The sequence below is a fragment of the Burkholderia sp. A2 genome (assembly GCF_001729305.1).
Lineage (GTDB): Bacteria > Pseudomonadota > Gammaproteobacteria > Burkholderiales > Burkholderiaceae > Burkholderia > Burkholderia sola.
In genome coordinates this window covers 54650-257684 of sequence record NZ_LZXX01000127.1, presented here as the reverse complement: position 1 = coordinate 257684, position 203035 = coordinate 54650, and the positions used below count along the sequence as shown (strand labels likewise).

The following is a 203035-nucleotide window of genomic DNA, read 5'->3' as shown; positions in this document are numbered from 1 at the left end:
ACGACGATCGCCGCGTCGGTCAGCAACGGCGGCGGCGCGTCGCTCGCGGCGGCCGAGCAGGACAACCGCGGCTGGATTACCGCGGTCGTGGTCGGTGAGCCGCAGATCAACGTGCGGATGGCGCCGAATGCGGTCGTCCGCACGGGCGGCCAGCCGGCGCCGTCGTTCGGCCGGCCGCTGGCCGATTACGCGACGCTCGCGAACCTGCTGGAACCGTGCGCGGCCGCGTCGGCGTCGCTCGCCGGCGCGCCGTACCTGAGCGCGCTGCCGTCCGCGACCACGCAGTCGATCCGCACGCAGCGCTGCGCGACGCTCGCCGCGGCCGGGCTGGTGGCGGGCGCCGACACGCAGAGCCAGGCGGCCGACGCGCTCGCGCAGCTCCATGCGGCCGGCTATCTGGCCGATTCCGACCTGCTGCAGGCGTCGATGTGGGATTCGCAGGCGATTCCCGCGATCGCGGTCACCTATGCGAACGCGTACACGCGCTCGCGCGTCACCGACAACCTGTGCAACTTCAGCTTCGCGACGACGAACGCGGCGACGGGCGCGGTCGCGGCGCCCGCCGCATCGCCGATGCCGGCCGTGTTCGGCGCCGGCAACGGCGTGCCGCCGACGGCCGGCATCAATCTCGTGTTCAACAACGGCGCGGGCGTCGACCACCGGCTCGCGACGCCCGATGCAAGTTTCGCGGGCGCGCTGTGCCTGCGCCAGCTGTGGACGAACGGGATGCTCGGGATGCCCGCGAACGTCGACGCGGTGCGCGTGAACGCGAACCTGCACGGCAAGCCGGCGATCATCGTGCAGGGCCGCAGCGACGCGCTCGTGCCCGTGAACCACGCGTCGCGCGCGTACGTCGCGCAGAACGGCATCAGCGAAGCCGGGCGCAGCCAGCTGGTGTTCTACGAAGTGACGAACGGCCAGCACTTCGACGCGTTCCTGTCGGTTCCGGGCTTCGACACGCGCTTCGTGCCGGTTCACTACTACAACGTGCAGGCGTTGAACCTGATGTGGAAGCGCCTGAAGAACGGCGCGCCGCTGCCGCCGTCGCAGGTGATCCGCACGGTGCCGCGCGGCGGCACGCCGGGCGCCGCGCCCGCGCTGACGAGCGCGAACCTGCCGCCGATCTCGGCCGCGCCGGGCGCGAACGCGATTTCCGTCGGCGTCGGCACGATCGACGTGCCGCTCTGACGGCGCCCGTCACGTCCCTCCCGCAAGCCGGACAGCCGTCCGGCTTTTTTTATGTGCGTCTCTGGAATCGGTCCCGGACTGTGTTTTATCCGAATGGCGAGCGCTGTAACAAATTCTTACTTTACGGCGATAAATCCGGAACCTATTATGCGCCGGTATTTTCACTTGATTTAATAAATCCGGTTACGAGAATATTCCTTTCCATTTAGTTAATCGATCCTTTCGATTTTATTCAATCGGCTCGAGTCGCGATTGATCGCTGTTTCGCGATTAATCGGTATCTCGCCGGCGGGGATCGTTCGTCTGTTCGAAGTGAAGACGCGTTGCCGGGCGGGCTTTGCGGGGCATTCTTTGGTCCGTCGCTTTTGTTGTGCCTGCAAATCCACGGAATCAATCCGTATTGCCGCGGATCGTTGAGTTGTCGTCGGCAATGGAATTGATGCCATTGTGCGGTTGCAAAAAACATGGGTGGGGTAAATCGTGCCGATCGGTATTTGCCGATCCGGTAAAAAACTCGGAATGCGTCGCATAACGAATGCATTCCCGGTGCGGAGCGCCGGCGCAAATGATCCTTTGTGATCGGCGGTATTTATCGTTCTGTTCGAGAGGCAATAATGACGACACGGAAGTCCTTGAAAGACGGTTTCGCGCTATTCGGAACGACCTTGAGCGTACCGCTCGCCGCCGCGGCGGCCGCGGCGCTGCTCGTCACGGGGTGTGGCGGCGACGACGGGCCGAGCCCGAGCGCGTCGGCGGCCACCGCGGCCGCGACGTCCAGCGGCGGCACGTCGGCCGCCACCGACGCAACGGCCGCCGCCGCGGCCGACCAGCCGTACGTCGACACCGACGTGTACGGCACCGGGCCGAACGATGCCGTCACGGATTCGACGGAAGGCGCGGCGGTCGTGCACCGCCAGGTCACGATCGGCGGCAAGACGATCGCGTACACGGCCACCACGGGCCACCTGACGACGATCGATCCGGTCACGTCGGCGCCGAACGCGAAGATGTTCTACGTCGCATACACGCAGGACAATCCCGACCCTTCGAAGCCGCGCCCGGTCACGTTCTTCTACAACGGCGGCCCGGGCTCGTCGTCGGTCTACCTGCTGCTCGGTTCGTACGGGCCGAAGCGCCTGCAGTCGTCGTTCCCGAACTTCACGCCGCCCGCGCCGTACAAGCTGCTCGACAACCCGGACAGCCTGCTCGACCGCACCGACCTCGTGTTCATCAACCCGGTCGGCACCGGTTACTCGACCGCGATCGCGCCGGCGAAGAACAAGGACTTCTGGGGCACCGACCAGGATGCGGGCTCGATCGACCGCTTCATCCAGCGCTACCTGACCAAGTATTCGCGCTGGAATTCGCCGAAGTTCCTGTACGGCGAGTCGTACGGCACCGCGCGCAGCGCGGTCGTGTCGTGGGTGCTGCACGAGGACGGCATCGACCTGAACGGGATCACGCTGCAGTCGTCGATTCTCGACTATGCGAACGCGCTGTCCGCGCCGGGCACGTTCCCGACGCTCGCGGCCGACGCGTTCTACTGGAAGAAGACGACGCTCAATCCGACGCCGACCGATCTCGACGCGTACATGGTCCAGGCCCGCGACTACGCGGACAACACGCTCGCGCCGCTCGCGCAGAAGCCGAACCCGCAGGACGGCGGCTTCGTGAACGTGCGGCTGAACCTGAAGCTGCAGACCGCGCAGCAGATGGGCGCGTACATCGGCACGGATCCGACGTCGCTGATCCAGACCTTCGGCAACCCGGCCGCGCTCGGCAACGTGCCGTCGTCGGACGACAATCCGCCGTACACGTTCTTCCTGACGCTCGTGCCGGGTACGCAGATCGGCCAGTACGACGGTCGCGCGAACTTCACGGGCAAGGGCATCGCGCCGTACATCCTGCCGAACTCGGGCAGCAACGATCCGTCGATCACGAACGTCGGCGGCGCGTACACGGTGCTGTGGAACAGCTACATCAACACCGACCTCAAGTACACGTCGACGTCGTCGTTCGTGGACCTGAACGACCAGGTCTTCAACAACTGGGACTTCAGCCACACGGACCCGACCGGCGCGAACAAGGGCGGCGGCAACACGCTGTACACGGCCGGCGACCTGGCGTCGACGATGAGCGTGAACCCGGACCTGAAGGTGCTGTCGGCGAACGGCTATTTCGACGCCGTCACACCGTTCCACCAGACGGAGCTGACGCTCGCGCAGATGCCGCTCGATCCGGTGCTCAAGGCGCGGAACCTGACGATCAAGAACTACCCGTCGGGTCACATGATCTACCTGAACGACGCGTCGCGGACCGCGCTGAAGGGCGATCTCGCCAACTTCTACGACGGCATCCTCGCGAACCGCACCGCGCTGCAACGCGTGCTGAAGCTGCAGGCGCGCACGCAGCAGATGAAGCAGCAGAAACTGCAGCAGCAGGGGCAGTAAGCGGGGCGGGCGGCGGGCGCCGCCCGCCGCAACGACATGCACTCGCGCATGCGTCGCGACGTTGCGGGGCGTGTGCGTGGATGGTGTGGCTGTCGTTCCTCAGGATGCCCCCGAGAGTCGTGGACTCCGGGGGCATTTTTGCGTCGGAGGGGGCGTCGCCCGGAAGTCGCAGGGGATGGCTTCCTTAATCCTCAAAACAGGGACGAAAGGCCCTCTATTGAGGATGAGTGGATGCATGCGCCGACGGCGGCATTGGTCACCGGACGCGAGGCGCCCGCTTACGCCAGCACGAGCCGCACGCCGACCGCGACCAGGGTCGACGCGAGCAGGTTGCGCAGCAGCCGCTCGGGCGCGCGCGCCGACAGCAGGCTGCCGATCACGATGCCCGGCAGCGAACCGAGCAGCAGCGACAGCAGCATCGACCAGTCGACCGAGCCGAGCAGCCAGTGGCCCATGCCCGCGACCAGCGTGAGCGGCACCGCATGCGCGATGTCGGAACCGACGATGCGGGTCGTCGCCAGCAGCGGATACAGCAGCAGGAGCACGGTCACGCCGATCGCGCCGGCGCCGACCGACGTCATCGACACGAGCACGCCGAGCACGGCGCCCGTCAGCACGGTCGACCACAGCGTGCGCGCGGGGTTCGGCGTGAGCGGGTTGCGCGCGGCGAATGCCGTGAGCTGAGGGCGGAAGATCAGCGCGAGCGACGTGAGCAGCAGCGCGACACCGAGCACGAGCTGGATCATCCGCGCGGTGCCCGGCGTGTTCATCCCGTGCGTGTGCAGCCACCACAGCGTGAGCGCCGCGGCCGGTACGCTGCCCACCGCGAGCCGGCCCGTGATGCGCCAGTCGACCGAGCCTTTCAGGCCGTGGACGAGCGTGCCGGTGGCCTTGGTCGCGGCTGCGTACAGCAGGTCCGTGCCCACGGCCGTCGCCGGGTGGACGCCGAACAGCAGCACGAGGATCGGCGTCATCAACGAACCGCCGCCGACGCCCGTCAGGCCGACGAGAATGCCGACGAACAGGCCGGACAGCGAGTACAGCAGATCGATATGGGGAAGCGACATCGGAGGCAGGCGGTTATGTGGCGTTCGGCGGCGGCGCGCGGCCGTGGCGCGCATCAAAGTCCGCCATTGTCGCAAAAGTGGCGCGTCAATGTACGACCGCGTTAAAAATCGGCCGGGAAGGTCGGCCCGGTAGGCGGCCGGCGGGACGTAAAACGGGCGTTTGAACGGAAGCGGGACCGAGAATGACGACCGGCCTGAAAGCGATGACGAATCGGGGGCGGACGCCGCGTATCCGGCCTGCATAAGAAAGGGCGCGACAATGCGCGCCCCGACGCGATGCCGGTTCCGGCCCCCCGTCGACGGTCAGTGCATCGCGGGCCCGGCGCCTTCGACCGCGCGTGGCGGCCGGATGCGCAGCGCCAAACCGGTCAGCGCGGCCACGGCCGCAAACACCGCGCCGAACGCGAAGGCCGCGTGGTAGCCGCCGTTCAGCGCGTCGAGCGGCGTCGCTTGCGCTGCCGCGAGCGCATCGGTGCGGGCGCCGGCGAGACTCGCGAGGACCGCGAGCCCGAGCGCGCCACCCATCATGAACGCGGTGTTGACGATGCCCGACGCGAGCCCGGAATCGGCCGGGTCGACGTCGCTCATCGCGGCGAGCAGCACCGGATTGAACGCGACGCCGGCACCGATGCCCAGCAGCGTCATGCCGGGCAGCACGTGCCATACGAAACCGCCGTCGACCGGCGCGCGCGAGAACAGCGCAAGGCCGCACGCGGCGATCAGCAGGCCGGCGGCGATCGGGCCGCGGATCCCGAAGCGCATCACGATCCGCGCCGACAGCCCGAGCGAGAACGCGGCCATGATCAGGTTCGCCGGCAGGAACGCGAGGCCGACCTGCAGCGGCCCGTAGCCGAGCACGCGCTGCATGTACAGCGCGGACAGGAAGAACCACGCGAACATCGCGGCCGCCCACAGCACGGCGATCGCGTTCGCGAGCGCGACGTTGCGCGCGGCGAACAGCGTGAGCGGCATCAGCGGGTGTGCGGCACGCGACTCGATCGCGATGAACAGCGCCAGCAGCACGCCGGCCGCGCCGATCAACGCGACGGTTTGCGTCGACAGCCAGCCGGCCTCGTTGCCGCCGACGATCCCGTAGACGGCCAGCATCAGCGATGCCGTCACCGTGATCGCGCCCGCGAAGTCGAGCCGCGCGGCGCCGGCCGGCGCGCGCATGCGCGGCAGCAGCGCGGCGCACATCGCGTAGACCGCGACGCCGATCGGCAGGTTGACGAGGAAGATCCAGTGCCACGACAGCGAGCTCGTCAGCAGTCCGCCGAGCAGCACGCCGATGCTGCCGCCGCCCGCGCACACGAAGCCGTAGACGCCCATCGCGCGAGCGCGTTCGCCGGGCTCGGTGAACAGGTTCATGATCAGCGACAGCGAGACGGCCGACACGACCGCGCCGCCGAGCCCCTGCACCGCGCGCGCGGCGATCAGCATCGCTTGCGACTGCGCGAGCCCGCAGGCGAGCGACGCGAGCGTGAACACGACGAGGCCCGCGAGAAACATGCGCCGCTGCCCGTACAGGTCGCCGAGCCGGCCGCCGAGCAGCAGGCAGCCGCCGAACGTCAGCAGGTATGCATTGACGACCCACACGAGGGCCGTTTCGGTGAAGTGGAGGTCGGTGCTGATCGACGGCAGCGCCACGTTCACGATCGTGCTGTCGAGCACGATCATCAGCACGCCGAGGCAGAGCACGATCAGCGCATACCAGCGCTTCTCGCCGTGTATCCCGTGGGTCATGGGCTCGCAGCCTTCTAGTCGTTATAGGGAAGGATGCATTGTAGACGCCACCGGCACGGGCCTCCTGCCGGTTTGTGGCAGGAGCGTCGCGTAGTGGCGCGTGTGGCCCGGCGCGCGTGAAGCGGGATGCGCGTTACGCGCGCGCCGGCAGTTCGCAGCCGTCGGGGCCGCAGGCGGCTGCATCGCCGTCGCCGAGTTCGACGATGCCGTCGCGCCACGCCTGGTCGAGTGCTTGCGCGAACGCGTCGGCCGGCTGCGCGCCCGATACCGCGTAGCGGCCGCCGAACACGAACAGCGGCACGCCGCGCCCGCCGATCCGCGCGGCGCGCGCGATGTCGGCGTCGACTTCGTCGCGGTACGCGTCGCTGCGCAGTACGGCTTCGACGGCCGAGCGCTCGAGCCCGGCTTCGACCGCGAATTCGGTCAGTTCGGCATGATCGAACAGCGAGCCGTGCTCGCAGAAATACGCGCGATACAGGCGCTCGGTCAGCGCATGCGCGCGGCCCGTCGCTTGCGCGAGCTTCACGAGCCGGTGGCCGTCGAGCGTGTCGCCGACCAGCGTGCCGGGCAGGTCGTAGCGCAGCCCGACGCTCATGGCCGCGTCGGTCACCTGGCGCAGCATCTGGTCGACCTGTGCGGGCGCCATCCTGTACTTGCTCGCGAGCATCGCTTCGACCGGCTCGACGGGCTGGCCGGGCATCAGCCGGTACGCGCGCAGCACGACGTCGACGCGATCGGCGTGCGCGAACGCGGCCAGCGCCTCGTCGAAGCGGCGCTTGCCGATCCAGCACCACGGGCAGATCAGGTCGGACCAGATTTCGACGGTCAGGGTCGGGCGGTCGGTCGGGGCGGGAGCGGTCGTCATGGGCGGTCCGGGGACGGCAAAAAAAGTGTAACCGAGACTATATCATTTTATGCTTCCGGGCTCCGTCGTCCGCGGCCCGTGCGGCATGCAGCCGCGCCCGCGTATCGCGAAGCGTCGACGCGGAAACGGTCGCCCGGTGCCGATGGCCGGGCCCGACCGTCATTGCGGCCGCCGCTGCGCGCTCAGGCGTCGCCCTGCGTTTCCTTCAGATGCTTCAGATGCTTGTAGACCGTCGCGCGCCCCATCCCGAGCACGTTCGCGACGTAGTTCGCCGCGCTCTTGCCGCGAAACGCGCCTTCCGCGTACAGCGCCTCGACGAGTTCGCGTCGATGCTCGCGCGTGAGCCCGTTCAGCCCGACCTGCCGCTCGCGCAGCCAGCCGTGCAGGAACGTGTTGATGCGCTCCTGCCAGTCGTCGCGGAACAGTTCGTCGGGCTGTGCGACGACGCCCGCGCCCTTGATGAACAGGTCGAGCGTCGCGCGCACCTCGTCGAATACCGCGATGTTGAAGTTGATGCACATCATCCCGGCCGGGCGGCCTTCGTCGTCGAACAGCACGTTGCTCACGCAGCGCATCCGTCGGCCGTCCCAGTTCAGCTTCTCGTACGGGCCGATCACGCGCTCGCGCGCCGAATGATCGATTTCCTCGAGCGCGGAATCGTCGCCGACCTCGCGCTTCGACAGGTTGTTCGCCAGATACAGCACGGTCTGGTCGTGCAGGTCGTGGATCACGACTTCCGCGTACGGAAAGAACAGCGCGGCGATACCGTCGGCGATCGGCGCATAGCGGGTGAGCAGCAGGTCTTTGACGGGAGATTTCTTCTTGCGCATCGGTATCGCGATCTCGGGTGGGCGGGAGCCGGGCAGCGTGTCGGGCCGGCGGGCCGGCGCACCGTCGGCCGGCATGCCCGTGCGCCCGCGCGCGGCCGCCGCGGCGGTTGCGCCATTGTATCGGCCCCGCGCGCGCGGGGCGCTCATCCGCGCGTCAGATGCGTGTACAGCGCGTGCGCGATCGCGATGTCCTCGAGTCCGAGGCCGATCGAGCGGAACAACGCGTGACGCGTGCGCGACGGCGCCGCGCAGGTGCCGGCGACGAGCGCGGGCAGGTCGCCGACGATCCGGCCGGCATCCCAGCCGTACTCGGCCGTCGCGATCTGCATTTCGCCGGCGCTCGCGGGCGTCGTGTGCCGGTAGTCGCAGTAGACGTCCATGTCCGGCAGCCACGCGGGCGGGATTTCGTGCGCGCGCGCGACGTTCGTGCTGATCGACGTGACGAGCGCGGGGCGCGTGAGCATCCCGTCGCCGAGCACGGGCGTGCCCGACGACGTGCACAGCATCACCACGTCCGCGTCGCGCACGCACGCCTCGACGCTCGCCGCCGCGCGGGCGCGCGGGTCGAGCGCGGCAAGGCTCGCCTGCAGCGCCGCATCGCCCGCCAGCGCGGGCGAGTACACACGGATCGAGTCCCAGTCGCGCAGCGCCGCCGTGTGCCGCAGGTGTGCGAAGCCGACCGCGCCCGCGCCGACGATCGCCAGATGACGCGCGTCGCGCGGCGCGAGGCAGTCGACCGCGAGCGCCGTCGTGCCGGCCGTGCGTTCGACGGTCAGCAGCCCCGCGTCGCACCACATCAGCGGCTGGCCGGTTTGCATCGACATCAATGCGGTCCATGCGGTGACGACGGGTTTACCGCCCGTCACGATGTACGGCGACAGCTTCGCGCCGAATACCTGCGCATCGGCGAGCGCGCCGAGATACGTGATGAAGTCGCCGGCCTGGTCGGGAAACAGCGTAAGCGTCTGCGGCGGCTGCACCGCGCGCGCCGCGGCGAGCGACGCGAACATGCGGCGCAGCGTGCCGAGCACGTCGAGCGACGGCAGCGCCGCGCGCACTGCGGCTTCGTCGACGGTCAGCGGCAGGGTGGGGACGGTTTGCGTCATCGGGACATCTCCGGTGCGGGCTGGACAGAAAGTCTCGAAAGACGGTGTCCGGCGAGGTTTGTTGTGGATTAAAAGTCTAATATAGACAAACGAAACCGGGATGATTTTTCTTTTCGAGACGTCGTGGTGGGGCCGGACTCATGAAAAACGTCATGGAATCAACGGTATTTTGCGTGATCGACGAAATTTGGATGTCGAGCGACACGGTGATCTTCTCGTATCCCATATAGTCTACAGTAGACTTTTAGTCTATATTTCGCGTGCAGGACCCGACACCTTGGCATGCAGCCGCCTGCGTCGAATGCCGACCCGGCGCGCGACCAATCTTCATCGCCTCACTCCGGAACGGAAGGACCGTCATGAACTGGAAACTTTCCCTCTGCGCCGCTGCGGCGCTCGCGTGCGCGGTCGTCACCGCTCATGCGGAACAGACCACGTTGCGCTTCGGGATCGAAGCCGCCTATCCGCCGTTCGAAAGCAAGACGCCGGCCGGTCAGCTGCAGGGTTTCGACGTCGACGTCGGCAACGCGGTATGCGCGAAGCTGAACATGAAGTGCGTGTGGGTCGAGAATGCGTTCGACGGGCTGATCCCGGCGCTGCAGGCGCGCAAGTTCGACGCGATCAATTCGGCGATGAACATCACCGCGAAGCGCAAGCAAAGCATCGACTTCACGCCGGCGATCTACGTGGTGCCGATCGTGATGGTCGCGAAGCGCGGCTCGCCGCTGAAGCCCGACGTCGCGAGCCTGCGTGGCAAGCACGTCGGTGTGCTGCAGGGCTCGTCGCAGGAGGATTTCCTGAAGGCGCACTGGGCCAATGCGGGCGTGGCCGTCGTGTCGTATCAGGATCAGGACCAGATCTACGCCGATCTCGTCGCGGGGCGTCTCGACGCGGCCGTGCAGGAAGCGCAGACCGCGCAGGACGGGTTTCTCGACAAGCCCGCCGGCCGCGACTACCGGATCGTCGGCGAGCCGCTGAAGGATCCGGCGACGCTCGGCGAAGGCACCGGCTTCGGGATGCGCAAGAACGACAAGGCGCTGCAGGCGAAGATCGTCGGCGCGCTCGATGCGCTGAAGCAGGACGGCACGCTGAGCGCGCTGTCGCAGAAGTATTTCAAGCGCGACATCATCGCGAAGTGAGCGCTGCCGCGTGCCGGCCGCGGGGCCGGCGCACGGCGCATCCCATCTCGACGCAGTGCGGGGAACCATGGATTTCGACGTCATCGTTCTGGGGGCCGGCATCGTCGGCGTGTCGTCGGCGCTGCATCTGCAGGATCGCGGGCTGCGCGTCGCGCTCGTCGACCGGCGCGCGCCCGGCGAGGAAACCAGCCACGGCAATGCGGGGCTGATCGAGCGCTCGTCGGTCGTGCCGTATGCGTTTCCGCGCCGGCTCGGCACGCTGCTGCGCTACGCGCGCAACCGTTCGGTCGATCTCTATTGGGACGCCCGCGCGCTGCCGGCGTATGCGGGCTGGCTCGCGCGCTTCTGGCGCGAATCGTCGCCGCAGCGGCTCGCGGCCGCCGCGCGCGACCTGCTGCCGCTCGTCGCGGCGAGCGTCGTCGAGCACGATGCGCTGCTCGCGCGCACCGACGCGCAGCCGCTCGTGCACGACGGCGGATGGATCGAGGCGTTCCGTTCGCCTGCGCTGTTCGACGCGCAAGCGCGCGCGCAGCAGCAGGTCGCCGCCGCGCACGGGCTGCGGATGACCGTGCTCGACGCGCATGCGCTGCGCGCGCGCGAGCCCGGTATCGGCGACGCGTTCTGCGGCGCCTTCCACTGGCAGGACCCGAAGACCGTGTCGAGCCCGGGCGGGCTGACCAAGGCCTATGCGCGGCTGTTCGAGCGCGACGGCGGCACGTTCGTGCACGGCGACGCAACGACGCTCGTGCAAGTGGATGGCGGCTGGCAGGTTCGATCCGAACACGGGCCGATCTCGGCGCGTTCGGCCGTGGTCGCGCTCGGGCCGTGGTCCGATCAGGTATTCGCGCCGCTCGGCTACCGGATTCCGCTGCGCGCGAAGCGCGGCTATCACATGCATTACCGGCCGACCCGCACGCCGCTGAACGTGCCCGTGTGCGATACCGAGGCCGGTTTCGTCGTCGCGCCGATGGAGGGCGGTCGCTTGCGGCTCACGACGGGCGTCGAGATCGCGCCGCGCGACGCGCCGCCGACCGGCGTGCAACTCGCGCGCGCCGAACCGCTGGCGCGCGACGCGTTCGGCATCGGCGAGCGGCTCGATCCGGAACCGTGGCTCGGGATGCGGCCGTGCACGCCCGACATGCGTCCGGTGATCGGGCCCGCGCCGCGCCATCGCCATTTGTGGTTCGCGTTCGGCCACTGCCATCACGGGCTCACGCTTGGACCCGCGACCGGCCGCCTGCTCGCCGAAATGATGACCGGCGCGCCGACTTATATCGATCCCCGTCCGTATCGGCCCGCACGTTTTGGCTGAACCGGCCGCACGCCGATGCGGCGTCGGCCGCCGGCACGCGCCGGTGGCAACGCGCGTGTTTCGAAATGCGCGTTGTCGAAAACGATCTGCGTAGTCGACAAGAAAGACCTTCACGCGTCCGGCGTTCTTTCGTCGCATGAATGGTCGCCACCGCTCGTCGTCGCGCCGCCGCATGGAATAACCGGCCGCCGCCGTCCGTTTACATACCGAGTTCCGGCACAGCCGGCCGGCGGGATAATGATCGCGACGAAGCCGATCGTCCCGTTCGGCGGCGCCGTGTCGCGACACGACGCCAAGGAGAACGGGAATGAAACGGATGCTCTTCGCTGCCGCGCTGACGGCGGCGATCGTGCGGCCGGCGGCTGCGGAACCGCCGCGGGTCGGCGACGGGAAACTGGTCGACGAAGCGCACATGACGCTGTACGTGTTCGATCGCGATGCGCCGGGCAAGAGCATGTGCGACGGCACCTGCGCGGCCAATTGGCCGCCCGCGCTCGCCGACGCGTACGACGAGGCGTCGGGCGAACTGAGCCTCGTCGCCCGCGACGACGGCAAAACGCAATGGGCATACCGCGGCCGCCCGCTGTATCGCTGGAAGATGGACCACAAGGCCGGCGACGCGGGCGGCGACGGAATCGGCGGCATGTGGCACGTCGCGCGGCCGTGACCGTGGCCGTGGCGTGACCATGACCGCGCGGCGACGCGCGAGGCGTCCCGATGAGCTATGAATCGGACCTGCTGGTATGGCTTCCGCATCTCACGCGCTATGCGCGTGCGCTGACGGGCGAGCGTGCGTGGGCCGACGATCTCGTGCAGGACACGCTCGAGCGTGCGCTGAACCGGCCGCCGCGCGACGGCGGCAACCTGCGCGCATGGTTGCTGACGCTGTTGCGGCACCGCTTCATCGATCAGTTGCGCGCGCGGCACGAGATCGCGGTCGACGACGCGACGGCGCCGTGGCAGACGATGGCCGCGCCGGCCGGCGAGGTCGGCGGGCTCGAATTGCGCGACGTGCAGCGCGCGCTGTACCGGCTGCCGGTCGAACAGCGCGAGGTGCTGCTGCTGGTCGCGCTGGAGGAGTTGAGCTATCGCGATGCCGCGCAGGTGCTCGGCGTGCCGGTGGGCACGGTGATGTCGCGGCTCGCGCGGGCGCGCGCGCAGATGCGCGCGTTGCTGTCGGACGCGCCGTCGACGCACGGCGCGGCCACGTTACGGGTGATCGGGAAGCCATGATGGACGATCCGCGCAAGCCTTCGAACGAGCAGGAAGACGATGCGTCGGCGCAACTGCTGTCCGCGCTGCTGGACGGCGAACTGTCCGGGCACGAGCGGCGCGAGATGCTCGCGCGCCTGCAGGCCGATCCGCAGGAAGCCGAGCGATTCGCGCATTACCGCGCACAGCGCGATGCGCTGAAGGCGCTGTTTCCGCTGCCGGGCGCGGCGCCCGCGTTGTTCGTGCAGCGCCGCGCGCCGCGCTGGCGCGCCGTCGCGCACGCGTTCGCGGGGCTGGCGGCCGGGCTGCTGATCGGTGTCGCGCTGCATGCGGGCTGGGCGGCGTTCGGCCGCGAACCGGCGTTCGTCGCGCGCGCCGATGTCGCCTACGCCGTGTACGCGGCCGACCGCGAGCATCCGGTGGAAGTCGGTGCGACCGATCCCGAGCGTCTCGCCGCGTGGTTGTCGGCGCGCGTCGGCCGGCCGGTGCGCGCACCGTCGCTCGACGAATACGGTTACGCGCTGCTCGGCGGCCGGCTGCTGCCAGGCGACGCGGGGCCGGCCGCGCAGCTCATGTACCAGCGCGCGGACGGCGCACGCGTGACGCTGTACATGACCGCATACGACGCGCGGCGTCTCGCGCCGCAGGCGCTGTCGGCCGACGGCCGCTACACGTATTTCTGGTCGGATCGCGGCATGGGTTATGCGCTGTCCGGCCGTGGCGACGAACGGCGTCTGCGCGAACTCGCGATCGACGCATGCGGTGCGCTGGGCGGGCCGACCGACGCGTGGAAAGGATGACGCACGGCGCCCGCGGGGAGCAGGCGATGAAGATGACGATGATGAAGGCGCTCGTGCTCGCGGTGTGCGCCGCGGGCACGGTGCTTGCGCAGGCGGATGGCGACACGCCCGTGCGCGTGCCGGTCGACGCGGACGGTGTGCAGCGCGTGACGATCGTCGGCGGCAGTTATTTCTTCCGGCCGAATCGCGTGATCGTCCGCGCGCACGCGCCGGTCGAACTGACCGTGTCGGCCGAGTCCGGCGTGGTGCCGCACAGTTTCGAAATCGACGCGCCGCAGGCCGGCATCGCGGTACGCACCGAGCTCGGCACGACGCCGAGGACGTTTCGTTTCACGCCGGTGCAGCCGGGGCGATTCGCCTACTATTGCACGCACCGGCTGCTGTTTTTCAGCAGCCATCGCGAGCGCGGGATGGAAGGCGTGCTCGAAGTCGAGGCGGCGCCGTGATCGCCGCGTTACTGGCCGCGAGCCTGATAGGAGCGAGCATGACAGCCGATCCCGTGACCGTCGCGCAGGCGCATTTCGACCATGTCCGCTCGTACCGCGCGACGATCCGCTCGTCGGCGCGCGACGGCGAGCACACCGAAATCCGTTACGCGTACCTGAAGCCGGGCTTCGTCCGGATGGATTTCGTGTCGCCGCATCGCGGCGCGGTGCTCGCGTACGATCCCGGCGACGGCAAGGTCAGGCTGCGCCCGTTCGGCACGCATGCGCCGCCCGCGCTGACGCTGTCGCCGTCCAATCCGCTCGTGCGCGACCGCACCGGCCACCGGGTCGACCGCTCGGACGTCGGCGAATTGCTGCGCAACGTTCATGCGCTGCAGCAGGGCGGTGCGACGGTGACCGAAGGCGAGGAGGCCGTCGGCGGCCGGCCCGCGCAGCGCGTGCTGGTCACGGGCGCGCCCGCGCACGCGGTCGACGGCGTGCACCGCTACCGGTTGTGGCTCGACGCCGCGGACGGTTTTCCGCTGAAGGTCGTCAGCTATGCCGGCGACGACGACGTGCCGCTCGAAACCGTGACGCTCGACGACGTGGAGATCGACGTCGCGTTTCCCGAGCGTTTCTTCGCGCCCTGACGGCGCGCCGAGCCGTGTTCCTGACGCGCATGCCGGAGGCTGCATGGCGGAGTACCGGTTTTCGACGACCTGGCGGGTGGATGCGCCGCTCGCGGCGGTCTGGGACGCGATCTATCAGGTCGATCGCTGGCCCGACTGGTGGAAGGGCGCCGTGCGCACCGTCGAGCTCGAGCCTGGCGACGCACGCGGCGTCGGCGCGTTGCACCGGTATACCTGGAAGGGCGCGCTGCCGTACCGGTTGACCTTCGACATGCGCGTGCGGCGCGTCGAGCGGCCGCATGCGCTCGAAGGCCATGCGAGCGGGGCGATCGAGGGCGACGGCTGCTGGTCGTTCGCCGCCGACGGCGCGCGCACCGTCGTGCGCTACGACTGGCACATCCGCACGCACGGCTGGATGAACTGGCTGGAGCCGCTCGCGCGGCCGCTGTTCCGATGGAATCACGACGTCGTGATGCGCGAAGGCGCGAAGGGGCTCGCGCGCCGGCTGGGCGCGACCGTCGAGACCGACGGCCGGACCTTCCGGCCGCTGCCCGGCGCGGACTGCGCCGATGCGTGAAACCGGCCCGGCGATGCCGGCCAGCGAGCACGTCGCGGCAGACGAAATCGACGCCCGCACGGTTTTTTTGATGCGATGTCGCCGGTTCCAGGAACTCCGGGCTTACCCGGTGTCCAAACGGGGCTGGATGGGGTCAGCGGGCCGCACGGGCCTGCCTGTCGGGGCGGCTACATTCGTCATCGCTTTGTTTTAAAAGGGGTTTTTGTTGTTTTTGTCCGTTTTTCCCGCCGCGTCGCCGCCCCGAAAATTCCTCCGGTTTCCCTTCTTGAATTTGTCAAAACCCGTCCATATAATTAGCACTCGCTGCACGAGAGTGCTAACAATTCTCTGCCGGGCGCCAAGCCGGGCAGCTTCCCTAAGCGTTCTTCAATCTCAGTCAAGAGAGGAGTGAATATGAACCTTCGTCCTTTGCACGATCGCGTGATCGTCAAGCGCCTGGATCAGGAAACCAAGACCGCCTCGGGCATCGTGATCCCCGACGCCGCTGCTGAAAAGCCGGATCAGGGCGAAGTCCTGGCCATCGGCCCGGGCAAGCGCGACGACAAGGGCGCCCCGATCGCGCTCGACGTGAAGGTCGGCGATCGTGTCCTGTTCGGCAAGTACGCAGGTCAGACCGTGAAGGTCGACGGCCAGGAACTGCTGGTCATGCGCGAAGAAGACATCATGGCCGTGGTCAACGCCAAGTAAGCGTCCTCCGACGGTACATATTCCCAAGAATTCAAGGAGTTAGAAGATGGCAGCTAAAGACGTCGTATTCGGCGATTCCGCCCGTTCGAAGATGGTCGAAGGCGTGAACATTCTCGCCAACGCAGTCAAGGTCACGCTCGGTCCGAAGGGCCGCAACGTCGTGCTCGAGCGCAGCTTCGGCGGCCCGACGGTCACCAAGGACGGTGTGTCGGTCGCGAAGGAAATCGAGCTGAAGGACAAGCTCCAGAACATGGGCGCGCAAATGGTCAAGGAAGTCGCTTCCAAGACCAGCGACAACGCAGGCGACGGCACGACGACGGCAACCGTCCTCGCGCAATCGATCGTTCGCGAAGGCATGAAGTACGTCGCATCGGGCATGAACCCGATGGACCTGAAGCGCGGCATCGACAAGGCGGTCGCAGCGGCTGTCGACGAGCTGAAGAAGATCAGCAAGCCGTGCACGACCAACAAGGAAATCGCACAGGTCGGCTCGATCTCGGCGAACAGCGACTCGTCGATCGGCGATCGCATCGCTGAAGCGATGGACAAGGTCGGCAAGGAAGGCGTGATCACCGTCGAAGACGGCAAGTCGCTGGCCGACGAGCTCGACGTCGTCGAAGGCATGCAATTCGACCGCGGCTACCTGTCGCCGTACTTCATCAACAACCCGGACAAGCAAGTCGCCGTCCTCGACAACCCGTTCGTGCTGCTGCACGACAAGAAGGTGTCGAACATCCGTGATCTGCTGCCGGTGCTCGAGCAAGTCGCGAAGGCCGGCCGTCCGCTGCTGATCATCGCTGAAGACGTCGAAGGCGAGGCACTGGCCACGCTGGTCGTCAACAACATCCGCGGCATCCTGAAGACCGTTGCGGTCAAGGCGCCGGGCTTCGGCGATCGTCGCAAGGCGATGCTGGAAGACATCGCGATCCTGACCGGCGGTCAAGTCATCGCGGAAGAAACCGGCCTGACGCTCGAGAAGGCAACGCTGGCAGAACTGGGCCAGGCGAAGCGCATCGAAGTGGGCAAGGAAAACACGACGATCATCGACGGCGCAGGCGAAGCTGCAAGCATCGAAGCACGCGTGAAGCAAGTGCGCGCGCAAATCGAAGAAGCGACGTCGGATTACGACCGTGAAAAGCTGCAAGAGCGCGTGGCCAAGCTGGCTGGCGGCGTTGCGGTGATCAAGGTCGGTGCTGCGACCGAAGTCGAAATGAAGGAAAAGAAGGCACGTGTCGAAGACGCACTGCACGCGACGCGCGCAGCTGTGGAAGAAGGCATCGTCGCAGGTGGCGGCGTTGCGCTGATCCGCGCACGCACCGCGATCGCAGGCCTGACCGGCGCGAACGCCGACCAGAACGCCGGCATCAAGATCGTGCTGCGCGCAATGGAAGAGCCGCTGCGCCAGATCGTCACGAACGGTGGCGAAGAAGCCAGCGTCGTGGTGGCGGCGGTTGCTGCAGGCAAGGGCAACTACGGCTACAACGCAGCAACGGGCGAGTACGTCGACATGGTTGAAGCCGGCGTCGTCGATCCGACCAAGGTCACGCGCACCGCACTGCAGAACGCAGCTTCGGTTGCAGGCCTGCTGCTGACGACGGACGCAGCTGTCGCGGAACTGCCGAAGGAAGACGCACCGATGCCGGGCGGCATGCCGGGCGGCATGGGCGGCATGGGCATGGACATGTAATCGACTTCGGTCGACGGTGTCCGGAGCGCGCAGCGATGCGCGTTCCAGCCAAAAGAAAAGACCCGCAGCGATGCGGGTCTTTTTTTATGCGTGCGAGGTTTGATGCGGGCGCGGGGCGGCCGGATACGTCACGCGTCAACGCGGCGCGGCGTGCGGCGGCGAGACCGGCCCGCCGCGTCGCGACTCAATGCCGATGCGACGTCCTCGGCACCAGGTCGGCCTTCACGGCCGGCGGCGTGTCCGACTCGTCGTTGCTGCGCGCCCAGAAGAACCGGTCGGGCAGGTACGCGCCCATGCCGGGCCGGAACGCGTCGCGTACGGCCTGATACAGGTATTCCTGCGCCTCGCGCACGGCTTCCGGCGGTTCCTGGCCGTTCGCGAGCAGCGCCGCGATGGCCGCGCCGAGCGTATCGGTGATGCCCATCAGCCGGTGCGGCGAGCGATCCCACATGTCCTCGCGAAGCTGGCCTTCCTCGCCGTACAGCGTATTGACGAGCCGGTGCGAGCCCATTTCCGACGACAGGATGTATTCGCAGCCCTGCGACAGCAGGTGCGACACGGCCGCGTCGAGATTCGGCGCCTCGGCATCGCCGTCCGGCTGCGCGAGCGCGATCAGCGTCGCGTGGTCGGCCACCAGCAGCGTGGTTTGCGGCGCGAGCAGGTCGGCGATCGATTCGCGCAGGTCGTCGGCGGCGAGCACGTGTTCGTCGTCGAGCGTGAAGTCCGGCGCGAGCACGAGCGGCACGCCGTCGTAGTCGGCAACGACTTCGGCGATCGCGCTCACGACTTCCGCGCGCGTCGCCGCGCCGATCTTGAACGCGGCAACGGGCATGTCCTCGAGCAGCATGCGCGCCTGTGCGGCGACGACGTCGGGGTCGAGGCCGGTCACTTCATCGCAGGCGGCCGAGTCGCGCACGGTATAGCCGGTCAGGACGGACACGCCGTGACAGCCCATGCTCGCCAGGGTCATCAGATCGGCTTGGAGGCCGGAGCCGCCGGTGGGATCGGACAGGCCGAAGGTGAGGACGATCGGAGGGGCGTTGCTGGACATGTAAAAATGGGGCAAGAGAAAAACGGACAAGCGACGGAGATGCGGACGGCGAGGCGAATGGGCTTGTTTGGCCCTGTGTTGCCCGGCAGGCCGCACTTTTCAACCATTATGCGGTGGAATCCGGCCGGTACGACGGATTTTTTAGCGCAGCGCAACGTAGTTGCCGTCCTCCAGCGCGATTGCTAGGCAGTCCGGCCCCGACACGGTACCATCATGGCTCCCGAATTTACCGACTTTTCCCCGACGCGGCTTAAGATGGAATACAAGAGCTGGATGTGCCTGATTTGTGGCTGGATTTACGACGAAGAAGCCGGGCTGCCGGAAGAGGGCATTGCCCCGGGCACGCGCTGGGAAGACGTCCCGATCAACTGGACGTGTCCCGAATGCGGCGCCCGCAAGGAAGACTTCGAGATGGTCCAGATCTGATCGGACCGCTGGCCCACGGACACTCCGCTCAGGCCTCGCACCGGCCCGGCGCTTGCGCGCCGCGGTTCGCGCGAGCGACTTGACGATGACAGGCGCGCGTGTCCATGACGTCCGATCCGGCGAACGTTCCCCACCCTGACGCATTGCCCAACCCGCGCGGCGGGGCAGTACGCGCGGCCGACGCGTGGCTGGCGGCGGCCGCCGACGCATTCGAGCGGCGCGACGATGCCGCGGCGCCGCTTGCGGCGGCCGCGGCCGTGCTCGCGGAAGCCGGCTGGCTGCCGGCCGCGCGTTTTGCCGGCCAACTGTCGGCCGCCGTGCCGCTCGTCGCCACCGAGCCGACGTCGGCCGGCTGGCGCGCGGCGCTGCACGATTTTCGTGCGGCCGTCGGGCGCCACAACTTGCGCGAGCTCGCGTGCTCGCCGGTTCTCTTCGAGCATTTCCGTGCGTTGCGCGCGCAAAGCGCCGCCGACCTGCGCGCGAGCACGCCGCTCGATGCGCTCGCGCTGGTCGGCCGCGCGGTGCCGCCTGCCACGCTGCGTGCGCTGCCCGACGCCTTCGCGCCCCGTATTCGCGCCCGCTACGAGCAGGCGCTGCTCGGCGTGCTGCGCACCGAACACGGCGTGCCGGGCGCGGCGCTCGACGAAGTCGACGCGATGCTGGCCGTGCTTACCGACGACGGACCGTACGATTTCTGGCGGCTCGCGGCCGCATGCGTGCGCGCGCTGCGCGCGAGCGGCGCACCCGAGCTGAAGCGCTTTCTCGCGCGAATCAACCTGCTGCTGGGCGAACACGCGCAGGGCCGGCGCAGCGCGCCGCCCGAGCTGGTGCGCGAGACGGTCGCGCTGCTGTGGCGCGATTTCGCGCTGTTCGGCGCCGCGGCCGAGGACGTCGCGCTCGTCGACGTGCTGCACGACTACGGGCTGACGGTCGACTGGCACGTCGCCGGCACGCCCGCATCCGAAGCATTGTGGGAAGCCGATGCCGCGCGGGCCGAGCACGATGCGCTCGCCGCCGCGCCCACGCGCGCGCTCGGCGTCGTGACCGTCAACGCGCATGCCTATGAGGATTTCCTGCAGACCGCCGATGCGTCGATGGCCGACTTGGCGGCCAACCCGGCCACGGCCGACGCCGGCGCCGCATGGCATGCGTCCGCCGCCGCCTACCGGGTCGGCACGGCCGCGTGCGCGCTCGGGCTCGGCCACGCGGCGCTGCTGGCCGACACGCTGGGCCTGGCGTGGCGCCGTGCGGCGCACGGCGTGCCGCTCGCCGACGGCGGCCTCGATGCGCACCGCCACGCGTCCGACATGCTGCGCGCGGCGCTCCTGAAGATCGCGGCCGGCGTCGCGCCGCCGGATCTCACGGCGGCGTCCGAAGCGCTCGGCACGGCCCTCGGCCGGGCCTGACGAACAAGGGGGCGAACACGCGACGGCGGCCCTTGCCGCGCGGGCCCGCAACACGCTGCCGACAGCGCCCGCGCGCGTGTTAGAGTGCCGTGTGATCCGCGCGCGCCGTTGCCAGCGCGGCGCGGCGTTGCTTGTTGATCGCGGCCCGGTCAGGTCGCGGCGTCTTTGCTAAAATTCAAACCATGTCAAAGCCTTCCGATCGCATCAATCTCACCAACCAGTTCCTGATCGCCATGCCGAACATGGCCGATCCGACGTTCTCGGGAACGGTGATCTATCTTTGCGATCACAGCGAGCGCGGTGCGCTCGGCCTCGTCATCAACCGTCCTACCGACATCGACCTCGAATCGCTGTTCAACCGCATCGACCTGAAGCTCGACATCGAGCCGCTGCTGCACATTCCCGTGTACTTCGGCGGCCCGGTCCAGACCGAGCGCGGCTTCGTGCTGCACGAGCCGGTCGAGGGCGCGAGCTACAACTCGTCGATGTCCGTCGACGGCGGGCTCGAGATGACGACGTCGAAGGACGTGCTCGAGGCGGTCGCAACGGGCAACGGCCCGAAACGCTTCCTGCTGACGCTCGGCCATGCGGGCTGGGGCGCCGGGCAGCTCGAGGAAGAAATTTCCCGCAACGGCTGGCTGACGGTCGCCGCCGATCCGCGCATCGTGTTCGACACGCCGGCCGAAGAGCGCTTCGAAGCCGCGCTCGGCCTGCTCGGCGTCAGTTCGTCGATGCTGTCCGGCGAAGCAGGGCACGCATGAGTGGCGCGAGCGCGCGCGATGCGACGCTCCTGGCGTTCGACTACGGCGAGAAACGGATCGGCGTTGCGATCGGCAACGCGCTGACGCGCTCGGCCCGTGCGCTCGTCGTGATCCAGAACCTGAACCGCGAACACCGCTTCAAGGCGGTCGGCGACCTGCTGGCCGAATGGCGGCCGGACGCGCTCGTCGTGGGCCTGCCGATGCATCCGGACGGCACGCCGCACGACATGACGCAGCAGGCGAAGCGCTTCGGCAACCAGCTGAACGGCCGCTTCGGGCTGCCCGTCACGTGGATCGACGAGCGCTATTCGTCGGTCGAGGCCGAGGCCGGGCTGCGCGAGCGCAACGTGCGCGGCCGCGCCCGCACCGACATGCTCGATGCCGAAGCCGCGCGCGTCATCCTTCAACAGTATCTCGATCAATTGTCCGACCATGAGCACCATTGACGCCGAGGCGCTTTACCGCGTCCTGCTCGACCAGATCCGCGCCGCGTACGGCACGGCGTTCGCCGAACCGGGCGGCCCGCGGCTCGCCGGCATTTACAGCGGCGGCGCGTGGCTCGCCGAGCGCCTCGCGCGCGATCTCGGCGCGCCGGCGTTCGGCGTCGTCAACGTCGCGCTGCATCGCGACGACTACGCGAAGAAGGGGCTGCACAGCCAGGCCAGCCCGACGTCGCTGCCGTTCGAGATCGACGGCGCGCGCATCGTGCTCGTCGACGACGTGCTGTACACCGGGCGCACCGTGCGCGCGGCGCTCAACGAGCTGTTCGACTACGGCCGTCCGGCCGCGGTCGAGCTCGCGGTGCTCGCCGATCGCGGCGGCCGCGAGCTGCCGGTCGCCGCACGCTTCGCGGGCGGCACGCTCGACGTGCCGGCCGACGCGACGCTCGTGCTCGCGCGCGACGATGCGCGCTTCACGCTGCGTATCGAGGCCCACAGCGAGTCGCACGGCGCCTGAACGACACGCGAACCGTATCCCGGGCCGCTGGTTTGCACCGCGGCCCGTTTGCATAGTTGGAATCACGCACACCATGACCACCGACACCACTGGCCGCACCGGCAATCCCGCGGCGGCCGCGAGCCCCGACCGGTTCCGCTACGGTTTCCTGAAGGGCAACCCGCAGCTCACGAAAAACGGCGAGCTGAAGCACCTGCTGTCGATCGAGGGCCTGCCGCGCTCGATCGTCAATCACATCCTCGATACGGCCGAGCAGTTCGTCAGCGTGACGGACCGTGAAGTGAAGAAGGTGCCGCTGCTGCGCGGCAAGTCCGTGTTCAACCTGTTTTTCGAGAACTCGACGCGCACGCGCACGACCTTCGAGATCGCCGCGACGCGCCTGTCGGCCGACGTGCTGAACCTGAACATCAATGCGTCGTCGACGAGCAAGGGCGAATCGCTGCTCGACACGATCAACAACCTGTCGGCGATGCATGCCGACCTGTTCGTCGTGCGCCACGCATCCAGCGGCGCGCCGTACCTGATCGCCGAGCACTGCGCGCCGCATGTGCATGTGATCAACGCCGGCGACGGCCGCCACGCGCACCCGACGCAGGGCCTGCTCGACATGTACACGATCCGTCACTACAAGCGCGACTTCACGAAGCTGCGCGTGGCGATCGTCGGCGACATCCTGCATTCGCGCGTCGCGCGCTCCGACATCCACGCGCTCACCACGCTCGGCGTGCCGGAAGTGCGCGCGATCGGCCCGCGCACGCTGCTGCCGGGCGGCCTCGAGCAGATGGGCGTGAAGGTGTTCCACAACCTCGACGAGGGGCTGAAGGGCGTCGACGTGATCATCATGCTGCGCCTGCAGAACGAACGGATGAGCGGCGCGCTGCTGCCGTCGGCGCAGGAGTATTTCAAGACGTGGGGCCTGACGCCCGAGCGCCTCGCGCTCGCCGCGCCCGACGCGATCGTCATGCACCCGGGCCCGATGAACCGCGGCGTCGAGATCGATTCGCAGGTCGCCGACGGTCCGCAATCGGTGATCCTCAACCAGGTCACGTTCGGCATCGCCGTGCGGATGGCGGTAATGGGCATCGTCGCCGGCAACAGCGACTGAGCGCGCTTTCGCGCATCCTCGTTCAGGCATTCAACGCAATCAACGCATTTACAGACAGCGCATGAAGATTCATATCCAAGGCGGCACGCTGATCGACCCGGTCGCCGGCACCGAACGACAGGCCGACGTATTCGTCGCGGACGGCAAGATCGCCGCGCTGGGCAGCGCGCCGGCCGGTTTCACCGCGGACAAGACGATCGACGCATCGGGCCTGATCGTCGCGCCCGGCCTCGTCGACCTGTGCGCGCGGCTGCGCGAGCCCGGCTACGAACACAAGGCGACGCTCGCGTCCGAGATGGCCGCGGCCGTCGCGGGCGGCGTCACGACCCTCGTGTGCCCGCCCGACACCGATCCCGTGCTCGACGAGCCTGGCCTCGTCGAGATGCTCAAGTTCCGCGCGCGCAACCTGCGCCAGGCGAACGTGCATCCGCTCGGCGCGCTCACCGTCGGCCTCAAGGGCGAAGTGATCACCGAGATGGTCGCGCTGACCGAATCCGGCTGCGTCGGCTTCACGCATGCGAACGTGCCCGTGCGCGACACGCAGGTGCTGCTGCGCGCGCTGCAATACGCGAGCACCTACGGCTACACGACGTGGCTGCGTCCGCTCGACGCGTTCATCGGCCGCGGCGGCGTGGCCGCGAGCGGCGCGCTCGCGTCGCGGCTCGGGCTGTCCGGCGTGCCGGTCGCGGCCGAGACGATCGCGCTGCACACGATTTTCGAACTGATGCGCGTGACGGGCGCGCGCGTGCACCTCGCGCGGCTGTCGTCGGCGGCCGGGCTGGCGCTCGTGCGTGCAGCGAAGGCCGAAGGGCTGCCCGTGACCTGCGACGTCGGCGTGAACCACGTCCACCTGATCGACGTCGACATCGGCTACTTCGATTCGCAGTTCCGGCTCGATCCGCCGCTGCGCGGCGAGCGCGATCGTGAAGCGATCCGCGTGGCGCTCGCCGACGGCACGATCGACGCGATCTGCTCCGATCACACGCCGGTCGACGACGACGAGAAGCTGCTGCCGTTCGGCGAAGCGACGCCGGGCGCGACGGGGCTCGAGCTGTTGCTGTCGCTGACGCTGAAGTGGGCGGACGAGACGCGCACGCCGCTCGCGCAGGCGCTGCGCCGCATCACGTCCGCGCCGGCCGACGTGCTGCAACTGCCGGCGGGGCGCCTCGCCGAAGGCGGCGCGGCCGACCTGTGCGTGTTCGATCCGCGCGCACACTGGCGCGTCGAGCCGCGTGCACTGAAGAGCCAGGGCCACAACTCGCCGTTCCTCGGCTACGAACTGCCGGCCACCGTACGCGCGACGCTCGTGGCCGGGCAGGTCGCGTTCGAGCGCCACTGAACCACGCCGGACCTTCGCCATGACCGCTCTTCGCAAGCTGCGTCTCGTCTTTCACCTGTTGCGCGGCATGGTGATCGTCGCGCTGCGTTTTTCGCACGTCACGCCGGCGCACCGCGCCGAGTTGACGCGTCGCTGGTCGCTCAAGATGCTGCGCATCTGCGGGATGCGCCTCGTCGTCCACAACGACGGCGCGCGGCTCGACGCGAGCGCGCTCGTCGTGGGCAACCACGTGTCGTGGCTCGACATCTATGCGGTCAATGCGTGGCGGCCGACGCCGTTCGTGTCGAAAGCGGAGGTGCGGCAGTGGCCGGTCGTCGGCTGGCTCGCCGAAAAGCTCGACACCGTGTTCCTGCAGCGCGAGAAGCGCACCGAGGCGATGCGGATCATGCACGAGATGGCCGAGCGCTTGCGCAACGGCGGTGTGATGTGCGTGTTTCCGGAAGGGACGACGTCCGACGGCCAGGATCTGCTGCCGTTCCATGCGAACCTGTTCCAGGCCGCGGTGTCGGCCCAGTGCGCGGTGCAGCCGATCTGCCTGATGTATGAGGACGCGCACGGGCGGCAGTCGGTCGCGCCGGCCTATACGGGCGATCTGTCGCTCGGCAAGTCGCTCGACATGGTGCTGCGCGGCGGCCCGCTCGTCGCGCATCTGTACGTGTGCGAGCCGATCCCGCCGGGCGGTGATCGTCGTGCGACATCCGCGGCGGCGCGCGATGCAATCGCAGCTGCGCTGGCGACGTTGCAGGAGAAGGTCGGCAAGCCGACGGCCGAGTCGCTCGCCGAGTTGCAGAAGCATGCGTATCCGGCGACCGAGCTCGGCGCCGACGGGGCGGGCGATGCGACTGCCGATGCGCCCGTGCCGGGGCGCGAAGGCTGACGCGTCGGCGGCGCGCGTGAATCAGCGTGCCGTCATTCGCCGCCCGGCGTGCGGCACGCTTCGCACTGCACCTGCGTGACCGTGCGCTGGGCCGGATCGGCCGTCAGCCGGACGGCTGACAACTGATTCCCCCATACGCATCCTGAATCGAGCGCGACGACGTTGTCGCGCAGCATCAGGCCGAGTGCGGCCCAGTGTCCGAACACGACCGTCACGTCCTCGGTGCGGCGCCCCGGCACGTCGAACCACGGCAGGTAGCCGGGCGGCGCGCTGTCGGGCCCGCCGTTTGCCTTGAATTCCATCGCGCCATCGGGCGTGCAGAAGCGCAGGCGCGTGAACGCGTTGAACGCGACACGCATCCGGTCGCGTTTTTTCAGGTTCGGACTCCATTGATTCGGCTCGTTGCCGTACAGGCCTTGAAGTGTGTCGCGCCAGTCGGGCGCGCGGAGTGCGCGCTGGAGTTCGTCGGCGAGTTCGAGCGCGAGCGTCGTGTCCCATTGCGGTAGCACGCCGGCGTGCACGAGCAGCTTTCCGTCTTCGACATGCACGAACGGGCGGTGGCGCACCCAGTCGAGCAGCGCGTCGGCGTCGGGCGCGTCGAGGATCTCGCCGATGGTGTCGCCCGGGCGTTCGGTGCGCAGGCCGGCGGAGACCGCGAGCAGGTGGAGGTCATGGTTGCCGAGCACGACGGTCGCGCGCGGGCCGAGGCCGACGACCGCGCGCAACGCGGCGAGGGAGTTCGGGCCGCGGTTGACGACGTCGCCGGCGATCCAGAGGGGCGTGTCGGCGGGGGCTGAAAGCTTGTCAAGCAGCGACTGGAAAGCGGAATGGCAGCCTTGGATGTCGCCGATGGCGATGGGGGGAGAGGTCATGGGATCGAGGGGGCGCAAATCTGGGCGTACCGTAGGAAGAAGTTCAACAAAATGGGCCTTGTGCGAGAATACTATCCCACCAAACCGGGGCTGGTCAGGTGGGTTCTTTCGTGGTCGATGCAAGTTCACGCTGCTGTTTCAAGTTGTTAGCAGCATGGCTTTTGCGTTAGATGGCTTTTTATAATTATCGATTCGCCCGTGAAAATTACCACCGGGTGACTCTGGCAGGCGTGGCAAGCGGGTAAAATGCCGGGCGCTGAAGCGCTCACGCCGGCAAGCCACATCATCCATCATGTGGTCTCGCTGATCCATTGGGAGCCGTTACGGTAGATTCGGCGTGGGCTCTTGACCGTGCTGAGCGTGCTCTTACATGGTCGACGATATCTATCTTGTGACCCTATTCCTTCATTTTTGAAAGCTTGCATGCTGACCCTCTCACTGGCTGACCTAAAGAAAAGCATCACGGCGTGGCGGTTATGGACGCTGCTCGGCTGGCTTGAAATTCGGCAACGCTATGCGCGTTCTCGCCTGGGGCCGTTCTGGCTGACGATCAGTATGGGCGTGATGATCACGTCGCTGGGCGTCGTTTACGGCACGTTGTTCGGGCAGAAGATCAACGAATATCTGCCGTTCCTGGCGTGCAGCCTTGTGCTTTGGGGGACATTTTCGGCGACTATCCAGGAAGGCAGTGTTGCGTACATCAACAGTGCGCCATACATCCGTCAAATGGCCACCCCGAAGTTGATCTACATCCTGCAGGTGGTCTGGCGGAATCTGATCGTCCTCGCACACAACTTCGTGATAGTCATCGCGCTGATGGCAATTTTCGGCGTGAAGCGCTGGGAGACGCTGCCGATGTTCATTCCGGCGCTACTGCTGTTTGTCGCCAACGCCACGTGGATTGCGATGGTGATCGGCCTGCTGTCGGCCCGCTTCCGTGACTTGCCGCAGATCGTGGGCGCGTTACTCCAGGTCGCGTTCTACGTAACGCCGATCATTTTCCGTCCAGACGCGTTGAATCGGTTCTCGTTCATCGTGGAATGGAACCCGCTTGCTTACCTGATTGATGTCGTGCGCAGCCCCCTGATAGGGCAGATTCCGAGCGGCACGAGCTGGGCGGTAGCGATCGGCATGGCGGTAATCGGATGGCCTGTCGCGCTATACATGACAGGGCGCTACCTGAAGCGCATTCCGTATTGGGTTTGAGGAGGCGCTATGGCATATATTGAATTGAAGAATGTCACGCTTGATCTGCCGATCTTCGACGTGCAGGGGCGTTCGCTTAAGAAACAGGTGCTCCGCATGGGGCGGCGCAACAGGATCGCAGAAGGGAACGATGGAGTGATCGTCGTACGCGCGCTGGACGACGTGAACCTGCGTTTCGAGCGCGGCGATCGTGTTGGATTGATTGGATATAACGGCGCGGGCAAATCGACTCTGTTGCGGGCGATGGCAGGGATTTATCCTCCGACCTCTGGCGCGCTTTCGCGGGAGGGGAAAGTCGTGCCGTTGCTCGATATCGGCCTTGGCATGGACGAAAATTCGACCGGTATGCAGAACATCCGGCTCCGCGGGTTGCTGCTCGGTATGTCCGATGCGGAGATCCGGGCAAAGCAGCGCGAAATTGCTGACTTCTGCGAGCTCGGGGATAGCCTGGACCTGCCGATTCGGACGTATTCCAGCGGGATGAAAGTACGGCTTGCGTTTGCGGTGTCAACGGCGGTGGATGCGGAAATCCTGTTGCTGGACGAAGTGATGGGGGTCGGAGATGCACTGTTCATGCACAAGGCGGAGGCGCGGCTGGCGGATCTACACAGTCGGGCGGAAATAGTCGTACTCGCGATGCACTCGAACTCGGAAATTCGCAAGGTTTGCAACAAGGTGCTCTGGATGGAGCATGGGCGCGTACGCGCGTTCGGGCCGACGGAAGAGATCGTATCCGCTTATGAGGCGACAACAGGCTGAACGCGTTGTCCATGCGTGATCGCTTGCGGGATTTGCGGCACGTGGTGGAAAAATGTCCCGCGACGAGCTGTTCCTGGCCGAGCGCGATCGGCTGCTTGCGTCTGAGAGGGGCGGGCCGGTCATGCTGCCCGACATCTGAGTTCAGAACAGCGAATTGCTCGATATCCGAGCGATCTACTTCGGGAATGCGTGCAAAATCCAAGGTTGCGGCGACGCCGCACCTGCACAACCCATGCCTACATGGCGATTCCCGGCCCTCACCGACACGTGATGTGCCGAGGCCGAATGTGCGATCGCTGTGCACGCAGCCTTCAAGCCGTCTCGCCTCGGCCACGTCCATGCCACCGAACTTGGTGCGCCACCGATAAAACGTTTGTTCCGAGATGTTGTAGCGCTTGCACAGATCCTTGACCGGAACCCCCTGGCTCTGGGCTTCTGTTCGTCGGTATGTCGCTGCTTCATCGAGTTCTCCTTGCCTCTAGGATAAGAGAACTCACTTGCCGTTTGGCTACACGATTCGTCTCAGGTCAAGCGACCGTTCAATTGTGTCGTACTCACAATGCGGCCATCGAGAGCACCCGGCCAAGCATCCCGCCGAGGCAGCGTTATGGATACTTCCGCCGTACGGGTGCGAATCGATGGTTCCTGGATCGTGACGCTGGTCTTTTGGCTGATTCGGAAATTGACTGATGAGGAAGTGCGCGGGCTCGACGAGGCGAGGCTGATTGTCGCCCTCAACGACGTGGGATTGTGCTTGTTCGTGCGCGACAGAGGTTGCTGAAACTTATGGGCGTAATTTCGGAGCTTTATCATTGCGCGTCCACTGCGTGGTTGGGACGACAACAGGGGAAGGCAGATGCGCGCCCTACATGAAATTGGCTACATGCACAAGTGCTGAGTCGTGCTCGTGGCCGACGATCGCGTCTGCAGCTTACATCCTTCTTTGGAGTATGACGACTTCCGTCTTCGTGCCCCAGCCGTCGTCCGTCGAGCAATTGCGTTGAGGAATCCATGGCCCGTCGTACTTGCGGTCGTCTCCTTCGGCGGATCAGTGTCTGTATAATTGTTGCGGATTGTAACGTTTGCAGCACCATATGCTCTTCCAACGTTGAACTCGATTGCGGTCGCAAAGTGTTTGACGGGAAAGCGAATGGTTAAAATTTGGAGAGTTTAGGAATGGCGGAATCTGAAGAGCGAGTCTTGATCACGGGTGCCGGTGGGGTTATTGGCCACGCATTAAGGCAGGAGTTGGCGGACTCGGGGTACTCGAACGTCGTTGCAATCACGAGTAGTGACGTCGATCTTAGAGATCAGAACGCGACTGAAAAATTGTTCGATGAATTACGCCCGACGATCGTTTTCCATATGGCGGCGCGGGTGTACGGCATCATGGGAAATATGTCCAATCGGGGCATCGCGTATCTGGACAACGTTCGAATCAATACCAACGTAGTCGAGGCTGCGCGTCAGACAGGCTGCAAGAAGTTTGTCGCCATGGGCTCGACAGCTATTTACTCTGATCAGGTGCGTCTTCCGATGTCGGAGGAGGAAATCTGGGTGGGGGCGCCGCATCATTCCGAGGCTCCGTACGCACACAGCAAGCGCGGTATGCTTGCGCAGCTCGAGGCGTACAAAGATCAATACGGAATGGACTACGCATTTTGCGTATCCACCAATCTCTTTGGTCCTTACGATAAATTCGACGAGAAGTTCGGACACGTCATTCCGTCGCTTGTGTCGAAGTTCTACCGTGCGTCTGTTCTAGGGCAGCCCATCTCCGTCTGGGGGTCTGGGAAGGCTGAACGGGATTTTCTCTTCAGCAGCGACGCAGCGTATGCGCTTCGCCTTATCGCCGAAAATCACTCGGGTGCAATCAATCTGGCGACCGGTCACTCGCACACGATTCGACATACGGTCGACACGCTTTGCAAGATTTCGGGCTTCAGTGGCAGCGTGGAATGGGATGCGACAAAGCCGGATGGCCAAAAACTTCGCGCATACGATATCTCTCGTCTGGCGGCGTTGGGTTTCAAACCAAGATTCTCGTTCGACGAAGCGTTGGCGATTACTTACGACTGGTATTGCAAGAATGTGGAGTCTGCCAGAAAGTAATTGCGTGGTATTGCCTCTGGTGTGCTTGCGTGTAAAGAGGCTGCACACCATCTTCCTAACGTGTGGTCATTCGAGTTGTTTGATCGATGAAATTTGTATCGTACGCGCAGAACTATGAAGATGTGATGCTCCGGCGCGCGCTCGCTAAAGTCGATCGCGGATTTTACATAGATGTTGGCGCCGCCGAGCCGTATGCAGATTCGGTAACGGCAGCATTCTACGAGCGTGGCTGGCGTGGCATAAACATCGAGCCGATGCCTGGGCCGTTCGATAGGCTGGCCCAGGCGCGACCTCAAGACGTCAATCTACAAGTCGCCGTGGAGAACAAGCAGACGGTCGCCCGGTATTTCGCAGTGGATGGCGGTAACGGGATTTCGACGGGTATTCAAAAGCTTGCCGAAGGGTATAGGAACGCGAACTGGGACATCAGTCAGGTAACGGTTGCGGTCACGACATTGCGCGATATATGCGAAACGTATGTCGGCGAGAGGCCGATCCATTTCCTCAAGATCGATGTGGAAGGTAATGAAAGGGAGGTGCTGGCGAGTGCTGATTTCAATACCTTTCGCCCTTGGATCATCCTCGTCGAGGCCACGGAGCCGAATTCCCAGATACCGTCCCATGACGACTGGGAAGCTCTCTTGTTGGAAGCGGAATATCATTTCGTCTATTTCGATGGATTGAATCGCTTCTACGTGTCGGCAGAAAAGATGGACGAATTGAAACAAGCCTTTATGGTTCCGCCAAACTGGTTTGACGGATTCATTCGAGCATCGGAATCCGACATTATTCGGCGTGCGACGGATCTGGAGCGGCAACTCGTTGAGACGCAGCGGCAGCTGCAGGAGGCTCGTGACGGATGGTCTTTGGAAAAGGGCGCGCGCGAAGAATTAGAGGTGCGATTGAACACTGCATATCACAACATGACTGATCGGGTGCATGACGAGCAGGCGTCGCAAGTTGTTTTGGAAGACGCAAGCCAAGGTCGCGCGATGAAGAATCCCGAGATCTCGCACGAGGAGATCGATCAACTCAAGGCGCGGCTTGCGGGAAGTGAGAGAGACCTCGAGAATCATCGGATCCAATTGGCCGAGTTGCGCGCCCGATTGACCGAGAGTGAGAAGTCCGGACAAGCGCTCAGCGCCGAGCGTGACACCGCCTACCAGGAACTATTCGAGTCATCTAGGCATGCTGCGTGGTTGAGCCAGGAAAGAGTGCGCTTGCAGGAAAGGATCGACGAGTCATCCAGACATGCTGTTTGGGTGAATCAGGAACGGGGGCGCTTGCAGGGGAAGGTTGACGAGCTTGAGCACATGGTCGATACGCTCCGCTTACAAGAGGAGCGTGTTTCAGCCGCGCTGCACGCGGTGTTTCAGAGCACATCGTGGAAATTGACCGGCCCGATGAGATGCATAAAGCGCATGATGCATCGCCGATCCTAGTATTAATGGAGCAAGTTTTGGTATCGAATTCGATTTGCGTCATTGGTCGCTGTACTTTCGGCACTGGAATCGGCGCTGTGACTTATGCAGCGTGTGAGATGTTGAGCCGATTTTATGCTGTTTCCATTTTCCCGACTGAGCCGCATTTCCGTACTGAGCGCGAAATTGTACTGCCAAACGGGACGGTGATCCCCGTTTGCACTGATCTTTCGCAGGCGAAGGTTGTCTTCTATGCGGACGTGCTCTGGAACGGGGCATATGACTTGAATTACACCCTGGTTCCGCCCGGGGCGTTGAGATTTGCTCATATCGCTTACGACTCCGATGAACTACCGTCTCAGTGGGTCAAAGTGCTTAACGAGCACTTCGATTTTGCGCTCTTCATGAGCCATCACTTGGAAGGCGTGGCTCGGAGATCGGGTGTCGAGATAGGGGTGGGTACACTGCCACTCGCCTTGGACATTGAAGGGCTGTTGAGTCGTCCCTATAGAGCATCGTCGGACGGCAAGATCAAATTCTGTTCGATTGCAGCATTTCACGCACGTAAAGGTGTTGAGGCGCTTGTCGAGGGGTTCATTCGCGCCTTCGGTGATCGACAGGACGTGGAGCTCACGATACATTCAAATCTAGCTATCGGCTCAAGTTTTGAGCGCGTCAAAAAACTGGTCGACTCTAGAAAGGCAACGAATATTGTCATCAGTTGTGCTCCCCTGACTGATCAAGAGAAAAATTCACTGATCGAGGAATGTGATGTTTTCGTGAATTGCTCTCGTGGTGAAGGGTATTCCATCGGGCCGCGAGAAGCCCTGGCATTGGGGAAAGTGCTTGCAATAACGGCTGTCGGCGGTCATAACGATCTAATTTCTGCGCCTGGCGTTTTTTCTATACCGGCTACTATTGCGATGCCGGCACGCTACCCGGAAATAGATAACCTTGTGGTCGGTCGGCAATTTGCTGCGGACATCGACGACATTGGCGCGGCGCTCACGGACGCTTTCGAATACGTTTCGTCGGGCACAAGTGCGACGACGGTACACGCGCGGCGCCAACTCGCTGCCGAGTTCAGTTTTACTGCTCTGGAGCTGAATTACGGTGAGTTGATCGATACCAAGCTTCGGTCATTCCGGCCCCGGCAATGCGGTTCGCGTTTCGCCAGATTGCCGGCCGAATTGCCAGCGACCGTGGAGCGGTTTCTGGGTCATCGTTCAGCATCACTTCCCGGTGTTGATCGCACCGTCGTGCAATCTCATGACGGCGGCTTCTTCTCCGTCTTCAATGCATTCATGAGCCATTTGGTGTGGGACCAGCGTGATAAGCGGTGTCACATGGTCTTGCCTGACTGGAACGTGGATCGCATGATCAAGCGCGCAGGTACGGCTCAGTTCATGAGCTTTTGCTATGGGCGCCCAAACGAGGGAAATGTCTGGTCCAAGCTGTTCGAGCCGCTCTATGGCCTCAGCGACGCAGACATGGACGACGAGAGCTTCCTGTACGCAAAGGGGCGACCTCCTGTCGCGGTATTCAATCACGAGCGTGAGCCGCAGCTTACTTATGTCCATGCGTATAAGCTGTATAAGAGCGGTCAATTTTCTCGCATTCGCTCGCAATACAACAGGGTATTCAAGGATCATGTGCATTTGCGCCCTCGATACCAGCGAGAATTGAATGAATTCCGGGAGAAATTTGCCGGGAAGTTTATGATCGCAGCGCACGTCAAGCATCCGAGTCATGTGATCGAGCAGCCGAGTGGAAAAATCGCACACATCCAATCGTATATAGACGGGATTAGGCGTCAGCTTGATGCTCGTGGGTTCAAAAAGGATTCACCAGGCTGGGCGATATTTCTCGCGACGGATCAGGATCGAGTAATTAATGTATTCAAGGGAGAATTTGGCGACAAGGTCTTTTTCTATGAGGATGTCCGTCGAACGACGGAGGCCGAAGATGCGCGCTACGACCAGTTGGGGGCAGAGGAGCGTCGTGCAGAAGGCTTCCAGGTGCAGCATTTGGTCGCTGCAAATCCGGATAACTGGAACATTAGGATGGCTTGGGAAGTCATTCGTGATGCGATGACCATGGCATATTGCAATGTGCTCCTCCACATTGTCAGCAATGTGTCGACAGCAGTGTCGTACATGAATCCTGACATTGAACTGGTTTTCTGTTCAGCAGAAGAGGGTGAGTCCGCACGTCACTGAATGCCTGCTTTGCGTTTGGTGCCGAGGGATGCGGAGCGTGGAGCGCGCGCAGGGCTTGGTCGTTGCGTCTGATGGCAAACATATGGAGCCAACAAGCAAGTGCCGGTGCGCATGACAAAGCTAGTACGTCTGCGCGACAAGTGCACCAGATCTACAAGGTGACTTGTGTCCTAAGTGCGACGCTATATCAGAACTTACGGTGCCGCACCGTAAGATGTATCGCCGGTCAGTCGAATTGGTACGGCCTATCGGCAGATTGTCGGATGCCGTGGGGCGTTTGATTCCAACGCGGGCAGGCGATACGAGCGTTGGGAGGGGCGATGCAACTCTCTGAGGCCTCCGCGAGACCTGTCGTTATCTAGAATTTATATGTGAGTTACAGGAGATAGTTTGTCCATCAACGCTCAGGATTGTCCAACTAGCGAAATTTTGCGTATCGCGGTGGTGAGTTCCCCGCGGAGCGGTAATTCATGGATCAGATCAACGCTCGCCGGCGCACTGTCCATGCAGGAGATCGCGGTTCACAATTATCTCGATGCCCCTGCCGTTTTGCCGGCGAGGTGTTTTCTTCAGATCCATTGGTATCGCGAGCCGAACTTTCAAGCTTGGCTTCGTGCGAACCAATTTCGCGTATTGACGGTAGCAAGACATCCACTCGACGTTCTTGTGTCGGCGCTGCACTACATTCGATACGAACCGGGAACGAGCCGATGGCTTGAGGGAAATGTGAAGTTGCCTGGGAAATTGGCGAGCGCCAGCCCGTCATCGGCCGAATTTCTTGAGTACGCTCTAGGCATGGGAGCGGAGGATCTGCTGTCGATCACCTATCAATGGTGGAACGATCCAGAGGTGCTTCGCCTTCGATATGAAGATGCCGTCGCGAACCCGGAGGGGGTGCTGGGCAATCAGATCGCTGCATTGGGAGGTAGTGCGCAGGATGTCGTCCCCTGGCTGGCGCACCTCAGTATCGAGAAGATGCGGGCGACGCCGAACCGGCACGGATGGCAGGGAAGCCCGGGGCTCTGGCGTCGTTTGATTGTCCCTCAAGACGCCATTCGCATCTACAGAAGGCATCGAAGAGTTTTTGATACCTTGGGCTACGCGATTGGGCCGTACTTTCTGACGCGTGCATCGGCCTATCGAAACTGGATGGCGCGACTGTAGCAGGAGACGCTTGGTCGTGTTTCACAACGCGACGGCCGGTGTATGCCTCGCGAATTCCCGCTCACCCGATAGGGGGATGTGTTTCGTCAAGCGCTCGGGGCTGACTCGGGTTGGTAAATGGTGTTGCTACGCAGCATCGCACGGATAGGGGGAGCGTTGCAAAGCTGGCTGCGGGGTAGAACGGAGGGCGCTATATCGCGGGCGGCCTAGATACTACTTCAACCGGAGGATTTCTCCGGTGATGGGGGGTATTGTATCAATTTGTTACGGGCATGACTCTTGCTTGATGCGATTTCCTATAATCGCTTTTTCTCGCAAAAATTAGCACTTCGTGACATTGGCGACCGTGGTGACCGGTTAAAATCCGGGCCTGACGTGGCTCGGGCGCTGCCTCCCGTGATATGTCATGCGACGAGCGCCCGACCGGGCGTGCCGCACATTTCTAGAGGAAGTCTCATGATCCTGGTGACGGGCGGTGCGGGTTTTATCGGTGCCAACTTCGTTCTCGACTGGCTACACCGCAACGACGAACCCGTGCTCAATGTCGACAAGCTGACCTATGCGGGCAATCTAAGCACGCTGCGGTCGCTGATTGATAATCCGAGGCACGTGTTTGCGCGTGTCGATATTTGCGATCGCGCCGCGCTCGACGCACTGTTTGCCGAACACAAGCCGCGTGCCGTCGTGCACTTCGCCGCCGAAAGCCACGTTGATCGTTCGATCCATGGTCCCGCCGATTTCGTGCAGACCAATGTCGTCGGCACGTTTACGCTCCTCGACGCGGCGCGCGCCCACTGGAGCGGGCTGGGTGATGCCGACAAGGCCGGCTTTCGCTTCCTGCACGTGTCGACCGACGAGGTATTCGGCTCACTCTCCCCGACCGATCCACAATTCTCCGAAACGACACCATACGCACCGAACAGCCCGTACTCGGCGACAAAGGCCGGCTCCGATCACCTTGTGCGTGCCTATCACCATACGTACGGCCTCCCGACGCTGACGACGAACTGCTCGAACAACTACGGTCCATATCAGTTTCCCGAGAAGCTGATTCCGCTGATGATTGCGAACGCGCTTGCGGGCAAGCCATTGCCGATCTACGGCGACGGCCAGAACGTGCGCGACTGGCTGTACGTCGGCGATCATTGCAGCGCTATCCGCGAGATACTCGCGCGCGGCGTACCAGGCGAGACGTACAACGTCGGTGGCTGGAACGAGAAGAAGAATCTCGACGTCGTGCATACGCTGTGCGACCTGCTCGATAGCGCGTGTCCGAAGGCGACGGGCTCCTATCGTGACCAGATCACCTATGTGACAGATCGTCCTGGCCACGATCGCCGCTATGCGATCGACGCGCACAAGCTTGAACGAGAACTAGGGTGGAAGCCGGTGGAGACGTTCGAAACGGGGCTGGCGAAGACCGTACGCTGGTATCTCGACAATCAGGCTTGGGTGGGCGACGTCGTGTCGGGCGAATATCGAAAGTGGGTGGAGACGAATTACGCGCAACGCACTTGAGGGCATGGTCGATGGCACGTAAAGGCATCATTCTCGCGGGCGGTTCCGGCACGCGACTGTATCCGATCACGCATGTCGTATCGAAGCAGCTCCTGCCCGTCTACGACAAACCGATGATCTACTATCCGCTGTCCACGCTGATGGTGGCCGGGATCCGCGACGTACTCATCATTTCAACGCCGCAGGATACGCCGCGCTTCGAGGCGATGCTTGGCGATGGTAGCCAGTGGGGGATGAATATCCGCTACGCGGTACAGCCGTCACCGGACGGGCTCGCGCAGGCGTTCATCATTGGCAGGGAATTTGTCGGCAACGATCCGTCGGCGCTGATTCTCGGTGACAACATCTTCTACGGGCACGATCTGGCGAAAAAGCTGGAGCGTGCGGACGCGAAGGAGTCGGGCGCGACTGTGTTCGCGTATCACGTGCAGGATCCCGAGCGCTACGGCGTCGTCGAATTCGACAAGCAGTTCCGCGCGCTGTCGATCGAGGAAAAGCCGGCCGTGCCGCGCTCGAATTATGCGGTGACAGGCTTGTACTTCTATGACAATCGGGTGTGCGACATCGCCGCGGATATCAAGCCATCCGCGCGTGGCGAACTTGAGATCACTGACGTGAACTCGCGCTATCTCGCTGACGGCAAGCTCGACGTCGAGATCATGGGGCGCGGCTATGCATGGCTCGATACCGGCACGCACGATTCGTTGATCGATGCGGCGACGTTCATCGCGACGTTGCAGAAGCGTCAGGGGCTCGTTGTTGCCTGTCCTGAAGAGATCGCCTATCGCAGACAGTGGATCGACGCGGATCAGTTGCGCAAGCTTGCCGTGCCGCTGGCGAAGAACGGCTACGGGCGCTATCTCGAACACGTTCTTTTGGATCAGGTTGCATGGCAATTCAAGTAACGGCAACGGCGCTGCCGGAAGTCAAGATTATCGAGCCGAAGGTGTTCGGCGATGCGCGTGGCCATTTCTATGAAAGCTTCAACGCGCGCGACTTTGCGGAACACGTGGCGGCGGGCGTCGAATTCCTTCAGGACAATCATTCACGCTCGACAAAAGGGGTGCTGCGCGGCCTCCACTACCAGATTCGGCACGCGCAGGGAAAGCTCGTGCGCGTCGTGGAGGGTGAGGTATTCGACGTCGCGGTCGACATCCGCAGGCACTCACCGAATTTCGGCAAGTGGGTCGGCGTCGTGCTGTCGGCCGAGAATCATCGGCAGGTATGGATTCCGCCCGGTTTTGCGCACGGCTTCGTCGTGCTGTCCGACGCAGCGCAATTCCTGTACAAGACGACCGATTACTGGTACCCGGAGCACGAGCGCTGTATCGTGTGGAACGATCCGGAGATCGGGATCGAATGGCCGGTCGATGTAGAACCGTTGCTGGCGGCCAAGGATGCCGCAGGCGCACGACTTAGCGAAGCCGAGGTCTACGTTTGAGACAGGATACGAGGCAGCAGTCGACGATTCTCGTGACCGGGGTAACCGGCCAGATAGGTTTCGAATTGTTGCGGGCGCTCCAGGGGCTCGGCCGAGTGGTGCCGTGTGACCGGTCAATGCTCGATCTTTCCGATCTCGATCGCGTGCGCGCTTTCGTAAGGGATCTGAAGCCGTCCCTGATCGTGAATCCGGCCGCTTATACGGCGGTGGACAGGGCAGAGAACGAACTCGAGCTGGCGCGGCGCTTGAATGTCGACGTGCCGCGCGTATTTGCTGAGGAGGCGGCGCGTAGCGGTGGCGCACTGATTCACTACTCGACCGATTATGTGTTCGACGGTGCGAAAGCAGGAGCGTATGTAGAAACCGACGCGACGAATCCCCTGAATGTATACGGAGCGACGAAGCTCGAGGGTGAACAGGCGATCGCCGCGACCGGATGTGCGCATTTGATCTTGCGAACGAGCTGGGTATATGGCCGGCGCGGCAGCAACTTCCTGCTGACGATGCTGCGGCTGGCTGCCGAGCGCTCCGAGTTGCGGGTCGTCGCGGATCAGATCGGCGCGCCGACTTGGGCCAGGACTATCGCCGCCGCGACATCGCACATCGTCGCCCAGGGCGTTGCATCGGTTGACGCCGACTGGTGGGTGCGCCGCTCCGGTATCTATCACTTCACGTCTGCCGGGGCGACCTCCTGGTGCGGCTTTGCCGAAGCGATATTGGGTATCGCGATGGCTTCGCGTGCGCCGAGTGTGGTGCCGATTTCCTCGGACGACTATCCGACGGCTGCAAGGCGGCCGGCCAACTCGCGAATGGCACTGGGGAAGCTGACGGCAGCATTCGGCTTGCAGATGCCGGATTGGCGCGATGCATTGCAACTGTGCTTGAGCGAATGACGGGGCGCGGCGCCGTCCGCGCCGGGCGAGACGTGTGGCGGGCGCTCGCGCGAATGTCCCGGCCTTCCCCGGCGGTTGTTCCGGGTGCCTCGACCGTTTCCGGGGAAGATGGTTCGCCGGCTATAATTCCTCTTTCGGCCCGGTCCGATGCGGCCCGACCGACACCGATGCCGGCGGTGTATTAATGCAAATGGCGAAGGCCTTGACCTTGCCAACGGATACTAAATTTCTGGAGTGAATGCGATGTTAATCCCCGTCATCCTGTCCGGTGGTGCTGGCACCCGACTTTGGCCAGTTTCCCGCGAAGGGCATCCCAAGCCGTTCATGAAGCTTGCTGACGGCGAGAGCTTGCTCGTGAAAACCTACCGTCGTGCAGCAGCGGTGGTTGGCGACAACGCGGAATCGCAGCGTGGAGAACTGTTGACGGTCACGAACCGCGACTACTACTTCATGAGCAAGGATGAGTTCGGTTATGCCGCGCTCGGCAATCAGCAGTCCGGTGTATTCATGCTCGAGCCGGCCGGTCGCAACACAGCGCCTGCGGTGGCGATGGCGGCGCACCACGTAGCTGGCAAGTACGGGCGCGATGCGCTGATGCTGGTGCTCGCAGCCGATCACCTGGTGCAAGACCAGCAAGGTTTCTCGGCCGCCGTCGCGAGCGCCGTCGAGCTGGCGAAGCAGGACAAGCTGGTCACGTTCGGCATCGTGCCGACGAGTCCGGATACCGGCTTCGGCTACATCGAGGCCGGGGAAAGAGTCGGTGGCGGCCGCGCTGCGTTGCGCTTCGTCGAGAAGCCCGACGCGGTGAAGGCCGCCGAATATCTTGCAGCGGGCAACTATCTGTGGAATTCGGGCATGTTCTGCTTCAAGGCCGGCGTCATTCTCGACGAGATGGCGCGTCATGCCCCGGACGTCGCGACGGCCGCCGACGCATGTTGGGCCTCGCTGCAATCGGACAAGGACTCCGCGCAGATGCTCGAGATTCCCGCCGAGTCGTTCCAGAAGATGCCCGACATCTCGATCGATTATGCGGTGATGGAACGTTCGTCGAAGGTTGTGGTGGTGCCGTCCAGTTTCGGCTGGAGCGATATCGGCTCGTGGGGCGCTGTGCGCGACCTGACCGTGCCGGACCAGGACAGCAATCGGGCCGTTGGCGAAGCGATCTTCGTCGATAGCCGGAACACCTACGTGCAGAGCCAGGATCGTGTCGTGGCGGCGGTTGGTGTCGCTGATCTGATGATCATCGATACGCCGGACGCATTGTTGGTCGCGAGTCCTGATCGCGCGCAGGACGTGAAGCAGGTTGTCGCCCGCCTGAAAAAGCAGAATCACGATGCGTACAAGCTGCACCGCACCGTGAGCCGCCCGTGGGGTACCTACACGGTGCTGGAGGAAGGGCCGCGCTTCAAGATCAAACGCATCGAAGTCAAGCCGGGCGCGAGCCTCAGTCTGCAGATGCACCATCATCGCAGCGAGCACTGGATCGTCGTATGCGGGATGGCCAAGGTGGTCAACGGCGATCGGGAAATCTTCGTTCGCACCAATGAATCGACCTATATTCCTGCCGGTCACAAGCACCGCCTCGAGAACCCCGGCGTGCTCGACCTCGTGATGATCGAGGTGCAAAGCGGCGAATATCTGGGAGAAGACGACATCGTTCGCTTCGAAGATGTGTACGGGCGTGCTTAACGTCGGGCAGGCTGGCAGTCCTTCGAATCCGTCAGGGCTTTGTTGTGGGAAGCGTCAAGCGGGAATTCCGGCCCAGGTACTGGAATTCCTTGCCGGGCGCGGCCTGGGCCATCTTCGCCGCACGATGATCGTCTCGGCGGGCACGGATGCCTGGCTGCCTGTTGCCGACAACGGCTTCGCGTACAGCATCCACCTGTATGTACGCATGTTGCCGTGCAACATGTTCGTGGAAATCGTCAGCCGCTCCCGGAATGCGTTCATCGATAGCGTCCACCTGGTCAAGCAGCTGAGGTTCCCCCGGCTCCGCTTGCCGGTGATGGATAGATTCGTCGGTGTGGCGTGGCTGCAGGCGACGGTGAGGAGTTTGCCGTAGTGGATAGCTTTTATCGTGCGTTCGAAGATCAGCATCGCGGCTCAAGGGAGCTGATCAAAAGTCGACTGGCGAAGTACCAGCCGTTTATTGCGTCTCTGGCGACGCTTCATCCGGGCGCGAAGACACTCGATCTGGGTTGCGGCCGCGGTGAATGGTTGGAGTTGATGGTCGAAGCAGGGTTCACCCCGGTAGGTGTGGACCTCGATGCCGATATGCTGGAAGCGTGTCGGAGGCGTGGTCTGCCGGTATTTCTGGGTGATGCTATCGAGTATCTTGCCGCGCTCGATTCGGATAGTCACGCCCTTATTTCGGCTTTTCACGTTGTCGAGCATGTGCCCTTTGAGCAAGTTCGAAGAATTGTGACCGAAGCTTTGCGCGTGCTGAAGCCTGGCGGGCTGTTGATTCTCGAAACACCGAACCCGGAAAATATCGTCGTTGCAGGCTGCAACTTCTATCTGGACCCCAGCCACAAACAACCGATTCCTTCTGAACTGCTAAGTTTCGTTGGCGAGCATGCGGGATTTGCCAGAGTCAAGCGGCTTCGATTGCAAGAACCGCCTTTGTTGAAGGATGGGAGCGTGCGGGTCCATCTTCTTGATGTGCTGGGCGGTGTAAGTCCGGATTACGCCATTGTTGCCCAGAAATCCTGCAGTGAAAAAGAGGCTCGATTGTTTGACGAAGCCTTCGATGCCGACTACGGACTGTCCTTGGCCGAGCTTGCCGCCCGTTTCGAGGAGGGAGGGGCCCGGGAGCATAAAGCCATCGCCGAACAGACCCAACGAACGCAAGACGAAGTGGCGCGACTTCACGGCGAACTGGACCTGGTCCATGACGAATTGACTCGCACTCGCAGCGAGCTGACGCAAGTCGTCGATGAATTGGAGCGAATTCGGGGCGATTTGGGACGGGTCCGGGACGACCTGGATCAAGTGAGCGGCGATCTGGAGCGGGTCCATGACGAGGCGCAGCACACTGCCGGGCAATTGCAGGCAGTTTATGGCAGCACGTCATGGCGTGTCACCGCGCCCATGCGAAGTGCCGTAACGTATGCCCGTAGCGCGAAAGGGGCGTGCAAATCCGGCATGAGGCGCGTGCTGTTCAGGAGCGTCGCGTACGTCAATCGCAATCCCCGTCTGCGACGATTGGCCGTGCGAGTGTTGGGCGCGATGCCCGGAGTGAAGCAGCGACTCGTTCGGATTGTCGTTGGGGCTCCTACGCAGTCGGTGCAGAGGAAACCGATCGATGATGATGGTTTGACGCCCCGCGCGCGCGAAGCGTACATGGCTTTGAAGTCAGCCCTCGCGCCCGAAACTGGGGATATTGAATAATGCGTATTGTTGTTGACATGCAAGGGGCGCAGAGCCTCAATTCGCGTAATCGCGGCGTGGGCCGTTACACTGAATCCATCGTCAAGGCGATGATTCGAAACCGCGGTGACCATGAAATCGTACTTGCCCTGAATGGCGCGTTCAAGGAGTCCGCTCGGATTCTGCGCGAGGAGTTTGAAGCATTACTTCCGAAGCGTGACATTCACGTCTGGCATGCGGCGGCGCCCGTCGCCCATGCAGATAAAGCAAATCGTTGGCGCCGCCAGTCAAGCGAATTGACCTATGAAGCGTTTCTGACGAGCCTGCAGCCGGATCTCATTTATATCGCCAGCCACTTCGAAGGCTTCGGCGACGATTCGATTACCAGCATTCATGCGCTTCAGACCAGTGTTCCGGTCGCGGTCACGCTGTACGACCTGATTCCATACCTCTATGCCAAGCCTTATCTGGAGAATCCTTTATTCAAGGATTGGTACCTGGGGAAAATCGAACATCTTCGACGCGCAGATTTGTGGCTCGCCATATCCGAATCGTCGCGTTCGGAGGGGATCGAGCATCTCGGTCTTTCGGCCGAGTGGTCGGTCAACATGTCCGCCGACGTCGACGCGTGGTTTCGTCCGGAGCAGATTGCTGCCGAGCGTGAAGCGGCATTGCGGAGCAAGTACGGGCTGACGAAGCCGTTCGTGTTGTATACAGGCGGTATCGACCATCGCAAGAACGTCGAGGGCATGATTCGCGCATTCGCGTTGTTGCCACCCGCGTTGCGGAAGTCGCACCAACTGGCGATCGTTTGCTCGATTCAGCCGGCCAGCCGTGAGGCGCTGACGCGTCTGGCCCGGCAAGTCGGACTGGACGCGGCCGATGTCGTGTGTACGGGGTTCGTACCCGACGAGGATTTGCTGTCGCTTTACAACTTGTGCCGTTTGTTCGTCTTTCCTTCATGGCACGAGGGCTTCGGTTTGCCGGTGCTGGAGGCGATGCGCTGCGGCGCGCCCGTGATCGGCGCGAATACGTCGAGCGTTCCAGAAGTGATTGGTTGGGAGGATGCGCTATTCGATCCCCGATCCGACGAAGCGATTGCGCGACACATGCAGCGCGGTCTGACGGACGAGGACTATCGTCAGGCCCTGATCGAACAGGGAAAGCGCCAGGCCGCGAAGTTCTCGTGGGATCGCAGCGGGCGTTGCGCGCTCGATGCAATGGAGCGGAGGCGCGAGGCGTGGCTGACCGAACCGCACGAGCTGGAGGTTCAGGCGCAACGTCCCAGGCTGGCTTACGTGTCGCCGTTGCCACCGGCCCGCACGGGGATTGCCGACTACAGCGCGGAATTGCTGCCGGAGTTGGCTCGCTTTTACGATATCGATGTCATCGTCGACACGGATAAAGCGGGAGAGATTCCGTCCGGTCAGTTTGCGCACGTTTCGGTGAAAACACCGGCGTGGCTGCGCAAGCATGCGGATTCCTACGATCGTGTCCTCTATCATTTCGGAAACTCGTCGTTCCACGAGTACATGTTCCCGCTGTTGGAAACCGTACCGGGTGTGGTCGTGCTGCACGATTTCTTTCTGTCGGGCATTCTCGCGCACATGGCCATTCACGGAAATCGTTCCGACTGCTGGTCCAAGGCGCTGTATGACGCACACGGGTATGTCGGTTTGAAGGCACGGCATCTGAAAGCGGACATCGCGGATGCCGTCTGGGAGTATCCGTGCAGCTTGGGCGTGATTCAGAAGAGCTTGGGCCTGATTGTTCACTCCCCCAATTCGCTACGATTGGCGCGCCACTGGTACGGCGGGGACACGACCGACTGGACCGTGATTCCGCATATGCGCGACGCGACTACCGTATCGGGCAGCGACGATGCGCGCGATGCGCTGGGAATCGGCAGGAACGACTTCCTGGTGTGCGCGTTCGGCGGGCTGGGGCCGTCCAAGCTGAATCATCGGTTGCTTCGCGCATGGAGTCGATCGTCCCTCGCGCGGGATCCGGCTTGTCATCTGGTCTTTGTCGGGGAGAATCAGCCGACCGAATATGGCGAGGAACTCGCGCGCAGCATCCGGCAAACAGGCCAGAAGGGCAGAATCCGGATTACCGGATGGGCCGATGCTCAGATGTTCCGGCAGTATCTGGCGGCGGTCGATGTTGGCGTCCAGTTGCGGACGCTGTCGCGTGGCGAGACGTCGGGAACCGTGCTGGACTGCATGAATTACGGCAAGGCAACGATCGTCAATGCAAACGGAAGCATGGCGGACCTGGATCCCGAGGCCGTATGGATGTTGCCGGACGAGTTCTCCGACGAGCAACTGATCGACGCACTGGAGACGTTGCGTTCGGATCCGGCGCGCCGACAACGAATGGGCGCGCGCGCACGGGACATCATCGTGAGCGCTCATGCACCGGACGTCTGTGCCGAGCAGTATCGCGATGCCATCGAGCGATTCTATCTCCGGGCCGACGCGAATCCGATCGTATTGTCTCGCGCAATCGCGCGTCGAGCGGGCCGGGCAAGCGACGACGAGTTGCGCACATGGGCGCTGAGCGTGGCGAAGAGTTTCGTTCCGCGCAACAACAAGCGGCAATTGCTGGTAGATATCTCCGAGCTCGTGCAGGTGGATGCCAGGAGCGGGATCCAGCGTGTGGTGCGCAATCTGCTGAAGGAATGGCTGGATTCTCCGCCCGACGGCTTTCGGGTGGAACCGGTATATGCCACGACCAAGGATTCCTATCGCTATGCGCGTGAATTCACGATGAGGTTGATGGGGTTCGACGATGGCTGGCTGCAGGACGAGCCGATCGACTATGCGGCGGGAGACGTGTTTGTCGGTCTGGATCTGCAACCCCGGGTCGTCCCTGCGCAGCGGGCGTTTTATCGAAATCTGCGATTGCAGGGCGTGCAGGTCAAGTTTGTCGTCTACGATTTGTTGTGTGTGCTGCTCCCTCAGTACTTTGTTCCTGGCGCCGCTGAGGGTTTTACGGGCTGGCTGGACGTCGTGGCGGAGAATGACGGAGCATTGTGCATTTCGCAGGCGGTGGCCAAGGATCTGTCGTCATGGATCGCGACGCACGCTCCCGAGCGGGCACGCTCGTTCGAGATCGACTGGTTCCATTTGGGTGCGGATATCGAAAATTCCCCGACGACTTCGGAAATCCCCCGAGACGGAGGCAAGGTACTTCAACAACTGCGTAATTGCCCGACGTTTCTGATGGTCGGGACCTTGGAGCCTCGCAAGGGACATGCTCAGGTCCTGGAGGCGTTCGACCGGCTGTGGCGCGAGAATCAGCATGTCAACCTGGTTATCGTGGGGCGGCAGGGGTGGATGGTCGAGGATCTGGTCGGGCGGTTGCGGGCGCATACGGAACAGGGACGCCATTTGTTCTGGCTGGAAAACGCCTCTGACGATTATCTGGAGAAAATCTACGGGGCGAGTTCGTGTCTGATCGCGGCGTCTTATGGTGAAGGCTTTGGTTTGCCGCTGATTGAAGCCGCGCAGCACGGACTGGCGATCATTGCGCGCGATCTGTCGGTGTTTCGTGAAGTGGCTGGCAAGCATGCATTTTATTTTTCCGCACAAGACGGGCACGATCTGGCGACCGAGATCAAGGCATGGCTCGAGCTTCGAGCGAAGCAGCAAGAGCCTTCGTCTCGCGATATGCCGTTCTTGACTTGGGCGCAGAGTGCTCGCCATTTGGCAAAAATTCTCACGCGCACTGAAGCGTATTCTTAAAGTAGGACGATTATGTCTAACAAAATTTCCATCATCACTGGCATCACCGGACAAGACGGCGCTTATCTGGCCCAGTTGCTGCTCGACAAAGGCTACACGGTTTATGGTACCTACCGTCGCACCAGCTCGGTGAATTTCTGGCGCATCGAAGAGCTGGGCATTGGCAAGCACCCGAACCTGCATCTGGTCGAATACGATCTCACCGATTTGTCGGCGAGCATCCGCCTGCTGCAGACGACCGGCGCGACGGAGGTTTACAACCTGGCGGCGCAGAGCTTCGTCGGTGTGTCCTTCGACCAGCCGGTCACAACTGCCGAGATCACCGGCATCGGCCCGCTGAACCTGCTCGAGGCGATCCGCGTCGTCAATCCGAAGATCCGCTTTTATCAGGCAAGTACGTCGGAAATGTTCGGCAAGGTGCAGGCGATCCCGCAGATCGAATCGACGCCGTTCTATCCGCGCAGCCCGTATGGCGTGGCCAAGCTGTATGCGCACTGGATCACGGTGAACTATCGCGAGAGCTATGACATCTTCGGTTGCAGCGGGATCCTGTTCAACCACGAATCGCCGCTGCGCGGCCGCGAATTCGTTACGCGCAAGATTACGGACTCTGTCGCCAAGATCAAGCTCGGCCAGCTCGACGTACTCGAACTGGGCAACATGGATGCGAAGCGCGACTGGGGTTTCGCGAAGGAGTATGTCGAAGGTATGTGGCGCATGCTGCAGGCCGACGAGCCGGATACGTACGTGTTGGCCACGAACCGTACGGAGACCGTGCGTGATTTCGTGAGCATGGCGTTCAAGGCGGCCGGCATCGACCTCGAGTTCAAGGGCAGCGACGAGCAGGAAATCGCGGTCGATGTCGCTACCGGCAAGACGGTGGTTCGCGTCAATCCGAAGTTCCATCGACCGGCCGAAGTCGATCTGCTGATCGGCAATCCGGAGAAGGCCAAGCAGAAGCTCGGCTGGGAACCGGAGACGACGCTCGAGCAGTTGTGCGCGATGATGGTAGAAGCGGATCTGCGCCGAAATGAACGCGGCTTCTCGTTCTGATGCCCCGCGTGCCCTGGTGACAGGGCTCGGCGGCTTTACCGGCGACTATCTCGCGAAGTCGTTGCAGGCCGCCGGTTATCGCGTGTTCGGCACGACACACGGCTCCGAGGCGACCGGAGCCGGCATGTATCAGGTCGATCTGTGCGACCGGGCGGCGCTGGCAAAGGTCGTCTCGGACGTGCAGCCGGACGTGGTCGCGCATCTCGCCGCGGTCTCGTTCGTCGCGCACGGTGATGCGGACGCAATCTATCGCACGAATGTGGTCGGCTCGCGGAACCTGCTGGAAGCGCTCGCGAATCTGGCGAATCGTCCGCGAGCAATTTTGCTGGCGAGCAGCGCCAATATCTATGGAAACGCGGCGGTCGAGATCATCGACGAATCGGTCGAGCCGAATCCCGCGAACGATTACGCGGTTAGCAAACTGGCGATGGAGTACTTGGCACGCCTGTGGCAAGACAAACTGCCGATCGTCGTTGCGCGCCCGTTCAACTACACGGGTGTCGGGCAGTCGCCGCAGTTTCTGCTGCCGAAGATAGTCGGCCATTTCCAGCGCGGCGAGCGTGCGATCGAACTTGGCAATATCGATGTTGAGCGAGATTTTTCCGACGTGAGGCGCGTGGTGGATGCCTATCGGCGCCTTCTGGAACAGGCACCGGCTGGTGGCGTGTTCAACGTTTGTTCGGGCCGCGCGGTGTCGCTGAAGGCGGTGATCGCGATGATGGAGCAGATCGCCGGCTATACGATCGACGTCCAGGTCAATCCCGCATTCGTACGGGCGAACGAGGTGCGCCGACTGCGGGGTGATGGTGCGCGATTGCAGGCCGCCATCGGGCCGCTCGGCGACATTCCGCTGGAGAGTACGTTGCGCTGGATGTTCGAAGCGGGGCGTGGGTGAGAGTTGGTTTCGATATGGTCGCGTCGGTCTCGCGTGGTGCGTACGTCGTCTTGCCGGGCGCGTGTCGGCGGTTTGTTCAACGTGCAGGGTGCGATGAGGTATCGACGTCGTTCGGCCGGCTTGTACGATTCTCTGCGTTCGGGGGCCGCGTTCGCGCGGCTTATGAGTGGGCTCGGATGAGGAGCAGCACGTGAAGTTGGGGGTGGATATCACGTGGATGGTGGGCAATTATCGCGGCATGGGGCGATTCGCCCGACAACTGGTGGAACCGGTCAGCGCGTCGGTGCTGGGTCTGGCCCCGAGTGGCTTGAGTGCCGAGGAATGGCCATTCGTCAGTGACGGACGGGGTTTCTTCCCGTGGTGGGAGCAGGTCGAGTTGCCGCGCTTGTGCCGCGAGCAGAAGCTCGACTATCTGCTATGCCCGTATAACACGGGGCCGCTGCGGTCCACCGGCAACACGCGGGTGATCGCGGTTGTCCATGACCTTATCTACATGAAGCCGTGGCATGTGCTGCCGCCGGCGCGATCGCTGTATCAGACTGTTGGGCGAGTCTACCGTCGTCAAGTGGTGCCGCGGCTCGTCCGCCGGGCCGACGCCGTGCTCACCATCTCACGCTTCACGCAGCAAGAGTTGATGGAGCGGTTCGGGTTGCGCGAGGCGGACGTTCCTGTCATTCCGTGCACGATTTCGGACGACTGGTTCGCGCCGCCGGTCAGTCGGTCTGCCCGCCAGCCGTATCTGTTCACGGTGGCGGGGGAAGTGCCCAGCAAAAACGTTGACCGTTTGCTGCAGGCTTTCGCGATGGCGAGGCCCGCGCTGGGCGATGACGCACGGCTCAGGATCGCGGGAATCAAATCAGACCATCACGCGCACTTTCTCGGGCGAGCGAATGCGCTCGGTCTGGAGGGCGTCGTCGAACTGCTGGGCTACGTGTCGCGGGAGGATCTGCGGCAACAGTATCGCCACGCCCGCGCATTCATCTTTGCGTCGTTGTTCGAAGGGTTCGGGATTCCATTGCTGGAGGCGATGGCGTCCGGTACGCCCGTCGCATGCAGCAACACGACGTCGATGCCCGAGATCGTCGGCGAGTGCGGCCTGCAGTTCGATCCTTATTCGGTCGAGGACATGGCCGAACAGATCCGCAGTGTATGGAGCGATAGCACGCGATTCGACGTGGCGGTCGGTGCCGGCATGGACCGAGCGCGCACCTTTTCAGTGTCTGCCGTTCGTCCATCGATTCAGGATTTCTGGGCCCGTCTGTCATGAGCCAGAACAAGAAGAAACTGCTGGTACTGACGCCGCGGTTTCCGTATCCGGTGATCGGCGGCGACAAGCTGCGGATCTACCATCTTTGTCGCGTGCTGTCCCGCCATTACTCACTGACGCTGCTGAGCATGTGCGAGACCGACGAAGAAATGCATGCCGCGTTGCCGGACGACGGCGTGTTCGACCGCGTCGAACGGGTCTTTCTTTCGCGCCAGCGGTCGTACGTCAATACGCTGCTCGCGTTACCGACTCGCACGCCGTTGCAGGTCGCGTACTACCGGAGCCGCGCGTTTGCGGCGGCGGTGGCGAGATTGCTGCCGTCGCACGATGGCGTATTCGTGCATCTCGTGCGCTGTGCCGAATATGTACGCAAGTCGGACAAGCCGCGCATCCTCGAAATGACCGACGCGATCTCGCTCAACTACAGTCGCGTGAAGCAGTTGAAGAATGCGCGCGGGCTGAAGTCGCGCGTGTTCGGTATCGAGGCAAAGCGCCTGCTCGAATACGAGCGCACGATCGTCGACGACTTCGATCTGTCGGTGCTGGTTTCCAGGGCCGATCGCGACTACCTGTTTCCCGGCGCGTCGTGCAAGAACGTGATGGTGTGCTCGAACGGGGTGGATCTGTCGGGCCTGCCGTACACGGCGCGCAGCATGGCGAGCCGGATCGTTATTTTCATCGGCGACATGCGCACGGTCCAGAACCAGGATATGTGTCACTTTTTCGCCGGGGCCGTGTTGCCGTTGCTGCGCAAGCGTGCCGACTACCGTTTCCGGATCGTGGGGTCGATCGTACCTGCACTCGCCGAACGATTTCGCGCATACGACGGCGTCGAAGTAACCGGTCGGGTCGAGTCGGTTGCGCAAGCTGCGTCCGACGGCGCAATCGGCGTATGTCCGATGCGCATCGGCGCCGGGGTGCAGAACAAGATTCTCGAGTACATGGCGCTCGGGCTACCCGTCGTCACCACGTCGCTGGGTCATGAGGGCTTGGGCGCGGAAGGAGGCCGGGAACTGTTGATTGCCGACACTCCGGAGGAATTTGTCGATTGCATCGAACAGCTCGTTGCCGACAAGGCCGCGTCGGTAGAGATGACGGCGCGAGCGCGAACCTTCGTCGAACGTGAGCATGGGTGGGAGCGAATGATTGCGCCGCTGGTCGAAAAGGTGAACGCGTTGCTGGCTTGATCGCTGTCGTGCCCGCGATTGTCGCGGCCCATACGCGCACGGCTCGCTTGCAAGTAGCGGTTCGAGCGCCGTCGGCCCGGCTATTCGAGGCGCCCGGCTTGGAGGCCGCGAGCCGGCACGGTTACAATTTGGCACGCGTCCGATTGAACCGCCGATGCCGGCGACGGCCGTCTTTTTTGATGATGCTGTGTCCGGGAAGGGGCGATCCCGGTCACATACGCAATGCAGCGTTTATGTCCGATTCAGAGACCGCGCATCGATTCGTATCGGCCCTGCCACGGCCGCCTGCGCGGTGGTGCGAATCGATGTCGGTGTCCACGATCGATATCTTCCTCGTTTTCGAGAGCCATCCGTGTTCTTCTTTGGCCCCCTTCCCGTATGCCCCTGCTCGCTGGGCACAGGCGGTCCCGCGTGCCATACAGCGCGTGGTGTCGTGGAGCGGGAGCCTGTCGCTCCAATTTCGTGCGTGGTCATTGGCACTGGCATCACGCGGTTATATAGCAATGTCAGTCGGCTGAGTCGGAGGCGTCCATGACGCATCTCGTTGTCACCGGCGCGAACGGCTTCGTCGGCCGCGCGGTTTGCCGTCGCGCGCTAGACGCCGGGCACGCTGTCACCGCACTGGTGCGGCGGCAGGGCGGATGCGTCGACGGCGTACGCGAGTGGGTGCATGGCGGCGCCGATTTCGATGGCCTCGACGAAGGATGGCCGGCTGACCTGACCGCCGATTGCGTAATCCATCTCGCCGCACGCGTGCATGTCATGCGTGACGAGTCGTCCGATCCCGACGCCGCATTCGACGCGACCAACGTCGCGGGCACGCTGCGTCTCGCCGAAGCCGCGCGCAAGCATGGCGTGTGTCGGATCGTGTACGCGAGCAGCATCAAGGCGGTGGGCGAAAGCGACGGCGGCGCGCCGTTGTCCGAAAGCATTCACCCGGACCCACAGGACGCATACGGCCGCTCGAAACTGCGTGCGGAGCAGCAACTCGTGCGGTTCGGTGCATCGTCCGGGCTCGATGTCGTCGTCGTGCGACCGCCGCTCGTCTATGGTCCGTCCGTCCGTGCCAATTTTTTGCGAATGATGGACGCGGTGGCGCGCGGGATGCCGCTGCCGCTCGGTTCCGTCCCCTCGCGCCGGAGCATTGTCTATGTGGACAATCTCGCTGATGCGATGCTGCAATGCGCGACGGACCCGCGCGCGGCCGGCGAATGCTTCCACGTTGCCGACGATGACGCACCGTCCGTCACGGGCCTGTTGCGTCTGGTCGGCGACGCTCTTGGCAAGCCGGCGCGGCTTCTGCCGGTGCCGGCTGCGTTGCTACGTGCGCTCGGCAAGCTGACCGGCCGCAGCGCGGCGATCGACCGCCTGACCGGCAGCCTGCAGCTCGACACGAGCCGAATCAAGCGCGTGCTTGGCTGGCAACCGCCTTATACGACTCGCCAGGGCCTCGAAGCGACCGCTGCATGGTATCGTTCGCGCGATACACAACAATAGCCGATATGCCTTTCCCGATATTCACGTGGCCCTTGGCGGTTACGGTGGCGTTGGCCGCCGCCATCGCATCAACGGCCATCCTGCGCGTGCTGCTCGCGACCGGTCTCGCTTGGCGCCTCGCCACCGACATCCCGAACGACCGTTCGCTCCATACGCTCCCGACGCCGCGCGTCGGCGGCTGGGGCATCGTGCCGGTTTGCATCGTCGCGCTGCTGGCGCTGGCGCCGCACCTGTGGCTGATCGCAGTCTCCGCCGCCGCGCTTGCCGCGATGTCGCAGATCGACGATCGACGCGGGCTACCGGCCCGCGTGCGGTTCTCGGTGCACCTGGCGGCCGTCGTCGCGCTGATCGCGGTCTATCCGGCCGATGCGCCGTGGTGGCTGCTCGTCGGCGTCGGCTTCGTGATGGTGTGGCTCACGAACCTGTACAACTTCATGGACGGCGCTGACGGCCTCGCGGGCGGCATGGCGCTGTTCGGCTTTGGCGCGTACGCCGTCGCGGCAACGACCGGCGCGCATCCGTCCCCCGATCTCGCCTTGACCGGCGCGGCGGTGGCGGGCGCGGCGTTCGGCTTCCTGCTACTCAACTTCCATCCGGCGAGGCTGTTTCTCGGCGATGCCGGCTCAATTCCGCTCGGATTCCTGGCCGGCGCCCTCGGCTACTGGGGCTGGCGCGGCGGCGTGTGGCCGCTCTGGTTTCCGGCGCTGGTGTTCGCGCCCTTTATTGCCGATGCATCTGTAACACTTTTGAGACGTCTGTTACGTGGCGAAAAGTTCTGGCAGGCGCACCGGGAGCACTATTATCAAAGGATGGTCCGATCGGGCGTAGGTCACGGTCGGACCGCTCTTTATTGGTACCTCATCATGCTCGCAGGCATAATCGTCGCCGTGTGGGCAAAGGACCGCGCGGAACTACAGCAATGGCTGTCGTTCTTCGCGTGGTACGGCGCCTTGGCATGTCTCGGATTGGTGATCGACATGCGTTGGCGCCGGTTTCAGTCCGCCGCCGAAAATAACTCTTGAGGTTTCCTGCCGATGTTGCGATCCAAAGCATCATGGCTTTCGCTGAGCGCTTTCCTGTTTGACCTGACGGCGGTCACCGCCGCGTGGTTGTTCGCCTATCTCGTCCGATTCAACGGCAGCGTTCCGTCCGGCTTCATGGGCGGCGCGCTGACGGCGCTCGTCTGGGTGTTGCCGGTCTACGCGCTGATGTTCCTCGTGTTTGGGCTGTACCGCGGGCTGTGGGTGTTCGCGAGCCTTCCCGATCTGATGCGGATATCGAAGGCAGTCATCGGCGGCGGCGTGATCGTGATGATCGGCGCCGTGATGTTCCAGCCGCAGCCGATCATTCCACGTTCGGTACTGCTTGTGTCGCCGCTGATGCTGTTCCTTGTAATGGGCGGTGCCCGGGCGCTGTACCGCGCGACGAAGGAGTACTACCTGTACGGCGGGCTCGTCGGCAAGGGTAAGCCGGTGCTGGTGCTTGGCGCCGGCACGGCCGGCGCGAGCCTTGCGCGCGAGCTGTCGCGTTCCGGAGAATGGCGCCTGGTGGGTCTGCTCGACGACGATGTCACGAAGCAGGGCCGCGAAATCTACGGCTACAAGGTACTCGGCTCGTTCAACGACCTGAAGCACTGGACCGACACGCTGAAGGTGGAATACGCGATCATCGCGATTCCGTCGGCCTCGGTGGAGACACAGCGTCGCGTTGCGACGCTATGCGTGCGTGCCGGCATCAAGGCGATGGTGCTGCCGTCGCTAACCGCACTGATGCCGGGGCAGGGCTTCCTGTCGCAGGTACGGAACATCGATCTCGAGGATCTGCTAGGCCGCGACGCCGTGACGATCGACACACCACACGTCGAGGCGCTGCTACGCGGCCGCGTCGTGATGGTGACGGGCGCGGGCGGGTCGATCGGCTCCGAACTGTGCCGGCAGATCCTGCGCTTCGCGCCGGCGCAGCTCGTTGCGTTCGACTTGTCTGAATACGCGATGTACCGGCTAACCGAGGAATTGCGCGAGCGTTTCCCCGATCTGTCCGTCCTGCCAATCATCGGCGATGCGAAGGATTCGCTGCTGCTCGACCAGGTGATGTCGCGCCACGCACCGCACATCGTGTTCCACGCGGCTGCGTACAAGCACGTGCCGTTGATGGAAGAGCACAACGCGTGGCAGGCGCTGCGCAACAACGTCCTTGGCACCTATCGCGTTGCTCGCGCGGCGATTCGCCATGACGTACGTCACTTCGTGCTGATCTCTACCGACAAGGCCGTCAATCCGACCAACGTGATGGGTGCGAGCAAGCGGCTCGCCGAGATGGCGTGCCAGGCGTTGCAGCAGACGAGCGACAGCACGCAGTTTGAGACAGTGCGTTTCGGCAATGTGCTCGGTAGTGCCGGCAGCGTGATTCCGAAGTTTCAGCAACAGATCGCGAAGGGCGGGCCGGTGACGGTCACGCATCCCGAGATCACGCGCTTTTTCATGACGATTCCGGAAGCGTCGCAACTCGTGCTGCAGGCGTCGAGCATGGGGCACGGCGGAGAGATCTTCATCCTCGACATGGGCGAGCCGGTCAAGATCGTCGATCTCGCGCGTGACCTGATTCGTTTGTACGGCTTGTCTGAAGGGCAGATCCGGATCGAATTCACGGGGCTGCGGCCCGGCGAGAAGCTCTACGAGGAACTTCTCGCGGACGATGAGACGACCACACGCACGCCGCATCCGAAGCTGCGAATCGCGCGTGCGCGGGAAGTGCCGGACCATCTGCTTGACGAGCTATTGCCTTGGCTGATGCAGCACCGCGTGCTCAGCGACGACGAAGTGCGGCGCGATTTGCGGCGCTGGGTGCCGGAATATCAGACGACGGTGACTCCGGTGCTTCAGAGCGTGCCGAGACGGGCGATTGCCAGCGAGTGATCGCGCCGTAATCGATCGCGGCGAAATAACTGCGATCGCGAAACCCATGCCGTTCAGTAGCTAACTGAACGGCATTTTTATTGGTGGGTTCGCCCAAGCACAGCCGGATTGGCGCGGGACGCGTTGCGGAGGCGATGCTTGCGGTCGTACAACGTCCGAGGCTTGTGCGACGTCTATTGGGGCGTGACCGCAGAGGCAAATTGCGCTGCCCGAACTTCGGGTTCGATACATCGGAGTATTTGACTACCAACCGATTCCTTCCTATGTTTTCCTCAAGGTAGCCGTGCGATTGCCGTAAAGAAAAAAGGCGAGAAGCCAAATACGAGGCTCTACGGTCCATACCAATTCGATGAAAACGGAACAACTTGTCAGGGGAATAGGCGCGGCACTCTTGGTGCTTGCGCTTGCAGGCTGCGGCGGCGACGACGCTGATCCGACTGCGACTGCCGCGCAGGCGGTCAAACTATCGGCGCTGCGGGCCACGGGCAACGTGGTGAGCGCGGCGCCTATGAGTGCGACGGCGCCTGTCCATGTTGCGCTAGTGCTCAAGCTAAATGACGAAGCCGGGCTGAACCGCTTCGTGCAGCAAGCGCGGACGCCCGGTAGCGCCAACTTCGGGGCCGTGCTGACTTCTGCGCAGATTGCTGCGCAGTACGCACCCACCACCGGCCAGGTCGCCACCGTGAAGGCCTACTTGGCAAGTAAAGGCTTCACGAACATAAACGTGGCCGGCAACAACATGATCGTCGAAGCCGATGCCCCGGCCGGCGTGATATCGGGTGTATTCCAGACGACGCTCGTACCGGTTGCGATGGCGGACGGCACCAGCACGCATATCAATACCGCCCCGGAGACGTTGCCCGATGCGCTCGGCGGTGTCGTTCAAGGGGTTCTCGGGCTTGATACCGCAACTCGCCTGCGCCCGAATTTCGTACGCGCGTCCAATGCCGCCGCAGCGCCGACTGCGAATGCATCGCCGACGACTTCCGCCGTCACGGTGGGCCACAATCCGACGGATTTTCCCCGCATCTATTCCGTCGGCAGTGCCCCGACAGCGGCGAACATCACAGTCGGCATCATTGCCGAAGGAGACGTGACGCAGTCCGTCATCGACTTGGCGACGTTCGAAAGCAATAACCATCTGCCCGCCGTACCCGTTTCCGTGATTCATGCCGGGCTGTCGAGCGGGGACACGAGCGCCACCACGGAATGGTCGCTCGATAGCCAGACCATCGTCGGGATGTCCGGCGGCCTCAAGCAACTCAATTTCTACGTTGCGCGGTCGTTTGCCTGGAGCGATATGGCGCTTGCGATCAATCGCGCCGTGACCGACAACACCGCCCGGGTCATCAACATGTCGATCGGCGGTTGCGAGAACTGGGCGCCGACGGCGGTCATCGACACGCTGTTCCAGCTCGCCGTCGCGCAGGGGCAGACTTTTTCGGTCAGTTCCGGCGATTCAGGCAGTGTGGCGTACGGCTGCTCTGGCACATCGGTGCAGTACCCTGCGACGTCACCGTACGTGGTGGCCGTCGGCGGCACGACGCTCTATACGAATGGGAACGGCAGCTACGCAGGCGAGACGGCCTGGGATTCCAGTGGGGGCGGCATCAGTGGCATCGAGCCGATCCCATCGTGGCAGTCGAATGTTCCGGCGCTCAAAGGCCGCGCTTTTCGGGGTATGCCGGACATCGCGTTCGACGCCGATCCAAACAGCGGCGAAGCAGTCGTTGTGGGCGGACAACTCGTGACAATGGGTGGGACGAGCCTGTCCGCGCCGCTGTTTGCTGCGACCTGGGCGCGCATGCTGTCCGGGCCTTGCGCGACGAATCTCGGTTTTGCTGCGCCCACGCTGTACAGCGCCCAGGCCACGACGCCATCGATCTTTCGCGATATCACCTTCGGGTCAAACGGCGCATACAGTGCAGGCTCGGGATGGGATTTCGTGACCGGCTGGGGCACGCCGAACGTCAGCGCGATGTATTCCGCGATATGTGGTTCGACGGCGGCGATTTACGGCGGTGTGATCAACCAAGGTACGACGCTCAGGCCGGGGCAAATCGTGTATTCGGGTTCCAGAAGCCATCAACTGGCCATGCAGAATGATGGCAACCTCGTGCTTTACAACACGACCAATGGTGCTGCGGTGTGGAATTCAGGCACTTACGGAAATCCCGGAGCGTATGCCGTCTTCCAGGGCGATGGCAACTTCGTGGTGTACGGCGCGAGCGGCAACGCGCTGTGGAACTCGGTGACCAGCAGCACGTCCTACAGCCAGTTTCTCGTCGTGCAGGACGACGGCAACCTGGTGATATACCGATCGTTCGTTCCGGTGTTTGACACATCGACCGCTTCCAGCGTATACGCGAACTCCACGGCCGGCCCGGCCGTCTGGAAGGGCGGCGTTACTCTCGGCAGTGGCCAGAGTTTCACTTCAGGCAATGGCGCGAACGTGCTGGTCATGCAGGGAGACGGAAATCTCGTGCTGCTCCGCCAGGGCGTTGTGCAATGGAATTCGGGTACTTATAGTCATCCGGGCGCATTCGCGGCGATGCAAGCGGATGGCAATTTGGTCGTCTACAGTTCGACGGGTGTCCCGCTCTGGTATTCCGGCACCAGCGGCAATTCAGGCGCGGCGACTTATGTTCAGGACGACGGTAACGTCGTGATCTATGCGCCACTGCCGCGCTGGAGCACGAATACAGCGGGGGCCTAGCAGTTTCACTCGTCGCATCGCGGCTGAATCGGACGGCCCCCGTCACCGGCGGCGGGCCGTGCGAGCCGGGCAACACGCTGGCCGAGGCTCCTCAGTGCCCCCGCTTCTCCTTCCTCACCACCATCCACCGCGGCGCCCTGAACCTGACGATGCTGAGATAAAGCCACACATAAGTCAGCGCGAACAGCACGACAAACACGAACAGATGCACCGTATGCCGCCAGAACAGCGTCGCCGGAATCACCGCGACGAGGCACAGCAGCCACAGATAAGGTGAAGTCAACGAATTCCGCCGCGTCAGATCATGCGCGTGCTTCGTCCCCACGGCCCACCGCATCAACCGCTTGTACACGAGCATATGCAGATGCACGCCATCGGGAATCCCCGGCGACATCCCGCGGATGAACTTCTTCCGGTAGATCGAAAAGCACGTCTCGAAGATCGGATACATGAACAGCAGCACCGGATACCACGCGGACACCTCGCGATTGCGCATCACGAGCATGATCGCGAGCTCCGCGAGCATGAAGCCGATGAAATATGCGCCGCCGTCGCCAAGAAAGATCAACCCCGCCGGGAAATTCCACAGAAAGAAGCCGAGCACCGCGCCCATCATGATGATCGACGCGGACATCACGACCGGGTCGTTCACATGGAACGCGACATACGCGAGCGACGCGAACATCATGAAGCTGACCATCGATGCGAGCCCGTTGAAGCCGTCGATGATGTTGATCGCGTTCGCGAGCGCCGCGACCGCGAGCACGGTGATGAACGCCGAGATGGCCACGTAGCCGAGCAGGAAGTCGAGCGGCGGCACGCTGATGCGCTTGACCGCGATGCCCAGCAGCCAGAACGCCAGCGCGGCCGCGCCCATCGTGCACAGCAGCCGTGCGCGCGGCGATACGCGCTTGGTCAGGTCCTCGACCAGGCCCGACAGGAACGCCGGCATCCCGCAGGCGACGATCCCGAGAATGCTGCCGGCGATCGTCGGATAGCGCCGCGACACGAGCAGCGCGGCCACGACGACCCCGGCGAGGATCCCGATGCCCCCGACGCGCGGCACGGGCCGCACGTGGAATTTCTGCACGCCGGCCAGGTCGCTGTCGATCGAGAATTTCTCGTGAAGGTGCGCGTAGCGCACGATGAACAGCGTGACGAGCAAGGAGACGATGAAGCCGGACGCGAAGCTGAGCATGGGATCGCTCGAAAAATGGACAGCGGATTATACAAAACCGCGCGGGTTCCCCTCCTGCCATCGCCAGTGGTCGGCGCACATTTCCTCGATGCCGAGCGTCGCACGCCAGCCGATGATGTCGGCCGCGGCCTGCGGGTTCGCATAGCACTCGGCAATGTCGCCCGGGCGGCGCGCGACGAGTTCGTACGGCACCGGCCGGCCCGACGCCTTCTCGAATGCACGCACGACTTCCAGCACGCTGTAGCCCTGCCCGGTGCCGAGGTTCACGACGAAGCTCGCGTCGCGCTTCGCCAGTGCGTCGAGCGCGGCGATGTGCCCCTTCGCGAGATCGACGACGTGGATGTAGTCGCGCACGCCGGTGCCGTCCGGCGTCGGATAATCCGAACCGAACACCCGGAGCTTTTCCAGCTTGCCGACCGCGACCTGCGCGACGTACGGCATCAGGTTGTTCGGGATGCCGGCCGGATCCTCGCCGATCAGCCCGCTCGCGTGCGCGCCGACCGGGTTGAAGTAGCGCAGCGTCGCGATTCGCCACGACGGGTCCGAGACTTCGAGATCGCGCAGGATCTGCTCGGCGATCAGCTTCGACTGGCCGTACGGGTTCGTCGCGGACAGCGGGAACGATTCGTCGATCGGCGAGCGTTCGGGCACGCCGTATACGGTCGCGGACGAACTGAACACGAACTGCCTGACGTTGCGCTCGCGCATGACCTTGAGCACGGCGAGCAGGCCGCCGATGTTGTTCTGGTAGTACTCGAGCGGCTTCGCGACCGATTCGCCGACGGCCTTGAGCGCCGCGAAGTGAATCGTGCCGGTGATCGGGTGCGCGTCGAACACCTTCGCGAGCGCGGCTTCGTCGCACACGTCGACCTGGTGGAACGCGGGCGTCTTGCCCGTGATCCGCTCGATGCGGCGCACCGATTCGGCCTTGCTGTTCACGAGGTTGTCGACGATCACGACGTCGTAGCCGTTGTCGAGCAGCTCGACGGCCGTGTGCGAGCCGATATAGCCCGCGCCGCCGGTAACGAGGATGGTGCCTTTAGCGGTCATTGCAGATGCGCTCCTTCAGAGTGTGAATCCCGTCAACGAATGGATGGTCTCCCTGTAGCGTTCGACGACCTGCTGTTCGTCGAATTCCGCCGCGACCTTGTGCCGGCCGCGTGCGCCCATCGCCGCACGGCCTTGCGGCCCGAGCGCGATCATGCGATTCAGTTGTTCGGCGAGGCTCGCGCTGTCCCGCACGCGGCACAGGAACCCCGTTTCGCCGTCGGTGACGACGTCGCGGCAGCCCGGCACGTCGGTCGCGACGATCGGGCGGCCCATCGCCGATGCTTCCATCAACGTGCGCGGCACGCCTTCGCGGTACGACGGCAGCACGACGCAGTCGGCCGCCGCGATGTGCGGGCGCACGTCGTGCGCTTCGCCGAGATACTCGACGATGCCTTCGCCGACCCACGCGTCGACGTCCGCGCGACCGATCGCGCTCGGATTGTCGACGCCGAGCGGCCCGAGCAGCTGGAAGCGCGCGCTCGGGTAGCGCTCGCGCACGAGCCGCGCGGCTTCCACGTATTCGCGCACGCCCTTGTCCCACAGCAGCCGGCCGATCAGGATGAAGACGGGCGCGTCGCCGCCCGGCAACGGCACGGGCGAGAACTGTTCGAGATCGACGCCTTCGCCGTGCAGCAGCCGCGCGCGCTCGGGATGCGCGAGCAAGCGCTCGTCGGTGAAGGTCGCGAGATCGTCGCGATTGAGGAACCACACCTCGCGCGGGAAGCGGAACGCGAACCGGTACAGGCGCTTCGCGACGCTCGCCGCGCGGCTCTTCTGGATGAACACGTAGCCGAGGCCCGTCGTCACCGCGATCGACGGCACGCGCGCGAGCCATGCGGCGACGGACCCGTAGATGTTCGGCTTGATCGTGTAATGGAACACGAGATCGGGCCGCAGCGCGCGGTAGTGGCGCGCGAGCGCGGCGAGCGTGCCGAGATCCTCGCGCGGGCTCGTGCCTTTCGACGCGACGGCAAGCGCCACGTAACGGCAGCCCATCTGCTCGAGCAGCGGCACCGTGCGATCGTGCGGCGCGATCACGATGACCTCGGCGCCGCGCGCGACGAGCGCACGGATCAGCCCGTGGCGATACGTATGGATCGCCCAGGCCGTGTTGCAGACGAGCGCGATGCGCAGCGGGGAGGTGGCGGACATGAAAAAAAGAAAAAATAAAGCGTCGAAATTGCCGAACGGGCCGGATACGCGTCAGGCGGACGGCCGTGCGCCGAACAGCGTCTGCTTGATGCGCTGCAGCGTACGGTACGGCGTCACGAAATGCAGCAGGTTCTTGGCGAGGCCGGCCCAGTCGTACGGGTTCAGCACGTTGAAGTGGCGCAGCAGCAGCGTGAGCGTCGACACCAGCTGGCGCCGGCGTTTGGTCGCGCTGATCCCGCCCTCGTTAAGCTCGTAATACAGGCCGAGTTCCGGCAGGTTCGCGCAATCGTAGCGTTGCATTAACCGTAAAAAAAGATCGAGATCCTCGGCCGCACGGTACTTCGCCCGATAGTTGCCCACTTCGCGCACGGCGTCGATGCGCAACATGACCGACGGATGCACGAGCGGCGAGCGCAGGAAGCGCGTGCGGCGCAACGTGCGCGGGTCGGCGGGCGGCGTCAGCATGAAGCGCGGCTCGCCGGCGCGCGACACGACCTGCGTCCACATGCCGACGCAGGCCACGCGCGGGTGGGCGCCGAGATAGGCGCGCTGCTTCGCGAGGCGCCGCGGCGTGGCGAGATCGCCCGCATCGATGCGGGCCGCATAGCGGAAGCCGCCCGCGGCGAGCGCGTCGATGCCGGCCGCCAGCGCGCGTTCGATGCCGCCGTTCTGCGGCATGCGCAGCACGTCGATCGCGAGGCCCGGCAGGTCGGGCGCGACGATCGGCGGCGTGCTGCCGTCGTCGACGATCAGCACGTGCACGCGCGCATCCTCGCGAAACGACGCGAGGGTCCGGGCGACGTCGTCGTGCCCGTTGTAGGCCGGCATCAGCACGGCCACGTCGTCGAGCGGGAGCGGGCAATCAGGGGACGTCATGTTCGCAGCTTGAAACGGATGTAATAAAAGTTGACGGCGGCAGCAGCCAGGTAGCCGGCCGCCAGCCCGACGAGCGCGCCGTACAGGCCGAGCCGCGGGATCGCGAACAGGTTGACGAGCGCGGCGATCGCCAGCGCGAGCAGCCATTTCGTGAGCAACACGAATTTTGCTTGATATTTGAGAACGATAAGATTGCCTATCGCCTCGATGCCGGCCGGCACGGACAGCCAGACGGCCCAGCGGAAGAGGTCGACGGACGCCTCGTAGCCGCGGCCGAACACCTTGCCGACGATCAGCGGGGCGGCCGCGTCGAGCACGAGCGCGCCCGCCGTCATCAGGCCGGCCGTCATCGCGATCAGCCGGACGATGTTGCGGCGCAGCCGCGCGACGTCCTGCACGCGGTACACGAACGCGGGCGCGATGGTCTGCGCGAGCATCAGCGCGAGCGTGATCCAGTTCTCGTTGAGCTGCTGCGCGGCCGAATAGCGGCCGAGATCGGCGAACGACACGTGGCGCTCGAGCATCAGGCGGTCGAGTTTCAGGAACAGGTACATGCAGATGAGGCCGAGCCAGAACACGGTGCCGGCCGTTGCAAAGTGCCGGAACAGCGGTGTGTCGAACGTCCAGCCGAGCGCACCGCCGTTACGATGGCGGTAGTACAGCAGCAGCGCGAGGCCGATCGCGGCGGCTTCCAGCGCCCACAGCCACGCGAAGCGGGCGGGGCCGGCGGCCGCCCGCACCAAGAGCCACACGAGCAGCGCCTTCGCGAGCGCGGTGACCATGCTGGTGACGAGCTGCGGCTTGCTGTAGGTCATGCTCTGCAGCCACGCGTTGATCACGCCGACGAACGGCTCGCGAAACACCATCGTGACCGCGAGGCCCGCGAGCATCGCGCCGACCAGCGGGTCGAACGCGCCCGCGGCGATCGCGATCCAGGTCGCCGCGAGCGCGGCGACCGACACGGCGATGCGCAGCACGAACGCGCTGCCGAGCACCGCGCCGAGCTGGGCGGGCGGGCGCTGGACGATGGTCGGGACGAGGATTTCCGCGCCGCACACCCAGGTGAGCGGCGCCAGTACCAGGAGAAGCGTATTCGCATACTGCCATTTGCCGAACACATCTGGCCCGAAATAACGGGCCAGCAGGCCGCTGATCGCGATCGCGACGCCGATCTGCGTGAGCCGTTCGAGCCCCAGCCAGACGAGGTTCGCGACGGCCTTCGCGACGTCCGGGTTGCCGAAGCGCTTCAGCATGCGCGGCAGCGGCGGCGCGCGCGGGGGGCGGCCGGAAGCGGCGGGTGGGCGGCGGCGGGACGGCTAGGCATTAAAATGGGCGGTATGCGCGTCATCGAAACCCGCGATTATAAGTGGGATCGCGACCGCTCCAGCCGTTCCGTTCCTTGTTTTGCGGGGCCGCATGTATCATGCGCGGCACCGGCGAGAGGCGGCCAGCCAAGCCAGACAATTTTCCATGCACGCAACTGAGAGAGAAGAGAATCGATGATCTCCCAATCCATCTTCAAGGCATATGACATCCGTGGCGTGGTCGGCAAGACGCTCGACGTCGACACGGCGCGCGGGATCGGCCGCGCATTCGGCAGCGAAGTGCGTGCGCAGGGCGGCGATGCGGTCGTCGTCGCGCGCGACGGCCGCCTGTCCGGGCCGGAACTCGTCGGCGCGCTGGCAGACGGCCTGCGTGCGGCCGGTGTCGATGTCGTCGACGTCGGCATGGTGCCGACGCCGGTCGGCTATTTCGCGGCGAACGTGCCGCTGGCGCTGAAGGGCGGCGAGCGCCGCGTCGATTCGTGCATCGTCGTCACGGGCAGCCACAACCCGCCCGACTACAACGGCTTCAAGATGGTGCTGCGCGGCGCGGCGATCTACGGCGAGCAGATCCAGGCGCTGTACCGCCGCATCGTCGACGAGCGGTTCGAGACGGGCAGCGGCACGTACGAGGCAATCGACGTCGCCGATCAGTACATCGCGCGTATCGTCGGCGACGTGAAGCTCGCGCGGCCGCTGAAGCTGGTCGTCGACGCCGGCAACGGCGTGGCCGGCCCGCTCGCGACGCGCCTGTTCAAGGCGCTCGGCTGCGAACTCGTCGAGCGCTTCACCGACATCGACGGCACGTTCCCGAATCACCACCCCGATCCCGCCCACCCGGAAAACCTGCAGGACGTGATCCAGGCGCTGAAGGACACCGATGCGGAGCTCGGCTTCGCGTTCGACGGCGACGGCGATCGCCTGGGCGTCGTCACGAAGGACGGCCAGATCATCTATCCGGACCGCCAGCTGATGCTGTTCGCGGAAGAAGTGCTGTCGCGCAACCCGGGTGCCCAGATCATCTACGACGTGAAATGCACGCGCCACCTCGCGCAGTGGGTGAAGTCGAAGGGCGGCGAGCCGCTGATGTGGAAGACGGGCCACTCGCTCGTGAAGGCGAAGCTGCGCGAGACGGGTGCGCCGCTCGCCGGCGAAATGAGCGGCCACGTATTCTTCAAGGATCGCTGGTACGGCTTCGACGACGGCCTGTACACCGGCGCGCGCCTGCTGGAAATCCTCGCGAAGACGGCCGATCCGAGCGCGCTGCTCAACAGCCTGCCGGACGCGATGAGCACGCCCGAACTGCAGCTCTGGCTCGACGAAGGCGAGAATTTCCGCCTGATCGAGCAACTGCAGAAAGAGGCGAAGTTCGACGGCGCCGACGAAGTCGTGACGATCGACGGCCTGCGTGTCGAGTACCCGGACGGCTTCGGCCTCGCGCGTTCGTCGAACACGACGCCGGTCGTCGTGATGCGCTTCGAAGCCGAGACGCAGGAAGGGCTCAAGCGCATCCAGGAAGACTTCCGCCGTGTGCTGACGGCCGCGAAGCCGGACGTCAAGCTGCCGTTCTGAGCGCCGGCGGCCGGCGGGCCGCCCGTACGACGGCCGGTTCGTCGGCCGTGTTTATCTCGAAAAGCGGCGCGTGCCTCGGGCGCGCGGCCGCTTTTTGTCTGTCCGGTCGTCCGGCCGGGATAAAATCCCCCCTTTATGTCTGTCGCCGGCTGTCAGCCGGCGTTTTTTCAGCGTGCAAAAGATCCTGATCGTGCGCGTGTCGTCGCTGGGCGACGTCGTGCACAACATGCCGGTGATCGCCGATATCCGGCGCCGTCACCCCGATGCACAGATCGACTGGCTCGTCGAGGAAAGCTTCGTCGACCTCGTGCGGCTCGTCGACGGCGTGCGCAACGTGCTGCCGTTCTCGCTGCGCCGCTGGCGCAAGAAGCCGTTCTCGGGCGCGACGTGGCGCGAGATCCGCGCGTTCCGTCGGCGCCTCGCGGCCGAGCAGTACGACCTCGTGATCGACTGCCAGGGCCTCATCAAGACGGCGTGGGTCGCGAGCTGGGCGCGCGGCCCGCTCGTCGGGCTCGGCAACCGGACCGACGGCGCCGGCTACGAATGGCCGGTGCGCTTCTTCTACCGCAAGCGCGTGCCGATCGCGCCGCGCACGCACGTGGTCGAGCGCTCGCGGCAGCTCGTCGCGGCCGCGCTGGACGACCCGGCGCCGACCCCGGCCGATCCGGTCGAGTTCGGCCTCGACACGCGGGCGGCGGCGCTCGCGGTGGCCGCGCTCGGCCTGAACCTGCCGGTGCCGTACGTCGTGTTCGTCCACGCGACGTCGCGCGCCGACAAGCAGTGGCCGGACGCCGCATGGATCGAGCTCGGCCAGGCGCTCGTGCGGCGCGGCGCGTCGCTCGTGCTGCCGTGGGGCAACGACGCGGAACGCGCGACCAGCGAGCGGCTCGCGAAGGAATTCGGCGCGGCGGCGATCGTGCCGCCGAAGCTGTCGCTGCCGGCCGTGGTCGGTCTGATCGACGGCGCGGCCGCGACGATCGGGGTTGATACAGGTCTGGTTCACATCGCGGCCGCGCTGAAGCGTCCGACGGTCGAACTGTACAATTTCGCGACGGCCTGGCGGACCGGCGGCTACTGGTCGCCGAACGTCGTCAATCTCGGCACGGCGGGGCAGCCCCCGTCGATCGCGCAGGTGAAGTCGGCGCTCGCGGGCTTCGGTCTCCTGTAACGCTGTCCACACGCGAACCGATCATGAGCGAATCCCAGATCATCGAAATTCCGTCCGCCGACTGGAGCGGACACAACCTGTCGGCGCCGCGCGAGCAGTTGCTCGCCGCGGTCGAGGAAGGCAAGGTGCTGTATTTCCCGCACCTGCGCTTCGCGATCGAAGGCGGCGAGGAAGCGCTGCTCGATCCGGCGCTCGCCGATCCGAAACGCAAGAACATCAGCCTCGCGCCGAACGGCGGCGCGCTCGCCGGCGTGCTCGGCGACAGCGTCACGCAATCCGCTGTGCGCGCGCTCGTCGCGCGCTTCCAGCAGCAGGCCGGCACGCTCGTCGACGGCCTCTTTCCCGAATACCGCGGCAAGCTGCGCGTCGCGCCGACGAGCTTGCGGCTGATGCAGGTCGAAACGCGCCAGACGTCGTGGCGCAAGGACGACAGCCGCCTGCACGTCGACGCATTCCCGTCGCGGCCGAACTATGGCGAGCGGATCCTGCGCGTGTTCACGAACGTGAACCCGGCCGGCGCGCCGCGCGTGTGGCGTGTGGGCGAGCCGTTCGAGGACGTCGCGAAGCGCTTTCTGCCGAAGATCCGGCCGCAGTTGCCGGGCTCGGCGTGGCTACTGAACCTGCTGCACGTGACGAAATCGCCGCGCAGCGCATACGACCACCTGATGCTGAACCTGCACGACGGGATGAAGGCCGATCTCGACTACCAGAAAACTTGCCCGCAACAGACGATGCCGTTTCCGCCGGGCAGCGTGTGGATATGTTTCTCCGATCAGACTTCGCACGCTGTGATGTCCGGCCAGTTCATGCTCGAGCAGACCTTCTTCCTGCCGGTCGATGCGATGGTGCGCCGCGAGTGCGCGCCGCTCGGCATTCTCGAACGCCTGACGGGCAGGGCGCTGGTTTGAGCGCGCACCTGCTTCGACGCAACATCCGGGCGGCCGCATGCTGAGGGCGATCTATCGCGCGCTGTGGTGGCTCGTCGCGCCGGCCGCCGTCATCCGGCTCTATGTGCGTTCGCGCAAGGAGCGCGGCTATCGCGAGCATATCGGCGAGCGCTTCGGCCACGTCGCAGGCCGCTCGCCGGACGATCGCGCGCCGCTGATCTGGGTGCATGCGGTGTCGGTCGGCGAGACGCGCGCCGCGCAGCCGCTGATCGACGCGTTGATGCACGCGCGTCCCGACGCGCGCATCCTGCTCACGCACATGACGCCGAGCGGGCGCGCGACGGGCGAACAGATCTTCGGCGATCGCGTGCTGCGCTGCTACCTGCCGTACGACATGCCGGGCGCGGTGCGGCGCTTCCTGCACGCATGGCGGCCGACGCTCGGTCTCGTGATGGAAACCGAGGTGTGGCCGACGCTGATCGACGAGTGCCGCCGCGCGGACGTGCCGCTCGTGCTGACCAATGCGCGGATGTCCGCGCGTTCGTTCCGGCGCGCGGCGAAGTTCGGCGCGGCGACGCGCGACGTGTTCGGCGGCTTCTCGCGCGTGCTCGCGCAGAGCCCGGCCGATGCGGAACGGCTGACGTCGCTCGGCGCGCGCAACGTGACCGTGCTCGGCAACCTGAAGTTCGACATGACGACGCCGCCGGAACTCGCCGCACGCGGCCATGCGTGGCGCGATGCAATCGGCGCGCGGCCGGTGTGGGTCGCCGCCAGCACGCGCGAGAACGAGGAAGCGCTGGTGCTGCAGGCGTTCGCGGAAATGCGCACGCCCGGTGCGCTGCTGGTGCTCGTGCCGCGTCATCCGCAGCGCTTCGCCGAAGTCGAGGCGCTCGTCGTGCGCAGCGGGCTCAAGTGCGTGCGGCGCTCGGTCTGGGCAGCCGATGCGGCCGCGCTCGCGGCCGGCCGGCCGGCCGCCGAACCGCTGCCGGCCGACGTGACGGTGCTGCTCGGCGATTCGATGGGCGAGCTCGGCGCGTACTACGCGGCGGCCGATATCGCGTTCATCGGCGGCAGCCTGCTGCCGCTCGGCGGGCAGAACCTGATCGAGGCGTGCGCGGTCGGCGTGCCGGTGCTGATCGGGCCGCACGTGTTCAACTTCACGCAGGCGACCGCCGATGCGGTCGCGGCCGGTGCGGCGATGCAGGTCGCGGATCCGCTCGATCTCGCGCACGTGCTCGACGCGCTGTTCGCCGACAAGGCGCGGCGCATCGCGATGGGCGCGGCCGGCGCGGCCTTCGCGTCGCGTCACCGCGGCGCGACTGCGCGCACGGTCGACGTGCTCGCCGCGCTGCTGCCGGCCGGCGAAGCCGGTGCGCGTGGGCTGCCGGGCGCTTCCGACGACGACGCTTAGACGACGGGCGGCGCGATGCCGCCCGGCGTGCGTGGCGGCGTCGCAGGTAGCCGCCGTGCCGCTCACACCGTCAGCAAGCCCTTCTTCTCGATGAACGCGATCACGTCCGAGACGCCGTCGAGCGCCTTCAGGTTCGTCATCACGTAAGGCCGCTCGCCGCGCATTTTTTGCGTGTCGGATGCCATCACGTCGAGGTTCGCGCCGACCAGCGGCGCGAGGTCGGTCTTGTTGATCACGAGCAGGTCGGACTTCGTGATGCCGGGGCCGCCCTTGCGCGGAATCTTCTCGCCGCCGGCCACGTCGATCACGTAGATCGTCAGGTCCGACAGCTCGGGGCTGAAGGTCGCCGCGAGATTGTCGCCGCCCGACTCGATGAACACGATGTCGGCATCCGGAAAGCGCGCGAGCATCCGGTCGACGGCCTCGAGGTTGATCGACGCATCCTCGCGGATCGCCGTGTGCGGGCAGCCGCCCGTCTCGACGCCCATGATGCGTTCCTCGGGCAGCGCGCCCGCGACCGTCAGCAGCCGCTGGTCTTCCTTCGTATAGATGTCGTTCGTGATCGCGACGAGGTCGTACCGGTCGCGCATCGCCTTGCACAGCATTTCGAGCAGCGTGGTCTTGCCGGAGCCGACTGGGCCGCCGATGCCGACGCGCAGCGGCGGCAGTTTCTTCGTGCGGCGGGCGGGGGAGGGAGCGGGTGCGTTCATGGTGTGGATCAGATTCAGGAGCGGAACAACCGCGAGTACTGGGTTTCGTGCCGCGCGGACAGGATGCCGAGCTGCGGCGCGAACGTGTTGACGGCGTCGGGCGGCGTCGCGAGCGCGCGGCGCACGGCTGCGTCGATCGCGCCGCGCAGCGCGACGATGATGCGTTGCCCGGCGAGCTGGCCGAGCGGCACGGCCTTCAGCGCGGCGGACGTCTGGTTCTCGACCCAGCCGAATGCATACGCGGCGAGCGTCGCGTCGGCGCTGGCGTCGTGTGCGGCGGCCGCGTACGCGAACGCGGTCGGCAGCGCGATCGGCGACAGCGACGCGAGCGTCGCGCGGCGTGCTGCGTCGCCCCATTCGAGCGACGCGCACAGCTGCGCGAGCGACCAGCCCATCTGTTCGGTTTCGCGGCGCAGTTCGGTCGATTCGCGGCTCGCGACGAACCACGCGTTTTCGGCGACGAGCGCGCGAATGTCGTGCGTCTGCCAGCGGGCGAGCTGGTGCGCGAGGAACGGCAACTCGCCGTGCGCGAGCACGTCGGTCAGGCCGCTGGCGATCCAGTCGCGCGCGGAATCGGCGTCGCGGATCAGGTTCGCGTCGAGCGCGGCTTCGAGGCCCTGCGAGTAGCTGTACGCGCCGATCGGCAAGGCGGGCGACGCGAGGTGCAGCAGCGCGACGAGTTCAGTGGTGGTCATGACCGTGGTGGCCGTGCGTGCAGCCGGGACCATGCTGATGATCGTGATCGTGATCGTGATCGTGATCGTGCGAGTGCGAGTGCGAGTGCCCGTGGTGCTCGCCGAACACCTGCTGCGCGAGCGCGTAATCCTCGGCGAACGTCGCGTCGTGCCCGTGCTTGTGACCGCCGCCGTACGCGCCGGCTTCCGGCTGGAACGGCGCGCGTGCCTCTTCGACCTGCGTGCCGAGCCGGCGCAGCATGTCCGCGAGCACGGGATCGGCCTCGAGCTTCAGGTAGCCGTCGCCGATCTCGACCGGCGTGTGGCGGTTGCCGAGATGGTAGGCGGCGCGCATCAGCGTGAGCGGGTCGGCCGCGCGCACGAGCAGCACGGTTTCGGGTGCAGCGGCGATACGTACGAGCGCGCCGTCGTCGGCGACGAGCACGTCGCCGTCGCGCAGCACGGTGCCGCGCGGCAGCAGGACCGCGACGTCCTCGCCGGTGTCGAGCGTCGCCGCGAGGCGGCTCTTGCAGCGGGCGTCATAGGCGAGCGTGAGCGTCGGCGCGCGCGCGACGAGCGACGCGGCGAGTTTCACGTTCGGGGCAATGCGTTTGTCGAGGGTGCGCATGAAACCGAGGATTCCGGATCAGAACAGGAAATAGCGCTGCGCCATCGGCAGCACCGTTGCCGGTTCGCAGGTGAGCAACTGGCCGTCGGCGATCACGTCGTAGGTTTCCGGATCGACGCTGATCGACGGACGCCATGCGTTGTGGATCATGTCGGCCTTCGTCACGTTGCGGCAGTTGCGTACCGGCACGATCCGCTTCGCGAGGCCGTAACGCTCCGCGATGCCCGCATCGGCCGCCAGCTGCGACACGAAGGTCAGCGACGTGCGCGCGAGCGCGCCGCCGCGCGTCGCGAACATCTCGCGATAGTGAACCGGCTGCGGCGTCGGGATCGACGCGTTCGGATCGCCCATCTGCGCGACGGCGATCATCCCGCCCTTGAGGATCATCGACGGCTTGATCCCGAAGAACGCGGGCTCCCACAGCACGAGGTCGGCCCACTTGCCGGGCTCGATCGAGCCGACTTCGTGCGCGATGCCGTGCGTGAGCGCCGGGTTGATCGTGTACTTCGCGACGTAGCGCTTCGCGCGGAAGTTGTCGTTGCGCGCGTTGTCTTCCGGCAGCGCGCCGCGTTGCACCTTCATCTTGTGCGCGGTCTGCCACGTGCGGATGATCACTTCGCCGACGCGGCCCATCGCCTGCGAATCGGACGACAGCATCGACAGCGCGCCGAGATCGTGCAGGATGTCCTCGGCCGCGATCGTCTCGCGGCGAATGCGCGATTCGGCGAACGCGAGATCCTCGGCGATCGACGGATCGAGGTGATGGCACACCATCAGCATGTCGAGATGCTCGTCGAGCGTGTTGATCGTGTACGGACGCGTCGGATTGGTCGACGACGGCAGCACGTTCATCTCGCCGCACACCTTCAGGATGTCGGGCGCATGGCCGCCGCCCGCGCCTTCGGTGTGGTACGTGTGGATCGTGCGGCCCTTGAACGCGGCGACCGTCGATTCGACGAAGCCGGCCTCGTTCAGCGTGTCCGTGTGGATCGCGACCTGCGTGTCGGTGTCGTCGGCGACCGACAGGCAATTGTCGATCGCGGCGGGCGTCGTGCCCCAGTCCTCGTGCAGCTTCAGGCCGATCGCGCCGGCCGCGATCTGCTCGACGAGCGGCTGCGGCAGGCTCGCGTTGCCCTTGCCGAGGAAGCCGAGGTTGATCGGCCAGCCGTCGGCCGCCTGCAGCATCCGCTCCATGTGCCACGGGCCCGGCGTGCAGGTGGTCGCGTTGGTGCCGGTGGCCGGCCCCGTGCCGCCGCCGAGCATCGTCGTGACGCCGGACGCGAGCGCCTCGTCGATCTGCTGCGGGCTGATGAAGTGGATGTGCGTGTCGATGCCGCCCGCCGTCACGATCAGCCCTTCGCCGGCGATCACTTCGGTGGCCGCGCCGATCGCGATCGTCACGCCCGGCTGGATGTCGGGGTTGCCGGCCTTGCCGATCGCGGCGATGCGGCCGTGCTTGATCGCGATGTCGGCTTTCACGATACCCCAGTGATCGAGGATCACCGCGTTCGTGATGACGGTATCGGGTACGTCGGCGGCGACGCGCTGCGACTGGCCCATCCCGTCGCGGATCACTTTCCCGCCGCCGAACTTCACTTCCTCGCCATAGGTCGTGAAGTCGCGTTCGATCTCGATCAGCAGTTCGGTATCGGCGAGCCGCACGCGGTCGCCCGTCGTCGGCCCGAACATTTCCGCGTACGCGCGGCGGCTCAAGCGTAGTGTCATGTGCTGTTCCTGAAGAGCGGGGCGCGGCTTACAGCGGCCCCATCACCTTGCCCTGAAAACCGTAGACGGCGCGCTCGCCCGCGAGGGCGACGAGCTCGACGGTGCGCGTCTGGCCCGGCTCGAAGCGTACGGCCGTGCCGGCCGCGATGTTGAGCCGGAAGCCGCGTGCGGCCGCGCGGTCGAACGACAGCGCGTCGTTGACTTCGAAGAAGTGGTAGTGCGAGCCGACCTGCACCGGGCGATCGCCGGTGTTCGCGACGACGAGCGACAGCGTCGCGCGGCCCGCGTTCAGTTCGTGTTCGCCGTCGTCGGTGAGGATTTCGCCGGGGATCATGCGGGGGGCCTCACGGAATCGGGTGGTGGACGGTCACGAGCTTCGTGCCGTCGGGGAAGGTCGCCTCGACCTGGATGTCGGGAATCATTTCCGGCACGCCGTCCATCACGTCGTCGCGCGTGAGCAGCGTCGTGCCGTAATGCATGACCTCGGCCACGGTCTTGCCGTCGCGCGCGGCTTCCATCAGCGCCGCGGTGATGAAGGCCACCGCCTCCGGATAGTTGAGCTTCAGGCCGCGCGCGCGGCGGCGTTCGGCAAGCAACGCCGCCGTGAAGATCAGCAGCTTGTCCTTTTCGCGGGGAGTCAGTTTCATGAAGGCAGGCGTTCAGGAAAACGTAATTTTTATCGGTGTGCACGCAACCGGGCAGGGGCGGATCATCGTAGCACCGCGCTGTTTGGCGTGCGTCGTGTATCGCTTATGTAACCAGCAAGGTGCGTGCCATGTGCATCCGGCGTGCCGCCGTGCGCATTCATGGTGCGTGATGCATGTAGAGGGTGCGCCGTGCGGGGCGGCGTTGCGCCGAAACGGTGCGCGATGCGCGCGCTCAGGTTTGCCAGAGGCGCAGCGGCCGCGCGTCGACGCCGTGCACGATCGGTCGCAACTGCAGCCAGCAGTCGACGAAGTGGCGCTGCAGCGCTTCCATCGACGTCGCCAGCGCGCGTACGAGCACGACGCCGGGCGTCACGCAGGTGGCGCCCGCGCGCAGCGTGTCGTCGAACGGCATGCGCGCGGCGAGCGATTCGGCGAGCGCGGCGTCGCACGCGGCGCCGGCCGCCCACAGCGTGCCGTACGCGGGAAAGCCGGCGAGGCCCTGCAGCGCGCCGCGCAGCGGATCGCGCGCGTCGAGCAGCGCGCGCTCGGTCCACAGCGGCCGGCCGTCGGCATCGACGAGCGCGGACGTCGACGCGATGCGTCCCGCCGACCAGGTTTCGCCGGCCGCCTGCCGGCCGAGCTGCGTCGCGTCCCAGCCGATCGCGCTCGCGCCTGCGCCGAGCGTCACCGTGAAGTCGAGCGCCGCGTGCGCCGCGTCGAAGAACAGGTTGTTCTGCGGCAGCCAGTCGAGCTTCGCGTGCGCGCCGACCGCGATGCCGATGCGCTGCGTCGCGTCGAGGCCGTTCGACTTGTACCACTTGGTCGCGCCGGGCGTCGTCAGCACCGCGTGCGTGCCGTCGCCGAGCGCGATGTCGATGTCGAGCCGGTCGCCGCCCGCGACGCCGCCCGGGGGATGGACGATCACGGCGTGGCAGACCGCGTCGCCTTCCGGATACAGCGGCCGCTGCACGCGCAGCGGGCCGTCGTGCAGCCGGTGGGCGAGCGTCGTGCGCGCACCGTGCCGCTCGAAGCCGAGTTCGAGGCGGCCGCGCCACGACTTGGCGACGGCGGGGCGGGACAGCGAGGCATGCGAATCGGGGGCGGACATCGGCGGCGAACGGGAAACGAGGAAGCGGGTGCGAAGAACGTGGATGCTACCGGAACAATAATGCAGATACCGCGTTCGCAGGAAGCGCCGCGTGCGTGCGTCCCGCGAGCCGGCCGTACATGTCCCCCGTGGTGCCTACCGCCGTGCCCACCGCCGCGCCTACTGCCGTGCCTACTGCCGTGCCTACCGCCCTGCCGCCCGTCACACCGCGATCAACTCGCGCACGCCGTTCGTCTCCATGTCGTGCGCGTCACCACCCGCGACGATCTCGCCGCGGCTCATCACCCAGTAGCGATCGGCGATCGATCGCGCGAAATCGTAATACTGTTCGACGAGCAGCACGGTCATCTTCGATTCGTCGACGAGTTGGCGCAGCGTGCGGCCGATGTCCTGGATGATCGACGGCTGGATGCCTTCGGTCGGCTCGTCGAGGATCAGCAATTGCGGCTCGCTCATCAGCGCGCGGCCGATTGCGAGCTGTTGCTGCTGGCCGCCCGACAGGTCGCCGCCGCGCCGCGCGCGCATGTCCTTCAGCACCGGGAACAGGTCGTAGATGCGGTCCGGTACCTTCGACGGCGCCTTGCGGCTCGCCGCGCCGACGAGCAGGTTTTCCTCGACGGTGAGCCGCGGAAAGATGTCGCGGCCCTGCGGTACGTACGCGAGTCCGGCCGCGACGCGCGCATACGGCGGCAGTGCGCCGAGCGCGGTGCCGCGCCACGACACGCTGCCGCTTTTCGCGGCGACGACCCCCATCAGGCAGCGCAGCAGCGTGCTCTTGCCGACGCCGTTGCGGCCGAGCAGCACGGTCAGCTTGCCGTCGTCGGCCGCGAGGTTCACGTTGCGCAGGATATGGCTGCCGCCGTAGTACTGGTTCAGCGCTTCGATTTTCAGCATCGCATCATCGTCCGAGGTAAGACTCGATCACCGCTTCGTCGCGCTTGACCTGGTCGAGCGTGCCGTGCGCGAGCACCGCGCCTTCGGCCATCACCGTCACGCGTCCCGTGTCGCCCGCGAGCGCCGCGACGAACTCCATGTCGTGCTCGACGACCATCATCGAGCAGGTGCCGCGCAGCGTGTTCAGCAGCTCGGCGAGTTCCATCGTCTCGTGGTCGGTCATCCCGGCCGCCGGCTCGTCGAGCAGCAGCAGCGCGGGACGCTGCATCAGCAGCATGCCGATTTCGAGCCGCTGCTTCTGCCCGTGCGACAGCTCGCCGGCCGCGCGATACGCGTGGCTTTCGAGGCCGATCAGCGCGAGCGTCTCCTCGATCTTCGCCTGCGCGGTGCGGTCGAGCCGCGCGCGCAGCGACGCGAGCCAGCCCTTGTCGGTCTGCATCGCGAGTTCGAGGTTTTCCCACACCGGATGCTGTTCGAACACGGTCGGCTTCTGGAACTTGCGGCCGATGCCCGCACGCGCGATCTCGGGTTCGTTCATCCGCGCGAGATCGATGGTCTGGCCGAGAAACACCTTGCCCGCATCGGGCCGCGTCTTGCCGGTGATGACGTCCATCATCGTCGTCTTGCCCGCGCCGTTCGGGCCGATCACGCAGCGCAGCTCGCCCGCGTCGATCGCGAGCGACAGCTTCTTCAGCGCGCGAAAGCCGTCGAAGCTCACCTCGATATCCTCGAGATAGAGGATCGTCCCGTGCGACGTGTCGATGCCGGCCGGCACGACGCGCCCCATCGACGCACTGCCGCTGACGGCGAGCAGCTCGTCTTCGGGCGGCGGTGGCGTGAACTGATAGAGAGCCGTTCCGTTCATGCGCGTTTCCCCTTCGCGAGCACGGTTTCGACGAGGCCCATGATTCCGCGCGGCAGCAAGAGCGGCACGAGCACGAAAATCAGGCCGAGGAAGAACAGCCAGTATTCGGCGAAATACGCGGTGAAGAAACTCTTCGCGCCATTCACCGCGAACGCGCCGACGATCGGCCCGATCAGCGTGCCGCGCCCGCCCACCGCGACCCAGATCGCCATTTCGATCGAATTGCCGGGCGACATCTCGCCGGGATTGATGATGCCGACCTGCGGCACGTACAGCGCGCCGGCGATGCCGCACAGCACGGCCGACACGGTCCACACGAACAGCTTGTACGCGAGCGGGCTGTAGCCGAGGAACATCAGCCGCGTCTCGCCGTCGCGCACCGCGGTCACCACGCGCCCGAGCTTGCTCGTGACGATCGCGCGCGCGGCGACGAACGCGAGCACGAGCGTCGCGAAGGTCAGCAGCAACAGCACCGTGCGCGTGCCCGGCGACGTGATCGCGAAACCGGCGATGCGCTTGAAATCGGTGAAGCCGTTGTTGCCGCCGAAGCCCGTCTCGTTGCGATAGAACAGCAGCATCGCGGCGAACGTCATGGCCTGCGTGATGATCGACAGGTACACGCCCTTCACGCGCGAGCGGAACGTGAAGAAGCCGAACACCCACGCGAGCACGGCCGGCACGAGCACGACGAGCGCGAGCGCCCATGCGAGATGCTGCGTGCCGCTCCAGTACCACGGCAACTGGTGCCAGTCGAGAAACACCATGAAGTCGGGCAGGTCGCTGCCGTACTTGCCGTCGCGGCCGATCTCGCGCATCAGGTACATGCCGATCGCATAGCCGCCGAGCGCGAAGAACAAGCCGTGGCCGAGGCTCAGGATCCCGCAGTAGCCCCACACGAGATCGAGCGCGAGCGCGGCGATCGCGTAGCACATCAGCTTGCCGGCGAGCGTCATCGCGTAGGCGGACAGATGGAACGCGCTGGCTTCCGGCGCGACGAGCGCGGCGAGCGGCACGCCGACGCCGATCGCCACGCACAGCGCGACGAGCGCGAGCCACGCGCGGCGCGACAGCAGCGCGGGGCGGGGCGGCAGGCCGAGCGCGAAGCCGTCCGCCGCGCGCGCGCCGGCGGCGGGCCTCGCCGTGTCGGCGACCGGGTTCGACATCGAATCGGTGTATGAAGTCACGTCAAGCCTCCGCGCTGCGGCCCTTCGGCGCGAACATGCCCTGCGGGCGTTTCTGGATGAACAGCACGATCATCACGAGCACCGCGATCTTCGCGAGCACGGCGCCCCAGAACGGTTCGATCGCCTTGCTCGCGAGGCCGAGCCCGAAGCCGCCGAGCACGGTGCCGGCGATCTGCCCGACGCCGCCGAGCACGACGGCCATGAACGAATCGATGATGTAGTTCTGGCCGAGGTCGGGACCCACGTTGCCGATCTGCGACAGCGCGCAGCCGCCGAGGCCCGCGATCCCCGCGCCGAATGCGAACGCATACGCGTCGACGCGGGCGGTCTTCACGCCGACGCAGGCGGCCATCCGGCGGTTCTGCGTGACCGCGCGCACGAACAGGCCGAGCCGCGTCTTCGTCAGCACGGCCCACGCGACGAACACCACCGCGAGCGCGAACGCGAGGATCGCGAGCCGGTTGTACGGCAGGATCAGGTTCTGCATCACGGTCACGCCGCCGCTCATCCACGACGGGTTCACGACCTGCACGTTCTGCGCGCCGAACAGCATGCGCGTCGCCTGGATCAGGATCAGGCTCACGCCGAAGGTCGCGAGCAGCGTTTCGAGCGGGCGGCCGTACAGATGCCGCAGCACGAGCCGCTCGAGCACGATGCCGACGAGCGCGGCCACCGCGAACGACACCGGCACGGCGACGAGCGGATACCAGTCGAATGCGCCGGGCGCGTAGCGCTGGATCAGCGTCTGCACGACATAGGTTGCGTACGCACCGATCATCAGGAATTCGCCGTGCGCCATGTTGATCACGCCGATCAGCCCGTACGTGATCGCGAGGCCGAGCGCGGCGAGCAGCAGCACGCTGCCGAGCGACAGGCCGGCGAACACCGTGCCGACGATTTCGCCGCGGCGCTGCAGCGCGTGCAACGTATCGAGCCCGTGTTGCGCGGCGTCGCGCACGCGCGCGTCGGGTTCCGCGTAGCTGCCGTCGGCGTTCTTCGCGACGAGCGGGCGCAGTTGTTCGATCATGTCGAGATCGCTGCGCGCGGCCACCACCTGCACGGCTTCGAGGCGTTTCGCCGGATCGGCATCGTGCAGCGCGGCGATCGCCCACAGCGCATCGAGGCGACGTTTCAATACCGGATCGGTTTCCTTTGCACGGGCGCGGTCGATCATCGGCTTGAGCGCCGGGTCGGGCGACTTCAGCAGCGCGTCGATCGCGTCGCGGCGCGCGGCCACGTCGGGCGACGCGAGCGCGAGGCCCGACAGCGCGCCGGCGATCTTCGTGCGCAGCAGGTTGTTCAGCATCACCGGCTGCGCGTCGCCGGCCGGCGTCGCGGCCTGCGTGAGCGCGTCGTGCGCGGTGTCGCCGGACTGGATCAGCAGCCGGCCGTCGCCGGTCGCGAGCGCATCGCCGCTCGACAGCGCGTTGAGCACCGCAACGGCGCGCGGGTCGGTGTCGGCGGCGAGCCGTTCGATCGCCGCCGTCTTCGCGTCGAAGTCGTCGCCGGCGAGCGCGGCGGTGTCGGCCGCCGTCAGCGCGAACGCGGCGTGCGGCAGCAGGCCCGCGAGGGCGGCGCATGCCGCGATCGCGCGGGCGGCTCGGCGAAAGCGTGTAGGCATCGGGGAATCCTGTCGGGCGTGGGGAAGGGGAGCGGTGCGGCGTGGCGCCGGCGATGGGTCACGGCAAGCGCGGCCGGCGCATCGGCAGCGGGCGGGCAAGCGAGCGGCACGTCGCACACGAAGCACGACGCGCCGCTCGGCATCACGCCAGCGCCGCGCGCTGCCGGCGCAGGAACGCCGGGATCGAGCTCACGACGTCCGGCTTGCCCTGGTTGCCCGCGATGTACGGGCTCCACGGCTGCGCGCGCACGGCCGTCTTCGTCTTCCACACGACGTTGAACTGTCCGTCGCCGCGGATCTCGCCGATCATCACCGGCTTGTGCAGGTGATGGTTGCCGTCCATCGAGAGCGTGAAGCCCGACGGGGCGGCCACCGTCTGGCCGATCATCGCGACGCGCACCTTGTCGACGTCGGTGCTCTTCGCTTTCTCGACGGCCTGCTTCCACATATGGATCCCGACGTAGGTGGCTTCCATCGGATCGTTGGTCACGCGCTTCGCGCCGCCCGGCAGGTTGTTCGCCTTTACCCACGCGGCGAACTGGTCCTTGAACTTCGTGTTGGTCGGATTCTTCACCGACATGAAGTAGTTCCACGCGGCGAGATGGCCGACGAGCGGCTTCGTATCGATCCCGCGCAGCTCTTCCTCGCCGACCGAGAACGCGACGACCGGCACGTCGGTCGCCTTGAGCCCCTGGTTGCCGAGTTCCTTGTAGAACGGCACGTTCGAATCGCCGTTGATCGTCGAGATCACGGTCGTCTTGCCGCCCTGCGCGAAGGTCTTGATGTTCGCGACGATGGTCTGGTAATCGCTGTGGCCGAACGGCGTGTAGACCTCCTGAATGTCGGCGTCCTTCACGCCCTTCGATTTCAGGAACGCGCGCAGGATCTTGTTGGTCGTGCGCGGATACACGTAGTCGGTGCCGAGCAGGAAGAAGCGCTTCGCGCCGCCGCCTTCCGCGCTCATCAGGTACTCGACTGCCGGAATCGCCTGCTGGTTCGGCGCGGCGCCCGTGTAGAACACGTTGCGCGACATTTCCTCGCCTTCATACTGCACCGGGTAGTAGAGCAGCCCGTTCAGTTCCTCGAACACCGGCAGTACAGACTTGCGCGACACCGACGTCCAGCAGCCGAACACGCAGGCGACCTTGTCCTGCGTGAGCAGCTGGCGCGCCTTCTCGGCGAACAGCGGCCAGTTCGACGCCGGGTCGACCACCACCGGTTCGAGCTTGCGGCCCATCACGCCGCCGCTCTTGTTGATGTCGGCGATCGTCATCAGCGCGGTGTCCTTCAGCGACGTCTCCGAGATCGCCATCGTGCCCGACAGCGAATGCAGGATGCCGACCTTGATCGGGCCGGTGCCCGCATCGGCCGCGTGCGCGAACGGGCTCTTGCCCGCCAGCGCGAGCGCGCCGGCCATCGAACCGAACTTCAACAGACTGCGACGTTTCATCGGTATCCCCTTGTCGTGTTGGATGCGCGTGCGCCGTGGCGGCGCCGGCCATCGTGTAACGCAAGGCATGTGCCAGTCGCGCGGATGCACGCCCGGCGTGCCTGCGCGGGCCATCGGCGGGCATCGGCGCGGTGCGGATGACGCGCCGTGCAGCATGCGCGGTCCGTTGCGGTGCAGACGCACGGGCGCAAATGGTGCACGGCGGTGCCGCGGCGTCGAAATGCAGGGAAACCGGGGAGGAAAGCGAAACGGGCGCGCGGTGCGCGCCCGTTCGGCGGATCGGTGCGGCCGGCGGCGGCGTGCCGGGCGGCGCGGCGGCGCGCGATGCGCCGCCGGAAGGATCGATCAGTAGCGCGGCACGGACGGATCGACGTCGCGCGACCACGCGTCGATCCCGCCTTGCAGGTTGTACAGCTTCGTGAAGCCGCGCGATTCGAGGAACATCGCGACCTGCGCGCTGCGCATCCCGTGATGGCACACGCAGACGATTTCCGCTTCGTCGTCGAGTTCTTCGCTGCGCGCGGGAATCTGCTGCATCGGAATCGACACGCTGCCGGAGATCTGCGCGGTCGCGATTTCCCACGGCTCGCGCACGTCGAGCACGACGGGCGCGGGGCGCGCGGTGTCGCCGAGCCATTCCGCGAGCATCGCGGGCGTCAGGATCTGCATGGAGGCTCCGCCGCTCAGAACTTGAAGCGCGACGGCTCGATCGCGTTGACGAGGTGGTCGATGTACGTTTCGAACACGTCGGCGACGCGGTACTGCTTGTCGTCGATGCGCGTGATGATCTGCGCCTTCATCACCGGACGGCCGCCGACGAACGCCGACAGGCGGCCGCCGACCTTCAGCTGCTCGAGCATTTCCTGCGGCACGACCGGCAGGCCGCCCGCGACGCAGATCACGTCGTACGGCGCCTTGGCCGCCCAGCCGCGCGAGCCGTCGCCGAGCACGACTTCGGCGTTGGTCACGCCGTCGTTGCGCAGGTTGTCTGCCGCGAACTTCGCGATCGCCGGATCGATCTCGACGGCCGTCACGTGCTGCGCACGATGCGCGAACAGCGCGGCCAGGTAGCCCGAGCCCGCGCCGATCACGAGCACGTTCTCGTGCTTCTTGACCGCCAGCTCCTGCAGCACGCGCGCTTCGACGCGCGGGAACAGCATCTTGCTCGCGCCGCCCGGCAGCGGGAGTTCGAGATCGGCGAACGCGAGATCGCGGTATTGGGCCGGCACGTAGTTTTCACGCTTGACGATCGACAGCAGGCCCAGGACATCCAGATCCAGCACGTCCCACGGACGGATCTGCTGTTCGATCATGTTGAAACGCGCGTTTTCGATATTCATGGTGTGGTCACGCAGCCTGGTCGGCCATCAGCGGGGGTAGAGAAACTTCGTGATTGTACCAAACGGCACGGCCGCGAAGCCTTCAGGCGGCCTGCAACAGACCTTTACCCTTTGCTCTTCTTGATCTGCGCCTCGAACGCGAGGTCGAGCTTGCTCGCCTTGCGCGGTTTTTTAGGGCCAAATTCGTCGACGAACTTGACGAACTCGTCGAGCGGCAGCGGCTCGCAGCGCTTCTCGGCGGTGCCGCCCGAGCGGTCGACGAGATAGAACAGGCCGCCCGCCATCGCGACGGCCGCGAATTGCGGGTTGCCGGAGCGGGTCTTCAGGCGTTCGACCGCGTGGGTCGCTTTGGTGGTGCGCATCTTGGAGGGCAGGCGAAGCGGATGTAAGCCTCACACTCTATCAAACCGGCCGGGCCGGCGCCCGCCCGTGGCCGGCGCGAAGCGCGCGCTAGACCGTGCGCGAGTAGCGCTGCCGCGGCGTCTGGCCGAGGTACGCGTCGAACGCCATCGCGATGTTGCGCACGACCATCCGGCCGGCCGGATGGATCGTCAGCCGGTCGCGCGCGATCGTCAGCAGCCCGTCGCGCTCGAACGGACGCAGCGCGTCCAGCTCGCGCGCGAAATGATCGGCGAAGCGGATGCCGTGCGCGGCCTCGACATGCGAGAACGGCAGTTCGAGGTTGCACATCAGTTGCGTGATCACGTCGCGGCGCAGCCGGTCGTCCGGCGTGAGCCGCACGCCGCGCGCGATCGGCAGCCGGCCCGCGTCGAGCGCGGCGCCGTATGCGGGCAGGTCCTTCGCGTTCTGCGCGTAGACGTCGCCGACCTTGCCGATCGACGACACGCCGAAGCCGATCAGGTCGGTATCCGCGCGCGTGCTGTAGCCCTGGAAATTGCGTTGCAGCGTGCCGTTGCGCTGCGCGCGCACGAGTTCGTCGGACGGCCGCGCGAAGTGGTCCATCCCGATGTACACGTAGCCGGCCGACGTCAGCATGTCGATTGCGAGGCCGAGCAGCGCGATGCGCGTTTCCGGCGGCGGCAGCGTCGCATCGTCGATCTGCCGCTGCATCTTGAACAGATGCGGCATGTGCGCGTAGCCGAACACCGACAGGCGATCGGGCGCGAGCTCGATGATCGTCTCCAGCGTGCGTGCGAACACGGCGATCGTCTGGTGCGGCAGCCCGTAGATCAGGTCGACGCTGACCGAATGGAAGCCCGTCGCCCGTGCGGCTGCGAGCAGGTCCGCCGTCATCGCGCGCGGCTGGATGCGGTTGATCGCCTGCTGCACGAGCGGGTCGAAATCCTGCACGCCGAGGCTCAGCCGGTTGAAGCCGATCGTGCGCAGGTGCACGAGCGTCGCCGGCGTGACCGTGCGCGGATCGATCTCGATCGAGAACTCGGCGTCGGTGTCCGGCGCGAGCGCGAAATGCTCGCGCGTGGCCGCCATCAGCTCGGCCGTTTCGTCGTCGGACAGGAAGGTCGGCGTGCCGCCGCCCCAGTGCAGTTGCGTGACGGGGCGGGACGGATCGAACAGCGCGGCCTGCAGCGCCATTTCGCGCTTGAGCTGGTCGAGATACGGGCGCGCGCGGCGGCGGTTGTTGGTCGCGATCTTGTTGCAGCCGCAGTAGAAGCACGCGGTGTTGCAGAACGGGATGTGGAAGTACAGCGACAGGTCGCTCGACGACGCGCCGGGGTCGCGGGCCGCGCGGACGTAGTCGGCCGGATCGAAATCGTCGCGGAACTGCAGCGCGGTCGGGTACGACGTATAGCGCGGCCCGTTCACGCCGTATTTCGTGAGCAAATCGGGACGGAACATCGGGTCGGCAGAACCAGAACGCATGGCGGTCTCGCGCTTTTTTTAGATGCTTTCGAGTATATGAACCCGCGGTCGGGCTGCATTGTGTAATAACGTCGCAGCGGCGATGGCACAATGCGGGGTGGGGCTGCCGGACGCCGCGTCCGGTTGCCGCACCGTTTTTCGTGTTCGTCGAGAGAGCCGAGTGTCCGTCGAAATGCCTGTCCGCCCGGCGCCCGCCGAAGCCCCGCCGCCGCATGCGTGCCGCGAGGGCTGCGGCGCGTGCTGCATCGCGCCGTCGATTTCCAGCCCGATTCCGGGCATGCCCGACGGCAAGCCGGCGGGCGTGCGCTGCGTGCAACTCGGCGACGACCTGCGCTGCATGATCTTCGGCCGGCCCGAGCGCCCCGCGTGCTGTTCCGGGCTGCAGCCGTCCGCCGACATGTGCGGCGCGTCGCGCGACGACGCGCTCGCGTGGCTCACGCGCCTCGAGGCCGCGACGCGGCCGGCGCATCCAGGAGAGAAATCAGCATGACCGTCCCTCGCGCGCCCGGCCGGCGCCGTTTTTTCGCTGCCGCCATCGGCGCCGTCGGCGTGTGCGTATCGCTTGCCGCGTGCGCGTCGACGTTCCCGTTCATTCCCGACCACTACACGTTCTCGCGCGGCGACGTGCAGAAGGCCGTCGCGCGGAAGTTTCCGTACCAGAAGACGGTCGCCCAGGTTGTCGACGTGTCGCTCGCGAATCCGGCCGTCAACCTGCTGCCCGACCAGAACCGCGTCGCCGTGCAGCTCGACGCGAACTTCGTGAGCCCGTTCCTGCGCGGGCCCGTCAGCGGCAAGTTCACCGTGTCGGGCCAGCTCGCGTACGACGCGCCGAGCCGCTCGGTCGTGCTGAAGGCGCCGGCCGTCGACAGCCTCGCGCTCGACGGCGACGCGCAGATGTACGCGCAGCAGGTCGGCGCGGCCGCCGGCCTGCTCGCGACGCAGCTGCTGACCAACTATCCGATCTACACGTTCAAGCCGGAACAACTGCAATTTGCCGGGGTGAACTACGAACCCGGTACAATTACGATCCTTACAAACGGCATACGCGTGGCGATCGTCGAAAAGTGACGACGGGGCGCGCACGGCCGGGCGGGCCGCGCGCGCAAGAGTGGCCTTTTCTTTCGACCATTTCGGAGTTGGGCCACGGATGGACTGGATCCTGATCTGCAAGGCATTGATCCTCGGCGTCGTCGAGGGGCTGACGGAATTCCTGCCGGTGTCGAGCACCGGTCACCTGATCGTCGCGGGCAGCTTCCTCAATTTCAACGATTCGCACGCGAAGACGTTCGACGTCGTGATCCAGTTCGGCGCGATCCTCGCGGTCTGCTGGGAATACCGGCAGCGGATCGTGTCCGTCGTGTCCGGGCTGCCGAGCCGGCCCGACGCGCAGCGCTTCACGCTGAACGTCGTGATCGCGACGATTCCCGCGATCGCGCTCGGCCTCCTGTTCGAGAAGAAGATCAAGGCTGTGCTGTTCTCGCCGGTGCCCGTCGCGTTCGCGCTCGTCGTGGGCGGCGCGATCATCCTGTGGGCCGAGGCGCGGCAGCGCGAACGCGGCGAGCCGCCGCGCGTGATGTCGGTCGACGCGCTGACGCCGCTCGACGCGCTCAAGGTCGGACTCGCGCAGTGCTTCGCGCTGGTGCCCGGCATGTCGCGCTCGGGCTCGACGATCATCGGCGGGATGCTGTTCGGTCTCGACCGACGCGTGGCCACCGAATTCTCGTTCTTCCTCGCGATTCCGATCATCTTCGGCGCGACGCTCTACGAAACCGTGAAGGACTGGCAGGCGTTCACCGTCGATTCGCTCGGCCTGTTCGCGCTCGGGCTCGTGTCGGCGTTCGTCAGCGCGTTCGTGTGCGTGCGCTGGCTGCTGCGCTACGTCGCGACGCACGATTTCACGGTGTTCGCGTGGTACCGGATCGCGTTCGGGCTGTTCGTGTTGCTAGTGGGTTACAGCGGCTGGCTGAACTGGGCGTGAGGCTGGCGAGCGGTCGATGCGCCGCTCCATGAAAAAATCCCGACCGGCGCGAGACGCCGGTCGGGATTTTTCATTCTGCGCAGGGTGGGACGCTCAGCTTGCGCGCTTGCGGAACACCAGGTCCCACACGCCGTGGCCGAGCCGCAGCCCACGCCGTTCGAACTTCGTCACCGGGCGGTAGTCGGGGCGCGGCGCGTAATCGGCGGCCGTGTTTTCGAGCGTCGGTTCCGCGCCGAGCACTTCCAGCATCTGCTCCGCGTAGTTCTGCCAGTCGGTCGCGCAGTGCAGGTACGCGCCGGGCTTCAGGCGCGATGCGAGATGCGCGACGAGCGGCGGCTGGATCAGCCGGCGCTTGTGGTGACGCGCCTTGTGCCACGGGTCGGGGAAGAAGATGTGCACGCCGTCGAGGCTTTCCGGCGCGATCATGTGCTCGAGCACCTCGACCGCGTCGTGCTGGATGATGCGGATGTTCGTCAGATCCTGCTCGCCGATCAGCTTCAGCAGCGCGCCGACGCCCGGCTCGTGTACCTCGACGCCGAGGAAATCGTCGCCCGGGCGGTGCGCGGCGATTTCCGCGGTCGATGCGCCCATCCCGAAACCGATCTCGAGGATGCGCGGCGCGCTGCGGCCGAAGATCGCGTTCCAGTCCGGCAGTTCCGGCGCATACGGGACGACGAAGCGCGGGCCGAATTCGTCGAGCGCGCGGCGCTGGCCGGTCGACACGCGGCCGGCACGCGTCACGAAGCTGCGGATGCGGCGGCGGTGCAGCGGATTGACTTCGTCGGCGCCTGCGCCGGCTTGGTCGGCTTCGTCGGGAATGGCGTCGTCGTGCGGCGGCAGGCCGGCTTCGTTCGGATCGTCGTGCATCATCGGTACAGAGAAAGGCTCGGTTCGGGCGAGGGCCCGTTGCGCAGCAATGCTGCCGGGCGATTCGGCGCATGGTACAAAAAAGCCGCCTTCGACGAGGCGGCTCATGCGCAGGCTGTCGTGCAGCCGCAAAGTGGAGCGGGCGATGGGAATCGAACCCACGTCATCAGCTTGGGAAGCTGAGGTAATGGCCATTATACGACGCCCGCGGAATTGGCGATTCTACAGGGGTTTGGGTGGGGATGGCAAGCGTCGGATCCTGGCTGCTGGCATCAAAACTGGCATGGCTCGATGCCGGAGCAGTGGCGTCGCTTGCAGCGGTGACGATTCGGGCTCGACAACGCATCAAGATTCCTCGGTTTCTTGATTCCACATTACGTTCTTGGGAGACTCCTGGTGAGGGAGATTATGTTCTGCAGAGGCGAACCTATAAATTTTACGTGACTCGTGAACGCTCAATTGTGCACCCACTATCTGGCACTAAATTTTGTTGAAATTTTTCAGTGATTGAGGCGAGGTGATCGTGCAGCATTGTGCTTGCTAAGAATCACCACGAGCATGTGTGGATAAATTAATCTGCTGCTGGTGGTGATCTCGAATTTATTCGGTGACGTACGCGCGCGCTGCCGCCTCTTTGGGGGTCTTAAAACGAGCAAGATGCGGGAGCTGGATATTCAACTCATCTTTTTGGACAAGCGTGGTATCTAAGAATGCTTGCATGCCATCCTCGCCGCGCCCATGGGCCCAGACAAATAGTTCAATTCCTGCGATGGTGGGTGTGATGAAAAATGCATGGGACGTCGTTTCTATTTTTGATTGTTGCATTTGCTTTGGTCCAGAAAAAACCCAGTGGTCTCCAATAAGTTCTTGTCTGGTTAGGCCGGCTAAGGCATGGGCAATAATTGGCTCTTCTTTTCTTGGGTCGATTGCGGAGAAGGTTTGGGAATAAATGTCGACTGGAATTATTATTTCCATTTCGTGGCGTCCGACGTAGCTGCTCAGGCTCAATTGCTTGCCTTTTGCAAGTTGCCATATCAGATAATAGAAGAGATAATGTAATCTTAATTGGTAGATCGACATGGACTGAACAACTTGTGCGTAGTAAGCGCCGCGGTCATCGAATCCATCTGGGGTGCGCGCCGAAGCTAAAACGCCACCAAAATATTCAGAGAGTAATTCATCTTCGGTAAACCTCCCCTCGTCCATAACATGTTTGAGTACGCGTGGATTGACGCTTCCTGGTTTGTCGAGTTTATTTCCTGCTTTTTTTGTCGCTCTGGAGAATATCGAGGCGATATTTTTCTGCCCTTTTTCGACGATATTTTTCAGTTCTCCACCGAGATATTCTGCTGTGGGGCCCAATAATTTCTCTACTCCATCTTTGCTCAGATAGGCTGTTACTGCGGCAGAAGTTATGGCGATCGGATCTGTCATGGTTTATGTGGTCCAGGGTAAAGTGTTGTTGTGCGTGATGTTGGTCGGTACTGATGTGTCTGATGATCTAAATGTATGTTGCGTCAATTATATTGCTGGTGAGGGGGTGGCAAGGGTTGGCATACATACTACACCGAAGTTGGAGGCGCGGCCCCGGTTTGCCATATTATAAGTGGATAATTTCAGCCTCCCGCGATAGCTCGCATTCGGCTGCTTGGCGTTGCCTTCGTGTACGCGCGAGTACGAAAGATTACGTTCGTCGTTATGAATTAATCCAATGTAGCTTTGCGTCAAGATGAAGGAAAACTTGTTGTGAAGTTTATGGAGTAGTCGGGATAGTCGTCGCATGGACGTTACTCAACACCCCAACGATACCTCGTCGCTGCTCGCCGAAAAGATTGACGATTTGGCTGCCGCGGCGCGTGAAGATTTCGGCGGCAAGCTTTCGCGGGCGGATTTCATCGAAAGTTTGCTGATGCTTCTCGAAGATGTTCCAGGATTCGAGGCGGGCGAGGTGGACGCGAGGACCATCGAATCCGCGTGGGCGACGTACAGCGGTCGTCCGCCCGAATCTTGAGATTTCTGCACTTCTCCAAAGACGCGCGCGCATACCGGGGTAAGCGTGCACACCGGCGCTGTCGAAAATAGACGAGTCGGCGTCGGAAGCATACAAGCCCGGGTAAAGCTTTCGAACTAACGTGACAGGTCTCTCATACGATCATCAGTCTGGAGCCGACATGTCCGATTTCATCACCGTTCTGCGCAAAACCTGCCCGACGCCTGTCCTTGACGCGACCAAATGGAAGCGCATTGGCGGCGATCCGCACACCGTGAACCTCAACGCGTACGTCTCGAAGGACGGTAGCAAGATCATGGGCACCTGGATCTGCACGCCGGGCAAGTTCGAGGTGAATTATGAAAAATGGGAGTACTGTCACTTTCTCGATGGCTACTGCATCATCACGCCGGAAGGTGAGGAGCCGGTGCACCTCAAAGCCGGCGACGTGTTCGTGATCGAACCCGGCATGAAAGGCACGTGGGAAGTGGTGGAGACGGTCCGCAAGTACTTCGTCTTCGCCTGAGCGGGGCGGTCGATTCGACCCGACCCGACCCATGCATACCGTCATCGCCCCGCGTCTTCGCGGTTCACGAAGCCGGAAGGGGCGAGCGAAGATTCCGGCTCAATAAAAGTCACCCGGTTCGGAAGCAGCGCGCCGAGGATGGGCGCGTGCTCGGCGCGCTCCGCTATCCGATCGCCCCCCATGACGAATTCGACGCGCGGTTGTTCTGCGACGACGCGATGACGCTCGCTACCGGTCCTGCACGCTGTCACGCAAACCCCTAAGATGCAGCGATCCGCCCACCGTTTCCGCTGCAGCGCCTGAACCTTCCGCCTGCGCCGGACGCCCCTCCGGAGCCCCGACCATGCGCATCACCGCGATCCACGAACGTGCGATTCCCGTGTCCCGCTATGCCGATCCGGCGATTCCGTCCGGCGGCCTGACGACGAGCGTCGTCGCGGTCGTTACCGACATCGTGCGCGGCGGCCGCCCGGTGACGGGCTACGGCTACGCGTCGATCGGCCGCTTCGCGCAGGGTGGCCTCATCCGCGAACGGTTCGCGCCGCGTCTGCTCGCCGCCGCCGACGCACTCGCCGACGAAGCCGGCACCAACCTCGACCCGTTCCGCGCGTGGCGCGCGATGATGGCCGGCGAGAAGCCGGGCGGGCACGGCGAACGCTGCGTCGCGGTCGGCACGCTCGACATGGCGATCTGGGACGCCGCCGCGAAGATCGCCGACCTGCCGTTGCACGGCTTTCTCGCCGATCGTCTCGAACGCACGCCGCAGTCGCGCGTGCGCGTGTACGCGGGCGGCGGCTACCGCTATCCGCATGACGATCTCGCGCGCCTGTCGGACGAGATGCGCCGGATCGCCGATCTCGGCTACACGCGCGCGAAGATCAAGATCGGCGGCGCGGATCTCGAGCAGGACCGGCGCCGCATCGAAACCGCGGCCGCCCAGCTCGCCAGCCCTGCGCATCTCGCAGTCGACGCGATGAACACGTACGACGCGACGACCGCCCACGAGGCGGCCAACATGCTCGCGCCGTTCGGCCTCTGGTGGTTCGAGGACATCTGCGATCCGCTCGATCTGCCGCTCCAGGCAGACGTGGCCACGCGATACGCGCCGCCGATCGCGGCAGGCGAAGCGCTGTTCTCGCTCGCGGAAGCGAAGCTGCTCGACCGTTACGGCGGCTTGCGCAACGACCGCGACGTACTGGTGTTCGATCCCGTGCACGGCTACGGGCTGCCGGGCTATCTGCAGATCGTCGATCACTTCGTATCGCGCGGCTGGCGGCGCGACGCGTTCTGGCCGCACGGCGGCCACCTGTTCTCGTTGCACGTCGTCGCGGCGCTCGGGCTCGGCGGTGCGGAAGTCAGCCCGTTCGCATTCCATCCGTTCAGCGGACTCGCCGATGGCGAAATCGTCGATGCGGGATACGCGCGCGTGCCGCAAGCGCCGGGCATCGGATTCGAGCTGCATGCCCACGCGCACGACGTATTCCGCGCGGTATCGGGATCGGTGTCGATAGCGGGCCGCTGACGCCTACAGCGCGTCGATCGCGCACCGCGGCATTCCCGCGCTAATCCGGCTGTTGTCCGAGCGCGCCGGTGTGTCGCCGCCGTCCAGGCGTCAGGACGTCTAGGCGCCCAGGCAGCGTCGCAACGTAAAGGCAATGGCGCCGCGCTACACGCCGCCGAGCACGTGCAAGCCGACGAGCAACAGTGCACCGACCGCGATCAACAGCAGCGCATGAACGCGCGTGTACATCACGCACAGCGTCGACACAATCGCGATCGCGCGTGCGGCCCACCCGCCGTCGAGCGCCTGCAGCAGCACGCACACCGACGCGAGGATCATGCCGGCCGCAACCGGACGCAGGCCGGCTTCGAGCGCGATCTGCCAGCGCGCGCCCCGGTGCCGCCGCCATAGATGCGCGACGCCGTAGATCAGGAACGCGGTCGGGCCGAACAGCGCGAGCGTCGCGATCACCGCGCCCCAGAAGCCGGCCACCTGCCAGCCGATCAGCGTCGCCAGCAGCGAGCCGGGGCCCGGCGCCATCCGTGCGATCGCGAAGTCGTTCACGAATTGCGTGGCGCTCATCCAGTGATGCACGTCGACGACTTGCCGCTGGATATCCGCGATGACCGCCTGCCCGCCGCCGATCGTTGCAATCGATAGCGGCGCGAACACGCCGAACAGTGCTGCGTACCGCGCAGATGCGTTCATCGTGCGTCGCTCCCGACCGGCGCGGCGGCCGCGCGACGGTATTCGAGCGCGACGCTCAGCGTGCCGCCGATCAGCACGGTCCACACGAGCGGCCAGTGCAGTACCGCAACCGACACAAAGGTGAGCGTCATGATCGCGAACGGCAGCACGCGGCGCGGCAGCCGGCGCACCGCGGTGACGGCCATCGAGATCGACAGCCCGATCGCCGCGGCCGCCGCCCCGGCGAGCGCGACATGCGTGAGCGGAAAGCGCGTAAGCGTCGAGAACGCGACGCCGAACAGCACGATCAGCACGGCCGGCGGCGCGATGATGCCGGTGAAGCCGGCCACCGCGCCGCGCCATCCGGCGAGCCGGTAGCCGATCCAGATCGCGAGGTTCTTCACGTTGACGCCCGGCAACGCCTGCGACAGCGCGAGACCGTTGAGGAACGCCTCTTCGTCGAGCCAGCGTCGCTCGTGCACGAAGTCGCGCATCATTCGGCCGCTGAGCCCGCCGCCGAAGCTGGTCAGGCCGATCTGCGCGAACGCGACGAACAGCGCGAGGACGCCCGGCGACGGTGCGTCGCCTGCGGGCGGTGCCGAGGGAGTCGGGGCGGAGGGCGAGGGCATCGGGCGGGCGGACACGTGGCGATCGGGCGATCGCCCATGTTAGCAAGCGGTGCCTGTCAGCACGCTGACATCGATTCGGGCGCCTGCGCGACGACACTTTGCAACCGAGCTGACAAGCGCGAATACCAATGCATCGCACGCTACGCGCGCACCACCGTCACACCCGCCGCCTCGATCGGCTTTGTCAGCGCGGCGTCGGTTTCCTTCTCGACGACGACCGTCTGCGCCAGCGAGATGTCACCGATCACGAACTGCGATGCCGCACGCAGCTTCGATTGCGACGCGAGCACGACCGTCTCGGCCGCGCGTTCGGCCAGCGCGCGCTTGATCGCCGCTTCCTCGAAATCGCCGGTGCTCAGGCCGACGACCGGATGCACGCCCGTGACGCCCATGAAATACAGGTCCGCATGAATGCGCGCGATGCCTTCCATCGCCGCCGCGCCGACCGCGACGATCGAGTGCTTGTAGAGCCGGCCGCCGATCAGGATCACGTCGATCGACGGATGCGCGGCCAGCGCGACCGCGACGCTCGGGCTGTGCGTGACGATCGTCGCGCGCAGGTCGGCCGGCAACTGGCTGACGAGCAGCGCGGAGGTCGTGCCGCCATCGACGATCGCCACCTGTCCGGGCGCGATCATCTGCGCGGCTCGCCGCGCGATGCGCCGCTTCTCCGTGGTGTCGAGCGCCTCGCGCTGCGCGAACGGCGCGACGGCCGGCGACGCCGGCAGCGCACCGCCATGCACGCGCTGCAACAGCCCTTCGGCCGCGAGCTCGCGCAGGTCGCGGCGCACCGTGTCTTCGGACACGCCGAATTGCACGCTCAGCTCGGCGGCCAGTACCTGGCCGTCGCGCTCGAGCGCATCGAGGATCGCCTTCTTGCGTTGCGTCGTCAGCATCGTGTTTGCACGAAAATTCTTGAAATTGCACGAATCTGCACGTTACCATGAGCGCCGTCCTTTGTCGAACCGGAGTCTGCAATGGCTGGAATGGCTGCAACGCGGGAGCGGGTGCGCATCGTCGATACGACGGTGCTGTCCGACGACTGGTATGTGCTGCGCAAGGTGACGTTCGATTTCCTGCGCCGCGACGGAACGTGGCAGCGCCTGAGCCGCGAGACCTACGATCGCGGCAACGGCGCGACGATCCTGCTGCGTCATGCCGAGACGGCGACGTGCTGCTGACGCGCCAGTTCCGGATGCCGGCGTACGTGAGCGGACACGACGGCATGCTGCTCGAGGCGGCCGCCGGGCTGCTCGACGACGACACGCCCGAGGCGCGCATCCGCGCGGAGGCCGAGGAGGAGACCGGCTATCGCGTGCGCGGCGTGCGCAAGGTGTTCGAGGCGTTCATGAGCCCGGGTTCCGTGACGGAGAAGCTGCATTTCTTCGTCGGCGAATACGATGCGTCGCTGCGCACCGGCGCGGGCGGCGGCGTCGCGGAAGAGGGCGAGGATCTGGAGGTCGTCGAGATGCCGCTGCAGGCGGCGCTGGACGCGATCGAGCGCGGCGAGATCGTCGACGCGAAGACGATCATGCTGCTGCAGTACGTCGCGCTGCGGGAAACCGCCGGCGCGCGCGCCGCATGACGCCGCGGCTCGTGCTGATCGCCGGCCCGTATCGCAGCGGCACGGACGGCGACCCGGCGCGCATCGCCGCGAACCTGCACCGGCTGGAAGCAGCGGCGCTCGCCGTGTATCGCCGCGGGCACGTGCCGATGATCGGCGAATGGGTGTCGTTGCCGCTCGCGGCCGCGGCCGGCTCGACGCAGGTGGGCGACGCGATCGGCGAGGCGTTCCTGTATCCGGCCGCGCACCGGCTGCTGCGGCGTTGCGATGCGGTACTGCGCATCGATGGCGCGTCGCGCGGGGCGGATGCGGACGTCGCGCTCGCGCGGCAACTCGGCAAGCCGGTCTATTTCGCGGTCGACGAGATGCCGGTTGCGCAGGACGAATCGGCTCACTGAGCAAGCGTAGGCGCCGGGTCGCGGCATCGCCGGTGCGGCGCTTGCGGACGGCGCGCATTCGCATCGCCGGCTGCCGCACGCGCGCAGCGCCACGTCGTTGCGTCGCCGATGCGGCGCGACACCCGAACCGGCGTATGATCGCGACGCCACCCGCGCAACGTTCGACGCCACCGTTTTTCCATCATGCCGCTTTCCGATCCCGCTGATCCCGCCGACTCCGCCGCCGCGCCGCTTCCCGCCGATCTCGTCGCGTCCGCCGTCGCCGCACTCGCGCGCGCCGACGCATTGCTCGTCACGGCCGGCGCGGGCATCGGCGTCGATTCCGGGCTGCCCGATTTTCGCGGTACGGACGGTTTCTGGCGCGCGTATCCGGCGCTGCGCCACGAGCGTTTCGAATTCCACGAGATCGCGTCGCCGCACGCGTTTCGTGCGCGTGCGGCGCTCGCATGGGGCTTCTACGGGCATCGTCTCGCGCTTTACCGCGCGACGACGCCGCATGCGGGCTTCGCGATCCTGCGCCGCTGGATCGATGCGATGCCGAACGGCGGCTTCGTGCTGACGAGCAACGTCGACGGCCAGTTCCAGAAGGCCGGCTTCGATCCGGCGCGCATCGTCGAGATCCACGGTTCGATTCATGCGATGCAGTGCCTGCGCCCGTGCACGGACGACACGTGGGACGCGGCGACATTCGTGCCGGCGGTCGACGAAGCGACGTGCCGCCTCGTTGGCGACATGCCGCGCTGCCCGCACTGCGGCGGTCTCGCGCGACCGAACATCCTGATGTTCGGCGACACCGGCTGGCTCGGTGCGCGCTACGACGCGCAGGAGCGCGCGCTCGAAGACTGGATCGCGCGGGCCGGGCGCGTCGCCGTGGTCGAGATCGGCGCGGGCACCGCGATTCCGACCGTGCGTCTGCTGAGCGAACGGCTCGGCGCCGACGTGATCCGCATCAACACGCGCGACGCGCATGCGCGCCGGGCGGACGTGATCGGGCTGAAGGGCGGTGCGCGGGCGACGTTGAATGCGCTCGACCGCGCGTGGCGCGGCGGCTGAGCCACGCGCCACGAGGCGACCGGCCGGGGCCCGGGTTTACGGCCGCGCGACGAGCGCTTGCACGAGCGCCGGCGCGATCGGCGAACCGAGGCCCGTCACGTAGTCGTAGCCGCCCGCCGCGCTGCAGACGCTGCCGCAATTGCCGTTGGACCCGGTCGTCACGTCGTGGAAGTCGCTGCCGTACGCGGTTTTGCCGACCGCATAGAGCGTGTCGTAGGCGCCGCTCAACGATGTCTTGCCGGCCGCCGTGCGCAGCGAATTCGCGATCGCGACGAGCGCCGCCCATTGCGGCGCACCCGCGCTCGTGCCGCCCACCTGGAACCAGCCGGCCTGCCCCTGATAGGTGACCGAGTCGTACACCGCGAAACCGCTGGACGGATTCGCGTCGTAACTGACGTCGGGCACGCCGCGCTTGCCGGCCACCGGAATCGGCCAGGCGGTCTGGCCGGCCGGCTCGGCCTCGACGCTGCTCACGCCGCCGCCGCTGCCGCTCCACGCCGCCTCGCCGATGTAATTGCCGGCCGTATCCGACGACAGCGTCGTGCCGCCGACGGACACCACGTAAGGCGACGCGGCCGGGTATTCGGTGCCGGTGCCGCTGTCGCCGGACGACGCCACGAACGTGACGCCCGGTACGTTGAAGTGGCTGTCGAAGCCGGTCTCGCTGCTGAATTCGTTGCCGCCGAAACTCATCGACACGACCGACGCGCCGCGCTTGACCGCGACGTCCACCGCGGCCATCAGGTCGTTGAAGCTGGCCGATGCCGCCTCGACGAGCACGATCTTCGCCTTCGGCGCGATCGCATGCACCCATTCGACGTCGAGCGAGATCTCGAGTGACCAGCCTGCATTGGGCTTGGGCCGGGCACCGCGGGCGTACACCTTGGTGAAACAGCCGTTCGACGACGTGCAGGGCGGCAGCGAGAACGCATTGCTGAACACGCCGAGATCGGCTTCGATCTTCGGGTCGTCGTACGCGTCGACAATCGCGACGATCATCCCGTCGCCCTGGTTCGCGATCGTGTCGAATCCGTATGCATGTCGGGTGAGCGCCGGCGTGAGACCGGCGATCGTGGCGGTGCTCGCGCGCGGCTTCGTGTGGAACGGCGGGCGTGCGAATCCTTTCGGCGCGCGGTTGCCTTCGACATAGGACGGCGGCCCGTTGCCGTCGGCGAGCGCGACGCCCGACGCGAGCAGCGATGCGCACAGCGCCGGGATCAACATGGATGACAGGCGGATATTGTTCATTTTTCGAGTCTCCATGTCGATGGAGTGGAGTGGCGAAACAATTCTACGAAATCGACGGCGATAACTACATCGAATATCGGCCGAATACGGGAATGTCTGATAAGGGAAAGTACGTGGAGCCTTGATGGGACAAGCGTTTGCAGGGTTAACCTGCGCGCGGTCGAGCTGCTTTATCGGTTTTAAAAAAGCTGATGAATAATCGGGGGTTCAAAATTGGTTCGTCATGTCGGATGTAATCGTCCGGTAAATATCCACGGCGGCGCGCGGGGGAAATCGTGAAACGCGTCATGCGATCGCGATACGATCCGCCGCCTGCGTGCACGGCCCGTCGGCATTGCCGGCGCGGCGCGATTCCGCATACAGTTCAGCGTAGCCGCGTGCGCGGCGTCGTCCGTGAGGGGTGCCCTTGTTCTATTCGATCGTCGCGATCTTCGTCGGCGCCGGCCTCGGCGCGTTGCTGCGCTGGTTCCTGAGCCTCGCGCTCAACGCGTTCTTTCCCGCGGTGCCGCTCGGCACGCTCGCGTCGAACCTGCTCGGCGGCTACGTGATCGGCGTGGCCGCCGTCGTGTTCACCGTTCGCGTCGGGTTGCCGCCCGAGTGGCGGCTGTTCGTGATCACGGGCTTTCTCGGCGGCCTCACGACGTTCTCGACCTATTCGGTCGAAGTGATGACGCACGCGCTCGACGGCGAATTCGGATGGGCGTTGGCGGTGGCTGTCCTACACTTGACTGGATCGTTCGCGCTGACGGCGCTCGGCATGTGGACCGCGCGCGCGTGGCTCGCGGCGGCCTGAACGGGCTGCCATCGGAGGGAGCGATGGACAGGGTCTTGTTGCGCTTCTACGTGCACGAGCAGCATCGGTTGCACTGGAAGCCGCTGTGGGAATGGCTGTTGGACGAGGCGAACCGGATGGGCGTCGCGGGCGGTTCCGCGTTTCGCGCGATGGCCGGTTTCGGCCAGCATCGCGTGCTGCACGAGGATCGTTTTTTCGAACTGCAGGGTTCGCTTGCGATCGAGGTCGAATTCATCGTCACCGAGGACGAGGCGCAGCGGCTGCTCGAGCGGTTGTCGCACGAGAAAGTGCGCGTGTGCTACGCGATGATGCCCGTGCAGTTCGGCGTGATCGACACGCTCGGCGCACCGCCGGCGCAGGGGCCGGCGGCGTAGGCGTCGCGCCGGATCAGATGCCGAACATCGTCAGCGACACGGCGGCGCGTGTGACGACCATCAGCAGCACCTGCACGATCACGAACAGCAGGATCGGCGACAGGTCGATGCCGCCGAGGTTCGGAATCACGCGGCGCAGCGGGTTCAGGAACGGCGCGGTGAGCTGGTAGAGGATCGGCATCGCCGGCGAGCGCGGGTTGAGCCACGACAGCAGCGCCATCAGGATCGTCATCCAGATCACGAGGTTGAGCGCCCATTTCACGACGGTGAGCAGCGCGACCACGACGAGCGTCGCGATCACGGCGGCCGGATCGAAGCCGGCCATCACGACCATCAGCACGACATAGACGAGCGCGGTGAGCAGCGCGGCGACGACGCTGGCCCAGTCGATGCCGCGTACGCCCGCGATCACGCGGCGCAGCGGCAGCACGAGCCAGTTGGTCGCCTGCAGCACGGCTTGCGTGACGGGGTTGTACGGCGGCACGCGGACGGCCTGCATCCAGACGCGCAGAATCAGCGCGGCGCCGAATAGCGTGAAGACGGTATTGAGCAGAAAACGGGCGATCTCGCCGAACATCGTTGGCATCCTTTTTATACAGTCAGTAGCGTGCGGCCGCCAACGCCGGTTGGCGGCGCATCGGCCGACACCTTATCACGCCTCGTCTCGCGACGGGGAGGGGGGCGTGGTCGCGCGCGCGAGGGACTTTTCAACGGCTTCGGCCAGCGCCGGCAGCGACGCCGGCGGCGCCGCGCGTTTTGCCGCGAGCGCGACCGCGCGGCGCGTCAGCAGCGCGTACAGCATCGCGTGATCGCCGCCGCGCGCTTCGAGCAGCGCGAGCTGGCGCTCGACGATGGCCGTGTCGCCGCGCGATACCGGCCCGGCCAGCGCATTCGCGAGCCCCTTGTCGCGCGCGGTCTCGATCGTGCCGGCGAGCATCGGCAGCAGCGCGCGCAGCGCGGCGTCCTCGTCGAAACCAAGGCCGCGCCACAGCTCGACCGCTTCCGACAGCCCGCACAGCGCGAAGCTCGCCGCGTAGTGGGCGGCCGCGTGATACAGCATCCGGCCGCCGGCCGGAATCGACAGCGGATGACAGCCGAGTGCGGCGGCAAGTCGCAGCAGCGTCGCGTGCAGCGCACCGTCCGCTTCGATCGTGACCGAGCAGCCGTCGATGCGCGCGAGGTCGGCGTCGCTGCCGCCGAACAGATAGAGCGGATGGAAGCCGCCGGTGGCCGCGCCTTGTTGCTTTGCCGGATCGAGCAGCGCGACCGGCGATGCGCCGCTGCAATGGACGACCGCCTGGCCGGCGGCGCGCGATGCGTCGAAGCGCAGCGCCGCGGCGCTCGACGCGAGATGATCGTCGGGCATCGTCACGAAGATCAGGTCGGCGGCGTCGACCACCTGCTGCGGGGTGGCGACCGCGCGGCAGCCGTCGATGCGCGCGGCGAGGCCGGCGGCCGACGCGGGTGTGCGGCTCGCGATCGCGACGATGGGGAAGCCGGCCTGCGCGAAACGCTGCGCGACACAGCGCGCGAGGCGGCCGGCGCCGATGAAGCCGAGGCGGGGTGTGTCGGGAAGCGGCATGGCGGCGGATGTAAGCAAAAACGAAGCAGCCGCCAGTATCGCAGGAATGACGACCGTTTCGCGGAAGACCGGCCGCGGGGCTGCCGCGTGTATGAATTACCGGTACGCAGAGAGGTCGATGGGCGGCCAGCGTCCGGCATCGCGGCCGAATCAGGATCGTGGAATCCGACCCCTAAACACCGCGCCGCCACATCCGATGTGGAATGTCGGCATGTTGTGTCGAATTTGTAATCGTTCATTACGTCTGCGTGCCCGCTGTGCGCGCTGGATCCGGTAAGACTGACCGGTCGGCATGCCGGGGGCCGACTCCTCGGACGGAATCGCGCGACCCGCAAGGCGCGCGGCCGACGCCCGGCACCGCGCCGGACGGCCGCTGCGGCCGCGTGCAATTGCAATTTGCAACAAATGCACGATACGCGCGGGGCGGGTTTTCGCTACATTGCTTGCATGCGACGTGCATGCCCGCCGTTGCCGACAGGAGCGCCTAAAATACCGCTCCAGCAGGAGAATCGAAGTGAAAAAGCTCATTCCGTTCATCGCCGCCGCCGCGCTGGGCCTGGGTGCCGCAAGCGCCGCGCAGGCTCACGTGTCGATCGGGGTCGGCATCGGCATCCCGGTCGCACCCGCTTACCCCGTCTACGCACCGCCGCCGCCCGTGTACTACGCGCCGCCGCCTCCGCCCGTCTATTACGCGCCGGCGCCGGCCTACTATGCGCCGCCGCCCGCGGTGGTCGTCGGCGGCTACTACGGTCGCCCGTACTGGCGCCATGGTTACGGCGGCTGGGGCCATCACGGCTACTGGCGTCGCTGATTCGTCTCCGCGCGGCCTGACCGCGCGCGGCAAAACGGCGCAACGTCCCGCGAGGGGCGCTGCGCCGTTTTTCATTGGGGCTGTGACATATGGCGCCGTCGCCGGCGCGGCCGCGATTACACCGCGTGCACGATCAGGTCGCGGTAGCCGCCGACGATCACGCTGTACGAGAAGTACGCGAACAGCAGCGCCGACGCGACGTGACACGCCCGCATCAGCCCGGCGCCCGCGCGCTTGCGGCCCTGGCTCGCGAGCGTGCACATGAAGAGCGTCCACGCGAGGCCGCCGAGGAAAAAGCCCGACAGGAACACCGACGCGGTGGCCGGCGTGGTCGCACCGGCTTTCGCGATCAGCGCACCGCCGACCGCCGCGAACCACAGGATCGCGCTCGGCGACGACATCGCGAGCAGCATCCCGCGCAGAAAGCTGCGCCGCGCGCTCGCCCGTGGTTGGGGTGCGTCGTCCGCGTCGTCGTTGGTCGACTTCGCGGGTGTCAGTGCTTCGCGCGCCATCTTCCACGTCAGGAACAGCAGCACCGCGCCGCCGCCGATCCACACGATCCAGCGCACGGGTTCGAACTGCAGCAGCACGGCCATCCCCGCGAGCGCGAGCGCCGCGTAGACGAGATCGCCGACGCACGACCCGACGCCGAGCCAGAAGCCCGGCCGGAAGCCATGCGACAGCGTGAGCGACAGCATCGCGACGTTCACGAGGCCGATGTCGAGACACAACGACAGCGACAGAAAGAATCCGTCGGACAGCATGGAGGCGGGTGGAAAGCTCATCTTCTGGGTGCCTGCGGCGATTGCGATGCGCGGGCCGGCGCGCGCCGGCCGTGTGGCGTCAGAGGCCGATCTCCTGCCACAGCCGGTCGACGCGCGCCTTCACGGCCGCGTCCATCTCGATCGGGCGGCCCCATTCGCGGCTCGTTTCGCCCGGCCACTTGTTGGTCGCGTCGAGCCCCATCTTCGAGCCGAGTCCGGCCACCGGCGACGCGAAGTCGAGATAGTCGATCGGCGTGCTGTCGACCATCACCGTGTCGCGCACGGGGTCGACACGTGTCGTGATCGCCCAGATCACTTCCTTCCAGTCGCGGATGTTCACGTCCTCGTCGACGACCACGATGAACTTCGTATACATGAACTGCCGCAGGAAGCTCCACACGCCGAACATCACGCGCTTCGCATGGCCCGCGTAGCTCTTCTTCATCTGGACGATGGCCATCCGGTAGCTGCAGCCTTCGGGCGGCAGGTAGAAGTCGGTGATTTCCGTGAACTGCTTCTGCAGCAGCGGCACGAACACCTCGTTGAGCGCGACGCCGAGCACCGCGGGCTCGTCGGGCGGCTTGCCCGTGTAGGTCGAGTGGTAGATCGCGTCGCGGCGCATCGTGATGCGCTCGACGGTGAACACGGGAAACCACTCCTGCTCGTTGTAATAGCCGGTATGGTCGCCGTACGGCCCTTCGAGCGCGTGCTCGTATGCGGCCGCCGCATGGCCGGCCGGGCGTGGCGGCGCGCCGGCCGGAGCGGGGCCGGGAGCGCCTTCCTGCGGATGAATGAAGCCTTCGAGCACGATCTCCGCGCGCGCCGGCACCTGCAGCGTGTCGACGCCGGGCGTCAGGCACTTCGCGAGTTCCGTGCGGCTGCCGCGCAGCAGGCCGGCGAACTGATACTCGGACAGCGAATCGGGCACCGGCGTCACCGCGCCGAGCGTCGTCGCCGGATCGGCGCCGAGCACGACCGCGACCGGATACGGCTTGCCCGGGTTCTGCAGCGCGAACTCGCGGAAGTCGAGCGCGCCGCCGCGATGGGCGAGCCAGCGCATGATCAGCTTGTTGCGGCCGATCAGCTGCTGACGGTAGATGCCGAGATTCTGGCGCGACTTGTTCGGCCCGCGCGTGACCGTCAGGCCCCACGTGACGAGCGGCCCCGCATCGCCGGGCCAGCAGGTCTGGATCGGCAGCTTGTCCAGATCGACGTCGGCGCCTTCCCAGACGATCTCCTGGCACGGCGGCGACGACACCGACTTCGGCGCCATGTCCCACACCGCCTTCGCGAGCGACAGCAGCTTGCCGGCGTCCTTCAGGCTCTTCGGCGGATCGGGTTCCTTCAGCGCGGACAGCAGGCGTCCGAGATCGCGCAGCGAGCCGAGCGCGGCATCGTCGCCCGCATCGACGCCCATCCCGAGCGCGACGCGGCGCGGCGTGCCGAACAGGTTGCCGAGCACCGGAAACGCGTTGCCGGGCGGCGCGTTGAACAGCAGCGCGGGGCCGCCGGCGCGCAGCACGCGGTCGCACAGCTCGGTCATTTCGAGCACGGGCGACACGGGCTGCGTGACGCGCCGCAGCTCGCCGAGCGCCTCGAGGCGCTGAATGAAATCGCGTAAGTCTTTGTATTTCATGAAGAAGGTCCGAGCTACCCGCAGGGACGGGCAGCGATGGGCGGGCGCAGCGGCCGGCTGCGACCCCGAATCGACCGACGATTTTACCCGCGCAGCCGCCCGGCCGCCCGGCGCAGAAAAAAGTCGACCGCGCGCAAACCCCCTACGGCACGGGGATTGCGTTCTGAAGAGGGGTTTTAAATTACTTTTTGTTATAGTTTTTAAGTTTTATAGTGTTGACGATCTATAAAACCCTGCTAGAATCCGCTCACATTGGTTGCAGGGTAAAAGGCTTCGAGCCGCCAATCACCGATCTTTGACGCAGCGCGTCACCGTCCGCCGAATCCTGCACGGCGTCTTCGACGGCTTATGTCGTAGTCCCAGCCAGCGCCACCAGACGCTGGTTTTTTGCGTGGGTGCCACCGCGTATGCCCGCCTCGCCCAGTGTGCGAAGGCGCCGGCCTTCTTACACCGTGGCCTCGAACGGTACTTATACCGTTTCCCCGATGCTTGCGCGTCCCAACCAAGGCGTGCGGCGTCGTGATTCCGCGGCGCGTTTTCTGTCTCGCCATCGAGCTGAGCGAGCCGCACGAGTCATGTTCATGGGAGATGATCTGAATGAACGCTTGGTTATCGTGGCGTCCCACTGAGCAGCATGCGCAAATCGTGCGCAACTTGCTGCGTCGCGGGACGCGTGTCAGTCACCATCTATTCAGCGTTGTCGGCTGTTTCGCTGTCGCGGTTGCGCTTGCACTGTGGCTGCTGCCAACCGTCCGCGGCACGCTCGCCGCGAAGCTGATGCCGGTCGTGTCCGCGGCCGTGCAGGCCGGTCCGGCCCGTCTGCTGTCCGGCCATCCGCTGCCGAACTTCGCGCCTGCCGGCGCGCAGCCGCAGCAGGAAGACACACCGGAAGCGGATGCGCTTGCGGTCGGCCTCGATGTCGCACCGGAAACCGCCGCACAGGGCGCTCAAGGCGCCCAGGGCGATGCGTCCGACGCGGCCCGCACCGGCCCGTCGCCCGTCGCACTGGCCAAGCTGATTCCGATTCAGCGCGTGGCGGCCGATGCCCGCGACGATCGCGCACTCGCGTCGAACCGCGAACAGGCGCTCGTCGCCACCTATCTGTCGCGCCGTTACCGCGTCGCGCAGGAGCCGCTCGGCCAGCTCGTCAAGGCCGCGTTCCAGACCGGGCGTGACGTCGGCCTCGATCCGTTGCTGCTGCTGTCCGTGATGGCGATCGAATCGGGCTTCAACCCGTACGCCGAAAGCGGCGTCGGCGCGAAGGGGCTGATGCAGGTGATGTCGAAGGTTCACTCCGACAAGTTCGAGTATTTCGGCGGCACCGACACCGCGCTGCAACCGCTCGCGAACCTGCAGGTCGGCGCCCTGGTGCTGAAGGACTGCATCGCGCGCGGCGGCTCGCTGGCGAGCGGCCTGCGCCTGTACAACGGCTCGACGAACCCTGACGACAACGGCTACGGCTCGAAGGTGATGGCCGAGCGCGGTCGCCTGCGCGACGTCGCGCGCGGCCGCAGCGTGCCGATCAACGCGCCGCAGGCGCCCGCGCAGCCCGCGAAGCCGATCGTCACCGCCGCTGCCGTGACGGCCGCGGCAGGCGGCGCGAAGCGCGTGCATGCGACGCTCGACGGCACGACGTCGATCAAGGCGGCGCCGAAGGAAGCGGCGTCGCAGGACGACGCCAGCGTCGATACCGCGAAGCAGTCGCACGGCGATCACTCGGAGCTCGGCGCGTAACGCGTCACGCGCTCCGCGCGGCTCCGGCCGGCAGGACATGCAAAAGGCACCCGAATCGGGTGCCTTTTCGTTTTGCGGGACGTGAAGCGGCCGGTGCGCCGGCCGTGGCGTCAGTGTTGGCCGAACAGCGTCGCGAGCCGGTCGACGGCCGCTTCGAGCCGCGAGTAGGCGGTCGCATAGGACAGGCGGATGTAGTCGCGCGGCGCATGGACACCGAAGTCCATCCCCGGCACCAGCACCACGCCTGCGTCGTGCAGCATCGCCCGCGTGAGCGCGGCGCTGTCGCCGGCCGCCGGGTGGGCGACGCCGCCGCAATGCGCATACACATAGAATGCGCCGTCCGGCATTACCGGCACCGTGAAGCCGAGCCGTTCGAGTGCCGGTGCGATGAAGTCGCGGCGGCGCTTGAATTCGAGCCGGCGCGTTTCGTAGATGTCGAGCGTCGCCGGCTCGAAGCAGGCGAGCGCCGCATGTTGCGCGAGCGCGGACGGGCAGATGAACAGGTTCTGCGACAGCTTTTCGAACGTGCCGACGAGCGCCGGCGGCACGACGAGCCAGCCGAGCCGCCAGCCCGTCATGCTGAAATACTTCGAGAAGCTGTTCACGGTGATCACGTCGTCGCCGAACGACAGCGCCGACACGGGCGCGGCGTCGTAGCTGAGCCCCTGGTAGATCTCGTCGACGATCGTGAAGCCGCCGCGTGCACGCACGGCTTCGACGATCCGCTTCAGTTCGTCCGGTTCGAGCGACGTGCCGGTCGGGTTCGACGGCGACGCGAGCAGCACGCCGCGCGTGCGGTCGTTCCAGTGCGTGCGGACGTCGTTTTCGGTGAGCTGGAAGCGCGCGTCCGGGCCGCTCGGGACGAGCACCGGGCGACCTTCGGCCGCCGCGACGAAGTGCCGGTTGCACGGGTACGACGGGTCGGGCATCAGCACTTCGTCGTCGCGGCCGACCAGCGCGAGGCACGCGAGCAGCAGCGCGGCCGATGCGCCGGCCGTCACGACGATCCGCTCGGGGGCGATCGCGAGGCCGTACGCGCGCGCGTAGTGCGCGGCGATCGCCTCGCGCAGCGGCGCGATGCCGAGCGCGCTCGTGTACTGCGTGACGCCACGGCGCAGCGCGGCCGCGGCGGCCTCGACAACCGGCTCCGGCGCGGTGAAATCCGGCTCGCCGATGCCCATGTGGATAACATCGCGCCCCAAGGACTCGAGCCGCTGTGCCTCCTTCATCAGTTCCATCACGTAGAAGGGCTGGATCGCGTCGACGCGTGCGGCGAGCGTGACGAGCGAATCGGCGGTGGTATTCATCGGCGGGCAGGGCGGAGGGAAAAGAATGAAAAACGGGCGCTTGCGCGCCCGTGGACAAACGAACGGTATCAGCCGTTGCGACGCGCCTGCGTTTCGGCGGGGCGCAGCTTCGCGGCCAGCTTGTCCAGCACGCCGTTCACGTACTTGTAGCCGTCGGAGCCGCCGAACGTCTTCGCGAGTTCGACGGCTTCGTTGATGATCACGCGGTACGGCGTTTCGACATGGTGCGTGAGCTCGAACGTCGCGATCAGCAGCACCGCGCGCTCGACCGGCGACAGCTGATCGATCGGACGGTCCAGCGACGGCGCCAGCGCTTCGACGAGCGTCGCATGCTCGCGGATCACGCCGTGCAGGATCGCTTCGAGCAGTTCCTTGTCAGCCTTGTCGTAACCGAGCGCGCCGCGCAGTTGCGCGTCGATCTCGCCGGAGGGCGCGTTCGACAGCAGCCACTGATACAGGCCCTGCGTCGCCAGCTCGCGCGATTGTCGGCGGGCGCTCTTCTTCATGCGCGCTCCTCTTCGTCGTCTTCGTCTTCCTCTTCGTCCTCGTCGTCGCCGAGCTGGTCGAGCGCCATCGTCAGGTTCGCCATCTCGACGGCGACGCGCGCGGCGTCACGACCCTTTTCGGTCATGCGCGCGACGGCCTGCTCGTCGTTTTCGGTCGTCAGGACCGCGTTCGCGATCGGCAGGTTGAAGTCGAGACCGATGCGGGTGATGCCCGCGCCGCTCTCGTTCGACACGAGTTCGAAATGGTAGGTCTCGCCGCGGATCACCGCGCCGAGCGCGATCAGTGCGTCGAACTGGCCGCTTTCGGCGAGCTTCTGCAGCGCGAGCGGGATTTCCAGCGCGCCGGGCACCGACACGAGCAGCACGTCTTCACCGGTGACGCCGAGGCGTTCCAGTTCCTCGACGCACGCGTCGGCGAGGCCGTTGCACACGGGTTCGTTGAAGCGCGATTGCACGATGCCGATACGCAGGCCGTCGCCTTCGAGATTCGGTTGGTATTGTCCGATTTCCATGATCTGGTCCGTGGTGTGGATGAACGGTTATAGGGCGAAAGCGCCGTGGCGGGTTACGCGTGGGACGCCGGGCAGGACGTGGCTTCGCCGCCGGGCATCGGAATGAAGCCCGTGACTTCGAGGCCGTAGCCGGACATGCTGCCCAGCTTGCGCGGATTCGACAGCACCTGCATCTTGCCGACGCCGACATCGCGCAGGATCTGCGCGCCGATGCCGAACGTCTTGAAATCGACCGGCCGGCGCTTGAGCGCAGCGGCCTTTTCTTCCTCGTCGAACGCCTTGAAGACGTCGATCAGGTGTTCCTTCGTATCGCCGCAGTTGAGCAGCACGATCACGCCGAGGTCGCGCGCCGCGATCTCGCGCATCGCCGCGTCGAGCGTCCACGAATGGGTCGACACGCCCGTCTCGAGCAGATCGAGCACCGACAGCGGCTCGTGCACGCGCGCCGGCGTATCGACGTCGGGCGTCGGCGTGCCGCGCACCAGCGCGATGTGCGGCGAGCCGCTCGGCTGGTCGCGGTACAGCACCGCGCGGAACGTGCCGTGCGCGGTTTGCATCGTGCGCTCGGCGATCCGCTCGATGATCGATTCGGTGCGGCTGCGGTACTGGATCAGGTCGGCGATCGTGCCGATCTTCAGGTTGTGTTCCTTCGCGAATTCGAGCAGGTCGGGCAGGCGCGCCATCGTGCCGTCGTCCTTGATCACCTCGCAGATCACCGCGGCCGGGGTCAGCCCCGCGAGCGCGGTGAAGTCGCAGCCGGCCTCGGTATGGCCGGCGCGCACGAGTACGCCGCCCGGCTGCGCCATGATCGGGAACACGTGGCCCGGCTGCACGATGTGCTCGGGGCGCACGTCGTGCGCGACCGCCGTGGCGATCGTGTGCGCACGGTCGGCGGCCGAGATGCCGGTCGTCACGCCTTCGGCCGCTTCGATGCTGACCGTGAACGCGGTGCCGTACTGCGTGCCGTTGCGATAGGTCATCAGCGGCAGGTGAAGCTGCTTGCAGCGTTCCTGCGTCAACGTCAGACAAATCAGGCCGCGGCCGTACTTGGCCATGAAGTTGATCGCTTCCGGCGTGACGAATTCGGCGGCGATCACGAGGTCGCCCTCGTTTTCGCGGTCTTCTTCGTCGACCAGGATCACCATCCGGCCGGCTTTCAGCTCGGCGATGATGTCGAGCGTGGAGGCGAGCGTCATAAGGGGGCGAGAAAGAGGAAAGTGCGTATTTTACGCCAGCCGGACGGCGTTTCGGCTGGCGCGGGCCGCGTGCGGCCGGCGAGGGCGCCGGAAAGCGCCGCGGCCGGCCTGCGCGCGGGTGCGGACGGTTGCGGGCCGGGCGTGTCCCGGCCGCGCGTCACGCGTGTTCGTTGCGCCCGCCGAGGTAATCGAGCTTGCCGAGTTCGACGCCGCTGTGGCGCAGGATGTCGTACGCGGTCGTCACGTGGAAGAAGAAATTGGGCAGCACGAAATTCAGCAGGTACGACTGGCCGGTGAACTCGATCGGGCCGACGCGCATCTTCAGCACGACCTGGCGCGCCTCGCTGCCGTCGATCTGCGCGGCGTCGAAGCTCTTCAGGTAGTCGATCGTCTTCTGAATGCGCGCATGCAGCTCGTCGAAAGTCTGCTCGACATCCGGGTAGCTCGGGATCTCGGCGCCGGCGAGCCGCGCGGCGCAGCCCTTGGCCGTGTCGGTCGCGATATAGACCTGGCGGACGAGCGGCAGCATGTCCGGGTAGAGGCGTGCGCCGATGAACACCGACGGATCGATCTGCTTTTCGGCCGCATGCGCCTGCGCTTTGCCGAGGATGTGTTGCAGGTTGGTGAGGCCGCGGATCAGGACGGGCAGCGAAGCCTGGTACATCGAGATGGACATGGGGACGACTCCAATGGGAAGAGGGGCGGCCGCTACGCGGCGCGTCGTGCGTGGCGGCGTGGAAACCGCTGTCGACGCATCTTAGCGCGATGGCATGACCCGTGCGCGTCGTTGGCCGTTCGGCCAGGTGTCGGCTGGCCGACGGGGCGGCCCGGCACGAAGTAGGGTGGGAGCAACGCCCGGTGGAGCGACAGGGCTGCGGCGACGCCCGGACAATGCCGGGCCGAACCGTCAGCCGTCATTTCATGTAGGGGACCGAGTTGGCCGATCAGTCCTGATGCACGCCCTGCGACGACGACAGCATCCGCTCCACATACCGCGCGATCATGTCGACTTCGAGGTTGACCTTGTCGCCGGCCTTCACGTGACGCAGCGTCGTGACTTCGACCGTATGCGGAATCAGGTTGATCGAGAATTCGCAGCCGTCCGCGCGGTCGTCGACCGTATTGACGGTCAGGCTCACACCGTTCACCGTGATCGAGCCCTTGTACGCGAGATAGCGGCCGAGTTCGCGCGGCGCGACGATCCGCAGTTCATGCGACTCGCCGACCGGCGCGAAGCGCGTGACGGTACCGAGGCCGTCCACATGACCCGACACGATATGCCCGCCGAGACGATCGTGCGCGCGCAGCGCCTTCTCGAGGTTCACTGCGCCGGGCTGCGCGAGGCCGACCGTCCGGTTCAGGCTTTCGCGCGACACGTCGACGTCGAACGTGGCGTCGGTCTTTTCGATCACCGTCATGCACGCGCCCTGGATCGCGATGCTGTCGCCAAGCGCGACATCGGCCAGGTCGAGCCCGCCGGCGTGCACGGTCAGCCGCACGCCGGCATCGGCCGACGTGCCGAGCGGGGCGATCGTTTCGATGCGGCCGACGGCCGCGACAATTCCGGTAAACATCGTGACGATTCCGTTCAGTGAGAGGCGTCGGGCGGCGCGATGCGCGCGAGGATCCGCAGGTCGTCGCCGATCCGCTCGATACCGTGGAACGACAGCCGCGTGCGCGCATCGAGGCTGGCCGGCGCGGCGAGATCGAACATGCCGGCCGCGTCGGCGCCCAGCAGGCTCGGCGCCAGATACACCAGCAATTCGTCGACGCAGTGCTCGCGCAGCAGCGAACCGTTCAGCTTGTGGCCGGCCTCGACGTGCAGCTCGTTGACGCCGCGCGCGCCGAGCGCCGCCAGCATCGCGGGCAGGTCGACCTTGCCGTGCGCATTCGCGAGCGGCACGATTTCCGCGCCGCGCGACTTCAGCACGTTCGCGCGGACTTCGCCGGCGGCGTCGAGCCGGCCGCAGAAGATCAGCAGCGGCGCGCCTTCGAGCAGCCGCGCGTCGAGCGGCAGGTCGAGGCGGCTGTCCACCAGGATGCGTTGCGGCTGGCGCGGCGTGTCGATGCCGCGCACGGTCAGCAGCGGATTGTCCTCGCGCACGGTGCCGATGCCGGTGAGGATTGCACACGCGCGTGCGCGCCATGCGTGCCCGTCGAGGCGCGCGGTCTCGCCGGTGATCCACTGGCTCTCGCCGGACGGCAGCGCGGTGCGGCCGTCGAGCGATGCGGCGGTCTTCATCCGCACCCACGGCCGGCCGCGCGTCATCCGCGACACGAACCCGATGTTCAGCTCGCCCGCTTCATGCGCGAGCAGCCCGCAGCGCACGTCGATGCCCGCATCGCGCAGCATCCCGAGGCCGCGGCCCGACACCTGCGGATTCGGGTCTTCCATCGCCGCGACGACCTTCGCGACGCGCGCGTCGATCAGCGCGTTCGCGCACGGCGGCGTGCGGCCGAAATGGCTGCACGGTTCGAGCGTCACGTAGACGGTCGAGCCCGCGACGTCGTAGCCGCGCGAGCGTGCGTCCTTCAGCGCCTGCACTTCCGCGTGGTCCTGGCCGGCCGGCTGCGTGAAGCCTTCGCCGATCACGTCGCCGTCCTTGACGATCACGCAGCCGACGCGCGGATTCGGCGCGGTCGTGTACATGCCGCGCGCGGCGAGCGCGAGCGCGCGCTGCATGTGGGCGAAATCGGTGTCCGAGAACATGCGCGCGCCCCCCGGGTCAGGCGGCGAGCGCCGCGAACGCGCGGCGCGCGGCCGCGAGCGTCGCGTCGATCACCGAGTCGTCGTGCGTGCTCGACACGAAGCCGGCTTCGTACGCGGACGGCGCGAAGTACACGCCCTCGTCGAGCATCAGGTGGAAGAAGCGGTTGAAGCGCTCGGTGTCGCTCTTCGTGACTTCCGCGAAGCTGGTCGGTACGCGCTCGGCGAAGTACAGGCCGAACATCGCGCCGATCGAATCGGCCGCGAACGGCACGCCGGCCGCGCGCGCTGCGGCCGCGAGGCCGTCGGCGAGCCGCTTGGTCTGCGCGGTGAGCGCGTCGTAGAAGCCCGGCGCCTGGATCAGTTGCAGCGTCTTCAGGCCCGCGGCGACCGCGATCGGGTTGCCCGACAGCGTGCCGGCCTGGTACACGCCGCCGAGCGGCGCGAGATGGGCCATGATGTCGCGGCGGCCGCCGAACGCGGCGGCCGGCATCCCGCCGCCGATCACCTTGCCGAGGCAGGTCAGGTCGGCCGCGATCCCGTAGTGCGCCTGCGCGCCGCCGAGCGCGACGCGGAACCCGCACATCACCTCGTCGAAGATCAGCACGGCGCCATGCTTCGTGCACAGCGCGCGCAGCGCGTTCAGGAATTCGGGCGTGCCGCGCACGAGGTTCATGTTGCCGGCGACCGGCTCGACGATCACCGCGGCGATCTCGTCGCCGAACGCGCCGAACGCCTCTTCCAGCGCGGCGACGTTGTTGTATTCGAGGACGGTCGTATGCTTCGCGATGTCGGCGGGCACGCCGGCCGACGTCGGATTGCCGAACGTCAGCAAGCCCGAGCCGGCCTTGACCAGCAGGCTGTCCGCGTGGCCGTGGTAGCAGCCCTCGAACTTCACGATGCGGCTGCGGCCCGTGAAGCCGCGCGCGAGACGCAGCGCGCTCATCGTGGCCTCGGTGCCGCTCGACACCATCCGCACCTGTTCGATCGACGGCACGAGCTTGCAGATTTCCTCGGCGATCTCGATCTCGGCTTCGGTCGGCGCGCCGAACGAGAAGCCGTCGGCGAGCACGTTCTGCACGGCCGACAGCACGTCCGGATGGACGTGGCCGACGATCATCGGGCCCCACGAGCCGATGTAGTCGATGTACTGCTTGCCGTCGGCATCCCAGAAATACGGGCCTTGCGCGCGCGCGACGAAACGCGGCGTGCCGCCGACCGAGCGGAACGCACGCACCGGCGAGTTGACGCCGCCGGGAATGGTCTTCTGGGCGCGTTCGAAGAGGATCTGATTGTTGGACATGAGCGAAACCTGCGAGAGAAGGGCGCGGGGGCCAGTGCACGGGCCGCGGCGCCTGGGCGGAACGATCGTCTGATTGTACCGGAGACGCGCGCGCCAAGCCCGCCGGGCGGTCTGCGGCCTTTCGGCGCGCGACGGGGAGGGCCGAGCGGAAGGCGGCCCCGATTCGCCCCGGTTTTCGCTTATCGCGGCGGCTTGCGCTTGCCCGTCAGCTCGGCCCAGCGCTTTTCGAGCGGACCTTCGACCATCGGCTTGATCGACGTGCCGGAACTCTGCGCGTCCCACGTCTGCACCGAGTACGGATGCACACGCAGCGCATCACGCGGAATCACGACATCCTGATGCGCGTCGACGAGCCAGTCGTACACGAAGTCGATGCACAGCCGGTAGCCGCGCTTGGTCGACGGATCGGGCACCTCGTACGGCGCGCGCGTCACATAGCCGGAGCCGAACACGCCCTTCGGTTCCTTCGCGACGCGGTGCAGGAACACGCGGTCGCCCGGCAGGATGCCGCGCGCGAAGCCGCAGCCCCACACGTCATGCACGGCCTCGCCGGCCTTCACGCGCGCGGCGACGTCGGGCAACTCGGGCCATGGCCATTTCTTGGGGCTCCAGATCAGCAGGAAAGCGGTCATCGGTTCGGTCGTGCGTCGAATTGATCAGACAAGAGGGGCGAGCAGCAGCAAGCTTAATCGAATCGGCCGGCGCGCTCGTTCGGCGCATGGCGAGTGTGGGCGTATCTCCGCCCGCCGCCGCACCGGGCTCGAGGCAGGCAAAAAAGTTGCGCGTACAATCATGGACCTGAGCGCGCCGCTTGCGGCGCGGCCTCCCGTCTTCACCGTCACGCGCGCTTCGATGCGCGCGGGCTCCCATTCCGGATACCCATGTCTCACGTCGTCCGGCGCCGGCCCGATGCCCGGCTGATCCTGTTGCTCGGCGCGCTCGCGGCCTGCGGGCCGATCGCCACCGACATGTACCTGCCGAGCCTGCCGTCGATCGCCGCCGGCTTCTCCGTCAGCCCCGGCGCCGCGCAACGCACGCTGACGAGCTTCATGGCCGGCTTCTCGATCGGGATGCTGCTGTACGGCCCGCTGTCCGACACGTGGGGCCGCCGTCCCGTGCTGCTCGGCGGGATCGCGCTGTTCACGCTCGCGAGCATCGGCTGCTTCGTGTCGGGCTCGATCGACATGCTGATCGTCGTGCGCTTTTTGCAGGCGCTCGGCGCCGGCGCCGCGTCGGTGCTCGCGCGGGCGATCGCGCGCGACGCGCACGAGCCGAGCGACGCGGCGAAGGTGCTGTCGATGGTCGCGATCGTCACCGCGGTCGGGCCGCTGCTCGCGCCGCTGATCGGCGGCCAGATCCTGCGTTTCTCCGGCTGGCGCGGCGTGTTCGTCGTGCTGGCCGTGTTCGGCGCGATATGCGCGACGACCGCGTACCTGCGCGTGCCCGAAACCTGGCCGAAGGAGCGGCGCAAGAGCGCGGCCGTACTCGCGTCGTTCGCATCGTACGGGCGCATTCTGTCCGACCCCGTCGCATGGGGGCACATGCTGTGCGGCGGGATGGCGTTCGCGTCGATGTTCTCGTACATCACCGCGACGCCGTTCGTGTACATCGAGTATTTCCACGTGTCGCCGCAGCACTACGGGCTGCTGTTCGGCCTGAACGTCGTCGGGATCATGATCGGCAACTTCGCGAACACGCGGCTCGTCGGCCGCATCGGCTCGCTGCGCATCATCTCGGCCGCGTCGCTCGTGAGCTGCATCGCGTCGCTCGCGGTCGCGTTCGTCGCGCTGACGGGGTTGGGCGGGCTGTGGTCGATCGTCGTGTGCCTGTTCTTCGTCGTCGGCGTGGTCGGGATCCTGTCCGCGAACTGCACGACCGACCTGATGCACCGCTATCCGCACAACGCGGGCGCGTCGGCGGCCGTGTTCGGCGCGATGCAGCTCGCGCTCGGCGCGCTCGCGAGCGTCGCGATCGGCGCACTCGCGGACGGCACGCCGTTCGCGATGGGCGTGACGATCGGCGTTACCGGCGTGCTGTGCTTCGTCGGGCGCTATCTGGTGCTGCGCTGGCATGGACGGCCGGTGAAGGCGGGCGCCTGAGCGGCGCGGCGGAACTGGCGGAGGGCGCGAGTATGTCGACGATATTCGCGCAACCGGCAACCCGAGCGAACACCATGCCGATGTAACCCGGTCAGCCGGCGACGCGGGTCATTTCCGCGTCCGCATCACTTGGAACGGTCTGACGAGCGATTGTCGAGTCGATAGCTGCGCTTCGGGTGGGGCACGACACACACGGAGCAGCGGATTTTGTCTCATGGCGGACTCCAGAGGTATGCATGGATCCGACGCATCGCCTAAACAATAAACCGGTCTATTTGGCGAGGTGCAATCAGCGTGGCAGGCTTTCCAAACGCTGATTGTTCCACTCTCCATCCAAAATAGCCTGATAGAGCATGCCTAGAGTCAGTGGCACTTTGTCATACTTTTTTCGGTGTTTTCTGGAGAAGACCATCCGCGCCACTTCAATCAAGCTAAAGCCCTCTCCCGAGAAGTAGCGATTGAACTCAAAATCTCCAACTTGCACCGGAAATTTATCGAAGAAGCGCTCCATGAACTCGACCGCATCGTCGCCAGTGATATCCAAATCACCCTCGATGGCATGATTTTTTGTGAGAATTTTCTTGGGACTAACGCCGGCCTCCCTTCTCACAAAATCTTCAAACTCGTTCCATGTGAACTGGCTCATCAGAATACCTTGTCTTCAGGCTTAACAAGCGCGTTATAGCGCGACACGGAACGAATGCTGATCGTCGTGACATCCTTGGCAGCAATGACCCAGCCAACGACAGGAACCGCGCGCCCAACGAAAACCCCAATGTTTCTTACCAGAATGAACTTCAAGCGCTTGACGCTGGCATTGGTCAGCGTTGGGAGGATCTTCTTCTTCAAATCGTAGTCCAGATACTTGCGACTCAATATCGACGCAACAGAAGTACCCGGCGTGGTACCAAAGGGCTTCGCTCGTGTTGGCATCCAATTTTGACCGGCCACAATCGCAACCACTGCTGCTACATCGTCAACACCAAGCTCCTTGCATGTCTCATCGATAAAGACGAGAAAAAACAGCTCCATCGGCGTGAGATCTCGATGTGTACCAAAGGCATAGGTATTGTTCATTATAGTATTCCTCTCTCAGGCTATCGACGAGGCTGATACCTCGAAGAGAACGATCCCCTGCCTACCGTCCAGGGTACTGGCTCCCAGCGAAGGCGGGAATTTGATCCCTTCTGCTTTGTCCCATCGCTGGATATTGGTGGCCACGTTGGCCCCAATCGTTAGCGCAACTTGCTCCGCGGAATTTATCGGCGCGTAAATGCGCATTGCTGCTGCCCATGCGGCTGAAAAACGTGGTCTAGGCATATCCCTCTCCGCAAACTGGATGAACATGATGCTGTCGATGCGAATCGGGGTTCTGTGAGAAACGTGTCATTTCTCGCGTCGGACCGGGATGGCGGCATCACGCGGAGTGAAGGAAGTTACCGAGCCTGGGCAACTGCTGACAATTGGACTTGTTCGAAAATGGGAGCGTGTACGAACGTATGACGTCACGCGCGCCCTCGGCAGAAGGCATCGTCGATGCATGCCGAGTCGCTGTGGTTCCGGGGGCGCTCATGCAAAACACCCCGAACGCCGGGCTTGAATCCAGCGTTCGGGGTGTCGTGGGTCGACGGTGTTTCGCCGAAGCGTCAGTCCCGCGCGACGTCCTTCGCCGCCGGCGACGCGCCGTGGCTCAGCCAGTCGAGCACGTCGGCCGTTTCGTCGTCGTTCGCCCGCGCGCGCGCCTGCGCGACGGCCTCCGGCAATTCGCCGTTGGTCGACGCGCGACGGATCGCGACGCCGACCGCGAGGATGTCGATCATCAGCAGATGCAGGACCCGCGAGATCATCGACAGCTGCGACTCGCGCATCTCGATGTGATCGGTCTCGAGCGCGACGGTCGCACGCTTCGCGAGCGGCGTGTTGCTCGACGTGATCGCGATCACCTTCGCGCCGGCCTGCATCGCGACCTCGAGCACGCGCAGCAGCTCGGGTGCGCGTCCCGACTTCGACACCGCGACGATCACGTCGCCCTTGCCGAGCAGCGCGGCCGACGCGGCCTGCATGTACAGGTCGCCGTACGCGATCGTCGGGATCCCGAAGCGGAAGAACTTGTAGTGCGCATCCTGCGCGACGATGTTCGAGTTGCCGAGCCCGTAGAACTCGATGCGGCGCGCGCCGTTCAGGATCTCGATCGCGTTCTCGACGTGCTCGAAATTCAGGTGCTCGCGCAGCTGCAGGATCGCGGACACCGTGTTGTCGAGCACCTTCGCGCCGAAGTCGGTGGCCGTATCGCCGAGATGCACCTGGCTGTGGCTCATCGGGATCGTGCCGGTGAGGCCGGTCGCGAGCTTCAGCTTGAAATCCGACAACCCCTGGCAGCCGAGCGAGCGGCAGAAGCGGATCACCGTCGGCTGGCTCACGTCGGCCTTGCGCGCGATGTCGACGATCGGGTCGTTGATGATCGAGCGCGGATGGTTCAGCGCGAGATCGGCCACGCGGCGCTCGGCCGGCGTCAGCGCGTCGCGCATCTGGCGGATCCGCTCGAACACGGCCGACGACGCGCCGCCGGAACGATTCGACAGCTGCTCCGCGAGGATGGCCGATACGCCGAGGAACGCCGGGTATTCGGCGGTGATCAGGTAGGTCGGGATGTTCTCGAGATAGTGCGTGAAGCGGCCCTTCGCCTCGAAGCGCGCGCGGAACGACGAGCGCGTGAACAGTTCGCCGAGCTTCAGCGCGACGCCGCCGCCGATGTACACGCCCCCGAGCGCGCCGAGCGTGAGCGCGACGCTGCCGGCGAACGCGCCGAGAATCCCGCAGAAGCATTCGACCGTCTCGAGCGCAAGCGCGTCGCCCGCATGCGCGCGCTCGACGATCTCGACCGTGTCGACGGACGCGGCCACCCGCTTCTTGTCGCGCGCGGCGAGCGCGCGATAGATGATCTCCATGCCCGGGCCCGCGCACACGCGTTCGAACGACACGTGCGGAAACTTCTTGCGCGCATACTGCAGCACCAGATCCTCGCGCTCGTCCTGCGGCGCGAACGATGCGTGACCGCCTTCGCTGCCGAGCGCGATCCAGCGGTCGTCGGCCGGGATCAGCCCCGACACGCCGAGCCCGGTACCGGGCCCGAGCAGACCGATCACGCTGTTCTGGCGGCGCGCGCCGCCGCCCACCTGTACGCGCTGCGCATCGGTCAGGCCCGGCAGCGCCATCGCGAGCGCGGTGAAGTCGTTGACGACCAGCAGCGTGTCGAAGCCGAGCGCGCGGCGCGTTGCCTCGATCGAGAAGCTCCAGTCGTGATTGGTCATCGTGACCTGGTCGCCGTCGACCGGGTTTGCGATCGCGATCGCCGCGTGGTTCACGCGGCTGATCTTCACGTCCTTCAGATACTTGCGGATCGCGTCGGTGATCGTCGGATAGTCGGCGCCGGGATACACGCGGATCTGCGTGATCTCGCCCGGGCCGGTTTCCAGCGCGAAGCGCGCGTTGGTGCCGCCGACGTCCGCGAGCAGGCGCGGGCCGTCGGCATGCTGACCCGCGACGACCGCCTTACTTTGCGCACCAGTAGACATCGAGCTGGGTCCCCTTGTCGTTGGCCAGTTGGGAAATCGCGTTCTTCTGCAGCGACGCGGCCGCGGCGTCGAGCACGTCGCGTTTGCGGGCGCCCGCGATCAGCAGGAACAGCCGGTCGACACGCTTCAGCGCGTCGAGCGAATAGCTCACGCGTGCATGGGGCGCGGCGCCCGGATGCACGGCGACGAACCGCTCGGGCGTCGTGATCGCGTGGTCCCATTCGGGCGCGTCGGCGAAGATCGACGCGGTGTGGCCGTCCTCGCCCATGCCGAGCACGGCGACGGTCGGCACGCGGTAGTCGGCGTTCGCGTTGAGCGCGGCGACGTGCGCGTCGAGCGTGGTGCGCGTGTCGACGAGCGGCAGGAAGCGGGCAGGGGCCGCCGCGTGTTGCAGCAGCGTGTCGCGCACGAGCTGCGCGTTGCTGGCCGCGTCGTCGTCCGGTACCCAGCGGTCGTCGACCAGCGTGACGTCGACGCCGGCCCAGTCGAGCGCCGCGTGCGACAGCGTGTGCAGGAACGGGCGCGGGCTGGTGCCGCCGGACACCGCGAGCGTCGGACGCGCGGGGCGGGCGAGCGCCGCGCGCAGCGCATCGCCGACGGCGCGCGCGAGCGCTTCGCTTTGCGCTTCCTGGGTGTCGAAAGCGTGGATCTCGATCACATCTCCTCCGGACTGCTTTGTCTGTTCAAATCGTACGAATCGTGACGCACGTTGCCGCGTACGGTGGCGTACGCGGCAACGGTTTGTATCAGTTTTCTTCTTCGAGCCAGCAGGTGTCGTGCTGCGCGAGCATCGCGCTCGACGCGGCCGGCCCCCACGTGCCCGCCGCATACGGCTTCGGCGGCTTCAGCGTGCGCGCCCATTCGTTCAGGATCGGCTCGACCCACTGCCATGCGGCTTCCTGTTCGTCGCGACGCACGAACAGCGCGAGCCGGCCGTTGATCACGTCGAGCAGCAGGCGCTGGTACGCCTCCATCTGCCCTTCCTTGAAGAACTGGTCGAACGCGAGATCGAGGTGCACGCTCGCGAGATTCATCCCTTCGCCCGGCTGCTTCGCGAGACAGTACAGGCGGATCGTCTCGTTCGGCTGCAGCCGGATCACGAGACGATTCGCACCGGCGCGCAGCGCGGAGGCCCCAAGCGCCGAGTGTGGCACCGGGCGGAAGTTGACGACGATCTCCGCGACGCGGTCGGCCAGACGCTTGCCGGTGCGCAGGAAGAACGGCACGCCGGCCCAGCGCCAGTTCTCGATCTCGACTTTCAGCGCGACGAAGGTTTCGGTCTGGCTGTCGGGCTTCACGCCCGGCTCGGTCGCATAGGCCGGCACCTGCGCGCCCTTGATCACGCCCGCATGATACTGGCCGCGCACGGCAACCTTGCCGATGTCGCGCGGGTCGACCGGCTTCAGCGCACGCAGCACGCGCAGCTTTTCGTCGCGCACCGAGTCGGAATCCATCGAGTGCGGCGGCTCCATCGCGACGATCGACAACAACTGCAGCAGGTGGTTCTGCACCATGTCGCGCAGTGCGCCCGTATTGTCGTAGAAATCGCCGCGCGCCTCGACGCCGAGCTCCTCGGCGATCGTGATCTGGATGCTCTCGACCCATTCGCGGCGCCACAGCGGCTCGAACAGCGCATTGCCGAAGCGCAGCGCGAGCAGGTTCTGTACCGGCTCCTTGCCGAGGTAGTGGTCGATCCGGTAGATCTGGCCTTCCGCGAAGATCTCGCCGACCGCGTCGTTGATCGCGTTCGACGATTTCAGGTCGTAGCCGAGCGGCTTCTCGAGCACGATGCGCGAGCCTTCGCTCAGGCCGACCGACGCGAGCGCGTTGCAGATCGGCACGAACAGCGACGGGCCCGTCGCGAGATAGAACACGCGGATGCCGGGCAGCGACGCGATCGCGTCGCGCAGCACGACGTAGTCCTCCGCGCGGCCGAGATCGAGCTTCACGTACTCGATGCGGTCGAGAAACGACTTCCATGCCGCGTCGTCGAATGCGTTGCCGGCCGCCTTCGCCGCATGCGGCTTCACGTGCGTGTCGACCCATTCGAGATAGGCCGCCCGATCCGATTCGTGTCGCGCCACGGCGACGATCCGGCCGCTCGCCGCCAGCATGCTCGCGCGGTGCGCTTCGAACAGCGCGGGCAGGATCTTGCGCATCGACAAATCGCCGGTGCCGCCGAAAAGTACGAAGGTAAAGCTGGAATCGGTATGCATGTGTCTCCGCCGTGTTGGGGGTGCTCGGAAGCGATCCGTAGTGCGATAAAAATATTTTTGACACTGAATTGTAGTTTAACTACAATCCGCCGCAAGGGGTAGCACCTGGGTGAAGAAAAAAAGAAGTGCGGTCGATGAACTGCGCGAGCTTCGCCTTCGGGAACGCCTTGTGCCGAATGTTATCGGACATTGGCGGCGCGCATCGTTGGCGCGCCGTCGGCCCCGGGCTCGCGTCGCATCATCGCGGCGGGCCAGAAACACAAAGAGGAGACACGCCGTTGAATCTCGATTCACGCTTTCTGTAAGAGCCCGGCCGGTCATCGGCCCCGTACGCTGCATGCGTCCCGCGGCTCGATTTCCCCGTCGTTATCAAGAAGCCGGTTCCCGGTCAGGGAACCTCACGAGTTGATTCAGTCTGGAGGAGATAAGTAATGAAAGTTCGCTCGATCATGGGCGCGCTCTGCGCCGCAGGCCTGATGGCTGGCGCCGTGGCGGCGCAGGCAGCCGAGAACGTAACCGTGCTGCACTGGTGGACCTCGGGCGGCGAGTCGAAGGCCGTCGGCGTGCTGAAGGACGACCTGCAGAAGCAGGGCTACGTGTGGAAGGACTTCGCGGTCGCGGGCGGCGCCGGCGCCGCGGCGATGACCGCGCTGAAGACCAAGGTGATCAGCGGCGATTCTCCGTCGGCTGCGCAGATCAAGGGCCCGCTGATCCAGGACTGGGCCGACCAGGGCGTGCTCGTCAACATCGATTCGGCTGCCGGCGACTGGAAGCAGAACCTGCCGCCGGAAATCGACAAGATCATCAAGTACAAGGGCCATACCGTCGCCGCGCCGTTCTCGGTGCACCGCGTCAACTGGCTGTACATCAACAAGGCCGCGCTCGACAAGGTCGGCGCGAAGGTGCCGACCACCTGGCCGGAATTCTTCGCGGTGGCCGACAAGCTGAAGGCCGCGGGCATCCAGCCGGTCGCGATGGGCGGCCAGCCGTGGCAGGACCTGACGCTGTGGGAAGACGTCGTGCTGTCGCAGGGCCCGGCGTTCTACAAGAAGGCGCTGGTCGACCTCGACCAGGCGACGCTGACGTCGCCGCAGATGCTGTCGGTGTTCGACACGGTGCGCAAGATCCAGGGCTACTTCGACACCGGCCGTAACGGCCGCGACTGGAACCTCGCGACCGCGATGGTCATCAACGGCAAGGCCGGCATGCAGTTCATGGGCGACTGGGCGAAGGGCGAGTTCGAGAACGCCGGCAAGAAGGCGGGCAAGGACTACGTGTGCGCGCCGGTGCCGGGCACCGCGAATTCGTACACGTTCAACGTCGACTCGTTCGTGTTCTTCCAGCAGAAGGGCGAGAAGAACGCGACGCCGGGCCAGCTCGCGCTCGCGAAGACGATCATGACGCCGGACTTCCAGGAGCAGTTCAGCCTGCTGAAGGGTTCGGTGCCGGTCCGTCTCGGCGTGAAGATGGACAAGTTCGACGATTGCGCGAAGAAGTCGTACGCCGACGAGCAGACCGCGATCAAGTCGGGCGGCTTCGTGCCGTCGCTCGCGCACGGCATGGCGCAAGGCGACGCGACCGCCGGCGCGATTACGGACGTCGTGACGAAGTTCATGAACTCGCAGCAGGATTCGAAGAGCGCGGTCGCCGCGCTCGCGAAGGCCGCGAAGGTCAAGTAACGCGCGCCAGGCGCCCGGCCGGAAACGCTTCGTCGGCCGGGCGTTTTTGCATGTGCAGCAAACGGGCTCGCCCGCGGGCCCGTGCCGTACCCGGCGCCGGCCCGGCCTGCGTCGCCCTCGTTCCAGGAGTCGAATCAAGTGGCTGCCCCTCTTAGCGGAAACGGATCCGGCGCTGCCGCCGCACGGCGTGCGTCGCCGATGTCGGCCTTCGCCGATCGCTGGATCCCGAAGCTCGTGCTCGCGCCGAGCGTCGCGATCGCCGTGGTGTTCATCTACGGCTTCATCCTGATTACCGGCTATCTGTCGCTGACCCGCTCGCGGCTGTTGCCCAACTACGAATTCGACGGCTTCGGCCGTTACACGGACCTGTTCCAGAACGACGTGTGGTGGACCTCCGCCGCGAACCTCGGGTGGTTCGGGATCCCGTTCATCGCGATCTGCGTCGGGCTCGGCCTGTTCCTCGCGATCCTGCTCGACCAGCGGATCCGCAACGAAGGCGCGCTGCGCGCGATCTTCCTGTACCCGATGGCGCTGTCGTTCATCGTGACCGGCACCGCATGGCAGTGGATCCTGAACCCGGGCCTCGGCCTCGAGAAGGTGATGCACGACTGGGGCTGGACGAGCTTCTCGTTCGGCTGGCTCGACGATCCGGACAAGGCGATCTTCTGCGTGGTGATCGCGGCCGTGTGGCAATCGACCGGCTTCGTGATGGCGCTGTTCCTCGCGGGGCTGCGCGGCGTCGACGGCGAGATCTTCAAGGCCGCGCAGGTCGACGGCGCGACGCTGCCCACCATCTACCGCAAGATCGTGATTCCGAGCATGCGCCCGGTGTTCTTCTCGGTGCTGCTGATCCTCTGCCACATCACGATCAAGACCTTCGACCTCGTCGTCGCGCTGACGGCGGGCGGCCCGGGCACGTCGTCGTCGCTGCCGGCCATGTTCATGTACACGTTTTCGTTCAACCGCGGCCAGCTCGGGCTCGGCGCGGCGTCCTCGGTGATGATGCTCGCGACCGTGGTCGCGGTGCTGGTGCCGCTGATGTATATGGAATCGAGGAGCACCCGCAATGCAGCCTAAGATGACGATCAGCCGGGCAGTGATCTATGCGGCACTGATCCTGTTCGCGCTGTATTTCCTGTTCCCGATCTACGTGATGCTGTCGACGTCGTTCAAGGACCTCGACCAGCTGCGCACCGGCAACCTGCTGACGCCGCCCACCACGTGGACCGTCGACCCGTGGGTGAAGGCATGGAGCGGCGCCTGTACCGGCGTGCGCTGCGACGGGATGAAGCCGTTCTTCCTGAACTCGCTGCAGATGGTGATTCCTGCCGTGCTGATCTCGTCGCTGATCGGCGCGTTCAACGGCTACGTGCTCACCCACTGGCGCTTTCGCGGCGCCGACGCGCTGTTCACGATGATGCTGGTCGGCTGCTTCATCCCGTTCCAGGTGATCCTGCTGCCGATGGCGCGCCTGCAGGGGATGCTCGGCCTCGCGAACACGATTCCGGGCCTCGTGTTCGTGCACGTCGTGTACGGGATCGCGTTCACGACGATGTTCTTCCGCAACTTCTACGTGAGCGTGCCGGCTGAACTCGTGAAGGCCGCGCGCATCGACGGCGCCGGCTTCTTCACGATCTTCACGAAGATCCTGCTGCCGGTGTCGCTGCCGATCTTCATGGTGTGCCTGATCTGGCAATTCACGCAAATCTGGAACGACTTCCTGTTCGGGATCGTGTTCTCCGGCGTCGATTCGATGCCGATCACGGTCGCGCTGAACAACCTCGTCAACACGTCGACGGGCGTGAAGGAATACAACGTCGACATGGCCGGCGCGATCATCGCCGCGCTGCCGACGCTGCTCGTCTACATCGTCGCCGGCCGCTACTTCGTGCGCGGGCTGACGGCGGGCGCGGTGAAGGGGTAGGCGCGGCTTCATCCGATACGACGAACCGGCCGCGCACCACGCGCGGCGCATCGAAACGAACCCGACGCGGCGCCCGAGCGCGCCGCGCGAGACGAGACAGAGGATTCACAGCATGGCAAGCCTTTCCATCCGTGACGTGTACAAGACCTACCCGAACGGGGTGCCGGTCCTGAAGGGTGTCGACATCGAGATCGAGGACGGACAGTTCCTGATCCTGGTCGGCGGTTCGGGCTGCGGGAAATCGACGTTGCTCAACATGATCGCCGGGCTCGAGACCGTCACGAGCGGCGAGATCTGCATCGACGGCAAGGTCGTCAACGACCTGTCGCCGAAGGATCGCGACATCGCGATGGTGTTCCAGTCGTACGCGCTGTATCCGTCGATGACGGTGCGCGAGAACATCTCGTTCGGCCTGAACATCCGCAAGGTGCCGAAGAACGAACAGCAGCAGATCGTCGACCGCGTGTCGGCGATGCTGCAGATCCAGCACCTGCTCGACCGCAAGCCGGGCCAGCTGTCGGGTGGCCAGCGCCAGCGCGTCGCGATGGGCCGCGCGCTCGCGCGCGATCCGTCGCTGTTCCTGTTCGACGAGCCGCTGTCGAACCTCGACGCGAAGCTGCGCATCGAGATGCGCGCGGAAATCAAGCTGCTGCACCAGCGTCTCGGGACGACGATCGTCTACGTGACGCACGACCAGATCGAGGCGATGACGCTCGGCGACCGGATCGCGGTGATGAAGGACGGCGTGGTCCAGCAGTTCGGCGCGCCGCAGGACATCTACGATTCGCCGTCGAACCTGTTCGTCGCGGGCTTCATCGGCGCGCCGCCGATGAACTTCATCAACGGCAAGCTGGTCGAGCAGGGCAGCGGGATCGCGCTCGAGATCGACACGGGCCTCGCGCGCAGCGCGCTGATCCTGCCGTTCGACGCGGCGAAGCTGAAGTCGCACGTCGGCCGCGAGGTGATCCTCGGCCTGCGTCCGGAGCGCATCACCGACGCGCGCAACGCACATCACGGCGAGGCATCGAAGCTGCAGCCGATCGACGTGCGCGTCGACGTGACGGAGCCGACCGGCCCGGACACGCACGTGTTCGCACAGGTGAACGGCAAACGGATCGTGAGCCGCGTGCACCCGGCCGCGAACCCGCAGCCGGGGCAGACGCAGTCGCTGCTGTTCGACGTGTCGAAGGCCGTGCTGTTCGATCCGGCGTCGGAAGAGCGGATCGCGTGACGCGACGCTTGCGCTGAACGAAAGACGAAGGGGCCGTTTCGATGAACGGCCCCTTTTTCGTTTCGGCGATGCGGCTGACGCGTCCACGGACGCGCCGGTCAATGCGGCAACCGTACGTCGAACTTGAACGTCGCGAGCCGTGCGACGAGGATGAAGCCGGTCGCGAGCAGCACGCTGTACACCGAGTCGAACTGCAGCCACACGAGCAGCAGGTAGAACCAGCAGCCGACGAACGCACAGGTCGCGTACGGCCGGGAATCGCGCAGGATCAGCGGAATGTCGTTGCACAGCACGTCGCGGACGATCCCGCCGACCACGCCGGTGATCACGCCCATCATCACCGCGATGAAGCGCGGCATCTCGGCGTCCAGCGCGATCGACGTGCCCGAGATGCTGAAAATGCCGAGCCCGATCGCGTCGGCGATCAGCAGCAGCCGTTCGGCCGACAGCCGCGACAGCATCCGCAGCACGAACGGCGCGAACAGCGCGAGCACGAAGATCGCGATCACGTAGTCGTCGTGCACGACCCAGTAGAACGGCCGGCGCTCGAGCAGGATGTCGCGCAGCGTGCCGCCGCCGAAGGCGGTCGCGAGCGCGACGACGAACGTGCCGACCGAGTCGAGGCGATTCTTGCGCGCCTCGATGAACCCCGAAATCGCGAAAGCCAGCGTGGCGATCGCCTCCAGTACCGCGATCGCGAGCGTCAGCCTAGGATGCGGCACGCGGCCCCCGGTCGGCCGGCGCCGCGTGCGGCTGCAGCAGCACGAGCACCGCCCCCGCGCCGCCGTCGTGGCCGCGCGCTTCGCAGAACGCGATCACTTCTTCCTTCTGCACGAGCCACGCGCGCACCTTGCCCTTCAGCACCGGTTCCTTGCCGATCGAGCCGAGCCCCTTGCCGTGGATCACGCGCAGGCAGCGCAGCCCTTTCTTGCCGGCTTCGCGGATGAATTCGGCGAGCGCATCGCGCGCTTCGTCGCGCCGCATGCCGTGCAGATCGATCTGCGCCTGCACGATCCACGCACCGCTGCGCAGCTTGCGCACGACGTCGCGGCTGATGCCGGGACGGTGGTAATAGAGCGAGTCGTCGCTGTCGAGCAGCGTCTCGGGATCGAATTCGTCGGACAGCGTCGCGTTCAGCACGGCTTCCTCGTCGCGCTGCGTCTGCTTCGGCACCGGGTCGGGCGGCATGCGGCCCGACGACGCGCGCGGCGGCGCGTTCAGCGGCCGGATCGTGCCGATTTCGTTGCGGAATAGGTTCGCGTCGGCTTCCGCCTTGCGCTCGGCCTGCGCGGCTTCGACGCGTGCGCGTTCGCGACGATCGGCCTCGCCTTGCAGCGATTTGCGCAACGCGCCGAGGCCCGCGAGCCCCTGGCCGCGCAACGCGGCCGCATCGGGCGCGGGTGGCGGCGCGGCGGGCGCCGGGGTCACGGGACGGGCAGCGATCTTCCGCTTCGCGGGATCGCTCGGATGGGGCTGGTTCTTCGCCATGATTCGGTAACAGGGCAGGCGCGTTCGGGCGCGCGGGCAAAAAAAAGCCGCTGCGCGGCGGCAGCGGCTTTCCGGTCGAGCCCGCTTCGCGGCAGCGGACGCCATTGTAGCGCCCGCCGCGGCAAGCCTTCCGGCTTACTTCTTGTCGTGCAGGCTTTCGAGGTAGCGCTGCGCGTCGAGCGCGGCCATGCAGCCCGTGCCCGCGCTGGTGATCGCCTGGCGGTACACGTTGTCCTGCACGTCGCCCGCGGCGAACACGCCCGGCACGCTCGTCGACGTCGCGTTGCCTTGCAGCCCGCTCTTCGTCAGGATGTAGCCGTCCTTCATCTCCAGCTGGCCCTGGAACAGATCGGTGTTCGGCTTGTGGCCGATCGCGACGAACACACCCTGCACGTGCAGGTCTTCCGTCGCGCCGGTCTTCACGTTCTTGATGCGCAGGCCCGTGACGCCCGACTCTTCGCCCGTCACTTCGTCGAGCACGTGATCCCACTTGATGTCGACGACGCCTTCCTTTTGCTTTTCCAGCAGGCGGTCGATCAGGATCGGCTCCGCGCGGAACTTGTCGCGGCGGTGGATCACCGTGACCTTCTTCGCGATGCCGGTCAGGTAGAGCGCTTCCTCTACCGCCGTGTTGCCGCCGCCGATCACCGCGACTTCCTGGTTGCGATAGAAGAAGCCGTCGCAGGTCGCGCAGGCCGACACGCCCTTGCCCATGAACGCTTCCTCGGAGGCCAGGCCGAGATACTGCGCGGACGCGCCGGTCGCGATGATCAGCGAGTCGCACGTGTATTCGCCCGAGTCGCCGATCAGCCGGATCGGCTTTTCGTGCAGCTTCGCGGTGTGGATGTGGTCGAAGACGATTTCGGTGTTGAAGCGCTCCGCGTGCTCCTGGAAGCGCGCCATCAGTTCCGGCCCTTGCACGCCCTTCGCGTCCGCCGGCCAGTTTTCGACGTCGGTCGTGGTCATCAGCTGGCCGCCCTGCGCGATGCCGGTGATCAGCACCGGGGACAGGTTGGCGCGTGCCGCATAGACGGCGGCCGTGTAGCCGGCGGGGCCGGAACCGAGAATCAGGACTTTGGCGTGTTTGGGCGTGGACATGTGCGAATCCGTAAAAGGCGGCTGCGGCGGGCGGGATGCGGCTCGCCGGACGGTCCGGGGTGACCGGGATGCCGTCATAGATGGGTATCAGACGGGCATTATAAAGGCCCCGTTGCTGCGCTGCCGAACGAGAGTTTCAATCGTGGCGATAGCGTTTCGCGGCGTGCCCCGCGTATCGCGGCGGCGAGGCGGGCGGCAGCCTCGCCGGCGGCGGCGCGTTGTCGCAGACGTGGGCCTCGGCTCCGCATGGCGCGGCCGGCCACGCCGGTTCGGCGCCCGGTCCCCGCTATGTAACCGTCATTTACACTTGGCGGCGCGGTGCAGCGTTTACAATAAGCGCGATCGAACGACAGGCGGGCGCACGGCCCGTCCTCTTTATACGGATTCATGGCAAAAGCTCCTTATTCCGCCCAGGCACAGGCGTTGCCGCACCGGATGTCGAAGCTCCTCACGGAGATCCGCTGGATTCTCCAGGTTGCGCTCTGCGCTTTTCTGGTGATGGCCCTGCTGAGCTACAGCCGGCGCGATCCGAGCTGGACGCACGCCGCCCAGGTCGATCACATCTCGAACTGGGCCGGTCGCGTCGGCGCGTGGACGGCCGACATCATCCTGCTGCTGTTCGGCCTGTCGGCCTACTGGCTGATCGTGCCGCTCGGGCGGCGCATCGCCGTCAACTACCGCCGCATCACGCGCCACGACGCGATTCCGGACGAACCGGAGCGGCCGATCGGCTGGCTCACCGAGATCTTCGCGTTCGTGCTGGTCGTGCTCGCATGCGACGGCATCGAGGCGCTGCGCATGTGGTCGCTGAAGGTGCAGTTGCCGCGCGCGCCGGGCGGCGTCGTCGGCGAGGCCGTCGCCGGTGCGATGTCGCACGCGTTCGGCTTCACGGGCGGCACGCTGCTGCTGCTGATCGCGCTCGCGATCGGCCTGTCGCTGTATTTCCGTTTCTCGTGGCTGTCGGTCGCCGAGCGCGTCGGCGGCGCGATCCTGTCCGCGGTCAACGTCGCGAAGCTGCGCCGCGAGGCCGAGCGCGACCGCAAGCTCGGCGAGGCCGCTGCCGTGCGCCGTGAAGGCAAGGTCGAGGAGGAGCGCGTGCGCATCGAGGATCACGAGCCGGTGACGATCGTGCCGCCGGTCGTCACGCCGGCGAAGTCCGAGCGCGTCGAGCGCGAACGCCAGGTGCCGCTCTTTACCGACCTGCCGGGCGATTCGACGCTGCCGCCGGTGTCGCTGCTCGACCCGGCGCCGAAGACGCAGGAAGCGATTTCCGCCGATACGCTCGAATTCACGTCGCGGCTGATCGAGAAGAAGCTGAAGGACTTCGGCGTCGAGGCGAGCGTCGTCGCCGCGTATCCGGGCCCGGTCGTCACGCGCTACGAGATCGAGCCGGCCACCGGCGTGAAGGGCAGCCAGATCGTCAACCTCGCGAAGGATCTCGCGCGTTCGCTGTCGCTCGTGTCGATCCGCGTGGTCGAGACGATTCCCGGCAAGAACTACATGGCGCTCGAGCTGCCGAACCAGCGTCGGCAGACGGTGCACCTGTCCGAGATCATCGGCTCCGAGGTGTATGCGGCCGCATCGTCGGCGCTGACGCTGAGCCTCGGCAAGGACATCGGCGGCAAGCCGGTGTGCGCGGATCTCGCGAAGATGCCGCACTTGCTGGTGGCCGGCACGACCGGTTCGGGCAAGTCGGTCGGGATCAACGCGATGATCCTGTCGCTGCTGTACAAGGCCACCGCCGAGCAGGTGCGCCTGATCCTGATCGATCCGAAGATGCTCGAAATGAGCGTCTACGAAGGCATTCCGCACCTGCTGTGCCCGGTCGTCACCGACATGCGCCAGGCTGGCCACGCGCTGAACTGGACGGTCGCGGAGATGGAGCGCCGCTACAAGCTGATGAGCAAGCTCGGCGTGCGCAACCTCGCCGGCTACAACAACAAGATCGACGAGGCGGCGAAGCGCGAGGAGAAGATCCCGAACCCGTTCAGCCTGACGCCGGAAGATCCTGAGCCGCTCGGCCGCCTGCCGAACATCGTCGTCGTGATCGACGAGCTGGCCGACCTGATGATGGTCGTCGGCAAGAAGGTCGAGGAGCTGATCGCGCGGATCGCGCAGAAGGCGCGCGCGGCCGGCATCCACCTGATCCTCGCGACGCAGCGGCCGTCGGTCGACGTGATCACGGGCCTGATCAAGGCGAACGTGCCGACGCGGATCGCGTTCCAGGTGTCGTCGAAGATCGACTCGCGCACGATTCTCGACCAGATGGGCGCCGAATCGCTGCTCGGGATGGGCGACATGCTGTATCTGCCGCCCGGCTCGGGGCTGCCCGTGCGCGTGCACGGCGCGTTCGTCGCCGACGACGAAGTGCATCGTGTCGTCGAGAAGCTCAAGGAGCAGGGCGAGCCGAACTACGTCGAGGGTCTGCTCGAAGGCGGCACCGCCGACGGCGACGAGGGCTCGGCCGGCGCGGGAACCGGCGAAGGCGGCGGCGAGTCTGATCCGCTGTACGACCAGGCGGTCGAGATCGTCATCAAGAACCGCCGCGCGTCGATCTCGCTCGTGCAGCGTCATCTGCGGATCGGCTACAACCGCGCGGCGCGGCTGCTCGAGCAGATGGAGCAGTCGGGGCTCGTGTCGGCGATGTCGTCGAGCGGCAACCGCGAAATTCTTGTGCCGGCGCGCGACGCGGAATGAGTCCGCGGCGCCCGCGGCGCCGGCCACCCACGGAGAAAACCGCATCATGCAGCAACTTTCGTTCGCCCCTTCCCTTCGTTCGACGCGGCGCTGGCTTGGCGCGGCGCTCGCCGGCGCGTCGCTGATGCTCGCGGCGACGCACGCGTTCGCGGGCGGCACCGAGCAACTGAAGGCCTTCGTGTCGCAGGTCCGTTCGGCGAAGGGCGATTTCACGCAGCAGATCGTCAAGGCGCCGGCCAAGGGCGCGAGCGCCGCGCAGGCCGCGCCGAAGCCCACCGACAATTCGAGCGGCACGTTCGTGTTCGCACGGCCGGGCAAGTTCATCTGGACGTATCAGAAGCCGTACCAGCAGGTGCTGCAGGCCGACGGCGACAAGCTCTACGTGTACGACCGCGACCTGAACCAGGTCACCGAGCGCAAGCTGAACGGCGCGCTGGGCGCGAGCCCGGCGGCGATCCTGTTCGGCAGCAACGATCTCGACAAGAACTACACGCTGCGCGATGCGGGCGAGAAGGGCGGCATCGAGTGGCTCGAGATGCTGCCGAAGGCGCAGGACACGCAGTTCCAGCGGATCGGCATCGGTTTCCGCAACGGCACGCTCGCCGCGATGGAACTGCACGACGTGTTCGGCAACGTGACGCTGCTGACCTTCACGAACATCCAGACGAACCCGTCGCTGAAGGGCGATACGTTCAAGTTCGTCGTGCCGAAGGGCGCGGACGTGATCAACGGCTGATCTCCGTTGCACGTTTTCCCGACACGGGCCTGCCGGCAACGGCGGGCCCGTGTTGTTTTGGGACGCGTGTAACGGACACGTGTAACGGACGCGTGTAACGGACGTGTGCAACGGACGTGTGCAACGGACGTGTGCAACAGGTGCGGGCACCAGGCCCGGCGGCGCGTTCGCGCGGCTGTCATAATGTCAGGTCCGGCGGCCGGTTCGGCCGCGACCGTTTGATGTGGAGCGAGGGTTCATGTCCGACCTGTTTCAAGTCGAGCCGCGCCGCCCGCTCGCCGAGGCGCTGCGGCCGAAAACGCTCGCCGAGGTGATCGGCCAGACGCATTTGCTGGGCGAAGGCAAGCCGTTGCGGCTCGCGTTCGAATCCGGCAAGCCGCATTCGATGATCCTGTGGGGGCCGCCCGGCGTCGGCAAGACGACGCTCGCGCGGCTCACCGCGCTTGCGTTCGACTGCGAGTTCATCGCGCTGTCCGCGGTGCTCGGCGGCGTGAAGGACATCCGCGAGTCGATGGAGCAGGCGAAGGACACGCTGAACCGTACCGGCCGCCACACGATCCTGTTCGTCGACGAGATCCACCGTTTCAACAAGGGGCAGCAGGATGCGCTGCTGCCGTTCGTCGAGTCGGGCCTCGTGACCTTCATTGGCGCGACGACCGAAAACCCGAGTTTCGAGGTCAATTCGGCATTGCTGTCGCGGGCGCAGGTGTACGTGCTGAAGTCGCTGAACGACGACGAGATGCGCCAGTTGCTGAAACGTGCGCAGGAAATCGCGCTCGACGGCCTCGCGTTCGACGACAAGGCGATCGATACGTTGGTCGGCTACGCGGACGGCGACGCGCGCCGCTTCCTGAACCTGCTCGAACAGGCGCAGACGGCGGCGACGTCGGCCGGGGTCACGACGATCGATGCCGATTTCGTCAGCAACGCGATGACGCTGAACGCGCGGCGCTTCGACAAGGGCGGCGACAACTTCTACGACCAGATTTCGGCGCTGCACAAGTCGGTGCGCGGATCGAGCCCGGACGGCGCGCTGTACTGGTTCTGCCGGATGATCGACGGCGGCGCGGATCCGAAGTATCTCGCGCGGCGCATCGTGCGGATGGCGTGGGAAGACATCGGCCTGGCCGACCCGCGCGCGTTGCAGGTGGCGAACGACGCGGCCGAAACCTATGAACGGCTCGGCTCGCCGGAAGGCGAACTCGCGCTCGGGCAGGCCGTGATCTATCTCGCGTGCGCGGCGAAGAGCAACGCCGGCTACAACGCGTTCAACCAGGCGATGGCGTTCGTGAAGCAGGACAAGTCGCGCGAGGTGCCCGTGCACCTGCGCAACGCGCCGACCAGGCTGATGAAGGAGCTCGGCTACGGTCACGCTTATCGTTACGCGCACGACGAGCCGAACGCGTACGCGGCCGGCGAGACGTACCTGCCGGACGGGATGCGCGAGCCGCGCTGGTATCAGCCGGTGCCGCGCGGGCTGGAGTCGAAGATCGCCGAGAAGCTCGCATGGCTGCGCGAGCTCGATCGCGAGGCCGGCAAGAAGGATTGACGGCGCCGCCCGCGCCGGTTCGATCCGCGCTGCCGCGCAGGCGTCAGCGCTTGCGGGCCGGTTGCTGTTTCTTCCAGTATTCGAACGGCTCTTCGTGGCATTCGATGTCGAGTTCGGCGACCCGCGCATGCAGGCGTTCCTGCGCGTCGGCGATCGCGAGGTTGTAGATCGCCGGCGCGACTTCCTGAATGAAGAAATGCAGCAGCGCGCCGGCCTGGATGTTGCCGATCGGCTCGTCCATGTTTTCTGTGAAATAGCGTTGCAGCGACGCGATCGCGCGGTCGCGAACATCCTTGTCGAGTTCGATGGTCATCGGATTCCTTGGGGCTGTGACGCGGAGCCGGCGCTCCGCCCGATTCGGTTGCCGCCAGCCGGCGCGGGCGTGGTGCGATCCCGTCATGGCCACGCGCTCGGCAGTTCGCCGGCCGCCGATGCGGCGGACCGCGAATGCGATACTGCCATGGCTGCCCATTTGCGGCATTGTCCATCCGGCCGACGCCGTGGCGGCCGCGCGGTGCGTTAGAATTCCCGTCTTACACAACGATTTTCCAAGTCCTCCCATGCTCGACATCCAGTTGCTGCGCAAAGACCTCGACGGCGTCGCCAAGCGCCTCGCCGATCGCGGCTACACCCTCGACGTCGCCGCGTTCTCCGCACTCGAAGCGGAACGCCGCGCGATCCAGACCCACACCGAAGAGCTCCAGGCGCGCCGCAACAGCCTGTCGAAGCAGATCGGCGCGATGAAGGGCAAGGGCGAGGACACGTCGGCCGTGATGGCCGAGGTCAGCGGGATCGGCGATGACATGAAGGCGTCGGAAGCCAAGCTGGGCGAGATCCAGGCGCGCCTGTCCGACCTGATGCTGGGCATGCCGAACGTCGCGCACGAAAGCGTGCCGGTCGGCAAGGACGAAGCCGACAACGTCGAGGTGCGCCGCTGGGGCACGCCGCGCCAGTTCGACTTCGCGGTGAAGGATCACGTCGACGTCGGCACGCCGCTCGGCCTCGATTTCGAGACGGGCGCGAAGCTCGCCGGTGCGCGCTTCACGATGCTGCGCGGCCCGATCGCGCGCCTGCACCGCGCACTCGCGCAGTTCATGATCGATACGCACACGCAGCAGCACGGCTATACCGAAACGTATACGCCGTACATCGTGAACCCGGAGATCCTGTACGGCACGGGCCAGTTGCCGAAGTTCGCGGACGACATGTTCCGCGTCGAGAAGGGCGGTGCGGAAAACACGGTCACGCAATACCTGATCTCCACGTCCGAGATTTCGCTGACGAATACCGTGCGCGAGTCGATCGTCGACGCCTCCGCGCTGCCGATCAAGCTCACCGCGCATTCCCCGTGCTTCCGCTCGGAAGCCGGTTCGTACGGCCGCGACACGCGCGGGATGATCCGTCAGCACCAGTTCGACAAGGTCGAGATGGTGCAGGTCGTCGCGCCGGAAACGTCGTACGCGGCGCTCGACGAAATGGTCGGCCACGCGGAAGCGATCCTCCAGAAGCTCGGCCTGCCGTACCGCGTGATCACGCTGTGCACGGGCGACATGGGCTTTTCGGCCGCGAAGACGTTCGACCTTGAGGTGTGGCTGCCCGCGCAGAACACCTATCGCGAGATCTCGAGCTGCTCGAACACCGAGGCGTTCCAGGCGCGCCGGATGCAGGCGCGGTTCCGCAACGCGCACGGCAAGCCGGAGCTCGTGCATACGCTGAACGGTTCGGGTCTGGCGGTCGGCCGCACGCTCGTCGCGGTGCTGGAGAACTACCAGAACGCGGACGGCTCGGTCACGGTGCCGGAAGTGCTGCGTCCGTACATGGGCGGCATGGAGCGGATCGACGCGCCGGCACAGGCGTCGTAACGCGGGTCTTTCGGAGCCTTCGCAAAAAATTTGCAGAAAGGGCTTGTCAGCCTCGAAGCGATCGTCTTATAATCTTTTTCTCGCGGAAACGACCAGCCGCGAAATGCAGCAAGGAAGGAGAGGTGGCAGAGTGGTCGAATGTACCTGACTCGAAATCAGGCGTACGGTTTCCCCGTACCGTGGGTTCGAATCCCACCCTCTCCGCCAAAATACGAAGCCCCTTGATCCGGAAGGATCAAGGGGTTTTTCGTTTTGGGTCGTCGGTGCAACGTGTCGATTACGGATGCGGTGACGACAGGCTGGCTACGACGGCTGCATCGGATCGTGCCGGCGCGATCCTGCCGCATCTTCGATGCCGGCTCGCTGCATGACGAATACCGCGGCCCCGTGACGCACCGACTGTCGGAAGTCCTGACGGTTTTGCATGGCTGACTGCCGTCGTCACCGGGCCATGTCCGCGTTGCCGGAAATGGCGTGACGGCGTCGCTGTCGCACCGTGCGCATGCAAACCGGTTGCCGGCGCGCCAACCGTCTCCCACAGCCCTCGCCGGCTTCTACACAGTCCTGCCGACCCATCACCCCGCCGCCGGATACTGCGCCAGCACCCTGTCGCGGATCGACGGCTTGATATTCGATTGCGCCATGTCGCCGCGATAGTGCGCGACGACTCGCGGATTCATCACGCGATACCAGAGCGGCGGTACGTACGCGAACAGGATCATCGTCGCGTAGCCGGCCGGCAATTGCGGCGCATCGTCGAAGTGGCGCAGCGCCTGGTACGAGCGCGTCGGATTCGCGTGATGGTCGGCGTGTCGCTGCAACTGGTACAGGAACAGGTTCGTGACGACGTGATTGCTGTTCCACGAATGCTGCGGCGTGCAGCGCTCGTAGCGCCCGTTCGGCAGCTTGCGGCGGCCGAGCCCGTAGTGCTCGACGTAATTCACGACTTCGAGCAGCGACGCGCCGTAGACGGCCTGGATCACGAGGAACGGGATCACGACCTTGCCGGCCATCGCGATCGCGATGCCCCACACGACGACAGTCATCGCCCATGCGTGAAGCACTTCGTTGCGCCAGGTCCACGGCGAATGGCCGAGCCGTTCGAGGCGAGCCTTCTCGAGCCGCCACGCGGAGCGGATGCTGCCCGTCACCGTACGCGGCAGGAACGCCCAGAACGACTCGCCGTAGCGCGCGCTCGCCGGATCCTCGGCCGTCGCGACGCGCACGTGATGGCCGCGATTGTGCTCGACGTAGAAGTGGCCGTACGCGACCGGCGCGAGCGTGATCTTCGCGAGCCAGCGTTCGAAGCGGTCGGTCTTGTGCCCGAGTTCGTGCGCGGTGTTGATCGAGATGCCCGTCGCGGCGCCGAGAGACAGCGCGAAGCCGACGTAGTCGTACCACGCGAGCGCGTGCGTGCCGACGATCCAGACGCACATGAAGAATGCGACGTATTCGACGAAAGTTGCGAGATAGACGATGTACCGGTAATAGCGCTCGCGTTCGAGGTGCGGCACGACGGCCTCGGGCGGATTGTCGCGATCGTCGCCGATCAGCGTGTCGAGAATCGGGATCACGCCGAACGCGAACAGCGGGCCGAACCACCAGAACACGTGAAGGCCCGTCGACAGCGCGAGTTGCGCGGCGAGGATCGGCAGCGTGATCGTCAGCGCGCCGAGCAGCCACAGGTAACGCTTGCCATCCGACCAGCCCGAGGCCGATCCGTCGGTCATTGCCATTGTCTCCCTCCAGTCGGCCGGCCCGCGGGCGGCCGCATGCAAGATTGTTCGAATCCACGTGGTCCGCGACGCGCGCGGCAGCGCCGGATCGTTGCCCGGTTCTGCCTGTTATACGACCGGTGCGCGCGCTTGCCAAACCCGCGCGCTAGGCGCGGCGCTCCAAACGACGGGTGGCGCGAGACGCAGGGCGGGGCGGGGCCGCTACGCGCGGATTGAAACGTACCGATGACGGCGGATCGGCCCGCGCGGCGGCGCGTTCGTCAGACGATTGGCTCGGCGTGCGGCGCGCACAGGCCGGTGTGACGGGGCTGCAACAGATGTTGCGTCGCAATAATGAGGCTGCCGAAGTATGGGCGCCGTGCGCTTTGGTTCGCTTATATTACGTAGCGTTACGGCCGCGGCGACGCGTTGCAACGCGGTTCGAGACCGGCCGGCCGCGCACCGCAAGGAGAACGACGCGTAGCGCCGGATCACGCGATCGCGCTCACCCTTCCGTCGTCCGCGTCGATGCCCCGATGCTGCACCTGCACACCGAGCGGTGCGGGTCGTCGCTGATGACATCTGCCGCCTTTCGATCCGCGCCGCCATTTGAAAATTACGATTTGACTCATGCCCCGCTTTCGGTTGAAGCTACTAGCTTGCTGTCCGAAGGGGGCTGTGCCTGCATGAGTTCGACCTTGACCGTTCGTCGTATCGCTGCCGACCAGGGCGGCGTGTATCGCGAACTCCGCGCCGCATCGCTGCGTGAGCCCTATGCGCCCGGCGAAGCGCCGGAGGCCGAATTGCTGACCGTCGAAACGGACGCGGCGTCGGCGATCGCCGCGCAGCGCGCCGTGTCCGACGAGTCGACGACTTTCCTGCTGTACACCGAAGGCCACCCGGCGGGCATGATCGGCGCGTATTTCGACAACACGCCCGATCGGCGCGCGTTCGTCAGCGAACTGTGGGTCGCGCATGCGGTGCGTCATCTGCGGGGCGGCGTGCTGCTGCTGGAGACGGCCACCGCATGGCTCGCCGAGCGCGGCGCCACCGACGTCTACGCGTGGATCGCCGATGCGAATCGCAACGCGATCCGTTTCTACGAGCGTGCCGGTTTCGGCAACACCGGCGAACATGCGCCGATCGCGCGGATGCCCGGCGCGATGAAATCGCTGTTCGTGTCGCAGGTGAAGCACTGACCCGACCTCGAAATAGCCCGCCGCGCGGCGCGACAAAAGTCCGATCGCCCGCTGGCCTGCCCGCCTGCCGGTTGCGCGTCCGCCCGGGCCGCCGCAACCCTGAGTCCCAAAAATAATGGCCGCCCGCGTGGACGCCTGTAAAATACGCAAAAAATTTTTGCAGAGTGTCCATGTCGCTTAAAAAATCGCCATTCTTCGAGCTGCGCAGCGGATCGGTCGATACGTTGCTGTTCACCGTGAAGACGACCGATCTCGATGCGTTGCGTACCGAACTGGTCAAGCGCTTCGAAGCGACTCCCGAGTTTTTCGCCGACGATGTCGTCGCGATCGACGTCCGCCGCCTGGCTGACGGCGAGCGCGTCGCGCTCGCGGACATCCGCCAGATGCTGAACGACGTGCGGATGCGTCCGGTGGGCGTCGTCGCACTGGCAACGCAGGGCTGGGCGGGGGAAGCCGGCCTGCCGTTGCTGGAGGCGCGCGATCGCCGCGCGCCGGCCGCGAAACCTGCCGACGAAGCGGAGCCGGCGGCCGTGCCAGCCGTCGAGCCCGCCGCCGCAGCGGCAGCCGCAGCGGCGCCCGAACAGCCGTCGGAGCCCGCGCCGACGCTCGTGCAGGCCGGCGGCCAGACGCTGGTGATCGACCGGCCGTTGCGTTCGGGGCAGCAGATTTACGCGAAAGGAGACCTCGTGGTGCTCGCGCCGGTCAGTCACGGCGCGGAAATCATCGCGGAAGGCAATATCCACATCTACGCGCCGTTGCGCGGCCGCGCGCTCGCGGGCGTGCACGGCAATCACGACGCGCGCATTTTCTGCACGTGTCTCGAACCGGAACTGATTTCGATCGCGGGTATCTATCGAACGACCGAGAACCCGCTGCCCGCCGACGTACTGGGCAAATCGGTACAGATCCGGCTCGAAGAGGAAAAACTGATGATCGAACCGCTGCGCCTGACGTGATTCACGCGGTGCGCTCCGGATCGATCGGCTCTCATTGACGAACACAGGGTATTGGGTAAATGGCAAAAATCATCGTGGTGACCTCGGGCAAGGGCGGCGTGGGCAAGACGACGACGAGCGCGAGCTTCGCGTCGGGTCTCGCGCTGCGCGGCCACAAGACGGCCGTGATCGACTTCGACGTCGGCCTGCGCAACCTCGATCTCATCATGGGCTGCGAGCGTCGCGTCGTGTATGACCTCGTGAACGTGATCCAGGGCGAAGCGAACCTGAACCAGGCGCTGATCAAGGACAAGAAGTGCGAGAACCTGTTCATCCTGCCGGCGTCGCAGACGCGCGACAAGGATGCGCTGACGCGCGACGGCGTCGAGAAGGTGCTGAACGACCTCGTCGCGATGGACTTCGAATACATCGTCTGCGATTCGCCGGCCGGTATCGAAGCCGGCGCGCTGCATGCGATGTACTTCGCGGATGAAGCGCTGATCGTCACGAACCCGGAAGTGTCGTCGGTGCGCGACTCGGACCGCATTCTCGGCATCCTGTCGTCGAAGACGAAGCGCGCGACCGAAGGCAAGGAGCCGATCAAGGAACACCTGCTGATCACGCGTTACAGCCCGAAGCGCGTGAGCGAAGGCGAGATGCTGTCGCTCGAGGACATCAGCGAGATCCTGCGCATCAAGCTGATCGGCGTGGTGCCCGAGTCGGAAGCCGTGCTGCATGCGTCGAACCAGGGTCTGCCGGCCGTGCATATCGACGGTACCGACGTTGCGGAAGCGTACAAGGACGTCGTTGCCCGCTTTCTCGGCGAGGACAAGCCGCTGCGCTTCACCGATTACCAGAAGCCGGGCCTGCTGCAGCGCCTCTTCGGCAGCAAGTAACGGAGGCCGCCCATGTCCATCCTTTCGTTTCTCCTCGGCGAGAAGAAGAAGTCCGCATCGGTCGCGAAGGAGCGCCTGCAGCTCATCATCGCGCACGAGCGGGTCGGCGGCCGGCCGCCTGCCGATTACCTGCCGGCGCTGCAGAAAGAGCTCGTCGCGGTCATCTCGAAGTACGTCCATATTTCGGACGATGACATCCGCGTGAGCCTCGAGCGCCAGGACGATCTCGAAGTCCTCGAAGTGAAGATCGAGATCCCGCAAGCCTGACGCTGAGCGCGTGTCCCTCCGCACGGCGGCGCCCGCCGCCGTGCGCGTCTTACGCCCTGTTGCACTTTCGGGCGCGCCGTAACACGACGCCTGTCGTCCGTCATCGACCCTCCCGCATTGAACGAATACGCTCACGTGTGTTGTTCAACCAGGAGGTTGTGATGGCTGTCTCTACCGTTTCACGTCGTATCGTTTCGCTCGTGCTGTTCGCCGCGAGCCTGTCGGCCGTCGTCGCGCCGTTCGCCGCGCATGCGGACGAGATTCTCGTCGGCACGCCCGTGATCGCGCCGCAGGGACGCATGGTCATCACGGAGCCGGTCGCCGTGCCTACCGGGGAAATCGTCGCCGTCGCGCCGAATGCGCCGCCGCCCGTGCGCTACGAGGTCGTACCGGCCACGCGCGTGGGCTACGTGTGGGAGCGCGGGCACTGGCATTGGGAGCATGGGCGCTACGTGTGGATCGGCGGCCACTGGGAGGCCGAGCGCGTCGGCATGCAGTGGGTGCCCGGGCATTGGGACCAGCGCGGCCCGAACTGGTTCTGGACCCGCGGCCACTGGGCTTGATGGCGGCGCGCGATGAAAAGAACCGCAATCGCCATCGCGCTCGTCGCGATCACACTGGCCGGGTGCATCGTCGTGCCGGCGCGGCCGGTCTACTACCGGCCGGCGCCCGTCGTGATCTACTGAGCGTCGCGCGGGCCGTGCTGTTGCGTCGGGCCGTTCGCATCGGTCGCAGCGGGCCCGGCATCGTGCGGCGCCGCCGTGTCCGCAGCGCTGTCGGCCGGCGCCGCAGCGGCCGGCTCCTCGTCGCCTTCGTCGCCTTCGTCGCGCAGCGTGTCGAGCGGATCGGCGGGGGCCGCCGTTGCATCCTGGGGTTCGGTCACGTCGGTCATGTTGCCCGCCGCGGGCGCTGCGGTTGCCGCGGCCGGCGCGACGGGCGGCGCGAGATAGCGCTGCGCGAGCGTCTCGTAGAGCGGCGGCGCGAAAAAGCGCGATACCCGGCTCGATACCAGTGCGGTCGCCATCAGCGAAATCACGAGCGCGTGACCGTTGATCATTTCCATCACGATCACGAACGACGTGATCGGCGACTGCGTGACGGCGGCCAGATAGCCGACCATCGCGAGCGCGATCAGCATCGGCAGGCTCATGTTGCTGAACACGGCATGCAGCACGTTGCCGAAGCCGGCGCCGATCGACAGCGACGGCGCGAAGATCCCGCCCGGGATGCCCGGCAGGTACGACGCGACCATCGACACCATCTTCAGGAGCGGATAGAACACCGACAGCTGCTGACTGCCGTCGAGCAGGCCGCGCGCCTCCGCATAGCCGCTGCCGAACGTCGTGCCGCCGGACACGAGCCCGACGACGGCGATCGTGAAGCCGCACAGCGCGGCGAACGCGACCGGCCGCTCACGGTACAGGCCCAGCAGTTGCGCGGGCAGCCAGCGCCCCGTGTTCAGCAGCAGCCAGCAGAACAAGCCGCCCGCGATGCCCGTCACGATCGCGGTGACCAGCACCGCCACCGCCAGCAGCTTCGGGAAATGGAGCCCGGCGTTGATCGTGCCGAAATACGTGTAGTTGCCGTTCAGCCCGAGCGCGACGACGCCGGCGAGGATGATCGCGGTGATCAGTACGCCGCTCGCGCGTGCGGAGAAGCTGCGGGTCAGTTCCTCGATCGCGAACACGATGCCCGCGAGCGGCGTATTGAATGCGGCCGACAGTCCGGCCGCCGCGCCAGCGAGCACGAGCTGGCGTTCGATCTGCGCGTTCGAGCGCGGGTAGAAGCGCCGCAGGTTGAACATCAGCGCCGCACCGACCTGCACGGTCGGCCCCTCGCGGCCGATCGTGAAGCCGCCGAGGATGCCGAGGAACGAAATCAGCACCTTGCCGAACAGGATGCGCAGCGTCAGCAGCCGCGCGCCGAATGCGCTCGGGCGCGCATGCAGCGTCGCGATCACCTGCGGGATGCCGCTGCCCTCGGCGCCGCGGAAAAAGCGGCGCGTGATCCATGCCGACAAGGCGGCGATCGCCGGCGTCAGCAGCAGCGGCAGCCAGACGGCGTGATCGCGCATCGCGCGAAAAGTCTCGTAACCCCAGTCGATCAATCGGGCATACAGTACGGCCGCGAGGCCGACGACGATCGCGCCGAGCCAGAAAACACCATACTGGCGCCAGATTCGCAGCGAGCGGCGGGTAAGGGCGGGAAACAGCGCGGGAAGGGCAGGGCGCGGCATGGGCTCGGGCCGGAGGGCAAAGAGGGAATTATAAAAAGAACCGGATGCCACCGGGGCGACGATGCTCCGAGAAGGACGACAAAAATTCACAAAAGAGATGCAATTTGTTGCAAATGTAATGCTCGCGTAATGTCTGTACATAGCAACGGTCGTTAGCATGCCAGAATGGCCAGTCGAGAGTCCCCGCAAATCGTGAAACGTATCCTTATCGTGAAAGTGACGTCGCTCGGCGATGTCGTCCAGACGCTGCCTGTCGTCGCCGACCTGCATCGCGCTTTCCCCGGCGTGACGGTCGACTGGGCCGTCGACGAATCGTGCGCGGAGGTCGTACGCTGGCATCCGGGTGTGAGCGCCGTCCTGTGCGCGCCGCTGCGCCGTTTCAAGAAACTGCGCAATGCCGGCGACCTGAAGGCGATCTCGGCATCGATCGGTGCGTTGCGTGCGCACCGCTACGACGCGATCATCGATCTGCACGGCGTGTACAAGAGCGCGATCATTTCGTCGCTGGCGCGTGGCGCGCGTCGCTTCGGCTACCAGACGCAGGATCTCGGCGAAACGGGTGCGCGCTTCGCGTATTCGCACCGTTTCGGTCCGCGGCCGGACTGCGACGCATGGCACGGGATGCGCGTGAGTGCCGGCGAAGCGCTCGGCTACGTGCCGGAAGGGCCTGCCACGCACGGCATCGTCGCGCCGCAGGATGCGAACCTGCCGGCCGCCGTGACCGACGGCGGGCCGTTCATGCTGCTGTTCCATGCGACGTCCAATCCCGACAAGAAGTGGCCGGCCGAGCACTGGGCCGCCCTTGCGACGCAGATGATGGCGCGCGGCGTGCGCGTGCTGTTGCCGTGGGGATCGGCGGCCGAGCACGACGATGCGCGCGATATCGCCGCGCGGGCGCCGGGCGCGGTCGTGTTACCGGCGATGACGGTGCGTGAGCTCGGCGCGGCGCTTGGCCGGGCCGCGCTCGTGGTGGGTGTCGATACGGGGTTCGTGCACATGGCGCACGCACTGCAGCGGCCCACCGTCATGATTTTCGTCGCGACGTCGCGCCATCATTGCGGCATCGGCGGCGTGCCGAATGCGCTGTCGATCGGCGAGCCGGGCGCGATGCCGACCGTCGACGAGGCGCTGGATGCGATCGATACGGTTTGCCCGGCCTACGGCGCGGTGCGCGCGCGGCTGTTGGCCTGACGCGGCGCGGCGGCCGCGGTCAGGCGAGCAGTGCTTCGACCGTGACGACGGCTGCGATGGCCGCCAGATTCGCCAGCAGCGCCTCGAACACGAGGCCGCGCCAGGTCTTCGGCCGGAACCGCAGCGCGAGCAACAGCGCGCCACCGAGCGCGAGCGCAAGGATCAGCACGAGATCGGCATTGGCAAGGCGGATATTCATGGCGGCGGCTCCTTGTCGGGGCGGGATCCCCGGGCGCGCAACGACGCGCCCAGGATCGAGTATAGGCAGCGCCCGCCGCCGTACAACCCGGGTCGCCCCGAAGGGTCAGACGAGCGACGCGTCGCGCGTTTCGCGCATCAGCAGTACGCCGATCAGGCTGATCGCCGCCGCCACCGACACGTAGCCGCCGACCCACGACAGCCCGCCGCGCGCGGCCAGCAGTTGCGCGATATACGGCGCGATCGACGCGCCGAGGATCCCGCCGAGGTTGTACGCGACGCCCGCGCCCGTGTAGCGGACATTGGTCGGGAACAATTCCGGCAGCAGCGCGCCCATCGGTGCGAACGTCACGCCCATCAGGAACAGCTCGATCGTCAGGAACAGCGCGACGAGCGGCATCGAGCCGCTGCCGAGCAGCGGTTCCATCGCGAACCCCGACAGCAGCGCGGCGATCGCGCCGACGACCAGCACCGGCTTGCGGCCGAAGCGGTCCGACGCCCATGCGGACAGCGGCGTCGCGAGACCCATGAAGACGACTGCGAAACACAGCAGGCCGAGGAAGCTCTGGCGCGGAATATGCAGCGCCGACACGCCGTACGACAGCGAGAACACCGTCGAGATGTAGAACAGCGTGTAGCAGACGACCATCGCGAGCGCGCCGAGCAGCGTCGGCCGCCAGTGTTGCGTGACGAGCGTCGCGACCGGCACGCGCACGCGCTCGTTGCGGTCGAGCGCCGCCTGGAACGCGGGCGTTTCGGTGATCTTGAGCCGCACGTACAGGCCGAGCGCGACGAGCACCGCGCTGACGAGGAACGGGATGCGCCAGCCCCAGCTGCGGAACTGCGCGTCGGACAGCGACAGCGCGAGCGCGAAGAACAGCCCGTTCGACATCAGGAAGCCGACCGACGGCCCCAGTTGCGGGAACATCCCGAACCAGCCGCGCTTGCCCTGCGGCGCGTGCTCGGTCGCGAGGAGCGCAGCGCCGCCCCATTCGCCGCCGAGGCCGATCCCCTGGCCGAAGCGCAGCACGCACAGCAGCACCGGCGCGAGCGCGCCGATCGCGTCGTAGCCGGGCACGAAGCCGATCGCGGTGGTGGACACGCCCATCACGAGCAGCGATGCGACGAGCGTCGACTTGCGGCCGATGCGGTCGCCGAAGTGCCCGAACAGGAACGAGCCGATCGGGCGTGCGATGAACGCGATCCCGAACGTGACGAACGCTGACAGCGCTTGCGCCGTCGCGGAGCCGTGCGGGAAGAATACGGGGCCGATGACGAGCGCGGCGGCCGTCGCGTACACGTAGAAATCGTAGAACTCGATCGCGGTGCCGATGAAGCTCGCGAACACGATGCGCCGGTGGCTGACGGCGCCGGCCGAACCGGTTGCGTGTGCAACGGTTGCGGGGGATGCGGACATGGATGTCTCCGTTTTGTCGTTGGGGCAGCCGGCTGGGCGTGCGCCGGGGCAAGCGACTGCCTGCCGATAGCCGGGCAAATGATTGATGCGGATGACGCGGTGGCGGCGTGGACGTGCGCCGTGGCGCGGACGTCACCCGCCGGTCGACGATGGAGACGGGTACGTCGCCGCCGCCCGGTGCCGGCGTGGTCGGCTCGCTTGCCGGGTGGGGCGCGCGAACGCGCGCGCGGCGTGATGGCCGCGCGAGTGCGGAAAATTATAGCCAGCGGCGGCGCCCACCGGCAATCGGGCCGCGGCGGCGCGTCAGTCGATCGATTGCGCCTGCGCGGACGCGGTGCTTTGCAGCTGGAAGTGGCCGTCGTCGTTGAAGAGCCAGCCTTCCATCAGTTCGAGCCGACCGTTGCCGTCGAGCAGCCGCGACGGCGGCGCCGGCAGCGGCGCCGAGCGGCGCAGCGACGCGAGCGCGAGCGCCTCCGCCTCACTGTCGCCGTTGCTGCGATAGACGGATGCGTTGATCACGCGGCCGCTGCCGTCGACGGTGAAGGCCACGACGACGAGCGAACGCAGCATGGCCTGCGGTGTGCCGTGCAGCATGCCGGACGGATTGCGTTCGGCGACGCGGTGCGCGACCTCGACGCGATACTGGTCGAGATTGCCGCTGCGTATGACCGACGGAATCGTCAGGACCGAGCGTAACGACGAAGGCGGCGTGATCGTGCACGCGGCAAGCAGGGCGACCGCGGCCAGCGCAGCAACACGCAGCCGGGGGACGCGCGGACGGAGAAGGGGGCGCATGACGTGATGGCCGGGAGGGACGATAAAAAAATGATAGGCGTACCGACGCGAGACGATATGGGGGGAAACGCATAGCGCGCGGGATCGGTCGTTGCGATCGCGGATGACGCCGGCCGGACGTCGCGTCGAGCAACGCCGTCGTGCACCGCGATGTGACGCGACATGTGACAGCGTCCGCGGCGCACGCGCGTGTTGGAAGGCTGAAAGCTGCGGCACGCTGCGATCGTTCGGTCGCGCGGCGCGGTCAGCCGACGCGGCAACCTCGGCGGCCTTCCGGGGAATCGTCGGCGATGCGTTCCGGCCGCGTCAGAAGCCGTGCGTCACGAGCGACAGGACCGACAGGTCGGGGTGCGTGCCGTCGATGATGCTCTTGCCGATGTGCACGGCTTCGTGGGTCGCCTCGTCGACGCTCGCGAAGCTTTCCTCGCCGTCCGCGTGGAACGGCACCGCATGGCCGGGCAGCGCGGGATTCACGCCCGGATGGCACACGTAGCCGGTGTAGGTATAGCGCGTGTCGCTGCCGGGCATCGCGGCCGGCACGACATGGATTTCGAAGCCTTCGTAATCGACGTGGTCCGTCGCGGTCGACAGGTCGGTCATGGCGATCTCCGTGTGCCGCGCGCAGGGGTGGCGCGTGCGGCATCGAATACATCGAACACGCGGCGGCGTTCGTGTCGCCGTGTTGAACGAATTCTAGGCGATGGCGGGGCGGGCCGGGAGGTGTCCGGCTGTGTGCGGCCGCGGGCGTCCGGGACGCTCGCACCCCGTCGCTTCGGCGCGTCGGCGATCCGGCGCCGATTCCATCAGCGGGCGACGGAAAGGGGGCATCACATGGCGGGCGTCATTGCTTGCAGCGCGCGTCCTTGCGCTGCACGACGACGATTACCGGATACTTCTGGCCATGATCGAGTTCCACGCGCGCGACGACGGTCAGCGTCGCCGGATCGGAATCGTCGTACACGCTGACCTGTTCGTTGCGCAGATAGGTCACGCCGGTGCAGTTCGACGTGCGTCCGTCGTCCGCCACCTTGCACTGGAGCTCGTTGTCCTTCAGGTAGTTGTACGGCGACGGGCTCGCGAGATATTCGCTCAGCCCGCGCGGCGAACCGCCGACGCCGGTCACGTACGCGATCGCGCACGACGCTTGCGCGTCGCTGCCGGAGGCGGTGTCGGCCGCCGCATGCGTGCTGACGGCGGCCAGCACGGCGACGAGCGACGAGGCGAGGAAGGGCTTCATGACGTGGATTTCCCGTTTCGCGAATCGGAGCGCGGGATTGTAACGGCATCTGGCGCGATGCGTCGGGACGTGCGGGCCGCACGCGTGCGGACAAACAAAAACCCCGTCATTCTGCGAATGGACGGGGTTCGGCGAATTTCCTGGCGGAAGCGGTGAGATTCGAACTCACGGACAGTTTCCCGTCGCTGGTTTTCAAGACCAGTGCCTTAAACCGCTCGGCCACGCTTCCACACGAGGCGGCATTGTAACCGAAATGCCGCCGCGTTCATCCGTTCAGTCGTCGCGCAGGAACAATTCCTGCAGGTCGTTGAGGAAACGCTGGCCGAGCGGCGTCGGCGCGATTTGGGTGAAATCGCGCGTGATCAATCCGCGCCGTTCCGCTTCCTTCAACGCGGGCTCGATCGTGCTCATCGGCAGGCCCGTGCGTTCGACGAAGCTGTGCACGGGAAAGCCCTCGACGAGCCGCAGCGTGTTCAGCATGAATTCGAACGGCAGGTCGCGCGCGCCGACTTCACGCTCCTCCTGCACGGCCGTGCCGGCCTTGGCCTGTTCGATGAAGGTTGCCGGATGTTTGTAGCGTGCTTGCCGCAGGACCCGGTTGGGGAACGACAGCTTCGTGTGGGCGCCCGCGCCGATCCCGAGATAGTCGCCGAAGCGCCAGTAGTTCAGGTTGTGCTTGCACTGATGATTCGGCTTCGCGTACGCGGATACTTCGTAGCGCCCGTAGCCGGCTTCGGCCGTGCGCGCGTGAATCCATTCCTGCATGTCGGCCGACGCGTCGTCGTCGGGGACGACGGGCGGAAACTTCGCGAACAGCGTATTCGGCTCGAGCGTCAGGTGATACAGCGACAGGTGCGGCGGCGCGAACGACAGCGCGGTCTCGATGTCGGTGCGGCATTCGTCGAGCGTCTGGTTCGGCAGCGCGAACATCAGGTCGAGGTTGAAGTTGTCGAAGTTCTTCGCGGCGATGTCGACGGCCGCGCGCGCCTGCGCGGTGTCGTGAATCCGGCCGAGCGCCTTCAGGTGCGCTTCGTTGAAGCTCTGGATGCCGACCGACAGGCGGTTCACGCCGCTTGCGCGGAACTGCGCGAACTTCGCGGCTTCGAACGTGCCCGGATTCGCTTCGAGCGTAATCTCGGCATCGGCGTCGAGGGGCAGCAGCGCGCGCACGTCGGACAGCATCCGGTCGAGGCCGGCCGCCGACAGCAGGCTCGGCGTGCCGCCGCCGATGAACACCGTATGCACCTGCCGCCCCCAGACGAGCGGCAGCGCCTGCTCGAGATCGGCGCGCAACGCGTCGAGATAGTCGGCTTCCGGAAACCGTTCGCCTTTCCATTCGTGCGAGTTGAAATCGCAGTACGGGCACTTGCGCACGCACCACGGGAAATGCACGTACAGCGCGAGCGGCGGCAGCGACGTGAGGCGCACCTGGCCGGGCGACGTGAAGGTCGCGACGACGCGCGCGCCGGTTTCCGCGGCCTGGCTCATGCCGCCTCCCGCAGCGAAGGGGTATCGGGCAGGTTCATGCTTCCTCCGCGAGCCGCGCGAGCCGCGCGAGCAGCGCCTTCAGCGCCAGCGCGCGGTGGCTGTGCGTGTTCTTCACGGCCGGCTCGAGTTCGGCGGCCGTCGCGCCGAGCGACGGCAGGTAGAAATACGGGTCGTAGCCGAATCCGTGATCACCGCGCGGCGTATCGACGATCTCGCCGGCCCAGCGCCCTTCGGCGAACAGCGGTTCCGGATCGTCCGCATGGCGGACGAGCGCAAGCACGCAGCAGTAGTACGCGCGCCGGTCGGCGACGCCGCGCAACTGCTCGACGAGATACGCGTTGTTCGCCTCGTCGCCCTTGTCGCGGCCCGCGCGCTGCGCATAGCGCGCCGAATAGACGCCCGGCGCGCCGCGCAGCACGCGCACGCACAGGCCGGAATCGTCGGCGATCGCCGGCAACCCGGTGAGCCGCGACGCGTGGCGCGCCTTGGTCAGCGCGTTCTCGATGAACGTGCCGAACGGCTCCTCTGCCTCGGGCACCGCGAGGTCGCCCTGCGGGACGATCTCGATGCCGACCGTCGAGAACAGCGCGGTGAATTCGCGCAGCTTGCCTGCGTTGTTCGACGCGAGAACGATGCGCGACAGCGGCGCGACGGTGCGGTCGTCAGGCATGGGTCGCACCCAGGACCTCTTTCTGCAGCCGCACGAGCTCGGCGATCCCGCCCTGCGCGAGGTCGAGCAGCGCGTTCATCTCGGCGCGCGAGAACGGCACGCCTTCGGCCGTGCCCTGGACTTCGACGAAGCCGCCCGCGCCCGTCATCACGACGTTCATGTCGGTGTCGCAGCGCGAGTCTTCCGCGTAGTCGAGGTCGAGCACGGGCGCGCCTTCGTACACGCCGACCGAGATCGCGGCGACGTGGTCGGTGATCGGCGAGCGCGCGAGCTTGCCGGCCGCGATCAGCTTCGACACCGCGTCGTGCGCGGCGACGAACGCGCCGGTGATGCTGGCCGTGCGCGTGCCGCCGTCGGCCTGGATCACGTCGCAGTCGAGGTGGATCGTGCGCGGGCCGAGCGCCTCGAGATCGAACACCGCGCGCAGCGCGCGGCCGATCAGGCGCTGAATTTCCTGCGTGCGGCCCGTCTGCTTGCCGCGCGCCGCTTCGCGGTCGCTGCGCGTGTGGGTCGCGCGCGGCAGCATCCCGTATTCGGCGGTCAGCCAGCCTTGCCCGCGCTCGCGCAGGAACTCGGGCACGCGCTCGGCGACGCTGGCGGTGCAGAGCACCTTGGTGTCGCCGAATTCGACCAGCACGGAGCCTTCGGCGTGTTTCGTGTAGTGGCGCGTGAGGGCGACCTTGCGCAGTTCGTCGGCGCGGCGGCCGCTCGGGCGGGAAACGGGAGACGTCATGGGGAAATCGCGGAAGGGGAGGAAACCCCGATTTTAGCGCCGAACGGCGCGCTTGCCCGGCGGGGTGGTCCGCAAAAATGGGATAATGCGCGCTTCCCGCCCCGCGCCTTCCGATGCGCCGGGCGCCTCGATGTATTCCCCGCCCGCGAGGGCACCAGACGGCGAGACGAACCATGATCTACAGCATGACGGGCTATGCGAGCGCGACGCGCGAACTCGCGACGGCTGCCGGCAATGGCGGCACCAGCGTGTCGGTCGAACTGCGCACCGTGAACTCGCGCTTCCTCGATCTCAATTTCCGGATGCCGGACGACGTGCGTGCGTGCGAACCCGCGCTGCGCGAAATGCTGATGAACAAGCTGTCGCGCGGCAAGGTCGACGTGCGCATCAACCTGCAGCGCGGCGAGCAGAGCATCGGCGCGGGCGCGCTGAACCAGTCGGCGCTCGGCCAGCTTGCCGATCTCGAACGCGCGGTGCTCGATTCGTTCCCCGGCGTCGGCCGTCTGCGCGCGGGCGAGATCCTGCGCTGGCCCGGCGTGATCGCGGAGAGCGGCGTGTCGGCCGAAGCGATCCGCGACGCGGTGCTCGCCTGCGGCAAGGAAGCGATCGGCGAGCTCGTCGTCGTACGTTCGCGCGAAGGCGCGCAACTGGCGACGATGCTGCTGTCGAACGTCACCGAGATGGAGGCGATCGTCGCGCGCATCACGCCGCTCGTGCCGGAGCTGATCGCGAAGCACCAGCAGAAGATCGTCGAGCGGCTGCAGGAAGCGCTCGGCCTCGCGGCGCCCGAAGGCGGCTCGACGGTCGTCACGCGCGAGGAAGCGGCGGAGCGCATCCGTCAGGAAGTGACGATGTACGGGATCCGGATCGACATCGCGGAAGAGCTGTCGCGGCTCACCGCGCACCTGAACGAAACGCGTCACGTGATCGAGAAGGGCGGCCGCGTCGGCAAGCGTCTCGACTTCATGATGCAGGAACTGAATCGCGAAGCGAACACGCTCGGCTCGAAGGCGGCGGCGAAGGAACTCGCCGACGCGTCGATGGCGCTGAAGCTGCTGATCGAGCAGATGCGCGAGCAAGTGCAAAACCTGGAGTAAAGAGATGAAACGACCCCCACGCTCACTACGTTCGCTTGGGGGGGCGCAGCCCCCCCATCCTTCGAAAGCTGATTCATGCGGATGTGGCCAGGCCCAGCGGAGGCTGTCATGACCGAATCCACTCGCGACGGCCACGCGTCGCATTCGCTGCACGGCGGCGTCTATCCCGGTAACCTGTTCATGGTCGTCGCGCCGTCGGGCGCCGGCAAGTCGACGCTCGTGAATGCGCTGCTGTCGAAGGACAGCGACATCTGCCTGTCGATCTCGTACACGACGCGCAAGCCGCGCCCGGGCGAGCAGGACGGCCAGCACTACCACTTCACGACCGTCGACGATTTCCGCGCGCGTCATGCGGCGCACGAATTCCTCGAGAGCGCGGAAGTGCACGGCAACTACTACGGCACGTCGCGCGTCTGGATCGAAGAGCAGATGAAGAGCGGCCACGACGTGCTGCTCGAAATCGACTGGCAGGGTGCGTTGCAGGTGAAGAAGCAGTTCCGCAACGCGGTCGGCATCTTCATCCTGCCGCCGTCGCTCGACGCCCTCGAGGAACGCCTGAAGAAGCGCGGCCAGGACGAGCCGAACGTGATCACGCGACGCCTGCTGGCCGCCGGCAGCGAGATCGCGCACGCGTCGGAGGCGGAATACGTGGTGATCAACGAGAATTTCGAGCGTGCGCTCGCGGAACTCGAATGCATCGTCGCGGCGACGCGCCTGCGATTTGCTTCGCAGTACGCGCGACACGCGGAGCTGTTCATCGAGCTCGGCATCCATCTGCCCCACGCGGAATGACGCGGGGCACGAGGGACATAAGGTAGAATAAGGACTATATTCAGAAGGAATTACCAACATGGCTCGCATTACCGTCGAAGACTGCCTGAAGCAAATCCCGAATCGCTTCGAACTGGCGCTCGCCGCCACCTATCGCGCGCGGCAGCTCGCGCAAGGCCATACGCCGAAGATCGAAAGCCGCGACAAGCCGACCGTCGTCGCGCTGCGCGAAATCGCCGCCGGCCAGGTCGGCGTCGAGATGCTGAAGAAGGTGCCGGTGTAACGCGCATCCGGCCCGTTCCAGCCATGTAGTCCACGCGCGCAACGACTCGACCTGGAGGCGAATATGAGCACCACCCCATCGTCCGCCTCCGCGGATCCGACCACCGAAGCCACGGCCCAGTCGCCTGCGCGCCAGTACATCGACGCGGTCCTCGAACAGTCCTTCCGGCATCTGTTCGGGCCGACCGCCACCCCGGAGCAGCCGCGCAAGCACGGCGTCGTTTCGATCGCGAAACTGACGGCCGCGCTTGCCGAGTATCTCGCTCCGGACGAAATCAAAGAGGTCAAGGCGGCGTTCCACTTCAGCGACGAAGCCCACCTCGGTCAATATCGCCAGAGCGGCGAACCCTACATCACCCATCCCGTCGCTGTCGCGGAAATCTGCGCCGGCTGGAAGCTCGACGCGCAGGCCGTGATGGCCGCGCTGCTGCACGACGTGATGGAAGACCAGGGCGTGACCAAGAACGAGCTGGCCGAGCGCTTCGGCCCGAAGGTCGCCGAACTGGTCGACGGCCTGTCGAAGCTCGACAAGATGGAATTCCGCAGTCGCGAGGAAGCGCAGGCGGAAAACTTCCGCAAGATGCTGCTCGCGATGGCGCGCGACGTGCGCGTCATTCTCGTCAAGCTCGCCGACCGCCTGCACAACATGCGCACGCTCGGCGCGGTGCCGATGGAAAAGCGCCGCCGCGTCGCGCGCGAAACGCTCGACATCTACGCGCCGATCGCGCACCGGCTCGGGTTGAACAACACGTATCGCGAGCTGCAGGACATGAGCTTCGCGAACTTCAACCCGCATCGTTACGCGACGCTCGAGAAGGCCGTGAAGGCCGCGCGCGGCAACCGCCGCGAAGTGATCAGCAAGATCCTCGAGGCCGCGCAGCGCGCGATGGCCGACGCGAAGATCGACGCCGAGATCACCGGCCGCGAGAAGACCATCTACAGCGTCTACCGCAAGATGCGCGACAAGCAGCTGTCGTTCTCGCAGGTGCTCGACGTGTACGGCTTCCGTGTCGTCGTCGACAGCCCGCTCGACTGCTACACGTGCATCGGTGCGCTGCACGCGCTGTACAAGCCCGTGCCCGGCAAGTTCAAGGATTACATCGCGATCCCGAAGATCAACGGCTATCAGTCGCTGCACACGACGCTCGTCGGCCCGTTCGGCGCGCCGATCGAGTTCCAGGTGCGCACGCGCAAGATGCACGAGATCGCCGAGGCGGGCGTCGCCGCGCACTGGCTGTACAAGAACGGCAGCGCCGATCTCAGCGACGTGCAGAAGCGCGCGCACCAGTGGCTGAAGTCGCTGCTCGACATCCAGAGCGAAGCGGGCGATTCGAGCGAATTCCTCGAGCACGTGAAGATCGACCTGTTCCCCGACGCGGTCTACGTGTTCACGCCGAAGTCGAAGATCATGGCGCTGCCGCGCGGCGCGACGGCGCTCGATTTCGCGTATTCGATCCACAGCGATCTCGGCAACCAGTGTGTGGCCGTGAAGATCAACAACGAGTTGCTGCCGCTGCGCACCGAGCTGAAGAGTGGCGACATCGTCGAGGTGATCACCGCGCCGTATTCGAAGCCGAACCCCGCGTGGCTCGGCTTCGTGCGCACCGGCAAGGCGCGCTCGGCGATCCGCCACTACCTGAAGACGATGCGCCTGAACGAGTCCGTGCAGCTGGGCGAGCGGCTCGTCGACCAGAGCCTGAAGGGCTACGGTCTCGCGCTGGCCGACGTCGAGCCGGAAGTGTGGGAGAAGCTCGTGCAGTGGACGGGCAACAAGAGCCGTCAGGAAATTTTCGCGGATATCGGCCTCGGTCGTCGCGTCGCGGCGGTGATGGCCAAGCGCATCGAAGTGTTGATGAGCGGCCGCGACGCGGACGACGATCTGCCGAAGTCCGAGCGGCACCCCGCGCATCACGCGCCGCCGGTCGTGATTACCGGCACCGAAGGGATGTCCGTGCAGTTGTCCGCATGCTGCCGGCCGATCCCGGGCGATGCGATCATGGGTTACATCGGCATCGGTCTGGGCATGGCGATTCATACGACGGATTGCCGCGTCGCGCAGCGCATCCATCGTCGCGATCCGGGGCGCTGGATCGACGTCGAATGGGCGCCGCAGCCGGGCCGCCTGTTCGATGTCGCGGTGAAGGCGCTCGTGAAGAACACGAAGGGCATCTTCGCGCGCGTCGCGGCGGACATCACGTCGGCCGACGCGAACATCGTCCATATCGCGATGGACGAGGATCTGACGCACGAGTCGACGGTGCTGCGCTTCGTGATCCAGGTCAGCGACCGCGTGCATCTCGCGAACGTGATGCGGCGCGTGAGAACCAATCCGGACGTGATGCGGATCATGCGCGAGCGTTCGACCGACGACGGTGCGCACGCGCGCCATGACGGCGGCATGCGTATCGAGCGCGAGCGGCAGGATTACTGACGCCGACACGCGCGGCGGCGGGCGGATTCGATGATCGACGGACGGCGGCTTATGGCCGCCGTTTTCATTGGGGCTGCCGAAAGGGCGTGCGATGTTGCCGGCGCTTGCCGAACGCGTGCGGGGTGATGATGCGAACGACGGGAGGGCGGGCGCAAAAAGAAAAAGGGCTTTCCCGAAGGAAAGCCCTTTTAAGGTGGCGCGGCTGGCAGGATTCGAACCCACGACCCCTTGGTTCGTAGCCAAGTACTCTATCCAACTGAGCTACAGCCGCACGCAAAACGGTACTGCTTCAACTGTCGGAACCTTCTGCGATGGGAAGGCCCCCAAAAAGTGGCGCGGCTGGCAGGATTCGAACCCACGACCCCTTGGTTCGTAGCCAAGTACTCTATCCAACTGAGCTACAGCCGCACGCAAAAACAAACTTCTACTGCTTCGAACTGAAAGGGCCTTCGGTTCGGAAGGCCCTCGAAAAAGTGGCGCGGCTGGCAGGATTCGAACCCACGACCCCTTGGTTCGTAGCCAAGTACTCTATCCAACTGAGCTACAGCCGCACGCAGAAGCGGAAGTATAGCAGAGTCGTATAAAAAGGGAAGCCTTATTCGCGAATTTGGTGCCATGGCCTTGGCCGGCCGCCCATCGTGTACCCTTGGGGGATCAGTCATTCACGTTGAATCTGCATCATGAACAAGGCGTTTGTCAAAGAGTCGGACGGTGACGACGACGATCTCGACCAGGCTCAACCCGCGATTCCGGCGGGCGCGAAGAACTACATCACGCCGGCCGGCCACAAGCGGCTGAGGGACGAGCTGCTGAACCTGATCGACGTCGAACGTCCCGAGGTCGTGCGGCTCGTGTCGTGGGCGGCCTCGAACGGCGACCGGTCCGAAAACGGCGACTACATCTACGGCAAGCGGCGGCTTCGCGAGATCGATCGCCGCATCCGCTTCCTGACGAAGCGGCTCGACCTCGCCGAAGTCGTCGACGCGAGCCGGCAGGAGAACGTCGACCAGGTGTTTTTCGGCGCGACGGTCGATTACGAGACGCCGGACGGCGAGGATCACACGGTGACGATCGTCGGGATCGACGAGGTCGATCTCGATCGCGGCTGCGTCAGCTGGATTTCGCCGGTCGCGCGTGCGCTGATCAAGGCGAAGATCGGCGACACCGTCACGCTGATGACGCCGGCCGGCCCGCAGCCGATCGACATACTCGATGTCCGGTATCCGGCGCGGGGCGACGCCTGAGTGGCGGCTCGCGCGCCGCGACCAGGAAAAAGCGCCCCGATGGGGCGCTTCGTCTTTCGGCGTACGGCGAATGTGCCGGTCGCTCAGAAGCGGTGACGCAGGCCGGCCGTGACCGCGATCTGCTTGTTGGTCGATGACGCGGCGCCCAGCCCGTTGATGTTGGCGCCGAGGTCGAGTCCGTCGCTGTTGACCTTCTGGAACTCGCCCTGCAGGTACACGTCCGTGCGCTTCGACAGTGCGTAGTCGGCTTGCAGGTTGAACTGGTGCCAGGTCGGCTTGTCGCCGGACAGGCGGCCCTGGGTGTACGTGTACGAGCCGGCGAGCGACAGGGCCGGCGTCAGCGCGTAGCGGCCGTTGACTTCGTAGTTGCTGAAGCGCCCGGTGTCGCCGAGGCCCGTGATGCCGCCTACCACGCCCGACTGGCCGGCGCTGATCGCGCGCAGGCCGCTCAGGCGCGTCTGGGTGAACACGAAGCCGACCGTGGCGGGGCCGAACCCGTAATTCAGGCCGGCGCCCCAGGTGCGCTGCACGCGCGACGCAAAGGTCCAGTCGCCGGCGACCGCGCCCGGGTCGGACGCGGCCTGCGCGAGCGCGTTCACGTCGCTGTTCAGCTGCAAGTAGGCTGCGGCCACGTTGAAGCCGAGGTAGCTGTACGACACGCCGCCGCTATACGCGCGGTTGTTCGCGAACGCCGACGAGTTCGAGAACCCGTACAACGCACCGAACTTGAGGCCGCCGTAGTTCGCGCTCTGGTACTTGACCGAGTTGTTGATCCGGAACGAGTTGTTCAGGTTGTCGTTGTCGAACGGGTGGGCAAACTGGGTGCCGCCATACTGGGTACCGGTCAGCGACAGCGGCCCGAGATAGTCGACGACGCTGTCATACTGCCGGCCCAGCGTCAGCGAACCGTAGGTGGTGTGCGCAAGGCCCACGAACGCTTGCCGGCCGAATTCGCGACCGTTCTGCTTCAGCGTGCCGTTGTTGATGCCGAAACCGTTTTCCAGCGTGAAGATGGCTTTCAGGCCGCCGCCGAGATCTTCGGTGCCGCGCAAGCCCCATCGGCTGCCGTTGATCGAACCGCTCGTTTCCTGCCAGGCGCTGTGTCCGCCCTGATTGTTCGTGTAGGTGATGCCTGCGTCGATCAGGCCGTACAGCGTCACGCTGCTTTGAGCGTGGGCGGCGGTCACGAACACACCCGACAACGCGGTGACGATCAGAGCTTTCTTCATGGATCTGTCTCCAAACACGATGATGTCGATCGAACCTGGGGCGGCCGGCCGTGTTTTGCTTGACGCTGTAGCCGGTCCGGCAGAACGGCGGTGCGCTTATCAGAAATCCATCTGCAGTGTACGAAGTGCGCGGAGCGGGAGCGGCCCACACTTTAAGAAACAGTGTGTTTTGGAATCCGCAAAAATCGGGAAGGTCCCGTAAACGATTGCCGCGCAAGGGTTCGCTGCGGTGCGGCGAAACGCAATGACGATCGGGATTGCGTAGCGGACGTTGCGCGTTTGCGACAGGCGTCAGAGGCGGGTGAGGGCGGCTATAGCGCGATTATTGACACATCGGCAATAGAGGTTTGTGTGGAGCATGGATAATGAAAGGTAGTTCTCTCGCTATACTGCGGTCTCTGCTTTCCGAAGCAGACTTTTTCGTTGACGGAAAAGATCTCCAAACCTTTGTCGGCGCGACTTCCCAGTCGCGCTTTTTTTTTGCCCGGCTGCTCGGCGCGCTACGACGTGTACGAGCGACGCTTGCGCTTGCCCGCGGGCGCGGCGTTCTCTGCTTCGATCGGTGGCGGCGTGTTGGTCCAGTCTTCCATCACGTAGTGACGGGCATCCAGAGGCGATGCGAGCAGGTTTTGCCAGTGATCGCCGTGCCACGTCAAATCGAATTCGGTATCGCACGGCGCTTCGCGCGCGGACTCGGCCAGGGCGCGGGACTTGCGACGTACGCGTCCGAGCCGGCTCGCGAAGCGCTTGATTCCGTCCAGCCACATGACCCTCTCCTTCCTTTCGGCGTTGATTCAGGATCGCAACGTCCCCGGATTTCTGCAACCCGAAAAAACCCGAGGACTTTACCGAGTCGATTTGTCCCCGGTAGAAATTTCGCTTCCCGCGATTATTAGCGATCCGATCCCGGTAATGTTGACAGGTTTTTGATGCGAATCAATTAATCATCGGCGATGGTGTACCGATTCCAGTGGTATTAGCGTCTTTTCGAGAAAGCAGTTGCTAAAAATTTTCTTGACGCACCCGGATTGTCCAATTTATAAAGTCAGCACTCCGTCCTCGGGCGGCGTGCTGGTGCGGGTGCTGGCGCAATGTTTCGGGATTTCGGAAAACGGCTATAAAAATAGCTTTTTTGATCTTATAGAGTGGGGAACGAAGACATGGATACCGGTATCGTGAAATGGTTTAACGATGCTAAAGGTTTTGGCTTTATTACGTCGGACAATGGCGGTGAAGATTTGTTTGCGCACTTTTCCGAAATCCGGATGGACGGCTTCAAGACGCTGAAGGAAAACCAGCGTGTTTCGTTCGAGGTCAAAGTCGGGCCGAAAGGCAAGCAGGCAGCGAATATCCAGGCGGTCTGACGCGCCACGCATTGCCGATCACGTCCGGCCCCCGCATGGCGGGGGCTTTTTGTTTTCCGGGGACGGAGTACGCCGTCCGGAATGGCCCGAGTACGCCTGCCGGTGCATACTCACGAAAGCATCGTTTCCCTGTCTTTTCATGTCCGATTTCGTTCCGTCCGATCCCGGCAGCGAGCAGCCACTCGTCTTCGTCGACCTTGAAACCACCGGCGGCTCGTCCGCCGAGCACCGCATCACCGAAATCGGCGTGGTCGAAATCGGACCGCTCGGCGTGTCGACGTGGACGAGCCTCGTCAATCCGGGGCAGGCGATTCCGCCGTTCATCCAGCAACTGACGGGCATTTCGGACGCGATGGTGCGCGACGCACCGACGTTCGCATCGCTCGCGCCTGCGCTGTTCGAGCGGCTCGACGGCAAGCTGTTCGTCGCGCACAACGCGAGCTTCGACCGTGGCTTCCTGCGCGCCGAATTCGAGCGCGCTGGCCTGGCGTTCAATCCCGATGTGCTCTGTACGGTGCGACTGTCGCGCGCGCTGTTTCCGCGCGAATCGCGGCACGGGCTCGATGCGTTGATCGAACGGCACGGGCTCGTTCCGGCCGCGCGTCACCGCGCGCTGGCCGATGCCGACCTGATCTGGCAGTTCTGGCGCCAGCTGCACGACATCGTGCCGCTCGAGCGGCTGCGTGACCAGATCGCGCGCACGACGCGCCACTTCCGTCTCGGCGGCGACCTGACCGAGGCGTGGCTGGATACCGCGCCGGCAGGGTGCGGCGCGTATGCGCTATTCGGGGAGCGTGACGAAGCGCTGTATGTCGGCCGCAGCGTGCGCGTGCGACAGCGGCTGCGCGCGCTGCTGACCGGCGAGCGCCGCTCGTCGAAGGAAATGCGACTCGCGCAGCAGGTGCGGCGCGTCGAATGGCGCGAGACCGGCAACGAGCTGGGGGCGATGCTTGCCGAAGCGCAATGGATCGCCCGCTTGCGCCCATCGTACAACCGGCGCCCCACGGCCGACGCCGCTCGCGCGGGCGGTGCGCCCTGGCCGTTCGAAGGTGCCGTCGCGTTCGAGGCGACCGGTGAGCGCCGCCTGTTTCATGTGATCGACGGTTGGTGCTATCTCGGTTCGGCGGACTCGCTCGATGCGGCCGCACGGCTCGTGGCCGATGCGGCAGGCGGCGCGTTCGAACCCTTCACCCATCGCCTGCTGCAGACGCACCTCGCGCGCGGCCTGCAGGTGATTCCGCTCGTGGCGCTGACCCCCGCGGACTGAGCGCCGCGGGGCGATCCGCGCCCGCTGCGTCAGCCGATCGCGCTGGCCCCGCCGGCGGAGCAGACATGCGACAGCGCGGTATCGAATGCCCGCGTCTGCGTGGAATCGTAGCGCGTGAGCGTCTTCCAGTTCGCGATGCTGCGCGCGAGCCGCGCCTGGCAGTCGGGCGCGTCGCGCAGCGGGGCGACCTGCGCGAGACCGGTGAGCATTTTCTGCGTCAGCCGGTCGAGTGCCGGCCGCGTGCTGGTCGCGAGATCGGGCGGCGTGCCTTCCGGCGGCCGCGTCGTGCGCCAGGTCGTGAACAGTGCGTTCTGCACGTCCTTGCTTGCGGTGATCTGATCCTCGAAGAACGTGCGGGCGAAGGCGGGATCGACGCCGGCCTGGACCGCGCGCTTTTCGACTGCAGTGAGCAGGGCCGCTTCGCGCGGCTGGTCCTCGATGGCCTTGTGATTCGCCCATTTCCATCGTGCGACCGGTTCGGCGAGCGCGAGGCGCTGCGACGCGAGCGCAACGATATTGGTGAGGGCGGTGTCGTCGCCGTCTGCGCGGGCGGCAGGCGGCAACGAAAGGAGGGCGACACCGAGCGCGGCGACAGCGACGCTGGCACGAATGGCTTGCTTCATCGGAACGATCGGGAGAGCCGGGCGGGCCGGACGTGGAAAACCAGAAGGATAGACGAAGACAGTCGCGCGGCGTAGCGTCGCGACAGGAGAATCAGCAGGCGAGCTGATCCGGCACCGTCAGGCTGTTGCGGCCCGGGTGCGAGGCGAATTGCGCGCGAAGCGCCTGGATGAACCGCACGATAGCGAGGATCGACACGTGGCGGTTACAGAACCGAACTGGCGTTCACTTCGGCGAGTACAGCTTGTGCTGCTCGTCGAAGAATGCCCGAACGTGCTCGGGCAATTCGGCGAGGAATTCCACGCCGACGGGTTCCGGATCCGGGCTCATCACTTGCTCGGGCGGTGGCATGCGAGTCGGTCTTTCGTCCATGATCGTTTCTCCAGCAGGTTCAATGATTATCAACCTCGCGCTCGGATTTATGCCAGCGGCGAATCGTTAGATTTTGTCTCTGTTGTATTAACGGCACATGCGCTCCGGCGCGAAGTGTGATGCCCGCTATCGCGCGCGGCGCGATGGCGACAGTCGGGCCGCTTGTTATACTTGCGCGCACTTTTTCCCGGACCGCGATGAGACGAACGACGCGATGGATGGGCCTCGTATGGCTGGCGCTGGTACTGAACGTACTGTCGCCCGTCGTCGGCTACGCGCGTCTTGCGTCGAGCGGTTCCGGCGCGCTCACGCTCGAGTTGTGCAGTGCAGCGGGCGCGCGTCAGGTCGTGCTCGCGCACGCGCGCGACGACCGCGATACGTCGTCGTTCGACCATGCCGGCGTCCCACATTGCGTGTACTGCCCGGGCTTCGCGGCGAACGTCGCGCTGGGCTCGAGCCTGCCCGCGATGCCGGGCTTCGTGCGGACGTTCGCGTATCGGGCGGCTGCCCCGATCGTTCCCGATGTGCGTCGCAAGGGCATCCGTCTCGCGCAGCCGCGCGCCCCGCCTGAAAACGTTCCGGTCTGATTGATGTCATCCGCGCGCCCCCGGTGGCGCGCGAGCCGCTCGCGGCCCCGGCCCGCGCGTCGCGCCGTGCGTGCGCGGCTCGCGCGCCCGTGTCCGACGGCGCCCGATCACGTTTTCAGGAACTCACTCATGTCGTCTACCCTTGCCGCGCGTTCGTCGCGCGGCCGGCTCGCGCTCGCATGCGCGGCCGCTTTCGCATGCCCGGCCGCCCACGCGGCTTCGACCGACGATGCCCGCGCCGACGCGGCCCGCGGCGGTGGCATCGATCGTCCCGCCGCCGCGGCGTCGGCGTCCATGGATGTCGCTGTAGCGGCCGCCCCAGCGGGCGACACGCTGACCGCCGTCAGCGTGACCGCGCAGCGGCAACCGGTCGATCCGGATACGCCGGCCGTCGTCGCGTCGGTCACGCGCGAGCAGATCGATGCGCACACCAACGTCACCACCGAGGACGCGCTGAAGTACGCGCCGAACCTGATGGTTCGCAAGCGCTACATCGGCGACCGCAACAGCGTATTCGCGGGCCGCGACTTCAATGAACTACAGAGCGCGCGCGGGCTCGTCTATGCCGACGGCGTGCTGCTGTCGAACCTGCTCGGGTCGAGCTATGCGTACCCGCCGCGCTGGTCGCTGATTCCACCCGACGACATCGCGCGCGTCGACGTGCTCTACGGCCCCTTTTCCGCGCTGTACCCGGGCAACGCGATCGGCTCGACCGTGCTGCTCACCACGCGCCGCCCCGAACAGCTCGAGGCGTCGCTGTCGACGCAGTTCTTCACGCAGCGCTACCACGACGGCTACGGGTTCGCGGACAGCTTCGGCGGCAATCATCAGACCGCGCGGATCGCGAACCGCGTCGGCCGGTTCTGGTTCGCGCTGTCGCTCGACCGGCTGGAGAACGACGGCCAGCCGATGCAGTACGCGAGCCCCAATTCGGCCTACAACCCGCAACCCGGCGTCGCCGTCCCCGTGACGGGCGCCGTGACCGACATCGGACCCAACGGCAAGCCGCGAACCATCGTCGGCGCGCAGACGATCGAGCGGACCGAGCAGCTCAACGAGACGGTCCGGATGGGCTATGCGTTCACCGATCATGTCGATGCGACGCTGACGCTCGGGCATTGGGAGAACCATTACCGGCAGCACGGCGAGACCTTCCTGCGCGATGCGACGGGCGAGCCGGTTTACGGCGGCAACGTGTCGATCGGCGGACAGAAAATGACGGTCGCGCCAAACGCGTTCGCGCCGCAGCGCGGCGACCAGGAGAACTGGCTGTATGCGCTCGGGCTGAACGGCCGACTCGATTCCGGCTGGCGGCTGTCGGGCGTGGTGTCCGCGTACGACGTGTCGCGCGACGTGTTGCGTGCGGCCTCGACCGTGCAGGGTGGGGCGGGCACGCTGTTCCAGGGCGACGGCACCGGCTGGCGCACGCTCGACCTGAAGGCCGAGGCGCCGGAAGTGAAAGGCCATACGTTCACGTTCGGCTATCACTACGACACCTACTTCCTGCGCAATGTCACGTACAACACGGCCGACTGGCTGGCCGGGCCGACCACGTCGCTCGCGAGCGTCTATCGCGGCGACACCCGCACGCAGGCGCTGTTCGGGCAGGATGCGTGGCGCTTCGCGCCCGGTTGGCTCGCGACGCTCGGGTTGCGCTACGAGCGCTGGGATGCGTACGGCGGCGCGCTCGGCAATGCGAAGGGCACGCTCGGCTACGCGGATCGCGGCGCGAATGCGCTGTCGCCGAAAATCGCGCTGCAGTGGGATGCGACGGAAGTCTGGCGCTTCCGGCTGTCGTTCGCGACCGGCACGCGGTTCCCGACGGTCGGCGAGCTGTTCCAGGGCACGATTTCGAACAACGCGATCGTCAACAACAACCCGAACCTGCGACCGGAAAAGGCGATCGACTGGGACTTCACGGCCGAACGCGATGTGGGCGTCGGCGTCGTGCGCGCGAGCGTGTTCCAGAGCGACCTGCGCGATTCGATCTATAGCCAGACAACGGTGTCGGGCGCGAGCACCGTCACCAACATCTCGAACGTCGACCGCGTGCGCGTGCGCGGCGTCGAACTCGCGTTCAGCGGCGAGAACGTCGGGCTGCGCGGGCTCAACGTCGACGCGAACGTGTCGGCGAGCAACGCGCAGATTCTCGCCGATGCCGCGAATCCGGCCTACGTCGGTTCGCGTTTCCCGCGCATTCCGCGCATGCGCGCGAACCTGCTCGCGTCGTATCGCTTCGACGAGCGCTGGCTCGCGAGCGTCGGCGTGCGCTACTCGGGTCGCCAGTTCAACACGCTGGACAACAGCGACGTGAATCCGGACGTCTACGGCGGCACGAGTTCGTTCACGGTCGTCGATCTGAAGGCGCGCTATCGCTTCGGTCGTCACTGGACCGCGTCGGCCGGCATCGACAACGTGACGGATCGCCGCTATTACGTGTTCCACCCGTATCCGGGCCGCACTTTCTATGGAGAACTGAAATGGTCGCTGTGAAAGCGAGGCTGCGGGCGGCGCTCGATGCGGGATGGCGAGGGGAGATGTCGCGCACCGTGTGGAGCGGGCGCGATGGTGTGCATGAAGCGCGCAGCGGATTGCTGAAGGCCGGCGAGCTCGACGGCGGGTTGCGGCACGCGAAGCGCTGACGGAGCTGGTGGCGCGCGGCGAACCGGCCGCGCGCCGGCCCGATGCGAAAACGCGCCCGAAGGCGCGTGGAGAGAAACGTCAGGCCGCTCGCCTGAATAGCCGGATCACGAACAGCAGGATCACCGCGCCGATGACCGCGACGATCACCGAGCCGATGAAGCCGCTGCCGATGCTGATGCCGAGCAACCCGGCAAGCCAGCCGCCGATCACCGCACCGACGATCCCGACGATGATGTCGACGATCAGCCCGAAGCCGCCGCCCTTCACGAGCAAGCCGGCGAGCCAGCCGGCGATCGCGCCGATGATGAGCCACATAATCAAGCCATGAGTCATGGTGGTCCTCTCCTTGGGTTGAGTCGAAATGACCGGGCACCGGCCGGTGCACGCCGCGAGCGGGTCGCAAGCGACATGCGGCCGTGGCGCCGCCCACGCAATGTAACGCGATAGACGGGTCAGGATCGTTAAGTAATGTTATGCACCCTTAAGCAGATTTTCCAGGGGATTTGTCTGCGTAGCGCATGTTCCGTGCGCGCGCGACGCATGGCGAAATGAGTCTGTAAGGATGACTGTCGCCGAAGTCCGTCCGTCGGGCACATCATCGCTCGAGCGTCGTTGCCGGCAAGGTGGCTTCGGGGCAGGCCGTCCGCTGCGTCGGCGATCAGGCGCCCGACGGTCGCGGCATCGCTTCTCGCTGCGGTCGACAGCAGCGCGAAACGGATGGGACGCGCGGCGGCATCGCTTCGCCGATCCGGGGCATCGTGTGGCACGGATTGGTGCAGCGTGTGCCGTATCCGATGTCCACCCTCATTCGGTGTCCTGATGGATTTGCTTCGGACGACGCGTGAGGAGGGAGCGGGAGATCGAGCGTGGCAGCCATGTCGCCGACGCGCGTCCCGGCGGCCGAGCGCGAGCCGGTCGGGACGCACGACAAATGCGGTGCCGTTGCGTGCGCTGTCCAGCTCGATCGGCCGGCCGCCGTCGAGTGCGTGGAAATGTCGAGCGGATGTTGTGCAGATAACGGCCGCCGCGAGGACTGGCGCCGGACAACGTGTAGGGGAGCGATTGCCGAATCCGTACACGAAGATCGGGCTCGGCGTGATCGGTAGTGCGCGCCGTCGAACGACTTCAGGATTTCGACGCCGGAAAAGAGAAAAGGTCTGACAAGCGATGCTTGTCAGACCTTTATGTCTTGGTGCCGGAGATAGGAGTCGAACCTACGACCTTCGCATTACGAATGCGCTGCTCTACCAACTGAGCTACACCGGCAGCAGAGAAATGAAATTATATGGTGAAATCCGCGATCTTGGCAATAGGTTTTGCGAAATTTTTTCAGCTTGCTGCGGCTGCTTCGCGAAACCCTCGATCCGGCGGACTTTCCGCTTTCACTTCACTGCGATGCGACCCGTTAGGGCCACATCGCGAAGGCGCGATTGTACTGATGTCTCGCACCCCCGTCCAGTGCTGCAGTGCAATTATTTTGCTTCGTCGTGATAGCCGGTCACGCGCTCGACTTCGTTCTTCGAACCGAGGAACACGGGCACGCGCTGGTGCAGGCCGGTCGGCTGCACTTCCATGATCCGCTGCGTACCGGTCGTCGCGGCGCCGCCCGCCTGTTCGACGATGAACGACATCGGGTTCGCTTCGTACATCAGCCGCAGCTTGCCCGGACGATCGGGCGTGCGCTTGTCGGCCGGATACATGAAGATGCCGCCGCGGTTCAGGATCCGATGCACGTCGGCCACCATCGACGCGATCCAGCGCATGTTGAAGTTGTCGCCGCGCGGGCCGTCCTTGCCGGCGTTCAGCTCGTCGACGTAGCGCTTGACCGGGTCGTACCAGTGGCGGGCGTTCGATGCGTTGATCGCGTATTCGCGCGTGTCGACGGGGATCTGCATGTTGCTCTGCGTGAGCACCCACGAGCCGACTTCGCGGTCGAGCGTGAAGCAGTTCACGCCGTTGCCGGTCGTCAGCACGAACACCGTCTGCGGGCCGTACACGGCATAGCCGGCCGCGACCTGCTCGGTGCCGGGCTGCAGGAACGATTCCTCGGTCGCCTGCTGGCCGTCCGGGCAGCGCAGCACCGAGAAGATCGTGCCGATCGACACGTTCACGTCGATGTTCGACGAGCCGTCGAGCGGATCGAACACGAGCAGGTATTCGCCGCGCGGGTAGTTCGCCGGGATCGGGAAGAACGTTTCCATTTCTTCCGACGCCATCGCGGCGAGGTTGCCGCCCCATTCGTTCGCGTCGAGCAGGATTTCGTTCGACAGGATGTCGAGCTTCTTCTGCACTTCGCCCTGGACGTTCTCGCTGCCGGCGGTGCCGAGCGCTTCGCCGAGCGCGCCCTTCGACACGTTGTAGCTGATCGCCTTGCACGCGCGGGCGACGACTTCGATCAACAGGCGCAGGTCGGCGGGGAGGTTGTTGGTCTCACGTTGCTGTTCGATCAGGAACTTCGACAGCGTGGTGCGGCGGGCAATGGACATGACAGACTCCGAAAGGCCAAAGAATCCTTGAATGGCCGCAATTTTACCCGCCGCGCCTGCGGTGCCGCCGGCTTTTTTCGTCCGGTTACATGGCGTGGCCGTCGAATCGGCCCGGTATCGGGCGGCGATGACGGGCGGGGGCGCGTGTCGCCGCGGAGGCGCGCCGAGCGGTCCGACCCCGTGCACGCGGTTTCAGCCGCGCGCGTGCAATCAAAAAGCCGGCACCGCATGAGGCGGTGCCGGCTCGAGCGCGCGGACGCGATTGGGGCGATCGCGCGACTTACGCGAGCGCCTTCTCGACGATCTCGCGCACGTCGCGCGACTTCGCGCCGGCGGCGACCTGTTCGAGGGCTTCGCGCATCCGGTCGCGCAGCGCCGGCGTGAAGCGGCGCCACAGTTCGAGCGAGCGCGCGAGGCGTGCCGCGACCTGCGGGTTGATCGCATCGAGCGCGAGGACCTGTTCGGCCCAGAACGCGTAGCCGGAACCGTCGGCCGCATGGAATTGCGCGGGGTTGGCCGCGCAGAAGCTGAAGATCAGCGAGCGCGCGCGGTTCGGGTTCTTCAGGTTGAACGCCGGGTGCGCGAGCAGCTTGCGCACCTTCGCGAGTGTCGGCTGCGCGGCCGTACCGCGTTGCGCCGCCTGCATCGCGAACCACTTGTCGATCACGAGCGCCTCCTTCTCGAAGCGACGGTAGAAGTCGTCGAGCGCATGCTCGGCCGGCCCGTTCGCACCTGCGGCGGCCGCGGACAGCAGCGCGCCGAGCGCCGCTGCGCGATCGGTCATGTTGTTCGCCGCGTCGTACTGGGTGGTGGCGAGGCGCACGGCGTCGGCCGGATCGTCGAGTTCGGCGAGATACGCGAGCGCGAGGTTCTTCAGCGCGCGGCGGCCCGACGCTTCCGGCGTCGGCTCGTAGGCGCCGGGCGTCTGGTGCTGCTCGTACGCTGCGAGCCAGTCGGCGCGCAGCGCGGTCGCGAGCTGGCGGCGCACGAACTGGCGCGCGCGATGCACGGCGGCTGGGTCGGCCTCGGCCATCTGGTCGGCGAGGTAGGTTTCCGACGGCAGCGTCAGCGCGAGCTCGCGGAACGCCGGCGACAGGCTTTCATCGGTCAGCACGCGGCGGAACGCGGCGACGAAGTTCTCGCCGAGCGCGAGCGGCGCGTCGGCGGCGGCACGGGCGGCGAGCGTCAGGAGCGCGCGCGTCGCGAGGCGCTGGCCGGCTTCCCAGCGGTTGAACGGATCGCTGTCGTGCGCGAGCAGGAACGCGAGATCGTCGTCGCTGTAGTCGTACTCGACGATGACCGGCGACGAGAAGTTGCGCAGCAGCGACGGCAGCGGCGCTTCCGGCACGTCGACGAACGTGAAGGTCTGCTCGGTGTCGGTGAACTCGAGCACGCGCGTCGTGCCCGACGCGGCGGCTTCGCCGTCGAGACGCAGCGGCAGGTCGCGGCCGTCGCGGCCGATCAGGCCGATCGCGAACGGAATCAGCAGCGGCCCTTGCTGCGTTTCGCGCGCGGCCGGCGACGCGTCGCCGTAGCCTTGCGCGAGGGTGACCGTATAGCGGCGCGCGGCCGCGTCGTACGCGGTGCGCACCGACACGCGCGGCGTGCCGGCCTGGCTGTACCAGCGCTCGAACTGCGCGAGGTCGCGCCCGTTCGCGTCGGCCATCGCGTGACGGAAGTCGTCGCAGGTCACCGCGTGGCCGTCGTGGCGCTTGAAGTAGAGATCCATCCCCTTGCGGAAGCCGTCGCGGCCGAACAGCGTCTGGTACATCCGCACGACTTCCGAGCCTTTCTCGTAGACGGTCATCGTGTAGAAGTTGTTGATCTCGACGTAGCTCTCCGGGCGCACCGGGTGCGCCATCGGGCCGGCGTCCTCGGCGAACTGCAACTGGCGCAGCACGCGCACGTCCTCGATCCGCTTGACCGCGCGGGCCGCCGATTCGACGTCGTCGCCGGCGGCCATGTCGGCCGAGAATTCCTGGTCGCGGAATACCGTCAGCCCTTCCTTCAGGCTCAGCTGGAACCAGTCGCGGCAGGTCACGCGGTTGCCGGTCCAGTTGTGGAAATATTCGTGGCCGACCACCGATTCGATGTTCGCGAAATCGGTGTCGGTCGCGGTCTCGGGGTTCGCGAGCACGTACTTCGTATTGAAGATGTTGAGCCCCTTGTTCTCCATCGCGCCCATGTTGAAATCGCCGACCGCGACGATCATGAAGCGGTCGAGATCGAGCTCGAGGCCGAAGCGCTTTTCGTCCCAGCGGATCGAGTGGATCAGCGAATCCATCGCGTGACGCGTCTTGTCGAGATCGGCCGGTTCGACCCATACCTGCAGCAGCTTTTCCTTGCCGGAGCCGGTCGTGATCGTTTCCTCGATCGCGACGAGCTTGCCCGCGACCAGCGCGAACAGGTAGCTCGGCTTGCGGAACGGGTCTTCCCACTTCGCGAAGTGGCGGCCGTCGGGCAGGTCGCCCGAATCGACGAGGTTGCCGTTCGACAGCAGCACCGGGTATGCGGCCTTGTCGGCGCGCAGCGTGACCGTGTACGACGCCATCACGTCGGGGCGATCGAGGAAGTAGGTGATGCGGCGAAAGCCTTCCGCTTCGCACTGCGTGAAGAAGTTGCCGCTCGACACGTAGAGGCCCGACAGCGTCGTATTCTGATCGGGGGCGCACGCGCTTTCGAGCGTCAGCTCGAACGCGTCGGGCACGTTCTCGACCGTCAGCCCGTGTTCGTGTGCGCGCACCGCGCCGTACGGCGCGCCGTCGAGCTGCGCGCCGACGAATTCCAGCGCCTCGCCCATCAGTTCCAGGTGGGGCGTGGGCGCGGCGTCCGGATTGCGGCGCACGCGCATCGTGTTCCTGACGATCGTGCGGGCCGGCGCGAGATCGAATTCGAGTGCGACGGAATCGATGAGGAAGGCCGGCGGCGTGTAGTCGGCGCGGCGGATCACGGTGGAGGAGGCGTTGTCGGACATGGTCGTCGAGATCGGTGGAGTGGGGGGGGCGGGCCCGTCGCGCGGGCCGGGCGAACCGGGCCATTGTACAAAGGCTTGCGGCTGCGTGCCGGGCGAACTTTTTACCGCTCCCGGGAGTCCGCGTATTATCGGCATCCCGTTGTGCTTCGCGCGGTGCGACGAACGGGTGACGGATCGACGAGGATCAACATGAAACGCGAATGGATTTTTCGCGGTGCGGGCTGGGCGGCGGCGCTGTGCGTCGCGCTGCTGACCGGCTGCACCAGCTACGTGACCACCCAGGTCACGGCCTTCTCCGACTGGAGCGGCAGCGACGCGACCCGCACCTATGCGTTCACGCGCACGGACGCGCAGAAGAACAGCATCGAGCAGTCGACCTACGAGCCGATCGTCGCGAACGAGCTGTCCGCGTATGCATTCCGGCAGGTGCCGCAATCGCAGGCGCGCTATCTCGTCGGGCTGACCTATTCGGTCGGCAGCGATCTCGTGACGGTGCCGCAGCCGGTCTACTATGATCCGTGGTTCATGGGGCCGGGGCCGTACTGGCGAGGCGGGCCGTGGAGTCCCTGGGGCCCGTGGGGTCCCTGGGGGCCGGTGCCGTCCGGCTATGTCGCGCAGACGTACCAGGTGTTCGACTACATGCTCGGCATCCGCATTACCGAGCGCGCGACGGGCAAGGAGGTCTACAACGTGTCCGCGCGCACGACCGGCGACAACGGCACGCTGCTGTACGCGATGCCGTTCCTCGCGCGCAGCGCGCTCGCCGATTTCCCGTTGTCGAACGGCGCGGTCCGCACGGTCAGGCTGCCGGTCGACAAGCGCGGCGGGCCGGCGGCGCCGGCCGCCAACGAGCGCGCGGTGCCGGCGGCGCCAGCGTCGGGCGCGGCCGTCGCGAAGTAACGCGGCATCCCTCTCGGCGCGGCCGCCGCCCGGCCGCGCCAGCCCGTTTCCCTTCCGTCAGACCCCGATACCCAGCAGCGCCAGCGCGCCGAGCGCAACGAACAGCACGGCCGCGATCCCGTGCACGAGCTTCGTCGGCAGACGGTGCGCGAAGCGGTCGCCGAGCAGGATCGCCGGCACGTTCGCGAGCATCATCCCGAGCGTCGTGCCGGCCACCACGCCGATGTAATCCTGGAAGCGGGCGGCGAGCGCGACGGTCGCGATCTGCGTCTTGTCGCCCATCTCCGCGAGGAAGAACGCGACGAGCGTCGCGCCGAACACGCCGAGCCGCGAGCGGGTCGCATTGGCTTCGTTCTCGTCGAGCTTGTCCGGCACGAGAATCCACAGTCCCATCGCGATGAACGAGAACGCGAGCGCCCAGCGCATGATCGACGGCGTGACGAGCACGCCCAGCCATTCGCCGAGCGCGCCGGCGAAACCGTGGTTGACGAGCGTCGCGACGAGCACGCCGAGAATGATCGGCACCGGCTTGCGATAGCGCGCGGCCAGAACGAGGGAAAGCAGCTGGGTCTTGTCGCCGATTTCAGCGAGGGCGACGGCGCCGGTGGAGATCAGGAAGGCTTGAGACACGGATGGGGTTCCACGGGCCGTTGTTGTGCGTGCGAGCGACGATCCGCCGCGCGCCGGGCCCTGATGCGGCGCGCAGTGAACCATCGGTCTCGCCAGGCCAACGTGGCTGCGCCCGCCATGGCCGAACGGCCAAGTCTGTTGACGGACGCCTCCGTCACGATGCGCGCCGCGGGCGCGGGACATCGAGCGGAGCGGCTACTCCCCAATGAGCGGCGAATTCTAGCACGGTGCATCGCGCGCGGGAAAGCAGCCGGAGCCGCCGTACGGCGCGCAATGCGCATCGATTTCCGGCACGCGCGACGGCGAAGCGGCCGCGCGGCCGGAACGGCGTACCCGCGGGGCGTTACGCGGCGGCCGGGCGGCGCGCGGCGCCGCGTTCGTGCACGAGTTCGCCGGCCGCATAGGTGCGGTACACCGCGCGGTCGTCGCCGAGCAGCGCGAACGCGAACAGCAATTCCTCGAGCGAATCCGCGCGCTGCGTGCGGCGCGCGAGCAGCGGCGTCGCCTGCGGATCGAGCACGACGAAGTCGGCTTCGGTGCGCGGCTTGAGGGTGCCGACCGTGTCGGCAAGGTCGAGCGCCTGTGCGGCGCCGGCCGTCGCGAGCCAGAACATCCGCGTGGCGGTCAGGTGATGGCCCGACAGCCGCGCGACCTTGTGCGCCTCGTTCATCGTCTGCAGCATCGAGAACGACGTGCCGCCGCCGACGTCGGTCGCGAGCGTGACGGGCACGTCGTATTCGCCGGCCTTGTCGAAATCGAACAGCCCGCTGCCGAGGAAGAAGTTCGACGTCGGGCAGTGCGCGACGACGGTGCGCGTCTCGGCCATCCGGCGGCGATCCTCGTCGTCGAGATGAATGCAGTGGCCGTACACCGCGCGCGGCCGCAGCAGCCCGTAGCGGTCGTAGATGTCGAGATAGCTGCGATGGCCGGGGAACAGCCCGGCCACCCATTTCACCTCGTCGACGTTTTCGGCGACGTGGCTTTGCACGAACACGTCCGGATGGCGGCGCGCGAGTTCGCCGCACGCCTCGAGTTGCGCCTCGGTCGACGTCGGCGCGAAGCGCGGCGTGAGCGCGTACATCTGGCGCCCCTTGCCGTGCCAGCGGTCGATCAGCTCGGCGCTGTCGTCATAGCCCGACTGCGCGGTGTCGCGCAGGAATTCGGGGCAGTTGCGGTCCATCAGCACCTTGCCCGCGATCATCCGCAGGTCGCGCGCGTCGCTCGCCGCGAACAGCGCATCGGCCGACTGCTTGTGCACGGTGCAGTAGACGAGCGCGCTCGTCGTGCCGCACGCGAGGAGTTCGTCGACGAAGAAGTCGGCGACTTCGCGCGCATGCTCGGGGTCGCCGAACTGGCGCTCGGTCGGGAACGTGTACTTGTCGAGCCACGGCAGCAGCCCGGGGGCTGGCGACGCGATCATGTCCGTCTGCGGATAGTGGATGTGCGTGTCGATGAAGCCGGGCACGATCAGCTTGTCGCGCAGATCGTGGACCACCGCATCGCGCGCGAGCGTCGCGGCGAGCGGCGCATACGGGCCGGCCGCGACGACCTTGCCGTCGTCGACGATCAGGAGCCCGTCGGTTTCGTGGTTCGCGGCCTGGCTCGATTGCGCCGGGTCGCCGTTGAAGGTCAGCAGCTGGGAACGGAAAGCGGTTTGCGTCATGACGAAGGGTCCTGCATCAAGGGAAGGCGAACAGAAGAAAGCGATCGATGCCGCACGGGGGCGGGGCGGTGCGTCGCGAGCGGCGGCACGTGATGTGCGGCACGGCCGGAGGCGACGGCACGGGCGAACGTGGCGGCCGAAGCCGCCCGCGAGTGGTTGCGGGCGCACCTCGCGGCCGTTGAGCGCGCAACCGATACGTCCGCAACCCATGCGACGGCGAACGGCACGGCAAGCCGCGACGACCGGCGGGTGCGAGCGACGCCGTACTGCGCGATCGCGCCGCATGCACGCAGCCGACCGGCCCGGCGCAAGGCCGGCCGGGGAGTCGCGAAGCGGATGCCGTTGCCGTGTTTCATCTGTCAGCGAGTCTCGATGCGGGCCGTCACGCGGCCTGCCAGTACGCGTCGAGGCGCGCGTACAGTGCATCGCGCTGCGCCGGTTCGATGAACGACGCCTCGAAGCCGTTGCGGATCACCGCATGAACTTCGGCATCCGTAAGTTGCAGCCCTTCGACCGTCGCGAAGTAGTTTTCGTTGACGTAGCCGCCGAAATAGGCCGGATCGTCGGAGTTGATCGTCACCGCCACGCCGCGGTCGAGCAGCGCCTTCAGCGTGTGCTTCGCCATGTCGTCGAACACGCACAGCTTCAGGTTCGACAGCGGACACACGGTGAGCGCCGTACGCGTTTTCGCGAGACGCTCGACGAGCGCCGCATCCTCGATGCTGCGCACGCCGTGGTCGATCCGGTCGACCTTCAGCACGTCGAGTGCCTCGTAGATGTAGGCGGGCGGGCCTTCCTCGCCTGCGTGCGCGACCAGCTTCAGCCCGAGCGCGCGCGCCTTCTCGAACACGCGCGCGAACTTCGTCGGCGGATGGCCGAGCTCGGACGAATCGAGGCCCACGCCGATCAGTCGATGGCGATAGCGCTCGAATAGCGGCAACGCGGATTCGAACGTCGCGAGCGCGTCGTCTTCGGACAGGTGGCGCAGGAAGCACAGAATCAGCTTGCTCGACAGCCCGCGCGCTTCGGCATCGGCGAGCGCGCGCTCGATGCCCGCGACGACCGTTTCGATCGGCACGCCGCGCTCGGTGTGCGTCTGCGGGTCGAAGAACAGTTCGGTGTGGACGACGTTGTCGGCGAGCGCGCGCTCACAGTACGCGGCCGTCATGTCGTAGAAATCCTGCTCGGTGAGCAGCACGCTCGCGCCGGCGTAGTAGATGTCGAGGAACGACTGCAGGTCGGTGAACGCGTACGCGGCGCGCAGCGCGTCGATCGAGTCGTACGCGAGCTTCACGCCGTTGCGCTGCGCGAGCGCGAAAATCAGTTCGGGCTCGAGCGAGCCTTCGATATGGATGTGCAGCTCCGCTTTCGGCGCGCGGGCAATCTTGTTCTTGAATGTCGGGGTCATGGCGTCGTTTTGGGTCGGTCAGTAGGTAAGGGAAGCCTGCGCGGACGCATTCGCCTCGACGGCCTGCAGCAACTGCGCGGCCACCGAGATCGCGATCACTTCGGGCGCCTTGTCGATGATGCCTTCGACGCCGATCGGGCAGCGCATGCGCGCGACCTGGGCCGGGTCGATGCCGATCGCGGCGAGGCGATGATCGAACTGCGCGCGTTTCGTATGCGAGCCGGTCATCCCGAAATAGGCATAGTCACCGCGTCGCAGGATGCGCTCGGCCAGCACGAAATCGAGCGCGTGGTCATGCGTCATCACGACGAAGTAGGACTGCGGCGGCGCTGCGTCGACCGCGTCCGCCGGGGAAGCGGCCGCGTCGATCGCGAGATTGCCGATGCCGGCGAGCGCGTCGGCCGGCGGGAACACCGCATCGGGCCGGTCGATCCAGCGCACGTGGCACGGCAGCGTCGCCAGCACCTTCACGAGCGCCGTGCCGATGTGCCCCGCGCCGAACAGCATGACGGGGAACGCATACGGCGCGATCGTTTCGGTCATCAGCGATACGCCGCCGGTTTCCCACAGCAGGCAGTCGGCGCGCGCGGCTTCCGATTCGGGCTCGCTCAACAGCGGCGCGCCCGGCGAGGGGCCGAATGATACGCTACGCACGGTCGCGGCGCCGGCCGCGACGCGCTTCGCGAGCGACATGATCCAGCCGAGGTCGCCGACGTCGAGCCGCTCGAACGCGAGCACCACGGCGCCGCCGCAGCACTGGCCGAGGCTCGGGCCGAGCGCGAGCCGCTCGAGCCGGCGCGCGTGCGGGACGTGCGCGCCGTCCTTCAGCAGGTGCCGCGCGATCTCGATCGCCTTCCATTCCAGATGACCGCCGCCGATCGTATGGCGGGCCGTGTCGCGCGTGACGAGCATCTTGGTGCCGGCCTCGCGCGGCGCGGAGCCGTCGGTATGCGCGACCGTCACGAGCACGGCCGCTTCGCCGTGCGCGAGCAGTTGCTGCAGATCGCCGAGCCAGGCTTCCATCAGCACGCTCCGTTCGGGACGACGCGGCACGACGCGCGGCGCGGGCTGGCGGGCACGACGGCAACGAGGGCGGACAGGAGCGGGGCAGGCCGGCTGCACGGCCGATGCCGTGCGGCGGCCGCGGACTGACGGCGCGCGCGAACGGCGCCGCCGGACGCGCGGACGCCATGAGGGTGACGGATGCGGATGGTTTGCGTTGTCATGATGAATCCAGTCGACATTGCGGATCGGGCGCGCGTTACGCAGGCAGCGGTGAGACCGCCTGGCCTCGCGCACGTAGATCGCCATCCAGTCCCGAAGATAGCACCGCCACGCGGCGGGAACATGGCCGGGCGGTGATCCGGGCTATCAGGCGGCGATCATGTCGATCATAGGCCGGCCGCGCGGGATCGGGGGACCGATGCGTGCACATCGGGCCGAAACGCACGTGTGACGGGGCGGGGGCGCGGCGATCGCGCGACGCGCGCCAGCCCGGCAATCCGGGTGGCGGCGGGATAGGTGTTTACGCGCGATGGCCGGGCGGGGACGGCGCAGGCCGCAGCCGGGAGACGACTCGCCGGCGGCGCGGCCCGTTCGATCGGGGCCGCCCGTGCGATGGGCCGGCACCGCGGCCGGTTGGTCAGCCCGCGAGCTTGCGGCGATGGCGCCAGAGGCTCGCGACGACCGCGATCAGGATCGCGGCGAAGCCGATCAGCGCCCAGCCGGGCAGCAGGATGCCGAGGATCGGCGGGTAGACGGTCTCGCACAGCCCGGCGACCTTGAACATGCCGGGGAACCACTGCGCAGGCGGCAGGCTGTCGACGATCGGCTGCAGCGTGTCGAAGCCGCAGCTGAAGCCCGGATTCATCTGGATCGACAGGTGTCGCGCGGCCGTGCCGACGCCGCCGGCCGCGGCGATCGCGATCAGCAGTTCGAGCACCCAGACGCCGCGCCAGTGGCGGATCCCGGCGGCCAGGAACGCGAAGATCCCGATCGCGCAGAAGAAGTAGCGCTGGATGATGCACAGCGGGCATGGGTCTTCGTTTTTCACGTACTGCAGGTACAGCGCGCCGGCCAGCAGGGCGATGCACACCCATCCGAGCAGCATCAGCAGGCGGCGTTCGCGGCGGAGTGCAAGCGTGTAGTCGTTCATGTCGGCGGAGTTCCTCGTCGGTCGGTCCGGAAAACAATCGCGCGATTTTAGCGCGAATGATCTGGCACGAAACTGACGGCGCGCGTGCGGCAGCCTGCCGCATCGCGTGCGGGCCGACGGCGATCGGCCGGCCATCGGCTTGCGCTCGGCCGGCGCGGTCAGCGGATCGTGTTCAGCACGGCCTCGACCGACTGGCCGATCGCAAGCAGCGCGTCGTCGCGATGCGGCGCCGCCGCGAGCATCAGGCCGACCGGCGCCGCATCGCGCGGATGGCACGGCAGCGACAGCCCGCACGCGTCGAGGAAGTTGAACGCGCTCGGGTTGCGCAGGATCAGCGCGTTGGTGCGCGTGAACGCGTTGTCGTCCGTTTCGAGTTCGGCGATGCGCGGCGGCACGACCGGCACCGTCGGCGCGACGAGCGCATCGAAGCGCGACCAGACCGTGTGCGCGGCTTCGTCGAGCATCGCGGCGCGCGCGGCGAGCAGGTCGAGATAGTCGGCCGCGCTTGCGGGTTCGCCCTTCAGGATCCGCGTCAGTACGCGCGGATCGTACTGGTCGCGATGCTTGGCGAGCAGCGGACGATGCCACGCGTACGCCTCGATCGGCGAGAAGCCGAAGCGGTTGATCTCCGGCAGCCGGTCGAGCGCGGGGAAGCGCACTTCGGTAACGATCGCGCCGGCCGCTTCGAGATGCTTGAGCGCGGTGTCGAGCGCGGCCGCGACTTCGGCATCGACGCCGTCCGTCACGTAGTTCGTCAGCACGCCGAGCCGCACGCCTTCGAGCGGCCGCGTGGCCGGCACGTGCGGCTCGAGCCCCGCGAGCATCCGGTCGACGAGCGCGCAGCACGCGACCGTCAGGCCGATCGGGCCGAACGAGTCGAGCGTCGTCGACAGCGGTACGCCGCCTTGCGTCGGGATCCGGCTCGCGGTCGGCTTGAAGCCCGTCAGCCCGCACAGCGCGGCCGGAATGCGGATCGAGCCGCCGGTATCGGTGCCGAGCGCGACGGCGGCCATCCCGTCGGCGACCGACGCGGCCGCCCCCGACGACGAGCCGCCCGAAATCCGCGCATCGCCCGGCACGTCGCGGTGGTACGGCGAGCGCGGGTTGCCGAAGTGCGGATTCAGCCCGAGCCCCGAGAACGCGAACTCGCTCATGTTGGTGCGGCCGACCAGCACCGCGCCCGCGCGCTTGAGCCGGGCGACGGCGACCGCATCGGTGCGCGCGGCCGGCGCGCCGTCGAGTACGCGCGACCCCGCGCGCGTGACCTGGCCCGCGACGTCGAACAGGTCCTTGACCGACACCGGAATGCCCGCGAGCGGCGACAGCACGGTGCCCGCGGCGCGCAGCCGGTCGTGCGCGTCGGCGGCCGCGCGGGCGTTGTCGGCATCGACCTCGGTGAAGACGACGGCGCCCTGGCCCGACGGATCGGCGATCCGGTCGAGCGCGGTGTCGACGAGCACGCGGCTCGTGGTCCGGCCGGCGGCGAGGTCGGCGGCGAGCTGGGCGAGCGGGGGGAAGGGCGTGAAAGTGGTCATGGCGGCTCAGGGGCGAAGATGTTGAAGGAGCGTGGAGCGGAACGAATCGATATGGCTTTCGACGGCCGCGCGCGCACCGGCGGCGTCGCGCGCGGACAGCCGGTCGAACAGCGCGCGGTGCTCGTGCTGGACGTCGGCGAGATGGTGCGGTTCGGACAGCGTGACGAACCAGAAGCGCAGCGAGCGCTCGTGCAGTGCGCGCAGGATGTCGGCGAGCACGGCATTGCGTGCGGCCGCGGCGATCGTCTGATGAAACGCGCGGTCGAGCTCCATCATGCCCTCGACGTCGTGCGTGTCGACGCAGGCCTGCCCATCGTCGAGCAGCGCGGCCAGGCGCGCGAGATCGTCGGGCATCGCATGGCGCGCGGCGAGTTCGGCGCAGTGCGCTTCGTTGATGCGCCGCACGTCGATCACCGCGACGATGTCGTCGAGCGACAGCGGCTGCACCATCAAGCCCTTGCGCGGCATCACGGACAGCAGCCCTTCGAGCACGAGCCGATGCACGGCCTGATGCACCGGCGTGCGGCCGATTCCCGTGCGCGCGACGAGGTCGGCTTCGTTGAGCGCGGCGCCCGGCTTCAGGCGCATCGTGACGATGTCGCGCTGGATCAGCGCGTACGCGCGGTCGGCGAGGCTGGCCGGCGACGCGGCGGCCCGGTCGCGGGTGAGGTCGGTCACGGTACTCATGCCGGTTGCGGCGCGGCGGCTGGGAGGGGCGCGATCATGGCGCGGAGGCTCGGGAAGCGTGGACGATCGCTGGATATTATTGTGATATATCACTGATGTCCAGCGCGCGCGAAGCGGGTAGCGGTGCCGGCGCGCGCGGCCCCCGACTTGCAACAATATCGACAGGATGTTGCAGGTTTGCCGCGCGATCGTGCGCTGAAGCATAATGAATCCTCGTCTATCCCTACGCGCGAGCGACGCATCAGACTATCGTCATGAGCGAAAACACGCCTTCCCCGGCCGGTCTGCCCGGCACCTCTTCCGCTTCTTCCGATTCTCCTCGTCCCGATCCGGTGAAAACGCCCGATGCGCCGGCCACGCAGGCCGCCGCCGAGAATGTCGCCGATGACGGCGCGTCGCCCGTCACGGCTGCATCCGAGCCCGGTGCCGCAGGCGCCGTCGGTGATGGCGCCGCCGCGGCAGCACCGCTGAAGCCAGGCGCGCCGCCGCCCGGATTCGGCGCGCCGCCCGATTTCGACACGCCGCGGCCGCCGCCCGCGAGCGCGCAGAATGCGCCGCCTGCCTATCTGAAGCAGAGCGACACGCCGTGGTCGGTGTTCGGCCGGATCGTCGCGGCACGCGCGCGGCGGCTGTTCGACCGCGCCGGCCAGCGCATCACGCAGCGCACGCTGCGCATCGGCGTATCGGCGCGGATCTTCCATCCGGAGCCGGGCGCGAAGGGGCTGCGCGGCAAGACGCTGCAGTATCTCGAGGAATCGATCGCCCACTGGGTGATGTCGCGCGACGTGCTCGTGTTCATGATTCCGACCGTCGGCCATCAAGGCATGATCCATCCGAGCAACATCCGCCTGCGCGATTACGCGAAGCATCTCGACGGCCTGCTGCTGCAAGGCGGCGCCGACGTGTCGCCGCAGACCTACGCGGCGTCGGATGCGCGTCCCGAATGGCCCGGCGATCGCGTGCGCGACATGTACGAGCTCGAGCTGCTGCACGAATTCGTCGAGTCCGGCAAACCCGTGCTCGGCGTGTGTCGCGGCTGCCAGCTGATCAACGTCGCGTTCGGCGGCTCGCTGTACCAGGACATCGCCACCGACGTGCCGACCGCGAACGCGCACGTGAGCGAGCATTACGACCAGCATCGTCACGCGATCCGCTTTCCCGATTCGTCGACGCTCGCGAGCATGTTCCCGGGGCGCAGCGAAGCGATCGTCAACTCGATTCACCACCAGGCGATCCGCGATCTCGGCCGCGATCTGAACATCGAGGCCGTATCGGCCGGTGACGGGATCATCGAAGGCATTCGCCATCGGCGTTCGCCGTTCGTCGTCGGCGTGCAGTGGCATCCGGAGTTCCATCGCGCGGGCGGTTCCGAACTGCTCGACTGCACGCCGCTGCTCGATGCGTTCCTGCGCGCGGCGCGCGAAACGCGTCTGTAGCACGCCGTCTTTTTCGCGTCGCACCAAGGGCGGCCGCATCCCGATAAATTCGAGATGCGGCCGTTTCGTTTTGCACGATAATCGCCAGTTCCGATTCGTTCGCCGGAGTCTGACGTTGGCCTTCCGAAATTTCTCCCCTGCACGATGCGCAACGTGGATCGTTGCGCTGGCCGCCTGCGCGCAAGCGGGTATGGCCTGGTCCGCCGATGTGACCGCACCCGTCGCCGGTACGCGTCCGGCGGTCACGAGCCTGAGCGGCGGCGTGTCGCCGCCTGCATCGGCCGCGGTCGCGACGGACGCCGCCGCGCAAGGCAACGTCGCCGAGCTGACGCAGATGCTGCACGACGGCCGGATCGTCGAGATGCGCACGACGTACAACGGCAGCTACGGCGCGAGCCTGATGTTCGATCCGCGCGAGATGACGTATTACGTCGCGCTGTTCCAGGACAAGAACCTGTGGCGCGTGATCCGTTCGCAGGAAAAGAATCGCGCGGAGATGGTGTACGCGAACTTCGTCCAGCAGACGGCGCAACTCGCCGATATCGAGATTCGCCGGACCGAGCTGCAGGCGCAGAAGGCATTTCTCGAACGCGTGATCGCGCTGCAGGCGAATCGTGCGCAGCAGTTGCAGGCCGACCTGAGCGTCGCGCGCAGCCAGCAGGCCGAAGTCGCGCAGCGGCAGAAGTCGGCGCAGGAGCAGGCGCAGGCGCTGCAGGTCGAGAAGCGGGCGGCGCAGTTGCAGTTGCGCGATCTGCAGGAGCAGGTGCGACAACTCGAGAAGCAGACCGAGACGGGGCTGCCCGTGCACAAGTAACGAGCGGACGAGCGGACGAAGCGAGACGAGCGAAAACCCGGCGAAGCGATCTTCGCCGGGTTTTTTTATTGGGCGGGCGTCAATGCGCGAATGCGTCCGGCACGTCGGTCACGCGGCGGTGCGACAGGTGCGATGTCCAGTCGACGCCGGCCGCGCTCGGGTGCGCCGGCCGAGTGGCGCGCAGCGCGTTCGCGATGGCAATCAACGTGGCCGGATCGGCGAGCGAGTCGCGCGTCTCGCGCGTGTCTGCCATGCGCGGCGGCCGAGCGAGCCGATCGCGTGTGCCGGTGTCGCCCGCGGCGCGCTGGATCGGCGGATGTCCAGCCAACCTCGGTATGACCGGTGTGCGGGGCGAGGCTTTCGCCGTGCGCTGGCCGACTGCCCGACGTGGCGAATCAGGGGCGGCATGCCGCACGTCGGACGTCGCTCGCGGGTGAAGCGGTGCGACGCGCTGAGTGGCGGGCGGGGATTCCGTCGTGTTCGCGGCAGGCGTCGCGATCTTGCGCTGCGGCATGGTGTTCGTCGACGTGGTCGATTCGGCCGCGGCGACACGTACGGGGCCCCTCGATGTCGCGACGTGGTCGAGCGGGCCGCCGGCGGCTTGAATCGTGTGCGCGGGAGCGAAACCCGCCGGTGGCTCGTATGCGCCGATCAGCCAGCCGATGATGCCGAGTGTGCCGATGCTCCAGCAGACGGCGTACATCGCGCGCCGGTCGCGAGGACGGCGGGCCGGATGGCGCGAGCGCCGGCCGGGGACGACTGCCGGCGCGACCGGCAACCCGGCCGAGGCCGGCAGCGCCGCCGCCATGGAGAGCGGCTGCCATTGGCACGCATGGTGTGGCCGTTCGACATCGATACAGGACGTCGTCAGCGTCGCAAGGCAGTTCCGAGCGGGCCCTACACCGGGTGCGCCGCGAAATCGCCATTCGCGGCCGAACGGCGGGACGTGGTCGAGCGGGGTGGCGCGAGGGCGGGCAAGCGCGCCTTCGACCGGGACGAGGGGCGATGGGATCATGGCGGGGGCGTCGTGCGACACGGGCGACCGTGCCGGCGCGGCGTGAAAATGTCGTCGCAAATCGTGACATTGTGGTCAGCCGGCGAAGGTCGGTCGATCAGATCGATCTGATTCTTGTACCCGTTTCGGGGCGACTTGTACGAGGCGGACACCGTGACGTCAGTGACGGGGCCGCTACAAGGCAAATGTCGGCTTGCCGTGGCATGATTCGCGAATCATGCCGGCGGCGCGCCGTTACGCGCCGTGCCGCCGGTGGGCAGCGATGCCCGTGCGCGTCGGCCCGCCCCGGCGCGGCGCGCGTCGCCGGATTCATGCGGCGCGGTATTCGCGCCATCCGAGCTGAGCGAGAAAACATGTCCACAGCGTCGCCTGCCATCGCGCAGGAATCGAAAGTCCGCACCGTGTTCCGGGTCGTCAGCGGCAACTTCCTGGAAATGTACGACTTCATGGTCTACGGGTATTACGCGTCGGCCATCGCGAAAACGTACTTTCCGAGCGGCAACGCGTTCGCGTCGCTGATGCTGTCGCTGTCGGTATTCGGCGCCGGCTTCCTGATGCGACCGGTCGGCGCGATCGTGCTCGGCGCGTATATCGATCATCGCGGCCGCCGCAAAGGACTGATCCTGACGCTCGGGCTGATGGCGATCGGCACGCTCGCGGTGGCCGCGATACCGGGCTATGCGACGATCGGCGTGCTCGCGCCGGTACTCGTGCTGCTCGGCCGATTGTTGCAGGGCTTCTCGGCGGGCGTCGAACTCGGCGGCGTGTCGGTCTACCTGTCGGAGATCGCGACGAAGGGCCACAAGGGGTTCTATACGTCGTGGCAATCGGGCAGCCAGCAGGTGGCCGTCGTGTTCGCCGCGTTCGTCGGTGTCGTGCTGAACCGCGCGTTGCCGGTCGAGGAAATGACCGCGTGGGGCTGGCGCATTCCGTTCCTGATCGGCTGCCTGATCGTGCCGTTCCTGTTCCTGATCCGCCGTTCGCTGAAGGAGACCGACGAATTCCTGGCGAAGCGCCACCGCCCGACGATGGGCGAGATCATGCGCTCGATGCTCGATAACTGGGGCGTCGTGGTGGCCGGCATGGGGATGGTGATCATGACGACGGTGTCGTTCTACATGATTACCGCGTACACGCCGACCTTCGGCAAGGAAGTGCTGCACCTGTCGTCGCTCGACGCGCTCGTCGTGACCGTTTGCGTCGGGATCTCGAATCTCGTGTGGCTGCCGCTGTCCGGTGCGCTGTCCGACCGCATCGGCCGCCGCCCGGTGCTGATCGCGTTCACTGTGCTGACGCTGCTGTCGGCTTACCCGGCCGTGCTGTGGCTCGTCGGCGATCCGTCGTTCCTGCGGCTGCTCGCGGTCGAGTTGTGGCTGTCGTTCCTGTACGCGTCGTACAACGGCGCGATGGTCGTCGCGCTGACCGAAGTGATGCCGGCCGACGTGCGAACGGCCGGCTTCTCGCTCGCGTACAGCCTGGCCACGACGATCGGCGGTTTCACGCCGGCGATCTCGACGCTGCTGATCCACCAGACGGGCAACAAGGCGGCGCCGGGGTTGTGGCTGAGTGTGGCCGCGATCTGCGGCTTGATCGCGACGCTCGTGCTGTACCGCACGTCCGCCGCGCGCAACCAGTACAAGTCGGCGTGACGGCGGCCGGCATGGCGCGCGGCGTCGGCCGCGGATCACCTTGAACAAGGGAGCGCATTGCGCTCCCTTGTTCGTTTGCGGTCATGCTTCGCGCAGCATGTCGGCCACCGCGGCCGCCACGTCGGGCCACGCGCCCGGCGCTGGCTGACGGGCGATTCTGGCGTGCGCGTACCACGGGCAGTCGTCGCCGGTGAACCAGCGCCAGTCGGCCGCGAACGGCAGCATGACCCACAGCGGCTTGCCGAGCGCACCCGTCAGGTGCGCGACCGCCGTGTCGATCGTGACGACGCCGTCGAGGCGCTCGATCAGCGCGGCCGTATCGGCAAAGTCGTTCAGCCGGCCATCGAGACGATGCACGCGCGGATGCGCGTCGACGCGCGCGCGTTCGTCGTCGTCGAGCGCGGGCTGCAACACGATCCAGTCGATGTCCGGCAGCGCGAGTAGCGGCGCGAGCGCGTCGAACGGCATCGAGCGGTTTTCCTGCGCCTGCCGGCGCCCCGACCATGCGAGGCCGAACTTGCGCTTCGACTGCCCGCCGAGCGAGCCGCGAAAGCGCCGCCGGGCGCCGTCGGGCGCGTCGAGGTAGCGGGAGCCGATGATGTCTTCCGGCTGAAGCCCGAGCAGGAACGGCAGGCTCATCAGCGTGCAGGCGACGTCCGCGGCGGGCGGCTTCGCCGCGCCTTGCGGGACGAGCGTCACGCGCCAGCGCGACGCGGCCGGCGTCAGCAGCGCGACGAGTTCCGGCTGGACTTCGAGGACGACGCGCGCGCAGCGTGCGCGCACCTGCGGCACGAAGCGGACGAACTGCAGGGTGTCGCCGAACCCCTGTTCCGCGCGGATCAGCAGCGTGCGCGCCGCAATCGGCTCGCCTTGCCAGCGCGGCAGTGCGCCGAGCGGCGTCGCGCCGGGCGTCTCGTGGCGCGCTTCGTACGCGGGCAGGCCGCGCGTGAAGTCGCGCAGCGTCAGCAGCGTGACCGCGCGATGCAGCCGCGCGAGCGTGAGATCGGGCGCGACGCGCAGCGCCTGGTCGAATGCGCGCAGCGCCATCTCGTGCGCGCCGAGCGCGTGATGTGCGTTGCCGAGATTCAGCCACGCGAGCCCGAACGACGGATCGAGCCCGACGGCGCGCTCGTAGTACGGCAGCGCGTCGCGGTGGCGCGCCTGCGCGCAGAGTGCGTTCGCGAGCCCGAACAGCGCGAGCGGAAACGGCGGGTGCAGCGCGAGCGCGGCTTCGAACGCCGCGGCCGCCTCGGCATGCCGGCCGATCGCATCGAACGTGTTGCCGAGATTGAAATGCGCGGCGACGAACCGCGGCTGCGCGGCGATCGCGGCCTGGAAGTGCGCGATCGCATCGTCGGCGCGCCCCATCGCGCTTAGCGCCATCGCGAGGTTGTTGTGCGCGCCCGCATGCCCGGGCCGGAGCTCGAGCGCGCGACCGAACGCGGCGAGCGCGTCGTCGTGGCGGCCGAGCGCGTTCAGCGCGTTGCCGAGATTATTGTGGATCGACGCGTCGTCGGGGGTGAGCCGCAGCGCACGGCCGAACGCGTCGATCGCATCGTCGTGACGCTGCAGCGCCGCATATGCGTTGCCGAGGTTGTAGTGCGCGAGCGGAAATTCGGGCGCGAGCGTCAGCGCGTTGCGGAAGCGGTCGATCGCTTCGTCGAGCCGGCCGAGCGCTTTCAACGCGTTGCCGAGATTGAGCTGCAGCGCGGCATCGTCCGGACGCAGCGCGACGGCGCGGCCGACGAGATCGGCTGCCTCGGCGTGCTGGCCCTGCTGGTGCCGCAGCACGCCGAACAGGTGCAGTGCGTCGGCGTCGGCGGGGTTGGAGGCGAGCGCGTGGCGATAGCCGTGCTCGGCCTCGGCGAGGCGGCCCGCGCGATGCGCGGCGTACGCCCGGTCGAATGCGGAATCCATGACGCGAAAAGGGGCGGAAAGCGCGTATTTTCCCACACCGCGCGGCGAGGCCGCGCATCGGCCGGTTGGCATATGGCCCCGTCACGCGGAGCGGCGTAGACTGGCAGGGTCGCGTGTCATCGAGGTCTCCATGGCTGACACACTATCCGATATCCCGCCCGTGCTGATCGTCGGCGCGGGGCCGACCGGCCTTGCCGCGGCGATGAGCCTCGCGCGGGCCCGCGTGCCGGTGCGCATCATCGATCGTCTCGTCGCGCCCGCGCCGTTCTCGCGTGCGATCGGCATCCAGGCGCGCACGCTCGAACTGCTGGAGCAGCATCGCGCGGTCGAACCGTTTCTCGCGCTCGGCCATCGCGCGCATGCGGCCGAGCTGCATGCCGACGGTCGCGTGATCGCGCGGCTCGATTTCGATCCGCTGCAAACGCGCTATCCGTATCTGATGTTTCTCGACCAGAGCATTACCGAGCGGCTGCTCGCCGAGCACCTGGCCGGGATGGGCGTGACCGTCGAACGCGGTACGGCGCTGACCGCGTGCGACGCGGGCGGCACGTCGCTCGACGTGACGTTGCGCCGCGCCGACGGCCGCGACGAGTCGTTCGCCCCGTCGTACCTGATTGCCGCCGACGGCGCGCACAGCACGGTCAGGCACCTGCTCGGCCTGGGCTTTGCCGGGCATGCGTTCGAACAGACTTTCCTGCTGGCCGATTTCGCGGCGATACCCGACTGGCCGGACGAGGAGATCCATCTGTTCACGACGCCCGCGGGCATCGCAGGCCTGTTTCCGATGGGCGGCGGCCGTTATCGGCTCGTCGCGGACCGGCCGCCCGGCAGCGGCGCGTCGCCCGACGCGGCGCCGCCGTCGCTCGACGAATGCGACGCAATCGTCCGCGCGCGCGTCGGCGCATCGATCTCGCCGAGCGATCTCGCGTGGTCGTCCTATTTCCATCTGCACAGCCGGATGGTCGACCGGCTGCGTCATGGCCGCGTGTTTTTCGCGGGCGACGCCGCGCACGTCCACAGCCCGGCCGGCGCGCAGGGCATGAATACCGGCATCCAGGAGGCGTTCAACCTCGGCTGGAAGCTTGCACGCGTCCTCCGCGCAGGCGCGCCCGAGCGGTTGCTCGACACGTATCACGCGGAGCGCCATCCGATCGAGCGCGACGTGTTGCGGCAGACCGGTTTCGTCACGCAGGTCGTCGAAGCCGAGCGCGGTGCGATGAAGCTGTTGCGCGATCACGTCGTGCCGCTGCTCGCGTCGTTCGGGCCGATGCGCGACGCGGTCAGGCGCACGGTGAGCGAACTCGGCGTGCAGTACCGGAAGAGTCCGCTCACGCTCGAGCGCGTGCTCGACGGCGGCCCGCGCGCGGGCGAGCGCGCACCCGATGCACTCGTGCACGTGCTCGACGGGCCGCTCGGTCGCGCGCCCGGCACGGCGCGGCTATACGATCTTCACGATCCGGCGAGTTTCACGCTGTTGCTGCTGGAAGAGCCGGCGAATACCGACGCCGGCGAGGTGTCGCCGATCCCGGCCGATGCGCAAGCGCTCGTGCAGGGGCTCGAACGGATCATGCCGGAAGCGGTGCGCGCGTGGCGCGTCGCCGATGCCGAAGGCGACGGTGCGGCGGGGCTCGCGCAGGAATACGGCCGCTCGCGGCCGTCGTTCTATCTGCTGCGGCCCGACGGCTATGTCGCCGCGCGCGGGCGCACGGCGACCGACGCGAACGCGTTGCTGCGCCACTGCGAAAGCTGGTTCGCGGGCATGCCGGTATCCGCGTAGCCGCGCGCTCAGGCGGGCGCCGCGGCAGGGGCGAGCGACGCGCGATGCGTGGCGATCGCGTCGCGCACGATCGGCGCCGCGCGTCGTCCGGCTTCGCTCGACGGGTCGTCGAGCGCGGCGAGCAACGCCCGACGCATCCGCGGCTCCCAGAAGCGCCGGATATGCTCGGCGATGCCGGCCAGCGCTTCGTCGCGATCGGGCATCGATTCGAAGAACGCGCCGATCTGGTTGGCCATGTCGATCAGGTGGTCGTGGTCCATGATTGCCTCACTTGCCTGTCGTCACGGCGGCCGGCGCGGCCGCGCGGCGCTCGAGCAGGTCGAGCTGCTCCGAGTTGAAGCGCGCGTACGCGCGCTGCCAGTCGGACGGCTGCGCAACCGGCATCACCTGCACGGCCGTGACCTTGTATTCGGGGCAGTTGGTCGCCCAGTCGGAGCTGTCCGTCGTGATCACGTTCGCGCCCGATTCAGGGAAGTGGAACGTCGTGTACACGACGCCCGGCTGCATGCGCTCCGTCACGAGCGCGCGCAGCACCGTCTGCCCCGCGCGCGATTCGATGCCGACCCAGTCGCCGGTGCGGATCCCGCGATCCTGCGCGTCGTGCGGATGGATCTCGAGCCGATCCTCTTCATGCCATCGGACGTTTTCGGTTCGGCGCGTCTGCGCGCCGACGTTGTATTGCGACAGGATGCGGCCCGTCGTCAGGATCAGCGGATAGCGCTGCGTGACTTTCTCCGGCGTCGGAATGAACTTGGTGATCACGAACCGGCCCTTGCCGCGCACGAACGTGTCGATGTGCATGGTCGGCGTGCCTTCCGGCGCGTGTTCGTTGCACGGCCACTGGATGCTGCCGAGCGCGTCGAGCTTCTCGTACGACACGCCCGAGAAGGTCGGCGTGAGCCGTGCGATCTCGTCCATGATTTCCGACGGATGCGCGTAGTGCATGTCGTAGCCGAGCGCCTGCGACAGCAGCAGCGTGACTTCCCAGTCCGCGTAGCCCGCGAGCGGCGGCATCACCTTGCGCACGCGCGAGATCCGGCGCTCCGCGTTCGTGAATGTGCCGTCCTTTTCGAGGAACGTCGAGCCCGGCAGCAGCACGTGCGCGTATTTCGCGGTTTCGTTCAGGAAGATGTCCTGCACGACGATGCATTCCATCGCCGACAGCGCGGCCGCGACGTGCTGCGTGTTCGGGTCCGACTGGACGATGTCCTCGCCCTGGCAGTAAAGCCCCTTGAAGCTGCCGTCGAGCGCCGCGTCGAACATGTTCGGGATGCGCAGCCCCGGCTCCGGCTGCAGCGTGGCCGACCAGGCCTGTTCGAACTGCGTGCGCACGACCTCGTCGCCGATGTGTCGGTAGCCGGGCAGTTCGTGCGGGAACGAGCCCATGTCGCACGAACCCTGCACGTTGTTCTGACCACGCAGCGGATTGACGCCGACGCCTTCGCGGCCGACGTTGCCGGTCGCCATCGCGAGGTTCGCGATGCCCATCACCGTCGTCGAGCCTTGCGCGTGTTCGGTGACGCCCAGGCCGTAATAGATCGCGGCGTTGCCGCCCGTCGCGTACAGGCGCGCGGCCTCGCGCACCAACCCGGCCGGCACGCCCGTCACGTCCGCGGTCGCCTCGGGCGAATTGTCCGCCTGCGCGACGAAGTCGCGCCATTGCTCGAACGCGCGCGTGTCGCAGCGCTCGGCGACGAATGCGTCGGCCACCAGCCCTTCGGTGACGATCACGTGCGCCAGTGCGTTGACGATCGCGACGTTGGTGCCCGGGCGCAACTGCAGATGATGCGTGGCCTTCACGTGCGGGCCGTCGACGACGTCGATGCGGCGCGGGTCGATCACGATCAGCTTCGCGCCTTCGCGCACGCGCCGCTTCAGTCGCGAGCCGAACACCGGATGACCGTCGGTCGGGTTCGCGCCCATCACGACGATCACGTCGGCCTGGCCGACCGATGCGAACGTCTGCGTGCCGGCCGATTCGCCGAGCGTCGTCTTGAGGCCATAGCCGGTCGGCGAGTGGCACACGCGTGCGCAGGTATCGACGTTGTTGTTGCCGAACGCGGCGCGCACGAGCTTCTGCACGAGATAGGTTTCCTCGTTCGTGCAGCGCGACGACGTGATCCCGCCGATCGAATCGCGGCCGTACTTCTGCTGCAGCTTGCGGAATTGCGTCGCCGCGTAGGTGAGGGCTTCGTCCCAGCTCACTTCGCGCCACGGGTCGGTGATCTTCTCGCGGATCATCGGCTTCGTGATGCGGTCCTTGTGCGTCGCATAGCCCCACGCGAAGCGCCCCTTCACGCACGCGTGGCCTTCGTTCGCGAGACCGTTCTTGTACGGCGTCATGCGCACGACCTGCGTGCCCTTCATCTCGGCCTTGAACGAGCAGCCGACGCCGCAGTACGCGCAGGTCGTGACGACCGAGTGCTCGGCCTGCCCGAGCTGCACGACGGATTTTTCCTGCAGCGTGGCCGTCGGGCATGCTGCGACGCATGCGCCGCACGACACGCATTCCGACGCCATGAACGATTCGCTTTCGCCGGCGGCGACACGCGATTCGAAGCCGCGCGCGGCGATCGTCAGCGCGAACGTGCCTTGCGTTTCCTCGCACGCGCGCACGCAGCGGTTGCAGACGATGCACTTCGACGGATCGTACGTGAAGTACGGATTCGATTCGTCCTTCGTGTCCTTCAGGTGATTGGCGCAGTCGTTGCCGTAGCGCACTTCGCGCAGCCCGACCACGCCGGCCATGTCCTGCAACTCGCAGTCGCCGTTGGCCGGGCAGGTGAGGCAGTCGAGCGGGTGATCGGAGATGTACAGCTCCATCACGTTGCGGCGCAGCGACTGCAGCCGGTCCGACTGCGTGCGCACCTTCATGCCGGCTTCGGCGGGCGTCGTGCACGATGCCGGATAACCGCGCCGGCCTTCGATCTCGACGAGGCACAGCCGGCACGAGCCGAACGGTTCGAGCGAATCGGTCGCGCACAGCTTCGGGACGTTGACGCCGGCTTCGATCGCCGCGCGCATCACCGACGTGCCGGCCGGCACCGTGACCGGCTGGCCGTCGATTTCGAGCGTGACGTCGGTATCGGCGTACCGTTGCGGCGTGCCGTAGTCGGTATCGTCGTGCGGATCGCGTGCGCGCGCCTGGGCGGCGCTCTTGCACGCGCATTGGCCCGAGCCGCAGCCGCCTTGGCGGATGTTGTTCGTGTCGAGGGACATGCAGGGCTCCTTCTGGGTCAGGCCGCGGCCTTGACCGGGCCCGACGCGGCATCCTTGCCGGCAGCGAGCCCGAAATCTTCGGGGAAATGGTCGAGCGCGGACAGCACCGGGTACGGCGTCATGCCGCCCATCGCGCACAGCGAACCGGCCAGCATCGTGTCGCACAGGTCGCGCAACAGCGTGACCTGCCGCTCCGACGTGTCGCCGCGGCGAATCCGCGCGATCGTCTCGACGCCGCGCGTCGAACCGATCCGGCACGGCGTGCACTTGCCGCACGATTCGATTGCGCAGAACTTCATCGCGTATTCGGCCAGCTCGGCGAGATTCGACGTGTCGTCGTGCAGCACGATGCCGCCGTGGCCGACCACCGCGCCGATCGCCGTGTACGCTTCGTAGTCGAGCGGCACGTCCCACTGGCGGTCGGGCAGGTAGGTGCCGAGCGGGCCGCCGACCTGCGCGGCGCGGGCCGGCCGGCCGCTGGCCGTGCCGCCGCCGAAGTCGAACAGCAGCTCGCGCAGCGTGACGCCGAACGCGAGCTCGACGAGGCCGCCGTGACGGATGTTGCCGGCAAGCTGGAACGGCAGCGTGCCGCGCGAGCGGCCCATCCCGTAGTCGCGATAGAACGCGGCGCCGCGCGCGAAGATCACGGGCGCCGTCGCGAGTGTGATCACGTTGTTGATGACGGTCGGCTGGCCGAACAGGCCCGCGAGCGCGGGCAGCGGCGGCTTCGCGCGCACGACGCCGCGCTTGCCCTCGAGCGATTCGAGCAGCGCCGTTTCCTCGCCGCATACGTACGAGCCCGCGCCTTTCGCGACGTGCAGCTCGAACGCGTGCGCGGAGCCGAGCACCTGCTCGCCGAGCCAGCCGGCTTCGCGCGCGCGGACGATCGCGGCTTCGAGCGTGGCGATCGCGTGCGGGTATTCGCTGCGCACGTAGATGTAGCCGACCGTCGCGCCGGTGGCGACACCCGCGATGATCATCCCTTCGATCAGGCAATACGGATCGCATTCCATCAGCAGGCGGTCGGAGAACGTGCCCGAGTCGCCTTCGTCCGCGTTGCAGACGATGTATTTCTGCGCGGCGCGGGCTTGCCGCACGGTACGCCACTTGATGCCGGCCGGGAACGCCGCGCCGCCGCGGCCGCGCAGCCCCGACTCGATCAGCGTTTCGCATGCGGCGTCGCCGTCGAGCGCCAGGGCGTTCTTCAGGCCGGCGAGGCCGTCGTGTTGCAGGTAGTCGTCGATCGACAGCGGATCGGTCAGGCCGATCCGCGCGAACGTGAGCCGCTGCTGGCGCGCCAGATAGGGCAGCGCGTCGACGAGGCCGACGCCGCTCGGATGCGCGCCGCCGTCGAGCCAGTTGGCGTCGAACAGGGCCGGCACGTCGGCGGCCGACAGGTTCGCATAGCCGACGCGGCCCGCGGCCGTCCCGACCTCGACGAGCGGCTCGAGCCACAGCAGCCCGCGCGAACCGTTGCGGACCAGTTCGATCGCGACGCCGCGTCGTTCGGCTTCGGCCGCGATCGCGGCGGCGAGCGCGTCGGCGCCGAGCGCCAGCGCGGACGAATCGCGCGGAACGTAGATGCGGGTCGTCATGCGGCCTCCGGCGTGTGGGCGACCGCGTCGGCCAGCAGCACGTCGAACTTCTCCGGCGTGACCTTCGCATGGAGCACGCCGTTGACCGTCATCGACGGCGATTGCGCGCACAGTCCGAGGCAGTAGACCGATTCGAGCGCGACGTCGTCCGGCGTGTGGCCTGCGGCCCCGTCGCCGTGCGCGGCGTCGAACCGGCAGCCCGTGCGGGCTTCCGCGTGGGCGGCGAGCGTTTCGCAGCCCATGCTGCGGCACGCTTCGGCGCGACACATCTGGATCGTCACGCGCGCGGGCGGCGCGGTGCGGAAATGGTGGTAGTAGGTCAGGACGCCGTGCACTTCCGCGCGCGACAGGTTCAGTGCTTTGGCGAGCGGCGCGACGCAGCCCGGCGGCACGTAGCCCGCGTCGTCCTGGATCGCATGCAGGATCGCGACGAGCGACCGGCCGGCGCGCGCATGGCGCTCGACGAGCGCGTCGGGCGCAGGGGAATTCGGGGACATCGGTTATGCTCCTCCAAAGTCTCATATGCGCTCGGAATTCATATAGTGCGCAGCGGGACTTCGTTCTGATTGATTTTAGCCAACGATAAGCGGAAGATTCCGCGGTCGCAATAGGAAATCGGAGTGCATAATTGATTCGGATCGAATGCGACGCGTATCTGACCGTACGCGACACCGAAGGCCGGTCGGCCAGCCTCTCCGACGTCGCACCGCTGCTGGAGCTCGTGGCCGAGACGGGCAGCATCGCGCAGGCCGCGCAAGCCAAGGGGCTGTCGTACCGGCACGCGTGGGGCATGCTCCGCGCGCTGGAGTCGTGCATCGGCGGCGAGTTGATCGAGACTGCGCGTGGCAAGGGTTCGACGTTGTCGGCGCTCGGGCAGGCGGTCGTCGATGCGCAGCGCCTTGCGCGCAGCCGCCTCGACGGCAACCTGCGCACGCTGGCGGCCGAGGTGGCCAGCGAGTTGAACCGGCGGCTCGCGCAGCGCGACGGCGCCGTGCGCATTCATGCGTCGCATGGGTATGCGGTGGCGACGCTCGTCTCCGCGCTCGTCGATGCGCAGGCGGCCGTCGACATCAAATACCGCGAGAGCGTCGAGGCCGTGCAGGCGCTCGCGCGTGGCGAATGCGACTTCGCCGGCTTCCATTTGCCGCGCGGCGCGTTTCGCGCGCAGTGCGCGCAAATCTACCGGCCTTGGCTCGACGACACGCGCCACGTGCTGATCCACCTGACGCGCCGCCAGCAGGGGCTGTTCGTCCCGCGCGGCAACCCGAAGCAGGTCCGCGGGCTGGCGGATCTGGCACGCAACGACATCCGCTTCGTCAACCGCCAGCCGGGGTCGGGCACGCGGATGCTGCTCGATCTCGCGTTGCGCGCGATCGGCATCGATCCGGAGCGCATCGACGGCTATGCGTCCGCTGAGCTCACGCATTCGGCGATCGCGGCGTTCGTCGCGAGCGGCATGGCCGATCTCGGTTTCGGCGTCGAGCCGGCCGCCCGTCATTTCGGGCTCGACTTCATCCCGGTCGTCGATGAAGACTATTACTTCGCATGCGAACGCGCGCGGCTCGATGTGCGGCCGCTGGCCGACGTGCTGGCGCTGTTGCGCGACGCCCGCTTCGTCGAGCGCGTCGCGCGTCTCGACGGCTACGATCCGGCCGCGTGCGGCGCGCTGGAACCCGTCGCGACCGGGCTGGCCGGCGGCGACGGCGCGCGCGCGCCGGACGGCAATTCCCGGTAACGAGACGGCGATCGAAGCGCGCTGCAGTAGCGGGGGATTTGCGCTACGCTTGCCGCTCGATCAACGTTCCAACAAGCACGCCGTTCAGGCGTCATCCCGACATGAAATTTTCCGTTCCCCTTGCCGCGGCAGCGTTGACCGCAGGGCTGCTGGTCGTCGCTTCGCCGTTTGCGTTCGCGCAGAATTCCCCGGGTGTGCCCGGCGGCATCCTGAGCGAACAGTTCCGCTTGAACGAACATCCGCAGATGCCGTTCGCGGCGTCGGCGCCGTCGGAGAAATACCAGAGCGGCAAGAAGTCGGCATTGCGGCGCAAGGGTGACCTGGGCGATCCGAACGGCTGCAACCTGAAGTGCCCGATGGATACCCGGTAACGGGCAGGCAGCGTATCGGCGCCCGAGAGCAGGGCGTCTCTTCTACGCCGCGGCCTGGTCAACTGGCGGACGCTGCGTACGCTGCGCTCCGATCCCGCGTGATTCGAGCCCCGCGAAGCCCGTCGCTTCGCGGGGCTCGTGCTTTTCGGCGAGCGTTCATGTAACGCGGGACGAACGAAGCGGCCGTCCGCCCACGTGGCCGTGCCGACAGCGATTCAGGGTTAACCCGTAAATCAGGAAGGATGTCTTCCTGAAACCTGCCTTATTCTTAAGCATCCACCTACATAAACTTCGGTTTGTCGGCGCTGATCAAGGTGTTCACCGCCGAATCAGACAAATCTGGAGGTAGGTCATCATGAAGTCGCTCGTTCAAGCCGTTGTCGTTGCTGCCGCTCTCGTTGCTCCGGTCGCGTCGTTCGCCCAGTCGGGTTCGACGATCACCCGTGCGCAGGTCCGTGCCGAACTGGTTCAACTCCAGCAGGCCGGTTACAACACCGCCCGCGGCGAGGATCCGCATTATCCGGAAGCGATCCAGGCCGCCACGGCGCGTGTCGCGGAGCAGCAGCGCAGTGCGCTCGCTCAAGCTCGCGGCGCCGACGCCAGCGGCTACGGTGCGCAGGCACAGGGCGCATCGGCGTCGGGTTCGCGCGCAATGGGCGTGCGCCCGGCCAGCGCGGAAGAAATGAAGTCGCTGTACCGCGGCAGCTAAGCTGCACATCGCCCGGTATCGGCGGCGCGGGCCCCGGCGCGGCGATGCATCGCGCGCTGCCCGAAGCCTGACCACCGGGCTGGCCGCCGCCCGGCGCAATCGATGATGGCGTGGGCGCGGCAGAACATCCGTCACCTCCGGCCGCCGAACACCGGCGGCATTCCGCCCGGCCCGCCCGTGGCTGGGCGCTTTTTCGGAAGGAGTGGGGCGTGCGCGTTTCGCCGGCAACAAAAAACCCCGCAGACTTGCGTCATGCGGGGTTCGTGCGACGAGCGCGGAATTTGGTGGAGGCGGCGGGAATCGAACCCGCGTCCAGAAGCGCTCCACGACTAGTTCTACATGTTTAGTCCAGTCTTTTGATTTAACCGCAGCGACGCGGACGAACACGCTGCACTACGGCGATTCGCTAGATTTTCGACCCCGGCGTCGCGACGCCGACAGGGCTTAACTGACGTAAATGACCTCTGGCGGTATTGCTACCGGTCTTGCGACACTAGCCCGTCAGTGAACTAGGCAGAGGACGGCGGCCCTTAGGCTGCCAGTGCGAACGTATCGTCGTTTGCAGTTACGATTTTCCCATTGATTAACGAGGTGACGGGTCCTCGACATGCCCTAGCCGCTTCACAACCCCTGTCGAAACCAGGTCGCCCCCGCGGATAAGATCAACCATTATAGCCCAACATCGCGCAGCAGGTCCCGCAGTTCCTGCGTCGTGTCGACGAGGTGCTGCGCCTGCCAATTGGCCGGCGCGACGCCGTCGCCGCAATAGCCGTACGCAGCTGCGACGGTGGCCATGCCGGCGGCGCTGCCGGCCTGAATGTCCCGCAGGTCGTCGCCGACGTAGACGATACGCGCGGGCTCGAGCGTCAACTGGTCGGCCGCATGCAGCAACGGGGCCGGATGCGGCTTCGGGTGCGGCGTTGTGTCGCCCCCGACGACGCAGGCCGCGCGCGGCGCGAGGCCCAGCAGCTCGACGAGCGGTGCCGTGAGCCGCATCGCCTTGTTCGTGACGATGCCCCAGCGTACGCCGCGCGCATCGAGTTCGTCGAGCACGTCGCCGATGCCGGGAAACAGCGTCGTGTGCACGCAGAGGTCGGCTGCGTAGTTGGCCAGGAACTCGTCGCGCATCGCTTCGTAGCCGGGCGTGTGCGGGTCGATGCCGAACGCGCCGCCGAGCAGGCCGCGCGCGCCCGCCGAGGCCAGCGGCCGCAGCACGTCGAGCGACGTTTCGGGCAGGCCGCGCTCGCGCTGCATCTTGTTGACGGCGGCCGCGAGATCGGGCGCCGTGTCGGCGAGCGTGCCGTCCAGATCGAACAGGACCGCATCGCAGTGCAGCAGGCGCGGTTCGTCTGCGATCCGCGCGGTCGAAAGGGGAGTCGTCATGCCGGTCAACAGGTCATGCGCCGCGTCGGCATGCGACGAGGTAGTTGATGTCGGTATCGTTCGACAGCGCGAAGCGCTTGCCGAGCGGGTGATACGTGATGCCCTTGATCTCGACGATGTGCAGATCCGTCGCGCGGACGAAGCCGGCCAGTTCCGACGGGCGGATGAAGCGCGCGTAATCGTGCGTGCCCTTCGGCAGCATTTGTGCGATGTATTCCGCGCCGATCACCGCGAACAGGTAGGACTTCAGGTTGCGGTTCAGCGTCGAGAAGAACACCCAGCCGCCCGGCTTCACGAGGGTCGCGCACGCGGCCACGATATCGCCGGGCGACGGCACGTGCTCGAGCATCTCCATGCACGTGACGACGTCGTAGCTGCCCGGTTCGCGCGCGGCGATCGCTTCGGCGGCGATCGCCTCGTAATCGACCGAAATGCCGCTTTCGAGACTGTGCAGGTCGGCCACGCCGAGCGCTTCGGTCGACAGGTCGATGCCTTTCACCTGCGCACCGAGTCCGGCCATCGACTCGGACAGGATGCCGCCGCCGCAGCCGATGTCGAGCACGCGCTTGCCGGCCAGGTGCGCATGCGCGTCGATCCAGCCGAGCCGTACCGGGTTCAGGTCGTGCAGCGGTTTGAATTCGGCATTCGGGTCCCACCACCGATGGGCGAGGTCGCTGAATTTCTGGAGTTCGTGCGGATCGGCGTTGGTCATGTCGGCAAACGGGCTACGAGAGGAGGGCAGTGCGTCAGCCCCGAGTATATAAGCGGGCGGACGGCGAGGCCAGCAAGCGCCTGGACGGGCGTCAATGAAAAAGCCCCGCCGGAGCGGGGCTTTGAAGCAGTCGAAAACCGCGGCTTAGTTTGCCGGAACGGTCGTCTTCTGGACTTCTTGCGTACCGACCACTTCGACTTCCACGCGGCGGTCCGGTGCGAGGCAGGCGATGAGTTGCTTGCGGTTCTTCTGGTTGCAGCCGGTCGTAACCGGGTTGCGCTTGCCCTTGCCTTCCGTGTAGATCTTGTTGGCCGGCACACCCTTGCTGACCAGGTACGACTTCACGGCTTGCGCACGGCGCAGCGACAGACGGTCGTTGTACTTGTCCGAACCGATGCGGTCCGTGTAGCCCGTTGCGACGACCACTTCCGTGTTCATGCCCTGGATCTTCGACGACAGTTCGTCCAGCTTTTGCTTGCCCAGCGGCTTGAGCGTTGCCTTGTCGAAGTCGAACAGCGCGTCAGCTTGATACGTGATCTTCTGGCTCGTGATGGCCGGAGCGACCGGAGCGACCGGCGGCTGCGGTGCCTGGGCGACCAGTGCGCCATCGCACTTCGCGTTGGCGGTGGCCGGCGTCCAGAATGCATCGCGCCAGCAGAGCTCGTTCGTGCCGTTCATCCACACCCATTCGCCCGTGCCGTTCACCCAGTTGTCATTGACGGCTTGACGCGACGCCGGCACCGACTGTGCCGAAGCGGATGCAGCCATAACTGCGGTAGCTGCAATGAACGCGAGCTTTGAAAGTTTATTCATATTTCTCCTCTCGAAATTGAGATTACCGCAGGTTTACTGCGAGCCTGTTGACGGTGACAAGTCATACATTGCTCGAAGTATAACATTGGTGCGGCACAAAAAACGCGGCACCGCTCTGTGTAGACTTCGAGCAGCGTCTAACTTTCAGTGCGTTGGCATTTTGCCATATCGTTCCCTTCCTACGAAAAAAAATCCTCCCCACCCCAAGATCGCTTCAACTTTGTGGTGCATGCGCAACACCGTCCTGCCGTAACTTTTAGAGATTGTCAAGAGTGGGGCGGCGAAATTGCGCGATTGCATGCAGTTGTTTACTCGCGCGCAGGAAACGCGGCGGATGCGATCGCCTGCGACGTCGCGTCGCGCACCCTTTCGCCGGGCCGGTTTCGACCGATGATTTCGGCCGATTCGCCGCGGCCGCGATTTTTGCTGTTTACATATAGAGGGGGAGGCGGATTGGCGGCCGATGGGCGCATGTTAGAATCTCGCGTTGCGTTGCGCATGCAGCGCCCACGCGAAAGGCGTTCGCCGTCTTCGCTCCGAAACGATACGGATACATGGATCAATTCGCCAAAGAGACCCTGCCCACCTCCCTAGAGGAGGAAATGCGCCGTTCGTATCTCGATTACGCGATGAGCGTGATCGTCGGACGTGCCCTCCCGGATGTCCGCGATGGCCTCAAGCCCGTGCACCGGCGCGTGTTGTTCGCGATGCACGAACTGAACAACGACTGGAACCGCGCGTACAAGAAGTCGGCGCGTATCGTCGGTGACGTGATCGGTAAATACCACCCTCACGGCGATACCGCGGTCTACGACACGATTGTGCGGATGGCGCAGGATTTCTCGCTGCGCTACATGCTGATCGACGGGCAGGGCAACTTCGGCTCGATCGACGGCGACAATGCCGCGGCGATGCGTTACACCGAAATTCGCATGGCGAAGATCGGTCACGAGCTGCTCGCCGACATCGACAAGGAAACGGTCGATTTCGAGCCGAACTACGACGGCAACGAAATGCAGCCGTCGGTCCTGCCGTCGCGCATTCCGAACCTGCTGATCAATGGCTCGTCGGGCATCGCGGTCGGCATGGCGACCAACATCCCGCCGCACAACCTGAACGAAGTCGTCGACGCGTGCCAGCATCTGCTCGGCAACCCGGAAGCGACGATCGACGAGCTGATCGAGATCATCCCGGCGCCGGACTTCCCGACGGCCGGCATCATCTACGGCGTCGCCGGCGTGCGCGACGGCTACCGCACCGGGCGCGGCCGCGTCGTGATGCGTGCGGCCACGCACTTCGAGGAGATCGACCGCGGCCAGCGGATGGCGATCATCGTCGACGAGCTGCCGTACCAGGTGAACAAGCGCTCGCTGCTCGAGCGGATCGCCGAGCTCGTCAACGAGAAGAAGCTCGAAGGCATTTCCGACATCCGCGACGAATCCGACAAGAGCGGCATGCGCGTCGTGATCGAGCTCAAGCGCGGCGAAGTGCCGGAAGTGGTGCTGAACAACCTGTACAAGGCGACGCAGCTGCAGGATACGTTCGGCATGAACATGGTCGCGCTCGTCGACGGCCAGCCGAAGCTGCTGAACCTGAAGGAAATCCTGCAGTGCTTCCTGTCACACCGACGCGAAGTGCTGACGCGCCGCACGATCTACGAACTGCGCAAGGCCCGCGAACGCGGCCACGTGCTCGAAGGTCTCGCGGTCGCGCTCGCGAACATCGACGAGTTCATCGCGATCATCAAGGCCGCGCCGACGCCGCCGATCGCGAAGCAGGAACTGATGGCGAAGCCGTGGGATTCGTCGCTCGTGCGCGAGATGCTGACGCGCGCCGAGAGCGAGAACGCCGCGGCCGGCGGCCGTTCCGCGTACCGTCCGGAAGGCCTGAACCCGGCGTTCGGGATGCAGACCGACGGGCTGTACCGCCTGTCCGACACGCAGGCGCAGGAAATCCTGCAGATGCGTCTGCAGCGCCTGACCGGCCTCGAGCAGGACAAGATCATCGGCGAGTACCGCGACGTGATGGCCCAGATCGCCGACCTGCTGGACATCCTCGCACGCCCCGAGCGGATCACGACGATGATCGGCGAGGAGCTGACCTCGGTGAAGGCCGAATTCGGCGACGCGCGCCGCTCGAAGATCGAGCTGAACGCGACCGAGCTGAACACCGAGGATCTGATCACGCCGCAGGACATGGTCGTCACGATGTCGCACGCGGGCTACGTGAAGTCGCAGCCGTTGTCCGAGTACCGCGCGCAGAAGCGCGGCGGTCGCGGCAAGCAGGCGACGCAGATGAAGGAAGACGACTGGATCGAGACGCTCTTCATCGCGAACACGCACGACTACATCCTGTGCTTCTCGAATCGCGGCCGTGTGTACTGGGTCAAGGTCTATGAAGTGCCGCAGGGCTCGCGCAACTCGCGTGGCCGGCCGATCGTCAACATGTTCCCGCTGCAGGAAGGCGAGAAGATCAACGTCGTGCTGCCGGTCAAGGAATTCTCGGCCGACAAGTTCATCTTCATGGCGACGTCGCTCGGCACCGTGAAGAAGACGCCGCTCGAAGCGTTCAGCCGCCCGATGAAGAAGGGCATCATCGCGGTCGGCCTCGACGACGGCGACTACCTGATCGGTGCGTCGATCACCGACGGCGCGCACGACGTGATGCTGTTCTCGGACTCCGGCAAGGCCGTGCGTTTCGACGAGAACGACGTGCGTCCGATGGGGCGCGAGGCGCGCGGCGTGCGCGGCATGCAGCTCGAGGACGGGCAGCAGGTCATCGCGATGCTGGTCGCGGGCAGCGAGGAGCAGACCGTGCTCACCGCGACCGAAAACGGCTACGGCAAGCGCACGCCGATCACCGAGTACACGCGCCATGGCCGCGGCACGAAGGGTATGATCGCGATCCAGACGTCCGAGCGCAACGGCAAGGTCGTGGCTGCCACGCTCGTCGACGCCGAGGATCAGATCATGCTGATCACGACGGCCGGCGTGTTGATTCGCACCCGCGTGTCCGAGATTCGCGAGATGGGGCGCGCCACGCAAGGTGTTACACTCATCAGTCTCGATGAGGGTACGAAGCTCTCTGGCCTCCAGCAGATCGCCGAGGCCGAAGAGGGAGAGGGCGAAGCCGACGAGGCGTCGGACGGCGAAGCCTGAAGAACGGATGAGACTCTGGCCGCCGCGGGCGAAAAGCGCCGCGGCCGGCGAGCAACCATTCATATTTCCAAAAGGGAGTGATGATGCAAAAGCAATTCAAGCAACTGGTTCTGCTGGCTGCACTGGTGCCGACTTTCGCGATGGCGCAGGCGCTGTCGAATTCCGCACCGGCTGCTCCGGCGGCAGCTGCGCCGATCGACGCCGACAAGAAGGCGGCGATTAAGGATCTGCTCGACGCGATCGACGCGCCGAAGCTCGTGTCGGCAATCGGCAACAGCGCCGAAATGCAGGCGAAGCAGCTCGTGCCGGCCATCCTGTCGGACGCGCTGTCGGAAAACAAGACGCTGAACGACAAGCAGAAGCAGGCTGCCGTTCCGACGCTGCAGAAGAACGCGGTGCCGAAGCTGGTCGACGGCGCGGGCAAGGTGTTCGGCACGCAACAGTTCCAGAGTGACGCGATGTCGGCTCAGTACGACGCGTACGCGAAGTACTACAGCACGTCGGAGATCAAGGATCTGACGACGTTCTACAAGAGCCCGACGGGCCGCAAGTTCATCCAGGTTCAGGATCAGGTCGGTCGCGACGTGGTCAACGGCCTGATGCAGAAGTACATGCCGCAAGCGATCCAGGCAACGCGTACGCAGGCTGACAAGGAAGTCGCAGCAGTCAAGCCGGGCAAGTAAGCTGTCCGGCCGCGCCTCCGGCCGTTCGGCCGGGTTTGGCGGGAGCCTGACGACAGTGCGATAATGGCCGTTTGCGCGCGAGCGCAAGCGGCCATTTCTTTTCTGGCGCGTTTTGCCGGCGGCAAGCCGGTCGCGTCCCTCCCGAGGTTTTCACGATGCGCGTCTTTAATTTCTCCGCCGGCCCTGCGGCGATGCCCGAGGAAGTGCTGCGGCAAGCCGCCGACGAAATGCTCGACTGGCACGGCAGCGGCATGAGCGTGATGGAGATGAGCCATCGCGGCAAGGAGTTCATGTCGATCCACGAGGCCGCGCTGACCGACCTGCGCGACCTGCTCGGCGTGCCGGCGAGCCACCGGATCCTGTTTCTGCAGGGCGGCGGCATTGCGGAAAACGCGATCGTGCCGATGAACCTGCTGGGCGCGCGCACGACGGCCGACTTCGTCGTGACCGGTTCGTGGTCGCAGAAATCGTTCGGCGAGGCGAAGAAGTTCTGCACGCCGCATCTGGCCGCGAGCGGCAAGACGGAAGACGGCTTCACGCGTGCGCCCGCGCGCGCGGAATGGCAGCTGTCGGACGATCCGGCCTACGTGCATCTGTGCACCAACGAGACGATCGACGGCGTCGAGACGTTCGAGATCCCCGATCTCGGCGACGTGCCGCTGGTCGCGGATGTCTCGTCGCACATCCTGTCACGCCCGATGGACGTCGCGAAATACGGCGTGCTGTTCGGCGGCGCGCAGAAGAACATCGGGATGGCCGGCGTGACGGTCGTGATCGTGCGCGAGGATCTGCTCGATCGCGCGCTGTCGATCTGCCCGTCCGCGTTCGAATGGAAGACCATCGCCGCGAACAACTCGCTGTACAACACGCCGCCCACCTACGCAATCTACATCGCGGGCCTCGTGTTCCAGTGGCTGAAGCGGCAGGGCGGCCTCGAAGCGATCGAGGCACGCAATATCGAAAAATCGAAGCTGCTCTACGACACGATCGACGCGAGCAGCTTCTATCTGAACAAGGTCGAGCCGGCAGCGCGTTCGCGGATGAACGTGCCGTTTTTCCTGGCCGACGAAACGCGCAACGAAGACTTCCTTGCCGGCGCAAAGGCGCGCGGGCTGCTGCAGCTGAAGGGCCACAAGTCCGTCGGCGGCATGCGGGCGTCGATCTACAACGCGGTGCCGCTCGAGGGCGTGAAGGCGCTCGTCGAGTACATGAAGGACTTCGAGCAGCGCGGCGCCTGACGGCGGCGCTGTTCAAACAGCACGGCAAAACGCATGGACGACGAACTGAATTCCCGCCTGAAACCGCTGCGCGACCGCATCGACGCGATCGACGCGCAGCTGATCGCGCTCCTGAACCAGCGCGCCGCGGTGGCGCTCGAGGTGGGCGAGGTCAAGAAGCATTTCAACGCGCCGGTGTTCCGGCCCGAGCGCGAGCTGCAGGTGATCGCGCGGCTGCAGGACATGAGCGCCGGGCCGCTCGCGAGCGAGCACATCAGCGCCATCTGGCGCGAGATCATGGCGGCGAGCCGTGCGCTCGAGCAGACGATTCACGTCGCGTTCCTCGGGCCGGTCGGCACGTATAGCGAGCAGGCGATGCTCGAGTATTTCGGCCAGTCGATCGAAGGACTGCCGTGCCCGTCGATCGACGAGGTGTTCCGCTCGGTCGAGGCCGGTGCGTCCGCGTTCGGCATCGCGCCGGTCGAGAATTCGACCGAAGGCGCCGTATCGCGCACGCTCGACCTGCTGCTGCAGACCCAGCTGGTGATCAGCGGCGAGCTCGCGCTGCCGATCCATCACAACCTGCTCACGCAGAGCGGCACGCTCGACGGCGTGACGCGCGTCTGCGCACACGGGCAGGCGCTCGCGCAATGCCAGCAGTGGCTCGCGGCGAATGCGCCGCAGCTCGAGCGGCAGGCCGTGGCGAGCAACGCGGAGGCCGCGCGCCTCGCGGCGGCCGATCCGAGCGTCGCCGCGATCGCGGGCGACCGCGCGGCCGCGCACTATGGATTGCAGATCGCGTTCTCGCTGATCCAGGACGATCCGCACAATCGCACGCGCTTCGTGATCGTCGGCAAGCAGCCGGCCGGGCAGAGCGGGCACGATCAGACGTCGCTGATCGTGTCCGTGAAGAACGAGCCGGGCGCCGTGTTCAAGCTGCTCGAGCCGCTCGCGCGGCACGGCGTGTCGATGACGCGCTTCGAGTCGCGTCCGGCGCGCGTCGGCACGTGGGAGTACTACTTCTATATCGACATCGAAGGGCACCGTGACGATGCGGCGGTGGCGGCCGCGCTCGCGGAACTCGGTCAGAAGGCCGCGTTCCTGAAGATACTCGGTTCGTATCCGCGCGCACGCTGACGCGCGGCGGCCGTCGCCTGCTTGCGCAGGCGGGGCGGCCGGGCGGGCAGGGCAGGCCGGTCGGCGCTGCCGAAGGCGGGTTCGGGCGGTATCCGGCGCAGGTTGCGCCGGGTGCGGGCCCGTTGCCCGGAATCTGGAATTCCGCGTGCGGGGCGTCGTTTCGCGCGCGTAACTTGGCTCTTGTCGTGTCAGGCTTTGCATTCAACAAACTGGTCATCTTCGGCGTCGGCCTGATCGGCGGATCGCTGGCCCGCGCGCTGCGCGAGCGCGCGCCGGGCGGCGCGGGCGAGATCGTCGGCGTCGGCCGTTCGCGCGCGTCGGTCGAGCGCGCGCGCGCGCTCGGCGTGATCGACCGCGCGGCGGCACTTGACGACGACGCGCAATTGCGCGACGCGCTTGCCGGCGCCGATCTCGTCCTGCTGGCCGCGCCCGTCGCGCAGACGGGCCCGTTGCTCGCGCGTATCGCGCCGTGGCTCGACGGCGCGACGATCGTCACCGATGCCGGCAGCACCAAGTCCGACGTCGTCGCGGCCGCGCGCGACGCGCTCGGCGCGCGGATCGCGCAGTTCGTGCCCGGTCACCCGATCGCGGGGCGCGAATCGAGCGGCGTCGAGGCGGCGTTGCCGGACCTCTACGTCGGCCGCAACGTCGTGCTGTGCCCGCTGCCGGAGAACGCGCCCGAAGCCGTGGCCCGGATCGACGCGATGTGGCGCGCGACCGGCGCCGACGTGCGCACGATGAGCACCGAACAGCACGATCGCGTGTTCGCGTCGATCAGCCATCTGCCGCATGTGCTGTCGTTCGCGCTCGTCGAGCAGATTCTCGGCGAGGCCGACGCGGAACTGAAATTCTCGTACGCGGCCGGCGGTTTCCGCGATTTCACGCGCATCGCGGCGTCGAACCCGGAAATGTGGCGCGACGTGTGCGTCGCGAACCGCGCGGCGCTGCTCGACGAACTCGACGGCTACACGCGTGTGCTCACGCGGCTGCGCGCGGCGATCGACGCCGGCGACGGCGCGGCGCTCGAAGCCGTATTCACGCGCTCGCGCGCCGCACGCAAGGCATGGCAGGAGCGCGGCGGCGCGCCCGCTGCCGAACCGGTCAAGAAATAACAGGACGATTCCCATGGACTACCTCGATCTCGGCCCGTACTCCAGCGCTTCGGGCACCGTGCGCCTGCCCGGCTCGAAGAGCATTTCGAACCGCGTGTTGCTGCTCGCGGCGCTCGCCGAAGGCGAAACGACGATCACCAACCTGCTCGACTCCGACGACACGCGCGTGATGCTCGACGCACTCGGCAAGCTCGGCGTGAAGCTCGCGCGCGACGGCGACACCTGCG

The 203035-nt window shown here is 66.2% G+C and carries 186 protein-coding genes, 7 tRNA genes, 1 other RNA gene, 3 pseudogenes and 1 riboswitch (1 of these 198 only partly in view); of the genes and pseudogenes, 100 read left to right on the top strand and 97 right to left on the bottom strand.

All coding sequences use genetic code 11. The features are described 5' to 3' along the window. Together A9Z05_RS29755 and A9Z05_RS29750 are read left to right on the top strand one after the other, a co-directional pair. Positions 1–1188, top strand: a 1188-nt coding sequence (locus A9Z05_RS29755) for a D-(-)-3-hydroxybutyrate oligomer hydrolase (protein ID WP_218077828.1), incomplete at its 5' end; no start/stop codon positions are given. A gap of 614 nt (positions 1189–1802) precedes the next feature. Further along, positions 1803–3638 carry a S10 family peptidase gene (locus A9Z05_RS29750; protein WP_069621219.1) on the top strand — a complete coding sequence of 612 codons (1836 nt, stop codon included), beginning with the start codon at positions 1803–1805 and terminating at the stop codon, positions 3636–3638. A gap of 278 nt (positions 3639–3916) precedes the next feature. Here the strand turns inward: A9Z05_RS29750 and A9Z05_RS29745 are convergent, their stop codons facing one another. The 5 genes from A9Z05_RS29745 to A9Z05_RS29725 form a co-directional block, all read right to left on the bottom strand. Next, the gene (locus A9Z05_RS29745; RefSeq protein ID WP_069621218.1) at positions 3917–4705 is read right to left on the bottom strand and encodes a sulfite exporter TauE/SafE family protein; all 789 of its coding nucleotides are present in this window, start codon (positions 4703–4705) and stop codon (positions 3917–3919) included. A 303-nt stretch (positions 4706–5008) separates the two neighbouring features. After that, positions 5009–6448 (bottom strand): DHA2 family efflux MFS transporter permease subunit, encoded by a 1440-nt coding sequence (locus tag A9Z05_RS29740; RefSeq protein WP_069621217.1) that lies wholly within the window; start codon positions 6446–6448, stop codon positions 5009–5011. 133 nt (positions 6449–6581) lie between these two features. Then, positions 6582–7313 (bottom strand): DsbA family oxidoreductase, encoded by a 732-nt coding sequence (locus A9Z05_RS29735; protein ID WP_069621216.1) that lies wholly within the window; start codon positions 7311–7313, stop codon positions 6582–6584. A 182-nt stretch (positions 7314–7495) separates the two neighbouring features. Beyond that, on the bottom strand, positions 7496–8290 hold the full coding sequence (locus tag A9Z05_RS29730) for a transcriptional regulator (protein WP_069621215.1): 795 nt from the start codon (positions 8288–8290) through the stop codon (positions 7496–7498). Continuing rightward, entirely contained in the window at positions 8287–9249 is a 963-nt protein-coding gene (locus A9Z05_RS29725; protein WP_069621214.1) for an ornithine cyclodeaminase family protein, read from the bottom strand. The genes A9Z05_RS29730 and A9Z05_RS29725 overlap by 4 nt, the downstream gene beginning before the upstream one ends. A 359-nt stretch (positions 9250–9608) precedes the next feature. Here A9Z05_RS29725 and A9Z05_RS29720 point away from each other — a divergent pair, with 359 nt between their 5' ends. The 10 genes from A9Z05_RS29720 to groL all read left to right on the top strand — a co-directional run bounded on the left by A9Z05_RS29720 (position 9609) and on the right by groL (position 17717). After that, positions 9609–10388 (top strand): ABC transporter substrate-binding protein, encoded by a 780-nt coding sequence (locus A9Z05_RS29720; protein ID WP_069621213.1) that lies wholly within the window; start codon positions 9609–9611, stop codon positions 10386–10388. Between the two features lie 67 nt (positions 10389–10455). After that, entirely contained in the window at positions 10456–11700 is a 1245-nt protein-coding gene (locus A9Z05_RS29715; protein ID WP_069621212.1) for an FAD-binding oxidoreductase, read from the top strand. Positions 11701–12007: 307 nt separating this feature from the next. After that, positions 12008–12367: a hypothetical protein gene (locus tag A9Z05_RS29710; protein WP_069621211.1), complete on the top strand. Its 360-nt coding sequence runs from the start codon at positions 12008–12010 to the stop codon at positions 12365–12367. A gap of 50 nt (positions 12368–12417) precedes the next feature. Further along, entirely contained in the window at positions 12418–12933 is a 516-nt protein-coding gene (locus A9Z05_RS29705) for a sigma-70 family RNA polymerase sigma factor (RefSeq protein WP_069621210.1), read from the top strand. After that, positions 12930–13712, top strand: a complete 783-nt coding sequence (locus A9Z05_RS29700; protein WP_069621209.1) for an anti-sigma factor — start codon at positions 12930–12932, stop codon at positions 13710–13712. Before A9Z05_RS29705 ends, A9Z05_RS29700 begins: the two co-directional genes overlap by 4 nt. 26 nt (positions 13713–13738) lie before the next feature. Further along, entirely contained in the window at positions 13739–14158 is a 420-nt protein-coding gene (locus A9Z05_RS29695; RefSeq protein WP_069621226.1) for a quinol oxidase, read from the top strand. Then, positions 14155–14787 (top strand): DUF1571 domain-containing protein, encoded by a 633-nt coding sequence (locus tag A9Z05_RS29690; RefSeq protein ID WP_069621208.1) that lies wholly within the window; start codon positions 14155–14157, stop codon positions 14785–14787. Before A9Z05_RS29695 ends, A9Z05_RS29690 begins: the two co-directional genes overlap by 4 nt. Before the next feature lie 43 nt (positions 14788–14830). Next, positions 14831–15343 carry an SRPBCC family protein gene (locus tag A9Z05_RS29685; RefSeq protein ID WP_069621207.1) on the top strand — a complete coding sequence of 171 codons (513 nt, stop codon included), beginning with the start codon at positions 14831–14833 and terminating at the stop codon, positions 15341–15343. 393 nt (positions 15344–15736) lie between these two features. After that, a complete protein-coding gene (gene groES, locus A9Z05_RS29675; RefSeq protein WP_004186661.1) occupies positions 15737–16030 on the top strand; it encodes a co-chaperone GroES in 294 nt (97 codons plus the stop codon). A 46-nt stretch (positions 16031–16076) separates the two neighbouring features. Next, positions 16077–17717: a chaperonin GroEL gene (gene groL / locus A9Z05_RS29670; RefSeq protein WP_069621205.1), complete on the top strand. Its 1641-nt coding sequence runs from the start codon at positions 16077–16079 to the stop codon at positions 17715–17717. A 184-nt stretch (positions 17718–17901) separates the two neighbouring features. On the opposite strand, the gene A9Z05_RS29665 is transcribed toward groL, so the two are convergent. Beyond that, positions 17902–18768 carry a hydroxymethylpyrimidine/phosphomethylpyrimidine kinase gene (locus A9Z05_RS29665; RefSeq protein ID WP_069621204.1) on the bottom strand — a complete coding sequence of 289 codons (867 nt, stop codon included), beginning with the start codon at positions 18766–18768 and terminating at the stop codon, positions 17902–17904. A 255-nt stretch (positions 18769–19023) separates the two neighbouring features. On the opposite strand from A9Z05_RS29665, the gene A9Z05_RS29660 reads away from it, so the two are divergent. From A9Z05_RS29660 to A9Z05_RS29625, 8 genes are all read left to right on the top strand, one after another. After that, positions 19024–19194 (top strand): rubredoxin, encoded by a 171-nt coding sequence (locus tag A9Z05_RS29660; RefSeq protein ID WP_004186709.1) that lies wholly within the window; start codon positions 19024–19026, stop codon positions 19192–19194. A gap of 104 nt (positions 19195–19298) precedes the next feature. Continuing rightward, positions 19299–20600, top strand: a complete 1302-nt coding sequence (locus A9Z05_RS29655) for a hypothetical protein (RefSeq protein WP_069621203.1) — start codon at positions 19299–19301, stop codon at positions 20598–20600. Positions 20601–20782: 182 nt separating this feature from the next. After that, positions 20783–21361 (top strand): YqgE/AlgH family protein, encoded by a 579-nt coding sequence (locus tag A9Z05_RS29650; RefSeq protein ID WP_069621202.1) that lies wholly within the window; start codon positions 20783–20785, stop codon positions 21359–21361. Beyond that, entirely contained in the window at positions 21358–21807 is a 450-nt protein-coding gene (ruvX, locus tag A9Z05_RS29645) for a Holliday junction resolvase RuvX (protein ID WP_034206571.1), read from the top strand. Before A9Z05_RS29650 ends, ruvX begins: the two co-directional genes overlap by 4 nt. After that, entirely contained in the window at positions 21794–22318 is a 525-nt protein-coding gene (gene pyrR / locus A9Z05_RS29640; protein WP_023475283.1) for a bifunctional pyr operon transcriptional regulator/uracil phosphoribosyltransferase PyrR, read from the top strand. The genes ruvX and pyrR overlap by 14 nt, the downstream gene beginning before the upstream one ends. Positions 22319–22391: 73 nt before the next feature. After that, positions 22392–23423: an aspartate carbamoyltransferase catalytic subunit gene (locus A9Z05_RS29635; RefSeq protein WP_006476735.1), complete on the top strand. Its 1032-nt coding sequence runs from the start codon at positions 22392–22394 to the stop codon at positions 23421–23423. Between the two features lie 61 nt (positions 23424–23484). Beyond that, complete coding sequence (locus A9Z05_RS29630) at positions 23485–24762, top strand: dihydroorotase (protein ID WP_069621201.1); 1278 nt, start codon at positions 23485–23487, stop codon at positions 24760–24762. Positions 24763–24781: 19 nt separating this feature from the next. Further along, entirely contained in the window at positions 24782–25639 is an 858-nt protein-coding gene (locus tag A9Z05_RS29625) for a 1-acyl-sn-glycerol-3-phosphate acyltransferase (protein WP_069621200.1), read from the top strand. Between the two features lie 32 nt (positions 25640–25671). On the opposite strand, the gene A9Z05_RS29620 is transcribed toward A9Z05_RS29625, so the two are convergent. Next, positions 25672–26511 (bottom strand): symmetrical bis(5'-nucleosyl)-tetraphosphatase, encoded by an 840-nt coding sequence (locus A9Z05_RS29620; protein WP_069621199.1) that lies wholly within the window; start codon positions 26509–26511, stop codon positions 25672–25674. Between the two features lie 423 nt (positions 26512–26934). Between A9Z05_RS29620 and A9Z05_RS29615 the strand changes: the two genes are divergently transcribed. Both A9Z05_RS29615 and A9Z05_RS29610 read left to right on the top strand, forming a co-directional pair. Then, positions 26935–27717, top strand: coding sequence for an ABC transporter permease (locus tag A9Z05_RS29615; protein WP_069621198.1), 783 nt, complete (start codon positions 26935–26937; stop codon positions 27715–27717). 9 nt (positions 27718–27726) lie between these two features. Further along, entirely contained in the window at positions 27727–28476 is a 750-nt protein-coding gene (locus A9Z05_RS29610; protein WP_069621197.1) for an ABC transporter ATP-binding protein, read from the top strand. Positions 28477–28786: 310 nt separating this feature from the next. Here the strand turns inward: A9Z05_RS29610 and A9Z05_RS35510 are convergent. Beyond that, a pseudogene (locus A9Z05_RS35510) lies at positions 28787–28938 on the bottom strand (transposase); the annotation flags it as partial. Between the two features lie 145 nt (positions 28939–29083). Here A9Z05_RS35510 and A9Z05_RS37075 point away from each other — a divergent pair. From A9Z05_RS37075 to A9Z05_RS29510, 21 genes are all read left to right on the top strand, one after another. Next, positions 29084–29257, top strand: coding sequence for a hypothetical protein (locus tag A9Z05_RS37075; protein WP_176730262.1), 174 nt, complete (start codon positions 29084–29086; stop codon positions 29255–29257). Between the two features lie 395 nt (positions 29258–29652). Continuing rightward, the gene (locus tag A9Z05_RS29605) at positions 29653–30588 is read left to right on the top strand and encodes a GDP-L-fucose synthase (RefSeq protein WP_069621196.1); all 936 of its coding nucleotides are present in this window, start codon (positions 29653–29655) and stop codon (positions 30586–30588) included. 86 nt (positions 30589–30674) lie between these two features. Further along, positions 30675–32030 carry an FkbM family methyltransferase gene (locus tag A9Z05_RS29600; protein ID WP_069621195.1) on the top strand — a complete coding sequence of 452 codons (1356 nt, stop codon included), beginning with the start codon at positions 30675–30677 and terminating at the stop codon, positions 32028–32030. Next, positions 31973–34228 carry a glycosyltransferase gene (locus A9Z05_RS29595; RefSeq protein WP_256122122.1) on the top strand — a complete coding sequence of 752 codons (2256 nt, stop codon included), beginning with the start codon at positions 31973–31975 and terminating at the stop codon, positions 34226–34228. Before A9Z05_RS29600 ends, A9Z05_RS29595 begins: the two co-directional genes overlap by 58 nt. A gap of 390 nt (positions 34229–34618) precedes the next feature. Next, positions 34619–35392: a sulfotransferase domain-containing protein gene (locus tag A9Z05_RS36585; RefSeq protein ID WP_141723507.1), complete on the top strand. Its 774-nt coding sequence runs from the start codon at positions 34619–34621 to the stop codon at positions 35390–35392. A gap of 456 nt (positions 35393–35848) precedes the next feature. Continuing rightward, positions 35849–36910: a dTDP-glucose 4,6-dehydratase gene (gene rfbB, locus A9Z05_RS29590; protein ID WP_069621194.1), complete on the top strand. Its 1062-nt coding sequence runs from the start codon at positions 35849–35851 to the stop codon at positions 36908–36910. An 11-nt stretch (positions 36911–36921) separates the two neighbouring features. Beyond that, positions 36922–37815 carry a glucose-1-phosphate thymidylyltransferase RfbA gene (rfbA, locus tag A9Z05_RS29585; protein WP_069621193.1) on the top strand — a complete coding sequence of 298 codons (894 nt, stop codon included), beginning with the start codon at positions 36922–36924 and terminating at the stop codon, positions 37813–37815. Then, on the top strand, positions 37800–38351 hold the full coding sequence (gene rfbC / locus A9Z05_RS29580; RefSeq protein ID WP_069621192.1) for a dTDP-4-dehydrorhamnose 3,5-epimerase: 552 nt from the start codon (positions 37800–37802) through the stop codon (positions 38349–38351). Before rfbA ends, rfbC begins: the two co-directional genes overlap by 16 nt. Further along, positions 38348–39244, top strand: coding sequence for a dTDP-4-dehydrorhamnose reductase (gene rfbD / locus A9Z05_RS29575; protein ID WP_069621191.1), 897 nt, complete (start codon positions 38348–38350; stop codon positions 39242–39244). The genes rfbC and rfbD overlap by 4 nt, the downstream gene beginning before the upstream one ends. 243 nt (positions 39245–39487) lie before the next feature. Next, the gene (locus A9Z05_RS29570; RefSeq protein WP_069621190.1) at positions 39488–40933 is read left to right on the top strand and encodes a mannose-1-phosphate guanylyltransferase/mannose-6-phosphate isomerase; all 1446 of its coding nucleotides are present in this window, start codon (positions 39488–39490) and stop codon (positions 40931–40933) included. Next, positions 40926–41306 carry a hypothetical protein gene (locus A9Z05_RS29565; protein WP_141723506.1) on the top strand — a complete coding sequence of 127 codons (381 nt, stop codon included), beginning with the start codon at positions 40926–40928 and terminating at the stop codon, positions 41304–41306. Before A9Z05_RS29570 ends, A9Z05_RS29565 begins: the two co-directional genes overlap by 8 nt. After that, positions 41306–42634 (top strand): class I SAM-dependent methyltransferase, encoded by a 1329-nt coding sequence (locus tag A9Z05_RS35500; RefSeq protein ID WP_084044493.1) that lies wholly within the window; start codon positions 41306–41308, stop codon positions 42632–42634. Before A9Z05_RS29565 ends, A9Z05_RS35500 begins: the two co-directional genes overlap by 1 nt. Beyond that, on the top strand, positions 42634–46359 hold the full coding sequence (locus A9Z05_RS29550; protein WP_069621186.1) for a glycosyltransferase: 3726 nt from the start codon (positions 42634–42636) through the stop codon (positions 46357–46359). Before A9Z05_RS35500 ends, A9Z05_RS29550 begins: the two co-directional genes overlap by 1 nt. 12 nt (positions 46360–46371) lie before the next feature. Continuing rightward, a complete protein-coding gene (gene gmd / locus A9Z05_RS29545) occupies positions 46372–47412 on the top strand; it encodes a GDP-mannose 4,6-dehydratase (RefSeq protein ID WP_069621185.1) in 1041 nt (346 codons plus the stop codon). Beyond that, positions 47390–48307 (top strand): NAD-dependent epimerase/dehydratase family protein, encoded by a 918-nt coding sequence (locus tag A9Z05_RS29540; protein ID WP_069621184.1) that lies wholly within the window; start codon positions 47390–47392, stop codon positions 48305–48307. Before gmd ends, A9Z05_RS29540 begins: the two co-directional genes overlap by 23 nt. A gap of 190 nt (positions 48308–48497) precedes the next feature. Then, positions 48498–49574 carry a glycosyltransferase family 1 protein gene (locus tag A9Z05_RS29535; protein WP_069621183.1) on the top strand — a complete coding sequence of 359 codons (1077 nt, stop codon included), beginning with the start codon at positions 48498–48500 and terminating at the stop codon, positions 49572–49574. Positions 49575–49624: 50 nt separating this feature from the next. Then, entirely contained in the window at positions 49625–50761 is a 1137-nt protein-coding gene (locus A9Z05_RS29530; RefSeq protein ID WP_256122121.1) for a glycosyltransferase family 4 protein, read from the top strand. Positions 50762–51292: 531 nt separating this feature from the next. After that, complete coding sequence (locus A9Z05_RS29525; protein ID WP_069621181.1) at positions 51293–52258, top strand: SDR family oxidoreductase; 966 nt, start codon at positions 51293–51295, stop codon at positions 52256–52258. 5 nt (positions 52259–52263) lie between these two features. Next, a complete protein-coding gene (locus A9Z05_RS29520) occupies positions 52264–53280 on the top strand; it encodes a glycosyltransferase family 4 protein (RefSeq protein ID WP_069621180.1) in 1017 nt (338 codons plus the stop codon). A 12-nt stretch (positions 53281–53292) separates the two neighbouring features. Continuing rightward, the gene (locus A9Z05_RS29515; RefSeq protein WP_069621179.1) at positions 53293–55173 is read left to right on the top strand and encodes a nucleoside-diphosphate sugar epimerase/dehydratase; all 1881 of its coding nucleotides are present in this window, start codon (positions 53293–53295) and stop codon (positions 55171–55173) included. A 349-nt stretch (positions 55174–55522) separates the two neighbouring features. Continuing rightward, complete coding sequence (locus A9Z05_RS29510) at positions 55523–57889, top strand: protease pro-enzyme activation domain-containing protein (protein WP_141723505.1); 2367 nt, start codon at positions 55523–55525, stop codon at positions 57887–57889. A 91-nt stretch (positions 57890–57980) separates the two neighbouring features. Here A9Z05_RS29510 and A9Z05_RS29505 read toward each other — a convergent pair whose 3' ends face one another. The 5 genes from A9Z05_RS29505 to A9Z05_RS29485 are packed head-to-tail and all read right to left on the bottom strand — an operon-like array spanning position 57981 to position 63418. Then, positions 57981–59087, bottom strand: a complete 1107-nt coding sequence (locus A9Z05_RS29505; RefSeq protein WP_069621177.1) for a glycosyltransferase — start codon at positions 59085–59087, stop codon at positions 57981–57983. A 27-nt stretch (positions 59088–59114) separates the two neighbouring features. Then, the gene (gene galE / locus A9Z05_RS29500; RefSeq protein WP_027783730.1) at positions 59115–60137 is read right to left on the bottom strand and encodes a UDP-glucose 4-epimerase GalE; all 1023 of its coding nucleotides are present in this window, start codon (positions 60135–60137) and stop codon (positions 59115–59117) included. A 15-nt stretch (positions 60138–60152) separates the two neighbouring features. Then, the gene (locus tag A9Z05_RS29495; protein ID WP_069621176.1) at positions 60153–61289 is read right to left on the bottom strand and encodes a glycosyltransferase family 4 protein; all 1137 of its coding nucleotides are present in this window, start codon (positions 61287–61289) and stop codon (positions 60153–60155) included. Positions 61290–61340: 51 nt separating this feature from the next. After that, a complete protein-coding gene (locus tag A9Z05_RS29490; protein WP_069621175.1) occupies positions 61341–62165 on the bottom strand; it encodes a glycosyltransferase in 825 nt (274 codons plus the stop codon). Beyond that, entirely contained in the window at positions 62162–63418 is a 1257-nt protein-coding gene (locus A9Z05_RS29485) for a lipopolysaccharide biosynthesis protein (protein WP_069621174.1), read from the bottom strand. The genes A9Z05_RS29490 and A9Z05_RS29485 overlap by 4 nt, the downstream gene beginning before the upstream one ends. A gap of 246 nt (positions 63419–63664) precedes the next feature. Here A9Z05_RS29485 and A9Z05_RS29480 point away from each other — a divergent pair, with 246 nt between their 5' ends. The 4 genes from A9Z05_RS29480 to waaA all read left to right on the top strand — a co-directional run bounded on the left by A9Z05_RS29480 (position 63665) and on the right by waaA (position 68525). Next, on the top strand, positions 63665–65059 hold the full coding sequence (locus A9Z05_RS29480) for a phosphomannomutase/phosphoglucomutase (RefSeq protein WP_006496638.1): 1395 nt from the start codon (positions 63665–63667) through the stop codon (positions 65057–65059). 172 nt (positions 65060–65231) lie between these two features. Then, positions 65232–66227, top strand: a complete 996-nt coding sequence (waaC, locus tag A9Z05_RS29475; RefSeq protein WP_069621173.1) for a lipopolysaccharide heptosyltransferase I — start codon at positions 65232–65234, stop codon at positions 66225–66227. Between the two features lie 23 nt (positions 66228–66250). Then, positions 66251–67135 carry a Kdo hydroxylase family protein gene (locus tag A9Z05_RS29470; protein ID WP_069621172.1) on the top strand — a complete coding sequence of 295 codons (885 nt, stop codon included), beginning with the start codon at positions 66251–66253 and terminating at the stop codon, positions 67133–67135. Positions 67136–67172: 37 nt separating this feature from the next. Further along, a complete protein-coding gene (gene waaA / locus A9Z05_RS29465; protein ID WP_069621171.1) occupies positions 67173–68525 on the top strand; it encodes a lipid IV(A) 3-deoxy-D-manno-octulosonic acid transferase in 1353 nt (450 codons plus the stop codon). Between the two features lie 62 nt (positions 68526–68587). Here waaA and ureG read toward each other — a convergent pair whose 3' ends face one another. The 16 genes from ureG to hemN form a co-directional block, all read right to left on the bottom strand. Further along, a complete protein-coding gene (gene ureG / locus A9Z05_RS29460; RefSeq protein ID WP_069621170.1) occupies positions 68588–69235 on the bottom strand; it encodes an urease accessory protein UreG in 648 nt (215 codons plus the stop codon). A 14-nt stretch (positions 69236–69249) separates the two neighbouring features. Beyond that, positions 69250–69930, bottom strand: coding sequence for an urease accessory protein UreF (locus A9Z05_RS29455; protein WP_069621224.1), 681 nt, complete (start codon positions 69928–69930; stop codon positions 69250–69252). Continuing rightward, the gene (gene ureE / locus A9Z05_RS29450; RefSeq protein ID WP_069621169.1) at positions 69917–70537 is read right to left on the bottom strand and encodes an urease accessory protein UreE; all 621 of its coding nucleotides are present in this window, start codon (positions 70535–70537) and stop codon (positions 69917–69919) included. Before ureE ends, A9Z05_RS29455 begins: the two co-directional genes overlap by 14 nt. Positions 70538–70555: 18 nt before the next feature. Further along, entirely contained in the window at positions 70556–72262 is a 1707-nt protein-coding gene (gene ureC / locus A9Z05_RS29445) for an urease subunit alpha (protein ID WP_069621168.1), read from the bottom strand. A gap of 28 nt (positions 72263–72290) precedes the next feature. Further along, positions 72291–72596, bottom strand: a complete 306-nt coding sequence (locus tag A9Z05_RS29440; protein ID WP_011544772.1) for an urease subunit beta — start codon at positions 72594–72596, stop codon at positions 72291–72293. A gap of 10 nt (positions 72597–72606) precedes the next feature. Next, positions 72607–72909 (bottom strand): urease subunit gamma, encoded by a 303-nt coding sequence (gene ureA, locus A9Z05_RS29435; protein ID WP_006406310.1) that lies wholly within the window; start codon positions 72907–72909, stop codon positions 72607–72609. Between the two features lie 232 nt (positions 72910–73141). Then, positions 73142–74017 carry an urease accessory protein UreD gene (locus tag A9Z05_RS29430; protein ID WP_069621167.1) on the bottom strand — a complete coding sequence of 292 codons (876 nt, stop codon included), beginning with the start codon at positions 74015–74017 and terminating at the stop codon, positions 73142–73144. 201 nt (positions 74018–74218) lie between these two features. After that, on the bottom strand, positions 74219–74911 hold the full coding sequence (gene urtE, locus A9Z05_RS29425; protein ID WP_069621166.1) for an urea ABC transporter ATP-binding subunit UrtE: 693 nt from the start codon (positions 74909–74911) through the stop codon (positions 74219–74221). A 4-nt stretch (positions 74912–74915) separates the two neighbouring features. Further along, positions 74916–75776 carry an urea ABC transporter ATP-binding protein UrtD gene (urtD, locus tag A9Z05_RS29420; RefSeq protein ID WP_069621165.1) on the bottom strand — a complete coding sequence of 287 codons (861 nt, stop codon included), beginning with the start codon at positions 75774–75776 and terminating at the stop codon, positions 74916–74918. Beyond that, the gene (gene urtC, locus A9Z05_RS29415; RefSeq protein ID WP_069621164.1) at positions 75773–76960 is read right to left on the bottom strand and encodes an urea ABC transporter permease subunit UrtC; all 1188 of its coding nucleotides are present in this window, start codon (positions 76958–76960) and stop codon (positions 75773–75775) included. Before urtC ends, urtD begins: the two co-directional genes overlap by 4 nt. Before the next feature lies 1 nt (position 76961). Beyond that, positions 76962–78581, bottom strand: a complete 1620-nt coding sequence (gene urtB, locus A9Z05_RS29410) for an urea ABC transporter permease subunit UrtB (RefSeq protein WP_069621163.1) — start codon at positions 78579–78581, stop codon at positions 76962–76964. 142 nt (positions 78582–78723) lie between these two features. After that, positions 78724–80031, bottom strand: coding sequence for an urea ABC transporter substrate-binding protein (gene urtA, locus A9Z05_RS29405; RefSeq protein WP_069621162.1), 1308 nt, complete (start codon positions 80029–80031; stop codon positions 78724–78726). A gap of 345 nt (positions 80032–80376) precedes the next feature. Then, positions 80377–80700 (bottom strand): rhodanese-like domain-containing protein, encoded by a 324-nt coding sequence (locus tag A9Z05_RS29400; protein ID WP_069621161.1) that lies wholly within the window; start codon positions 80698–80700, stop codon positions 80377–80379. A 14-nt stretch (positions 80701–80714) separates the two neighbouring features. Beyond that, on the bottom strand, positions 80715–81371 hold the full coding sequence (locus tag A9Z05_RS29395; protein ID WP_069621160.1) for a protein-L-isoaspartate O-methyltransferase: 657 nt from the start codon (positions 81369–81371) through the stop codon (positions 80715–80717). Between the two features lie 104 nt (positions 81372–81475). Further along, positions 81476–81733: a hypothetical protein gene (locus tag A9Z05_RS29390; protein ID WP_006488573.1), complete on the bottom strand. Its 258-nt coding sequence runs from the start codon at positions 81731–81733 to the stop codon at positions 81476–81478. Positions 81734–81821: 88 nt separating this feature from the next. After that, positions 81822–83213 (bottom strand): oxygen-independent coproporphyrinogen III oxidase, encoded by a 1392-nt coding sequence (gene hemN / locus A9Z05_RS29385; protein WP_069621159.1) that lies wholly within the window; start codon positions 83211–83213, stop codon positions 81822–81824. 172 nt (positions 83214–83385) lie between these two features. On the opposite strand from hemN, the gene A9Z05_RS29380 reads away from it, so the two are divergent. The 3 genes from A9Z05_RS29380 to A9Z05_RS29370 all read left to right on the top strand — a co-directional run bounded on the left by A9Z05_RS29380 (position 83386) and on the right by A9Z05_RS29370 (position 85191). Then, positions 83386–83703, top strand: coding sequence for a YkgJ family cysteine cluster protein (locus A9Z05_RS29380; protein ID WP_069621223.1), 318 nt, complete (start codon positions 83386–83388; stop codon positions 83701–83703). After that, complete coding sequence (locus tag A9Z05_RS29375; protein WP_069621158.1) at positions 83700–84281, top strand: DUF1439 domain-containing protein; 582 nt, start codon at positions 83700–83702, stop codon at positions 84279–84281. Before A9Z05_RS29380 ends, A9Z05_RS29375 begins: the two co-directional genes overlap by 4 nt. Positions 84282–84360: 79 nt before the next feature. Then, positions 84361–85191: an undecaprenyl-diphosphate phosphatase gene (locus A9Z05_RS29370; protein ID WP_050011636.1), complete on the top strand. Its 831-nt coding sequence runs from the start codon at positions 84361–84363 to the stop codon at positions 85189–85191. A gap of 93 nt (positions 85192–85284) precedes the next feature. On the opposite strand, the gene trmB is transcribed toward A9Z05_RS29370, so the two are convergent. The 3 genes from trmB to A9Z05_RS36575 form a co-directional block, all read right to left on the bottom strand. Continuing rightward, positions 85285–86061, bottom strand: coding sequence for a tRNA (guanosine(46)-N7)-methyltransferase TrmB (gene trmB / locus A9Z05_RS29365; protein WP_069621157.1), 777 nt, complete (start codon positions 86059–86061; stop codon positions 85285–85287). A 131-nt stretch (positions 86062–86192) separates the two neighbouring features. Beyond that, positions 86193–86267, bottom strand: a tRNA-Gly gene (locus A9Z05_RS29360). Positions 86268–86658: 391 nt separating this feature from the next. Beyond that, positions 86659–87492, bottom strand: coding sequence for a hypothetical protein (locus tag A9Z05_RS36575; RefSeq protein WP_141723504.1), 834 nt, complete (start codon positions 87490–87492; stop codon positions 86659–86661). 346 nt (positions 87493–87838) lie between these two features. Between A9Z05_RS36575 and A9Z05_RS29355 the strand changes: the two genes are divergently transcribed. The 3 genes from A9Z05_RS29355 (at position 87839) to A9Z05_RS29345 (ending at position 90096) form a co-directional block, all read left to right on the top strand. Further along, a complete protein-coding gene (locus tag A9Z05_RS29355; RefSeq protein WP_069621156.1) occupies positions 87839–88069 on the top strand; it encodes a hypothetical protein in 231 nt (76 codons plus the stop codon). Positions 88070–88229: 160 nt separating this feature from the next. Continuing rightward, complete coding sequence (locus A9Z05_RS29350) at positions 88230–88574, top strand: cupin domain-containing protein (protein ID WP_027783759.1); 345 nt, start codon at positions 88230–88232, stop codon at positions 88572–88574. 343 nt (positions 88575–88917) lie between these two features. Continuing rightward, entirely contained in the window at positions 88918–90096 is a 1179-nt protein-coding gene (locus A9Z05_RS29345; RefSeq protein WP_069621155.1) for an enolase C-terminal domain-like protein, read from the top strand. A 144-nt stretch (positions 90097–90240) separates the two neighbouring features. On the opposite strand, the gene A9Z05_RS29340 is transcribed toward A9Z05_RS29345, so the two are convergent. The 3 genes from A9Z05_RS29340 to A9Z05_RS29330 all read right to left on the bottom strand — a co-directional run bounded on the left by A9Z05_RS29340 (position 90241) and on the right by A9Z05_RS29330 (position 92287). Continuing rightward, positions 90241–90783, bottom strand: a complete 543-nt coding sequence (locus A9Z05_RS29340) for a chromate transporter (RefSeq protein WP_069621154.1) — start codon at positions 90781–90783, stop codon at positions 90241–90243. Continuing rightward, positions 90780–91391 carry a chromate transporter gene (locus A9Z05_RS29335; RefSeq protein ID WP_069621153.1) on the bottom strand — a complete coding sequence of 204 codons (612 nt, stop codon included), beginning with the start codon at positions 91389–91391 and terminating at the stop codon, positions 90780–90782. Before A9Z05_RS29335 ends, A9Z05_RS29340 begins: the two co-directional genes overlap by 4 nt. A gap of 140 nt (positions 91392–91531) precedes the next feature. Next, the gene (locus tag A9Z05_RS29330; protein WP_069621152.1) at positions 91532–92287 is read right to left on the bottom strand and encodes a DeoR/GlpR family DNA-binding transcription regulator; all 756 of its coding nucleotides are present in this window, start codon (positions 92285–92287) and stop codon (positions 91532–91534) included. A gap of 90 nt (positions 92288–92377) precedes the next feature. Between A9Z05_RS29330 and A9Z05_RS29325 the strand changes: the two are divergent. The 3 genes and pseudogenes from A9Z05_RS29325 to A9Z05_RS29315 all read left to right on the top strand — a co-directional run bounded on the left by A9Z05_RS29325 (position 92378) and on the right by A9Z05_RS29315 (position 94406). Next, a pseudogene (locus A9Z05_RS29325) lies at positions 92378–92976 on the top strand (NUDIX domain-containing protein). Continuing rightward, entirely contained in the window at positions 92973–93353 is a 381-nt protein-coding gene (locus A9Z05_RS29320) for a DUF4406 domain-containing protein (protein WP_069621151.1), read from the top strand. The pseudogene A9Z05_RS29325 and the gene A9Z05_RS29320 overlap by 4 nt, the downstream one beginning before the upstream one ends. A gap of 183 nt (positions 93354–93536) precedes the next feature. After that, positions 93537–94406, top strand: a complete 870-nt coding sequence (locus A9Z05_RS29315; protein ID WP_069621150.1) for a Sir2 family NAD-dependent protein deacetylase — start codon at positions 93537–93539, stop codon at positions 94404–94406. Between the two features lie 36 nt (positions 94407–94442). Here A9Z05_RS29315 and A9Z05_RS29310 read toward each other — a convergent pair whose 3' ends face one another. Further along, positions 94443–95654, bottom strand: coding sequence for a S53 family peptidase (locus A9Z05_RS29310; RefSeq protein WP_069621149.1), 1212 nt, complete (start codon positions 95652–95654; stop codon positions 94443–94445). A gap of 406 nt (positions 95655–96060) precedes the next feature. Here A9Z05_RS29310 and crcB point away from each other — a divergent pair, with 406 nt between their 5' ends. Together crcB and A9Z05_RS29300 are read left to right on the top strand one after the other, a co-directional pair. After that, positions 96061–96447 carry a fluoride efflux transporter CrcB gene (gene crcB, locus A9Z05_RS29305; RefSeq protein WP_069621148.1) on the top strand — a complete coding sequence of 129 codons (387 nt, stop codon included), beginning with the start codon at positions 96061–96063 and terminating at the stop codon, positions 96445–96447. A gap of 23 nt (positions 96448–96470) precedes the next feature. Next, a complete protein-coding gene (locus A9Z05_RS29300) occupies positions 96471–96821 on the top strand; it encodes a DUF190 domain-containing protein (RefSeq protein WP_069621222.1) in 351 nt (116 codons plus the stop codon). Positions 96822–96834: 13 nt separating this feature from the next. On the opposite strand, the gene A9Z05_RS29295 is transcribed toward A9Z05_RS29300, so the two are convergent. Beyond that, positions 96835–97398: a YggT family protein gene (locus A9Z05_RS29295; protein ID WP_069621147.1), complete on the bottom strand. Its 564-nt coding sequence runs from the start codon at positions 97396–97398 to the stop codon at positions 96835–96837. Between the two features lie 75 nt (positions 97399–97473). Next, positions 97474–98403 carry a Rossmann-like and DUF2520 domain-containing protein gene (locus A9Z05_RS29290; RefSeq protein ID WP_069621146.1) on the bottom strand — a complete coding sequence of 310 codons (930 nt, stop codon included), beginning with the start codon at positions 98401–98403 and terminating at the stop codon, positions 97474–97476. Between the two features lie 514 nt (positions 98404–98917). Between A9Z05_RS29290 and A9Z05_RS29285 the strand changes: the two genes are divergently transcribed. Beyond that, positions 98918–99214, top strand: coding sequence for a hypothetical protein (locus A9Z05_RS29285; protein ID WP_006488565.1), 297 nt, complete (start codon positions 98918–98920; stop codon positions 99212–99214). Between the two features lie 116 nt (positions 99215–99330). Here the strand turns inward: A9Z05_RS29285 and A9Z05_RS29280 are convergent, their stop codons facing one another. Together A9Z05_RS29280 and A9Z05_RS29275 are read right to left on the bottom strand one after the other, a co-directional pair. Next, positions 99331–99999, bottom strand: coding sequence for a LysE family translocator (locus A9Z05_RS29280; protein ID WP_069621145.1), 669 nt, complete (start codon positions 99997–99999; stop codon positions 99331–99333). 58 nt (positions 100000–100057) lie between these two features. After that, complete coding sequence (locus tag A9Z05_RS29275) at positions 100058–101614, bottom strand: UbiD family decarboxylase (protein ID WP_069621144.1); 1557 nt, start codon at positions 101612–101614, stop codon at positions 100058–100060. Positions 101615–102211: 597 nt separating this feature from the next. Between A9Z05_RS29275 and A9Z05_RS29270 the strand changes: the two genes are divergently transcribed. Next, on the top strand, positions 102212–103348 hold the full coding sequence (locus A9Z05_RS29270) for a lytic transglycosylase domain-containing protein (protein WP_069621143.1): 1137 nt from the start codon (positions 102212–102214) through the stop codon (positions 103346–103348). Between the two features lie 110 nt (positions 103349–103458). Here A9Z05_RS29270 and A9Z05_RS29265 read toward each other — a convergent pair whose 3' ends face one another. The 9 genes from A9Z05_RS29265 to A9Z05_RS29225 all read right to left on the bottom strand — a co-directional run bounded on the left by A9Z05_RS29265 (position 103459) and on the right by A9Z05_RS29225 (position 111511). Next, positions 103459–104655 carry a pyridoxal phosphate-dependent aminotransferase gene (locus A9Z05_RS29265; RefSeq protein WP_069621142.1) on the bottom strand — a complete coding sequence of 399 codons (1197 nt, stop codon included), beginning with the start codon at positions 104653–104655 and terminating at the stop codon, positions 103459–103461. Between the two features lie 68 nt (positions 104656–104723). Continuing rightward, complete coding sequence (gene nusB, locus A9Z05_RS29260; RefSeq protein ID WP_006476662.1) at positions 104724–105161, bottom strand: transcription antitermination factor NusB; 438 nt, start codon at positions 105159–105161, stop codon at positions 104724–104726. Then, the gene (ribH, locus tag A9Z05_RS29255) at positions 105158–105673 is read right to left on the bottom strand and encodes a 6,7-dimethyl-8-ribityllumazine synthase (RefSeq protein WP_006476661.1); all 516 of its coding nucleotides are present in this window, start codon (positions 105671–105673) and stop codon (positions 105158–105160) included. Before ribH ends, nusB begins: the two co-directional genes overlap by 4 nt. A gap of 53 nt (positions 105674–105726) precedes the next feature. After that, positions 105727–106869, bottom strand: coding sequence for a bifunctional 3,4-dihydroxy-2-butanone-4-phosphate synthase/GTP cyclohydrolase II (gene ribBA / locus A9Z05_RS29250; RefSeq protein ID WP_069621141.1), 1143 nt, complete (start codon positions 106867–106869; stop codon positions 105727–105729). 157 nt (positions 106870–107026) lie between these two features. Continuing rightward, complete coding sequence (locus tag A9Z05_RS29245) at positions 107027–107545, bottom strand: DUF1993 family protein (protein ID WP_069621140.1); 519 nt, start codon at positions 107543–107545, stop codon at positions 107027–107029. A gap of 268 nt (positions 107546–107813) precedes the next feature. Further along, positions 107814–108443, bottom strand: a complete 630-nt coding sequence (locus A9Z05_RS29240) for a riboflavin synthase (RefSeq protein ID WP_069621139.1) — start codon at positions 108441–108443, stop codon at positions 107814–107816. Positions 108444–108457: 14 nt separating this feature from the next. Continuing rightward, positions 108458–109579, bottom strand: a complete 1122-nt coding sequence (gene ribD / locus A9Z05_RS29235) for a bifunctional diaminohydroxyphosphoribosylaminopyrimidine deaminase/5-amino-6-(5-phosphoribosylamino)uracil reductase RibD (RefSeq protein ID WP_069621138.1) — start codon at positions 109577–109579, stop codon at positions 108458–108460. 16 nt (positions 109580–109595) lie between these two features. Further along, the gene (gene hemL / locus A9Z05_RS29230; RefSeq protein ID WP_069621137.1) at positions 109596–110879 is read right to left on the bottom strand and encodes a glutamate-1-semialdehyde 2,1-aminomutase; all 1284 of its coding nucleotides are present in this window, start codon (positions 110877–110879) and stop codon (positions 109596–109598) included. A 179-nt stretch (positions 110880–111058) separates the two neighbouring features. After that, complete coding sequence (locus tag A9Z05_RS29225; RefSeq protein ID WP_012328082.1) at positions 111059–111511, bottom strand: hypothetical protein; 453 nt, start codon at positions 111509–111511, stop codon at positions 111059–111061. A gap of 249 nt (positions 111512–111760) precedes the next feature. On the opposite strand from A9Z05_RS29225, the gene A9Z05_RS29220 reads away from it, so the two are divergent. After that, positions 111761–112978: a Bcr/CflA family multidrug efflux MFS transporter gene (locus tag A9Z05_RS29220; protein ID WP_069621136.1), complete on the top strand. Its 1218-nt coding sequence runs from the start codon at positions 111761–111763 to the stop codon at positions 112976–112978. Between the two features lie 289 nt (positions 112979–113267). Here the strand turns inward: A9Z05_RS29220 and A9Z05_RS29215 are convergent, their stop codons facing one another. The 5 genes from A9Z05_RS29215 to zwf all read right to left on the bottom strand — a co-directional run bounded on the left by A9Z05_RS29215 (position 113268) and on the right by zwf (position 118769). Next, positions 113268–113624 carry a DUF1493 family protein gene (locus A9Z05_RS29215; protein WP_069621135.1) on the bottom strand — a complete coding sequence of 119 codons (357 nt, stop codon included), beginning with the start codon at positions 113622–113624 and terminating at the stop codon, positions 113268–113270. Next, positions 113624–114055 (bottom strand): STM2901 family protein, encoded by a 432-nt coding sequence (locus A9Z05_RS29210; protein ID WP_069621134.1) that lies wholly within the window; start codon positions 114053–114055, stop codon positions 113624–113626. Before A9Z05_RS29210 ends, A9Z05_RS29215 begins: the two co-directional genes overlap by 1 nt. Before the next feature lie 569 nt (positions 114056–114624). Beyond that, on the bottom strand, positions 114625–116553 hold the full coding sequence (locus A9Z05_RS29205; protein ID WP_069621133.1) for a bifunctional transcriptional regulator/glucokinase: 1929 nt from the start codon (positions 116551–116553) through the stop codon (positions 114625–114627). Next, positions 116531–117211, bottom strand: a complete 681-nt coding sequence (gene pgl / locus A9Z05_RS29200; RefSeq protein WP_069621132.1) for a 6-phosphogluconolactonase — start codon at positions 117209–117211, stop codon at positions 116531–116533. Before pgl ends, A9Z05_RS29205 begins: the two co-directional genes overlap by 23 nt. A gap of 88 nt (positions 117212–117299) precedes the next feature. After that, positions 117300–118769: a glucose-6-phosphate dehydrogenase gene (gene zwf / locus A9Z05_RS29195; RefSeq protein ID WP_069621131.1), complete on the bottom strand. Its 1470-nt coding sequence runs from the start codon at positions 118767–118769 to the stop codon at positions 117300–117302. 431 nt (positions 118770–119200) lie between these two features. On the opposite strand from zwf, the gene A9Z05_RS29190 reads away from it, so the two are divergent. The 4 genes from A9Z05_RS29190 to A9Z05_RS29175 all read left to right on the top strand — a co-directional run bounded on the left by A9Z05_RS29190 (position 119201) and on the right by A9Z05_RS29175 (position 123603). Continuing rightward, positions 119201–120448: an ABC transporter substrate-binding protein gene (locus tag A9Z05_RS29190; protein ID WP_006491170.1), complete on the top strand. Its 1248-nt coding sequence runs from the start codon at positions 119201–119203 to the stop codon at positions 120446–120448. 138 nt (positions 120449–120586) lie between these two features. After that, positions 120587–121525: a carbohydrate ABC transporter permease gene (locus A9Z05_RS29185; RefSeq protein WP_069621130.1), complete on the top strand. Its 939-nt coding sequence runs from the start codon at positions 120587–120589 to the stop codon at positions 121523–121525. After that, positions 121515–122372 carry a carbohydrate ABC transporter permease gene (locus A9Z05_RS29180; RefSeq protein WP_011544828.1) on the top strand — a complete coding sequence of 286 codons (858 nt, stop codon included), beginning with the start codon at positions 121515–121517 and terminating at the stop codon, positions 122370–122372. Before A9Z05_RS29185 ends, A9Z05_RS29180 begins: the two co-directional genes overlap by 11 nt. Positions 122373–122484: 112 nt before the next feature. Beyond that, positions 122485–123603: an ABC transporter ATP-binding protein gene (locus A9Z05_RS29175; protein ID WP_069621129.1), complete on the top strand. Its 1119-nt coding sequence runs from the start codon at positions 122485–122487 to the stop codon at positions 123601–123603. 98 nt (positions 123604–123701) lie between these two features. On the opposite strand, the gene A9Z05_RS29170 is transcribed toward A9Z05_RS29175, so the two are convergent. From A9Z05_RS29170 to trxB, 3 genes are all read right to left on the bottom strand, one after another. After that, a complete protein-coding gene (locus tag A9Z05_RS29170; RefSeq protein WP_069621128.1) occupies positions 123702–124325 on the bottom strand; it encodes a trimeric intracellular cation channel family protein in 624 nt (207 codons plus the stop codon). Next, positions 124312–125091 carry a Smr/MutS family protein gene (locus tag A9Z05_RS29165; RefSeq protein ID WP_069621127.1) on the bottom strand — a complete coding sequence of 260 codons (780 nt, stop codon included), beginning with the start codon at positions 125089–125091 and terminating at the stop codon, positions 124312–124314. Before A9Z05_RS29165 ends, A9Z05_RS29170 begins: the two co-directional genes overlap by 14 nt. Positions 125092–125226: 135 nt before the next feature. Beyond that, positions 125227–126189, bottom strand: coding sequence for a thioredoxin-disulfide reductase (gene trxB, locus A9Z05_RS29160; RefSeq protein ID WP_050011600.1), 963 nt, complete (start codon positions 126187–126189; stop codon positions 125227–125229). A 387-nt stretch (positions 126190–126576) separates the two neighbouring features. On the opposite strand from trxB, the gene A9Z05_RS29155 reads away from it, so the two are divergent. The 3 genes from A9Z05_RS29155 (at position 126577) to A9Z05_RS29145 (ending at position 131171) form a co-directional block, all read left to right on the top strand. Beyond that, positions 126577–128886, top strand: coding sequence for a DNA translocase FtsK (locus tag A9Z05_RS29155; RefSeq protein WP_069621126.1), 2310 nt, complete (start codon positions 126577–126579; stop codon positions 128884–128886). Positions 128887–128932: 46 nt separating this feature from the next. Continuing rightward, positions 128933–129622 (top strand): outer membrane lipoprotein chaperone LolA, encoded by a 690-nt coding sequence (lolA, locus tag A9Z05_RS29150; RefSeq protein WP_069621125.1) that lies wholly within the window; start codon positions 128933–128935, stop codon positions 129620–129622. A gap of 238 nt (positions 129623–129860) precedes the next feature. Then, positions 129861–131171 carry a replication-associated recombination protein A gene (locus A9Z05_RS29145; RefSeq protein ID WP_069621124.1) on the top strand — a complete coding sequence of 437 codons (1311 nt, stop codon included), beginning with the start codon at positions 129861–129863 and terminating at the stop codon, positions 131169–131171. A 43-nt stretch (positions 131172–131214) separates the two neighbouring features. Here A9Z05_RS29145 and A9Z05_RS29140 read toward each other — a convergent pair whose 3' ends face one another. After that, the gene (locus tag A9Z05_RS29140; protein ID WP_050011597.1) at positions 131215–131484 is read right to left on the bottom strand and encodes a DUF2164 domain-containing protein; all 270 of its coding nucleotides are present in this window, start codon (positions 131482–131484) and stop codon (positions 131215–131217) included. A 247-nt stretch (positions 131485–131731) separates the two neighbouring features. Here A9Z05_RS29140 and serS point away from each other — a divergent pair, with 247 nt between their 5' ends. After that, on the top strand, positions 131732–133033 hold the full coding sequence (gene serS, locus A9Z05_RS29135) for a serine--tRNA ligase (protein WP_069621123.1): 1302 nt from the start codon (positions 131732–131734) through the stop codon (positions 133031–133033). A 116-nt stretch (positions 133034–133149) separates the two neighbouring features. Continuing rightward, a tRNA-Ser gene (locus A9Z05_RS29130) sits at positions 133150–133240 on the top strand. A 368-nt stretch (positions 133241–133608) separates the two neighbouring features. Here the strand turns inward: A9Z05_RS29130 and A9Z05_RS29125 are convergent. Then, on the bottom strand, positions 133609–134769 hold the full coding sequence (locus tag A9Z05_RS29125; protein WP_069621122.1) for an alkane 1-monooxygenase: 1161 nt from the start codon (positions 134767–134769) through the stop codon (positions 133609–133611). 554 nt (positions 134770–135323) lie between these two features. On the opposite strand from A9Z05_RS29125, the gene A9Z05_RS29120 reads away from it, so the two are divergent. From A9Z05_RS29120 to A9Z05_RS29100, 5 genes are all read left to right on the top strand, one after another. Beyond that, positions 135324–135947: a GNAT family N-acetyltransferase gene (locus A9Z05_RS29120; RefSeq protein ID WP_226093718.1), complete on the top strand. Its 624-nt coding sequence runs from the start codon at positions 135324–135326 to the stop codon at positions 135945–135947. 170 nt (positions 135948–136117) lie between these two features. Beyond that, entirely contained in the window at positions 136118–136903 is a 786-nt protein-coding gene (gene minC, locus A9Z05_RS29115; protein ID WP_046545139.1) for a septum site-determining protein MinC, read from the top strand. Between the two features lie 59 nt (positions 136904–136962). Then, positions 136963–137778, top strand: coding sequence for a septum site-determining protein MinD (gene minD, locus A9Z05_RS29110; protein ID WP_006476635.1), 816 nt, complete (start codon positions 136963–136965; stop codon positions 137776–137778). Positions 137779–137790: 12 nt separating this feature from the next. Further along, entirely contained in the window at positions 137791–138045 is a 255-nt protein-coding gene (gene minE, locus A9Z05_RS29105) for a cell division topological specificity factor MinE (RefSeq protein ID WP_006476634.1), read from the top strand. A 161-nt stretch (positions 138046–138206) separates the two neighbouring features. Beyond that, positions 138207–138608, top strand: a complete 402-nt coding sequence (locus A9Z05_RS29100) for a YXWGXW repeat-containing protein (protein ID WP_069621121.1) — start codon at positions 138207–138209, stop codon at positions 138606–138608. A 116-nt stretch (positions 138609–138724) separates the two neighbouring features. On the opposite strand, the gene A9Z05_RS29095 is transcribed toward A9Z05_RS29100, so the two are convergent. Next, a complete protein-coding gene (locus A9Z05_RS29095) occupies positions 138725–140281 on the bottom strand; it encodes a chloride channel protein (RefSeq protein ID WP_069621120.1) in 1557 nt (518 codons plus the stop codon). A gap of 192 nt (positions 140282–140473) precedes the next feature. Between A9Z05_RS29095 and waaC (A9Z05_RS29090) the strand changes: the two genes are divergently transcribed. Then, positions 140474–141472, top strand: a complete 999-nt coding sequence (gene waaC / locus A9Z05_RS29090; protein ID WP_069621119.1) for a lipopolysaccharide heptosyltransferase I — start codon at positions 140474–140476, stop codon at positions 141470–141472. A gap of 19 nt (positions 141473–141491) precedes the next feature. On the opposite strand, the gene A9Z05_RS29085 is transcribed toward waaC (A9Z05_RS29090), so the two are convergent. From A9Z05_RS29085 to rph, 9 genes are all read right to left on the bottom strand, one after another. Then, positions 141492–141671 (bottom strand): hypothetical protein, encoded by a 180-nt coding sequence (locus tag A9Z05_RS29085; RefSeq protein WP_006486620.1) that lies wholly within the window; start codon positions 141669–141671, stop codon positions 141492–141494. A 105-nt stretch (positions 141672–141776) separates the two neighbouring features. Beyond that, positions 141777–143087 (bottom strand): MFS transporter, encoded by a 1311-nt coding sequence (locus A9Z05_RS29080; protein WP_069621118.1) that lies wholly within the window; start codon positions 143085–143087, stop codon positions 141777–141779. A 303-nt stretch (positions 143088–143390) separates the two neighbouring features. Then, on the bottom strand, positions 143391–143882 hold the full coding sequence (locus A9Z05_RS29075; protein ID WP_069621117.1) for an energy transducer TonB: 492 nt from the start codon (positions 143880–143882) through the stop codon (positions 143391–143393). A 306-nt stretch (positions 143883–144188) separates the two neighbouring features. Further along, positions 144189–144482, bottom strand: a complete 294-nt coding sequence (locus tag A9Z05_RS29070; RefSeq protein WP_050011588.1) for a hypothetical protein — start codon at positions 144480–144482, stop codon at positions 144189–144191. A gap of 241 nt (positions 144483–144723) precedes the next feature. Beyond that, the gene (locus A9Z05_RS29065) at positions 144724–145119 is read right to left on the bottom strand and encodes a hypothetical protein (RefSeq protein WP_069621116.1); all 396 of its coding nucleotides are present in this window, start codon (positions 145117–145119) and stop codon (positions 144724–144726) included. A gap of 141 nt (positions 145120–145260) precedes the next feature. Beyond that, positions 145261–145348, bottom strand: a tRNA-Ser gene (locus A9Z05_RS29060). 44 nt (positions 145349–145392) lie between these two features. Continuing rightward, the gene (hemW, locus tag A9Z05_RS29055) at positions 145393–146607 is read right to left on the bottom strand and encodes a radical SAM family heme chaperone HemW (protein WP_069621115.1); all 1215 of its coding nucleotides are present in this window, start codon (positions 146605–146607) and stop codon (positions 145393–145395) included. A gap of 34 nt (positions 146608–146641) precedes the next feature. Continuing rightward, the gene (gene rdgB / locus A9Z05_RS29050; RefSeq protein ID WP_069621114.1) at positions 146642–147277 is read right to left on the bottom strand and encodes an RdgB/HAM1 family non-canonical purine NTP pyrophosphatase; all 636 of its coding nucleotides are present in this window, start codon (positions 147275–147277) and stop codon (positions 146642–146644) included. Then, on the bottom strand, positions 147270–148010 hold the full coding sequence (rph, locus tag A9Z05_RS29045) for a ribonuclease PH (protein ID WP_069621113.1): 741 nt from the start codon (positions 148008–148010) through the stop codon (positions 147270–147272). Before rph ends, rdgB begins: the two co-directional genes overlap by 8 nt. A 173-nt stretch (positions 148011–148183) precedes the next feature. Here rph and A9Z05_RS29040 point away from each other — a divergent pair, with 173 nt between their 5' ends. From A9Z05_RS29040 to A9Z05_RS29025, 4 genes are all read left to right on the top strand, one after another. After that, positions 148184–149107 carry a YicC/YloC family endoribonuclease gene (locus A9Z05_RS29040; RefSeq protein ID WP_069621112.1) on the top strand — a complete coding sequence of 308 codons (924 nt, stop codon included), beginning with the start codon at positions 148184–148186 and terminating at the stop codon, positions 149105–149107. A gap of 108 nt (positions 149108–149215) precedes the next feature. After that, a complete protein-coding gene (gmk, locus tag A9Z05_RS29035) occupies positions 149216–149899 on the top strand; it encodes a guanylate kinase (protein WP_069621111.1) in 684 nt (227 codons plus the stop codon). Between the two features lie 58 nt (positions 149900–149957). Then, a complete protein-coding gene (rpoZ, locus tag A9Z05_RS29030) occupies positions 149958–150161 on the top strand; it encodes a DNA-directed RNA polymerase subunit omega (RefSeq protein WP_006025620.1) in 204 nt (67 codons plus the stop codon). A gap of 63 nt (positions 150162–150224) precedes the next feature. Continuing rightward, positions 150225–152591 (top strand): bifunctional (p)ppGpp synthetase/guanosine-3',5'-bis(diphosphate) 3'-pyrophosphohydrolase, encoded by a 2367-nt coding sequence (locus tag A9Z05_RS29025; RefSeq protein WP_027783823.1) that lies wholly within the window; start codon positions 150225–150227, stop codon positions 152589–152591. Positions 152592–152785: 194 nt separating this feature from the next. Here A9Z05_RS29025 and A9Z05_RS29020 read toward each other — a convergent pair. The 3 genes from A9Z05_RS29020 to A9Z05_RS29010 form a co-directional block, all read right to left on the bottom strand. Then, positions 152786–152862, bottom strand: a tRNA-Arg gene (locus tag A9Z05_RS29020). Between the two features lie 60 nt (positions 152863–152922). Beyond that, a tRNA-Arg gene (locus tag A9Z05_RS29015) sits at positions 152923–152999 on the bottom strand. A gap of 66 nt (positions 153000–153065) precedes the next feature. Beyond that, positions 153066–153142, bottom strand: a tRNA-Arg gene (locus tag A9Z05_RS29010). A 129-nt stretch (positions 153143–153271) separates the two neighbouring features. Between A9Z05_RS29010 and greB the strand changes: the two genes are divergently transcribed. After that, the gene (gene greB / locus A9Z05_RS29005; RefSeq protein ID WP_006476618.1) at positions 153272–153835 is read left to right on the top strand and encodes a transcription elongation factor GreB; all 564 of its coding nucleotides are present in this window, start codon (positions 153272–153274) and stop codon (positions 153833–153835) included. An 83-nt stretch (positions 153836–153918) separates the two neighbouring features. Here the strand turns inward: greB and A9Z05_RS29000 are convergent, their stop codons facing one another. Both A9Z05_RS29000 and A9Z05_RS28995 read right to left on the bottom strand, forming a co-directional pair. After that, positions 153919–155064, bottom strand: coding sequence for a porin (locus A9Z05_RS29000; protein ID WP_069621110.1), 1146 nt, complete (start codon positions 155062–155064; stop codon positions 153919–153921). 500 nt (positions 155065–155564) lie between these two features. Continuing rightward, entirely contained in the window at positions 155565–155831 is a 267-nt protein-coding gene (locus A9Z05_RS28995) for a hypothetical protein (RefSeq protein WP_069621109.1), read from the bottom strand. 393 nt (positions 155832–156224) lie between these two features. Between A9Z05_RS28995 and A9Z05_RS28990 the strand changes: the two genes are divergently transcribed. Beyond that, positions 156225–156428, top strand: coding sequence for a cold-shock protein (locus tag A9Z05_RS28990; protein WP_027783827.1), 204 nt, complete (start codon positions 156225–156227; stop codon positions 156426–156428). Between the two features lie 139 nt (positions 156429–156567). Then, on the top strand, positions 156568–157695 hold the full coding sequence (locus A9Z05_RS28985; RefSeq protein WP_069621108.1) for an exonuclease domain-containing protein: 1128 nt from the start codon (positions 156568–156570) through the stop codon (positions 157693–157695). Between the two features lie 29 nt (positions 157696–157724). On the opposite strand, the gene A9Z05_RS28980 is transcribed toward A9Z05_RS28985, so the two are convergent. Both A9Z05_RS28980 and A9Z05_RS37070 read right to left on the bottom strand, forming a co-directional pair. Beyond that, a complete protein-coding gene (locus A9Z05_RS28980) occupies positions 157725–158318 on the bottom strand; it encodes a chorismate mutase (RefSeq protein WP_069621107.1) in 594 nt (197 codons plus the stop codon). A gap of 223 nt (positions 158319–158541) precedes the next feature. Further along, positions 158542–158646, bottom strand: a complete 105-nt coding sequence (locus tag A9Z05_RS37070) for a chorismate mutase (protein ID WP_162484450.1) — start codon at positions 158644–158646, stop codon at positions 158542–158544. A 239-nt stretch (positions 158647–158885) separates the two neighbouring features. Between A9Z05_RS37070 and A9Z05_RS28975 the strand changes: the two genes are divergently transcribed. The 3 genes and pseudogenes from A9Z05_RS28975 to A9Z05_RS35470 all read left to right on the top strand — a co-directional run. Further along, a complete protein-coding gene (locus tag A9Z05_RS28975) occupies positions 158886–159275 on the top strand; it encodes a DUF2946 domain-containing protein (RefSeq protein ID WP_069621106.1) in 390 nt (129 codons plus the stop codon). Between the two features lie 129 nt (positions 159276–159404). Beyond that, positions 159405–161768 carry a TonB-dependent receptor gene (locus A9Z05_RS28970; RefSeq protein ID WP_069621105.1) on the top strand — a complete coding sequence of 788 codons (2364 nt, stop codon included), beginning with the start codon at positions 159405–159407 and terminating at the stop codon, positions 161766–161768. Positions 161769–161773: 5 nt separating this feature from the next. Next, a pseudogene (locus A9Z05_RS35470) lies at positions 161774–161917 on the top strand (TlpA family protein disulfide reductase); the annotation flags it as partial. Positions 161918–161996: 79 nt separating this feature from the next. Here the strand turns inward: A9Z05_RS35470 and A9Z05_RS28965 are convergent. The 4 genes from A9Z05_RS28965 to pepN all read right to left on the bottom strand — a co-directional run bounded on the left by A9Z05_RS28965 (position 161997) and on the right by pepN (position 167378). After that, entirely contained in the window at positions 161997–162251 is a 255-nt protein-coding gene (locus tag A9Z05_RS28965) for a GlsB/YeaQ/YmgE family stress response membrane protein (protein WP_006476609.1), read from the bottom strand. A gap of 857 nt (positions 162252–163108) precedes the next feature. Next, a tRNA-Thr gene (locus A9Z05_RS28960) sits at positions 163109–163184 on the bottom strand. A gap of 206 nt (positions 163185–163390) precedes the next feature. Continuing rightward, complete coding sequence (locus tag A9Z05_RS28955) at positions 163391–164404, bottom strand: class 1 fructose-bisphosphatase (protein ID WP_069621104.1); 1014 nt, start codon at positions 164402–164404, stop codon at positions 163391–163393. Positions 164405–164684: 280 nt separating this feature from the next. After that, the gene (gene pepN, locus A9Z05_RS28950) at positions 164685–167378 is read right to left on the bottom strand and encodes an aminopeptidase N (RefSeq protein ID WP_069621103.1); all 2694 of its coding nucleotides are present in this window, start codon (positions 167376–167378) and stop codon (positions 164685–164687) included. Between the two features lie 189 nt (positions 167379–167567). Between pepN and A9Z05_RS28945 the strand changes: the two genes are divergently transcribed. Next, positions 167568–168278: a DUF4136 domain-containing protein gene (locus A9Z05_RS28945; RefSeq protein WP_069621102.1), complete on the top strand. Its 711-nt coding sequence runs from the start codon at positions 167568–167570 to the stop codon at positions 168276–168278. Positions 168279–168335: 57 nt separating this feature from the next. On the opposite strand, the gene A9Z05_RS28940 is transcribed toward A9Z05_RS28945, so the two are convergent. The 7 genes from A9Z05_RS28940 to A9Z05_RS28910 all read right to left on the bottom strand — a co-directional run bounded on the left by A9Z05_RS28940 (position 168336) and on the right by A9Z05_RS28910 (position 176356). Beyond that, positions 168336–168908 carry a TMEM165/GDT1 family protein gene (locus A9Z05_RS28940; RefSeq protein ID WP_069621101.1) on the bottom strand — a complete coding sequence of 191 codons (573 nt, stop codon included), beginning with the start codon at positions 168906–168908 and terminating at the stop codon, positions 168336–168338. A 78-nt stretch (positions 168909–168986) separates the two neighbouring features. Next, positions 168987–169124, bottom strand: a riboswitch (yybP-ykoY riboswitch). A 127-nt stretch (positions 169125–169251) separates the two neighbouring features. Continuing rightward, complete coding sequence (guaD, locus tag A9Z05_RS28935; RefSeq protein WP_069621100.1) at positions 169252–170571, bottom strand: guanine deaminase; 1320 nt, start codon at positions 170569–170571, stop codon at positions 169252–169254. A gap of 382 nt (positions 170572–170953) precedes the next feature. Beyond that, a complete protein-coding gene (locus tag A9Z05_RS28930) occupies positions 170954–171979 on the bottom strand; it encodes an adenosine deaminase (RefSeq protein WP_069621099.1) in 1026 nt (341 codons plus the stop codon). Positions 171980–171997: 18 nt separating this feature from the next. After that, on the bottom strand, positions 171998–173002 hold the full coding sequence (gene xdhC / locus A9Z05_RS28925; RefSeq protein ID WP_069621098.1) for a xanthine dehydrogenase accessory protein XdhC: 1005 nt from the start codon (positions 173000–173002) through the stop codon (positions 171998–172000). Between the two features lie 619 nt (positions 173003–173621). Further along, positions 173622–174134: a disulfide bond formation protein B gene (locus tag A9Z05_RS28920; protein WP_069621097.1), complete on the bottom strand. Its 513-nt coding sequence runs from the start codon at positions 174132–174134 to the stop codon at positions 173622–173624. A 158-nt stretch (positions 174135–174292) separates the two neighbouring features. Further along, a complete protein-coding gene (locus A9Z05_RS28915; protein ID WP_069621096.1) occupies positions 174293–175669 on the bottom strand; it encodes an amidase in 1377 nt (458 codons plus the stop codon). 6 nt (positions 175670–175675) lie between these two features. Next, a complete protein-coding gene (locus tag A9Z05_RS28910; protein ID WP_069621095.1) occupies positions 175676–176356 on the bottom strand; it encodes a GntR family transcriptional regulator in 681 nt (226 codons plus the stop codon). Between the two features lie 254 nt (positions 176357–176610). Here A9Z05_RS28910 and A9Z05_RS28905 point away from each other — a divergent pair, with 254 nt between their 5' ends. Beyond that, positions 176611–177792: a gamma-glutamyl-gamma-aminobutyrate hydrolase family protein gene (locus tag A9Z05_RS28905; RefSeq protein WP_069621094.1), complete on the top strand. Its 1182-nt coding sequence runs from the start codon at positions 176611–176613 to the stop codon at positions 177790–177792. Between the two features lie 115 nt (positions 177793–177907). Next, a complete protein-coding gene (locus A9Z05_RS28900; protein ID WP_069621093.1) occupies positions 177908–178606 on the top strand; it encodes a DUF2968 domain-containing protein in 699 nt (232 codons plus the stop codon). A 79-nt stretch (positions 178607–178685) separates the two neighbouring features. Here the strand turns inward: A9Z05_RS28900 and A9Z05_RS28895 are convergent, their stop codons facing one another. Then, on the bottom strand, positions 178686–179621 hold the full coding sequence (locus tag A9Z05_RS28895; protein WP_069621092.1) for a hypothetical protein: 936 nt from the start codon (positions 179619–179621) through the stop codon (positions 178686–178688). Between the two features lie 353 nt (positions 179622–179974). On the opposite strand from A9Z05_RS28895, the gene A9Z05_RS28890 reads away from it, so the two are divergent. Then, positions 179975–181270, top strand: a complete 1296-nt coding sequence (locus A9Z05_RS28890; RefSeq protein WP_069621091.1) for an MFS transporter — start codon at positions 179975–179977, stop codon at positions 181268–181270. Positions 181271–181351: 81 nt separating this feature from the next. Here A9Z05_RS28890 and A9Z05_RS28885 read toward each other — a convergent pair whose 3' ends face one another. Next, complete coding sequence (locus tag A9Z05_RS28885; RefSeq protein WP_069621090.1) at positions 181352–183259, bottom strand: tetratricopeptide repeat protein; 1908 nt, start codon at positions 183257–183259, stop codon at positions 181352–181354. Positions 183260–183317: 58 nt separating this feature from the next. On the opposite strand from A9Z05_RS28885, the gene A9Z05_RS28880 reads away from it, so the two are divergent. Continuing rightward, entirely contained in the window at positions 183318–184964 is a 1647-nt protein-coding gene (locus tag A9Z05_RS28880; protein WP_069621089.1) for an FAD-dependent monooxygenase, read from the top strand. 8 nt (positions 184965–184972) lie between these two features. Here A9Z05_RS28880 and A9Z05_RS28875 read toward each other — a convergent pair whose 3' ends face one another. The 4 genes from A9Z05_RS28875 to A9Z05_RS28860 are packed head-to-tail and all read right to left on the bottom strand — an operon-like array spanning position 184973 to position 190275. Then, positions 184973–185224, bottom strand: coding sequence for a formate dehydrogenase subunit delta (locus tag A9Z05_RS28875; protein ID WP_069621088.1), 252 nt, complete (start codon positions 185222–185224; stop codon positions 184973–184975). 7 nt (positions 185225–185231) lie between these two features. Further along, positions 185232–188183 carry a formate dehydrogenase subunit alpha gene (gene fdhF, locus A9Z05_RS28870; RefSeq protein ID WP_069621087.1) on the bottom strand — a complete coding sequence of 984 codons (2952 nt, stop codon included), beginning with the start codon at positions 188181–188183 and terminating at the stop codon, positions 185232–185234. 17 nt (positions 188184–188200) lie between these two features. Beyond that, positions 188201–189778 (bottom strand): NADH-quinone oxidoreductase subunit NuoF, encoded by a 1578-nt coding sequence (locus A9Z05_RS28865; RefSeq protein ID WP_069621086.1) that lies wholly within the window; start codon positions 189776–189778, stop codon positions 188201–188203. Continuing rightward, positions 189775–190275, bottom strand: a complete 501-nt coding sequence (locus A9Z05_RS28860; protein ID WP_069621085.1) for an NAD(P)H-dependent oxidoreductase subunit E — start codon at positions 190273–190275, stop codon at positions 189775–189777. The genes A9Z05_RS28865 and A9Z05_RS28860 overlap by 4 nt, the downstream gene beginning before the upstream one ends. Before the next feature lie 131 nt (positions 190276–190406). Between A9Z05_RS28860 and A9Z05_RS28855 the strand changes: the two genes are divergently transcribed. The 3 genes from A9Z05_RS28855 (at position 190407) to A9Z05_RS28845 (ending at position 192593) form a co-directional block, all read left to right on the top strand. Beyond that, positions 190407–191513, top strand: a complete 1107-nt coding sequence (locus A9Z05_RS28855; RefSeq protein WP_069621084.1) for a substrate-binding domain-containing protein — start codon at positions 190407–190409, stop codon at positions 191511–191513. 101 nt (positions 191514–191614) lie between these two features. Continuing rightward, positions 191615–191884 carry a hypothetical protein gene (locus tag A9Z05_RS28850; protein WP_050011550.1) on the top strand — a complete coding sequence of 90 codons (270 nt, stop codon included), beginning with the start codon at positions 191615–191617 and terminating at the stop codon, positions 191882–191884. A 355-nt stretch (positions 191885–192239) separates the two neighbouring features. Continuing rightward, positions 192240–192593 (top strand): DUF4148 domain-containing protein, encoded by a 354-nt coding sequence (locus A9Z05_RS28845; protein WP_069621083.1) that lies wholly within the window; start codon positions 192240–192242, stop codon positions 192591–192593. Positions 192594–192875: 282 nt separating this feature from the next. Here the strand turns inward: A9Z05_RS28845 and ssrA are convergent. From ssrA to ompA, 4 genes are all read right to left on the bottom strand, one after another. Beyond that, positions 192876–193245: a transfer-messenger RNA gene (ssrA, locus tag A9Z05_RS28840) on the bottom strand. Between the two features lie 17 nt (positions 193246–193262). Further along, complete coding sequence (gph, locus tag A9Z05_RS28835) at positions 193263–193976, bottom strand: phosphoglycolate phosphatase (RefSeq protein ID WP_069621082.1); 714 nt, start codon at positions 193974–193976, stop codon at positions 193263–193265. 13 nt (positions 193977–193989) lie between these two features. Next, positions 193990–194688 carry a bifunctional 2-polyprenyl-6-hydroxyphenol methylase/3-demethylubiquinol 3-O-methyltransferase UbiG gene (gene ubiG, locus A9Z05_RS28830; protein ID WP_069621081.1) on the bottom strand — a complete coding sequence of 233 codons (699 nt, stop codon included), beginning with the start codon at positions 194686–194688 and terminating at the stop codon, positions 193990–193992. A 144-nt stretch (positions 194689–194832) separates the two neighbouring features. After that, on the bottom strand, positions 194833–195501 hold the full coding sequence (gene ompA, locus A9Z05_RS28825; protein WP_050011546.1) for an outer membrane protein OmpA: 669 nt from the start codon (positions 195499–195501) through the stop codon (positions 194833–194835). A 554-nt stretch (positions 195502–196055) separates the two neighbouring features. Here ompA and gyrA point away from each other — a divergent pair. The 6 genes from gyrA to aroA all read left to right on the top strand — a co-directional run. Then, positions 196056–198659 carry a DNA gyrase subunit A gene (gene gyrA / locus A9Z05_RS28820; RefSeq protein ID WP_050011545.1) on the top strand — a complete coding sequence of 868 codons (2604 nt, stop codon included), beginning with the start codon at positions 196056–196058 and terminating at the stop codon, positions 198657–198659. A gap of 83 nt (positions 198660–198742) precedes the next feature. Continuing rightward, positions 198743–199342 carry a DUF2059 domain-containing protein gene (locus A9Z05_RS28815; protein WP_006486966.1) on the top strand — a complete coding sequence of 200 codons (600 nt, stop codon included), beginning with the start codon at positions 198743–198745 and terminating at the stop codon, positions 199340–199342. A 155-nt stretch (positions 199343–199497) separates the two neighbouring features. Continuing rightward, on the top strand, positions 199498–200580 hold the full coding sequence (gene serC / locus A9Z05_RS28810) for a 3-phosphoserine/phosphohydroxythreonine transaminase (protein ID WP_069621080.1): 1083 nt from the start codon (positions 199498–199500) through the stop codon (positions 200578–200580). A gap of 33 nt (positions 200581–200613) precedes the next feature. Beyond that, a complete protein-coding gene (gene pheA, locus A9Z05_RS28805) occupies positions 200614–201696 on the top strand; it encodes a prephenate dehydratase (protein ID WP_069621079.1) in 1083 nt (360 codons plus the stop codon). Between the two features lie 185 nt (positions 201697–201881). Then, a complete protein-coding gene (locus A9Z05_RS28800) occupies positions 201882–202808 on the top strand; it encodes a prephenate dehydrogenase/arogenate dehydrogenase family protein (protein WP_069621221.1) in 927 nt (308 codons plus the stop codon). A gap of 13 nt (positions 202809–202821) precedes the next feature. Beyond that, positions 202822–203035: the beginning of a 3-phosphoshikimate 1-carboxyvinyltransferase gene (aroA, locus tag A9Z05_RS28795; RefSeq protein WP_069621078.1), read on the top strand. 1091 nt of this gene lie beyond the right edge of the window; 214 of the gene's 1305 nt are visible here — the first part of the coding sequence; it begins with the start codon at positions 202822–202824; its stop codon lies beyond the right edge, outside the window.

Bases quoted from the DNA above. Each gene is read 5' to 3' on its own strand.
- A9Z05_RS29750 (WP_069621219.1), top strand. From the start codon at position 1,803: ATGACGACACGGAAGTCCTTGAAAGACGGTTTCGCGCTATTCGGAACG.
- A9Z05_RS29745 (WP_069621218.1), bottom strand. From the start codon at position 4,705: ATGTCGCTTCCCCATATCGATCTGCTGTACTCGCTGTCCGGCCTGTTC.
- A9Z05_RS29740 (WP_069621217.1), bottom strand. From the start codon at position 6,448: ATGACCCACGGGATACACGGCGAGAAGCGCTGGTATGCGCTGATCGTG.
- A9Z05_RS29735 (WP_069621216.1), bottom strand. From the start codon at position 7,313: ATGACGACCGCTCCCGCCCCGACCGACCGCCCGACCCTGACCGTCGAA.
- A9Z05_RS29730 (WP_069621215.1), bottom strand. From the start codon at position 8,290: ATGAGCGCCCCGCGCGCGCGGGGCCGATACAATGGCGCAACCGCCGCG.
- A9Z05_RS29725 (WP_069621214.1), bottom strand. From the start codon at position 9,249: ATGACGCAAACCGTCCCCACCCTGCCGCTGACCGTCGACGAAGCCGCA.
- A9Z05_RS29720 (WP_069621213.1), top strand. From the start codon at position 9,609: ATGAACTGGAAACTTTCCCTCTGCGCCGCTGCGGCGCTCGCGTGCGCG.
- A9Z05_RS29715 (WP_069621212.1), top strand. From the start codon at position 10,456: ATGGATTTCGACGTCATCGTTCTGGGGGCCGGCATCGTCGGCGTGTCG.
- A9Z05_RS29710 (WP_069621211.1), top strand. From the start codon at position 12,008: ATGAAACGGATGCTCTTCGCTGCCGCGCTGACGGCGGCGATCGTGCGG.
- A9Z05_RS29705 (WP_069621210.1), top strand. From the start codon at position 12,418: ATGAGCTATGAATCGGACCTGCTGGTATGGCTTCCGCATCTCACGCGC.
- A9Z05_RS29700 (WP_069621209.1), top strand. From the start codon at position 12,930: ATGATGGACGATCCGCGCAAGCCTTCGAACGAGCAGGAAGACGATGCG.
- A9Z05_RS29695 (WP_069621226.1), top strand. From the start codon at position 13,739: ATGAAGATGACGATGATGAAGGCGCTCGTGCTCGCGGTGTGCGCCGCG.
- A9Z05_RS29685 (WP_069621207.1), top strand. From the start codon at position 14,831: ATGGCGGAGTACCGGTTTTCGACGACCTGGCGGGTGGATGCGCCGCTC.
- groES (WP_004186661.1), top strand. From the start codon at position 15,737: ATGAACCTTCGTCCTTTGCACGATCGCGTGATCGTCAAGCGCCTGGAT.
- groL (WP_069621205.1), top strand. From the start codon at position 16,077: ATGGCAGCTAAAGACGTCGTATTCGGCGATTCCGCCCGTTCGAAGATG.
- A9Z05_RS29665 (WP_069621204.1), bottom strand. From the start codon at position 18,768: ATGTCCAGCAACGCCCCTCCGATCGTCCTCACCTTCGGCCTGTCCGAT.
- A9Z05_RS29660 (WP_004186709.1), top strand. From the start codon at position 19,024: ATGGAATACAAGAGCTGGATGTGCCTGATTTGTGGCTGGATTTACGAC.
- A9Z05_RS29655 (WP_069621203.1), top strand. From the start codon at position 19,299: ATGACGTCCGATCCGGCGAACGTTCCCCACCCTGACGCATTGCCCAAC.
- A9Z05_RS29650 (WP_069621202.1), top strand. From the start codon at position 20,783: ATGTCAAAGCCTTCCGATCGCATCAATCTCACCAACCAGTTCCTGATC.
- ruvX (WP_034206571.1), top strand. From the start codon at position 21,358: ATGAGTGGCGCGAGCGCGCGCGATGCGACGCTCCTGGCGTTCGACTAC.
- pyrR (WP_023475283.1), top strand. From the start codon at position 21,794: ATGAGCACCATTGACGCCGAGGCGCTTTACCGCGTCCTGCTCGACCAG.
- A9Z05_RS29635 (WP_006476735.1), top strand. From the start codon at position 22,392: ATGACCACCGACACCACTGGCCGCACCGGCAATCCCGCGGCGGCCGCG.
- A9Z05_RS29630 (WP_069621201.1), top strand. From the start codon at position 23,485: ATGAAGATTCATATCCAAGGCGGCACGCTGATCGACCCGGTCGCCGGC.
- A9Z05_RS29625 (WP_069621200.1), top strand. From the start codon at position 24,782: ATGACCGCTCTTCGCAAGCTGCGTCTCGTCTTTCACCTGTTGCGCGGC.
- A9Z05_RS29620 (WP_069621199.1), bottom strand. From the start codon at position 26,511: ATGACCTCTCCCCCCATCGCCATCGGCGACATCCAAGGCTGCCATTCC.
- A9Z05_RS29615 (WP_069621198.1), top strand. From the start codon at position 26,935: ATGCTGACCCTCTCACTGGCTGACCTAAAGAAAAGCATCACGGCGTGG.
- A9Z05_RS29610 (WP_069621197.1), top strand. From the start codon at position 27,727: ATGGCATATATTGAATTGAAGAATGTCACGCTTGATCTGCCGATCTTC.
- A9Z05_RS37075 (WP_176730262.1), top strand. From the start codon at position 29,084: ATGGATACTTCCGCCGTACGGGTGCGAATCGATGGTTCCTGGATCGTG.
- A9Z05_RS29605 (WP_069621196.1), top strand. From the start codon at position 29,653: ATGGCGGAATCTGAAGAGCGAGTCTTGATCACGGGTGCCGGTGGGGTT.
- A9Z05_RS29600 (WP_069621195.1), top strand. From the start codon at position 30,675: ATGAAATTTGTATCGTACGCGCAGAACTATGAAGATGTGATGCTCCGG.
- rfbB (WP_069621194.1), top strand. From the start codon at position 35,849: ATGATCCTGGTGACGGGCGGTGCGGGTTTTATCGGTGCCAACTTCGTT.
- rfbA (WP_069621193.1), top strand. From the start codon at position 36,922: ATGGCACGTAAAGGCATCATTCTCGCGGGCGGTTCCGGCACGCGACTG.
- rfbC (WP_069621192.1), top strand. From the start codon at position 37,800: ATGGCAATTCAAGTAACGGCAACGGCGCTGCCGGAAGTCAAGATTATC.
- A9Z05_RS29570 (WP_069621190.1), top strand. From the start codon at position 39,488: ATGTTAATCCCCGTCATCCTGTCCGGTGGTGCTGGCACCCGACTTTGG.
- A9Z05_RS29550 (WP_069621186.1), top strand. From the start codon at position 42,634: ATGCGTATTGTTGTTGACATGCAAGGGGCGCAGAGCCTCAATTCGCGT.
- gmd (WP_069621185.1), top strand. From the start codon at position 46,372: ATGTCTAACAAAATTTCCATCATCACTGGCATCACCGGACAAGACGGC.
- A9Z05_RS29540 (WP_069621184.1), top strand. From the start codon at position 47,390: ATGAACGCGGCTTCTCGTTCTGATGCCCCGCGTGCCCTGGTGACAGGG.
- A9Z05_RS29525 (WP_069621181.1), top strand. From the start codon at position 51,293: ATGACGCATCTCGTTGTCACCGGCGCGAACGGCTTCGTCGGCCGCGCG.
- A9Z05_RS29520 (WP_069621180.1), top strand. From the start codon at position 52,264: ATGCCTTTCCCGATATTCACGTGGCCCTTGGCGGTTACGGTGGCGTTG.
- A9Z05_RS29515 (WP_069621179.1), top strand. From the start codon at position 53,293: ATGTTGCGATCCAAAGCATCATGGCTTTCGCTGAGCGCTTTCCTGTTT.
- A9Z05_RS29510 (WP_141723505.1), top strand. From the start codon at position 55,523: ATGAAAACGGAACAACTTGTCAGGGGAATAGGCGCGGCACTCTTGGTG.
- A9Z05_RS29505 (WP_069621177.1), bottom strand. From the start codon at position 59,087: ATGCTCAGCTTCGCGTCCGGCTTCATCGTCTCCTTGCTCGTCACGCTG.
- galE (WP_027783730.1), bottom strand. From the start codon at position 60,137: ATGACCGCTAAAGGCACCATCCTCGTTACCGGCGGCGCGGGCTATATC.
- A9Z05_RS29495 (WP_069621176.1), bottom strand. From the start codon at position 61,289: ATGTCCGCCACCTCCCCGCTGCGCATCGCGCTCGTCTGCAACACGGCC.
- A9Z05_RS29490 (WP_069621175.1), bottom strand. From the start codon at position 62,165: ATGACGTCCCCTGATTGCCCGCTCCCGCTCGACGACGTGGCCGTGCTG.
- A9Z05_RS29485 (WP_069621174.1), bottom strand. From the start codon at position 63,418: ATGCTGAAGCGCTTCGGCAACCCGGACGTCGCGAAGGCCGTCGCGAAC.
- A9Z05_RS29480 (WP_006496638.1), top strand. From the start codon at position 63,665: ATGATCTCCCAATCCATCTTCAAGGCATATGACATCCGTGGCGTGGTC.
- A9Z05_RS29470 (WP_069621172.1), top strand. From the start codon at position 66,251: ATGAGCGAATCCCAGATCATCGAAATTCCGTCCGCCGACTGGAGCGGA.
- waaA (WP_069621171.1), top strand. From the start codon at position 67,173: ATGCTGAGGGCGATCTATCGCGCGCTGTGGTGGCTCGTCGCGCCGGCC.
- ureG (WP_069621170.1), bottom strand. From the start codon at position 69,235: ATGAACGCACCCGCTCCCTCCCCCGCCCGCCGCACGAAGAAACTGCCG.
- A9Z05_RS29455 (WP_069621224.1), bottom strand. From the start codon at position 69,930: ATGACCACCACTGAACTCGTCGCGCTGCTGCACCTCGCGTCGCCCGCC.
- ureE (WP_069621169.1), bottom strand. From the start codon at position 70,537: ATGCGCACCCTCGACAAACGCATTGCCCCGAACGTGAAACTCGCCGCG.
- ureC (WP_069621168.1), bottom strand. From the start codon at position 72,262: ATGACACTACGCTTGAGCCGCCGCGCGTACGCGGAAATGTTCGGGCCG.
- A9Z05_RS29440 (WP_011544772.1), bottom strand. From the start codon at position 72,596: ATGATCCCCGGCGAAATCCTCACCGACGACGGCGAACACGAACTGAAC.
- ureA (WP_006406310.1), bottom strand. From the start codon at position 72,909: ATGAAACTGACTCCCCGCGAAAAGGACAAGCTGCTGATCTTCACGGCG.
- A9Z05_RS29430 (WP_069621167.1), bottom strand. From the start codon at position 74,017: ATGTCCGCCCCCGATTCGCATGCCTCGCTGTCCCGCCCCGCCGTCGCC.
- urtE (WP_069621166.1), bottom strand. From the start codon at position 74,911: ATGCTGAAAATCGAAGCGCTGAACCAGTACTACGGCGGCAGCCATATC.
- urtD (WP_069621165.1), bottom strand. From the start codon at position 75,776: ATGAACGGAACGGCTCTCTATCAGTTCACGCCACCGCCGCCCGAAGAC.
- urtB (WP_069621163.1), bottom strand. From the start codon at position 78,581: ATGCCTACACGCTTTCGCCGAGCCGCCCGCGCGATCGCGGCATGCGCC.
- urtA (WP_069621162.1), bottom strand. From the start codon at position 80,031: ATGAAACGTCGCAGTCTGTTGAAGTTCGGTTCGATGGCCGGCGCGCTC.
- A9Z05_RS29400 (WP_069621161.1), bottom strand. From the start codon at position 80,700: ATGCAGATCCTGACGCCCGCGATGCTCGCGGAATGGCTCGGCGACACC.
- A9Z05_RS29395 (WP_069621160.1), bottom strand. From the start codon at position 81,371: ATGAATATCGAAAACGCGCGTTTCAACATGATCGAACAGCAGATCCGT.
- A9Z05_RS29390 (WP_006488573.1), bottom strand. From the start codon at position 81,733: ATGCGCACCACCAAAGCGACCCACGCGGTCGAACGCCTGAAGACCCGC.
- hemN (WP_069621159.1), bottom strand. From the start codon at position 83,213: ATGCGTTCTGGTTCTGCCGACCCGATGTTCCGTCCCGATTTGCTCACG.
- A9Z05_RS29380 (WP_069621223.1), top strand. From the start codon at position 83,386: ATGCCTGTCCGCCCGGCGCCCGCCGAAGCCCCGCCGCCGCATGCGTGC.
- A9Z05_RS29375 (WP_069621158.1), top strand. From the start codon at position 83,700: ATGACCGTCCCTCGCGCGCCCGGCCGGCGCCGTTTTTTCGCTGCCGCC.
- A9Z05_RS29370 (WP_050011636.1), top strand. From the start codon at position 84,361: ATGGACTGGATCCTGATCTGCAAGGCATTGATCCTCGGCGTCGTCGAG.
- trmB (WP_069621157.1), bottom strand. From the start codon at position 86,061: ATGATGCACGACGATCCGAACGAAGCCGGCCTGCCGCCGCACGACGAC.
- A9Z05_RS36575 (WP_141723504.1), bottom strand. From the start codon at position 87,492: ATGACAGATCCGATCGCCATAACTTCTGCCGCAGTAACAGCCTATCTG.
- A9Z05_RS29355 (WP_069621156.1), top strand. From the start codon at position 87,839: ATGGACGTTACTCAACACCCCAACGATACCTCGTCGCTGCTCGCCGAA.
- A9Z05_RS29350 (WP_027783759.1), top strand. From the start codon at position 88,230: ATGTCCGATTTCATCACCGTTCTGCGCAAAACCTGCCCGACGCCTGTC.
- A9Z05_RS29345 (WP_069621155.1), top strand. From the start codon at position 88,918: ATGCGCATCACCGCGATCCACGAACGTGCGATTCCCGTGTCCCGCTAT.
- A9Z05_RS29340 (WP_069621154.1), bottom strand. From the start codon at position 90,783: ATGAACGCATCTGCGCGGTACGCAGCACTGTTCGGCGTGTTCGCGCCG.
- A9Z05_RS29335 (WP_069621153.1), bottom strand. From the start codon at position 91,391: ATGCCCTCGCCCTCCGCCCCGACTCCCTCGGCACCGCCCGCAGGCGAC.
- A9Z05_RS29330 (WP_069621152.1), bottom strand. From the start codon at position 92,287: ATGCTGACGACGCAACGCAAGAAGGCGATCCTCGATGCGCTCGAGCGC.
- A9Z05_RS29320 (WP_069621151.1), top strand. From the start codon at position 92,973: ATGACGCCGCGGCTCGTGCTGATCGCCGGCCCGTATCGCAGCGGCACG.
- A9Z05_RS29315 (WP_069621150.1), top strand. From the start codon at position 93,537: ATGCCGCTTTCCGATCCCGCTGATCCCGCCGACTCCGCCGCCGCGCCG.
- A9Z05_RS29310 (WP_069621149.1), bottom strand. From the start codon at position 95,654: ATGAACAATATCCGCCTGTCATCCATGTTGATCCCGGCGCTGTGCGCA.
- A9Z05_RS29300 (WP_069621222.1), top strand. From the start codon at position 96,471: ATGGACAGGGTCTTGTTGCGCTTCTACGTGCACGAGCAGCATCGGTTG.
- A9Z05_RS29295 (WP_069621147.1), bottom strand. From the start codon at position 97,398: ATGTTCGGCGAGATCGCCCGTTTTCTGCTCAATACCGTCTTCACGCTA.
- A9Z05_RS29290 (WP_069621146.1), bottom strand. From the start codon at position 98,403: ATGCCGCTTCCCGACACACCCCGCCTCGGCTTCATCGGCGCCGGCCGC.
- A9Z05_RS29280 (WP_069621145.1), bottom strand. From the start codon at position 99,999: ATGAGCTTTCCACCCGCCTCCATGCTGTCCGACGGATTCTTTCTGTCG.
- A9Z05_RS29275 (WP_069621144.1), bottom strand. From the start codon at position 101,614: ATGAAATACAAAGACTTACGCGATTTCATTCAGCGCCTCGAGGCGCTC.
- A9Z05_RS29270 (WP_069621143.1), top strand. From the start codon at position 102,212: ATGAACGCTTGGTTATCGTGGCGTCCCACTGAGCAGCATGCGCAAATC.
- A9Z05_RS29265 (WP_069621142.1), bottom strand. From the start codon at position 104,655: ATGAATACCACCGCCGATTCGCTCGTCACGCTCGCCGCACGCGTCGAC.
- nusB (WP_006476662.1), bottom strand. From the start codon at position 105,161: ATGAAGAAGAGCGCCCGCCGACAATCGCGCGAGCTGGCGACGCAGGGC.
- ribH (WP_006476661.1), bottom strand. From the start codon at position 105,673: ATGGAAATCGGACAATACCAACCGAATCTCGAAGGCGACGGCCTGCGT.
- ribBA (WP_069621141.1), bottom strand. From the start codon at position 106,869: ATGACGCTCGCCTCCACGCTCGACATCATCGCCGAGCTGAAAGCCGGC.
- A9Z05_RS29245 (WP_069621140.1), bottom strand. From the start codon at position 107,545: ATGTCCATCTCGATGTACCAGGCTTCGCTGCCCGTCCTGATCCGCGGC.
- A9Z05_RS29240 (WP_069621139.1), bottom strand. From the start codon at position 108,443: ATGTTTACCGGAATTGTCGCGGCCGTCGGCCGCATCGAAACGATCGCC.
- ribD (WP_069621138.1), bottom strand. From the start codon at position 109,579: ATGTTCTCGGACACCGATTTCGCCCACATGCAGCGCGCGCTCGCGCTC.
- hemL (WP_069621137.1), bottom strand. From the start codon at position 110,879: ATGTCCAACAATCAGATCCTCTTCGAACGCGCCCAGAAGACCATTCCC.
- A9Z05_RS29225 (WP_012328082.1), bottom strand. From the start codon at position 111,511: ATGACCGCTTTCCTGCTGATCTGGAGCCCCAAGAAATGGCCATGGCCC.
- A9Z05_RS29220 (WP_069621136.1), top strand. From the start codon at position 111,761: ATGTCTCACGTCGTCCGGCGCCGGCCCGATGCCCGGCTGATCCTGTTG.
- A9Z05_RS29215 (WP_069621135.1), bottom strand. From the start codon at position 113,624: ATGAGCCAGTTCACATGGAACGAGTTTGAAGATTTTGTGAGAAGGGAG.
- A9Z05_RS29210 (WP_069621134.1), bottom strand. From the start codon at position 114,055: ATGAACAATACCTATGCCTTTGGTACACATCGAGATCTCACGCCGATG.
- A9Z05_RS29205 (WP_069621133.1), bottom strand. From the start codon at position 116,553: ATGTCTACTGGTGCGCAAAGTAAGGCGGTCGTCGCGGGTCAGCATGCC.
- zwf (WP_069621131.1), bottom strand. From the start codon at position 118,769: ATGCATACCGATTCCAGCTTTACCTTCGTACTTTTCGGCGGCACCGGC.
- A9Z05_RS29190 (WP_006491170.1), top strand. From the start codon at position 119,201: ATGAAAGTTCGCTCGATCATGGGCGCGCTCTGCGCCGCAGGCCTGATG.
- A9Z05_RS29180 (WP_011544828.1), top strand. From the start codon at position 121,515: ATGCAGCCTAAGATGACGATCAGCCGGGCAGTGATCTATGCGGCACTG.
- A9Z05_RS29175 (WP_069621129.1), top strand. From the start codon at position 122,485: ATGGCAAGCCTTTCCATCCGTGACGTGTACAAGACCTACCCGAACGGG.
- A9Z05_RS29165 (WP_069621127.1), bottom strand. From the start codon at position 125,091: ATGGCGAAGAACCAGCCCCATCCGAGCGATCCCGCGAAGCGGAAGATC.
- trxB (WP_050011600.1), bottom strand. From the start codon at position 126,189: ATGTCCACGCCCAAACACGCCAAAGTCCTGATTCTCGGTTCCGGCCCC.
- A9Z05_RS29155 (WP_069621126.1), top strand. From the start codon at position 126,577: ATGGCAAAAGCTCCTTATTCCGCCCAGGCACAGGCGTTGCCGCACCGG.
- lolA (WP_069621125.1), top strand. From the start codon at position 128,933: ATGCAGCAACTTTCGTTCGCCCCTTCCCTTCGTTCGACGCGGCGCTGG.
- A9Z05_RS29145 (WP_069621124.1), top strand. From the start codon at position 129,861: ATGTCCGACCTGTTTCAAGTCGAGCCGCGCCGCCCGCTCGCCGAGGCG.
- A9Z05_RS29140 (WP_050011597.1), bottom strand. From the start codon at position 131,484: ATGACCATCGAACTCGACAAGGATGTTCGCGACCGCGCGATCGCGTCG.
- serS (WP_069621123.1), top strand. From the start codon at position 131,732: ATGCTCGACATCCAGTTGCTGCGCAAAGACCTCGACGGCGTCGCCAAG.
- A9Z05_RS29125 (WP_069621122.1), bottom strand. From the start codon at position 134,769: ATGGCAATGACCGACGGATCGGCCTCGGGCTGGTCGGATGGCAAGCGT.
- A9Z05_RS29120 (WP_226093718.1), top strand. From the start codon at position 135,324: ATGACATCTGCCGCCTTTCGATCCGCGCCGCCATTTGAAAATTACGAT.
- minC (WP_046545139.1), top strand. From the start codon at position 136,118: ATGTCGCTTAAAAAATCGCCATTCTTCGAGCTGCGCAGCGGATCGGTC.
- minD (WP_006476635.1), top strand. From the start codon at position 136,963: ATGGCAAAAATCATCGTGGTGACCTCGGGCAAGGGCGGCGTGGGCAAG.
- minE (WP_006476634.1), top strand. From the start codon at position 137,791: ATGTCCATCCTTTCGTTTCTCCTCGGCGAGAAGAAGAAGTCCGCATCG.
- A9Z05_RS29100 (WP_069621121.1), top strand. From the start codon at position 138,207: ATGGCTGTCTCTACCGTTTCACGTCGTATCGTTTCGCTCGTGCTGTTC.
- A9Z05_RS29095 (WP_069621120.1), bottom strand. From the start codon at position 140,281: ATGCCGCGCCCTGCCCTTCCCGCGCTGTTTCCCGCCCTTACCCGCCGC.
- A9Z05_RS29085 (WP_006486620.1), bottom strand. From the start codon at position 141,671: ATGAATATCCGCCTTGCCAATGCCGATCTCGTGCTGATCCTTGCGCTC.
- A9Z05_RS29080 (WP_069621118.1), bottom strand. From the start codon at position 143,087: ATGTCCGCATCCCCCGCAACCGTTGCACACGCAACCGGTTCGGCCGGC.
- A9Z05_RS29075 (WP_069621117.1), bottom strand. From the start codon at position 143,882: ATGCGCCCCCTTCTCCGTCCGCGCGTCCCCCGGCTGCGTGTTGCTGCG.
- A9Z05_RS29070 (WP_050011588.1), bottom strand. From the start codon at position 144,482: ATGACCGACCTGTCGACCGCGACGGACCACGTCGATTACGAAGGCTTC.
- A9Z05_RS29065 (WP_069621116.1), bottom strand. From the start codon at position 145,119: ATGAAGCCCTTCCTCGCCTCGTCGCTCGTCGCCGTGCTGGCCGCCGTC.
- hemW (WP_069621115.1), bottom strand. From the start codon at position 146,607: ATGAGCCAGGCCGCGGAAACCGGCGCGCGCGTCGTCGCGACCTTCACG.
- rdgB (WP_069621114.1), bottom strand. From the start codon at position 147,277: ATGCCTGACGACCGCACCGTCGCGCCGCTGTCGCGCATCGTTCTCGCG.
- rph (WP_069621113.1), bottom strand. From the start codon at position 148,010: ATGACGTCTCCCGTTTCCCGCCCGAGCGGCCGCCGCGCCGACGAACTG.
- A9Z05_RS29040 (WP_069621112.1), top strand. From the start codon at position 148,184: ATGATCTACAGCATGACGGGCTATGCGAGCGCGACGCGCGAACTCGCG.
- gmk (WP_069621111.1), top strand. From the start codon at position 149,216: ATGACCGAATCCACTCGCGACGGCCACGCGTCGCATTCGCTGCACGGC.
- rpoZ (WP_006025620.1), top strand. From the start codon at position 149,958: ATGGCTCGCATTACCGTCGAAGACTGCCTGAAGCAAATCCCGAATCGC.
- A9Z05_RS29025 (WP_027783823.1), top strand. From the start codon at position 150,225: ATGAGCACCACCCCATCGTCCGCCTCCGCGGATCCGACCACCGAAGCC.
- greB (WP_006476618.1), top strand. From the start codon at position 153,272: ATGAACAAGGCGTTTGTCAAAGAGTCGGACGGTGACGACGACGATCTC.
- A9Z05_RS29000 (WP_069621110.1), bottom strand. From the start codon at position 155,064: ATGAAGAAAGCTCTGATCGTCACCGCGTTGTCGGGTGTGTTCGTGACC.
- A9Z05_RS28995 (WP_069621109.1), bottom strand. From the start codon at position 155,831: ATGTGGCTGGACGGAATCAAGCGCTTCGCGAGCCGGCTCGGACGCGTA.
- A9Z05_RS28990 (WP_027783827.1), top strand. From the start codon at position 156,225: ATGGATACCGGTATCGTGAAATGGTTTAACGATGCTAAAGGTTTTGGC.
- A9Z05_RS28985 (WP_069621108.1), top strand. From the start codon at position 156,568: ATGTCCGATTTCGTTCCGTCCGATCCCGGCAGCGAGCAGCCACTCGTC.
- A9Z05_RS28980 (WP_069621107.1), bottom strand. From the start codon at position 158,318: ATGAAGCAAGCCATTCGTGCCAGCGTCGCTGTCGCCGCGCTCGGTGTC.
- A9Z05_RS37070 (WP_162484450.1), bottom strand. From the start codon at position 158,646: ATGAGCCCGGATCCGGAACCCGTCGGCGTGGAATTCCTCGCCGAATTG.
- A9Z05_RS28975 (WP_069621106.1), top strand. From the start codon at position 158,886: ATGAGACGAACGACGCGATGGATGGGCCTCGTATGGCTGGCGCTGGTA.
- A9Z05_RS28970 (WP_069621105.1), top strand. From the start codon at position 159,405: ATGTCGTCTACCCTTGCCGCGCGTTCGTCGCGCGGCCGGCTCGCGCTC.
- A9Z05_RS28965 (WP_006476609.1), bottom strand. From the start codon at position 162,251: ATGACTCATGGCTTGATTATGTGGCTCATCATCGGCGCGATCGCCGGC.
- A9Z05_RS28955 (WP_069621104.1), bottom strand. From the start codon at position 164,404: ATGTCCATTGCCCGCCGCACCACGCTGTCGAAGTTCCTGATCGAACAG.
- pepN (WP_069621103.1), bottom strand. From the start codon at position 167,378: ATGTCCGACAACGCCTCCTCCACCGTGATCCGCCGCGCCGACTACACG.
- A9Z05_RS28945 (WP_069621102.1), top strand. From the start codon at position 167,568: ATGAAACGCGAATGGATTTTTCGCGGTGCGGGCTGGGCGGCGGCGCTG.
- guaD (WP_069621100.1), bottom strand. From the start codon at position 170,571: ATGACGCAAACCGCTTTCCGTTCCCAGCTGCTGACCTTCAACGGCGAC.
- A9Z05_RS28930 (WP_069621099.1), bottom strand. From the start codon at position 171,979: ATGACCCCGACATTCAAGAACAAGATTGCCCGCGCGCCGAAAGCGGAG.
- xdhC (WP_069621098.1), bottom strand. From the start codon at position 173,002: ATGGAAGCCTGGCTCGGCGATCTGCAGCAACTGCTCGCGCACGGCGAA.
- A9Z05_RS28920 (WP_069621097.1), bottom strand. From the start codon at position 174,134: ATGAACGACTACACGCTTGCACTCCGCCGCGAACGCCGCCTGCTGATG.
- A9Z05_RS28915 (WP_069621096.1), bottom strand. From the start codon at position 175,669: ATGACCACTTTCACGCCCTTCCCCCCGCTCGCCCAGCTCGCCGCCGAC.
- A9Z05_RS28910 (WP_069621095.1), bottom strand. From the start codon at position 176,356: ATGAGTACCGTGACCGACCTCACCCGCGACCGGGCCGCCGCGTCGCCG.
- A9Z05_RS28905 (WP_069621094.1), top strand. From the start codon at position 176,611: ATGAGCGAAAACACGCCTTCCCCGGCCGGTCTGCCCGGCACCTCTTCC.
- A9Z05_RS28895 (WP_069621092.1), bottom strand. From the start codon at position 179,621: ATGATCCCATCGCCCCTCGTCCCGGTCGAAGGCGCGCTTGCCCGCCCT.
- A9Z05_RS28890 (WP_069621091.1), top strand. From the start codon at position 179,975: ATGTCCACAGCGTCGCCTGCCATCGCGCAGGAATCGAAAGTCCGCACC.
- A9Z05_RS28885 (WP_069621090.1), bottom strand. From the start codon at position 183,259: ATGCCAACCGGCCGATGCGCGGCCTCGCCGCGCGGTGTGGGAAAATAC.
- A9Z05_RS28880 (WP_069621089.1), top strand. From the start codon at position 183,318: ATGGCTGACACACTATCCGATATCCCGCCCGTGCTGATCGTCGGCGCG.
- A9Z05_RS28875 (WP_069621088.1), bottom strand. From the start codon at position 185,224: ATGGACCACGACCACCTGATCGACATGGCCAACCAGATCGGCGCGTTC.
- fdhF (WP_069621087.1), bottom strand. From the start codon at position 188,183: ATGTCCCTCGACACGAACAACATCCGCCAAGGCGGCTGCGGCTCGGGC.
- A9Z05_RS28865 (WP_069621086.1), bottom strand. From the start codon at position 189,778: ATGACGACCCGCATCTACGTTCCGCGCGATTCGTCCGCGCTGGCGCTC.
- A9Z05_RS28860 (WP_069621085.1), bottom strand. From the start codon at position 190,275: ATGTCCCCGAATTCCCCTGCGCCCGACGCGCTCGTCGAGCGCCATGCG.
- A9Z05_RS28850 (WP_050011550.1), top strand. From the start codon at position 191,615: ATGAAATTTTCCGTTCCCCTTGCCGCGGCAGCGTTGACCGCAGGGCTG.
- A9Z05_RS28845 (WP_069621083.1), top strand. From the start codon at position 192,240: ATGAAGTCGCTCGTTCAAGCCGTTGTCGTTGCTGCCGCTCTCGTTGCT.
- gph (WP_069621082.1), bottom strand. From the start codon at position 193,976: ATGACGACTCCCCTTTCGACCGCGCGGATCGCAGACGAACCGCGCCTG.
- ubiG (WP_069621081.1), bottom strand. From the start codon at position 194,688: ATGACCAACGCCGATCCGCACGAACTCCAGAAATTCAGCGACCTCGCC.
- ompA (WP_050011546.1), bottom strand. From the start codon at position 195,501: ATGAATAAACTTTCAAAGCTCGCGTTCATTGCAGCTACCGCAGTTATG.
- gyrA (WP_050011545.1), top strand. From the start codon at position 196,056: ATGGATCAATTCGCCAAAGAGACCCTGCCCACCTCCCTAGAGGAGGAA.
- A9Z05_RS28815 (WP_006486966.1), top strand. From the start codon at position 198,743: ATGCAAAAGCAATTCAAGCAACTGGTTCTGCTGGCTGCACTGGTGCCG.
- serC (WP_069621080.1), top strand. From the start codon at position 199,498: ATGCGCGTCTTTAATTTCTCCGCCGGCCCTGCGGCGATGCCCGAGGAA.
- pheA (WP_069621079.1), top strand. From the start codon at position 200,614: ATGGACGACGAACTGAATTCCCGCCTGAAACCGCTGCGCGACCGCATC.